Origin of the sequence: Aureibaculum luteum (assembly GCF_003449015.1) — a bacterium.
Classification (GTDB): domain Bacteria; phylum Bacteroidota; class Bacteroidia; order Flavobacteriales; family Flavobacteriaceae; genus Aureibaculum; species Aureibaculum luteum.
Window position 1 is genome coordinate 576714 of the sequence record NZ_QRGD01000001.1, and the last position, 230686, is coordinate 807399.

Annotated in this window: 188 protein-coding genes, 1 tRNA gene and 1 pseudogene (2 of these 190 only partly in view); 98 read left to right on the forward strand and 92 right to left on the reverse strand. The window is 32.1% G+C overall.

Annotation, left to right across the window (positions count from 1 at the left end):
* Both alaS and D3P13_RS02625 read left to right on the forward strand, forming a co-directional pair.
* On the forward strand, positions 1-2125 hold the 3' portion of the coding sequence (gene alaS / locus D3P13_RS02620) for an alanine--tRNA ligase (protein WP_117879738.1). It extends 482 nt beyond the left edge of the window; only the last 2125 of its 2607 coding nucleotides appear in the window; the start codon falls outside the window, past its left edge; the stop codon is at positions 2123-2125.
* 189 nt (positions 2126-2314) lie between these two features.
* The gene (locus D3P13_RS02625; protein WP_117879739.1) at positions 2315-3253 is read left to right on the forward strand and encodes a GSCFA domain-containing protein; all 939 of its coding nucleotides are present in this window, start codon (positions 2315-2317) and stop codon (positions 3251-3253) included.
* Position 3254: 1 nt separating this feature from the next.
* Here the strand turns inward: D3P13_RS02625 and D3P13_RS02630 are convergent, their stop codons facing one another.
* Both D3P13_RS02630 and D3P13_RS02635 read right to left on the reverse strand, forming a co-directional pair.
* Complete coding sequence (locus D3P13_RS02630; RefSeq protein ID WP_117879740.1) at positions 3255-3560, reverse strand: rhodanese-like domain-containing protein; 306 nt, start codon at positions 3558-3560, stop codon at positions 3255-3257.
* A 173-nt stretch (positions 3561-3733) separates the two neighbouring features.
* The gene (locus tag D3P13_RS02635; RefSeq protein WP_117879741.1) at positions 3734-5917 is read right to left on the reverse strand and encodes a glutamine synthetase III family protein; all 2184 of its coding nucleotides are present in this window, start codon (positions 5915-5917) and stop codon (positions 3734-3736) included.
* A gap of 233 nt (positions 5918-6150) precedes the next feature.
* Here D3P13_RS02635 and D3P13_RS02640 point away from each other — a divergent pair, with 233 nt between their 5' ends.
* Positions 6151-7167, forward strand: a complete 1017-nt coding sequence (locus tag D3P13_RS02640; protein ID WP_117879742.1) for a glutamine synthetase beta-grasp domain-containing protein — start codon at positions 6151-6153, stop codon at positions 7165-7167.
* A gap of 104 nt (positions 7168-7271) precedes the next feature.
* On the opposite strand, the gene D3P13_RS02645 is transcribed toward D3P13_RS02640, so the two are convergent.
* Positions 7272-8225 (reverse strand): calcium/sodium antiporter, encoded by a 954-nt coding sequence (locus D3P13_RS02645; protein WP_117879743.1) that lies wholly within the window; start codon positions 8223-8225, stop codon positions 7272-7274.
* Positions 8226-8367: 142 nt separating this feature from the next.
* On the opposite strand from D3P13_RS02645, the gene D3P13_RS02650 reads away from it, so the two are divergent.
* The 7 genes from D3P13_RS02650 (at position 8368) to D3P13_RS02685 (ending at position 19106) form a co-directional block, all read left to right on the forward strand.
* Positions 8368-8730: a BlaI/MecI/CopY family transcriptional regulator gene (locus tag D3P13_RS02650; protein WP_117879744.1), complete on the forward strand. Its 363-nt coding sequence runs from the start codon at positions 8368-8370 to the stop codon at positions 8728-8730.
* Positions 8731-8734: 4 nt separating this feature from the next.
* Complete coding sequence (locus D3P13_RS02655) at positions 8735-10873, forward strand: M56 family metallopeptidase (protein ID WP_157972813.1); 2139 nt, start codon at positions 8735-8737, stop codon at positions 10871-10873.
* A 255-nt stretch (positions 10874-11128) separates the two neighbouring features.
* A complete protein-coding gene (locus D3P13_RS02665; RefSeq protein WP_117879747.1) occupies positions 11129-11368 on the forward strand; it encodes a putative signal transducing protein in 240 nt (79 codons plus the stop codon).
* 65 nt (positions 11369-11433) lie between these two features.
* Positions 11434-11507: transfer RNA gene (locus tag D3P13_RS02670), tRNA-Arg, on the forward strand.
* A 1617-nt stretch (positions 11508-13124) separates the two neighbouring features.
* Positions 13125-16178: a SusC/RagA family TonB-linked outer membrane protein gene (locus D3P13_RS02675; RefSeq protein ID WP_232829116.1), complete on the forward strand. Its 3054-nt coding sequence runs from the start codon at positions 13125-13127 to the stop codon at positions 16176-16178.
* A 27-nt stretch (positions 16179-16205) separates the two neighbouring features.
* Positions 16206-17744, forward strand: a complete 1539-nt coding sequence (locus D3P13_RS02680; RefSeq protein ID WP_117879749.1) for a RagB/SusD family nutrient uptake outer membrane protein — start codon at positions 16206-16208, stop codon at positions 17742-17744.
* A 165-nt stretch (positions 17745-17909) separates the two neighbouring features.
* A complete protein-coding gene (locus D3P13_RS02685) occupies positions 17910-19106 on the forward strand; it encodes a glycoside hydrolase family 88 protein (RefSeq protein WP_117879750.1) in 1197 nt (398 codons plus the stop codon).
* A gap of 80 nt (positions 19107-19186) precedes the next feature.
* Here D3P13_RS02685 and D3P13_RS02690 read toward each other — a convergent pair whose 3' ends face one another.
* From D3P13_RS02690 to D3P13_RS02705, 4 genes are all read right to left on the reverse strand, one after another.
* Complete coding sequence (locus tag D3P13_RS02690; protein ID WP_117879751.1) at positions 19187-19855, reverse strand: bifunctional 4-hydroxy-2-oxoglutarate aldolase/2-dehydro-3-deoxy-phosphogluconate aldolase; 669 nt, start codon at positions 19853-19855, stop codon at positions 19187-19189.
* Positions 19856-19982: 127 nt separating this feature from the next.
* The gene (locus tag D3P13_RS02695) at positions 19983-21200 is read right to left on the reverse strand and encodes a 6-phosphofructokinase (RefSeq protein ID WP_117879752.1); all 1218 of its coding nucleotides are present in this window, start codon (positions 21198-21200) and stop codon (positions 19983-19985) included.
* Positions 21201-21227: 27 nt separating this feature from the next.
* Complete coding sequence (locus D3P13_RS02700; protein ID WP_117879753.1) at positions 21228-21677, reverse strand: YhcH/YjgK/YiaL family protein; 450 nt, start codon at positions 21675-21677, stop codon at positions 21228-21230.
* Positions 21678-21683: 6 nt separating this feature from the next.
* Positions 21684-22724 (reverse strand): sugar kinase, encoded by a 1041-nt coding sequence (locus tag D3P13_RS02705; RefSeq protein ID WP_117879754.1) that lies wholly within the window; start codon positions 22722-22724, stop codon positions 21684-21686.
* A gap of 155 nt (positions 22725-22879) precedes the next feature.
* Here D3P13_RS02705 and D3P13_RS02710 point away from each other — a divergent pair, with 155 nt between their 5' ends.
* Positions 22880-23914 carry a LacI family DNA-binding transcriptional regulator gene (locus D3P13_RS02710; protein ID WP_117879755.1) on the forward strand — a complete coding sequence of 345 codons (1035 nt, stop codon included), beginning with the start codon at positions 22880-22882 and terminating at the stop codon, positions 23912-23914.
* A gap of 39 nt (positions 23915-23953) precedes the next feature.
* Here D3P13_RS02710 and D3P13_RS02715 read toward each other — a convergent pair whose 3' ends face one another.
* The 12 genes from D3P13_RS02715 to D3P13_RS02770 form a co-directional block, all read right to left on the reverse strand.
* A complete protein-coding gene (locus D3P13_RS02715; protein ID WP_117879756.1) occupies positions 23954-24718 on the reverse strand; it encodes an SDR family NAD(P)-dependent oxidoreductase in 765 nt (254 codons plus the stop codon).
* Between the two features lie 28 nt (positions 24719-24746).
* A complete protein-coding gene (locus tag D3P13_RS02720; protein WP_232829117.1) occupies positions 24747-26333 on the reverse strand; it encodes an MFS transporter in 1587 nt (528 codons plus the stop codon).
* Positions 26334-26398: 65 nt separating this feature from the next.
* Positions 26399-27109, reverse strand: coding sequence for a FadR/GntR family transcriptional regulator (locus D3P13_RS02725; protein WP_117879757.1), 711 nt, complete (start codon positions 27107-27109; stop codon positions 26399-26401).
* A 668-nt stretch (positions 27110-27777) separates the two neighbouring features.
* Complete coding sequence (locus tag D3P13_RS02730; RefSeq protein ID WP_117880236.1) at positions 27778-28692, reverse strand: polysaccharide lyase family 7 protein; 915 nt, start codon at positions 28690-28692, stop codon at positions 27778-27780.
* Positions 28693-28700: 8 nt separating this feature from the next.
* Positions 28701-29612 carry a polysaccharide lyase family 7 protein gene (locus tag D3P13_RS02735; protein WP_117879758.1) on the reverse strand — a complete coding sequence of 304 codons (912 nt, stop codon included), beginning with the start codon at positions 29610-29612 and terminating at the stop codon, positions 28701-28703.
* 45 nt (positions 29613-29657) lie between these two features.
* Complete coding sequence (locus D3P13_RS02740; RefSeq protein WP_117879759.1) at positions 29658-31151, reverse strand: PKD domain-containing protein; 1494 nt, start codon at positions 31149-31151, stop codon at positions 29658-29660.
* A gap of 21 nt (positions 31152-31172) precedes the next feature.
* Complete coding sequence (locus tag D3P13_RS02745) at positions 31173-32345, reverse strand: hypothetical protein (RefSeq protein WP_117879760.1); 1173 nt, start codon at positions 32343-32345, stop codon at positions 31173-31175.
* Positions 32346-32357: 12 nt separating this feature from the next.
* A complete protein-coding gene (locus D3P13_RS02750) occupies positions 32358-33953 on the reverse strand; it encodes a RagB/SusD family nutrient uptake outer membrane protein (RefSeq protein WP_117879761.1) in 1596 nt (531 codons plus the stop codon).
* A gap of 6 nt (positions 33954-33959) precedes the next feature.
* Positions 33960-37175: a SusC/RagA family TonB-linked outer membrane protein gene (locus D3P13_RS02755; RefSeq protein WP_117879762.1), complete on the reverse strand. Its 3216-nt coding sequence runs from the start codon at positions 37173-37175 to the stop codon at positions 33960-33962.
* A gap of 449 nt (positions 37176-37624) precedes the next feature.
* Complete coding sequence (locus tag D3P13_RS02760) at positions 37625-37999, reverse strand: cupin domain-containing protein (RefSeq protein WP_117880237.1); 375 nt, start codon at positions 37997-37999, stop codon at positions 37625-37627.
* A 26-nt stretch (positions 38000-38025) separates the two neighbouring features.
* The gene (locus tag D3P13_RS02765; RefSeq protein ID WP_117879763.1) at positions 38026-40317 is read right to left on the reverse strand and encodes an alginate lyase family protein; all 2292 of its coding nucleotides are present in this window, start codon (positions 40315-40317) and stop codon (positions 38026-38028) included.
* 41 nt (positions 40318-40358) lie between these two features.
* Positions 40359-42707 carry a chondroitinase-B domain-containing protein gene (locus D3P13_RS02770; protein WP_198679942.1) on the reverse strand — a complete coding sequence of 783 codons (2349 nt, stop codon included), beginning with the start codon at positions 42705-42707 and terminating at the stop codon, positions 40359-40361.
* Between the two features lie 421 nt (positions 42708-43128).
* Here D3P13_RS02770 and D3P13_RS02775 point away from each other — a divergent pair, with 421 nt between their 5' ends.
* Positions 43129-44160, forward strand: coding sequence for a substrate-binding domain-containing protein (locus D3P13_RS02775; protein WP_117879764.1), 1032 nt, complete (start codon positions 43129-43131; stop codon positions 44158-44160).
* A gap of 18 nt (positions 44161-44178) precedes the next feature.
* Here D3P13_RS02775 and D3P13_RS02780 read toward each other — a convergent pair whose 3' ends face one another.
* The 6 genes from D3P13_RS02780 to D3P13_RS02805 form a co-directional block, all read right to left on the reverse strand.
* On the reverse strand, positions 44179-45483 hold the full coding sequence (locus D3P13_RS02780) for a TRAP transporter large permease (protein ID WP_198679943.1): 1305 nt from the start codon (positions 45481-45483) through the stop codon (positions 44179-44181).
* Between the two features lie 2 nt (positions 45484-45485).
* Positions 45486-45977: a TRAP transporter small permease gene (locus tag D3P13_RS02785; protein WP_117879765.1), complete on the reverse strand. Its 492-nt coding sequence runs from the start codon at positions 45975-45977 to the stop codon at positions 45486-45488.
* Between the two features lie 2 nt (positions 45978-45979).
* Positions 45980-46954 carry a TRAP transporter substrate-binding protein gene (locus D3P13_RS02790; protein ID WP_198679944.1) on the reverse strand — a complete coding sequence of 325 codons (975 nt, stop codon included), beginning with the start codon at positions 46952-46954 and terminating at the stop codon, positions 45980-45982.
* Positions 46955-47140: 186 nt separating this feature from the next.
* Positions 47141-48553 (reverse strand): glucuronate isomerase, encoded by a 1413-nt coding sequence (gene uxaC, locus D3P13_RS02795; protein WP_117879766.1) that lies wholly within the window; start codon positions 48551-48553, stop codon positions 47141-47143.
* Positions 48553-49743 carry a mannonate dehydratase gene (uxuA, locus tag D3P13_RS02800; RefSeq protein WP_117879767.1) on the reverse strand — a complete coding sequence of 397 codons (1191 nt, stop codon included), beginning with the start codon at positions 49741-49743 and terminating at the stop codon, positions 48553-48555. Before uxuA ends, uxaC begins: the two co-directional genes overlap by 1 nt.
* A gap of 11 nt (positions 49744-49754) precedes the next feature.
* Positions 49755-50582, reverse strand: coding sequence for an SDR family oxidoreductase (locus D3P13_RS02805; protein ID WP_117879768.1), 828 nt, complete (start codon positions 50580-50582; stop codon positions 49755-49757).
* Between the two features lie 911 nt (positions 50583-51493).
* Between D3P13_RS02805 and D3P13_RS02810 the strand changes: the two genes are divergently transcribed.
* From D3P13_RS02810 to D3P13_RS02820, 3 genes are all read left to right on the forward strand, one after another.
* Positions 51494-52009 (forward strand): RNA polymerase sigma factor, encoded by a 516-nt coding sequence (locus tag D3P13_RS02810; protein WP_117879769.1) that lies wholly within the window; start codon positions 51494-51496, stop codon positions 52007-52009.
* 131 nt (positions 52010-52140) lie between these two features.
* Entirely contained in the window at positions 52141-53061 is a 921-nt protein-coding gene (locus D3P13_RS02815) for a FecR family protein (RefSeq protein WP_117879770.1), read from the forward strand.
* Positions 53058-55583 (forward strand): TonB-dependent receptor plug domain-containing protein, encoded by a 2526-nt coding sequence (locus D3P13_RS02820; RefSeq protein WP_117879771.1) that lies wholly within the window; start codon positions 53058-53060, stop codon positions 55581-55583. Before D3P13_RS02815 ends, D3P13_RS02820 begins: the two co-directional genes overlap by 4 nt.
* Here D3P13_RS02820 and D3P13_RS02825 read toward each other — a convergent pair.
* From D3P13_RS02825 to tpiA, 10 genes are all read right to left on the reverse strand, one after another.
* Positions 55580-56260, reverse strand: a complete 681-nt coding sequence (locus tag D3P13_RS02825) for an ABC transporter ATP-binding protein (RefSeq protein WP_117879772.1) — start codon at positions 56258-56260, stop codon at positions 55580-55582. The two genes, D3P13_RS02820 and D3P13_RS02825, sit on opposite strands and share 4 nt — an antisense overlap.
* Positions 56257-57144 (reverse strand): ABC transporter permease, encoded by an 888-nt coding sequence (locus D3P13_RS02830; RefSeq protein ID WP_232829118.1) that lies wholly within the window; start codon positions 57142-57144, stop codon positions 56257-56259. The genes D3P13_RS02825 and D3P13_RS02830 overlap by 4 nt, the downstream gene beginning before the upstream one ends.
* 207 nt (positions 57145-57351) lie before the next feature.
* The gene (locus D3P13_RS02835; RefSeq protein ID WP_117879774.1) at positions 57352-59619 is read right to left on the reverse strand and encodes an aconitate hydratase; all 2268 of its coding nucleotides are present in this window, start codon (positions 59617-59619) and stop codon (positions 57352-57354) included.
* Positions 59620-59820: 201 nt separating this feature from the next.
* Entirely contained in the window at positions 59821-60096 is a 276-nt protein-coding gene (locus D3P13_RS02840; protein WP_117879775.1) for an ATP-dependent Clp protease adaptor ClpS, read from the reverse strand.
* Between the two features lie 51 nt (positions 60097-60147).
* The gene (gene prmA / locus D3P13_RS02845; RefSeq protein WP_117879776.1) at positions 60148-60984 is read right to left on the reverse strand and encodes a 50S ribosomal protein L11 methyltransferase; all 837 of its coding nucleotides are present in this window, start codon (positions 60982-60984) and stop codon (positions 60148-60150) included.
* 199 nt (positions 60985-61183) lie between these two features.
* Positions 61184-61822: a response regulator gene (locus tag D3P13_RS02850; protein ID WP_117879777.1), complete on the reverse strand. Its 639-nt coding sequence runs from the start codon at positions 61820-61822 to the stop codon at positions 61184-61186.
* On the reverse strand, positions 61819-63753 hold the full coding sequence (locus D3P13_RS02855) for a tetratricopeptide repeat-containing sensor histidine kinase (protein ID WP_117879778.1): 1935 nt from the start codon (positions 63751-63753) through the stop codon (positions 61819-61821). Before D3P13_RS02855 ends, D3P13_RS02850 begins: the two co-directional genes overlap by 4 nt.
* 504 nt (positions 63754-64257) lie before the next feature.
* The gene (locus D3P13_RS02860) at positions 64258-64860 is read right to left on the reverse strand and encodes an outer membrane beta-barrel protein (protein WP_117879779.1); all 603 of its coding nucleotides are present in this window, start codon (positions 64858-64860) and stop codon (positions 64258-64260) included.
* Between the two features lie 208 nt (positions 64861-65068).
* Positions 65069-66220, reverse strand: coding sequence for a hypothetical protein (locus D3P13_RS02865; RefSeq protein WP_157972814.1), 1152 nt, complete (start codon positions 66218-66220; stop codon positions 65069-65071).
* Between the two features lie 172 nt (positions 66221-66392).
* Positions 66393-67151: a triose-phosphate isomerase gene (gene tpiA, locus D3P13_RS02870; protein ID WP_117879781.1), complete on the reverse strand. Its 759-nt coding sequence runs from the start codon at positions 67149-67151 to the stop codon at positions 66393-66395.
* 127 nt (positions 67152-67278) lie between these two features.
* Between tpiA and pyrF the strand changes: the two genes are divergently transcribed.
* Complete coding sequence (pyrF, locus tag D3P13_RS02875) at positions 67279-68097, forward strand: orotidine-5'-phosphate decarboxylase (protein ID WP_117879782.1); 819 nt, start codon at positions 67279-67281, stop codon at positions 68095-68097.
* 33 nt (positions 68098-68130) lie between these two features.
* On the opposite strand, the gene D3P13_RS02880 is transcribed toward pyrF, so the two are convergent.
* Complete coding sequence (locus tag D3P13_RS02880) at positions 68131-68652, reverse strand: GTP-binding protein (protein WP_117879783.1); 522 nt, start codon at positions 68650-68652, stop codon at positions 68131-68133.
* Positions 68653-68809: 157 nt separating this feature from the next.
* Between D3P13_RS02880 and der the strand changes: the two genes are divergently transcribed.
* Both der and D3P13_RS02890 read left to right on the forward strand, forming a co-directional pair.
* On the forward strand, positions 68810-70111 hold the full coding sequence (der, locus tag D3P13_RS02885; RefSeq protein ID WP_117879784.1) for a ribosome biogenesis GTPase Der: 1302 nt from the start codon (positions 68810-68812) through the stop codon (positions 70109-70111).
* Between the two features lie 87 nt (positions 70112-70198).
* Positions 70199-70786 carry a precorrin-2 dehydrogenase/sirohydrochlorin ferrochelatase family protein gene (locus D3P13_RS02890; RefSeq protein ID WP_117879785.1) on the forward strand — a complete coding sequence of 196 codons (588 nt, stop codon included), beginning with the start codon at positions 70199-70201 and terminating at the stop codon, positions 70784-70786.
* Here the strand turns inward: D3P13_RS02890 and D3P13_RS02895 are convergent.
* From D3P13_RS02895 to cobA, 6 genes are all read right to left on the reverse strand, one after another.
* Positions 70783-72204: a rubredoxin domain-containing protein gene (locus D3P13_RS02895; RefSeq protein WP_117879786.1), complete on the reverse strand. Its 1422-nt coding sequence runs from the start codon at positions 72202-72204 to the stop codon at positions 70783-70785. The two genes, D3P13_RS02890 and D3P13_RS02895, sit on opposite strands and share 4 nt — an antisense overlap.
* 54 nt (positions 72205-72258) lie before the next feature.
* Complete coding sequence (locus D3P13_RS02900; RefSeq protein WP_117879787.1) at positions 72259-75795, reverse strand: nitrate reductase; 3537 nt, start codon at positions 75793-75795, stop codon at positions 72259-72261.
* Between the two features lie 157 nt (positions 75796-75952).
* Complete coding sequence (locus tag D3P13_RS02905) at positions 75953-76633, reverse strand: response regulator transcription factor (RefSeq protein ID WP_117879788.1); 681 nt, start codon at positions 76631-76633, stop codon at positions 75953-75955.
* Between the two features lie 151 nt (positions 76634-76784).
* On the reverse strand, positions 76785-78050 hold the full coding sequence (locus tag D3P13_RS02910; RefSeq protein WP_117879789.1) for an alginate export family protein: 1266 nt from the start codon (positions 78048-78050) through the stop codon (positions 76785-76787).
* A gap of 9 nt (positions 78051-78059) precedes the next feature.
* Complete coding sequence (locus D3P13_RS02915; RefSeq protein WP_117879790.1) at positions 78060-79466, reverse strand: MFS transporter; 1407 nt, start codon at positions 79464-79466, stop codon at positions 78060-78062.
* Between the two features lie 187 nt (positions 79467-79653).
* Entirely contained in the window at positions 79654-80430 is a 777-nt protein-coding gene (cobA, locus tag D3P13_RS02920; RefSeq protein ID WP_117879791.1) for a uroporphyrinogen-III C-methyltransferase, read from the reverse strand.
* A gap of 136 nt (positions 80431-80566) precedes the next feature.
* Between cobA and nirB the strand changes: the two genes are divergently transcribed.
* Genes nirB through D3P13_RS02940 form a run of 4 tightly spaced genes read left to right on the forward strand, consistent with a single transcriptional unit; the run spans position 80567 to position 85930 of the window.
* Positions 80567-83077, forward strand: coding sequence for a nitrite reductase large subunit NirB (nirB, locus tag D3P13_RS02925; protein ID WP_117879792.1), 2511 nt, complete (start codon positions 80567-80569; stop codon positions 83075-83077).
* Positions 83078-83100: 23 nt separating this feature from the next.
* Positions 83101-83481 (forward strand): nitrite reductase small subunit NirD, encoded by a 381-nt coding sequence (nirD, locus tag D3P13_RS02930; protein ID WP_117879793.1) that lies wholly within the window; start codon positions 83101-83103, stop codon positions 83479-83481.
* A gap of 29 nt (positions 83482-83510) precedes the next feature.
* On the forward strand, positions 83511-84092 hold the full coding sequence (locus D3P13_RS02935) for a DUF4202 domain-containing protein (RefSeq protein ID WP_117879794.1): 582 nt from the start codon (positions 83511-83513) through the stop codon (positions 84090-84092).
* 20 nt (positions 84093-84112) lie between these two features.
* Positions 84113-85930 carry a sensor histidine kinase gene (locus D3P13_RS02940; RefSeq protein WP_117879795.1) on the forward strand — a complete coding sequence of 606 codons (1818 nt, stop codon included), beginning with the start codon at positions 84113-84115 and terminating at the stop codon, positions 85928-85930.
* Positions 85931-86010: 80 nt separating this feature from the next.
* On the opposite strand, the gene D3P13_RS02945 is transcribed toward D3P13_RS02940, so the two are convergent.
* Complete coding sequence (locus D3P13_RS02945) at positions 86011-87198, reverse strand: CynX/NimT family MFS transporter (RefSeq protein ID WP_117879796.1); 1188 nt, start codon at positions 87196-87198, stop codon at positions 86011-86013.
* 183 nt (positions 87199-87381) lie between these two features.
* On the opposite strand from D3P13_RS02945, the gene D3P13_RS02950 reads away from it, so the two are divergent.
* Complete coding sequence (locus tag D3P13_RS02950; protein WP_117879797.1) at positions 87382-90168, forward strand: outer membrane beta-barrel protein; 2787 nt, start codon at positions 87382-87384, stop codon at positions 90166-90168.
* Positions 90169-90179: 11 nt separating this feature from the next.
* Here D3P13_RS02950 and D3P13_RS02955 read toward each other — a convergent pair whose 3' ends face one another.
* From D3P13_RS02955 to D3P13_RS22295, 3 genes are all read right to left on the reverse strand, one after another.
* Complete coding sequence (locus D3P13_RS02955; RefSeq protein ID WP_117879798.1) at positions 90180-92396, reverse strand: DUF7133 domain-containing protein; 2217 nt, start codon at positions 92394-92396, stop codon at positions 90180-90182.
* 277 nt (positions 92397-92673) lie between these two features.
* Positions 92674-93624: an MBL fold metallo-hydrolase gene (locus D3P13_RS02960; RefSeq protein WP_198679945.1), complete on the reverse strand. Its 951-nt coding sequence runs from the start codon at positions 93622-93624 to the stop codon at positions 92674-92676.
* 25 nt (positions 93625-93649) lie between these two features.
* On the reverse strand, positions 93650-94450 hold the full coding sequence (locus tag D3P13_RS22295) for a TPM domain-containing protein (protein WP_117879799.1): 801 nt from the start codon (positions 94448-94450) through the stop codon (positions 93650-93652).
* A 150-nt stretch (positions 94451-94600) separates the two neighbouring features.
* On the opposite strand from D3P13_RS22295, the gene D3P13_RS02970 reads away from it, so the two are divergent.
* On the forward strand, positions 94601-97744 hold the full coding sequence (locus D3P13_RS02970; RefSeq protein ID WP_117879800.1) for a WD40/YVTN/BNR-like repeat-containing protein: 3144 nt from the start codon (positions 94601-94603) through the stop codon (positions 97742-97744).
* A 99-nt stretch (positions 97745-97843) separates the two neighbouring features.
* Complete coding sequence (locus D3P13_RS02975; protein ID WP_117879801.1) at positions 97844-98338, forward strand: mechanosensitive ion channel family protein; 495 nt, start codon at positions 97844-97846, stop codon at positions 98336-98338.
* On the opposite strand, the gene D3P13_RS02980 is transcribed toward D3P13_RS02975, so the two are convergent.
* From D3P13_RS02980 to D3P13_RS02990, 3 genes are all read right to left on the reverse strand, one after another.
* A complete protein-coding gene (locus D3P13_RS02980; protein WP_117879802.1) occupies positions 98335-100317 on the reverse strand; it encodes a monovalent cation:proton antiporter family protein in 1983 nt (660 codons plus the stop codon). The two genes, D3P13_RS02975 and D3P13_RS02980, sit on opposite strands and share 4 nt — an antisense overlap.
* An 87-nt stretch (positions 100318-100404) precedes the next feature.
* Entirely contained in the window at positions 100405-100941 is a 537-nt protein-coding gene (locus tag D3P13_RS02985; protein ID WP_157972815.1) for a DUF6973 domain-containing protein, read from the reverse strand.
* 97 nt (positions 100942-101038) lie between these two features.
* Positions 101039-102748 (reverse strand): M28 family peptidase, encoded by a 1710-nt coding sequence (locus tag D3P13_RS02990; protein WP_117879804.1) that lies wholly within the window; start codon positions 102746-102748, stop codon positions 101039-101041.
* Positions 102749-102851: 103 nt separating this feature from the next.
* Here D3P13_RS02990 and D3P13_RS02995 point away from each other — a divergent pair, with 103 nt between their 5' ends.
* A complete protein-coding gene (locus tag D3P13_RS02995; RefSeq protein WP_117879805.1) occupies positions 102852-104144 on the forward strand; it encodes an aminopeptidase P family protein in 1293 nt (430 codons plus the stop codon).
* Between the two features lie 122 nt (positions 104145-104266).
* Entirely contained in the window at positions 104267-106702 is a 2436-nt protein-coding gene (locus D3P13_RS03000; RefSeq protein WP_117879806.1) for a DUF4982 domain-containing protein, read from the forward strand.
* 12 nt (positions 106703-106714) lie between these two features.
* Here the strand turns inward: D3P13_RS03000 and D3P13_RS03005 are convergent, their stop codons facing one another.
* Positions 106715-107857, reverse strand: a complete 1143-nt coding sequence (locus tag D3P13_RS03005; RefSeq protein WP_117879807.1) for a saccharopine dehydrogenase family protein — start codon at positions 107855-107857, stop codon at positions 106715-106717.
* Positions 107858-108037: 180 nt separating this feature from the next.
* Between D3P13_RS03005 and D3P13_RS03010 the strand changes: the two genes are divergently transcribed.
* The 23 genes from D3P13_RS03010 to D3P13_RS03115 all read left to right on the forward strand — a co-directional run bounded on the left by D3P13_RS03010 (position 108038) and on the right by D3P13_RS03115 (position 126546).
* Positions 108038-108685: a hypothetical protein gene (locus D3P13_RS03010; protein ID WP_117879808.1), complete on the forward strand. Its 648-nt coding sequence runs from the start codon at positions 108038-108040 to the stop codon at positions 108683-108685.
* A 151-nt stretch (positions 108686-108836) separates the two neighbouring features.
* A complete protein-coding gene (locus D3P13_RS03015) occupies positions 108837-109166 on the forward strand; it encodes an ArsR/SmtB family transcription factor (protein ID WP_117879809.1) in 330 nt (109 codons plus the stop codon).
* A gap of 27 nt (positions 109167-109193) precedes the next feature.
* A complete protein-coding gene (locus tag D3P13_RS03020; RefSeq protein ID WP_117879810.1) occupies positions 109194-110078 on the forward strand; it encodes an arsenite methyltransferase in 885 nt (294 codons plus the stop codon).
* Positions 110079-110120: 42 nt separating this feature from the next.
* The gene (locus D3P13_RS03025; RefSeq protein WP_117879811.1) at positions 110121-110588 is read left to right on the forward strand and encodes a DUF6428 family protein; all 468 of its coding nucleotides are present in this window, start codon (positions 110121-110123) and stop codon (positions 110586-110588) included.
* A 7-nt stretch (positions 110589-110595) separates the two neighbouring features.
* Complete coding sequence (locus D3P13_RS22040; RefSeq protein WP_198679946.1) at positions 110596-111084, forward strand: GNAT family N-acetyltransferase; 489 nt, start codon at positions 110596-110598, stop codon at positions 111082-111084.
* Positions 111085-111096: 12 nt separating this feature from the next.
* On the forward strand, positions 111097-111708 hold the full coding sequence (locus D3P13_RS22045; RefSeq protein WP_198679947.1) for an arsenate-mycothiol transferase ArsC: 612 nt from the start codon (positions 111097-111099) through the stop codon (positions 111706-111708).
* Position 111709: 1 nt separating this feature from the next.
* The gene (gene arsB / locus D3P13_RS03035) at positions 111710-112759 is read left to right on the forward strand and encodes an ACR3 family arsenite efflux transporter (RefSeq protein ID WP_117879812.1); all 1050 of its coding nucleotides are present in this window, start codon (positions 111710-111712) and stop codon (positions 112757-112759) included.
* A gap of 216 nt (positions 112760-112975) precedes the next feature.
* Positions 112976-113746 carry a membrane or secreted protein gene (locus D3P13_RS03040; RefSeq protein ID WP_232829119.1) on the forward strand — a complete coding sequence of 257 codons (771 nt, stop codon included), beginning with the start codon at positions 112976-112978 and terminating at the stop codon, positions 113744-113746.
* A gap of 16 nt (positions 113747-113762) precedes the next feature.
* A complete protein-coding gene (locus D3P13_RS03045) occupies positions 113763-115229 on the forward strand; it encodes an alpha/beta hydrolase-fold protein (RefSeq protein WP_117879813.1) in 1467 nt (488 codons plus the stop codon).
* A gap of 277 nt (positions 115230-115506) precedes the next feature.
* Entirely contained in the window at positions 115507-115851 is a 345-nt protein-coding gene (locus tag D3P13_RS03050) for a hypothetical protein (protein ID WP_117879814.1), read from the forward strand.
* Positions 115852-116182: 331 nt separating this feature from the next.
* Positions 116183-116527 (forward strand): hypothetical protein, encoded by a 345-nt coding sequence (locus D3P13_RS03055; protein ID WP_117879815.1) that lies wholly within the window; start codon positions 116183-116185, stop codon positions 116525-116527.
* Positions 116528-116619: 92 nt separating this feature from the next.
* A complete protein-coding gene (locus D3P13_RS03060; protein WP_117879816.1) occupies positions 116620-117468 on the forward strand; it encodes an SDR family oxidoreductase in 849 nt (282 codons plus the stop codon).
* A gap of 352 nt (positions 117469-117820) precedes the next feature.
* Positions 117821-119059: a T9SS type A sorting domain-containing protein gene (locus D3P13_RS03065; protein WP_117879817.1), complete on the forward strand. Its 1239-nt coding sequence runs from the start codon at positions 117821-117823 to the stop codon at positions 119057-119059.
* A gap of 77 nt (positions 119060-119136) precedes the next feature.
* The gene (locus tag D3P13_RS03070) at positions 119137-119634 is read left to right on the forward strand and encodes a hypothetical protein (protein WP_117879818.1); all 498 of its coding nucleotides are present in this window, start codon (positions 119137-119139) and stop codon (positions 119632-119634) included.
* 165 nt (positions 119635-119799) lie between these two features.
* Positions 119800-120303: a nuclear transport factor 2 family protein gene (locus tag D3P13_RS03075; protein WP_117879819.1), complete on the forward strand. Its 504-nt coding sequence runs from the start codon at positions 119800-119802 to the stop codon at positions 120301-120303.
* Positions 120304-120461: 158 nt separating this feature from the next.
* A complete protein-coding gene (locus tag D3P13_RS03080) occupies positions 120462-120995 on the forward strand; it encodes a hypothetical protein (RefSeq protein ID WP_117879820.1) in 534 nt (177 codons plus the stop codon).
* Positions 120996-121305: 310 nt separating this feature from the next.
* Positions 121306-121764, forward strand: a complete 459-nt coding sequence (locus D3P13_RS03085; protein WP_157972816.1) for an META domain-containing protein — start codon at positions 121306-121308, stop codon at positions 121762-121764.
* A 328-nt stretch (positions 121765-122092) separates the two neighbouring features.
* A complete protein-coding gene (locus D3P13_RS03090) occupies positions 122093-122665 on the forward strand; it encodes an RNA polymerase sigma factor (protein ID WP_117879822.1) in 573 nt (190 codons plus the stop codon).
* A 48-nt stretch (positions 122666-122713) separates the two neighbouring features.
* Positions 122714-123154 (forward strand): hypothetical protein, encoded by a 441-nt coding sequence (locus D3P13_RS03095; RefSeq protein WP_117879823.1) that lies wholly within the window; start codon positions 122714-122716, stop codon positions 123152-123154.
* Positions 123155-123160: 6 nt separating this feature from the next.
* Positions 123161-123673 (forward strand): Spy/CpxP family protein refolding chaperone, encoded by a 513-nt coding sequence (locus tag D3P13_RS03100; protein WP_117879824.1) that lies wholly within the window; start codon positions 123161-123163, stop codon positions 123671-123673.
* Positions 123674-123699: 26 nt separating this feature from the next.
* Complete coding sequence (locus tag D3P13_RS03105) at positions 123700-124830, forward strand: EF-hand domain-containing protein (RefSeq protein WP_117879825.1); 1131 nt, start codon at positions 123700-123702, stop codon at positions 124828-124830.
* 211 nt (positions 124831-125041) lie between these two features.
* Positions 125042-125830: a hypothetical protein gene (locus tag D3P13_RS03110; protein WP_117879826.1), complete on the forward strand. Its 789-nt coding sequence runs from the start codon at positions 125042-125044 to the stop codon at positions 125828-125830.
* 53 nt (positions 125831-125883) lie between these two features.
* Positions 125884-126546, forward strand: a complete 663-nt coding sequence (locus D3P13_RS03115) for a hypothetical protein (protein WP_157972817.1) — start codon at positions 125884-125886, stop codon at positions 126544-126546.
* Positions 126547-126699: 153 nt separating this feature from the next.
* On the opposite strand, the gene D3P13_RS03120 is transcribed toward D3P13_RS03115, so the two are convergent.
* On the reverse strand, positions 126700-127887 hold the full coding sequence (locus D3P13_RS03120) for a glycoside hydrolase family 5 protein (RefSeq protein WP_117879828.1): 1188 nt from the start codon (positions 127885-127887) through the stop codon (positions 126700-126702).
* A gap of 455 nt (positions 127888-128342) precedes the next feature.
* On the opposite strand from D3P13_RS03120, the gene D3P13_RS03125 reads away from it, so the two are divergent.
* The 14 genes from D3P13_RS03125 to D3P13_RS03200 all read left to right on the forward strand — a co-directional run bounded on the left by D3P13_RS03125 (position 128343) and on the right by D3P13_RS03200 (position 143222).
* Entirely contained in the window at positions 128343-128840 is a 498-nt protein-coding gene (locus D3P13_RS03125; RefSeq protein WP_117879829.1) for a 14-3-3 family protein, read from the forward strand.
* A gap of 394 nt (positions 128841-129234) precedes the next feature.
* Positions 129235-130560 carry a peroxiredoxin family protein gene (locus D3P13_RS03130; protein ID WP_117879830.1) on the forward strand — a complete coding sequence of 442 codons (1326 nt, stop codon included), beginning with the start codon at positions 129235-129237 and terminating at the stop codon, positions 130558-130560.
* A 427-nt stretch (positions 130561-130987) separates the two neighbouring features.
* Positions 130988-132460 (forward strand): hypothetical protein, encoded by a 1473-nt coding sequence (locus tag D3P13_RS03140; protein WP_117879832.1) that lies wholly within the window; start codon positions 130988-130990, stop codon positions 132458-132460.
* 463 nt (positions 132461-132923) lie between these two features.
* Positions 132924-133334, forward strand: a complete 411-nt coding sequence (locus D3P13_RS03145) for an energy transducer TonB (RefSeq protein WP_117879833.1) — start codon at positions 132924-132926, stop codon at positions 133332-133334.
* A gap of 53 nt (positions 133335-133387) precedes the next feature.
* On the forward strand, positions 133388-133900 hold the full coding sequence (locus D3P13_RS03150) for a hypothetical protein (RefSeq protein ID WP_117879834.1): 513 nt from the start codon (positions 133388-133390) through the stop codon (positions 133898-133900).
* A gap of 362 nt (positions 133901-134262) precedes the next feature.
* Entirely contained in the window at positions 134263-135177 is a 915-nt protein-coding gene (locus D3P13_RS03155) for a TIR domain-containing protein (RefSeq protein ID WP_232829120.1), read from the forward strand.
* 165 nt (positions 135178-135342) lie between these two features.
* On the forward strand, positions 135343-136734 hold the full coding sequence (locus D3P13_RS03160) for a hypothetical protein (protein ID WP_117879835.1): 1392 nt from the start codon (positions 135343-135345) through the stop codon (positions 136732-136734).
* Between the two features lie 130 nt (positions 136735-136864).
* Positions 136865-138280: a cyclodeaminase/cyclohydrolase family protein gene (locus D3P13_RS03165; RefSeq protein WP_117879836.1), complete on the forward strand. Its 1416-nt coding sequence runs from the start codon at positions 136865-136867 to the stop codon at positions 138278-138280.
* 219 nt (positions 138281-138499) lie between these two features.
* Positions 138500-138748 carry a hypothetical protein gene (locus tag D3P13_RS03175; protein WP_117879837.1) on the forward strand — a complete coding sequence of 83 codons (249 nt, stop codon included), beginning with the start codon at positions 138500-138502 and terminating at the stop codon, positions 138746-138748.
* Positions 138749-138859: 111 nt separating this feature from the next.
* The gene (locus D3P13_RS03180) at positions 138860-139507 is read left to right on the forward strand and encodes an HAD family hydrolase (RefSeq protein ID WP_117879838.1); all 648 of its coding nucleotides are present in this window, start codon (positions 138860-138862) and stop codon (positions 139505-139507) included.
* Positions 139508-139520: 13 nt separating this feature from the next.
* Positions 139521-140504, forward strand: a complete 984-nt coding sequence (locus tag D3P13_RS03185) for an aldo/keto reductase (RefSeq protein ID WP_117880244.1) — start codon at positions 139521-139523, stop codon at positions 140502-140504.
* Between the two features lie 98 nt (positions 140505-140602).
* Positions 140603-142099: a YfcC family protein gene (locus D3P13_RS03190; protein WP_117880245.1), complete on the forward strand. Its 1497-nt coding sequence runs from the start codon at positions 140603-140605 to the stop codon at positions 142097-142099.
* Positions 142096-142515, forward strand: coding sequence for a DUF3995 domain-containing protein (locus D3P13_RS03195; RefSeq protein WP_117879839.1), 420 nt, complete (start codon positions 142096-142098; stop codon positions 142513-142515). Before D3P13_RS03190 ends, D3P13_RS03195 begins: the two co-directional genes overlap by 4 nt.
* A gap of 164 nt (positions 142516-142679) precedes the next feature.
* Positions 142680-143222 carry a DUF4287 domain-containing protein gene (locus D3P13_RS03200; RefSeq protein WP_117879840.1) on the forward strand — a complete coding sequence of 181 codons (543 nt, stop codon included), beginning with the start codon at positions 142680-142682 and terminating at the stop codon, positions 143220-143222.
* A 316-nt stretch (positions 143223-143538) separates the two neighbouring features.
* Here the strand turns inward: D3P13_RS03200 and D3P13_RS03205 are convergent, their stop codons facing one another.
* Positions 143539-144321 (reverse strand): slipin family protein, encoded by a 783-nt coding sequence (locus D3P13_RS03205; protein WP_117879841.1) that lies wholly within the window; start codon positions 144319-144321, stop codon positions 143539-143541.
* Positions 144322-144686: 365 nt separating this feature from the next.
* On the opposite strand from D3P13_RS03205, the gene D3P13_RS22410 reads away from it, so the two are divergent.
* On the forward strand, positions 144687-144779 hold the full coding sequence (locus D3P13_RS22410) for a hypothetical protein (RefSeq protein WP_394336446.1): 93 nt from the start codon (positions 144687-144689) through the stop codon (positions 144777-144779).
* A gap of 154 nt (positions 144780-144933) precedes the next feature.
* A complete protein-coding gene (locus tag D3P13_RS03210; protein WP_157972818.1) occupies positions 144934-149466 on the forward strand; it encodes a YCF48-related protein in 4533 nt (1510 codons plus the stop codon).
* Between the two features lie 438 nt (positions 149467-149904).
* Here D3P13_RS03210 and brnQ read toward each other — a convergent pair whose 3' ends face one another.
* Positions 149905-151218, reverse strand: a complete 1314-nt coding sequence (gene brnQ, locus D3P13_RS03220) for a branched-chain amino acid transport system II carrier protein (protein ID WP_117879844.1) — start codon at positions 151216-151218, stop codon at positions 149905-149907.
* A gap of 40 nt (positions 151219-151258) precedes the next feature.
* Here brnQ and D3P13_RS03225 point away from each other — a divergent pair, with 40 nt between their 5' ends.
* Entirely contained in the window at positions 151259-152047 is a 789-nt protein-coding gene (locus D3P13_RS03225) for an alpha/beta fold hydrolase (RefSeq protein WP_117879845.1), read from the forward strand.
* A gap of 39 nt (positions 152048-152086) precedes the next feature.
* Entirely contained in the window at positions 152087-153193 is a 1107-nt protein-coding gene (locus D3P13_RS03230; RefSeq protein ID WP_117879846.1) for a TlpA disulfide reductase family protein, read from the forward strand.
* On the opposite strand, the gene D3P13_RS03235 is transcribed toward D3P13_RS03230, so the two are convergent.
* The 3 genes from D3P13_RS03235 to D3P13_RS03245 form a co-directional block, all read right to left on the reverse strand.
* Positions 153194-153763 carry a DUF4377 domain-containing protein gene (locus tag D3P13_RS03235; RefSeq protein ID WP_117879847.1) on the reverse strand — a complete coding sequence of 190 codons (570 nt, stop codon included), beginning with the start codon at positions 153761-153763 and terminating at the stop codon, positions 153194-153196.
* Positions 153764-153825: 62 nt separating this feature from the next.
* Positions 153826-154872: a thiamine-phosphate kinase gene (thiL, locus tag D3P13_RS03240; RefSeq protein WP_117879848.1), complete on the reverse strand. Its 1047-nt coding sequence runs from the start codon at positions 154870-154872 to the stop codon at positions 153826-153828.
* An 83-nt stretch (positions 154873-154955) separates the two neighbouring features.
* Positions 154956-156545: a S41 family peptidase gene (locus tag D3P13_RS03245; RefSeq protein WP_117880246.1), complete on the reverse strand. Its 1590-nt coding sequence runs from the start codon at positions 156543-156545 to the stop codon at positions 154956-154958.
* A gap of 86 nt (positions 156546-156631) precedes the next feature.
* On the opposite strand from D3P13_RS03245, the gene D3P13_RS03250 reads away from it, so the two are divergent.
* Both D3P13_RS03250 and D3P13_RS03255 read left to right on the forward strand, forming a co-directional pair.
* Positions 156632-158551, forward strand: coding sequence for a M1 family aminopeptidase (locus D3P13_RS03250; RefSeq protein WP_117879849.1), 1920 nt, complete (start codon positions 156632-156634; stop codon positions 158549-158551).
* Between the two features lie 4 nt (positions 158552-158555).
* Positions 158556-159452 carry a metallophosphoesterase gene (locus D3P13_RS03255; RefSeq protein WP_317124788.1) on the forward strand — a complete coding sequence of 299 codons (897 nt, stop codon included), beginning with the start codon at positions 158556-158558 and terminating at the stop codon, positions 159450-159452.
* 69 nt (positions 159453-159521) lie between these two features.
* Here D3P13_RS03255 and D3P13_RS03260 read toward each other — a convergent pair whose 3' ends face one another.
* Positions 159522-160295, reverse strand: coding sequence for a TerB family tellurite resistance protein (locus D3P13_RS03260; RefSeq protein WP_117879850.1), 774 nt, complete (start codon positions 160293-160295; stop codon positions 159522-159524).
* 95 nt (positions 160296-160390) lie between these two features.
* Here D3P13_RS03260 and D3P13_RS03265 point away from each other — a divergent pair, with 95 nt between their 5' ends.
* From D3P13_RS03265 to D3P13_RS03280, 4 genes are all read left to right on the forward strand, one after another.
* Complete coding sequence (locus D3P13_RS03265) at positions 160391-160801, forward strand: BrxA/BrxB family bacilliredoxin (protein ID WP_117880248.1); 411 nt, start codon at positions 160391-160393, stop codon at positions 160799-160801.
* 77 nt (positions 160802-160878) lie between these two features.
* Positions 160879-161616, forward strand: coding sequence for a lysophospholipid acyltransferase family protein (locus D3P13_RS03270; RefSeq protein WP_117879851.1), 738 nt, complete (start codon positions 160879-160881; stop codon positions 161614-161616).
* Positions 161617-161625: 9 nt separating this feature from the next.
* Positions 161626-162612 carry an acyl-ACP desaturase gene (locus tag D3P13_RS03275; RefSeq protein WP_117879852.1) on the forward strand — a complete coding sequence of 329 codons (987 nt, stop codon included), beginning with the start codon at positions 161626-161628 and terminating at the stop codon, positions 162610-162612.
* A 9-nt stretch (positions 162613-162621) separates the two neighbouring features.
* A complete protein-coding gene (locus tag D3P13_RS03280) occupies positions 162622-163281 on the forward strand; it encodes an HD domain-containing protein (RefSeq protein ID WP_117879853.1) in 660 nt (219 codons plus the stop codon).
* Between the two features lie 3 nt (positions 163282-163284).
* On the opposite strand, the gene D3P13_RS03285 is transcribed toward D3P13_RS03280, so the two are convergent.
* From D3P13_RS03285 to D3P13_RS03390, 22 genes are all read right to left on the reverse strand, one after another.
* Positions 163285-163557, reverse strand: a complete 273-nt coding sequence (locus D3P13_RS03285; RefSeq protein ID WP_117879854.1) for a protealysin inhibitor emfourin — start codon at positions 163555-163557, stop codon at positions 163285-163287.
* Position 163558: 1 nt separating this feature from the next.
* A complete protein-coding gene (locus D3P13_RS03290) occupies positions 163559-164572 on the reverse strand; it encodes a M4 family metallopeptidase (protein ID WP_117879855.1) in 1014 nt (337 codons plus the stop codon).
* A gap of 155 nt (positions 164573-164727) precedes the next feature.
* Positions 164728-165588 (reverse strand): TraB/GumN family protein, encoded by an 861-nt coding sequence (locus D3P13_RS03295; protein WP_117879856.1) that lies wholly within the window; start codon positions 165586-165588, stop codon positions 164728-164730.
* A 109-nt stretch (positions 165589-165697) separates the two neighbouring features.
* Positions 165698-168337, reverse strand: a complete 2640-nt coding sequence (locus D3P13_RS03300; RefSeq protein ID WP_117879857.1) for a S9 family peptidase — start codon at positions 168335-168337, stop codon at positions 165698-165700.
* Between the two features lie 36 nt (positions 168338-168373).
* On the reverse strand, positions 168374-168643 hold the full coding sequence (locus D3P13_RS03305; protein WP_232829121.1) for a hypothetical protein: 270 nt from the start codon (positions 168641-168643) through the stop codon (positions 168374-168376).
* Between the two features lie 95 nt (positions 168644-168738).
* Positions 168739-169137, reverse strand: coding sequence for a hypothetical protein (locus tag D3P13_RS03310; RefSeq protein WP_117879858.1), 399 nt, complete (start codon positions 169135-169137; stop codon positions 168739-168741).
* A 43-nt stretch (positions 169138-169180) separates the two neighbouring features.
* Entirely contained in the window at positions 169181-170002 is an 822-nt protein-coding gene (locus D3P13_RS03315) for a carboxypeptidase-like regulatory domain-containing protein (RefSeq protein WP_117879859.1), read from the reverse strand.
* Positions 170003-170236: 234 nt separating this feature from the next.
* Positions 170237-171604 (reverse strand): helix-turn-helix domain-containing protein, encoded by a 1368-nt coding sequence (locus tag D3P13_RS03320; protein WP_117879860.1) that lies wholly within the window; start codon positions 171602-171604, stop codon positions 170237-170239.
* Positions 171601-171969, reverse strand: coding sequence for a hypothetical protein (locus D3P13_RS03325; RefSeq protein WP_117879861.1), 369 nt, complete (start codon positions 171967-171969; stop codon positions 171601-171603). Before D3P13_RS03325 ends, D3P13_RS03320 begins: the two co-directional genes overlap by 4 nt.
* 10 nt (positions 171970-171979) lie before the next feature.
* A complete protein-coding gene (locus tag D3P13_RS03330; RefSeq protein WP_117879862.1) occupies positions 171980-173713 on the reverse strand; it encodes an AraC family transcriptional regulator in 1734 nt (577 codons plus the stop codon).
* Positions 173714-173734: 21 nt separating this feature from the next.
* The gene (locus D3P13_RS03335; protein ID WP_117879863.1) at positions 173735-174508 is read right to left on the reverse strand and encodes an enoyl-CoA hydratase/isomerase family protein; all 774 of its coding nucleotides are present in this window, start codon (positions 174506-174508) and stop codon (positions 173735-173737) included.
* A 6-nt stretch (positions 174509-174514) separates the two neighbouring features.
* Positions 174515-175978, reverse strand: coding sequence for a sensor histidine kinase (locus D3P13_RS03340; protein ID WP_232829122.1), 1464 nt, complete (start codon positions 175976-175978; stop codon positions 174515-174517).
* A 247-nt stretch (positions 175979-176225) separates the two neighbouring features.
* Positions 176226-176642: a T9SS type A sorting domain-containing protein gene (locus tag D3P13_RS03345; RefSeq protein WP_157972819.1), complete on the reverse strand. Its 417-nt coding sequence runs from the start codon at positions 176640-176642 to the stop codon at positions 176226-176228.
* Positions 176643-176750: 108 nt separating this feature from the next.
* Positions 176751-177518 carry a tryptophan synthase subunit alpha gene (gene trpA / locus D3P13_RS03350; protein WP_117879866.1) on the reverse strand — a complete coding sequence of 256 codons (768 nt, stop codon included), beginning with the start codon at positions 177516-177518 and terminating at the stop codon, positions 176751-176753.
* 63 nt (positions 177519-177581) lie between these two features.
* A complete protein-coding gene (trpB, locus tag D3P13_RS03355; protein ID WP_117879867.1) occupies positions 177582-178763 on the reverse strand; it encodes a tryptophan synthase subunit beta in 1182 nt (393 codons plus the stop codon).
* A 50-nt stretch (positions 178764-178813) separates the two neighbouring features.
* Positions 178814-179464 (reverse strand): phosphoribosylanthranilate isomerase, encoded by a 651-nt coding sequence (locus tag D3P13_RS03360; protein WP_117880250.1) that lies wholly within the window; start codon positions 179462-179464, stop codon positions 178814-178816.
* 45 nt (positions 179465-179509) lie between these two features.
* Positions 179510-180298, reverse strand: coding sequence for an indole-3-glycerol phosphate synthase TrpC (gene trpC, locus D3P13_RS03365; RefSeq protein ID WP_117879868.1), 789 nt, complete (start codon positions 180296-180298; stop codon positions 179510-179512).
* A gap of 4 nt (positions 180299-180302) precedes the next feature.
* Positions 180303-181301 (reverse strand): anthranilate phosphoribosyltransferase, encoded by a 999-nt coding sequence (gene trpD, locus D3P13_RS03370; protein WP_117879869.1) that lies wholly within the window; start codon positions 181299-181301, stop codon positions 180303-180305.
* A 33-nt stretch (positions 181302-181334) separates the two neighbouring features.
* Positions 181335-181901, reverse strand: coding sequence for an anthranilate synthase component II (locus D3P13_RS03375; RefSeq protein WP_117879870.1), 567 nt, complete (start codon positions 181899-181901; stop codon positions 181335-181337).
* A 105-nt stretch (positions 181902-182006) separates the two neighbouring features.
* Positions 182007-183407 carry an anthranilate synthase component I family protein gene (locus D3P13_RS03380; RefSeq protein WP_117879871.1) on the reverse strand — a complete coding sequence of 467 codons (1401 nt, stop codon included), beginning with the start codon at positions 183405-183407 and terminating at the stop codon, positions 182007-182009.
* A 290-nt stretch (positions 183408-183697) separates the two neighbouring features.
* Positions 183698-183955 carry a SemiSWEET family sugar transporter gene (locus D3P13_RS03385; protein ID WP_117879872.1) on the reverse strand — a complete coding sequence of 86 codons (258 nt, stop codon included), beginning with the start codon at positions 183953-183955 and terminating at the stop codon, positions 183698-183700.
* The gene (locus D3P13_RS03390) at positions 183955-187176 is read right to left on the reverse strand and encodes a leucine--tRNA ligase (protein WP_232829123.1); all 3222 of its coding nucleotides are present in this window, start codon (positions 187174-187176) and stop codon (positions 183955-183957) included. The genes D3P13_RS03385 and D3P13_RS03390 overlap by 1 nt, the downstream gene beginning before the upstream one ends.
* A gap of 107 nt (positions 187177-187283) precedes the next feature.
* On the opposite strand from D3P13_RS03390, the gene D3P13_RS03395 reads away from it, so the two are divergent.
* Complete coding sequence (locus tag D3P13_RS03395; protein WP_198679948.1) at positions 187284-188903, forward strand: amidohydrolase; 1620 nt, start codon at positions 187284-187286, stop codon at positions 188901-188903.
* Between the two features lie 3 nt (positions 188904-188906).
* Here the strand turns inward: D3P13_RS03395 and D3P13_RS03400 are convergent, their stop codons facing one another.
* Positions 188907-189476, reverse strand: coding sequence for a DUF2911 domain-containing protein (locus D3P13_RS03400; protein ID WP_117879874.1), 570 nt, complete (start codon positions 189474-189476; stop codon positions 188907-188909).
* A gap of 213 nt (positions 189477-189689) precedes the next feature.
* On the opposite strand from D3P13_RS03400, the gene asnB reads away from it, so the two are divergent.
* The 10 genes from asnB (at position 189690) to D3P13_RS03445 (ending at position 200182) form a co-directional block, all read left to right on the forward strand.
* The gene (gene asnB / locus D3P13_RS03405) at positions 189690-191360 is read left to right on the forward strand and encodes an asparagine synthase B (RefSeq protein WP_117879875.1); all 1671 of its coding nucleotides are present in this window, start codon (positions 189690-189692) and stop codon (positions 191358-191360) included.
* A gap of 109 nt (positions 191361-191469) precedes the next feature.
* Positions 191470-192303, forward strand: coding sequence for a GIN domain-containing protein (locus D3P13_RS03410; RefSeq protein ID WP_117879876.1), 834 nt, complete (start codon positions 191470-191472; stop codon positions 192301-192303).
* Positions 192304-192469: 166 nt separating this feature from the next.
* A complete protein-coding gene (locus tag D3P13_RS03415) occupies positions 192470-193153 on the forward strand; it encodes a response regulator transcription factor (RefSeq protein WP_117879877.1) in 684 nt (227 codons plus the stop codon).
* Between the two features lie 55 nt (positions 193154-193208).
* Positions 193209-194498 carry a sensor histidine kinase gene (locus D3P13_RS03420; RefSeq protein WP_117879878.1) on the forward strand — a complete coding sequence of 430 codons (1290 nt, stop codon included), beginning with the start codon at positions 193209-193211 and terminating at the stop codon, positions 194496-194498.
* A 183-nt stretch (positions 194499-194681) separates the two neighbouring features.
* Positions 194682-195014, forward strand: coding sequence for a hypothetical protein (locus D3P13_RS03425; protein ID WP_117879879.1), 333 nt, complete (start codon positions 194682-194684; stop codon positions 195012-195014).
* Between the two features lie 357 nt (positions 195015-195371).
* A complete protein-coding gene (locus tag D3P13_RS03430; RefSeq protein WP_117879880.1) occupies positions 195372-195695 on the forward strand; it encodes a hypothetical protein in 324 nt (107 codons plus the stop codon).
* Positions 195696-195977: 282 nt separating this feature from the next.
* Positions 195978-196121, forward strand: a complete 144-nt coding sequence (locus D3P13_RS21860) for a hypothetical protein (RefSeq protein WP_157972820.1) — start codon at positions 195978-195980, stop codon at positions 196119-196121.
* A gap of 321 nt (positions 196122-196442) precedes the next feature.
* Positions 196443-198380, forward strand: a complete 1938-nt coding sequence (gyrB, locus tag D3P13_RS03435; RefSeq protein ID WP_117879881.1) for a DNA topoisomerase (ATP-hydrolyzing) subunit B — start codon at positions 196443-196445, stop codon at positions 198378-198380.
* 128 nt (positions 198381-198508) lie between these two features.
* Complete coding sequence (gene mdh, locus D3P13_RS03440; RefSeq protein ID WP_117879882.1) at positions 198509-199435, forward strand: malate dehydrogenase; 927 nt, start codon at positions 198509-198511, stop codon at positions 199433-199435.
* Positions 199436-199522: 87 nt separating this feature from the next.
* Positions 199523-200182 carry a DUF4412 domain-containing protein gene (locus tag D3P13_RS03445; protein WP_117879883.1) on the forward strand — a complete coding sequence of 220 codons (660 nt, stop codon included), beginning with the start codon at positions 199523-199525 and terminating at the stop codon, positions 200180-200182.
* Positions 200183-200234: 52 nt separating this feature from the next.
* Here the strand turns inward: D3P13_RS03445 and D3P13_RS03450 are convergent, their stop codons facing one another.
* Entirely contained in the window at positions 200235-201191 is a 957-nt protein-coding gene (locus tag D3P13_RS03450) for a M20/M25/M40 family metallo-hydrolase (RefSeq protein ID WP_117879884.1), read from the reverse strand.
* Positions 201192-201329: 138 nt separating this feature from the next.
* Positions 201330-203006: a formate--tetrahydrofolate ligase gene (locus D3P13_RS03455; RefSeq protein WP_117879885.1), complete on the reverse strand. Its 1677-nt coding sequence runs from the start codon at positions 203004-203006 to the stop codon at positions 201330-201332.
* 167 nt (positions 203007-203173) lie between these two features.
* Between D3P13_RS03455 and secDF the strand changes: the two genes are divergently transcribed.
* From secDF to D3P13_RS03500, 9 genes are all read left to right on the forward strand, one after another.
* Entirely contained in the window at positions 203174-206137 is a 2964-nt protein-coding gene (gene secDF, locus D3P13_RS03460; RefSeq protein ID WP_117879886.1) for a protein translocase subunit SecDF, read from the forward strand.
* An 82-nt stretch (positions 206138-206219) separates the two neighbouring features.
* The gene (locus D3P13_RS03465) at positions 206220-207332 is read left to right on the forward strand and encodes an adenylate kinase (RefSeq protein ID WP_117879887.1); all 1113 of its coding nucleotides are present in this window, start codon (positions 206220-206222) and stop codon (positions 207330-207332) included.
* 59 nt (positions 207333-207391) lie between these two features.
* A complete protein-coding gene (gene obgE / locus D3P13_RS03470; RefSeq protein ID WP_117879888.1) occupies positions 207392-208384 on the forward strand; it encodes a GTPase ObgE in 993 nt (330 codons plus the stop codon).
* A 107-nt stretch (positions 208385-208491) separates the two neighbouring features.
* Positions 208492-209541, forward strand: a complete 1050-nt coding sequence (locus tag D3P13_RS03475; protein ID WP_117879889.1) for a DUF6340 family protein — start codon at positions 208492-208494, stop codon at positions 209539-209541.
* Between the two features lie 48 nt (positions 209542-209589).
* Positions 209590-209784 (forward strand): YwbE family protein, encoded by a 195-nt coding sequence (locus tag D3P13_RS03480; RefSeq protein ID WP_117879890.1) that lies wholly within the window; start codon positions 209590-209592, stop codon positions 209782-209784.
* Between the two features lie 423 nt (positions 209785-210207).
* Positions 210208-212229 (forward strand): alpha/beta hydrolase family protein, encoded by a 2022-nt coding sequence (locus tag D3P13_RS03485; protein WP_117880252.1) that lies wholly within the window; start codon positions 210208-210210, stop codon positions 212227-212229.
* A 12-nt stretch (positions 212230-212241) separates the two neighbouring features.
* Positions 212242-213486 carry an AbiH family protein gene (locus D3P13_RS03490; RefSeq protein ID WP_117879891.1) on the forward strand — a complete coding sequence of 415 codons (1245 nt, stop codon included), beginning with the start codon at positions 212242-212244 and terminating at the stop codon, positions 213484-213486.
* A 154-nt stretch (positions 213487-213640) separates the two neighbouring features.
* The gene (locus D3P13_RS03495; RefSeq protein ID WP_157972821.1) at positions 213641-214453 is read left to right on the forward strand and encodes a hypothetical protein; all 813 of its coding nucleotides are present in this window, start codon (positions 213641-213643) and stop codon (positions 214451-214453) included.
* A gap of 112 nt (positions 214454-214565) precedes the next feature.
* Complete coding sequence (locus D3P13_RS03500; RefSeq protein WP_117879893.1) at positions 214566-215732, forward strand: hypothetical protein; 1167 nt, start codon at positions 214566-214568, stop codon at positions 215730-215732.
* 2 nt (positions 215733-215734) lie between these two features.
* On the opposite strand, the gene D3P13_RS03505 is transcribed toward D3P13_RS03500, so the two are convergent.
* Positions 215735-216643 (reverse strand): TIGR01777 family oxidoreductase, encoded by a 909-nt coding sequence (locus tag D3P13_RS03505; protein ID WP_117879894.1) that lies wholly within the window; start codon positions 216641-216643, stop codon positions 215735-215737.
* A 4-nt stretch (positions 216644-216647) separates the two neighbouring features.
* Positions 216648-216782, reverse strand: coding sequence for a hypothetical protein (locus tag D3P13_RS22300; protein WP_262511824.1), 135 nt, complete (start codon positions 216780-216782; stop codon positions 216648-216650).
* 105 nt (positions 216783-216887) lie between these two features.
* Here D3P13_RS22300 and lepA point away from each other — a divergent pair, with 105 nt between their 5' ends.
* Entirely contained in the window at positions 216888-218684 is a 1797-nt protein-coding gene (lepA, locus tag D3P13_RS03510) for a translation elongation factor 4 (RefSeq protein WP_117879895.1), read from the forward strand.
* A 57-nt stretch (positions 218685-218741) separates the two neighbouring features.
* Here lepA and D3P13_RS03515 read toward each other — a convergent pair whose 3' ends face one another.
* Positions 218742-219674 carry a cadherin repeat domain-containing protein gene (locus D3P13_RS03515; protein WP_117879896.1) on the reverse strand — a complete coding sequence of 311 codons (933 nt, stop codon included), beginning with the start codon at positions 219672-219674 and terminating at the stop codon, positions 218742-218744.
* A gap of 146 nt (positions 219675-219820) precedes the next feature.
* On the opposite strand from D3P13_RS03515, the pseudogene D3P13_RS03520 reads away from it, so the two are divergent.
* Positions 219821-220084, forward strand: a pseudogene (locus D3P13_RS03520) (hypothetical protein); the annotation flags it as partial.
* Between the two features lie 127 nt (positions 220085-220211).
* Here the strand turns inward: D3P13_RS03520 and D3P13_RS03525 are convergent.
* The 7 genes from D3P13_RS03525 to D3P13_RS03555 all read right to left on the reverse strand — a co-directional run bounded on the left by D3P13_RS03525 (position 220212) and on the right by D3P13_RS03555 (position 227039).
* Positions 220212-220409: a hypothetical protein gene (locus D3P13_RS03525; RefSeq protein WP_117879897.1), complete on the reverse strand. Its 198-nt coding sequence runs from the start codon at positions 220407-220409 to the stop codon at positions 220212-220214.
* Positions 220410-220439: 30 nt separating this feature from the next.
* A complete protein-coding gene (locus D3P13_RS03530; protein ID WP_117879898.1) occupies positions 220440-221489 on the reverse strand; it encodes a serine/threonine-protein kinase in 1050 nt (349 codons plus the stop codon).
* Position 221490: 1 nt separating this feature from the next.
* On the reverse strand, positions 221491-221958 hold the full coding sequence (locus D3P13_RS03535) for a RuvC family protein (RefSeq protein WP_117879899.1): 468 nt from the start codon (positions 221956-221958) through the stop codon (positions 221491-221493).
* A 201-nt stretch (positions 221959-222159) separates the two neighbouring features.
* A complete protein-coding gene (locus tag D3P13_RS03540; RefSeq protein WP_117879900.1) occupies positions 222160-223353 on the reverse strand; it encodes a hypothetical protein in 1194 nt (397 codons plus the stop codon).
* A gap of 237 nt (positions 223354-223590) precedes the next feature.
* Positions 223591-224229: a hypothetical protein gene (locus tag D3P13_RS03545; RefSeq protein WP_117879901.1), complete on the reverse strand. Its 639-nt coding sequence runs from the start codon at positions 224227-224229 to the stop codon at positions 223591-223593.
* 582 nt (positions 224230-224811) lie between these two features.
* Positions 224812-225561 carry a DeoR/GlpR family DNA-binding transcription regulator gene (locus tag D3P13_RS03550; protein ID WP_117879902.1) on the reverse strand — a complete coding sequence of 250 codons (750 nt, stop codon included), beginning with the start codon at positions 225559-225561 and terminating at the stop codon, positions 224812-224814.
* Between the two features lie 236 nt (positions 225562-225797).
* The gene (locus D3P13_RS03555; protein WP_117879903.1) at positions 225798-227039 is read right to left on the reverse strand and encodes an exo-beta-N-acetylmuramidase NamZ family protein; all 1242 of its coding nucleotides are present in this window, start codon (positions 227037-227039) and stop codon (positions 225798-225800) included.
* Between the two features lie 143 nt (positions 227040-227182).
* Between D3P13_RS03555 and D3P13_RS03560 the strand changes: the two genes are divergently transcribed.
* Positions 227183-230272, forward strand: a complete 3090-nt coding sequence (locus D3P13_RS03560; RefSeq protein WP_117880253.1) for a SusC/RagA family TonB-linked outer membrane protein — start codon at positions 227183-227185, stop codon at positions 230270-230272.
* Between the two features lie 12 nt (positions 230273-230284).
* Positions 230285-230686 carry the start of a SusD/RagB family nutrient-binding outer membrane lipoprotein gene (locus D3P13_RS03565; protein WP_117879904.1) on the forward strand. It continues 1461 nt past the right edge of the window, so only the first 402 of its 1863 coding nucleotides appear in the window; the start codon lies at positions 230285-230287; its stop codon lies off the right edge, out of view.

Genomic DNA, 230686 nt, shown 5'->3' on the forward strand with positions numbered 1-230686 from the left:
AAAAGATAATTTTTGGGAAATGGGTGCTCAAGGGCCCTGTGGACCTTGCTCAGAAATACATGTTGATTTAAGAACTGAAGAAGAAAAAGCTAAAATTCCAGGTAAAGATTTAGTCAACAAAGATCACCCTCAAGTGGTTGAAATATGGAATCTAGTTTTTATGCAGTACAATAGAAAAGCAGATGGTTCCTTAGTCGATTTATCTGCAAAACATATTGATACTGGTATGGGGTTTGAACGTTTATGCATGGCATTACAAGGCGTAACCTCTAATTATGATACTGATGTTTTTACACCTTTAATTAGGGAAGTAGAAACCATTACAAATCACAATTACGGTAAAGACAACGAAACAGATATTGCTATAAGAGTAATTGTTGACCATGTACGTGCTGTTGCTTTTTCAATCTCAGATGGCCAACTGCCGAGTAATACTGGTGCAGGTTATGTAATTAGACGTATTTTACGTAGAGCAATCCGATATGGATTTACTTTTCTCGACCAAAAAGAACCGTTTATCTATAAGTTAACGAAAACCTTGTCTAAGCAAATGGGCGACGTATTTCCGGAAATAAAAAATCAAGAAGTCTTGATACACAATGTTATTAAAGAAGAAGAGCATTCTTTTTTACGAGCGTTAGACCAAGGGCTTTTATTGTTAGATAGGATTATAGATAATACCAAAGACAAGAATATTTCTGGAGGAAAAGCATTCGAATTGTATGATACTTATGGCTTCCCTTTTGATTTAACACAACTTATTGCAAAAGAAAAAGGATATACAGTTGATGAAGAAGGGTTCAATGCCCATATGCAAAAACAAAAAGACCGTTCTAAGGCAGCTTCAGCTGTGGAAACTTCTGATTGGAATGTTTTAGTTGAAGACGAAGAAGAGGAATTTATTGGATATGACAGCTTGAATGCTAAGGTTAAAATTACCCAATATAGGAAAGTTACTACCAAAAAAGATGGCGAAATGTATCAATTGGTATTTAACATGACCCCTTTCTACCCAGAAGGTGGCGGTCAAGTTGGTGATAAAGGGCATCTTGAAATGAACAACGGCGACGTTATTTATGTTTTAGACACTAAAAAAGAGAACAATCTAATAGTTCATTACACGAAGCATTTACCAAAAAATACGACCGAAATATTTAATGCTGTAGTAAATAAAGAACAACGAAAACTGTCAGCTAGTAATCATACTGCGACACATTTATTACACCAGGCATTACGGAAAGTATTAGGAAATCATGTTGAGCAAAAAGGGTCTTTAGTAAAACCTAAATCATTACGTTTTGACTTTTCTCATTTTGCAAAAGTAGAACCTCAACAACTTCAAGAAATAGAAGATTTTGTAAATGCTCGTATTCGTGAAAATCTACCTTTGGTAGAAAAACGCAACATCCCAATTCAAGAAGCTATTGACGAAGGTGCCATGGCTTTATTTGGCGAAAAGTATGGTGATAGTGTTAGAGCTATTAGATTCGGAAAATCTATTGAGTTATGCGGTGGTACTCACGTTCAGCACACTGGCGAAATCTGGTATTTTAAAATAAAATCTGAAAGTGCTGTTGCCGCTGGTATTAGACGAATTGAAGCAATTACCAATGCTGCTGTTGGTGATTATTTTGTAGAGATAGATGAGAATTATGAAGCTATAAAACATGTTTTAAAAAACCCAAAAGAACCTGTAAAGGCTATAGAAAACTTACAAGAGGAAAACGCTAATTTGAAAAAACAAATTGAAGGTTTTTTAAAAGATAAAGCCTCCAATCTAAAAGATGAATTAAAAGATAAAGTTCAACAAATAAATGGTGTAAACTTTATAAGTGCGGAAGTGAGTTTAGATGCCAATAGTGTAAAAGATTTGGCCTTTCAGTTAGGAGGAGAAATTAAAGACTTATTCTTTATTACAGGATCTAATATTGATGGTAAAGCCATTTTAACTATTTATATTTCCAAAAACATTGCTAACGATAAGTTACATGCCGGAAACATTGTACGTGACTTGGGTAAACTAATACAAGGTGGCGGTGGTGGTCAAGCTTTCTTTGCAACAGCTGGCGGTAAAAACCCCTCTGGAATTAAAGAAGCATTAGAGAAAGCAAAAGGATATTTGTAATTAAGTTGATGTATTTGCTAATCCTTAATTTGTTTAATTGATAAAATTATCATTTCGATAAAGGAAAAGCCTATCAAAATCATGGTGACAATTCGTAATATTGCTTGTACCTCGGAATGACAAAGATTAATGGAATTTCCGTATTAGAAATATTCAAGGCAATCTGTATTTTATTCTTAACACCAATCAATGAAACTGAAAACGGAAATACCTATTAAAAAACAAAGTAACCCAATTACATATGATAGCAATATCATTCTAATTGGCTCTTGTTTTTCTGATAATATTGGTGAGCAATTGAATTATTATAAGTTCAATACATCTGTAAACCCAAATGGTATTTTGTTTAATCCAGTTTCTATTGAAAATACGATAAAAGCCGCGGTTAACAAACGAGTATACACCAAAGATGATCTTGTTTTTCATGATGGTTTATGGCATAGTTTTAACCACCATTCTAAGTTTTCAGAACCTACACCTGATGTATCAAAAAAAAACAAAAATGTATTCGATTTTTATGAGGCTCTCAAATCAGCGACTCATATATTTATTACACTTGGTACAGCTTGGGCTTATCGACATTTAGAATCAAATACTATTGTGGCAAACTGTCATAAAATACCACAAGTAGCATTTAAAAAAGAGTTGCTAACCGTTGCTGAAATTGAAAAAAATTTGGTTTCAATACTTGAACTGGTAAAAACGGTAAATATAAAGGTTTCCGTAACCTTTACGGTAAGCCCTGTCCGTCATTTAAAGGATGGATTTATTGAAAATCAGCAAAGCAAAGCTCATTTGTTGTCCGCCATTCACAACGTAATAAACAGCAACAATGTCGCCTATTTTCCAGCTTATGAAATAATGATGGATGATTTACGTGATTATCGTTTTTACAAACAGGATATGGTGCATCCTAATAAATTGGCTATCAATTATATTTGGGAAAAATTTACCGATGTTTTTATGTCTGAGGACACTATTAAAATAATGTCTAAAGTAAATCAATTACAAAAAGATTTAGCACATAGACCTATACATCCACAAAGTGAAAGTCATCAAAAATTTGTTGATGCTACTTCAAAGAAATTAAAAACCTTTAAAGAAAACCATCCAAATATTATTTTTTAACCTACATGTGTTTGTCCACATTTTGCCAAGGACCACCATTTATACAATCGATACCGTGTTCTTTTAAAATACTTTCGGCACTTCCGCTTCTTGCACCACTTCTACAACAAGTAATTACTGGTTTATTTAAGGCTTTAATTTCATCTATATGATTCTGAATAGTATCTAAAACAATGTTTTTTGAACCTTCAACATGACCTTCACTGTATTCTGCAACCGTTCTTACATCAATAACCACTGCTCCTTTTTTAAGGTATTCTTCTATATTATTACTACCCCCTGATCCAAATAAATTAAATAATCCCATATTTCTATTTTTAAGTTTAAGATTGCAAATGTAAGTATAAAATTGATTTACATACTGTAACTCTTGTTACCAAAGTGATTAAAGTAATCAATTAAAATCTTGCATAATTTTCTTTAATAACAAAATAAATCCCGCTCAAGGCGGGATTTATTGTACTAATTCTATTTAATTTTTTAACGTGTAAAAAGCATTTCTCTATACTTAGTTAAGGTCCAAAGTTCATCATCAATCATAATTTCTAATTTATCACAATGGTATCTAATATCGTCGAAATAAGGCTTAACCTTATTACAATAAGCATCAGCAGCTTTTTGACCTTCCAATTTATTAGCCTTCTTACGTTCTTCAATCATTGCATTAATTTTCGAGTTAATTTCCGATATATGCTCTGAAATTTCTCTAATAAGTTTAATTTGCTCACCAGCTTCTTTTTTATAGTCCTGTTCAAAGATCTCTTTTAATCCTTTTACATTTTCTATTAACATGTTTTGATATTTTACAGCTGTTGGTATTACATGATTTCTAGCAATATCACCCAACACTCTGCCTTCAATTTGAATATGCATTGTATATTCTTCCAATTCTATTTCATGCCTTGCCTCTACTTCTACCTTACTCATTACCTCCATTTCTTCATATAAAGCTAAAGTTTTTTTAGATATTTGAGCTTTTAAAGCTTCTGGCGTAGTTTTATTATTACTTAGACCCCTTTTCTTAGCTTCTTTTTCCCATTCTGCACCGTAACCATTTCCTTCAAATAAAACTTTCTTAGAAGATTTAATGTATTCTCTTAACACATTAAATATTGCTTCGTCTTTCTTTAAATCTTTCTTTTTAATTAAAGCGTCAACTTCTATTTTAAAATCTTTTAATTGCTTGGCAACAATAGTATTTAAAACAGTCATTGGTATCGCACAATTTGCCGTAGACCCCACCGCTCTAAATTCAAATTTATTACCTGTAAAAGCAAAAGGAGAAGTTCTATTTCTATCTGTATTATCTAACAATACATCAGGAATTTTACCAACTACATTCAATTTTAAATCTGTTTTTTCTTCAGGAGAAAGCTTACCATTAGTAACCCCTTCTAATTCTTGTAATACTTTGGTCAATTGCTCACCAATAAAAACCGATATAATAGCAGGTGGTGCTTCATTTGCACCTAACCTGTGGTCATTACTTGCAGAAGCAATTGTTGCTCTTAACAATTCTTCATTATCATAAACCGCTTTTATGGTATTGATAAAGAAGGTTAAAAATTGTAGGTTACTCATTGGTGTTTTACCTGGTCCTAATAAGTTAATACCAGTATCTGTAGAAAGTGACCAGTTATTATGTTTACCTGACCCATTTACACCTGCAAAAGGCTTTTCATGAAAAAGTACTTTAAAATTGTGACGAGAGGCAACCTTACCCATTACATCCATTAATAAGGAATTATGATCTACTGCTAAATTAGACTCTTCATAAATAGGTGCCAATTCAAATTGATTTGGGGCAACTTCGTTATGACGTGTTTTAACGGGTATACCCAACAACATACATTCTGTTTCCAAATCGCGCATATAGTTTAATGCCCTCGTAGGAATTGATCCAAAATAATGATCATCTAATTGTTGACCTTTAGCAGGAGAATGACCTAATAAGGTACGGCCTGTTAATATAATATCAGGTCTTGATGCTGCTAATGCTTTATCAATTAAAAAGTATTCTTGTTCCCATCCTAAAGAAGCAGTTACTTTTTTTACATTTTTATCAAAATACTTACAAACTGCAGTAGCTGATTTATCAATTGCTTGTAATGCTCTTAGTAATGGTGTTTTATTATCTAAAGCCTCACCTGTATAGGCAACAAATATAGTAGGAATAGACAATGTTGTTCCAAAGATAAATGCAGGAGAAGTTGGATCCCAAGCAGTATATCCTCTTGCTTCAAAAGTGTTTCTAATTCCCCCATTCGGAAAACTAGATGCATCTGGCTCTTGTTGAACTAATTCAGAACCTCCAAATTTTTCAACTGCTAAACCGTTACCTATAGTTTCAAAAAAGGCATCATGTTTTTCAGCGGTACCTCCAGTTAATGGTTGAAACCAATGTGTATAATGAGTTACTCCTTTAGACAAAGCCCAATCTTTCATAGAAGAAGCTACTTGATCAGCAATCTTTCTATCTATTTTTGTACCATCTTGGATAGCACTCATAACACCTTGATAGGCTTCTTTAGTTAAATACTGACGCATTGTACTTTCATTAAATACATTTTCGCCAAATAACTCAGAGCGTTTTATACTTTCGTCAACCTCAACAGGTTTTCTATTTAAAGCTTCTTTTAAAGCATGAAATCTTAATACTGCCATAATTTATAATTATTTAGTTTAAACAAAATTAGCGATTTTCAATGAAACTTATTATAAATATTTCTCAATTTTATAGGGTTTTTTTTATATATTTTTAACCTACCCCCCTAAATAAATCGGGGTATCTGTAAAAATATAGTATTAATGTCGATTTTCAATCCTCAAATTTCCATAGTACTTTATAAATATTTATTTTTGTCTGAATATTTTAAAACTTAAAATACTTATAAATTATGGCTAAAATAAAATTAGAATACATTTGGTTGGATGGATACTTCCCAACACAAAACATGAGAAGTAAAACCAAAGTAGAAGAACATGAAAATTTCAAAGGAACTGTTGAAGAAATAGGAAATTGGTCTTTTGATGGTTCATCTACTAAACAAGCTTCAGGTGGATCATCTGACTGTATTTTAAAGCCAATTGCAATTTACCCAGACCCAACACGTATTAATGGTTATTTAGTAATGAATGAGGTTATGAACGCTGATGGAACTCCACATGAATCTAACGCACGTGCTACAATTGAAGATGACGATAATGATTTCTGGTTCGGATTTGAACAAGAATACTTTATAATGAATACAAATACTGGATTACCATTAGGTTTTCCAAGAGGTGGTTACCCTGCTCCGCAAGGAATGTACTACTGTTCAGTTGGTGGATTACATACTCACGGACGTGATATAGTTGAAGAGCATGCTGATTTATGTATTGAAGCTGGCTTAAACTTTGAAGGTATTAACCAAGAAGTTGCCTCTGGACAATGGGAATATCAATTATTTGCAAAAGGAGCTAAGAAAGCAGGAGATGAAATCTGGGTTTCTAGATATCTACTAGATCGTTTAACTGAAGGTCGCGGAATGTACATCGAGTACCATCCAAAACCACTAGGAGATACTGACTGGAATGGATCTGGAATGCACGCTAATTTTTCTAATACAATCTTAAGAACTTGTGGTTCTAAAGATAAATATATTGAAATATGTGAGGCTTTCCGCCCACTAGTAAAAGAACATATTTCTATTTATGGAGAATTTAATGATCAACGTTTAACTGGTAAGCATGAGACAGCTTCAATCAATGATTTCTCTTGGGGAGTTTCAGATAGAGGTGCGTCTATACGTATTCCAATTATCGTTGTAGAAAATGGATACAAAGGATGGTTAGAAGACCGTCGTCCATCTTCAAACTCTGACCCATACAAAGTTGCTGCAAGAATTATTGAAACAGTTAAACCCATAAAATAATTTTTCTAACTTTTAATATTAAAAAAACACCGCAATTGCGGTGTTTTTTTATTTAAATATATGTTTATATCTCAGATAACATCACTCCAAAATAAGAATTATTTTTAGGATGCAGCAAAGGAAAGGTAAATAAAAGTTAGATATACAAATAAAAGTATCAAGCCTTTATATCTAGAAATTTCCAATTTTTTAGGCATAAATACTAAGGGTAATAACAACACTGCGATAGCTAACATCCAAATAATATCATTCGATAAAAGTGCCGTATCATTAACATGTATTGGTGTAATTATTGCTGTTAAGCCCAACACAGATGCTATATTAAAAATATTAGAACCAATTAAATTACCTATCGAAATTGCTTTTTCTTTACGAAGAGCTGCTATTACTGAAGCTGCTAATTCAGGAACACTCGTACCTAAAGCTACCATACTAACTCCTATTACTCGTTCACTTACGCCCAATTTTGTTGCAATATCAACAGCTCCTTTCACTAACAATTCTGATCCAAAATACAATGCCGTACCTCCAATGATTAGCCATACTATAATTTTAAATCCCGATGTTTCACTAAGTGATTCATCAACCTCTTCAACAGCTACATTTTTATTATCCTTTCTTGATAATCTAATCATGAAATAAATAAAAGCTATTAATGAAACGAACAAAATTCCACCTTCAACCTGGGTTAAAACATTATCATTTATTAGAAAAAAGTAAAGTGCCAATGATGAAATAACCATCATTGGCCAATTCATTTTATAAAAATCTTTATCGACCGTTAAAGGAGAAATAATTGCAGTTATACCTAAAACCAAAGCTATATTAGCAATATTAGAACCGACCACATTACTCAAAGACAGATCTGGATGACCATCTAAGGCAGCCTGTAAACTAACCAATAATTCTGGTGCAGATGTAGCAAAAGAAACCACGGTCATACCAATAACTAATTTGGAGAGCTTCAATTTAAATGAAAGTCCTACTGAAGATCTTACCAGAAACTCACCACCAATTACTAATAATATTAATCCTGCTATTAAATAAAAAATGCTCATAGATATTGTTTCCGCAAATATACTATTTGATTTGATAATTTAAGTTGAATAATTTATACCTAGTTAAATATTTCTTAAAATAACTACTTTTATAGTTGATTAACTAAAACAATAGTTTAAGTTTGTAGAAATATTTAGTTAAATGGACAAACTTACCACCAAAGAAGAAGAATTAATGCAAATTTTATGGAAGCTAAAAAAGGCCTTTGTTAAAGAACTTGTTGCTGAAATTCCTGAACCTAAACCTCATTACAATACCGTTTCCACGGTAATACGAAAAATGGAAGAAAAAGGGTTTATTGCACATGAAGCTTTTGGTAATACACACAGGTATTATCCAAAAATATCAAAAGAAGACTATAGAAAAGGTTATTTTTCTAATGCTATTGATAATTATTTTGGAAATTCTTATAAAAATGTAGTCTCCTTTTTTGCGAAAGAAGAAAAAATTAGTGCTGATGAATTGCGAGAAATCATAAAAATTATTGAATCCAAAAAAGACTAACATTATGGACTACTTTTTAAAGGCAAATGGACTCGTTATTTTATGGATTGTTTTTTATTACTTATTTCTAAGGAATGAAACCTTTTACAATTCGATAAGAACCTATTTTTTGGTGGGATTGCTATTTATACTTTCCATTCCACTGATTGAAATCCCCATCTATATTGAAAAAACAGTTTCGAATATTAATTATATTCTAATTGAAGGCTCAACAACATTGAACACACCTATTGAGCAATCATTTGATTGGTTGCAAATAATGACAATTATTTACCTAGTTGGCGTTGTCTTTTTTACTGCTAAATTTATGATGCAATTATTTTCTTTAAGTAAATTAATTTCAAGGCATAAAATATTTAATGAAGGCAACTATAAATTAGTTGAAACTGAGAAGGATATCTCACCATTTTCATTTTTTAAATATATAATTTACAACAAAAGCCAATTCACTCAAAATGAACTAAAGCAAATCATTACGCACGAAAAAACACATGTAAAGCAATGGCACTCTATTGATACTTTACTTATTTATATTTTACAAATTGTTTTTTGGTTTAACCCTTTTGCATGGCTTTACAAAAGAGGAGCTCAACAAAACTTAGAATTTTTGGCAGATGTATCAGCAAGTCGACAATCATTCAATTTAAAACAATATCAATTTACTTTACTTAAAGCAAGTAATACGTATCATTACGAAGCTATTACTAATAATTTTTACAACTCATTAATAAAAAAACGTATCGTTATGTTAAACAAATCAAAATCGAAAAAAATAAATTATTTAAAATATTTCTTAATACTACCTTTATTAGCGGTATTTCTATTTGCTTTTAACACAAAAACTGTAGCTCAAGAAAAAGAAAAAAAGCAATCTCAATGGGTAGTATCTGCAGGTGTTTCCATTGATAAAAACACTTCAGACACAAAATTAAAAGAAATTAAAAGCACCTATAATAAAAAAGGAGTGGAATTAAGGTACAAAACAAAACGTAATTCTAATAATGAAATCATTAAAATTGATATTACACTTAAAGACGAAAAAGGAAAAGTGGCATGGACTGAGAATAACAATGCCCCTATTAAACCATTTGAAATTATTTACACTCCGGAAACAAAAGAAAAATCAATTAGAGCAGTAAATAGTTTAAAAACAACAACAGTTGTTGGTTATGCTCAAAGTAATAATGAAACAGAACCTTTGTATATTGTTAATGGTAAAGAAAGCTCAAAAGAAGTATCCGAATTGATTAATCCTGATGAAATTAAGAGTGTAAGTGTTTTAAAAGATAAAAGTGCTTCTGACAAATACGGCGATAAAGGTAAAAATGGTGTTGTTGAAATTAAAACAAGCAAAATTAACAAATCAGATGAAAAATCCAAAAGTAAAAGTGAATGGAAAATCAATTCTGGGAGTCGTATTGAGAAAAAAACTGATAGTCTTAGTGAATGGAATGTAACTGCTGTTAGAAATAATGTTGCTTTTTCTACACCTGACACCTTATATCGGTACGAAAAAAAGGATTCTATGCTTTCTCTTGACATGGATAATTCAACTTTTCATCCATTATACATTATTGATGGAAAAGAAAGCACTAAATTGGAAGTTGAAAATCTAGACCAGCAAAGAATTGCTTCTGTTTCTGTATGGAAAGGCGATCAAGCAACGGCACAATATGGCACCAAAGGAAAAGATGGTGTTATAAGCATCATAACCAATAATTCCAAAAAAATAAAGCCTACCGTTCAATTGAGCAGTAAAGCTTTATATGTTTTAAATGGTAGAGAAACTACAAAAGAAGCCATAGAGCTTATTTTACCTGATGACATTGCGAGTGTAAATGTCATTAAAAATGAAAATGCTATTACTAAATATGGTGATAAAGGTAAAAATGGCGTAGTTGAAATCAAGACAAAAATTATCTACAGAAATCAGATAAATATTGACAGTAAAAACCCTTCAATTATATTCGGTGAAGAACCTCTAATTATTATAAATGGAAAAGAAAGCTCCATTGAAATGAAGAAAGCGTTAAATCCCGATAATATCAAGAGCATGAATGTCTTAAAAGATAAAAATGCCACAGAAAAATATGGAGACAAAGGCAAAAATGGTGTTATTGAAATCACCTTAAAAAAAGAATAAGATAAAAACGTACTTTATTAAGTTCACGCTCTGTTTTACAGAGCGTTTTTTATGTAATTTTGTAATGTGAAAAAGCATATATTCAAAATAGTAGCAAAATTGAACAAATTACTATTGCCAAGTCTCTCTAAAAAAGAGATTGACTTGAGCAAAGCTAGCAAGCTACAATTGGCTTTAATCGGCTGGCGTTATTATGTTACCAAAAACAGTTTAGATTCCAACTAACTTTTCGTATCTTTAAATAAAATTATTATCATGGACAATACTTCTAAACATATCAAATTCTTTACAGGCTCTTTAATTGAAATTCAACGTTTACAATTAGATTTGGATGACAAGGAAATCCCATCATTGGTAAAAAACAATTTTGAATCAGGATTACGTTCTGGTTTTTATGGAGGATCACCATCTCAAGTACAATTATTTATCTATCAAGAAGATTTTGATAAGGCGAAACCCATTCTTGAAAGTTTCAAAAAAGAAATGGGAATATAAATTTCTTAGACTTATTCTTTTATTATCTCAAAAAAGGAATATATTTGCACTCCAAATAAAAAATTGGCCTCGTAGCATAACTGAATAATGCACTTGATTACGGCTCAAGAGATTATAGGTTTGAATCCTATCGAGGTCACGAATAAACGTTTTAATAAGAAAAAACGCCAAGCTTGCTTGAGCGTTTTTTTGTTTAAAATATTTTCAAAGCGGAGCTTTGTAGGATCATGACCGCAGGAAGCTATCCTATCAAGGTCACATCACAAACAAAATCACGTCCCAAAGGGCGTGATTTTTTATTTTGTGTAGAAATCGAGCTCGCTCGAAATTTCGAAATAAAATAAAAAATTAGGGCGACAGCCCGTGGTTTTGTATTTGCAAAAGAGAGTTTATTCTGGATATACAATCCTATCGAGGTCACGAATAAATATTAAAATAAGAAAAAACGCCAAGTTCGCTTGAGCGTTTTTTTGTTTATAATATTTTCAATCCCGAACCGTCGGGAGGAGCTTTGTTGGATCATGACCAAAGGGAGTAATCCTATCGAGGTCACATCACAAACAAAATCACATCCCAAAAGGCGTGATTTTTTATTTTGCGTAGAAATCGAGCTCGCTCGAAATTTAGGAATAAAATAAAAAATTAGGGCGACAGCCCGTGGTTTTGTATTTGCAAAAGAGAGTTTATTCTGGCTATACAATCCTATTAAGGTCACTTTAAGCACAAAACAACGTCTCGAAAGGCGTGGTTCTTTTTTTATAGAAAAATGGAACCCGCTCGCATTTTTAATATAAAAAAACTAGAACGATAGCCTGTTGTTTTGAATTTACAAAAGAGCGTTTATTTAGGGTCATGAAAAAAAACCTATCGAAATCACTAATAAATGGAAAAGCAAGCAAAATCATTAAGCTTGCTTTTTTGATTTTGTAGCATTGTTATTTTAAGAGCAGAGCTTTGTTAGGTTGCCTTGGCAATCCTATTGAAGTTAGGTTACCCTAAACCTAAAATCAAGTTCCAAAGAACCTGGTTCTTTTTTATAAAAAAATCGAACCCGTTCGAAATTTCAATTAAAATAAGAACTAGGGCGACAGGCTGTGGTTTTACATTTGTAAAAGAGCGTTTATTCAAGATCATGTATTAATTCTATTAAGGTTAGATTAAGCACAAAAACAAAATAACAATAATATCCTTTTACCTTTCTCTTCCTATATTTACATTGTCTACCTTTTTTTTACAAACTATATTTTAATACTAAAATCCCACCAATTAAATACACCTATTGTAAAAGTCTTTATAATTTCTTTTAATAAAATTACAAGTTTATGGGTAATTCCTTTTAATCGAATAAGATACTATCGATTTGCATTTCGTTCTTATTCCTTAATTTTTAAGCTCATACATATTATATATAAAATAAGTTAGCATAATTTGCTACCCAATTTTTAATTTTTCACCACGGCTACTCTTTTTTAATTTGTATTCTAAATAAATATTGAAATTATTTTGTATTACTAATTAAAAAGAATATATTTGGCAAACCAATCTGGTAAACCAATTTGGAGAACCAATTTGGAGAACCAAATTTTTCTTTGAAATTTAAATACCATTACTAAAAATTAATCTATTTAAAAGGTTGATGTATACCTAAAGTAAAGCCACAATATTATTTTGATTTGGAGCAAACTTCAAACTAAAAGATACTTTACCATAAATGCAATATTTAAAATTATCAAATACTAACTTAAGTTAAATAATTATGATGAAAAACAAAGTAAAATTAGTGAGGGCTTACCTTTTGACTTTCCTGCTTTTTACAGCAGCTATGGCCAACGCCCAACAAAAAAGCGTTACTGGAAAGGTAACCGCTGCTGATGACGGAATGCCATTACCGGGAGTTAATATTTCCGTAAAAGGAAGTACTACAGGAGCCTCAACAGATTTTGATGGTTTATATTCAATCGATGTATCTGGTAACGATGCAGTACTTATCTATAGCTTCATCGGTTTTGTAACCCAAGAAGTGCCAGTGGGTTCACAATCTGAAATTAATGTAATTCTTCAAGCTGACAATAATGAGCTGGATGAAGTTGTTGTGGTTGGATATGGAACTCGAAAAAAGAGTGATATTACTGGAGCTGTATCTTCAGTTAAGTCTGAAGAATTAACTGCATTTCCCGTAGCTAGTGCAGAACAAGCACTTCAAGGACGTGCAGCCGGTGTTGTTGTGCAATCTAATAATGGTGGTGAACCTGGAGCTCCTATCAACATAAAAATTAGAGGAAATACTTCTATTAATGCAAGTAGCTCACCTCTAATTGTTGTAGATGGTTTTGTAGGTGCAAGTATGCCACAAGCGAACGACATTGAATCTATGGAAGTGTTGAAAGATGCGTCTGCAACAGCCATATATGGTTCTAGAGGTTCAAATGGTGTGGTTTTAGTAACTACTAAAAAAGGTAAAAGTGGTAGATTAAACGTTGAGCTTAACACTTCTTATGCAGTTCAAAATGTTTCTAACAGATTGGATTTACTTAATGCAAATGAATTTACTGATTATCAAAACCAGGTTAGAGCTAACAATGGTGTTTCTTCAAGTTACCCACAAGGTACTGCTGATACTGACTGGCAAGACTTAATTTATTCTACAGGTAGTACTCAGAATCACCAACTTTCTTTTTCAGGTGGTAGTGATAAAATTAATTTTTATGCTTCTACCAATTATTTTAAACAAGATGGGATTATTATAAATTCTGATTATATCAAACTATCATTCTTGTCAAATATTGATGCACAAGTTACAGATAAGTTAAAATTAGGTATGAACCTTTCAGGAAATAGATCAACTAAAAATGGTGCCTCTACTAAATCAGACGGTTCTGTTTCTGCGGGTGGAGATGACATCATTACATTAGCAATGAGATATGCACCAGACCAACCAGTATATAATGATGATGGTAGTTATAATTTCGGTAATACTGTAGGAGATCCAGTTGATAATCCATATGCAATTGCTAAAGAAAGAATAGACGAAACTAAAGCTGATAACTTTAGAGCGAATTTTTATGCAAATTATGATATTATAGAAAATCTTACTTTTAAGACTACATTTGGCTTTAGTACTGATAATTCTACTAATGGAATTTACTTACCAAAAGTATTGACGCAGACTGCAGGTGGAGACGGAGGAAGAGCTATAGTTGAAACTGATAAAAAAACTAGTGTTTTGAGCGAAAACTACTTAACCTATAATACAGAGTTGGGAAAAGGAAATTTAACTTTATTAGCTGGTTACTCTTATCAAAAAACTGTTTCAGAAAATTTTTATTCAGAAGCAACAGGCTTTATTACAGATGCTTTTTCTTATTACGGTCTAGGCTCTGCTACAAATGTATTACAGCCTGATTCTTCAATTTCAACAGTAGAAATTCAATCTCAATTCGGTAGGGTTAACTACGATTATGATGATAAATATTTACTAACGGCTACTGTAAGACGAGATGGAGCTTCTAATTTTGCAGCAAATGAAAAATACGCAATTTTTCCTTCAGCAGCTATTGGTTGGAAAATGTCGAATGAAAGTTTTCTAAAAGATAGTGAAACTATATCTAACTTAAAATTAAGAGCTAGTTATGGTGTAACTGGTAACCCATCTATTGGTGCTTACGAATCTTTAGCTAGATTTGAAACACTATATGCTTCTAGCAATGGAGAAACCGTCAGTGCAATTACACCAGAACAACCTGAAAACCCAGATTTAAAATGGGAATCTTCTTACCAAACAAATATCGGTGTAGACTTAGGTTTCTTAAATAATAGATTTACACTTTCGTTAGATTATTATAATATTGATACTAAAGATTTAATTTTAACTGACAATAGTATAACTGAATATTTAGGATATACAGGAGATGACATTTTAGCGAATGTAGGTGAGATTAATAATAAAGGATTTGAAATTGCTTTAAGTACTAGAAATATATCTACTGATAATTTTAGATGGACTACAGATTTCAATTGGGCAACTAATAAAAACGAAGTGGTACAATTAGTTAACAATGCAGATTTATTTTACAATGCTGCTCCAAGCTACTTTAGTCATGATAGAAGTTATGTTTTAAGAGTTGGTGAAGAAGTTGGACTTTTCTGGGGCTATGACTACGCTGGTGTTTTTCAAGGCGGATCAGCACCAACAGGTACTGCAACTTTATCAGGTGGTGTAGCAGGTGACCCATTGTTCGTAGATCAAGATAGTAGTGGTGATATTACTGAAGCTGATAGAACAACTATAGGTAACCCTAATGCAGATTACACTTTTGGTATCACGAATAACTTTACTTACAAGAATTTTGACATGAGTATCTTTTTTCAAGGTTCACAAGGTGGAGATATTTTCAATATGACTAATGTACAGTTGACTAACGGAGATGCAAATACTACTAGAGACTATTTTAATAGTGCTTGGACATCTTCTAATACTGACACTAACACTCCTCGCGTTGGAAACAATAGTAATAGAGAAATTTCTTCTCGTTTTGTTGAGGACGGAAGTTATGTTAGATTAAAAAATATAGCAGTTGGTTATAATCTACCTTCAGATGTTATAGAAAAATTAGGAATGGAAAATATAAGATTGTCTTTTAGTGCACAAAACTTATTGACTTTCACAAATTATTCAGGCTTAGATCCAGAAGTGAGCTACTTTGGTAGAGGTGGAAATAACAACACATCGCAGAATACAGCTCAAGGGTTTGATTTTGGGAATTATCCAACAGTTAAGTCTTTTAATTTTAGTCTTAATATTAAATTTTAATTATAACTCAAAAAAACAATATATAATATGAAAACATATAAATATTTATTCTTATTGATAGGTCTATCAATAATAAGTTGCTCAGACTTAGAAGAAGAGCCTATAGGGTTATTAGCTCCAGATGGTTTCTTTAAAAACACAACGAACATACAAACAGCCGTAGATGGTTCTTTAACACATGCTATTAATGAAAAATTTTGGGGAAGAAAACTCTCTATAGCTTTAATGTTAAGATCTGATATGGTAAGTCTTGCTTCTAACGAAACAAGAAGAGTTGAGATGAATGAGTTCACTACTTTAGGTAGTAATGGAATGATTAGTGAATTTTGGCCAAAAACTTATGAAGGAATTGCCGCCGCTAATCAAGCCATTGCAGGAGCAGAAGATGTTGATGTAGCTGATGATATTAAAAACCCGATAACTGCACAAGCTTATTTTTCAAGGGCATTTTATTATTTTCATTTGGTTAGATTATTTGGAGACGTTCCTTACATTGATGCACCAATTACAGATGTAGACGCAGCTACTTCTATAAGCAGAACACCTAAAGCTGAAGTTTATGCGAATATTATTGCAGATTTAGAGTATGCGAAAACATGGTTACCAAATACACAAACATCAAGAGCCACACCTTCTAAAGCAGCTGCAAGTGCTTATTTAGCTTTAGTGTATTTAACAATGGAAAATTGGCAAAAAGCTTATGACGAAGCTAAAGAAGTTATTGACAATGCAGGTACATATGACTTAGCATTAGATTCAAATTTTCAAAATTTATTTAATGCAGAAGTAATCGATGGTTCGAAAGAACCAATATTTGCATTGGATTATAATAATTTTGAAGCTCCTGATAATGCTTACGATCAAATTGCTCCAATGGCAGGTATAAGAGGTGATGATAGAAATTTAGGTGGTGGATGGTCTGTTGCAGTTCCTACACTAGAGGTTTACACTACATGGGATGCGGGCGATTACAGAAGAGCAGTAAGTATGGATGATGAAGCTTCTATAAATGGTACAATTGTACCTTATACTCAATTTGACGTTAGTGGACATCAGTTTGCAAAAAACAATCCATATGTTGGAAAATACGCACGTTATCCTGGTCTTTTTGCTCGTGCAAATGCAAGAGCAACAAGTCATAATTATTCTATGATTCGTTATGCAGAAGTGTTGTTGATTGCGGCAGAAGCGGCAGTAGAATTAGGAGATAATGCCTCTGCACTTACCTATATCAATAAAGTAAGAGAAAGAGCAAGAATGGGTGGTGCAACTAAAACTGGTGCAGATTCAGAGTACACTTTTGCTCCTAGTGCAACGCCAGCAGACCTTACAGGAACTGTTACTGTTGCCGATGTGTTAGAAGAACGTAAATTAGAGTTTGCTTTTGAAGGCATAAGATGGTATGATATTGCTAGAAGAAAAATGGGAGGGGCACCATACAATGTATTTGATGCTTCTGGTTTAGAAGGAGCCAAACCAGATTTTTCTGCAGATGATTATTTATTACCCTTACCTGAAGATGAGTTAGAGAGAAATCCTAATTTAACTCAGAATCCAGGGTACTAAGATTAGAATAAAATATATTATTTGAGTTAGTTGAATTAAAGGCGTATTTACTTGAAAAAGTAATACGCCTTTTTTTATTGCCTAAAATTTAGTTACATTTATTTGAAATTTCTACAGAAATCAGCTCTTTAATCTAATAATTTACAAATCAATTAATATATGAACATGCCCCTAAAGAAAGCTAAATTTTTAATAATTATAAAATTATTGATCTGTACAACCTTACTATTTACCTCTTGTAAAAATCCCACAAAAGAGAAAAATAATGAACAGATAACTACAGACTCATTATTAACCCTACGTTATCAAAAAATAGTAAACTATCCTGTTAAAGACGATGCATTTCCTAGAAGCATGGATACTACTTCCAAAGAAGTTAGACTAGTGAAATCTAATGATTGGACGAGTGGATTTTATCCTGGAAACTTATGGCAACTTTATAAATTAACAAATCAAAATGTCTTTAAAGAAAAAGCCAGTGAATGGACTACCTATATGGAAGACCAAAAAATGAATGCAGGGACCCATGATATGGGGTTTAAAATGTATTGCAGCTTTGGTGAAGGATATGAAGTAACCAACAATGAGCATTACAAAGATATTCTCATTACAAGTGCTAAAACACTAGCAACACGCTTCAATAAAAACGTTGGTGCATTACGATCATGGGATTTCAACAAAGACATTTGGGAGTTTCCGGTAATCATAGATAATATGATGAACTTAGAATTGCTATTTGAAGCTACTAAAATGTCTGGTGATAGCATATACCACAAAATAGCAGTAAAACATGCTAATACTACCTTAAAAAATCAATTTAGAGCAGACAATAGTGTTAATCACGTAGTTGTTTATGATACCATTAATGGCAATGTGAAAATGAAAGTTACGCACCAAGGTTTCAACGATGACTCATCTTGGGCAAGAGGTCAAAGTTGGGCAATTTATGGATTTACTATGGCATATAGATACACTAAAGATCCAGCCTATTTGGCACAGGCAGAAGCTACAGCAACGTTTTTTATGGAACATCCTAATTTACCCGAAGATGGTATCCCATATTGGGATTTTAACCATCCTGATATACCAAATGTTCCTAGAGATGCTTCTGCAGCAACTATTTTTGCATCGGCCCTATTTGAAATGTATAATTTTACTAAGAATGAGGTCTATCTCGATTTTTCGAATAAAATTTTAGCTAATTTACAGACTTCTAATTATATTTTAGATAAAGATATTGAGGCACCATTTATTCTAAATCACAGCACTGGAAACGGCCCAAAAAATGATGAAATGGATGTCCCTATAAATTATGCCGACTATTATTTCTTAGAAGCTCTTTTACGAAAAAATGAATTTTAATTGGAACTTTAGAACAAAATAAAGACCTCACAAGTTTATAACTCATGAGGTCTTTTATATTCTATCTATGGTAAATAAAACTATTTTCTTATTTTTTTAATAAGTGCTAAAGCTGCTTTTACATCTTTCTCTAATTTTGCATAATCTTTATTTGCTATAATGTCCTTTGAAATTAACTGAGACCCCATACCAACACAAGTTACACCTGCATTAAACCATCCAGACAAATTCTCTTCCGTTGGAGACACTCCACCTGTAGGCATAACACTTGTCCAAGGTTGAGGACCTTTTACACCCTTAACAAATTGAGGACCGTAAATATCGCCAGGGAATAATTTAACAATCTCACAACCTAATTCTTCCGCTCTAGTAATTTCAGTTAACGTACCACAACCTGGTGACCATAATACTTTTCTTCTATTACACACAATCGCGATATCCTCTCTTAAAACTGGAGTAACTATAAAATTAGCTCCTAATTGCATATACAATGAGGCTGCTCCGGCATCAGTTACTGACCCCACACCCATTATCATTCCAGGAAGTTCCTTGATAGCGTATTTCGTTAATTCACCAAAAACTTCATGAGCAAAATCACCTCTTGATGTAAATTCCATCAGTCTTGCACCACCATCATAACATGCTTTTAATACTTTTTTACTTAATTCAATGTCGTTATGAAAAAATAAAGGAATCATTCCTGTTTCTTTCATCGCTTGAGCTACTTCTAATCTTGAAAATTGTGCCATTTTATTTGATATTTAATCGTTTGTTCTCGATACACCATACCGCTGGCATGGCTCTCGAACTGACGATGATTGTTAATTTATGTAATTTTATGTTTTATTTTTATTGCAATTTATACTTTACAGTTCTTTACTTCCAGTTTAATATTTTCTTAAAATCATACGCTTCTGGATTAGATACATATTTTTTTGCTTTTTTATAATCCCTTTCATGAATATAGAAAAGGTTATTAATAAATAGTTGTGCCATATCAGAATCAATATTGACCAACCTTGGAGGAATTTTACCATTTTCATCTTCAAAATCTTTCAAAAATAAGGGTGTAATATCTCCTCTAGAATTTGCACTTACAATACAACCAGTTATCCCCTGATCAAATAATTTTTTTACGCCAATTCCTAACAAGGAACAAAGCGTTAAATCAAATGCAATAGGATTACAACATCGTAATTCATAACCCAGTTCAACAGGTCTTGACTTCACTTCCAACCCAATCTCTTTCAGTTTAACTTGTAATAGATAATTGAATATATGTGACTTACTTACATTACCCAATTCTGGATGTCCATGAGCATCATAGGTAAAGTTAATTCCTGAGTTAATGATTTCTTTTTCATCCATAAAATGAAAAACACCTTCACTAACCAGTGCAACACCATATTCAACTCCCTTTATTTTAGATTTCACAATTGATGAAATAATCATATTGATTATCTTATCGAACGTAATAGTTGTTTTATTAAACATTTCCGGAATAATCATCATTGGAAAATGGCATGCTGAAGCAATACCAAAAGCCAAATGACCCGCTGAACGTCCCATTGTCGAAAGTACAAACCAATTTTGACTTGTTCTTGCATCTTCATAAACCGTATTTCCAATCCGAACCCCTTCATCTTTTGCTGTATGAAACCCAAATGTTGGATTTCTATCAGGAAGTGGTAAATCGTTATCTATTGTTTTAGGAACGTGAATATGAGCAACTGTTAAATTTTGTGTTTGAAGATATTTGGTTAATCTATTGGCGGTAGATGCTGTGTCATCACCACCAATAGTAACCAATAATTTTACATTATTCTTTTCAAAAAAATCTGCTTTAAAATCGCTGTCTTTAGGTTTAAATCTACTCATTATTAAAGTAGAACCACCACGACTAAAAATGCGATCAGCATGATGAAAATCAAAAACTTTTACCTCTGGATTTTCAGACAATAGGCCTTGATAACCATGATGTACACCAATAACCTTATATCCGTCTTTTAAAAACGTTTTGGCTAAAGTACTTATTACCGTATTTATACCAGGAGCCGGACCACCACCACAAATAATTGCTATTGATTTTTCCATTTTATAATTTCATAAAACTATAAAGATTTAAATTTTGACTTTAAAAATCAGCTTTTTTATTTCACCATTTCCTATCATGGGTGCGTGAACATCTTCAGGATAAAAAATTGCAAACTGATTATTTGTCAATTGAAAAGACATATCAGGTTCATCTTTAAAAAAACGTACATCCTTCTCTGGGTTATATTCTCCATTTGGAATTACACATTTCTCTCTTGGTTTCCAAGCAATAGTTTCTAAACCATTTACACAGATTTGGATGTCGATATTTGCATCATGACACTCAAATTTTTCTAAACTGGTCTCTTTGGTTTTTCCATTACCATTACTCACAATGAGTTTTAAACCTTCTGCTATTTCGAATTTTCCTTCTTCAAGATTTACTAAATCTTTTTGGTTGATATAATCAAATGCCTTTGCAAATAAGGGATGTAAACCACTATATTTATCAGCATTTTTAAGGGTATCTATGATCATAATTAGTTATCTAGCTACTCTACCTGAAGAATCTCCACCCATTAATTTCTTAACTTCATCAATACTTGATAAATTAGCATCTCCTTTTATGGTATGTTTTAAACAAGAAGCTGCAACAGCAAAATTCAATGCTTTTTGATCGTCTCCTTTATATTCTAATAAACCATAAATTAAACCTCCCATAAATGAATCACCTCCACCTACTCTATCAACAATATCAGTTATTTGATACTGTGGCGATTCAAACAATGTTGTGCCATCATATAAAACACCAGCCCATGTATTGTGTGAAGCAGAAATAGAACCTCTTAAGGTAGTAATTACCTTTTTAGCACGTGGGAATTTTTTTAACATTTGATCACAAACAGATAAAAATGCTTCACCTTTTACATGCTCTCCTTGAGTAGTAATATCAAGACCTTCTGGTTTAATACCAAAATGTTTTTCAGCATCTTCTTCATTACCTAAAATAATATCACAATATGAAGTTAATTCTGTCATTATCGCCTCACGATCACCTCCATATTTCCATAATTTTTGACGATAATTTAAATCTGTTGAAATGGTAAGTCCCATTTCACTGGCAACTTTTACAGCTTCTAAACAAGCATCAGCAGCTCCTTGAGAAATTGCTGGCGTAATACCTGTCCAATGAAACCAATCTGACCCTTCAAAAACCTTGTGCCAATCAATCATACCAGGCTCAATTTCAGCTATTGCCGAATGTTGACGGTCATAAACCACTTTACTTCCTCTATTTACAGCACCAGTTTCTAAAAAGTAAATACCTAAACGATCACCACCCCAAATAATATTCTCACAATTCACACCTCTTTTACGCATTTCCATCATGGCACATTCGCCAATATCATTTTTAGGTAAACGAGTAACAAAATCTACAGGCACACCATAATTAGCTAAGGAAACAGCTACGTTTGATTCACCACCTCCATAAATAACATCAAAAGAGTTTGCTTGTGAAAATCTTAAAAATCCGTGTGGAGCCAATCTTAACATGATTTCTCCAAAGGTTACAACTTTTTTCATTTTTTTAAATTTAATTAGTATAATTTGAACTTGCTTAAACGTTTAACCAAATATTTAAAATAAAATCAAAACCCTAGCAGTGACTAAAAATTTTGATTATATAAACAAAAGGTATTACATTTGCTTAAACGTTTAAGCAAATATATAAAATATTAATGAAAAAAAAGAAAACCACGATAAAAGATATTGCTAACGTTTTAAATATATCTGCTGCTGCAGTTTCTAAAGCTTTACATGATGATACTCGTATTAGTGATAAAACAAAAAAAGCAGTTAAACAAGTTGCTGAAAATCTAAATTATCAACCCAATCATCTAGCAAGTGCATTAAGAAGTGGTAAAAGTAAATTGGTTGGCGTTATTGTTCCCAGAACAAACAGTAATTTCTTTTCATCAGTACTACAAAACATTGAGGAAGTATTAAATAAAAAAGGATATAATATTATTATAACACAATCTAATGAATCTTACAAAAAAGAATGTGATAATATAGATACCTTACTTTTCACACAAGTTGATGGTATTATTGCATCTATGGCAAATGAAACTGTTGATTTAAGTTATTACGAAAAGGTAAAATCAAAAGGAATTCCCTTAATATTATTTGATCGTGGTGAGAATGATTTAAATGTTGATTATATTGGTATTAATGATTATGAAAGTAGCCATTCTATTGTTGAACATCTTGTAAATAATGGCTGTAAAAGAATTGCTCATATTGGTGGATATAAACGTACAAGAATCTTTAATAATAGAATTAGAGGTTATATTGATGCTCTTAAAAAATACAATTTACCTTTAGATACTGAATTACTTACCGAAAGTGGTTTAACCATTAAAGACGGTAGAGAAATGATGCAGCAATTGCTGAATTTAAAAGAAAGGCCAGATGCCGTTTATGTTGCCGGAGACTATGCTGCTTTAGGTGCTTTACAAGTTTTAAATGAAAACAACATAAAGATACCAGAAGAAATTGCTTTAGTGGGTTTTGGTAACGAACCCTTTACAGATATGGTTACTCCAAGAATAACAAGTGTAAAACAACATAGTGAAGAAATAGGAAAACAGGCTGCACTTGCATTTTTAAAATACAACAAAGACGAAGTTGTACACCAAACATTAAACAAAATTATTTTAAATGCAGAATTAATTGTTAGAGATTCTTCAAATAAAAAAGCCCTTCTTAACTAAAAGAAAGGCTTTTTAAAATTCTAATTTAACAATGTTACGTTATATTCCTAAAGCTTGACCTCCACCAATTTGGATAGTTTCTGCTGTTAAAAAAGAGGCATCATCACTCGCTAAGAACGAAACAACTGATGCTACTTCTTCTGGCTGACCTAATCTTCCTAATAAAATACTATTTTTCCATGTTGCAAAAACTTCTGGCTTAGTAGATTTTATTTGAGCATGGAAAGGCGTATCAATTGTACCTGGAGATACTGCATTTACTCTAATTCCATATTCTGCCAAATCTTTAGCTAATGCTCTAGTTATTGCATGTACGCCTGCTTTTGAAGTACCATAAATACCTGCACCTGGTCCACCAGCATTCCAACCCGCATTAGATGTATAGTTAATTATTGAAGCATTCTCTCCTTTTTTAAGGAAAGGAATAGCTGCTCTTGAAGCAAAAAATACTGAATCAAGGTTTAAAGCCATAACAAATCTATAAAACTCAGTTGTCATTTCTTCAAATCTAGATCTTCCACCTAAACCACCTGCATTATTAACAAGTACATCAATTCTACCGTACTTTTCTCCAATTTTGTTGATGTTTGAAGTTACTTCATCTTCATTAGTAACGTCAAAGCCATAATATTCTGCCGTAATTCCTGCAGAAGTCAACTCTTCAACACATTTAGCTCCTGCCTCATCTTCAATACCGTTTAAAATTACGATATAGCCATCTTTTCCTAATCTTTTTGCTACTTGAAAACCAATTCCACCTGTCGCTCCTGTTATTACAGCAACTTTTTTGTTTAAATTACTCATTTTATAAAATTTTAAATTTTTAATATTTTTATTTTTCTACTGATTCAATATTTCTTGCGAAATAATAAATTGCTCCAACTCCAAGTGGTACAAATACTGCAATTGCAACAAACACTGGTGTATAAGAAAATTTTTCTACTACTATAGGAACTAAAAAGTTCATTATAATAACCGAAGATACCCCAATCATTCCTCCCAATCCCGCTAATGACCCTACAGATTTACCGCTAAAAAAATCACTTGGTAGAGTTTGTACGTTACTAATTGCAAATTGAAATCCGAATAAAACAAAGAATACTATTGCAACAAATTTTTCAGCAGTATCACCAATAAGCACAGTTGCAATTAAACCTAATAACATAATAATACCACCAATAAATATTGTTGTTTTTCTACCTTTATCTATTGAATTTGTTTTCGCAATAATTTTTCCAGAAACAAATCCTCCTGCAATACTGCCAATAGCAGCACCAACATAAGGTACCCATAAGAACATACCTACTTCTTTAACATTAAAACCATATACGTCAAAAAGATAAATAGGCATCCAACCTACGAACAACCACCAGATTGGTTCTAAAAAGAAACGACCAACAACTACTGACCAAGACTCTTTAAAAGAAAGAATTTCCTTTAAACTTTTACCTTTGGTCTCTTCTGTTGCATTTTGATCTGCTAAACTTTGTCCTTCAGTAATATATTTTTGTTCTTCTTTAGTAATCCAAGGATGTTTTTTCGGGCCTGCTTTATTAATTAACAACCATGGAATAATCCATAATAAACCAAATGAACCTACAACAATAAATGTAGTTCTCCATCCATAAGCAACAAACAACGTAGCAATCAGGAGTGGAGCAATTACAGATCCTATAGAAGCACCTGCATTAAACAAACCTTGTGCAATTGCACGCTCTTTAATAGGAAACCATTCCGCATTACTCTTGACAGCTCCTGGCCAGTTACCTGCCTCAGAAATTCCTAAAGTACTACGAAAGAATAATAAACCACCTAAACCCCGTACTGTAGAATGCAGTAATGATGATAAGCCCCAAATACCAATGGAAAGTACATAACCTATTCTCGTTCCTACTTTGTCAAATAATTTTCCTGAGAAAAGTTGCCCTAAAGCATAGAATACCATAAAGATATTTAAGATAAAAGCATAATCTTTTTTGGTCAAACCTAAATCTCTTGAAATAGAGTGTTCTTCAACTCTCAAAACTTCAAATACATTTATTTTCTGAGTAATGACACTATTTTTTATTGCAGCAACTAGCTGCTTGGCCGCATCATCCTGATCTATCTTTCCTCCACCTTTAATTGCCAAGAGGTTTTGCTCAATAGTATTATTTTCAATCTTTGTAAGTGCACTTAAATGTTTTACGATACTATCTTGATCAAAAGATTCTTTTTGAAGTTGATTACTCAAATAACTAACAATACTATCCTGATCTACAGTAGAATCTTCAACTGCTTTAACTAGGTTAATAACTGTTTCTTTCTCTTCTGTACCCCCTCCCCACATAATTGCGAGTGCACTTCTATCAATATAGTTTACTACTGTAGCCAAAAATATTAGCCCAATAATTACCCATCTTAAACCTTTTACTTTCATGTGTGTACTTTTTAGTTTGAATTCCGTAAATCTATATTAAAATCAGGCCAATATGTGCCTCACTTTTATTCCTCTTTACCATTGTAACAATACTGATACAATGCCTTAAAATGATCTTTCATTTTTTGTTTTGCAAATTTCGGGTTTTGACTTTCAATAGCCTTATAAACATCAAGATGTTCTTGAATTGCTAAATGAGCTTGATTTTCATCACAAACATGATATTTTGCAAAGTTTGTAATAATCTCTGGTGTTATAATTAACATTAATGTATTTAAAGTGCTATTACCACTCGCTTTAGCAATTGATAAATGAAATAACAAATCTTCTTGAACAGCATTTTTACCTTCTAAAACTTTCTTACTGTATGCATCCAGTGCCTCTTTTATTTGCTCTAAATCCTTCTTTGATCTTCTAGTTGCCGCTAATCCTGCCGTTTTCAATTCTAACAAAATTCTCGTTTCCACTAACGATTTGAAATCTGGTTTTTCTAAGCTCACAATATCATCGATCATTCCATTCATAGCAGTTACACCAATGTTTGCCACGAATGTTCCACTTTGCGGAATTGATTTTAACAAACCATAAAACTCTAATTTCTGTATGGCTTCGCGAACATTACTTCTTGTAACTTCAAATTTTTCAGACAACATACGCTCAGAAGGCAATTTTTCCCCTGGCTCTAGGTTCTTTAAATTTATAAAATCTCTTATTTTAGAAATAATAGAATTCTGTATCTCTTTATTTTCAATTTGTGTAATAACTTCTAACTTCATTTTAAACTTTTAATTGGTTAACCTCATTCAATCATTAAATATAAAAAAAACGTTGTAATAGGTTAAATTTAATTTTCTATTTAATGTTTTGACTATGCTAAGAACATTTCTTGACTGAATCTAAACACTGTTAACTCAAATAAATACTCTAATAATTTTTATTCATCCGAAGAAAAATAGAGCGAAAGATATTTTTGCACTCTTTTTTCTTTTACTATTAGTCACTTTCTTTTTTAATTGACTTCCTTTTTTAAGTACCTAATATTAATTGGTTATTTTGGTTTTCCAAACTGGTTAACCAGTTTGGAAAACCAAATATATGCTATTTTATGGTCTTAAAAAAGAAAAATATAAATTTTACTCTCTTATACAATCAAATCTTCTATAATAAGAGGGACTACAACCTTTAAAACATCTATTCATCAATTATAGCAGGATGAAAAGCATAAGGTGGAATATTTAACGAATCTTCACAAATTAATTACTTCCACTACATGACTAATTGAAAATTCAACTACTCCGAGTTCTGCATAGCTTACGATTTCGGGTGTTGTATATAATTATATATAACAATTAGTCATGTTACTTTCCACTTATCAAATTTTGTCCAAATAAGACCTTCGTCTTATTCTATGACCTATTACTTTTTATTTATAAATTTTTGAGTACTAATGACTCACGGTTAAATCGTAATAATTGACTTTAGAAAAAGAACCTGCATCTTTTGTCACCAAATAATTACCTGCTTTAAAGTAATTTTCAAAAACACTCCATTTCTGAATGTGAATATCATCATAAACAACTGATTCAGTAGCATTCAATATTACTTCCATTTTGCCTTCAGTAACTTTTATTTCTAAGGTAAACTTTTTGAACCCCACATTCTCCTCAAATGTATAACCGTCATCATCTCCCCAAGCGTCTGTTTCTAATAACTCAGTATCAGAAGCATTTAAATCTTTCAATATTTTCGTTTTCACCCTAACTTTACCATCTGTCCAATAAATTTTTAGCATTGGCGGTGCATTATTATCTTTTTGGCCAATCAAATCGCGTTGTGTATTTGTTAGTCTACCATGAATTTGCATGATTATAACCCTATGATAATCTCCATCAGCGTCTTTTGATATTTCAGCTATAGACAAAGTTCCCTTCATACTACCACCTTGTTTGAAGGTCCAATTTGTATTATTACTACCTGGTACCATTTGTTCTCTTAACTCCGTTCTAGAATAAGATGAATTGGCTGTAGATGCTCCAGGGTATGTATAAAATACCAAAGCTCCATTTACCGAATCATTATAGAAAAACGGTTTTAAAACTTCATTAGTAGCATAATTCAAAATTTCAGGTGGTTTAACCTCCGTCGGGTTGCCAATGGGCAACGTTACTTTCCAATTATTTAAATCTATTCCTGGTAATACATAGGTGTCATCTACTGGTTCTTCAACTACAACTATAACCTCGTCTTCAACTATCTCTTCTATTGGATCGTCGTTTTGCTGACAACCAACTGCAATTACAAAAAGCAATACAATCACAGTTACTACTTTAAGATATTCTATTTTAAATTGTTTTGACATGAACATATTTAATGACTTACCTCAAGTTCGTAATACCTAACTTTAGAAAACGACCCTTCATCTCTAGATTGAAAGTAGTTACCTGCTTTAAAATAGTTTTCAAAAATACCCCAGCGTTTCATATGAATACTTTCGTAAACCTTATATTCATTACCATTTAAAATGATTACCATTTTACCATCTGACACTTGAACCTCCAATGTAAACTTTTTAAAATCTACTTTTTGATCAAAATTGAAACCTTCATCATCACCCCATGCATCTTCATGCAAAATCTCTTCGTCAGTTGCGTTTAAATTTTTAAGCACTTTAGTTTTAACTCTAACTTTTCCTTTATCCCAATATATTTTTAACATAGGGGGAGCGTTATTATCATCTTCACCTATTAAATCACGCTGTTCATTGGTTAAACGCCCATGTATTTGCATAATAATGGTTCTATGATACTTACCGTCAGAATCCTTTGTGGTCTGCTCCATAGAAAGCTTACCTTTCATATTAGCACCTTGCTTAAATGTCCAATTGGTATTATTATCACCAGGCACCATTTGCTCTCGAAGCTCAGACCTAGTGTATTTAGTATTTGCCGTTTTTGATGCTGTAGGCATAGCATGAAATACAATTGCCCCTCTAGTAGAATCTATATACATAAAAGGCTTTGCAATCTCATTTGATGCAAAATCAATGATTTCTGGTGGCTCTATTTCATAAGGCTTTCCTTTTTCATTAGTTACTGGCAAGGTTACCTTCCAGTGACTTAAATCAATGTCTGGTAACCTGACTTTCTTTTTCTTCTTCTTTTTCTTTTCAACTTTTACATCCGAATCTGAAACATTGTTTTTCTGTGCTTGACAAGCTACGTTTACAGACAATAATGCTATTAGAATCATGCTTACTATACCTATTCGGAGGTTTTTCATATTATTATTAATTTATTCTACTGGATCTATTTTAATAATTTTTTATTAAAATCCCGGAGTAATAATATCTATATTATCAAAGAACACTTCATTGCTACCATCAACAGCATTTAACGCTCTAACATAAATTACAACTTTATTTGATGTTGCCTCAAATGTAAACGTACTCGTTGTAAATGTATCCTTCGTACTTGAAGCTTTAGAACTATTAAAGTCATTATCAATTACAAAATAAGCATCTGCATTGGCATTTCGACCAGCTTCTGTATTAATAACATCTTCACCTGCAATTTCATTATTTAAAATAAATACTTCAGAATTAATACCTACTGCTTCAGAGCGAGAATCAATTGTAAAAGTATATTCTACGCCTGCCTCAACTGCTACAACTTGATAGAGACGACGACATTTTTCATTTAACTTTACGCCTCGATCTCCTAAACCTGCAAATTTATTACCATCACCTGAAGAGCCCGGTTGCTCACTATCATCACCACAATTATCTTTAAGCCAACCATCTAAATCTGAATTAGACCAAATTGCTTTATAAGGACTATCTACAGTTTCACCAGCATTATTTTTTACAGTACTATTCGGCGTCATATCCCAAGCATCAGCATTATCATTTGTTTCGACCGTAAAATCATCGGCAGTACCATTTTGAACTATAGCCTTAAATGTAGCCTCTACACCACCAACTGGAACCTGTATTGTAATACTTTTAGATACACCTGCATCATTTGTAGTTGTTAAGGTAACATCATAAGTACCATTAGTTGCAAACGTATGTGAAGGATTAACCTCTGTAGAAGTATTTCCATCTCCAAAAGCCCAACTATGTGAAACTGCCAAAATTGAAGCATCCGTAAAATCTACAGTTAAATCAGTAGTAGAAAATGTAAAATCAGGAACTGTCGACAATACCAAACCTTCTATATTTTTAATTACAGAAACTTTAACACCCAAATAATTTGTTGCAGTTAGTGTTGCTTGATATGTATCAGCTGTAGCGTATATATGAACGGGATTAAAATCAGGATCATCTTCTGTATCCTCAGCGTCCCAGCCAATAGTATCTCCATCGCCAAAAGCCCATTCTAATGCACTAGCACCAGAGGTTAAATTTTCAAAAGTCACTTCAGAATCTATCATGGTAAAATTAAAGTCAACAAAAATTGGAGCTACCGAAGATGAGTCTACAGCTACCAAACCATCAGAACTTGTTGTGGTCAATTTAACATTATATAAACCCCCTTTTGCATAGGTATAATCTGGATTTGCATCAGTTGAAGTATTACCATCTCCAAAATCCCATAGGTACGAAGCTGCATCTGTCGAATAACTTCTGAATACTATGGACAAATTATCACTAGCTTTTGTACTTGTTGTAAAGAGTGTATTTGGCTGTATATTATTTACATTTCCTGTTGGAGGTACAAACTCTTCATAGCCACTATCGTAACATGACACAAGACCTAAAAACATAACAAAGAGTACAAAAACACTTGTATTGAATTTTTTAAATATTTTATAATTCATAATTCTAAATTTTAAACTTTATTATTGTTTCACTGATATATCAAATGCATCCAATCTACTCTCAACACCTGAGTTAGTTAATAAAATGATAACCGATTCATTATCCCCTGCTTCAAAGGTTATGGCATGCTTTTTAAACACATCAACTACTCTTCCTACATTGTTATCTGTTCTAGAGGCTATTATATTTGCTTCTAACTTCGCTTCTGCTAGCGTTGTAGCATTGGTACTCACTATAGATACGGTTACATCTCCAAAAGAATCTAAATTTAGAGCACTGAAATAAGTCAACACATACGTTGCCCCAGGCGTCACTTCAATTTCTTGATAACCAACTCTTGTACCATCTCCAGGAAATTTCGAAGCTTGTGTACCTTCAGGTAAAACGCCTTCAGATTTTGTATTAATCTGAAAAACGGATCCCCAATTAGCACTACTAGGTGCTCTCCAAGAATCTCTACCATCTCCTGACCCATCAAACAAAGTACCATCCTCAAAACCAGGCTCTCCTATTTCTGGTACTGGAATTGTTGGTATTACTTGATTAACTGTAATTGTTTTTTCAGTGTAAGCTGATTTACCAAGGTTATCAGTTACCGTTAAACCCACCGAATATTCTCCTGGGCCTGGAAAAGAAAAAACTAATTCTCGATCTTGTAGCGTTGCAGGTGGTAATGCAGCAATTTGATTTTCTAAATCAGATACATTTTGTAGTGTTTCATCTGAGAGACCTGCTTCAGCGGCGTCTAACTGTACTTGCAAATCAGCCATTTGAGCCTCTAATGCATCCACTTTAGCTTGATCACTTTCACATGGTATTTTAAATTCTAACTTCGAAATTGCATTTTCTAATGCCACAACCGCAGCCAATTCCCCATCAATAGATTGCTCTAAAATAGATACATCTTTATTAATTAAAGAAACGCCTTCTGCAGGAGTAATAGTCCATTCATAATTGGTACCATTTACAGCTAAATTAGAACCTGCTTGAAAGTTATAATCGTATTTAGCCCATAATTCAACATCATTACAGTCAAATTCTGAAGACACAACGTTCGTTACACTGTAAAATGGTGTTGGACCTGTAATATCTTCCAAATCGCCAATATTAGCTAAATCGTCGTTGATACAAGAAGTTAAAGATACCAATGCACCTAAAACTATATATTTTAAATTAAACAAATATTTATTCATAATTATTAGATTTTAGTAACCGCTGTTCTGCGTATAAAAATTAGGTAAATTGTCCATTTCTCTTTGTGGAAAAGGAAGATATTTCTTTTCATTTGTATAAAACAAACTGTTTTGTTGCGAAAATCTTGTTAAAACATCATCAGCTTCACCAAATCTTATTAAATCATACAAACGTTGATTTTCGTATACAAATTCAACTCTTCGCTCATCTAATAATTGTTGCTTGGTTAAATTTGCCACCTCTTCAAGACCTGCTCTTAATCTTACTTGGTTGAAAGCATCGATAGCTCTAGAATCTGTAGTACTATCATCACCTCCTAAAATTGCTTCTGCATACAATAATAACACATCTGCATATCTTAAAACCACCCAGTCATTATCTCCAATCTCTCCTTCTGTTGGGAATTTAGCATTAAAAGTATCATTTGTTTCAACTGTTGGATTATAAGATAAAGCATCAATACTAGCATAGAATCTCACCGGTTGTAATTCTGGATTCATAACCTCTAAAAAATCTAGTGTCGCAATATTAATACCGTTAGATGGTCCTTGTAAAGTCATCGCAAAACTATGCGATTCTGAATCTGTTTCTACTTGATCGTTTAAACCACTATCACTAGTAACATAATTATCACTACTTACCAAATCATAAGCAATTGAAAAAACGACTTCATCATTAATTTCAAGAGCCGGACTATTTGACCATGAACCATCAAGTACCCCATCTGTGTACCCATCAGAAATTGCATTACCTAGTACATGACCATAATCTATAACTAAATTGGCATAGTATTCCGCATCTGTTAAAAGATCAACTGAATTATCCAAAGGGTCTGCATTGAATTCAAACTGTTCAGCATTACTTCTTTCTGTATAAATTAAATCATAATTATAAGCACCATTATTTTCCACAACCGAAGCTAATAAAAGTTCGGCTTCAGAATAATTAGGACTCGGCTGACTTAAATATGCTTTTGCAGCTAAACAAATAGCGGCTCCTTCAGACGGACGATATCTATTTTGATCTACACCATTTAAATATGCAATTGAAGTTTTAAAATCGGCTATAATTTTCTCGTAAACATTAGCCTCTGGTAATTGAGGATACTCTAAAGCTTCATCCTTTGTGATGTCTAAAACTTTATCTATATAAGGAATGTTCTGATAAGCTCTCACCAAATTAAAATGACATAAAGCTCTCATAAAATAAGCTTCCCCAACCGTATACTGTTGATTTTCTGGAGCTAAAAAACGATTATCAATAATTGTGTTTGCATGCTTAATAGTCGCCATGTTGTTCGAATAATAGGTGGCTACATCTCCATTATTTGGATCTACATTATAAGCATTAATTGCTGGGAAATTTCCATTTTCAGAATTCGCCCTTACATTATCAGATCTTAATTCTGTTAGTAGAAATTCGTTCGCCGGAACCTTTTGATACGCATCTAAAACTCCATTGGCCAACAATTCAAATCCGTTATCAGTTTGTAGTAACTCCTCTATTGAAAGAGCTGTAGGGTTACTAAGATCTAGTTCTTCCTCACAGCTTGCAAATAAAGCTACAAAAGAAAAACAAACTATTATATTTTTATATCTATTCTTCATAATTAATTAAAATTGAAAGTTAATCCCTGCTGATATTGTTCTTACTACTGGGCCATCTCCTCTTTGATAGCCTGCTGTTAGTGGTGTATTAGCATTATCTGATGTTTGCCCGGCTGCTTCTGGGTTAAATCCTTCATAACCTTTAGCTGTAAAGTAAAGTAAATTTTCACCCGTAATATATATTCTAAGTCTATCTATATTATTCCTTGACGTAAATGATTCTGGTAAAGAAAAACCAAGTGTTATATTTCTTAAAGTTACATAAGAAGCATCCTGTATATGATCATTAGTAAATCTTCTATGGACCGTTAAATCTCTATCCGGAAAATTAGCAACCTCATTTACAGCAGACTCACTAGCGTAATACAACTGATCTAAATCGGCAACTCTTACTTCAGCACCATGAGACCCTTGCCATTGAAATGAAAAATCAAATTCTTTTAGTCTAAAATCTGAATTGATTCCCCAAGTAAAGTCAGGATATGGACTCCCTAACTCCGTTCTATCTTCATCATCAATAATACCATCATTATTCAAATCTTTTACATAAACATCTGCAAAATCATTATTAAACCTATTAAATGGATTGTCTACCCACTCTAACGGAATCTCTTTTTCGTAAACCCAACCATAAAAAGAAGTTATGGGCTGTCCTACTCTAGCTATAAACTCTGTAGGTCTTGTATCTTGATCAATTCTAGAAATAATTTGGTCATTATTACCTAAACTTTGAACGGTATTTCTATTTAAAGAAAATTGTCCTGAAGCTAACCAGCTGAACTTTTCAGTAGAGATTATTCTAGAATTTAATTCTATTTCGACCCCTTCATTTTTAACCTCACCTATATTTTGCAACCAATTATCCGTTCCATAAACGCCAGGCACTGGGGCAAAAAGAATTAAATCTTTACTTGTTCTGGTATAATAATCTACTGCTAGATTTAAAAGGCCTCTACCAAAGGTAACATCTATACCAGGGTTAAATTCTATTAGTTTTTCCCAACCTAAATTTTGATTTGCCAAAGTCACCCCTTTAACTCCGGTCTGACCATTATACCCAATCGTACTGTAAGCCTCTTCAAATCTATAAAGTGATTCAAATATATTGTTAGATATTTCATTAGATCCAGAAATACCATAACTGGCTCTTAACTTTAAAAAGGTTACAAATTCACTTTCGGATAAGAAATTCTCTTTTGACAAAATCCAACCTACAGAAGCAGCAGGAAAGAAACCAAATCTCGAATTAGAACCAAATCTAGTACTACCATCTGTACGAGCAGATAATTGTACTAAGTACTTTTCATCAAAATTATAATCTAATCTTCCAAAATAGGAGACTAACTTATCAGTTCCATTGTCGGTATATGTAGTGCCTCCATCTGCAAGGGCAATATTATTATTGAAATCATTGGTATACCCTACGGCCTCAGATTCTTGTGTATAAAAATCTCTTTGTGTAAACTCAAACCCTAGTATGGTATTAAAATTATGTTTACCAAAGTCTTTCTTGTATTTAAGAAGTGATTCGAAAGCATATTGATTTAATTCATCTCTACCTTCTAATCTATATGACTCTTGTTCTCTATTTTCTTGTCCATATAAATAGTCCGCTTCATTTGCTTTATTATGTCTAAAAACAGTTGAAATCGTTTGTCTAAAATTAAGACCTTTTGCTAATTCAAAATCAAGATAAGAAGATGCGTTTAAACTCAATTTCTTTTTTGTTCTAGATCTTTCAAGAAAGTGTACTAATGGATGCACATTTTTTGTAGTTGATAACGTTAAACCACCAGAGGTTAAATTACTAACCAATGGAAGCCCTGTATTAGGGTCTCTAGCTATTGCTCTCGGATCATTAGGATCAACTGTAAACACATGATCAAAAGCTCTTGAAAACCCGTAACTACCAACACCTATATTTTCAAATTGAGCTCCCGCATCTCCAGGATCTGACTGTGTAATGTAGTTTAAATGATCTTCATTTAAGTAAAGAGGTACATGACCTAATTGTCTTAATGGATCTGTAAATCTTGCTGGTAGTTTGTCTTGATCGTTATAATTAACACGTATACTTGCACCGTACTTTATTTTTTTGTTTTTCGATTTACTATCAACCTTTATTCTAGCATTGTATTTCTTAAAATTATCGGTTAATGCAATACCTTCATCTTCAAGATACCCCAAAGATGCGGTGTAACTTGTTAATTCAGACCCACCTCTTACGGCAAATGAGTGACTTGTTATTACACCTCCATTAAAAATTTCATCTTGCCAATTTTTTTCACCACCTCCCAATGAAGCTATAAAATCCATGGCTTCAAGTTCTGCATAAGCTGAATTATAATCACCATTAATCCTATCATAGTTTTGACTGTCGGACGAAATTGAACTTACCACATCTTGTAAACCATCTAACCTTGACCTTTCATCACTTATTGAGGTATTAAAGTTATCGTTTTTATTAGCAAATTTGTAACCTGTAAATGTGTTGTAAGAAAATTTAGTTTGCCCAGAAACACCTTTTTTAAGTGTCACCAAAATAACACCATTCGCACCACGCGAACCGTATATTGCTACCGATGAAGCATCTTTTAAAACACTGATTGATTCAATATTATTATTATCAATAGAACCTAAAATATCAGCTTCTGTACCTAAAACAACACCATCAACAACAATTAAAGGTGATGATGAACCCGTAATAGAACCAGGCCCTCTTAACGTAATTTTAGGGTCTCCACCAGCTTCCGATGACGCTACTTGAATTCTTAATCCCGCTACTTTCCCTTGTAATGCATCTTCCACACGAGACACCGCAACATCCTGAAGGTCAGCACCAGAAACTTTGGTTAAAGCACTGGTTATATTTTTCTTTTTTTGATCTCCGTAGGCCACAATAACAACCTCATCCAATTGATTATTATCTTGAACTAAGGATACATTAATTGTTTTATTATCTGATACGGTAATTGTTTGAGAGACGTACCCAATAAATGAAAATTGAAGAATATCACCTTTTTTAGCTTCAATGGAATATAACCCATCAAAATCTGTAACAACACCTTTAACAGTGCTCACAATTAAAACCGTTGCTCCGGGGATTGGCAACTGATCTTTCGCATCTATAACTGTACCGGAAATTGTGTAATTTTCTTGTGCAAATAAGGTAACACCTACAAGCAAAGCTACAAACAGAGATAGTTTAGTTTTAAATTTCATATTGATTCTTATTATGTTCGTAATTATTTGATTAGTTAATTTTAAAAACCAATGAATAACTTTAAACTTTTACTTCAATACAAAAAAAACAATCTCTCTTTAGATAAATCAAAATTCTACATATCTTAATTTTAAAGTGGTTTTACACCAATTAAAAATAATTAGAAATAAAACAAAAATTAAATCTATGTTTTATTTAATTGTAAAATTGTTCTTTTAATAATAGGCTTCAAATTACTTGCTGTTAAGTAACTGTAGTTATTTTGGTTTACCAAACTGACTAACCAGATTGGTAAACCAAATATATGTTAAATTTTTGTTATAAAAAAATAATTCAAAATTTTAACATTATTATTTTATGTAGTAGACAAAATGTTTTTATGGACAAAATCATCATCATAAAATAAAACTGTTTTAAATACTACCGAAGTTAGCAGCATATTTTCTTATTACTTTTTATCTCCAAAATAAGAAGGTCCATCACCTGTTAAGAAATCTTCTCTTACCGGGCTAAATGTATCAATGAGCTGTCCTTCTTCTAAACAAACTGCACTATGCAATAAATTAGGTTCAATATACACTCCATCTCCAGCTTCTACTATTTGCTTTACTCCATCAATTTCAAATTCAAATTTACCTGAAACACAATAAGTAGCTTGCGTATGAAAATGTTGATGTGGGGCACCTAATGCTCCTTTGTCAAATTTCACGCTTACCATCATGATTTGATTATCATAACCTAAGAATTTTCTTGATACTCCTCCTCCAAGCTCTTCCCATTGTAAGTCTTTTGCAATAACGTATTTTTCACTAACTCGATTCATTTTTGCCATTTCTTTTATATTTAAGTTTATTTGTAATAATAAGAACCTACCCAAGTATAGCTCTTATCGTTTATTTTTAATATATGTTTAGCTTCTTTTGAAGCGTTTGTATTTGCTGTTATAAACAGTTTAGTATTTCCTCTAATAGTTGTTATTGAAATAGCTGTATACTCAGCTGTATCTAAGACCACTTTTAGTGCTATAATACTACTTTTTGAATTCACAGCAGATTCTGAAACTGGACTATAACTCCCATGTGCTTCAATAGTAGAAACAAAAAGTGTGTTTTTCGTATTTTTTCGTCTGAGCATTATTGCAGCTTCTCTACGTAAGTTAAATTCTGGATCATTTGCTCCAATTCTGGTAAAAAGTATTTCATCATTAACATTGGTTGCAGCTGTTAAGGTGTAAAATTTACCTTCGTTCAACCAAGAAAATTTAGTATCATTTTGATTCGCTTTTGCTGAACCTTCCACATATAAATGTTGGTATCCATTTTTATTTCCTAGAGGTTTTAAAGTAGTAGGTATTTTATATTCGAAATTTGAATTTAATACCTGACCTAAAAAATAATACGGAAAATCATATTGATTCGCTTTATTAGAAACCACTTTCATAATATCTAATACATATGGTTTTTCTAATTCATCATCTTTAATAATTGCCATAGTACGCAACATTTCAGTCCCAGGATATGCATTGACTTCTTTTGCACTTACAACTTTTACAAACTCATTATCTGAAGAAAAATAATTTAGTTCAGGATTATGCTTACTTCCAATTTCAAACTCGCCATTATAATGCGAATTTTCATTTTGCGTTACTGTATTATGAGCAATAGTTTGTTTTGCCCATGTTTTGTTTTCTTTCAGATAATTTCCGCCACCTTTTTGTTCAATATTTACAAAACGTGCTAAACCATAATCTTGAATTATTTCTTCACCATTTTCGTACAATGAATACGATAATTTATCATAATGACCATGACTAGAACCTTGAGCAGCATATTTAAAAACAAGTTCTATATCTTCATTTCTTAAAATACCAACACCTCCTTGTTTTCCATCAGGCCCATCAGATAAATTAATCGATTTTTTTAAGAAAGGTTTTGTCTTTCCATTTTTTATACCCAGTGCTACCGCCAAACCAGAATCATCTAGCAATACTTTATTTTGTTTTTCTGCAATACTTAATAATCCCGGATCTTGTGCTCCAAAATGATATGAAATATCTACTGCAGTAACTAAAGCATCGTTATAATAGGACATTCCTTTTTGACCATCGTTAAGTGGAAAAAATTCTCCATCTGCATCTGATAAATTTAAAAGTGCATTAATAGATTTTAAAAGGACACCTTCTTTATATTCAAAAATCTTTAATTCTGGTTTAACATTATGTAATCCTTCAGCAAAAACTAAAAAAGGATACATGGCATAACGTTGATAATATGGACCTTCATTATAATATCCATCTGGAGAAAAAGGTTCTTCTATATTCGCTAAAAAACCAGCCGTACCGTCTTTATTAATAAACCCACCATCATCATCTTTAGCTGTTTTATCCATTTCAGCTCCTTTAATACCATACAATGCACGATCTATTAATACTTCATCATTCATTACTAGACCAATCATTCCCACTGCTGCATTCCCCCATGTACTATGATTGTGGACTCTCTGGTAAAACTGTGGATTACCAACAGAAATGAAATCTGCAAAGGGTTTAAAAAGATTTGTTTCTAGTTTGTTACGCTCTTCTTCGGTTAAATAGTTATAGATACAATCATAAGCTTGACTCACATAAACCAACCAATTAGAATCGTTTAAACATTGCCAAAATAATTTACCTCTTGCATAAGATCTTGTTTTTGGATGTACAGGTAATGTTTTATACATCGCTTCATATTGCATCAACATATCTTTTACATACTTCGCATATTTTTCATCATTTAAAATTTGATATAAGACACCTGCTTTTTGTAATACAATCATGTTACGTTTATGACGAACATGTGTATAACCACCAGAGTAATCTTTTGGAATTGGCGTATCTATTCCTAATGCAATTTCCGCATCTATTTCTTCTTGAACCGCTTTTAAGGTATTGTCAAAAATGGGAATATTACCTAATTGCTTTCTGATACTTTCTACTCCTGCTTTAGTTAAAATAAGTTTGGGATGATCGCCATCATTTAATGTAGTTTTATCGACTTTTTCACCACCCTGTTCATTCGTTGACGATTCTTTACATCCAACTATAGCAACAATTATAAGTAGTGTTATAATTCGAAATAATTGGGTTTTACTATTTGATCTCATAATTAGTTTTATATATTTTATAAAGCAATTAACGTATGAAGTTAATACATAAGTTTCATTACTAAATTCTCTTCTGTTTTTATTTTCCCAGAATTTGAAAAGCTATTTTCAGATGCTACATTATTTTTTGCTCCCCATAAAATAGAAACAAATTGAACACTATTATTAGTAAATGTATTTTTATTAATAGTTACATTCACAATCCCTCTATGATTTAATAAAATTCTATTCTTTTCTTGAGCTCCACAGTTAGTGAACGTACTGTTGGTTACTAATAAATTACCACCAATAGTTGATTCATCATAACCACCACGATAATAATCAATCACATTTTGTTTTACGTTTGTAAATTGACAATTATCTATTGTTAAGTACTCCGTATTATAATCTCCTCTGTCATTTGTTTCTTCCGATAATTCAATTCCGTTTTCACAATCAGAAATAGCCGTGTTTTTAAAAGTTATTTCCTCAGCAAATGTCTGCTTATATGCCTTTAAGACATAATTAAAGTTGTTAATTTCACAACCAGAAACGGTCAATCCAAAATGATTTGACATATTTTCTTTAAGGTTAGAAAAAGCTTGTTGCTTATCATTTCCCGTTAGTATTACATTCTTAATAGTTAAGATTCCGTAAGGATTTAATTCAAATACTGGCGTATTGTCTGCTCCTGTAAAAACAATTTCAGCTTTCTCGCTATCTTTTGATTGAATTGTAATTATTTTATTAATTACTATTGATTTTGAAACGTTATATGTTCCTGGACTTAAAGAGATCACATCTCCTGCTTTTGCTGCGGCTATTTTAGTTTCTAACTCCCCTTTAGTTGCCGTAACCTCAATAACATTAGGTACAGCAGTTTCTACAACATTAGAATACCAATCGGCTCCATATTTCGTTTTATCTAAAATAGCTGGATCTTTAAACTCCCCTTGAACTGCTGCTCCAATTGAATTTTTATCTTCTCTAGAATTTCCAAAAAGATCTTTTGTTATTTTTTCAAATCCAAAACCTTTATAAATTTCAAATTCGCTCGTTAATTTAGGTAAAAATATGTTTTCACTAACTTTAGTCAATTCAAATTCAGTTGCCCCAATCCTTTCTGGATTATCAAAAGCGACACCTTGGTTATTAACAATGTTACTTTTAAAGGTAACACCATCAGCCTTATCATGTTCAATAATTATATTTTTATCTCCAATTTTATTATAAATAATATTATTGACAACCTCTGTTCTAAGTGCCCTAGCAGAACGTATTTCTGATTTAGGCAGTACATCTGCTTGAGCGATATTTGTTCCTACTCCAAATTGCCATGGCGATTTACAATTAACATAGGTATTATATGCAACCACAACATCAGTAACTTGATTATATCTATTTAATGGTGATTTTGGAATTCCATTCATAACCGCTAGCGGGCTTCTAAAATTTTCTCCGATAATATTATAAAAATAGTTATTGATAATCCAATGACCAGTGTTCACAATTCTAATTCCTCCAAATTGTTTGTTTTTACCGTCACCAATAAAATAATTACCATCTATTGTGGCATAATTTCCATGACGAGTAACCACAGAACCTTCACTTTTATAAAAGACATTATTTTTAATTAGATTGAAATTTGTTTTACTTGAAATGATTTCAACTTCCCCATTACATTCTTCAAATAAATTATTTGCAATAGTGGTATTGCTTGGACTCATAGAAGTAAAACTACTTCCTAATTGAATGGTTTCTCCTCTAGCACCTCCTTTTCTGGGTCTTGGTCCGAAATGATTATTGACAATTTGATGATAATTTCTAATACTTTGATTTCCTTTTAAATCTACCCTAACTGTTGGACCACCATTCGTTTTACCAGCAATATAACAATGATCTAGTTTGTTATGTGTACCATAAAACTGAACCCAAAGATTATCTTGATCTCGTTCGAGGTTATTAAAATCAAGAATTACACAATTAGAAACACTACTGTAATTAGCAACACTATCTTTACTAGTTCTAAATGCAATTACATTTTCAGTAGGAGAATGTCCGTTTCTAAAAAACAATCCATTTACTTTTAAATAATCTCCACTCATTTCTAAATTAGAAACACCTTCAATAAAAACCTTACCTGGCGTTTCTGCTCTTAATGTAATTGGAGCTTTTTCAGTACCCTCCCCTAAAAATTTAATTTGAACATCTTTCCAAATACCATTTGCTAAAACAATATTATCACCTGGCCTTGCATTTGAAATGGCCTCATCTAATTCCGCTATATTTTTTACGACACCAACGGTAACGTCAGTCTTTAGATCGCCCTTACAGCTAATCATCATAATTACTAAACTAAAAAAAAGTAAACCTTTTCTAATATTTAATTGGGAGTTTAAAATTGTATTCATTGTAGTGAAATCATTAAGTTTAATAGTTAGTTTGGTTATGATTTTACCCATATTTCAAAAGGGAAAATTGATAAAATATATTAATTTTTAAGAAATTAAAACTTTAGTATTAAATCACTTTTAGTTCAAAGTTTTAGATCAAAACACAAATTGGTTAACCAGTTTGGTTTACCAAATATATAGATATTTATTTATTGAACAATGGCTTTCATTCGATAATTTAAAACATTACTAAATTATGATAAAAAATCAACTGCTTCTTTTAACTACTAAAATCAAGTAAAAGATCTTTTGAATTCAAAAATTAGCTTTTGAAATTAAAACTATTTTTCAGAATCGTTAACGTTCACAATAATTATTTTAAATTTGTTAATAACGAAGGGCTATCGCCCTTATCATTGAACACTGTTCTAAATACAATATGGGAATAAAACGTATAGCAAAATTAGCCAATGTTTCAATTGGAACAGTAGATAGAGTGCTGAATAAAAGGTCTGGTGTATCTAAAGAAACAGAGAAAAAAGTTTTAAAAATTATCGAGGAAATTGGCTACTCCAAAAACACCACGGCAAGTCGACTAAAACTGGCTGCTACTAAAAAAATAAAGATTGCCATATTAACACCGAAAAGCAGTACAAAATGGAGCTATTGGAAACTACCCAAAAAAGGAATTACAAAAGCAATTGATGAGCTCACAGAACTCGGTGTTATGGCCTATTTTTACGATTTTACGGATTCATCAACATATAAAACACAAGTCAAAAATATTTTCCTTAAAAATTATGACGCCATAGTTACCGTTCCTTTTTTCAAGAACGCGAGCAATTCTTTATTAAATCTTGCCGAATCAATAAACATTCCAGTTGTTTTTTTAGACACAGAAATACCATTACATGCTACTGCAAATTTTATTCGTCAAAACTCAGAAAAAGCGGGTATGGTTGCAGGTAGATTACTACACGGCTTAGTGGGAAACGATGGTCACTATTTTATAGTTAATATTAGTAACGACAAAGGAATACACGCCAATGGAAAACAAAGAGAAAACGGCTTTAGAACCTTTTTAAAATCCATCGATACAGACATAAATATTAAAACGATAACCCACGCTGTAGATAGTAATTTTACATTTACGGAAGAATTGGAAAAGTTATTTAAAAACAACAACACTAAAGGGATTTTTGTAACAAACTCTAGATCTCATATGATTCCCCCAATTCTTAAAAAACACAATATTAAAAATACATTTGTAATTGGTTTTGACATGAATAAAGAGAACATTGAGTGTTTAAAAAATGATAAAATAAACTTTATTCTTGATCAAAATCCAAAATATCAAGGTTATGCTGCCATAAAAGGGTTGTATAAATACATTACAGAACAAGATGCTTCAGATTTAAATATTGAAATACCAATAGACATCATCGTAAAGGAAAATATTATTGAAGTGTAAACAAAGAAAATCAGCTTTTTACAAACCAAATAATCTAGGTAAAAACATTGATATTTCAGGAATGTAACTAATCAACATTAATACAGCTACCATTATCGCTAAAAACGGCAATAGCGGTTTTATTACTTGCGTGACTGAAACTTTTGCGACACCACTACCTACAAAGAGCAAGGTACCCACAGGAGGTGTACAAATACCTATACAAAGGTTTAACACAATCACTATTCCAAAATGCACTGGATCCATCCCTAATGCAGTAACTACTGGTAAAAATATTGGCGTAAATATTAGAACAGCAGGGGTCATATCCATAAATGTTCCAACAACAAGTAGAATAATATTAATTGCTAAAAAGATGGCAAATTTATTATTTAAAGAATCTAATAAAAACGTGCTTATCATTTCAGGAATTCCTTCAAAAGAAAACAACCAAGACATAGCCATAGAAGTACAGATTAAAAACATAACCACAGCAGTTGTTTTTGCACTCGTTAGTAATACATCAGGAAAGTCCTTTGTTTTCATATCTCCATAAATCAGAGACAAGACTGCGGCATATAACACAGCAATTACTGACGCTTCTGTTGCTGTAAAAATACCAGCCACAATTCCGCCAACTACAATTACCAATAATAATAAACTAAAAAAGGCTTTTCTAAAGAAAGTCCAAACTTCAAAAAGAGTTGCTCGCTTCCCTCTAGCGTACCCTTTACTTATGGCGATAAAAGCAACATAACCCATAATAGCAAAACCTAACAAAATTCCCGGAATGTATCCAGCAATAAATAATGCTGCAACAGAAGCTGTTCCTCCACTTGCTAAAGCATAAACGATAAGAATATTACTCGGTGGAATTAATAAGCCTGTTGTTGATGCTGTAATATTAATTGAAGCACTTAATGTTCTTGGGTATCCTTCTTCTTCCATCCTATCCGTCATAATAGATCCAATAGCAGAAGCAGCAGCTAAAGCAGAACCTGATATAGCACCAAACAGCATTGATGCCAATATGTTTACATAAGCCAAACCTCCTGGAAGACTAGACACTAACGATTTTGCAAAATTTATTAATCTATTCGCTATCCCTCCTCGTTTCATTATTTCACCTGCAAGTACAAAAAATGGAATGGCGAGTAAGGCAAAGCTATCAATACCTGTTGTCATTCGCTGAGCAATTGTAGTTATACCTGGCATTTTATCTATATTCAACAAAAGGCTTAAGGTTGTTGCGATACCAATACTATAAGCAACAGGAACTTTTAATAACAAAAGTCCAAAGAAACTTACAAACAAAACGATAATACTAATAACTTCTATGCTCATAATTAATTACTTATTTTGTTGGTATAAATTCTTGTGATATGATATATCGAAAAGATCATGATTAACAACCCGCTAAAAGGCATAATTGCATATACATAACCTAAAGGAATTCGAAGCGTACCTGACAATTGTTCTAAGTGTAAGGTTGTATACACCAAATTACCACCACCAACAACCATAACAATAAATGCAAAAAGAAAAATAAAAAGCTCAATTAGAATAGATGCTTTTCTTTTATTGGCTGGTGAAAGTTTTTCATATACAAAATCCATTGACAAATGCTCTCTTTTAGCATTGAGATATGCAGCCCCCAAAACGGTCATCCAAATTAATGAAAAACGAGCAAATTCTTCTGTCCAAGTAAAAGACCTTCCTATTATATATCTTGAAAATACTTGAAACAAAACATCTAATACTAAAAGTGCAAAAATTAAAATCAAGAACCATTCTAGAATTCGATTAACTTTATTAAAAACAAGCTCAGATTTACTCATAATTATTGATTTTTAATTTGTTCTACAATTGAAGCCATTTCTGGATGTTCTTTTACAAACTCTTCAACAACAGATTTAGATTTTTCAGCAAATAAAGATTTGTCTGGTATAATAATTTCAACTCCTGCTTCTTTCGCTATTTTCATAGACTCTTCAACAGAATTGTTCCAAAAAACCTTTTCCGCTTGTGCAGATTCATCAGCTGCTTCTTGAACCCATATTTTTTCCTCTTCAGATAATTTATCCCAGTATTTAGTACCGATTAAAAGCACATCTGGTACTGAAGAATGCTGATCTAACGTATAGTATTTACTAATTTCATAATGATTGGAAGACACAAATGATGGAGGATTATTTTCCGCACCATCTACAACTCCCTGTTGAATGGCAGTGTAAAGTTCTCCATAAGCCAACGGAGTAGCTGAACCTCCCATGGAATTAACCATGTTAATCGCCATTTGATTGTTCATTACCCTAATTTTAAGTCCTTTTAAATCATCAGGAGTTCTAATAGCCTTAGTACTGGTATAAAAACTTCTACTTCCGGCATCATAATAGCAAAGACCTCGTAACCAAAACTTAGATCCTTTTTCTAATATGGATTTGCCAATTGGACCTTCCAATACTTCAAATTGATGTTTTTTATCTTTAAACAAATAAGGTATACCTAAAATATGATATTCAGGGACAAAATTAGACAGCGTGGCTGCACTCACTTTAGTGGCTGCTACGCTACCAATTTGCAATAATTCTAGTACTTCTCTTTCTGAACCCAATTGGGCATCAGGAAAAATTTTAACTTTTAGAGTTCCACCTGATTTTATTTCTAGTGCTTTTTTAAATTCTAATATCCCTTTGTGCACAGGATGTGTTTGCGGTAAACCATGTGCTAAATACAACATCTTTGTGTCATCTACTTTTTCACAAGAAATAATACTTGCGATAAGAATTGCGATAAGTATAAATTTATAATTCATCGGTAACTATTTATTGTTATTTAATGGTCAGATAGAATGTCATAATTAATAATTTATAGGTATCCGAATCTGGGTTGTTGTATTTCATTTTCATTGCGTTAAAATAATAAATTCTCTAATTTAACGCATGAAATTTTACAAATATAACAAAATACAATCGATTGCATCTATTTATTAAACTTAATTCTACTTATTAAACTTAAAATAGTTCACTGCATTATGATAACAGATGTCTTGTATCATTTTACCCACAAAAGGAAGATCATTTGGAATTAATCCTTTTCTAATATCTTCAGCCATTAAATTAGATAAAATTCTTCTAAAATACTCATGTCTCGGATAAGACAATAAACTACGACTGTCCGTTAACATCCCCACAAAGCGACTTAAAAGTCCCATATTTGAAAGCGTATTTATTTGTTTTTCCATTCCATCTTTCTGATCTAAAAACCACCAGCCTGATCCCCATTGCATTTTACCTATAACACCACCTTCACTATAATTACCCATCATGGTTGCAAAAACTTCATTTTGAGATGGGTTCAGATTATAAGTAATTGTTTTACTTAAACATTTTTCAGAATCTAACCTATTAAACAATTTTGACATCGCTTCAGCTTGACTAAAATCTCCTATAGAGTCACAACCAACATCAGCACCAACCTCTTTAAGTAGACGACTATTATTGTTACGCAAAGCTCCTAAATGAAACTGTTGCACCCACCCTTTAGCATGATACATTTTACATAATTTATATAAAATAAAAGACATGTATAAATTAGACTCACCCTTTGTAATTACTTTATTGGCCAATCGTTTTTTTAATATAGAATCAGCTTCCTTTTCAGTAAAGTCGTAGGCGAAAATTTGCTCTAATCCATAATCTGAAAGCCTACAACCCTGTGTATCAAAAAAATCAATTCTACTCTGAACTGCTTTTAATAATTCATTCAAATTATTAATTGAATACCCAACACACGCACTTAATTTTTTAATATAATCAGAAAAATTTTCCGCATCAATTTGAAGTAACCCATCTGGTCTAAAAGTAGGTAAAACCTTGGTAAATATATTTCTTTTAGCGATAGCTATATGATATTCTAAGCTATCAATTGGATCGTCTGTAGTACAGATAACCTCAACATTCATATCTTCCAACAAGTCCGCAGGTGTTTTTGTTGCCAAAACGGAATTTGCTTTTTTATATATTTCAGATGCCGTTGATGGTTGAAGAATATCATCAATATCAAAATACCTTTTTAACTCTAACTGCGTCCAATGAAATAATGGATTTCTTAATGTATACGGCACTGTTTCAGCCCACTTATTAAATTTATCCTCTTTTAAAGTATTTCCCGTTATGTATTTTTCATCAATACCATTGGCTCGCATTCCACGCCACTTATAATGATCACCGCCCAACCAAGCGTCTGTAATATTTCCGATAGGTAAATTCTCCGCTATTTGCTTTGGAGATAAATGATTGTGATAATCAATTATCGGCATATATTTAGCATAGTCGTGATATAAAATTTCTGCTTCTTTTGAATTTAAAAGAAAATTTTCAGTAATAAATGTTTTAGAATTTATTTGATGCATTAGTTTATACTTTTAGAAATTCCATATTCCAATCCCCTTAATTCGGCCAAACCTCTTAATCGTCCGATACCTGAATATCCAGGGTTCGTTTTTTTACTTAGATCATCTAACATTTGATGACCATGATCAGGACGCATTGGCATTCTTAGATCAGCTCTTCCTGCCGCTTTTCTTTTTCTTTGTTCAAGAATAAGAGCTTTCATTACCCCATACATATCTACATCACCTTCTAAATGATTGGCTTCATAAAAATTACCTAATTCATCACGTTGGGTGGCTCTTAAATGGATAAAATGAATTCTATCTCCCAAACGCTCAACCATTCCTGGCAAATCATTATCAGGACGAACTCCAAATGAACCCGTACAAAAAGTTAATCCGTTGTTTGGACTATCCACTGCTTTATACAAATCGAGAATATCTTGTTCTGTACTAACAACACGTGGTAAACCTAAAATTGGAAACGGAGGATCATCTGGATGAATACACATTAACACGCCTGCTTTTTCAGCTGCTGGTATAATTTGTTCTAGAAAATTAAAAAGATGCTTTTTTAGTTCTTTTGGACCAATACTATTATACGTTGCAAGAATAGCATTGAATTCTTCTAATGTATATCCCTCTTCTGCACCAGGTAATCCTGCAATAATATTTTTAATCAATAACTTTTTATCAGCATCACTCATTCGACCAAACATAGCTTCCGCATTAGCGATTTGCTCTGTAGAATAACTTTCTTTTGCTCCAGGTCTTTGTAATAAAAACACTTCAAAAACAGTAAATGCCGTGGCATCAAAACGTAAGGCTCTAGAGCCATCTGACACTTCATAATCTAAACTAGTTCTGGTCCAATCTAACACTGGCATAAAATTATAACATACTGTATCAATACCACAAGCACCTAAATTAGAAAGTGTTTGTTTGTAATTATTGATATAGGTATGAAAATCACCATTCTGAGTTTTTATATCTTCATGAATAGGAACACTCTCTACTACAGACCATGTTAGCCCAACCTCTTCAATGATTGCTTTTCTTTTCTTTATTTCTTCGACTGGCCATACTTCACCATTCGGAATTTGATGTAATGCAGAAACAATACCTGTTGCACCTGCCTGTTTTATATCTGATAGAGAAACGGGGTCATTTGGCCCATACCACCTCCATGTTTGTTCTAATTTTAAGCTCATATCTATTTATTTTAAACTCCGCTATATGCGGCAAATCCACCATCAATTGGCACAACTACTCCAGTAACAAATTTTGATCCTTCTCCACACAACCATAATGTCGTTCCTACTAAATCTTCAGGTACTCCATAACGCCCCATTGGGGTTTGATCTATAATTTGCTGACCTCTCTGTGTTAAACTTCCATCAGTTTCTGTTAATAAAGTTCTATTCTGATCTGTTAAGAAAAACCCAGGTGCCAATGCATTAACCCGAATACCAACTTTAGAAAAATGTACAGCCAGCCATTGTGTAAAATTTGAAACGGCAGCCTTTGCACCACTGTAAGCAGGAATTTTTGTTAAGGGTGTAAAAGCATTCATTGATGAAATGTTTAACACACTACAACCTGTTTTTCCAACCATATCTTTGGCAAATACCTGTGTTGGAAGTAAAGTACCAATAAAATTTAAATCAAATACAAATTTAATACCCTCTGGATCTAATTCGAAAAATGTTTTAAACCCATCTGTTTTATTGAGAAGATCTTCCTCTTGTAAAAAAGGATTAGAAGTTGTTCCTAATGGATGGTTACCACCAGCTCCATTGATTAATATATCACAAGTTCCTAGCTTTTCATTTACTACTTTTCTTGCTACCTCCAACGATTTTTTTTCAAGTACATTAGCAGCAATACCAATAGCCGTTCCTCCAGCTGCATTTATCTCATCTGCTACTTTATTTGCGGCATCGATTCGTAAATCTAATACAGCTATCTTATTACCTTGTTTGGCAAGTGCTATTGCCAAGGTGCTACAAAGCACACCTCCTGCACCAGTTAAAACGATTACTTTACCCATTTTTTATGTAAATTTTATATTTGTAAATCGATTTCAGAAATGAATTATTCCGCAATCAAACTATTGAAATTCAAATATAATAAAAATTTTCCGTGTACGTACACGGAAAATAATAAAATTTTAGAATTATAGAATCAAATTATATTCTTAATACTCAAAATAAGTAATTGGAAAAAATATTTTTCTATTCACTTATCACTAATCTGATTGCATTAGATTATGCAAAACAAAAAAGCCCACTCTTCAGTGGGCTATTTTTTTCTAACTAAACTATCAACTTAAACTCTTTTAATACTCTCTTAATGAGTGTTTTTTTAGGGAAGCGAATTTGCCTAAACCTGTCAGGCAAATTCACAAAAATATTATAGCAATTTTCCCATTTCGCTTTTATACTATGAATGACTTTAAATACTGTAATAAATGTTTCTTTTTAGGGACTACTAAAAGTTTACTTTATGTTTCACTTATTAAATTTCAGTCAAGCGTATTAAAAGTTATATTTCTTTTTACTAATTAGTTTCAACTCTTCATGTATAAAACAACAACCGTGCTAGAATTCCTACCCTATAAAATAAAAATTATTAAAAAATATATAACTATCTTATTTTCAATATAATAAATTGTATAAAAAAATTAACATTTTTGTAATTTCCCAATTATTGTAAATAATATTCTTATTTAAAATCAATTGATATTGTATAAAAATGTGAGTCAATACATACTGTTACCAATTACCACACTGTTTAAATCATATATTTCTAGCACCTAAAAGCAATAATTTATACCAATTCGCAGTTATTATGATGATAATAAATGGAAATACTTTAAGAAAGTACAAAACTAATTGTTGCTCCGTTTACTATTTATAAGAACCACAAATAAACCTATACTAAATAAATTTTATCAACCATATGGTACAATCTTTAAATTCAAATGTTTGCGAAGAGCGTATATTTTCTAATATATTTAAAACTCTTTCTAAAGATGTGCATAATTTTTTACGTTATAAATACGGAGATAATTTAAATCCAAAAGATAAAGTTCAAGAAGCTTTTATTAAACTTTGGGACAATTGTAAAAATGTTTCTCCAGAAAAAGCGAAATCTTTTTTATTTACAACGGCAAATAACATGATGCTTAATGAAGTAAAACATCAAAAAGTAGTTTTAAAACATCAACAAGTTAAACCCAAACACTATACGAACGAGACTCCTGAATTTATTATGGAAGAATCTGAGTATATGAAAAAATACCAACGAGCATTAGGTAATTTGACTGAGGCTCAGCGTGAAGCTTTTCTAATGAATAGAATAGAAGGTAAAAAACATAAAGAGATTGCTGCCGAGTTGGGCATCTCTAGAAAGGGTGTAGAAAAGCGAATTTATGGTGCTTTAGAAAAATTAAGAAAAGAAATTGACGGAATTTAACATATATTAGTAGGAATTTATGAGTTGTAATTGTTACATAAGTGAAGTACCTCTAAAAAGAATTGAAAAAAATTCTATACTTAGGGTAGGAAAAACCAAACTTCAATTGTTATGTAATAAGAAACATTGATATGAAAAAAGAACTTTTAATACAAAAATGGTTAGATGGCGAGATAAACGATGCCGAGCTTACTGCCTTTAAGGCATTGCCCGAGTACGCGTCTTATGCTAAACTATCCGAAAAAGCCAAGCTTTTTGAAGACACATCTTATGATGTTGATTTTGAATATGGTAAATTAAATACTATAATTAGTGAGCGTCGACAAAAAACAGCGACTCCTGTAAAAACATTAAATTGGTTAAAACCATTAATGAGAGTAGCAGCTATACTTTTAGTTGGTTTAGCTATTTATTATGCACCCTTATATGGAGATACCACAACGGTTAAAACTTTAGCTAGTAATCAAACAACGATTCAATTACCAGACAATTCTAATGTAAAGTTAAACGCCTCTTCTTCCCTTCAATACAAAAAAGGGGATTGGGAAAACAATAGAGAAGTAAATTTAGTTGGTGAAGCTTATTTTGATGTTGCCAAAGGATCACAGTTTGACGTAAACACTTGGTTAGGCAAAGTAAGTGTGCTAGGTACACAATTTAACGTAAAACAACGCGTTAATTATTTTGAAGTTACTTGTTATGAAGGCTTAGTAAGTCTAAAATATAAAGGGAAGGAAATAAAACTTCCTGCAGGTAAGTCCTTCAAAGTAATTGGAAATGAAATTATAGTAGACGAAACTAAGGACTCATTACCTTCATGGTCAAACAAAAACATGAGTAGTTTTAAAAGTGTTCCGTATAGCGAAGTGATCCAAGAGTTTGAGAGACAATACAATATTAAAGTGGAAACAAATAATGTAGACATGACTCAATTATTTACAGGTAGTTTTGCATTAAACGATCAAGAATTAGCTTTAAAAGCTATAACATTACCATTAGAATTGAAGTACAACAAAGAAAATAAAAACAAAATAGTTTTAACCAAAGAGTGATAAAAAAGCAATTACTTCTATGTATATTCTTTTTATCTTTTATTTGTTTAACTTCAATTACAGCACAAACCAAAAAAGATAAGCAATCACTTATCAAAATTTTAGAAAAATTAGAGTCACGTTTTGACTCTAATTTTTCATTTATAGATAAGGATATTAGAAACGTCTCTATTGAACCTCCCGCAGATTCGCTTAATCTGAAAGCGTCAATTTCTTATTTACAAAACAGCACCCCATTAGTATTTACAATAATTGGAAGTAATTACATTACCATTACAAAAAACAAAGCCAATCTATTTTCTATTTGTGGCTATTTAATGGACGGTACTACAAATTTTCCAATTAAGGGAGCTGTAGTACAAACAGATGGCGTATCTATTATTAGTAATGATAATGGCTACTTTATACTAGAAGATTTGTCTGAACACGATATTATTACGATTAGGCATATTAGCTATGATGTATTTACTGACTATGCAAAAAATTTAAACCCGAACGATTGTGATGTGATTTTTCTAGACTCTAAAATAGAAAACTTATCTGAAATAATTCTGAAAGATTATATCACAGAAGGTATTAACAAAGTGATGGATGGTAGTATTAGTGTAAACTATAAAAACTTCGGTATTGTACCAGGTCTTATAGAAACCGATGTCTTACAAACCATACAAGTAATTCCCGGAATACAAAGCATTGATGAAACCGTATCGAACATTAACGTGAGAGGTGGCACGCACGATCAAAATCTTATTCAATGGGATGGCATTAAGCTCTATCAATCTGGGCATTTTTTCGGATTGATTTCTGCAGTAAACCCACGCATTACTAAAAAAGTAAAACTCTATAAAAACGGAACACCCTCAAATTATGCAGACGGAATTTCAGGAACCATTGACATGGAATCTGATCGTGTTGTGAATAAAGTTTTAAATGCCGAAGTAGGTTTGAATTTTATAAATTTAGATGCCTTTGTTGATATCCCTATACATAAAAGCTCATCATTACAAATTGCCTCTAGAACATCTGTAAATGAGTTTTTAAACACTCCAACATATACACAGTATTTTGATAGAGCTTTTCAAAATACAGATGTTGTCTCAAGTACAAACAACACCAATAGTACAGATGAAAAATTCGATTTTTATGATGTGAGCCTAAGGTGGATATACAAGATATCTAAAAAAGATAACATTAGACTCAACTTTTTACACTTAAAAAACAACTTAACCATAAGTGAAAATGCTTTTGGCGGCGGCCAATCTGCCTCACGAGAAAGCTCATTGGATCAAAGTAATATTGCCAGTGGTTTAGAATATAAAAGAAGGTGGAATGATAAATTTAAGACTACTGCACAAATTTACACTACCGCCTATGAACTTAAAGGCACCAACTTTGATGTTATTAATGAACTGATTTTAAATCAAAAAAATAAAATTGTAGAAGTTGGATTAGATTTGAATTCGAGGCTAGAACTAAATGATTATTTTACATTACATAACGGTTATCATTTTAAACAAACAGAAATAACAAATGCCGATAAATTAAATGCTCCTGTATTAGATACTATAGATAAAAGAATGGTTCAATCTCATGCCATATCATCAACTGCGGCGTATAGATCTGAAGATGGAAACACCAATGTTAATTTAGGTGTACGTGTTAATTATCTAAATACTTTTGACAAATTTATCATTGAACCTAGACTAAATTTTAATTACAGAATAAATGACAAAATTACTTTTGAAATTTTGGGAGAATTCAAAAGTCAAACCACAACTCTAGTAAACGATTTTAGAAATAATTTTTTGGGTATTGAAAGTAGAAGGTGGACCTTAGCAAATGACAATTCAATCCCTATTTTAAAAAGTAAGCAACTGTCTTTCGGGTCCAATTATAGTTATGATAGACTATTAATAAATGCAGAAGTTTACTACAAGCATGTTAATGGCATTACTACCCAAAGTCAAGGATTCCGCAATCAGTATGAATTCATAAATACAATAGGTAATTACGATGTGAAAGGTTTTGATTTTATGGTAAACAATAAAATTGGAAAACTAAACACTTGGTTAGGCTATTCTTTCGCAGATAACAATTATAAATTTAAGGAATTAGACAACAATCATTTTCCTAGTAATTACGACATAAGCCATACTGTTTCTGTAGCTGGTGGTTATACCTTCGATAATTTAAAACTTTCTTTAGGAGGTAATTGGCGTACAGGAAAACCAATAACAAAACCCGTTGATGGCAATGAGATTACAAGTAATAAAATAAATTATCAATCGGCAAATAGTAGTAATTTAAAATCTTATTTCCGAGTAGATGCCTCAGCAATTTATGATTTCAAATTCTCTAAACGGATTAAAGCTCAAGCTGGAGTATCTGTATTGAACTTATTAGATAAAAAGAACATCTTAAACACCTATTATTATAACGATGAAAATAACAGTACGGTTAAAGAAATAAATACCTATTCTTTAGGTTTCACTCCAAACGTAGCATTTAGAGTGTTTTTTTAGTAGATGTTTAACTGATCAATACGATTACCAATTGTAAAATATTTCATTTCAGCTTCAAGCGACGAAAACTCTTCTTTTAGTACTTTTCTTACAAATTGACCATTTTTCAGTAAATGAATTTCATCGCAAGTTTCAGCCAACGTTGAAAAAATATGAGAAGAAATAACAACCGTTTTTTCAGCTGTTTTTAATTTCTTAATAAGTTCCGATATGATCATATTACTTTGAATATCCACTCCATTAAAGGGTTCATCAAGAATAAAGCACTCATTTTTTTGTAATAATATAGCCGTCAATGCTAATTTCTTTTTCATTCCAGTAGAATAGGTAGAAGCATATTGTTTTAATGGTAAATCAAAGATATTTTGTGTGTCTAAGTTTTCAAGTTGAACATTTCTAGCATTGCACATTAATTGCAAATATTCTCTTGCGGTAATTTTATCAAAAAAGTAAGGCTCAGTTAACAATAGTCCTATATGGTTTTTAAGCACACTATAATCTGACGTAATTTTTCCGTTATATTTTTCAAGTCCAGAAATACATCTAAAAAGAGTGGTTTTACCCGAACCATTGTCACCTACAATACCATAGACTTTTCCTTTTTCAAAAGATAGATTTATGCCATTTAAAACCTCATTTTTACCATAAAATTTAGAAAGTTGTTGAATCTTGATCATTCTAAAATAGTTTTTAATCGTTTGACAGATTGTGAATAAAAATAAGGTATTATACCAATTAATAATGGCGGAAAAACGAGGCTCACCGCTATTAATACACCTTGCGGAATATTTATTTCATAAGGATAGATTGAATATTTGGCCAAAATCACAGTTACCAAATAAGCATAACCTAAGATCCAGAAAATTAGAAGCGTTTCTAATTCAGAATGAAAAAATAGTATTAAAAAAATTACAATTGGCAAACTTAAAAAGGTTGAAAACAGGAGTGCTGTTCTTATTTTCTTGATTAAAAATACTTTTGAAGAATCGCTAAAAGACCAAACATAATATTCATTTTCAAGCTTAGCGTAATAAGAAAGTGTAACAATAAAAATGAGTAACATTGAAAAAACACCAAGATTAAAATTATTGACGTTAACAGAAATATAGGTTATAATATAGGCTATAGGAAAAACAAAAAAGGTGTTTCTAAATCCACTTGAAAATTCAAAAGGTCTTTTACCAAAAGGAGTTGGAATGGTAAAATTTGTTGTCGTTTTTAAATTAAAAAAAGCAAATAGATTCACGAATAAGAATAAGACTACAGCGGGTAAAAAACGTTCCTCCACAATCAAATAAATTACAAAGGGTAGTGCAATTAAACTATTTTCAACGATTCTAATTTTAAAATAGTCGGTGGTTTTAAAACACATCTTCAAAAAATCGATTCGCTTTTTTTCACTGAGCTTTATTGATAACCCTAGAGCAACTACAATATATAAATAGGGTGCATATTCAGATTTAGAAAATAAATAATTAGACAACCCAAAAAATGCTATTATAAGTAATATGTACGCTAGTAATGGATACAATCCGAATGCGTCAAGTTTCCTATTAGTCATTCTTAATTGAAGTCTAAAATAGGCTAACATTTACAGGGTAAGATTTCAAAATTCATAAACATTTTCTATATTCAATAATAGCACTTTTAAAATAAATAGGATTAAGACTTAACTATTGACTCATTTAATTAAAAAACCCTACAAATCTTAAAGACTTGTAGGGTTTGTTTTATAGATCTGACGAAATATTAAAAATCGTCTACAATCTTATTTTACGTTCTCCTTTTTAATTAAGTTTAATGCAGAACCTTCTCTAAACCATTGTATTTGACTTTCATTATATGTATGATTTGCAATTATAGTATCTTCACTACCGTCTGCATGTTTCACCAAAATAGCTAATGGTTTTTCTGGAGCAAAATCAACTAAATCAATAAAATCAAATGTATCATTTTCTTTAATTTTATCATAATCAGCTTCATTTGCAAAAGTTAACCCTAACATCCCTTGTTTTTTAAGGTTGGTTTCGTGAATTCTAGCAAAAGATTTTACCAAAACAGCAATAACACCTAAATGCCTTGGTTGCATCGCAGCATGCTCACGAGAAGAACCTTCACCATAATTATGATCACCAACAACTATGGATTGAATTCCAGATTTTTTATAAGCTCTTGCTGTATCTGGTACTGCACCATATTCACCCGTCAATTGGTTTTTAACCATATTGGTTTGCTTGTTGTAAGCATTTACCGCCCCAATTAATGTGTTATTAGAAATATTATCTAAATGACCTCTATAACGCAACCAAGGACCTGCCATAGAAATATGGTCAGTTGTACATTTCCCAAAAGCCTTTATCAATAATTTCGCTCCTGTAATGTTTTTACCATCCCAAGGTTTAAAAGGAGTTAACAACTCCAATCGTTCAGATTCTGGACTCACTTTAATTTCAACACCACTTCCGTCTGCATCTGGTGCTAAAAAACCATTATCATCAACAGCAAATCCTTCTGGTGGTAATTCAATACCTCTAGGCTCGTCCAATTTCACTTCTTGACCATCTTCGTTAAGCAATGTATCATTCATCGGATCAAAATCCAATTTACCCGAAATTGCAATTGCTGCTACCATCTCAGGAGAACCAACAAAAGCATGGGTATTTGGATTACCATCTGCACGTTTAGAAAAGTTTCTATTGAATGAGTGTACAATCGTATTTTTCTTATCTCCTTGAGCATCACTTCTATCCCATTGACCGATACACGGCCCACAAGCATTCGTAAATATTGTAGCTCCTAAATTTTCAAAAACGCTTAATAATCCGTCGCGTTCAGCAGTAAATCTAATTTGCTCAGACCCTGGATTGATACCAAAATCACTTTTCGGTTTTAATTTTTTATCAATAGCTTGTTGAGCAATTGATGCTGCACGCGTTAAATCTTCGTAAGAAGAATTGGTACAAGAACCTATCAATCCCCAATCTACTTTTATAGGCCATCCATTTTTTCTTGCTTTTTCACCTAATTCACCTACTGGCGTAGCTAAATCTGGCGTAAAAGGTCCGTTTAGGTGAGGACGCAAAGTATTTAGATCAATTTCTATTACCTGATCAAAGTATTTTTCAGGTGCCGCATAAACTTCTGCATCACCTGTTAAATGTTCTCTAATTTTATTAGCTTCATCCGCAATATCATTTCTATCTGTAGCACGTAAAAAACGTTCCATAGAATCATCATAACCAAAAGTTGATGTGGTTGCTCCAATTTCCGCACCCATATTACAGATTGTTCCTTTACCCGTACAAGATAAATTTTTAGCTCCTTCGCCAAAATATTCAACAATTGCACCAGTTCCACCCTTTACAGTAAGAATTCCTGCTACTTTTAAAATAACATCTTTGGAGGCTGTCCATCCATTTAACTTTCCAGTCAACTTAACACCAATCAATTTAGGAAATTTCAATTCCCATGGCATTCCTGCCATTACATCTACAGCATCAGCACCACCAACACCTATAGCAACCATACCTAATCCTCCTGCATTTACAGTATGAGAATCGGTACCAATCATCATTCCACCAGGAAAAGCATAATTTTCCAATACTACTTGGTGAATAATACCAGCACCTGGTTTCCAAAAACCAATTCCATATTTATTAGAAACTGATTCTAGAAAATCAAAAACTTCATGACTAGTTTTATTTGCTCTTATTAAATCTTTTTTAGCACCTTGTTTGGCCTGAATTAAGTGATCACAATGCACAGTAGTTGGCACTGCAACCTTAGGCTTACCTGCTTGCATAAATTGCAATAAAGCCATTTGTGCAGTAGCATCTTGACAAGCAATTCTATCCGGCTTAAAGTCAACATAAGATTTACCTCTTTTGAAAACTTGAGTTGGCATACCTTCATCTAAATGAGAATATAATATTTTTTCTGCCAAAGTTAACGGCTTACCGGTTAAAGACCTAGCTTTATCAATACGCTCACCCATTGTTTTGTAAACGCCTTTTATCATTTCAATATCAAATGCCATAATAATTATATATTTCTTAAAATTAATGCTTACAAATGTACTTAATAATTAAAACTTTTTAAAATATTCCCAATATAAAATAGAGCAAATCAGCTCGTATTAGTGAATACTCAATAAAAATGATTATTAATTACAGAAAAGAGTAAATCTACGAAGTATTTTTACGATTTAAAAGAAGGTATTAACACAAAAACGTCCATTTCAAACGATTTCGGCAGACAGTCCTAAATTTAATAATCTCGTACAACGTGGTTTCAGCTCGTCGTATTCTCCAGTTTTTACAGCACATTTACCTTTATAATGTACTAAAAAGGCACATTGTTCTGCCTGTACAGAAGAATGGTTACAAACATCTACCAATGATTCAATAACGTGTTCAAAAGTATTAACATCGTCATTAAAAAGGATAATTTCATGTAGATTTAGTTCTTGTTCAAGAACGTCAAAATCTTCCTGTTTTTTATGTTGTTCGCTCATAATGGGTATAAAAATAAAGAAAAGATTCTTATTTTGAAATAATTTAACAGTTTAGCTTTTTAAATATTTTAAAGCTACCCAATTGTTTCTTTCTATAAATTCCTCTAATTTCAAACTATATTTAGAGGTCTCCACATCAATAATTGGTATATCTTCCTCATAAAAACCACTCAATAATAAAACGCCATTATCATTTAAACAATCAGCATATATTTTAATATCATTCAGTAAAATATTCCTGTTGATATTGGCAATAATAACATCATATTTTTTATTAATTAACAGTGATGCATCACCTTCACAAACACTTATATGCTTACAGTTGTTACGTTCTACATTTTCTAATGAATTTTCATAACACCAAGCATCAATATCAATAGCGTCTAACGGATTGGCACCTTTCATTTCAGCTAGAATTGCTAAAATACCAGTACCACAACCCATATCTAACACTTTCTTACCTTGCAAATCTAGTTTAAGAATATGTTGTACCATCATGTGCGTAGTTTCATGATGACCTGTACCAAAACTCATTTTTGGTTCAATAACAATATCATATTTCAGATTGGGATTGGGATGAAAAGGAGCTCTAATACTAACCAAATCATCTACTTGAATTGGATTAAAATTCTTCTCCCACTCACTATTCCAGTTTACTTGTTCTATTTCTTCTTTTGTATATGAAATTTCAAACTCATCACCTTGAAGCACATAAATTTCATTTAAAATAGTCTCAGAATCATCTTCCTTTTGGATATAGGCGATAAAACCATTTTCGTTTTCTACAAAACTTTCAAAACCCACATACCCGAGTTCTGCAATTAGTATCTCAGTTGTAGGTTGTAATGGCGAAACGGTAAAGTTGTAAGCGATATAGGTGTTTGACATTTGGTGTAAAATTTGGAAGTGCAAATGTAATATTATTTCGTTTTACAGAAGCTTCTCGATACATTTTCTTTTCGACTATCATCTCTAAGAAAATACTCGAAATGACAATGTGTTATTCATTAAACTACCGTTGTAAGTTCGAGTGTTTTTTGTGAAATGAAATGGAACAAAAAGTGTATCGAGAATCGTTTGATGCTTATCAATCCAACAATCCTTGCTCAATCGCGGTCTTAATAATGCCCACACTATTTTTAGCACCTAATTTGCTCATCAAATTCATACGATGGGTTTCAACAGTTTTGCTACTGATAAAAAGTTTATCAGCTATTTCTTGGGTAGTTAGCTCTTCTGCAATGGCGTTTAGCACTTCTTTTTCTCTTCGGGTAAGCTTTGTAAATAAAGAGCTTTTCTTCTTTTGCCCTAAGGTTTGACTTAATAATTTTCTTTGAATATCTTTTTGTAGATACTGGCCGTCAGAGAGTACCGTTTTAAATGCTTCCAATAATTCCAATTTATCAGTATTCTTTAGCAAATAGCCACTAGCTCCATTATTTAGCATGCGTTTTACAAATGAAATTTCATCAAAGTTTGAAATGGCAATAATCTTTAATTTTTCGTTAGTGTTTTTTATTTTTTTACAAAGATCAATACCATTCATATCAGGTAAATTAATATCTAACAACAATACATCTGGTTTGTCTTTATCAATATTTTGAATAGTTTCCATTGCATTATTGTATATGCCAACAACTTCAATCTCTTTGGTGTCTTTTAGCATTGATTGGATACCTTTTAAGACTATTTTATGATCGTCGGTTATTGAAATTTTTGTAATCATGTTAATGCTTCGATATTGATATCAATTATATATGATGTTCCTTTTTCATTAGAGCTAAAATCTAATTTGGCGGATAAATAATCTACTCTAGATTGAATATTTTTCAACCCAATACCGTTACTTTTTATTTCTTCTTTATTAAATCCTTTACCATTATCTTCTACTGTTAGTTGAATGTTATTGTTATGATTGCTTAACTGAACATTAATTTCGGTGGCCTCTGCATGTTTAATACTATTATTAACCAATTCTTGCACAATTCTAAAGATATTGACCTCGGCTTTTTTAGAAATAGAAATGGATTCACCTATATAGGTAAATGTAATTTCTGAATTGTGAATGCTATTTGCAGTGGTACAAAAATCTTCTATGGTTTCTACCAAACTAAAATCTTTTAGTGATGGAGGCACCAAATTATGCGAAATAGCACGGACCTGTTCGCAAGATTTATCAATCATGGTTACCACTTCATTAATAACTTCATTATTTTTTTCCAACATAGAAGTAAGCTTATATTTGATAGCTGATAAATCCACATTTACACCATCGTGTAATTCTTTAGAAATACGGATGCGTTCATTTTCTTCTCCTTCCATTAAAGATTCTAAAGTTTGTACTTGTTGTTCTCTTTTTAATGATAAAATTTCTTGATTTTTACGTTTTTGACGTTGCTGGTTAATAAACCAAAGTGATGTTAACCCTATTAATAATATCAATGCCGCCCCAGTCATATAACTATATTGTGTTTTCTTTTTTTGGAATTCTTTTTCATTTTGTACTAATTGTAAATTTTGCTGAGCAATTTCTTTATCTTTTTTTTCAGAATCGAATTGTGATTGTAATAAATTCAACCCTCTAGTGTTTTCTATATTAAATATAGAATCTTTTACTATTATATATTTTGATTGATAGTTATATGCTTTTTGAAATTGCTTTTTACTTTCATAAATAAAAGATAATCCTTCTAAGATTTCTTCTTTTGGAGGTAACTCGCCTAATTCTTCAGATAATGCTAATCCTTTGTTATAATAAATTAGTGCTTTTTCATAGTTATACTTTCTATAATAATGCCCTAAATCTCTATACACTTTAAGTTTTAAAGAATTATATTGTATTTTTTCTAAAATAGACTCCGATTCTTTAAAATACTCTAAAGATTTTTTGGGATGAGATCGTAAATAAGTTCTCCCCAAACCAAATAATGCATTTGCTTTTGCATACGGTTCATTTATATCTTCAGCAATTAATAAAGATTTTTTCATGTTATCTTGTGCTGCAATTGTGTCTTTTTTACGTATATATATTTCACCAATATTTTGATAAGCATTAGACATATCACGTTTTTTATCCTTTTTTATAAATATCCCATTAGCTCTACTATAATTTTCAATTGCTTTATCATATTTATCCATTTCACCATAAATATTGCCAATACTATTTAGTGTTGAGGCCATTGCAAATGAATCTTTTTTATGCTCAAATATTTTTAATATTTCAAAATAAGTACTTAAACTTTTTTTATAGTCTCCTCTTAAACGATGAATCACCCCAACTTGAAATAAAGCATAAGATTTATTGGTTGAATCGTTTTTATAATAATTAATATTTTTATCTAAATGCTCTAAAGCAACTTCATAATTTCCACCAATTCTTTCAAGCAAACCATATAAAAAATGACATTTTGCTTCAGAATCAGAAAACTTTGATTTTTGTGAATAAAACATTGCACTATCTAAATATATATGACTTAATTTTAAATCATTTAGATTTTGTAATGCATAAGTGGAGGCCTTGTAATATTTCTTAGCTCTTAAACTATCAGAAACTATCTGTTGTATTTCTATTTTAATACTATCCTGATAAAAATCTGATGTTTGAGCTACTAGTGAAATTGTAATTAAAAAAATAAAAATGCTTATTTTATTTTTCAAAGTATTGGTTTTTAGTTTGTTTAAAAATAGATAAATTTTATGAGTTAGAACGAATGAACTACTCTAACAACCACTTTACTGTTATTAATATCGGGAGTAGATGTGTTATCTTACAAATAATATTCCCATACTTCAGTTTATGAATACTGATTTGTACACAAAATATTTTCCTACGACAACTCTTCATAACTAAAATTTTGAATTTTTAACGTGTATTTATCTACTGTTGGGTATGGATACATCGAGTATTCCAACTTAATCTGATTAAAATTATTAATTGCAAAAGTTGAAATTTCATAAACCAGTCATACTCCATGTGCTAAAAATTATTAGCTCCGTTATTAATGGTGTAAACTAATTGGACTAGTATAACTTATTGAACCTCCTTCACCAGATTCTTCAATTCCTGTGGCAGGTATTGTTTGTTGTGCATAAGTTAAAACACCAGGCTTAACACAAACAATATTTTCAATTTAATTTAATTTGTTCTTAAATCATTTTAATTTATTTTTTAGAATCAAACTTATAAGTTACACCTACTTGAAAGCTATTCAGTTTAAAATAATTATCACTATCACCACCATCTAATAAATTTGTTTGACCCCAGTCGTATCTTGTTTCTACTGAGAATTTTTCTGTAATATCATAAGATAGTCCAAAGTCCAGTGCAACATTAAATGAATCAATACCTTCAGGTCTATCTAATAGGAAACCAAAACTTGGACCAGCGTAAGCACTAAATTTATCAACAATATTATACTTCAATAAAATTGGAGTCTGAATTTGATTAAAATTTTTAATTGCTATAAAATTAAGTTCTGGTTGAAATTCTAATTTATCGGTTAAAGAAATTTCCAAAAAAGAAATACCCACATAAACCCCAGTGCTATTATTTGAAAATTCGTTATTTAATGCTTTTTTATCAAAAGCTTTTACTTTTGTAATGGCAAGATCCGTATTCGTGTCAGTATTAGTATCTTCATTCGAATCAGAATACCCTGACGTGTTATTTTGAAAATGAGCACCTATTCTTGCCTTAAACAGACCACATGAATTCATTAATAATGTAGCTGTCAGTAAAAGAAAAATTGAAAGTAACTTTTTCATAATATTATTTTTTAAGATTAGTTATTATTCGCCTTGACATATTTATTCAAGACTTTGTTAATGACGGCAAGCTACTTTCACTTTATAAAAAAAAAGTAAGGGTATTCTCTGATTTTACATAATTCAGGGTTTACCCTTAAAATTGAATTGAGTATAACCATTTAAAACAGGATGCTAAACCAGCAAAAAAAGCGGTAAGAAATAATTATTAATGAATTATATATTGAATCCCCAAAAAAACACCAAAGTCTTCGGAATTTCTTCCCCAAAAAGTGTTGTTAATTGATTTAATATTAAGATCCTCGCGAAAAGTCAATTCAACTTTTAAAACATTATTGTTCTTAAAATGAATTGAGTAGTTACTTCCAAATTCTAAATACTCATTACCTCCAGTTGCCGCATCTAAAGCTTGCTGATTTAACATATTGCCTTGAGTTGTATAATCATGAGCCTTTAATCTCGAAGAAGTTTTTGTTAATGTAGTAAAAATAGAATAGGTATTATCGCTTTTTCTACTGTGCATATTGATTCCTAATAGACCCGACAACTTATATGTTATTTTTCTTTTGCTTAAAACATATCCTTTATTTTTACTATTTTTATGAAAATAAGCACTTCCATGAAAAGAAGAGGTTAAACTTTTATTACCTCTTATATTTTTTGTTTTATTAATACCTATTCCTAAACTCGTTTCTGCCTTTTGCCGCATAGAAAAAGGTTTTAAAGGAACTTTTAAAGAAAGTGTTGTATTTATAGATATTATTTTATTTTTATTTTGAAAAAGCATTAGATAGTAATTAGCTCCAATAACAAATCGTATTGAAAAAATTATATTCGCTTCTATTTTAGAAATATTTCCTTCTTCATCCATAGACTTATAACTAAACTTATCAAAACCAATTTCCTTTCTTTTAAAAGGGTCCGATTTTCCTAAAGCCTCATGAACTTTCTCTATGAAAGTATCTTGAACAATCCAATTCATTGGATTATACTTCCCTTTCCTACTTGCCGAATTCAGACCAATTTCCATAAAAGCTTCTATTTTTTCATGAAAAGGATATGAAAAATATATAGCATCTTTTTCAATAACGGCATTATATTCAATTTCTCTATAACCACCATTTTTATTGGTTAAAATGGTTTTATGAATCATTGTATTTCCAGAATTACTTTTTAGTATTAAAGACAAAGAAGGTTGTATACTTGTGTTTATAGGGATTTGATTTTGATTAATAGTAAATGGATTTACAGACTGACTGCCTAGATAAGATGTATGCTGTTGATTCGTTTCAAACGAATCAATTAATTGTTGTGAGTTCAAATCAAATGAAACCAAACAGATGATTAGTATTAGCTTCATAACCTTTTAATTTGATGATTTAGTCTTGATTTATTGTCTGCAATTTAGATTCAATCAACATCAAAAAAGTAGGGGTATTCACTGAAATATTTAATTTCAGTGAATACCCCTAGTAAAATCTACTTTGTAAAAATTTCCTATTTAAAGAAAATCATAGAACATTTAAGTATTACTAAATAGCATCAATTAGTGCTACAAAATCTTCAGTTTTTAATGCTGCACCTCCAATAAGACCACCATCAACATCTTGTTTAGAGAAAATTTCTTTTGCATTAGCTGGTTTTACACTACCACCATATAAAATAGAAACGTTGTCTGCTACTTTAGCATCATATTTATTAGCAACTAAATTTCTAATAAAAGCATGCATTTCTTGAGCTTGTTCAGGACTTGCAGTTTCACCTGTACCAATTGCCCAAACAGGCTCATAGGCTAAAACTATATTTTTCCATGCCTTAGCATCTAAATGAAATAAAGCATTTTTTATTTGAGACTCCACAACTTTAAAATGATTATCATTTTTTCTATCTTCTAAAACCTCACCAAAACAAAATATTATTTCTAATTTATTTTTTAATGCTTGGTCTACTTTTTCAGCCAATAAAGCATCTGTTTCACCAAAATACTCTCTTCGTTCTGAATGTCCTAAAATAACTATTTTAACACCAACACTTTTTAGCATATCTGCAGAAATCTCACCCGTATAAGCTCCGTTATCCGCTTGATGCATATTTTGTGCCGCCACTTCTATTGCAGATTTTTTAGCTTTTTTAACCACAGCACTTAAACTAACATAAGTTGGAGAAACAATTACCCTTGTATTCTTCAGTTCTTTCTTTTTAATTGCTTTTTTTATTCCTTTAACTAACTTTTTAGACTCTGAAAGGTCATTATTCATTTTCCAGTTTCCAGCAACTATATTTTTTCTCATTTTGTGGTATTTAATATTAACATTATTTAAAGTACAAATATAAGAACTCCTCGTGACATTTTGTTTTATAAACAGAAAAGAATAATCTATTATTAATCCTTATTTTTGTAAAAATTTATTGATTTTTATGACAAAAGAGCAACTTATTGAGCAGATTAGATTAAAAAAGTCTTTTTTATGTATTGGTTTAGATGTGGATTTGGACAAAATTCCTGAACATTTAAAAGAGCTAGAAGACCCTATATTTGAATTTAACAAACAAATTATTGACGCTACTCATCATTTAACTGTTGCTTATAAACCCAATATTGCTTTCTACGAAGCTTATGGTATCAAGGGATGGCAATCTCTTGAAAAAACGATAAATTATTTAAACCAAAATTATCCTAAAATATTTACAATTGCCGATGCCAAACGTGGTGATATCGGAAATACATCAACACGTTATGCTAAAGCTTATTTTGAAGATTTAAGTTTCGACTCTATAACTGTTGCTCCATATATGGGTAGAGATTCTGTAGAGCCTTTTTTAGCGTTTAAAGATAAATTCACAATACTTCTAGCCTTAACGTCTAATGCTGGTGGATTAGACTTTCAAACCTTAGAATATGACGATGAGCAGCTGTACCAACGTGTCTTAAAAACTTCTTTAAACTATAAAAATTCAGAAAACTTAATGTACGTGGTTGGTGCAACACGACCTGAATATTTTCAAAAAATTAGAAAAATTGTTCCCAATCACTTTTTACTTGTACCAGGCGTTGGTGCACAAGGAGGAAGCTTACAAGATGTATGTAAATACGGATTAACAGATGATATTGGACTATTGGTAAATTCTAGTCGTGGAATTATTTACGCATCTAACGGTACTGACTTTGCTAAAAAAGCAAGTGATAAGTCGTTGGAGTTACAACAAGAAATGAAAGCAATACTTGATGCTCAATAAGCAGTCACGAAAGGTAACTCAAAATGATAAAAATTACTGAATACTAGAACCTAGTATGTCTTTTACATATGCATCTAATGCAATCATTTGGCTATAGCCTTTCTTTTTACCTAATTGCCCAAAAACGTAAAAAAGAATCCAAAGTATAGGCATAGCAATGCACATATACATAGAAAATTGATAATCTTGCTTTAAACTATACTTGGTATATGCCATAATTAAAAACACTATAAAAGCGAATGCAACTGCAAAATGAAAAAACATAAACATGGTCCAAACTTGAGGTTTTGGACCAAATAAACCTTTCAATATCGTTTTATCATCTTCCGTAATAATTTCGATTTGCAATTGTGGAGACCAAAAATGATCTTCCTCATCAGGAACATCAATAACTATATGGCTATCAGCTGTTTTTGTTCTAAACTTTGAATCATTTTGCTTAAAATGATCTTCAAACTTTTTTAAAATAGCACTTTTATCTTCTAATAACTCCTCCTTAAAACGAGGTTTTAAAAGGATTTTATTAAGATTATCTTCAAGAATTGGTTCGCTCATAAGTGGAAAATACAAAGATAAAATTACTATTTTTTCAGTTATAATTTTTAATATTTTATACTTTTAATTTCTAATATTACCAACCGACTTTTAACTTATACCCTCTAACTCGTGTCTTCCGACTATTTAACTTATCTTTGCAAACAATTTTGAAGTTATGAGTATAGTTGCTATTGTTGGAAGACCTAATGTAGGAAAATCCACTTTTTTTAATCGTTTAATTCAACGCCGTGAGGCTATTGTTGACGCCACTAGTGGTGTTACACGTGATAGACATTATGGAAAAAGTGAATGGAACGGGCGTGAATTTACCTTAATTGATACCGGTGGTTATGTTAAGGGTTCTGATGATGTTTTTGAAGCTGAAATCGATAAACAAGTTGAATTGGCCATTGACGAGGCTGATGTTATCCTTTTTATGGTTGATGTGGAAACTGGTGTTACTGGGATGGATGAAGATGTATCAAAATTACTTCGAAAGGTCAAAAAACCAGTATTATTAGTTATTAATAAGGTTGACAATAGTAAACGAAATGCTGATGCAGTAGAATTCTACGCATTAGGATTAGGTGAATATTATACCATTGCCAGTATAAATGGTAGTGGTACAGGTGACTTGCTGGACGCTCTAGTAAAAGTTTTACCTGAAAGGGAAGAAGAAAACAATGATGACTTACCTCGTTTTGCTGTTGTTGGTAGACCCAACGCAGGGAAATCATCTTTTATTAATGCCTTAATTGGAGAAGACAGATATATTGTAACTGATATTGCAGGTACAACTAGAGATTCCATAGATACAAAATACAATCGTTTTGGGTTTGAATTCAATTTGGTTGATACCGCAGGAATTAGACGTAAAAGTAAGGTTAAAGAAGATTTAGAGTTTTACTCTGTAATGCGTTCAGTTAGAGCGATAGAACATTCTGATGTTATTATTTTAGTGCTAGATGCTACCCGTGGCTTTGAAGGACAAGATCAGAACATTTTCTGGCTAGCTGAAAAAAACAAAAAAGGCGTCATTATTCTTGTTAATAAATGGGACTTGGTTGAGAAAGAAACCAAAACTACTAAAGAGTATGAAGCTAAAATAAGAAGAGAAATTGAACCATTTACTGATGTGCCTATTCTCTTTGTTTCTGTACTTACTAAACAACGTATTTTTAAAGCTATTGAAACTGCGGTTGAAGTTTTTGAAAGACGTAAAAACAGAATATCTACAAGTAAATTAAATGATACCATGTTAGATATTATAGAACGAAACCCACCACCTGCAAACAAAGGTAAATTTGTGAAAATTAAGTATTGTATGCAATTGCCTACACCGACACCACAATTTGTGTTTTTCTGTAATTTACCTCAATATGTAAAGGAAGCTTATAAGCGATTTTTAGAAAATAAAATGCGAGATATTTTCGACTTCCATGGTGTACCTATTATAATTTATTTTAGACAGAAATAAAAAACTGGTGGTATTCAGTAGTTAATACTGCGTGTTATCATATATCAAAATCTAAATCCAATTTGATTTCTTCATAAAACTTGTAGTATGAATAATAATTTATATCCGGTATTTTTAAAAGTTAAAAATCTGAATGTACTCATTGTTGGTGGAGGTAATGTTGCAGAAGAAAAATTAACATTCTTGCTAAAATCTAGTCCAGACGCTAATGTAACCATGGTTTCAACTATGTTTAGAGAAGCAACCGTTGCGTTGGCAAATAAATTTGGCGTAGAAATGATTACCGATAAATACCATAAACGTTTTTTAAAAAAGAAACATATTGTTATCGCTACTACTGATAACCCTAAAGTAAATATTAAAGTTTATAATGATTGTCGCAAAAAAAGTAAATTAGTAAATGTAGCCGACAACCCACCTTATTGCGATTTTTATATGGGAGGAATTGTTACGAAAGGAAATGTAAAAATAGCCATTTCCACAAATGGAAAGTCACCTACTACTGCAAAACGTCTTCGTCAATTTTTTGAAGAAGTTATACCTGAAGATGTAAACGAGTTTGTTGAAAACTTGAATACGTATAGAAAAACAATCAAAGGAGATTTTGAAGAAAAAGTAAAAGTACTGAACGAGATTACAAAAACATTGGTTGAAAAAAAAGATCCTAAAAATTAAATTTCAATCAATTTAAAAGTCGTTTTAGGCGAATCGCATACAGAACAACTATATGAACTGTTTAAATCTTCAAAAGCTGTTCCTGGATCAACATTAGCTTTTTTATCACCACAGACAGCACTATAAACTGAAAGACAATCTACACACTGATATACGGCTTCCTTCTCTTTTACATCAATCTTTTCTTTATCATCACTAACTATTTCATTACCAAACCCCTCAAAATACTTTTTACTTAATTCCATAAGCAGACCTGATAATTCAATTTTATCAACATCTTGGGCATATACATTATACTTTTGAGTATTAGGATCAAATTTATCGCAATACAGTACATTATAAGTTGGTCTAATATCAAAATCTTTTACAATACTAGGTACAATATTCTTCTCAATAACTATTGAAGTAAAATAAATATTACCTGCACCCCGATTTGCTATTGAAAAGGTTAAACCATAGGTACTAATATCATTTTGGTCAAAATCCATTACAATGAATTTTTTAAGCGACAACGCTTCTTCGTCATTTACAGGAATATGCCAATTCAATTCCAACAAAGAATGCCTAACATTAATTCCTGATTTACCTAAAAGTTTCTCTAACATTAATTTACTTGCTTTTGGAATACCTTTTACAATAATTGATTTCCAAGGAGTAATACATAATTTACCCACCTTATTGTCTAGACAAAAATCACAAAATTCTCTTAGAAAGTCTAAGTAATATTTATTATTTCTCCAATACAAACCAAGCCAATAGTGAGATGTACCTATTTTATTCATACCTTCATAATAAGGAAAAGGATGAAATTCTAATTCTAATTTAGAGTCAATGGTTCTACTATTCGTTTCAATACTATCATTTACAAGCTCAAAAAGTTCATCTACATTTTTTGTTTTTAAATACAACGCTTCAATTGTTTCAGAAATACTAGGAATATCCCAACTATTGATTAACACCTTATAATAAACTGACTCTGTCCAATTTGGTAATCTAAGATTTAGATACCAGTAATCTTCATGTTCAGATGCAATGAAATTTAATTGACCACTAAATAATGGAACCAATTGTTGTTTTGGGTCTGTAATATTAATTTTTAGCGACGGTTTATATTTAAAAGCTTCTAGTATATAAAGGTAGGTTACCCCACTCAACCATCTAGTTGATGGAAAAATATCTGAAGAGACGTAAGAACAAACTATATTTTGGTAATTAGAATCAGAAACGATAGTGGAGTTTAAAGCTAGTGCATCATCTTCAAAATTAGCATCCGATACATATTCTGGAAATATTATATCTTGCCGTGACCCTAAATGTAAGGTGTCAAGCCCTAGAGATTCCGCATAATTAATAATCTGTTTTAACTCACTTGGAGATATAATTCCACCTTTTATTGATACTCCTTTTAAATCTTTCATCTCCTAAAATATAATTTTTTAATACTTAAATTTTGATTCTCTTCTATTTTCGTATTAAACCTTAACTGTATTTAGTTTTAAGGTTTCTGAAAGAAAATGCTTTACCTCTGGCTTACAGCTCCCACATCCCATACCTGCTCCGGTGGTTTTACACAATTCTGTAAAATCTGTACATCCTTCTAAGATGGTATCTTCTAAATTACCCGTTCCTATTTGACTGCAAGAGCATACCAACTTACCTTTTACAGGAACAGATGAGCTATTTGACCTCAGAATTTCAGACCTTTTATCTGATAATTCTATTTCATCTTCAATTAAAACTTTAAACTCGGCAAATTCATTTTTATCTCCCATTAATATTACCCCTACTAATTTATCATCTTTGATGATGCATTTTTTATAATACCTCTGAGAGATATCCATAAAAATTACTTCTTCATAAGACTTGTCATTAACTGGAGCTTTTACCATACCAATACTACACAAATCTAAATCTTCAAATTTTAGTATATTCATTAGCACAGAACCTGAATAGATACTACTTAGATCTCCAAGTAAATACTTAACAACAACATCTGCTTGCTGTTCAGCTGCCGATGTTATTCCGTACAAATTATTATTAAATTCTGCAATTTCACCAATGGCATAAATATGTTCATCACTTGTTTGCAAATATTGATTTACAATTACACCTCTTCGAGATTCTAATTTAGCTTGTTTTGCTAATTCTATATTTGGTAACGTACCAATAGCATAAACTAAAGCATTACAATTAATAATCTTACCTGTTTTTAATGTAACCGACAATCCATCACCAACTTCATCGTCAAAAACAGTACTTACTTCATTGTCAAAATAAATTTGAATACCGCGTTCAGAAACGTCATCAGCCAAAAGCCTACTTGCAGTATTATCTAATTGACGCTCCATCAACCTTGAAGCTCTTTGTATTATGGTAACAGGGATGTTCTTTTTATTTAAAGTTGCTGCAAGCTCTAAACCTAACAGACCACCACCAACGACCACAACATGTTTGTCTTCATCTGGAAGCAGCGTTTTATCTAAATGTCGTTTTAAATTATCTGCATCTTGCCTACTTCTTAACGTAAACCGACCTGGCAGTTCTAAATTGGCATTAGTTGGAACAAAAGCCCTACTACCAGTTGCCAATATAAGCACATCATAAGAATGCTCATCTCCATTACTATCAGTAATAACTTTATTCTCCTTATCAAGTTTATCAATTAGTACACCTGGAAACAACTTTAATTTAAGCTTTGCTACTTCTCCTTTTTTTAGTTTTTCTAATTCTTTCCAACTAAGTTCATCACTTACATATTCTGGAAGTAAAACCCTATTATAAAAAATATCATCTTCCTTTGAAAATACTAAAATTTCATCATCTAAATTCCGTTCCCTATAACTTTGAATAAACCTATAGGCTGCTGCTCCTGCTCCAACAATACAAATTTTTTGTTTTTCTTTTTTGTACTTAGAAACCTCAACAGCACTATATTTATAATCGGGTTCTTTTGAGACAGGATCTATTAAATTACTAGTTAAATTATTTGCTCTACCAAAGTCTTCTCCTAAAATTCTGCCCCAGTGCATTGGCATAAAAACCACACCTTTTCTGATATCAAAACTCAACTTAACTTTAACTCTAACTTCCCCTCTATTATTTTTTATTATCGCTACATCTCCATCTTTTATCTTTCTCAAAAAAGCATCGACATTATTCATTTCTAAGTAAGGCGATGGAATATGCGTATTTAACCTATTAACCGCACCTGTTTTAGTTCTTGTATGCCATTGATCTCTTATACGACCTGTTGTTAAAATTAGAGGAAGTTCTTCTGATAATTTTTCCGATTGATTTAATGTATGAACCGGAACATTAAACTGAGCGTTACCTGATGGTGTAAAAAACTTTTTATCAGTAAAAAGTCTTGGTGTACCATTATGAGTACTGTTAGGCACTGGCCATTGAAAACTACCTTCTCCTTTTAATCTTTGATACGACAAGCCTGAAATATCTATAGCAGTACCTTTAGTCATTAAACTATATTCATCAAAAACCTCACTTGCATTTTCATAATCAAAACCATTAAAACCCATTTTTTGAGCAAATTTCAATAGAATTTCAAGGTCTGGTAACGCTTCCCCTGGCGGATCAATAACTTTATTTAAATAACTTATTCTTCTCTCTGAATTTGTCATTGTTCCTTCTTTTTCTGCCCATCCAGCCGCAGGCAACAACAGGTCTGCATATTTTGTGGTATCAGAGTTATGAGAGATGTCTTGAACAACAACAAAGTTTGCTTTTTTAAGAGCTTCCTCTACTTGCAGAGAGTCGGGTAAACTCACAACAGGGTTGGTACAGACAATCCATATTGCTTTTAATTTCCCCGAATTTAACCCTTCAAACATTTCTGTTGCCGTTAAACCAGGATTTTCTGAAATCTCTTGACATCCCCAAAAGTTTGACACTTCTTTTCTATGTACTGGATTCGCCAAATCTTTATGTGCTGCTAACAAATTGGCCATTCCTCCAACTTCTCTGCCTCCCATAGCATTGGGCTGACCTGTTAAAGAAAAAGGACCCGCTCCAGGTTTACCTATCTGACCTGTTAGCAGTGAAATATTAATTAACGATACATTTTTATCTACACCAATAACACTCTGGTTTAAACCCATAGTCCACATACTAATAAAAGCTTTTGACAAGCCTATATATTGCGATGCTTTTTTAATATCATTTACAGAAATGCCACATATTTTAGCAGCCTCAGAAAAAGAGGTTTTACACGCTTTTTCTTTAAGCTCTTCAAAATTATCAGTATGAATTTTTATGAATTTTTTGTCGATTAACTTTTTCTCTATTAACCTTTTTGCAATGGCATTGTACAGTACAACATCAGTACCCGGTATAATTTGCAAATGCAAATCTGCAATGGCACATGTTTGTGTTTTACGCGGATCAACAACAACAATTTTTACATTTGGATTTTCTTCTTTATGTTTTTCTAAACGTCTGAATAATATTGGATGACACCATGCAGGATTAGCTCCTGCTATTAGAAAACAATCAGCCAATTCTATATCTTCATAAGATATTGGTACTGCATCATCACCAACAGACTTCTTATAACCAACTACGGCTGAACTCATGCACAAACGTGAGTTTGTATCTATATTATTAGTTCCTAGAAACCCTTTAGTAAGTTTATTGGCTATGTAATATTCTTCCGTTAAACATTGACCAGAAACATAAAAACCAACACTATCTGGACCATGTCTTTTTATTATTGATTTAAAAACAGCTGCAGCTCTTTCCATGGCCACATCCCAAGTCGTTTTTTGCAAGGGCAAATCTCTACTCCAACGCATTTCTGGATGTAAGATTCTATCAGAAGTATCTTGAACAACGTAGTTGAGATTCATACCTTTTGAACAAAGCATCCCTTTGTTTACAGAATACGCTTTATCTCCCTCAACTTTAAGTCCTCCTTTTGAATCTTTATGAACAACGATACCACAGCCTACACCGCAATAAGAACAAATTGTTTTATATGAATTACTGATAGCCATAAATAGTTAGCATTAGTTAGAAATAATATTTACCAAAGATAAAAAATTACGTATTAATACGTAATTTTAAAGGTGTTATATATCGCTAAAAATGAGCCTTTAATTTTAATGAATTACCAGAGAATAGCAGTTTATTAAACCGAATAAGTAATAAATACTAGTTTAGACCTAGTTTTGAAGCTTTTACTGAAAGTTCTATTAAATTCTTCACATTCATTTTTTTCATCAAATTAAACCTATGTGTTTCAATAGTTCTCTTACTTTTATCTAGCTCTAGAGAAATTTCTTTATTGGTTTTACCCAATAAAATTAGTCGTAGAATTTCAATTTCCTTTTTTGTTAAGTGAAATTCATCAGTTACAACAGTAGCAGTATTACTTGAAACTTCAGCTGATATTATTGGTGAAGATTTTTTAAGCAGATTATTTACAATTACAGTACTAATATCTCCACTAAAATATTTTCCACCATTACCAACAGTATGAATAGCTTTTAAAACTTCCTCTTTACTGGCATCTTTTAGCAGATACCCCATAGCTTTTGCTTCAATAGATTTTAAAATATACTCTTCAGAATCATGCATTGACAACACAATTGCTTTCGTTTTTGTTGGCTTTTGATTTAATATACTAACAGCATCAATACCATTCATTTCTGGCATTCTTACATCTATTATTAACAAATCTGGTTTAAATTTTTCAACCAATTGTAATGCTTCCTTACCGTTAGCAGCTTCGCCAACCACCTCTAAATCTTTTTCGTCTTCTAATAAATATTTCACACCATCTCTTACAATGGCATGATCATCTGCTAAAACTATCCTGATTTTTTCCTTCAAAATTATTCTGTTTGGGTCATCAAATATAAGCTATTAATACTTAAATTTAAAAATATAACTAAGTACAAACACTCAATTACTATTTAAGTATTTTACTATTGAGAAAACCCTTCTTACAGCATAACAGTGTTTTAATTTTTAATAGATTCATTTACAAAAATTTTGGTTTGATAACCAACATTAACCAAACCCAATTTTGACCATTTGCAGCCAATGACTCATCCAATCCTTTCAACTCATACATACCATCTGAAGCAAACATTTGAGAGTAACCTGCTTTTAGTGTATATCCTTTAAATGAATGAGAAAAAACTAAATCCAATTCTGTTCCTAAGTTTTTTTCACCACTAGGTAGTTTTTGTTCTCCTGAAAAGTTTAATGCTTTTACTAAAAGACTTGATTTTTCTCCTAATTTGAAATTTGCACTCACATGCACATCCACCAATCCGATTGAGTTAGCATGATTACCAACATAAAAATAATCCATAAATCCGTTAAATTTATGATTTGTTCCATACAATGGAAAGAAAGCTCCTGTTTCACCAGCACCTCCATCATTACCACTAATAACCTCGACTCCTAACCCCAAACTTACTTTATTACCTGCTTTTAAACTTAAATCTAAGCTGGCCAAATACGCTCCCTTTACATCAACTTCACCTTGCCTTTTACCTGTTTGAAAATATAGGTTTCCTGCCAATCCAAATTTCCCTTTCTTATACTCTAAATGGGTACCAAAAGTTTGTAAATTACTAACCCCATCTCCTGTTTCTCCATCTTCATCAAATTCTTGAAATCCATTATTTAATGCTAAGAAACTTCCTGAAATTGACTTTCCTGATTTTTTCAGATATAGATACTGCATTGATTTATACGAAAAATATCCTTTTGTATTATAGACATTTCCGGTTGATATAAATCCTGACGGGTTGTCATAATCTTGATTAAAAGCCAACCCAAGGTCAAACATAAAACTTCCTTTTTTATATTTTAACAACGCGGCATCATGGTTACGCCCTTGTTGAGCCCAATCAAGCCCCCCCATTATTCTTTGATCATCATATGCAATTGACTGGCGACCAAATTTAGTGGATACATTTTCACCCAATTTTAAATCAGCCCAAGCTTGAAATATTGCAAATGAATTATTATCATCATCCGGTAAAATTTGCCTATTTTCACCCCAAACCATAACATCTTGAAGACTGATAAAAAGGTTTAACCCATCTGTTTTATACCCAAATTTTAACCTTGCCCTAGTTGACACACCAAAACCTGGCTCCGCATCTTTAGCGATTAAACTTCCAAAACCATTTCTAAATTCAGTTCGAGGTCTTAACTCACCTTCGAGTGAAAATTGTGCTGACATACACGATGTAAAAAACAACCCTAAAATTATTATTATAGATTTATTCATATCTTTTTATTATTTATCGGCCAATGCCACTCTTATTGGTTCAACTTCATCTGTACTCTCTTCTGTTGCAAACTTAATAGCCAATGAGGATACCGCTGCCAAAACAATTAATAAACTAATAATAAAATAACCACTAGAAACTGCGAAAGAAGAGGCTTGCCCTTGTGCAATTTCAATAACCTCAGCACCCATTCCTTGGTTAGAAGCTATAGCAGTTTGTTCGGCTACCGCTGATTTTGACTTCAATAACATGGCAGCTAAGAAAGCACCTACATTACCTCCTGCCCCGACTATTCCAGATATTGAACCTATCGCTTTTTTATTGATAAATGGGACTACAGAAAAAGTAGCTCCTTCGGCCATTTGTACTGTTAAACTAAAAGCAATTAGAAATAAGATACCGAGAGGTAAATAAGTTATTGTAGAAAATATGGAAAGCATTACTCCTTCTAACGCCAAGATAAATGATAAAAACAACACCCTTCCTCTAAGCCCTCTTGACTTACCAAACATATCGCCAAAATAGCCACCTAATGTTCTTGCAAAAATATTCATCAAGGCAAAAGACAGCACAATATTCCCTGCCATAGACCTAGTTAAACCAAAGGTATTTTGAAGATAATCATCCATAGTACCATATACCGTTAATTCAATTCCAAAACAGGCCGCATAAACAAAAAATAAAATCCACACTCTATAATCAGATAAAACTTCTTTAAAACCTACTTGATCTTTTTTAGAGGCTACAAACTCCCCTTTAGCCTTTAGTTCTTTAAAATTTCCAGCAGGCGTATCTTTCGTAAAAAAGAAATAAACAATCCCCATTAGAAAACATACAAGACCAGCAATTACCATTGAATACCTCCATGCATTAGCTTCATCTGCCAAACCAAAACTAATTACAGCAGCCGCAATAATTGGCATCCCTAATCTATTAGCTCCACCACCTAAATTACCCCAACCTGCAGAAGTTGCATTTGCAGTACCAACAATGTTTGATGCAAACATTATAGAAGTATGAACCTGTGTTATAACAAAGGAAGCTCCAATAAAACCAATAAATAATCTACAGATTAAAAATTGTAGTGGAGTTTGTACAAAACCAATTAAGATTACGGGAATTGCTCCTAACATTAACAACCATGTATAACAGAGTCTTGGTCCATATTTATCACATAATTTACCAATTACCAATCTAGCAAACACCGTTCCGGTTACCGCCAAGATAATTGAATTCCATTTTTGTTCAGGACTTAAACCTAAATCTTTAACCACATCTGGCATAAAGGGTACAATGCCAAACCAAGCAAAGAAACAAAGGAAAAAGGCAACGGAGGTAATCCAGAATGTTCTGGTTGAAATACTTTTGAAGTTTAATAATTCTAATTTACTAGCTTTTGGATAATTCGTAGTCATAGTTAAATATTTACAAGATTAATAACAAATCATGTTACAAATGTAAATATCTACGTATTTATACGCAATTTAATATATAAAATATTACGTATTTTTACTAATTTTTATACTATTCTATATTTAAGTGTGATTAAAATAAGTATTTAATAAAATCTAATTGCTCAACTTAGCAATATGAAATTATTAATTATAAAGATAACTCTAGCACTCTTTGAATTTCCTCATCCATAAAAGAAGTACTTTCAGAGACAACATCACCAAAAACAATAATTCCAGGAACGGTCACATCTATTTCTTTAGCAATATTAGTAGCATTATTGATTGTACCTGTCATTATTTTTTCATCGGCACAAGTACCATTCTGAATTACCGCAAAAGGCGTATACCCCTGTCTATATTTCTGTACCTCATTTATAAGTAATGAAAATTTACGCAACCCCATTAACACTACTATTGTTGTGGAAGACTGTGCCGCAAGGGCAAAGTCTTTAGGTAAACTTCCATCAGAAACGGTCGCTGTAATGACCCAAAAACTATTACTAATACCTCTCTTAGTCAAGGGTATACCCTGAGAGGCTGGTACGGAAATAGCACTAGTTACGCCAGGTACTAACTCCGTTTCTATACCACGACTTTCCACATAATCAATTTCTTCACTACCTCTGCCAAACACAAATGGATCACCTCCCTTTAACCGAACAACAGTACCATATTCAATAGCATTGGTTACCAGCATTTCATTAATATCATCTTGAGAATACTTGTGATTATTATTTCTTTTACCGACATATATACAGGGTACATTTTTATTTGCATAACTAAGTATTTCTTTATTAACGAGTGCATCATATAATATGATATTGGCCTGCTTAATGGCATTATATCCTTTTATAGTTAACAAATCTTTATCCCCTGGTCCCGCACCAACTAATATAACTTTCGAATTTATTTTATCATTTTTCATATATATGTATAATTTAAGTGGGTAAAACTTATTATTCCACAATAATACGTAATTGAACCCAAATATTACGTATATTTTTCTAATAATTACGTATTTATACTTATTTTTGCTTTGTATAAATTGAAAATTATTAAGTATGAAAACCATAATAGTTGTTGGAAATGGAATGGTAGGTTACAAATTTTGCGAAAAACTTGTAGCCAATGAAGAAAGTAAAGCCTTTAAAATAATTGTTTTTGGAGAAGAACCAAGACCTGCTTATGACAGAGTTCATTTGAGCGAGTTTTTTGCAAACCAAGATGCAAAAGCATTAGAAATGGCACCTGTAGAATGGTATATTGAAAATAACATTGAACTGATCATTAGTGAAAGAATAACGGACATTCAAAGAGCTAATAAAAAAATATCTACTGTTAAAAATCGTGAGTTTTCATACGACTATTTAGTACTAGCCACTGGGTCTTCAGCTTTTGTCCCTCCTATAAAAGGAGTAGAAAAAGAAGGTGTCTTTGTATATAGAACAATTGAAGACTTAGAAGGAATGCTTGCTTATGCTGCAAAATTAAAAGATAAGAATCCAAATGCGAGAGCCGCAGTTCTTGGTGGTGGGTTGTTAGGTTTGGAAGCTGGTAAAGCAGTTATGGATATGGGTTTAGAACCACATATTGTTGAGTTTGCCCCAAAACTAATGCCAAGGCAACTAGATTCTAGAAGTAGTCAGGTATTGCAATTAAAATTAGAGTCTATTGGTTTAAACATACATTTAAGTAAAGCTACCAATCAAATATTAGGAGAACATGCCATCACAGGAATGGAGTTTGGAGAAGATGATGTGTTGGATGTTGAAATGCTAGTAATTTCTGCAGGTATTCGCCCAAGAGATGAACTCGGAAAATCATGTGATTTAGAAATGGGAGTTCGTGGCGGAATTGTGGTTGACAATAAAATGCAAACTTCAGATGAAAACATCTATGCTATTGGTGAGGTTGCTCTTTACAACCAGATGATTTATGGATTAGTAGCTCCGGGCTATGAAATGGCAAATGTTGCTGTAGCTCAAATTTTAGGAAAACAAGAAACCTTAATGGCGGCAGAAATAGACATGTCTACCAAACTAAAATTAATTGGAGTAGATGTTGCCAGTTTTGGAGAACCATTTATGCCTGCTGCCAAAGGACACTCTGTTATTTTTGAAAATAAAACACAACACCTTTATAAAAGAATTAACGTTAGCCTTGATGGCAAAAAGCTATTGGGCGGAATTCTTGTAGGAGATGCATCTGATTATAATATGCTTCACCAAGTGTATTTAAATAGTATGCCTATTCCTGAAGACCCATCTCAACTAATATTACCTGCAAGTGAAGGCGGAGCTTTTGGTAGTGCAATGGATTTACCAGATAACGCTGTAGTATGTTCTTGTGAGAATGTTACGAAAGGTCAAATTTGCTGTTCTGTATCTGATGATGGTAATGAAACACTTAAAGATGTAGCTCAGGCAACTAAGGCCAGTACCAGTTGTGGTGGCTGTAAACCCATGGTTGACGATTTGGTTAAAGAGACTTTAAAGTCTTTAGGTAAAGTTGTAAAAGAACGTATTTGTGAACATTTTGATTATTCGCGTCAAGAATTGTACGACATCGTTAAAATGAAAGAGATTAAAGATTTTGACCTGCTCTTAGATACACATGGAACAGGAAATGGATGTGAAACATGTAAACCATTAGCAGCCTCATTATTTGCAAGTATTTTCAATGAAACTGCCAACAAGCAGGAAACTATTCAAGATTCTAATGATAGATATTTAGCCAATATTCAGCGTAATGGAACCTATTCTGTAGTACCACGTGTTGCAGGGGGAGAGATTAGCCCAAAACAACTAATTGCCATGGGGAGGATTGGCAACAAATATGATTTATACACTAAAATAACCGGAGGTCAACGTATTGTTATGTTCGGAGCACAATTACATGAACTTCCATTAATATGGGAAGAACTAATAGCCGAAGGTTTTGAAACGGGACAAGCCTATGGAAAATCATTACGAACTGTAAAAAGTTGTGTGGGATCTACATGGTGTAGATATGGTTTAGATGAAAGCGTAAGTTTTGCTATTGAAATTGAAAACAGATATAAAGGGATACGTTCTCCGCATAAATTTAAAGGTGGTGTGTCTGGCTGTATCCGTGAATGTGCGGAAGCTAGAGGAAAAGATTTTGGTTTTATCGCTGTAGAAGGGGGTTGGAACATCTATATCGGTGGTAATGGAGGTGCAAATCCGAAACATGCCGTATTACTAGCAGAAAAAGTTGACAAAGAGACTGCGATTAAATATGCAGATCGTTATTTAATGTTTTATATACGAACAGCACAGCCTTTAATGCGAACTGCCGCTTGGTTAGACAAGCTTGAAGGGGGTATTGACTATGTAAAAGATGTAGTAATAAATGACTGCTTAGGTATCGTAAAACAATTGGATGAAGAAATGCAATTTATGGTAGACACCTATAAATGCGAATGGACTGAAGCAGTAGAAAACCCAGAGATAAGAGCGAGATACACTCATTTTGTCAATTCTGACGAAGAAGATAAAAATATAGAATTTGTTAACCTAAGAGAACAAAAAATGCCAACTCCTTGGGCATAAGTTTTCTTATAAAAAATAATACAATGTTAGATACACTATTAAAAGATTATAGCACGGTACAATTAGAAAGTGTTACCGTATGGTTTAAGGCTGCAGAAATTAGCAAATTTCCAAAAAACGGCGGTGCTTGCGTAAAGTATAAAGAAAAACAAATTGCTGTTTTTAATTTTTCTAGGCAAGACAAATGGTATGCGTGTCAAAATCTATCACCAGAAAAAAAAGAAATGGTACTATCTAGAGGAATGATTGGAGATGATAATGGAATTCCTAAAATTGCTTGCCCTTTGCATAAAAAAACATTCTCATTAGAAACAGGTGAGAATTTAAATGGCGATTTAGATCCAATTGCAATATATCCAGTGAAAATTGAGGATAACTTTGTGTATATCGGATTTTCTGAATAAGTTTGAAGTACAATCATTGCCTATAAACTGTGAATACAAAATACGAAAACGCGATAGCATTATTTGACAAAGCAAATTCAGATGATCCTAATAAAGAAATTTGGAACGGCACAACGTACCCTAAAGAATTACTTTATGCTCAAAGAATGACTGAAAAATTAGATCTTTTTGAGCCAAATGCATCTTATGCTTTAAAATTGGCCGTTAGATGTCAACATATTTGTAGATGGCAAATACCAAGAGATTCTTATGAAATGAATAGAAAAGGTTATTTAACTTGGAGAAGTGACCTCTCTGTATTTCATGCTAAAACAGCATCAGAAATTCTAAAAACAGTTGGTTTTGATGAGGAATTCATAAATTCAGTCACTTTTCTTTTAAAGAAGAAACAACTTAAAAAAAATAAAGATACTCAGATATTAGAAGATGTAATCTGTTTGGTATTTTTAGACTATTATTTTGAGACTTTTTCAGGAAAATATTCTGAAGAAAAACTGATTGACATCTTAAAAAAAACATGGGCAAAAATGTCTGAAAAAGGTCATGATGAAGCAATGAAAATTAACTTCTCAAAAAATTCAATACAACTCATACAAAAAGCCTTAGCTTAATTCACCATAAATTTAACTTTGTGTCTAAACCTAAAAATAACAACATACTCGATAGTGTTATTTTCAAAAAATTAAGAAAGTTATATTTGCTTGCCTTTTTGGCAATAGCCATTACCATTTTAATTTCCCAATTATTAATTCAGAATCATATTAGTACTCAAATAAATGATTCAAGAGTAATAAATATTGCTGGTAGACAACGTATGTTAAGCCAGAAACTCACTAAGGAGATCCTATTCTTAAACGACAGTGACATTTCAGATGAAAGAACAGAAAAAATTAATCAAATAAAAAAAACGTATCAACTTTGGTCATCTTCTCACGATGGTTTAATTGATGGAAACCAAAAATTAAGTTTACCCAAAGAAAGCAATAAAGAAATACTAACCATGTTTTCTGAGGTTGCTCTTTATTTCTTACCTATAAAAAAAGCGGTTGAAAATTTACTTTTAAAATTAGAAAAGGAACCCAACACATCAATTACTTTACTTAAAAATGAAACCAATACTATCTTAACAAATGAAACTGAGTTTTTAAAAGCGATGGATATTCTTGTTTTTAAATATGACGACATCAGTAAAGCCAAAGTAACTCAACTAAAATATTTAGAGACACTTTTATTGGTATTTGCCTTAGTAATTCTAACTCTTGAAATTCTTTTACTTTTTAGACCATTTTCATTAAAAATTAAAGATACCATTAACGATTTATTGAAGACTAAAGAGGAAGCTGTTTTAAAAACCGAACAGTTAAATGAAATGTACATTGCTAAGGAAGAATCATTATTAGAACTACAGCAATTAAATTACGCTATTGATAATACCGTATTGTTTGTGAGTACTAATTCAGAAGGTTCTATCTTACATATGAGCAAGAAGCTACAAAATCTATTAGGACTTTCTACCAATACTTTAAAAGGAGCCATAGAAGAGCTACTTACCACTGATCTTGGGCAACAAATGTATTTAAAAGAACTTTTAAAAAACAAAGGTAGAATATGGACAGGTGAGGTTCAGGTAAAAACTAAAGACGACACAGAGCTTTGGTTAGACATGTCTATTATTCCGCTAAAAAGAGTCAGTTTAAAACAAAAAACGCTGATTTTATGTACGGATATTACACAACGAAAACATAATGAAACGGAACTAGAACGGATTTCACAAGAAAAATATCAAGAGGAAATAGAATCACAAAAGATTCTTTCTAGTAAAATTATTGAAGCTCAAGAAGAAGAACGTAAAAGAATAGCCAAAGACATTCATGATGGGATAGGCCAAATGTTAACCGCATTAAAATTTAATGCAGAATCTATCAATTTGAATAATATTGAAGTTTCTCTTAAAAAAATTGAAAACCTAAAAGCCCTTTCTAAAGAAATTATTCAAGGTGTTAGAATGGCAACTTTTAATTTGGTTCCACCGGAATTGACGGAGTTAGGTATTTCTTCTGCACTACAAACATTAACTGTTCAACTCTCAAAACTAACAGGGAAAAACATTGTATTTCAAAATAAAACGGACTTTGATATTAAATTAGATTCTCTCACAGAGACAAATTTGTATAGAATTACTCAGGAAGCCGTAAATAATGCTATTAAATACGCAAAAGCTAATTATATTTTTGTTTCAATTAATCATAGCTCAGATATCATGAGCATAACCATAGCAGATGACGGTATTGGTTTTGACATTGATCAAGTTAAAACAAACACAGAAAAAGGTATGGGTTTATTATTTATGGAAGAACGCATTAAATATATAAATGGTAGGATATTTATTAACTCTGTAATTGGTGAAGGCACAAATATCACTCTAAATATTAAGTTAGATAAAATTTAAACTTACAGTACAAATCTAATATCCATAAAAGGTTGTTTCCAAATGCTGCTCGTATTCTGAATTTCTTCTTTTCCTAACAATTACACCTCTCCTGGTTTCCCTATATACAATCCTGAAAACAATTTCAATACAGATACGACTAACAACAAAATAAGTGCATACACCCAACTTCCTGTAAAATCAAAAATACTGGCAAAAATAAAGGGTCCTGTGGCAGCAATTATATACCCAATTGATTGTGCCATACCAGATAATTCGGTTGCCGATGCGGTATCATGCGATCGCAAAACGATAAAAAGTAACGACAACCCAAAAGAACCACCCAATACGAATCCTATTAAAGAAACCCATATGGCAACGCCACCAAATTGAGGTAGCATAAGCCCTATAATTCCAACTATTTCCATCAGAATCAATACCAATACAATACTCCGTTGATCTTTTCTTTTACCTGCAATAATGGGCACAATTAATGAAGCCAAAATTCCCGTTGCTTGTGACAAAGAAAGCATCCAGCCCGCATAATCAGCATCAAATCCTCTACTAATTAAAATAGCCGGTAACCAAGCTAAAATTACATAAAAGGTTAATGACTGTAACCCCATAAAAATGGCCACTTGCCAAGCCAATCTAGACTTGGTGAGTGATTTCATTGCTTTTATAAAATCATTCTTTATTGGAGGCTTTTTTAATCTGTTAACTTGAGGAAACCAAATGAGTGCCGCAATAAAAGCCAAGAGTGCCCAAACTACTAGTGACCCTCTCCAGCCAACACCTTTTATATGCGTCAAAGGCACACTTACACCAGCGGCCAATGAAGCACCTACAGCCATTACTGCAGAATACAAACTGGTAACTAATCCTGAATTTTCAGAGAAATTACGCTTTGTTATACCCGGCAATAACACATTACCAAAAGCGATGGAGATTCCAAATAGTAATGTTCCGAAATAAAGAAAAAAATTGCCTTCAATGTACCGTATCAAAATCCCGATTATTAAGAGTATCATGGCTCCAAATAAGGTTTTACCAATACCAAAACGATTTGTAAATAAGGGGGTCAGCATTGAAATGACACCAAAAGCAATAAGAGGTAATGTAGTTAACAAACCTAACATCGCATTTGAAAGCCCTGTGTCCAATTTAATATCATCAACCAAGGGACCAACTCCAGCAATAGCAGGACGCAAATTTATGGCAATACACAGAATACCAATTAGCAATAAAATATTGGTTGATTTGGATGTAGTATTCATTGAATCTGTCATTGACGTAGTATTCTAAAAAATAGAAGTGCGAAAGTATTAAACCTTAACGACAATTAATCATACATATCTACATAACTATCAAAACCACTTTTAAGATTTTTTTAACAAAACTTTAAACTAATAATTTAGTTCACTGAAGTGAATTTACGTTTATTTGTTTTTGAATCCATTGTCAACCCAATAATGAAAAATCTTATTACCTGTATAGTACTGCTATGCACTGTCGCTATTTTTGCACAATCCAAACCTTATCAAATTTCAGGAACTATTATTTCCGAAACTGACAATACGCCTCTAGAATCAGCCACTGTATATTTAGAGCGAGCAAAAGACAGTACTCTCGTCACTTACACTATTACAGATGAAAATGGTCAATTTAAATTAGAAGGAAAATCTTCATGGAAAAAATTCAGAATCAATGTTTCCTTTATTGGATCTAAAACGTATACCAAACTCATTAACTATCAAAATACGCCAATAAATTTGCAAACTATTAAATTAGCTGATGCTAATTTATTAGATGAAGTGCTTATTAAATCCAGATCACCAATTACCATAAAAAAGGATACCTTAGAATTTAACGTAAGTTCTTTTAAAACTAAAAAGGATGCAAATGTTGAAGACTTGTTAAAGGAACTGCCAGGTGTAGAAGTTGATGAAAATGGAAAAATAACGGTGAACGGAAAAGAGGTGAGCAAAATACTAGTAAATGGTAAACCCTTTTTTGGTGATGACCCAACCATTACCACCAGAAGCTTAACCAAAGATATTATTGAAAAAATTCAAATCACAGACACTAAAACAAAATCGCAAGCCTTTACTGGAGAGGAAAGTACTGGTGATGATAAGACTATTAATTTAACCATATCCAAAGAAAATAATAAGGGTGTTTTCGGACGCATTTCCGCTGGTGGCGGTACGGATAAACGTTGGGAAGGTGCTGGTATGTTTAATTATTTTAATAACGATAGGCGAATTAGTGTCCTTGCAGGTGGTAATAATATAAATTCATTAGGGTTTAGTTTTGGAGAAATTGAAAAAATGTTTGGTGGCGGAAATGCTTCTTACCAGATGGGCCCTGGTGGACAAGTTTCTTATTCCATCGGTGGTAGATCTTTTGGTGGTGGACAAGGAATTACAACATCAAAAAATACAGGTTTTAACTATGCCGATAAAATCGGAAAAAAGATAGACATATCCACTGACTACTTTTACTCTAACAGTAATTCAGATGATAAAAGCTCTAAAGAAAGGGAAAATATTTTACCCGATGAAAGGTATTTTACGCGTTCAGAATCCACATCATCCAATCAATCAGAAAATCATAAAGCAAATCTAGAATTTGAAATAAATATTGACACTACATTATATATTAGCATTCAACCATCAATCGGCTATTCAACAAATAAAAGGGAATATGATGAATACGAAAATTCCAGTGATGACAATAGCGTTTTAACGAATGAATCCACTACAGAATCTTTCGTCGAAAGCACCGCTAAAAGTTTTGAAAATGAATTTAGTATTACCAAAAAATTTGGTAATAAAGGTTCCTTTCTAAAATTTGAATTAAACAACGAATTTCGCTCTAATACTAGCGACGACTTTCTAAATTCTCAAACTGAAATTTATGGAAATACCCCTGAAACGATAACAAGAGATCAGTACACTGACGGTAAAAATGATAATAATAGTTTTGATACAGAACTCACTTATCGAATACCCATAATAGGTAAAGAATTTTATATCGATTTACAACATGAGTATAGCAGAGATAAAAATGAGAATATTAAAAGTACTTATGACTTTAACGATACTGCACAAGATTTTACCGATTTTAATACTGATTTAAGTACAAACTATGAATATCTAAACAAAACGAGCGATCAAGGTATTCGATTAAATTATAGAAAAGATAAAATTTATTTTAATTTGAGAGGTTCTCATGTATATCGAGTGTTGGAAAACAAAGACGTTTTAAGACCAGAGCTTGATTTAAAACGAAATTTCAATACGTTTTCAGCTTCATCTCGATTTAGATACCAATTCAGTTCTAAGAAATCATTTGGCTTTCGTTATAGCCTCAGAAGCAGAGTACCACAGCTAAGTCAATTACAACCCTTTACAGACATCTCAAATCCGTTAAATATTAGAATAGGAAATCCGAATCTAGTTCCATCTAACGAACATAGTATCAATATGAATTTTAATAGTTTTGATTTTCAAAAAGGATCTGGATTTTACAGCTATTTATGGTCAGGTTTAACTAATAATCAAGTTATCGCCAAAACCACAATCGATGAAAATTTTTTAAGGTCAACTACCTACGCCAATGTTAACGGCACCTATCAATTAGGTATTGGTAGTGGTTTTAACAAATCAATAAAAATAGATTCTGTAAAGACGATTAAACTTCGACTAGGCCTAAATGTGAATACAAATAAAAATATAAATTTTAATAATGAAGTAAAATATGCTTCTAAAAACACAACTATTACACCTAATATGTCTCTTACATTTGAATGGAAAGACCTCTTCGAAATAAGACCTAATTATCGGTTGTCTTTTGCCAACAACACTTTTGATATTGATCAATTTAATGATACAAAATTTGTAACGCATTGGTTAGGTATTGAAACAACTACAACTATACCTAAACAATTGGAATGGAATAATAATATAACCTATACTTACAATCCTAATATTGCTGATGGTTTTCAGAAAAGTGCTTGGTTTTGGAACTCCACAGTATCCTATTCTATTATGAAAGATAAGGGTATGATTAGTTTAAAAGCTTATGATTTACTAAATCAGAACACCAATGCAAGAAGAGTTACCAACGAAAACTACATTGAAGATTCACAGAGTACTGTTTTACAACAATATTTTATGATTGGGTTTAGTTACAAATTTAATACACTTGGCAAAGCAGGTGAAGTAAGAAAAGGTCGGAGATTTAGACGATTCTAGATTTCATTTATTTACTTAAAAAGTGCATTAAGCTCACCTTCTGTAAATTCTGATCCACTCTTTGATTTCTGGTTACGAAGTTTCTTTATTTTTTCAATACTTAAAGAACTTGGTTTTTTAGTAAAAGCACTGGTTATATAATTAATAATATCGTGTAGATCGTTGTCAGAAATATTCGTGTTATCAATTAAGCCAGGCATTGTGCCATTAAAATTATAAACGGTATTATTAATAGTAACGGGACCTTCTAATCCATGAAGTAAAACAAGTCCCAATTTTTCCATACTTGATTTTAAATACTCTGAATCTAACAACGGAGGAGCTAAACCTTCAATTCCTTCACCACCAGAACTATGACAAGCAGCACAAATTTGTTGATACAAATGGGCCCCATTTGTTCGTGCATCTTTTGTTGGACCTATTTTAACATACAATGCATTCATCTTTTTATCTTCAAACTGTTTTATATTCTTGGTTAATACCTCCGCTAAAAAAGTATTTTTAATATTCTCCTTTTCAATCAATTCCTTTTGCAAATCAACATTAGCGTCAGAAAATCCACTCACTAATACTTCTTGAAAAATTTTGTGATTTTTATATTTTGCAGATAATATTTCAATAAAAGGTATAAAGGTTTCTTTATTTACAGTAGCCCAATTACCAATTACAGCACTTAAATAAAAGTCAAGCGTAATGCTATTTTTACCAATTAGCTCTTTAAAGAGCATTGAAACAGCATCTGTATTTTCTTTCTTAACATAATCTTCTAATAAAATAACAGTATGTGCCCCAACTTCACTATTTCCATTTTTAGCGATATCTACAAGTGTTTCAAAACTCAAGGCATCTAAACCCTGTAATGCATACATGGCATGAAGCTGAGCCAATGGAGATTGTACTTCTTGCACTACATCATTCAATAAGGTTATAGTACTCTTATCTCCTTTTAAAATAATTAATTGTTGCACTCGATCTCTTAACCAGCCGTTTTCACTTTTTAACAAATTCACCAACGCTTCATTTGACAAACTATTTAAGTCAGGTACTATTTGGTTTTGAACTCCGGCTTTTGAAACTTTTAAAATACGCCCAAAATCTACTAAGGAGTCCAACTTTTCTTCTTTAGATTTCTTTTTTAAATATGGGCTTAAGTACACATGATGTTGGATAACACCTCGGTGCATATCTACAATGTACATATTTCCATCAGGACCATTACTTAAATTAACAGGTCTAAACCCTTCATCTGTTGATGCTAAAAATTCTTTATCTTGGTAAGCCTGATTGGCCTCCGTATATACACCATTAAAGGTTAGAATATTTCTTTTCACCAAATTGGCAGCAGGTTCACAAACAAAAACATTCTGGTTATAATTATCAGAAAAATTATTACCACGATATACCAAAGGTCCACAAGCAGCAGTGAAATGAACAAGTAGACTGTCCTTATCTAAAACCCCTTTTACATAACCACGATTTACGGGTGTCGGATATAACGGATATACACGTTGATTATCTGTCAACACTTTATTTAGCCCTTCTTTTGGGGTATAAAATTTATTTCTAATTAACAAATTTGGCAATACATAATCACCTAATAGCTGCCGTGAATTATCATTAAAATAAAGCCGTCCGAAATCATCTTTTGTAATCCCCCATTGCCCGCGAAAAGATGTTGGTTCTTTTATCCATTTACCATGTTTTTTCTGATATCTAAAATTAGATTTAGCACTATAAATCCAATTGTCAATATTCATTATTAAACCATTGGGTTGATGTTCTGGATTTCCATCAGGAGCGTAGAGAGAATCAACTAGTATTTTATTTTTTACTTGATCATTCTCAATTTCAGCAAACCATAAATTAGGGGGTTCAGCATATAATAATCCCCCATAAACCAAAGCTAAAGCCCTTGGCATAACTAAACTGTCTACAACAATTTTGGCATGATCAGCTACTCCATCATTATCTAAATCTTCTAAAATTTTAATAGAAGCAATAGGATCTGTTTCTCCGTTCATAAACCCAGGCATATCCACCACCCAAATGCGACCCTTATTATCAAAATCAATAGCAACTGGAGCATCTAATAAGGGTTCGGAAGCTACTAATTCTAAAGTAAAGCCTTCCTCTATTTTATAAGCATCTAATGCAATAACTGGTTCCTCAAATACAGGTTTACAACTTAATAAAACAAGACAGGAAATAAGACAGGATAAAAATTTCATTTATTAAACAGAGTGAGTTAATAGGACTTTTACAATTGTAATACAAATTAATAGAAATACTTCGACTTATACGATAATGCAGCGTCTAAATTTGGACGGACACCCCTAAGGTCTCCTCAAGGGGACAATCGTAATCGATTATATTTTGAATAAACTCAACCTACTTTAAGTTTTTATAAACTAAGTTCATTGTTTTTGTGAATTCTAATTGCGAAAATTATCGCCCTAAAGGGACCTTAGGGGTGTTTTATCTTGTGATTTTAATATTATGGAGAAATTAAAACGAAACTACTAAACCCTGTTTTGTAATATTAAAGCCTTTATTTTGAACCAACTTCTGAGCATCGCTACCTTCAATTAATAATGGATTTGTATGGTTAAAATGAATAAAAAAGACTTTCCTTTTGTCGCCTTCAGATAGGTTTTCAAACAAAGCCATACTTTCTTCAACAAAAGGATGTGGCACTTCGCTCATATCTCTATTAATTTCTCCATCTTTAAAAAAGGTGGCATCTACTATAGCGAGATCAACTTCTTTTATGTAATCTGTTATTTTTCTATTCCATTTTTCCCACTTATCAATATCAGGAATATAAAGAGCCTTTTTATGCTGATTATTAATGATAAAACCGACCGTTTCAGAAAATTCATCACGATGCGGAACTTGAATAGGCATTACTGAAATTCTGCTATTCAATATGATAATGGAGTCTTGCTTTAATGGCTGTATTTTAATATTTTCTAGCTCTATTAATTGACTCCAAGGACCATTTTCTGTCAAAAAACGTTGCATTTTCGGCATTGCAAAAACGGGCATTTTTTTCGCTCCAAGAGCTTCTCTACCTAAGAACATTAACCCTGTATAATGCCCAATATGAGCATGAGTCAAAAAGATACCATCAGGCAAGGGCTTATCCTTTACATATTTTGATAAAAGTTTAGTTTGGGCAGTAAAATCGGGTGTAGCATCAAAAATCCAACTTTCATTAGAAATAGGGTCAACAACAGCTATAGAACTCACAAATCTTTTTAATTCTGGGTTTAGACTTACCCGATTACAGCATTCTTTTTGACACGCAATTTGCGGATAACCGGCATCTTGAGCATTCCCTAAGACTAAAATATAAGGATCATTTGATTTCGCAGAAACTGTCGACTTTTTATCAACTTTATCCTGACAGGAAAAAAGAGAAATCAAAACAATTACAGAAATGATGCCTTTTTTCATAAGTTAATTTGTAACAATTCGTTTCTTACCAACTACCGCCAGCTCCGCCACCACCGAAACCGCCGCCGCCGCCAAAACCACCGAAACCGCCTCCACTAGAACCACCACCAAATCCACCGCCACCAAAACCGCCACGGCCAGCACGACTTAAAATAATAGCTTCTAATATTGATTGCGTAGCTCCACTTCGTTTATTCCCACCATTTCCGCCATTTCGTTTATTTCGACCCGAAAGTATAATCAGCAAAACAATAACAAAAATGATAATAAATACAACAGGAATTCCACCTCCACCATCACCTTGTGGAGTACCTTTATATTCACCATTGAGGATTTGCATAATTGCAGAAGTAGCTCTATCTAATCCCTCATAATAATTTCCTTGTTTAAATTGAGGCGTTATAATCTGCTCTACAATTCTTTTGGAAAGTGCATCCGTTAATAAATGTTCAACTCCATAACCTGTAGCAATCCATAATTTTCTATCTTCTTTTGCTACTAAAACAACAACCCCATTATCCTTTCCTTTTCCTCCAATTTCCCATTTATGTCCTAAATTTATTGCATACATTGCAATATCTTCGCCATAAGTGCTATTTTTAATCATCACCAATATCTCTGTTGAAGTGGTGTCATTGTAGATCTTCAACTTATCGTATAATGCTTTTTTTTCATAACTTGATAGTGTGTTTGTACTATCAATAACTGGGGGAATAAATGATGGTTTAGGAGGAATATCCGTTTGCGAATATGAGTTGTCAATTACAACAAATATAAAAATACATGTAATTAAAAAAAGTAACTGTTTTTTCTGAATTATTCGCATATTCTTCTTGTGGAGAACAAAAATTATTGAACCTGCAATATACTAAAAAGTACTCACATTATTTGAGTAAATGCAGCAGGGTTCTTTTATGAAAATTGTATTTCATAAAAATAACAATTACTTTAGTAGTCTTTATAACTAACCTTCAATATGAAAAAACTTACCCTTCTTGTATTCTTTATTTCCATGTTATTAAATGCACAACAATTAGATTTAGAAAAACTAAAAAGCATGAAACCTCGTAATATTGGCCCTGCGGGTATGAGTGGTCGCATTACTTCAATTGATGCAGTACATAGTAATCCTGATATTATCTATGTTGGAGCCGCTTCTGGTGGCGTTTGGAAATCGGAAAGTGGTGGCATTGACTGGAAACCCATTTTTGATAAACAACCTATTCAAGGTATTGGTGCTATTGCCATTCAACAGAGTAATACAGATGTTATTTGGGTTGGAACCGGAGAAGGGAACCCAAGAAATAGCCTAAATGGCGGATATGGAATTTACAAAAGCCTTGATGCTGGAGTTACTTGGAAACTTATGGGCTTAGAAAAAACGCGGAATATCCATAGAATAATTATTGACAAAGACAATCCCAATACCATTTATGTAGCGGCTATCGGTTCTCCTTGGGGTGAGCATCCTGAACGTGGTGTTTTTAAAACTACGGATGGTGGTAAAACATGGACAAAATCACTTTTTGTAAATAATAAAACAGGGGCTGCCGATTTGGTAGTTGATGCTAATAATCCGAATAAATTAATCGCAGCCATGTGGGAACACAGGCGTAAACCATGGACTTTTAATTCAGGTGGTGAAGGTTCGGGATTATACATCACCTATGATGGTGGTGAAAATTGGACAAAAAAAACAGATAAAGACGGACTTCCAGAAGGCAATTTAGGCCGGATTGGATTAGCCATTTCTCAAAGCAACCCGAAAGTGGTTTATGCCTTAATAGAATCAAAGAAAAATGCCTTATACAAATCAGAAGATGGAGGTATTAAATGGACAAAAATAAATGACAAACCCGAAATTGGTAATCGTCCTTTTTATTATTCCGATTTGTTTGTTGATTCTAAAAATGAAAACAGATTGTACACAGTTTATACCTATGTTAATGTAAGTGATGATGGCGGAAAATCTTTTAAAGAATTAATGCCTGCGTACAATTCAGATTCAGGTATTCATCCTGATCATCATGCTTGGTATATCAATCCTAATGATCCAAGTTTTATGATTGATGGTAATGATGGTGGTCTAAACATAACGCGAGATAAAGGTAAAACGTGGCGTTTTGTAGAAAACCTGCCTGTTGGGCAGTTCTATCATATCAATTACGATATGGATTATCCGTATAACCTTTACGGCGGTATGCAAGATAACGGTTCATGGATTGGACCAGCTTATGTATTAAAAGCTCAAGGAATCAGAAATTCGTATTGGCAAGAACTAATGTTTGGTGATGGTTTTGATGTAATTCCAGATCCAAAAAATTCTCGTTACGGGTACGGAATGTCTCAACAAGGTTCTGTTGGTCGATATGATCGGTTAACTGGAAACACGAAAATGATTCGTCCTACGCATCCTGACCCAAATGTAAAACTTCGATTTAATTGGAACTCAGCGATTGCTATGGACCCATTTGATAGTGAAACCCTATATTTTGGAAGTCAATTTGTACATAAAACAACCAATAAGGGACATGAATGGGATGTAATTTCTCCTGATTTAACGACTAACAATCCTGAAAAGCAAAAACAACACGAAAGTGGTGGAATTACGATGGATGCCACCGGAGCTGAAAATCATACCACTATTTTAGCCATAACCCCAAGCATTTTAGAGAAAGGATTACTTTGGGTGGGCACGGATGATGGACAAATACAACTGACTAGAAATGGAGGTGAAACATGGACTAATGTTACACCTTTAAAACATAAAAAATTCCCTAAAGAAAGTTGGATAACGCAAATTAAGGCTTCAACATTTAATGCTGGTGAAGCGTATGCTGTAATCAATAATTATAGAAATTTCGATTTTAAACCCTATTTATTTAGAACCAAAGATTATGGCAAAACTTGGGAAAGTTTGTTAGATAATAAGGATGAAACGTTTGGGTATTCTCTTGCTTTAATTCAAGATCCGATAGAAAAGAAATTGATTTTTCTGGGTACAGAAAACGGATTATATGTAAGTTTAGATGAGGCCAACACATGGACCAAATGGACCAATGATTACCCAAGCGTATCTACAATGGATTTAGGTATTCACCCACGTGAACACGATTTAGTCATTGCTACTTTTGGTCGTTCTATGTATGTATTAGATGATATTAGACCATTACGAACCTTAGCTAAAGAAGGGAGTCAAGTTTTAAATGACACCTTAAAAGTGTACGATTCACCCGATGCATTTATAAAACTCATCCAGCAACCATCAGGTACTCGTTTTGGTGGTAACGCACTTTTTAATGGTGAAAACAGATCACTTAGAGGAGCAAAAATCAATTACAGCATAAATAAACCAACAGATACGGCAAAAAGTAAAAAATCAGATTCCATTACGTTACACGTCTACAATTCCAAAAATGAACTGATTAGAACGTTAAAACAAAAAGCACCAAAAGAAAGTGGACTGCAAAAAGCCAGTTGGAATTTAGATGAAAAAGGTGTTAGAGGTCCTTCTAGAAAAATTGCCAAAAAAGATAGTCCTGAACCCCGTGGCGTAGGTGTATTACCTGGCAATTACAAAGTAGTAGTTCATTATGGTAATCATAAAGATTCTACTACCATAAAAGTAGCTTACGACCCACGTATTGAAATGCATTATGATGTTTTAAAAAGTAAATATGACTTACAAAAACAATTAGAAAAACAGATGGAATTAACAGGAAAAGCAGTTGCTCAACTGAACGAATCTAAAGAAATTGCAACCACGTATAAAAAGCAGTTTAAAGATGTAGATGCCAAAAAATATAAAGAGGTCATTAAAAAAAGTGATTCTATTGTTACGTCTATTAATAATCTGATTGATGCAATGATAGGTAAAGAAGACAAGCGACAAGGTATTACACGGAACCCAGAACCAACCCCAATGAACTTTTTAAATACCGCCAGAAGGTATGTGGGCAGTTTACAAGAAGAGCCAGGAAAAACGCAACTACAATTGATAAAAAATGCCAATGAAAAAGTTACTGAAGTAATGACAAAAATAGATAATTTCTTTGCGACTGAATGGCCAGCATATAGAAAGGAAATTGAGGGGATTGATTTTTCGTTGTTTAAAGATTAAGCATTATTTTAGGTAATTTTCTAATAAATAGAATATCTAATTAGCATAAAATTAAAATCTGATTGTATTATAATTACACACCATCAATAAAAAAAATTAATGAACCTATTAGAAATTAAAATACTCCAAACATTAATCGCAATTGTTCTATTCTTTTTACTCCGGTTGCTAATGAATAAGCTAATTGAGAGAACTGTTTCTAAAAATGTTTTGCAAAAAACGAGAGGTAAGATCATTAAAAAAATTGTTTTTATTGTACTTGTAACAATTACAATCATTTTTGTGCTAACCGTTTGGGGTATTGATCAAGCTGAGCTATTTCTATTTATGGCTTCTGTATTAACCGTTATTGGGATAGCACTATTTGCTCAATGGTCACATTTATCAAATCTAACTTCCGGCCTGATTATCTTTTTCAATCATTCAGCAAAATTAGACGACACAATTATCATCATTGATAAAGACTTTGAGGTAGAAGGAAGAATAAGTGATATTGGGCTTTTTTTTATTAAATTAAAAACAAAAGAAGGGGAAGAAGTTTTATTACCTAATAATATATTCTTACAAAAGATGATAAAAAAGAAAATCACTTAGTTCACATACTTCCTGAAATTCTCAATATTTTCCGAGCTCCCTTGAATATATAATAAATCGTTTTGGTAAATTTTTTGGTCAGGACGAATGTCGTCTATTATCTTGCCATCGTGAGATATTGCCAAAATACTGATACCATATTTAGCTCTAATATTAGCTTCTTTAATTGTTTTACCATTAATTTTACTACTATCGCAAGTTACATTTACACAGGTAATATTAAAGTCAGGTATTTGAGCATTTGTAAAAGTCTTAGGCAGTTTCTTCTTCATTTGAAAAATGTCATAATTATTAGAACGTACATAATCGATTAGATTATCTATCGTACTTTCTGGCACTAAAAAGTTATGCATTACCCTTGAAAATATTTCAATTGACGTCTCAAATTCTTCTGGGATTACATCATCAGCACCTAAGGCTAATAATTCGCTAATTTCTCGCACATACCTTGTTCTTACCAAAATATGAACTGACTTTGAAATAGAACGTATATTTTTTATTACGATTTTGGTATCATCTTTATCTGCAATCGCTATGACAACAGACCGTGCTTTTACAATATTTACCGTATCTAAAATATGAGGTAACGAACCATCTCCAAAAATAATAGGAATACCCTCTTCTTTTGCTTTTTTAACTTTTGCCGCATCCATTTCAATAACCACATAGGGAATATTAGCATACTTTGCTGCTTTCGCTAAATTTGAACCATTAATTCCATACCCAATAATTATTAAATGATTTGTCATATCATTATCTATAACACTTTCATTGTCTTGTTGCCCAACAAGATTTTTATCCATTCTTTTACCCCATTTCGTCTTTAAAATTCCATTTGCAAACGTATGGGAAAACATAATTACAAAAGGGGTTAAAATCATAGATATAATAGACACTGATAAAAAATACTGATTCGTTTCTACACTTAATAGATTGTATTGCACACCAACTTTAGACAGAATAAAAGCAAATTCTCCAATTTGAAACAATGATAAAGCAGTAAGTATAACCGTTTTTGGCGGATATCTTAAAACAGCAACCGCAACCGTAATAGCAAAAGTTTTTATTGCAAATACAACAGCTACAAGTAATAAGACAATACCAATATGATTCAGAAAAAATGTAACATCTAACAGCATGCCAATAGAGATAAAAAAGATACTGGTAAATAATTCTCTAAATGGTAAAATAATACTGGTTGCTTGATGCGAATATTCGGATTCTGATATAATTAATCCCGCTAAAAAGGCACCTAAAGCTAAGGATAAGCCTGCTTCTGAAGTTAAATAGGCTACCGCAAAACAAATGGTAATTGTCGTTAATAAAAAAAGTTCTTTACTTTTTGTTTTTGCTACTTCAAACATCAATTTAGGTACAATATATCTTGCACTTACTATGGTAACCAATACTACAATAATTGATTTTACAACTAAAGTAATCACACTCATTGTCACATTTTCAGAAGCTCCTGATAGAATAGGCGTCACTAACATCATCGGTACCACAATAATATCTTGAAATATAAGTATGGCCAATGCATTACGGCCATGGGCTGTCTTCATTTCGTTTCTATCTTGTAATATTTTTAAGACAATTGCAGTACTGGAAAGTGAAAATAGAAACCCTACAAAAACAGATTCTTCAATCGTATTTCCTAAAAAGTAATAGGCAAGTCCTGAAATTAAAATGGTAAGCCCCACCTGTAATGAACCTCCAATAAAAACCGTATTTTTAATGGATGCCAATTGTTTTAATGAAAGCTCCATACCAATCACAAACATCAATAAAATGACCCCTATTTCTGAAATCACTTCAATTTGATCACTAGCGGCTATTAAGCTAAATCCGTGAGGACCAATTATAATTCCTGTAATTAAAAAACCTAAAATAGAAGGTAACTTTAGGCGTTGCAATAAAAAAACAATCAGAATAGAAAACCCTAATAGAATTACAAAGTCTTGTAAAAGTGGTAAATGCATAATAAGTTTGGTTAAAAAGGTGTAATAGCTCCTACAAAAATTCTAAGCGAAAGTATAAAAAACAGGACTAAACTACAGCATGTTAAGTCATAATTTATGGGTAGGTATCAGACATTTATTATTTTCCCAATTCCCTTTTAGAGCTTCAATTGAAAGAATTTGCCCTTGACAATCCAAAAAATTACCTGCAGCATCTTTTTTTAGCATCTTTAGTTTACCGTCAAGGATAGCGTCTAACAAATAATTTATAAGCGTACTTTTTGAAGCTGTTTTATACTTTTTACCCAATTCAGCTCCCACTTCATTATTGAATAAATCCATATCTGAAGCTGGCTTATCAGGTAAAATCCCATCTTCTAATTGTCTTTTTTTGTAGGAAAGATAATTACCCTTTTCATGAGCTTTTCCTAAACCTAATGCTGCACTTTTTCCAATATACTGTGCAGACCTTGCCATCCAAAAACTATGTTTAAATGCATCTAATTGTCCGCCATTAATATCGTTGCCAATTGTATTTGTATTAGCAATAGAATCCGTGGTAATTAGTGCCTCTTTTGAAATTTGATATGCTTTTTTTGCTTTAAAGGGATGAAAAACAACCCAGGATCTTTCAGGTTTTGACAATTTTGAAAATGATTCTTTTAACCGTGGTGAACAATTTAAAAATAGAGCAAACAATAAAAAAGAAACTAGTATTTTTTTCGCAATAGTAAATAGCATTTTATTTCAATGATTTGATATAATTTTCGGTTTGCTTTTTCAGTTGTTCTTTACTCTTATGTATGGCGTTCTTTAGATCTCCTTTTGAATCAGATGCCATATCATTTAATGAGTCCATTGTTTTTTGATACCAATCATTCCAAGCGGTAAGAATTTCGACTTCCGTTTCAATATTATTACCATCCGCTAAGGATTTTTGAGACAATAAAAACTCATCTTTCAATCTTTTTTCAGCTCTTAAAGTAATATTTTCTAATTCTGCTAACGCTGTTTCGGAATCTGAATTTAACAGAACAAAAGCACTTACTAAGGCTCCGGTACCCACATTTTTTAACGTTTCTTGAGATACCTTATCTATTCTATCATTATCCGTATGGTAAAACTGATCTGTAAAATGCCACAATAGCAATCCTGGGATATCGGCTTTTAAAAAGGGTGTATGATCGCTACCACCTTCAAACGGGTTGGTATGCACTTCCCATTTTGCAAATTTACCTTGTTCTTCAAAAACATTAAGAATAAAGTCATTCAAATAATGTGGTTTCATGTCTTTTAACTTCAAAGGTCTTCCTCCCCACTCTGTATGGCTATCATTTCCACGAGTCCAAATTGCACTCGGGTCTGGCATCTTTTCAATTAAAAAAGTACCTCCCGTCAAGGCCGTATTTTCGCCCACCATATCTAGGCTTATTCCCCATTTTATATGAGAAGCTCTTAGACTATCTTCTTCAATATATCTTCGGGTAGAAACAATTTCATCTCCCCATAAAAAAGTTAAAGTTCTATCTAAATTTGCACTTTTATCACTAACAAATTTAGCAGCTATTTGTGCCATTTCTAACTGAACACCAACCCCAGAAGCATTATCGTTCGCACCTGGCTCCTGAATATGAGCACTAAAAACAAATCTTTCTTTAGGTTTAAGAGCTCCCTTTATTTCAGCAACAACGGTCAATTCTTCTGAAGGATATATCTTTGTATTTATTTCAGCATGTACCTTTACATTGCCTTTACTTAAAACCTTTTTCAAGGTCTCTTTCGCTTGATAAGACAAAGCCATACCCCAAAGATTATTTTCGTTATACGGAATACTTCTAAACTGGATAGAGGTCACATTCTTTTCTGGTTGTAAATAATCAGGCATATTATAGGTTAGCATTCCTAAAACTCCTTTTTCCATAGCCAGTTTATAAACAGCGTATGGACTCATTTCTGCAAAAATTATTTTACCCTTTACATCCGTTTTATCTAAGTCTTTTTTATCTTTTATATAAACTACCTCTCCAATAACTCCACCTTTTGGTGTTGAAGGAGAATTTAAATAGGTCATATTTATATTGGAAGTCGATTCTAGCAATGGCAATTTTTCTCCTTCAATAGTTAAACGAGCATCAACAGGTTCCCAAGTAGGGTTTTTAAGTGGTCTTTTTTCAACTCTGTAGATTAACCTATCCATTTCATTGGCATCTTCTTCTAAAACATAACCTGCTTTTTCCAACATTTTGGCAATATGATAAACACTTTCATTGAACCCTTTATTACCAACCACACGCCAATATTGCTCTACAAAAGCAGTGGTTTTATAGGCTTGATCGCCAGTAAATTCAGCCCTCACCAATGAGAAATATTCTAAACTCTTATCATTTGAATTTTGAGCAGTACTAATTGCAAAGACCAATACAGCAACATAAAAAATAATTTTTTTAAACATAATATAAATTAATAACCGAAAACTACTAAATAAATATGAATTCTACAGCTAATACTCTCTAAGATTTAATAAATTTGTAAGACTAATGTGAAAAAACAAGACCATGAAATACCATCTTATTGACAGTACTCTTTTTATAAAAAACCGTAAAAATTTCATGGCTCAAATGAGGCCGAGTAGTTTAGCCGTATTTAATTCTAATGATATTTATCCGATAAGTGCAGATAGTACAATTCCTTTTGAACAACATCGTGATATTTTCTACTTAAGTGGAGTAGATCAAGAAGAAAGTATTTTAGTACTGTTTCCTGATTGCCCGAAAGAAAAACATAGAGAAATTCTCTTTTTAAAAGAAACGAATGAACATATTGCCATTTGGGAAGGTGAAAAACTAACCAAAGAAGCCGCTTTTAAAACAAGCGGCATTAAAACAGTTTACTGGTTGCAAGACATGGAAAAAGTGCTCTTTGAATTAATGACTCAATGTGATACCGTTTATATTAACACCAATGAGCATTATCGTGCTTCTGTTGAAACCGAAACACGTGAAGACCGCTTTACAAAATGGTTAAAAGATAAATACCCAGCTCATAGTGTAGCTAAGAGCAACCCTATTTTACAACGCTTACGCTCTGTAAAAGACCAAATTGAAATAGACTTAATTCAGCAAGCTTGTGATATTACGAATAAAGGATTTAGACGCGTACTAAATTTTGTAAATTCTGGTGTTTGGGAATATGAAATTGAGGCTGAATTTATGCACGAATTTTTAATAAACAGATCTAAAGGTTTTGCCTATACACCAATTATTGGTTCTGGAAATAATGCAAACGTATTGCATTATATTGAAAACAACCAACAGTGTAAAGCGGGCGAATTAATCTTAATTGATGCCGGTGCTGAATATGCAAATTACGCTAGTGACATGACACGTACCATACCTGTTTCTGGAAGATTTAGCAAAAGACAAAAAGAAGTTTATAACGCGGTAAATCGTGTTAAAAATGCAGCCACAAAAATGTTAATCCCAGGAACTGACTGGGCCGAATATCATGTAGAAGTAGGTAAAATTATGACGTCAGAATTACTTGGTTTAAACTTATTGGACAAAGCTGATGTTCAAAATGAAGATCCAGACTGGCCTGCTTATAAAAAATATTTTATGCATGGTACTTCTCATCATATGGGATTAGACACGCATGATTATGGTATTTTAACAGAACCCATGCAAGCCAATATGGTTTTTACGGTAGAGCCAGGTATTTATATTCCTGATGAAGGTTTTGGTATTAGAATAGAAGATGATGTCGTAATTCAAGAAAAAGGCGAACCTTTTAATTTAATGAAAAATATCCCTGTTGAAGTTGATGAAATTGAAGCGTTGATGAATAAATAGGAAGCTTATACATACCTTTTTGGTTGTACCATAACTATTTAAAATTATAGCTTAGTTTTTTTGTAGTGAATTATAACTGATGAAATAGAGTAAAACCTCTTTCTAAGAAAAAATTCTTAACCATGAGTAAAACCCTGATTTCACTTATTTTAATATGCCTTTATATTCCTATTTCAACAGCACAATCTCGCTCTGTAATAGCACTCGACAAAGGTTGGAAATTCCAAAAAGGAGAAAACAGCCAAGCCTATCAAAAGGACTTTAACGACGCTAAGTGGCAAGATGTAACTGTACCTCATGATTGGGCAATTTACGGTCCATTTGATAAAGAAGTTGACAAACAAACTGTTGCAATTGAACAGAACGGTGAAAAAGTAGCTACTGAAAAAACGGGTAGAACGGGAGCCTTACCATATGTAGGGACAGCCTGGTATAGAAACCATTTTACACTTCCTCAATATAAATTAGGACAGAAAGTTCTCATTGCTTTTGAAGGAGCTATGAGTGAACCCAACGTCTTTATAAATGGTAAAAAGATAGGTGAATGGGCGTATGGTTATAGCTATTTTTACTTTGATATAACTGATGACATCATCGCTAACCAAACGAATGTATTAGCAGTTGAATTATCAAATCTAGGTTCATCTTCCAGATGGTATCCCGGAGCTGGTTTATATCGTAAAGTGCAACTTATTGTTAAAAATGAACAAAGTATTAATCAATGGGGCACTAATATAACCACACCTGTTATTTCAGAAGAAATGGCTAAGGTTAACATTAAAACAAAGGTCACAGGTAAAAATTTAAACGTAGTTACTTATATTTTAAACGCCAATAAAGATACCGTTGCTACCAATAAAACGAATTCTATTTTCGGCAATGAATTTGAACAAAATATAGCCATAATAAATCCTAAATTATGGAGTCCTGAAAGTCCTTATTTATATTCAGCCATTTCACAATTATACGAAGGCAAGTCCCTTAAAGATGAAATTGAAACCCGTTTTGGTATTCGTGAAATAAAATACGAAGCCAACAAAGGATTTAGCTTAAATGGCAAGGTCAGAAAATTTAAAGGGGTTTGTTTACATCATGACTTAGGACCATTAGGAACCGCAGTGAACAAATCTGCTTTACGCAGACAATTACAGATTCTGAAGGATATGGGTGTTGATGCAATCCGTAGTTCGCACAACATGCCATCTATAGAACAATTGGAATTATGTGATGAAATGGGACTTATGTTCTTAGCAGAAAGTTTCGATGAATGGGCAAAACCAAAAGTTGAAAATGGATACAACCGTTTTTTCGAAGCATATGCTGAAAAAGATGTAGTCAATTTAATTCACGCTACACGTAATCATCCTAGTATTATCATGTGGAGTGCAGGTAACGAAGTGCCAGATCAATGGGGTTCAGAAGGCGTAAAAAGAGCGAAATGGCTACAAGACATATTTCATAGAGAAGATCCTACACGACCTGTTACGGTTGGGATGGACCAAGTGCAATCTGTTATGGAAAATGGATTTGGAGCTTTATTAGATATCCCAGGACTTAATTATAGATTACCATTATATGAAGAAGCCTATGAAAAATTTCCACAGGGTTTTATTTTAGGTTCCGAAACGGCTTCGACTGTAAGTTCAAGGGGAATTTACAAATTTCCGGTTGTACAAGCTAAAATGAAACAGTATGACGATTTTCAAAGCTCGTCTTATGATTTAGAAGCTTGCAGTTGGTCCAATATTCCTGATTTAGATTTTGAATTACAAGACGATAAACCTTGGGTTATTGGTGAATTTGTTTGGACAGGATTTGATTATTTAGGAGAACCTACGCCTTATGACGACAAATGGCCTTCACGCAGTTCTTATTTTGGAATTTGTGATTTAGCGGGTATTCCGAAGGACAGATACTATCTTTATAGAAGCCGATGGAATACAGAAGACGAAACCTTACATATTTTACCTCATTGGAATTGGAAAGGACGTGAAGGTGAAACTACACCCGTATTTGTTTACACCAATTACGACAGTGCTGAACTATTTGTTAATGGAAAAAGTATGGGCATTCAAAAAAAGAATAAGACTACACCTCAAAATCGGTACAGATTAATGTGGATGGATGTTACCTATGAACCTGGCACCTTAAAAGTTGTCGCTTTTGACAAAAATGGAAATTCCGTAGCAGAAAAAGAAGTCCATACCGCAGAAAAGCCTTATAAAATTGTTTTGGATACTGATAGAAAAACATTAAAATCCAATGGTAAAGATTTGGCTTTTATTACCGTTTCCGTAGAAGACAAAAATGGTATTCCATGTCCTACTGCCACCAATCAATTAAACTTTAAGGTGAAAGGTAAAGGTTTTTACAAAGCAGCTGCCAATGGTGATGCCACTTCATTAGAGCTATTTCACTTACCAACCATGAAATTATTTAGTGGTAAATTGGTTGTAATCGTCTCCTCTAAAGAAGAAGCCGGTGCAATTAAATTATCCGTTAGTGGTAAAGGTTTAAAAAGTGGAACAATTGAATTGAAATCCATTGATTCACTTTAAGTAAAAACGTACTTAAACCTCCCCATAAACACGCTTAATAAATGCACCATTTAAAAAGGTTTTAGATTCTAACTCACTTTGGAGCGTAATGCCTTTTGTTTTATTTTCTAACAACCATTGAATAGATTGCACCAAAGGTGCAGCTGTGGTCGTTTGAATTGCTCTAAGCAAATGTTTACCTACCTTTTGAGGTTTTATATTTTTAGCAACTTCATGACGACGTAAAACACCGTTTGCGTCTTTACCTTCTACTGCGGCATAAATTATGATCTGATCATCTTCCATATTAGGGATTGTAGCTAACATAATTTCTTGCAAATCAGCAATTAAAGTATCCTTGTTTTTTAGCTCTTTCAATTGTGTATCTACCCAATGGTAATGCCCTGGATGACGTAAGGTTTTATAATCTAATTTACGTACTTTTCCACTTAGGGCATCTGGTAAATCAGCAGCTCCCCCAGAAGTCAAATCTTCCTCATAGGAAATGCCATCAATAATGATCGTTGCTCGTTCTGATAAAGCAGGAATTGTAGCCTTTTTATAATCACGAATTACAACACAATCTTTTATGTATTCTGTAGCTACACCAATAGGACTCCAAGTAAAACCATAGAAATGTGGTGCCACCGCATTTTTAGTTAGAGCTCCTACTTTAAACTCTAATATATCAACTTTTTCAACATGATACTGTTTGCAAAACTCTTGAAATATATAATTGGCCATCACATCAATATAGCCAGGAGCTAATCCTGTTTGCAAAACAAAACCTACATCTGCATTTTGAGCGAGATCCATAATCTGATTGGTTTCAGCTACATATTCTGTAAGGTTCGCATAATTAAGCTTATATGCTTTAGCAAAACCGGCCATTTTTGGAGCCAATTTACCTGGCAAACAATCTAAAAGTGCATCTCCTTTACTAAAAACGCGAATCATCTCCTCTGTAACTTCATCTGAACTCAGATGAAAAGGAATTATTTCACATTTTTTTGTCGTACCATTTTCTATCCACTTTGCAACTTTTTGAGCTTTAGCAAGTGTTCTATTTCCAATATAAATTGTGGGTGTTATTGTGCTCCACTCAGCTAATATAAGTCCGGCAGCCTGTGCTATACCACCCGCTCCAGCAATAACGATATTAAAATGTGTTTTCATAATTCGAAGTAATTAAGAATTACATTAAAGATAAGCATAATCTTTCAAGTTTACATTTTAGAACCCTCAAAATAGTAAACCTTTGAATCTTAAAATATTGACCTTAAAATTAATTGTATACTATACAATAAAATCTTTCGTTTGTGCGTTAATTATATATAATCGCTAAACATTTATTTATTGCATAAAATTACTTCAATAATAAGTATTAAACTCGTTAATTTCACATTGCTGATACTTCTCATAACAGCAACTCAGATTGGTTATGCACAAGCTGAAAAGAAAATTGGAGACATTAACGCACTCAAAGAACCCAGTATTGAAGAATATGAGCAACTTGTTTTTGAAGCTACCCAATATCTTCTCAGCAACCCAGTTAACGAGAAATCAGCCAAATTTGTAAATTCATCTAAAATTGTTTGTTTTTGGATGAATCAAGATACCGGTTATGGCATACCTCTAGGTGGTAATTTTTACTATAAACTTAGAAATACCGACAACCAACAGTATTTTTATGCCGTAAGTATTGTTAATTATCTGTTAGACCAAAAAATAAACCACGACCGTATTTTATCATGTATTTCAATTGAAGGAGCGTCTTATAAACATCAAGAAGATGTGAAAGAAGTACGACTTAAAGCTGCTGAAATATTTTTAGGCTTTGCTAGAAAACCTAAAAATAAAATTAAATTAACGGTTCGATCTAAAAAATACCTCAAGTTTTATAGAAAAGGAACACTTAACGAAAAGTTTCAAGAAGAGCTAGACGAATTACCTACTAAAAAAGACGGTGCCTCTCCATTTATTACCTCTGTGCGGCCCAACTAATTTTCCCTTCATGATACTATAAAAGAAAAACGGTCTTCACAGTTTCTAATTCTACTCCACATTTATTCAATGATTAAAATTTTTTCTAAACACTTGATTACTTATTAAAATATTAATCGTAATATTGCAATGAACAAATTAAACAACTAAAATGGGAGTATCTAAAACCGAAATGTTTACGGATTCACAAAACGAAATTGCCTTATTCGCCAAAGCTTTTGGCCATCCGGCAAGAGTCGCTATTTTACAATACCTTTTTAAATTAAACGCATGTGTTTGTGGTGATTTGGTAAGTGAAATCGGATTGGCCCAACCTACTATATCTCAACATTTAAAAGAGTTAAAACATTTAGGTTTGATAAAAGGTAACGTAGAAGGAACTAGTGTTTGTTACTGTATTGATACAGATAACTGGACTAAAATGAAAAAACTGATATCTGGGTTTTTAGATCAAGATATTTCAAAAGAAAACTGTTGTTAACTTTAGATTATTATAAAATTTAAAAAAATGAAAAACGAACAAGAATTAAAAGATATTGTTAAAGAACGTTATTCAAAAATAGCCGAACAAGGCAAAGTTGAAAACGCTTCATCATGTTGTGGTGCAACAACACCATCAAACAAAGTATACAATATTATGATGGATGACTATTCTGAAACCGAAGGCTATAATGAAGAGGCCGATTTAGGTTTAGGGTGTGGGTTACCAACACAATTCGCAAAAATTAATGCCGGTGATACCGTAATCGATTTAGGTTCTGGTGCAGGTAATGATTGTTTTGTAGCTCGTCATGAAACAGGTGCTGAAGGAAAAGTAATTGGTATTGATTTTACACCAATTATGATTGATAAAGCGAGAATAAATGCAGAAAAACTAGGATACAACAATGTTGAATTTAGAACAGGTGATATTGACGATATGCCCGTAAGTGATCATATAGCAGATGTTGTTGTCAGTAATTGCGTATTAAATCTTGTACCTAATAAAGAAAAAGTGATTGCAGAAATGTACAGGGTTTTAAAACCAAATGGTCATTTTAGTGTTTCTGATATTGTTTTAGTAGGTAATCTACCAGTCGCCTTAAAAGAAGATGCCGAAATGTATGCAGGATGTGTTGCTGGTGCCATTCAAAAATCAGACTATCTGCAATTAATAGAAGCACAAGGATTTCAAAATGTACAAGTCCAAAAAGAAAAACCTATCGTTATTCCAAATGATATCTTAAGTAAATATCTTTCTGAAGAAGAGGTAAAAACTTTTAACCAAAAAGCAGTAGGCATTTTTAGCATTACCGTTTACGGAGAAAAGCCTGGATCAAGAGAAGAAAAACCCAAGTTAAAGTTCTCTGAAATTCAAGGTGAATCTTGTACCCCAAACAGCGGTTGCTGTTAATTATAAAATTTGATTTATAAAACATAAACTCACACTAAAAATATGAAACTCTCAGAAATTAAACACAAATTAAATCAATTGGATAACATTGCGTTTCAATTGCCAAACGGCGAATTGGTACCAACTAATTTTCATGTTACAGAAGTTGGCAAAATCACAAAGAATTTTATCGATTGTGGGGGCACAGTAAGAAAAGAAGAAGTAGCCAACTTTCAACTTTGGGATGCCAACGACTATGATCATCGTTTACATCCAGAAAAATTAGTAAAAATTATTGAGCTTTCTGAAAAGGTTTTAGAAATTGGAGATTTAGATATCGAAGTAGAATATCAAGGACAAACCATTCAAAAATTTGGACTTGATTTTGACGGAAAAAATTTCTTACTCACTACAAAACAAACAGATTGTTTAGCAAAGGATAAATGTGATATCCCTGAAGGGAAAGTCAACGTAAAATTATCAGATCTAAATAGCGAAACTTCTTGTACTCCTGGAGGAAATTGTTGTTAATACGATTATGAATTTAGAACACATTACCGAAGAAAATTTTAATCTCGTTTTAAAAATTTACAAAGCAGGCATAGCAACAGGAAAAGCAACTTTTGAAACACAAATGCCCAGCTTCGAAAAATGGGACAATGCACACCATACTTTTGGTCGTATTACTTTTTTTAACAACCATAGTATGTTAGGTTGGGGTGCTTTATCAAAAGTTTCAAATCGCTGTGTTTATAAAGGTGTAGCAGAAAATAGCTTGTATGTTTCTCCATCATATCAAGGAATGGGAGTGGGCACAAAAATTTTAAAAAAACTTATAGAAATTAGTGAAACCAATATAATTTGGACATTACAATGTGGTATTATGCCTGAAAATAGTGCAAGCATCCATTTACACAAAAAGTGTGGTTTTAGAGAAATTGGTTATCGCGAAAAAATCGGCCAACTTAATGGGGTTTGGAAAGACAACATTATTATGGAAAGAAGAAGTAATAAAATAGGGATCTAAAAACCCAAACTTATGAATAAATTAGTATCAGAAATTATAGAAAATTTACACCCATCAAGTATCAATGGGCAGCGTAAAAATGTATTACAAACACTCATCGACTTTATTCAAAGTAAAGTGGATAACAATGAAGAAATAAGGTTAAATTTTATTTGTACACACAACTCACGTAGAAGTCATATATCGCAAGTTTGGGCACAAACAATGGCCTATCATTTTGGTATTAACAATGTATTTTGTTATTCTGGCGGAACCGAAGCTACAGCATTGTTTCCTATGGTAGCAAAAACTTTACAAAACTCAGGTTTTGAAGTGGGTAAAATTTCTGAAAACGACAATCCTGTTTACAGTATTAAGTATGCAAAAAATGAGCATCCTGTAATTGGATTTTCAAAAAAATTCGATAATGCTTTTAATCCTAAATCTGACTTTGCAGCGATTATGACCTGCTCGCAAGCAGATGCCGGTTGTCCGTTTATTGCAGGTGCAGAAAAACGAATTCCCATCACTTTTGACGATCCAAAAGCATTTGACAATACACCTCAGCAAGCCGAAAAGTATAACGAACGTAGTTTGCAAATAGCCACTGAATTACACTATGTATTTTCACAAATAAACTCCTAAAATGGCAGCTCCTAAAAAATTAAGTTTTCTGGATCAATACCTTACACTTTGGATTTTCACAGCTATGTTAATCGGCGTTGGTATTGGTTATTTTGTGCCTTCATTTTCTGGTATTATCAATTCATTTAATAGTGGCTCCACAAACATTCCCATTGCTATCGGATTAATCGTAATGATGTATCCTCCTTTGGCTAAAGTTAATTATGCTCTCTTACCAAAGGTATTCAGAAATACAAAGATTTTATCCATTTCGTTGGTTCTAAACTGGATTATTGGTCCGGTATTAATGTTCTTTTTAGCCATCACATTTTTGCATGACTATCCTGAATATATGGTGGGGTTAATATTAATAGGATTGGCTCGTTGTATTGCCATGGTTTTGGTTTGGAATGATCTTGCTGAAGGTAGTGCTGAATATGGTGCTGGTTTAGTAGCTTTAAATAGTGTTTTTCAAGTTTTTGCATACAGTTTTTACGCTTGGCTTTTTATAACCGTATTACCTCCTTATTTCGGGTTTGAAGGTGCTATTGTAGATATCTCAGTAGCAACCATTGCTGAAAGCGTGGCCATTTATTTAGGTATTCCATTTTTGTTAGGTATTTTAAGCAGACTACTATTAGTAAAACTAAAAGGCGAAGATTGGTATACCAACAAATTTATACCGGCCATTTCACCCTTAACGTTGATTGCTCTTTTATTTACAATTGTAATCATGTTTTCATTAAAAGGAGAAATGATTGTTGAAATTCCAATGGACGTTTTAATTATTGCTGTTCCGCTATTAATCTATTTTACAGTCATGTTTATTATTGGTTTTTTCTTTACAAAAGCAATGGGTGCAGACTATGACAAAACCGCAGCAGTAGCTTTTACTGCGGCAGGTAATAATTTTGAATTGGCTATTGCTGTTGCCATCGCTGTTTTTGGACTTAATTCTGGACAAGCCTTTGCAGGCGTTATTGGTCCTTTGGTTGAAGTACCTGCATTAATAATTTTGGTACGCGTATCGTTTTGGTTACGTAAAAAATATTTTAAAAAACCAATAGCATAAGCACAGTTAAAAAATAGCTACTTCATTATTTTAACTTTTATAAAAGAGGCTTCCGTTGTGAAGTCTTTTTTAGTTTATATCTTCTAAATCAAACGGAATGCAATTCGAAAACGAGTCCAAAAGATTATAATTAATTTTTATTTACTAAATTTATGGTTTTAACAACTAATTTATAAGCAGTTAGCACCCTAAAATTATAACGCTAAAAATAATAGTATGACCTCTCCAACGACAAACAGAAACAGAAACAGAAACAGAAATTTTAAAAGTAAGCGTATTCAAACTGGCATGGCATTGCTCATTTTTGCTTTTTTATCCTTTACAAGTACCGCCCAAAATATTATTGGAGCTTGGGAAAGTATTTCCACTGCAGAAGGCGAAGAAGACATTAAGGTTGTCGTTATTTTTTCTGATGGCTATCAAGTTTTGAGTGCTTACAACTCAAAAACTGGGAAGTTTATAGGTACGAACGGTGGTACTTGGAAATTAGAAGGTGATACTATGACCGAGAAAATAGAATTTGACTCTGGTAATACGGACCGTGTAGGTACTGAAACCAATTTTAAAGTAACGATAACTGATTCTATTGTTGAGATAGGAGGCAGTGAAATGAAATTAAAAAGAATAGACAACGGAAAGCCTGGTAAATTGCAAGGTGCATGGCTTATGTCTGGACGTGTTAAGGATGGAGAAACGCAGTCAAGAGATACAAATAAACCTCGAAAAACGATGAAAATTCTATCTGGCACACGTTTTCAATGGATCGCCTATAACACCGAAACCAAAGAATTTATGGGTACGGGTGGCGGAACCTATACCACCGAAAATGGAAAATACACGGAAAACATAGAGTTCTTTTCAAAAGATGATACCCGAGTTGGCAATAGCTTACAGTTCGATTTTAGCCTAAAAGAGGGTAATTGGAACCACTCTGGCTTGTCTAGTAAAGGAGCTCCTATTCACGAAATTTGGAGTGTAAGAGAATAAACAAAAGATAAAAACCATGAAAAACCTAACCTTCACACTTTTACTTTTCTTAACCTTTGCATTTCAAATTAACGGACAATCCTTTACGGTTAGCTATAAACAAGACTTGATAAAAGAGAATTTTTCAGGAAACATATTGTTGTATTTATCAAAAGAAAATAAATCTCCTAAAGATGTTTTTGTAGGTTTAGAATTAATTCCTGTCTATCGCATTGTGGTAAATAATTTAAAGCCCAATGAACCAGTTACATTCAATGACGATGCTGTATCCTACCCAGTAGAACTTACAAATATAGAAAGAGGGTTGTATTATGCTCAAGTGGTATTTGACAGAAACTTGGGCGACTCTAATATTGGTTCAAGTGCGGGTAACCTTTATTCAACCCCAATTAAAGTGGATGTAACCAAAAACGTTGAGACTGTTTTTACCTTAGTAGCAGACAAAATAATAGCACCAATTCCATTTAAAGAAACCGTAACCTTAAAAGAATTAAGTGTAAAATCAGAATTATTAAGTGCTTTTCATCAAAAAGATGTTTTTGTAAATGCCGCTGTAAGTTTACCCGAAGGCTATGATAAAAATGCGAAACAGCACTACCCCGTTATTTATTCCATTTTCGGCTTCGGAGCCAATTACAAATTACATTCAGGTATGGGTAAAAATAAATTTACTCAGCTTGGAGAGCAACCCGTTATTGTAGTTTACTTAGACGGAAATTGCCCTGAAGGACACTCTACCTATGCTAATAGCGACATCAATGGACCTTGGGGCGATGCACTTGTAAAAGAGTTTATTCCGGCACTAAATAAAAAGTACCGCAGTAATGGAGCCAATTTATTATTTGGGCATAGTAGTGGTGGCTGGACCTCTTTACAGTTGCAAATCAATTATCCTAAAATTTTTGCTGGTGCTTGGTCAAGTGCTCCAGATCAAGTAGATTTTAGAAACTATCAAAATAAAAACATCTATGAAACTGAAAATATGTTTTATGATGACAAAGGCAACTTATTAGCCGATGTTACCATAGCAGGCCGTTTTCCAGTAATTAGTGCCAAAGATTTTTACAGAACAGAAAACGTTATCTACAGAGGGTCTCAATTGCATTCCTTTGATGCCGTTTTTGGTGGCTACGACAAAGATGGGAAACAAATACGATTGGTTAACTTACCCAATGGCGAAATAAACCAAGAGGCACTGCCCCTTTTTAAAAGATACGACCTATCCATTAAATTACGAGAAAACTGGAATTCTTTACAAGAAGACCTCAACAACAAGATTAGAATTTCTGTGGGTACTAGTGATAATTTTTATTTACACCATGCCGTTAAATTATTTGAAGGTGAAATGATAAAACTAAATGCAGCAATGGAGTTTCAATATTATCCAGGCGATCATTTTACGGTCTTTACCGAAGTGTATCAAAAAGAAGGGGTATCTTTTTTAGAGAAATGCTATAAACGTTGGTTGCAAGAAAAGAAATAAATTAGGTTTATAATATATTCATTTGGTTTGCTAAATATAATATTATATTAGCTGCAGCTCATTTAACAAGCCCCAATTTTCTCCCTTCATCCCAGAAGCTATAAAATTTAGACATGTTTAGCTACTAACTATTGAAACAGATAAAACAAACAACTCTTATCAGGCTACAAAATTGTAATGTAAAAACTCAAAAAGTAATAGTAAAAAAGAATGAGTTACAGTTGCGAGTCCTCATCTAAAAAACTATAGTAACCAACCATCAAAGATTTGATTATTTATGGAAATAAAATTTTCAATAGAACCCGAATTTCTTGAAGTCGAATTAAACGGAAGTTTTACGTATGATGCTTTTGTTGACTTTCTAAAACTATTAGGGAAAAAAGATTCAGAATACATTTATATTGATGCTTCTAAATTACAGAACACCAATCTTTCGTATCAAGTACGGTTTGACATTGTAAATGTTGCGTTAGCAAATCTTAACTTCGTTTGCAAAATTGCCATTGTGTGGCCAGCTAGAGATATTAATAATTTTATCATAGATAATATGCAACGTCATGGGCATGCTATTCAAATTTTTAGTGAACCAAACAAAGCGAAATCATGGTTGCTAAAAAAATAATTTTAAAATGATCTAATTTTAAAATAAAACGAGGTTAAAACCCAAGCGTTTAAAACCTTATTATTTGTTTTTAACTCCTTTTTTCATAACTTAGCTTACATAATTCATCTAAACTAAGCAAAAACCCAATTTTCTCCCTTCAACTCAGAAGCAATAAAATTTAAATTTGTTTAGCTACAAAATGATGTAGCAGTTAAAAGAAATGCTTATAATCAAGTTTTTTAATTATTATGTGAAAGCTGTAAAAGGAATAGTAAAAAAAAGAATAAGATACCAATCTTAGTTTTCATCTTTAAACTAAACAAACCAACCATCAAAGACTTGATTGTTTATGGAAATAATATTTTCAATAGAGCCTGAATTTCTTGAAGCCGAATTAAGCGGAAGTTTTACGCAAGACGCTATGGTTGACTTTTTAAAACAGTTAGGAACAAAAGATTCAAATAAAATTTTAATAGACGCTTCTGAATTACAAAACACTAATCTTAGTTATGAATTACGATTTGATATTACAAATATTTCGGTCATAATTCTTGACAAGGATACCAAATTTGCCGTTGTACGGCCTGCTAAAAATAACAATAATTTTATTATTGATAATTTGCAACGTCTTGGGTATTCTATTCAAATTTTTAGTAAAAAAAATAAAGCCAAGCAATGGCTGCTAAAAAAATAATTGAATAGGTTAATATAGTAAATGATCTAACAATTAAGAGAATTATCACTATTATAGTTATACGTAAGTTGAGCATAATTTAAAAATACAACATGAAAATTGCAGTAACAGCAGCAAACGGACACTTAGGTACTTCCATAGTAAATGAACTTAAAAGAGAAATTGGAAAAGAGAACGTTATTGGAATCGTACGGACACCAGAAAAAGCTTCTCACCTCGGTATTGAAATTCGAAAAGGTGATTACAATAGCCGTGACGATTTTAACACAGCTTTAAAAGGAATTGATTCGTTATTGCTTATTTCAGGAATGGACGATCCACAAAAAAGAATCCAACAACATAGAAACGTAATTGAAGCTGCAAAACAAAATGGTGTTAAAAAGATAGTCTACACCAGCATTATTGGCGACGAAGAAAAAACCGCTTTTAGCCCCATAGTAAAAAGCAATCGTCAGACTGAAAAAGATGTACGAGAATCAGGTTTAAATTGGGCCATTGGTAGAAATGGAATTTATATTGAGCCTGACCTTGAGTATATCGATACGTATACAAAAGAAGGGGAAATTAGAAACTGTGCCCAAGACGGAAAGTGTGGTTATACCAGCAGAAAAGAATTAGGTTTTGCTTATACACAAATGCTAATTGACGACAAACATAACGGACAAATATACAATTTGGTGGGCGAATTGATAACACAGACCCAATTGGCTGAATATATTAATCAGGTATTTCATACAAATCTGACATACAAATCTGTTTCTGTAGAAGCGTATGAGAATGAAAGAAAAGAAGAATTAGGCGATTTCATTGGAACCGTTATTGCCGGAATTTACAACGGAATTAAGATTGGTGTAAATAATGTACATTCCGATTTTGAAAAAGCATCGGGAAGACCACATAAATCAACTATTGAATTGATGGAAACATTTAAAAAAAAATAATTACCCCTCTTAATAAGAACTAAGCTAAAAACTTCGCGACGCCTCGAGATAAAAACTAGTAGAGTTTAGTAATACTATACAAATTTTTAGTAAAAAAGTTAACCCCATTCTAAAGCCCTAAGATTTATTACCTTATTATTTGTTTGTAACCCCTTTTTTTTTAATTTAGCTTACTTAAGTCGTTAACGCTAAACAAACCCCAATTGTATCCCTTAAAACAAGAAGCTTTAATTTTCGATTTGTTTACCTATTAAATGATGTAACTGTTTAGATAAATAGCACTCCGACACTTCTGGAGTGGTTATCCATATTTAATAGCAAAAATTAAAATGAACAATCCAAACTCAAGAATATGAAGAAAAATTACCTTTTAATTTTTATTATCTTACCAATGTTTGCCTTTTCTCAGTTTAATGTAAATACTGTGGAAGTGACAACAAATGATTTAGTTTACGATAGCAATACCGATCGAATTTATGTATCTATTCCAAGTTCAAATGGTGCTAATGGAAATAGCATAGGTGTTATAAATCCAAAAAACTTTACCTTAGAGAATACTATTTTTATTGGAAGTGAGCCTACCGTATTGGCAATTTCTGATGATGGACAATATATTTATAGCGGATTTAGTGGCTCATCAACGGTTAGAAGATTCGAAATTTCTTCTCAAACGTCAGGACTTCAATTTAGTTTAGGCTCTGATTCTTCAAATGGTTCTTTTTATGTTGAAGATATTGAGGTAATGCCTGGGCAATCAAATACCATTGCTGTTTCAAGAAAAAATATTGGGTTTACACCAAGGCATGAAGGGGTAGCAATTTATGATAATGGCGTTATAAGACCCACAACTACCCCAGCCCATACAGGTAGTAACAGAATTGAATTTAGTGCTCAAAATTCTTTAATTGGATATAATAATGAAACCACAGAATATGGAATAAGAAGAATGTCAATAAATAGTACGGGAGTTAGTGTTGTAGGAGTATCATCAAATGTATTATCCGGATCTGACGAAGATTTTAGTTATTACAATGGCAGAATATATGCAACTGATGGCACCGTTGTAGATGCAACAAGTTCATTATTTGTAGCAGGTACTTTCTCAAATGTAAATGGCCCTTCAGTATATGATATAAATGCAGACCTAGTTTGTTATGCGAGTTTTGATTTTTCTGGAAATATAGTATTTCAACGATTTAATCCAACTACTTTTTTACTGGCAGATAATTTACCTATTTCAGTAGCTTTTGGTGATGTAAATAACATTATTACATGCGGAACAGGTTGCTATGCCTTTAACAGTTCTGACAATAAAGTAGTCATTATTAAAGATGCTACTTTAGGATTAACCCAATTTGATTCCGAAAATCAATTAAGCATTCATCCAAATCCAACCGTTGATTATATCAGTATAACCAATGGTGAAAATATTGAGAAAATCCTTGTTTACGATTTAAGAGGTAAAATAGTAGCCAATTTTAATAATAAAGCGGACCATCTATATTTAGGAAATTTAGCATCAGGCACTTATTTTGTTAAAATTCATGACAAAAATAATAGAACAATAAACAGAAAATTATTAAAGAAATAACCCTCCCGACACTTTGGGAATAGTTAAACGTATGTTGGTTGCAATTGAAAGAAAAATCATAATTAAATTTTAACATAATGAAGAAATTAATACTTGGATTAATAGTAGCTGTACTATTGATAAGCTGTAATAAATCAAAAAAAATATATGATTTAAAACAATTTTGCAATTACACGATAGCGTGTTATAAAAATGATAACATATCGGAAGCACTAGCATTGAGAATAAACAAAGAGGAATTAATGCGTGCAATAACCGCAATGACTATGCCTGAAACTAATAAAAAGCAAGAATTAGAAGCTACAGAAAATCGAGCAAAGGATGGCTATTTCGACAAAACAAGATTAGAGAAAGCATATTCAGAATTTAAAACGACACAAGACAAAGATTTTTGGGAAAACTGTTCAATTGAAGAATATAAGTATCTTCAGACTGAAGATTTTTTTGGTTATGAAATGGCTGAACCTATCGTTGTTTTAAAATATGGAGATATAACGAAAAACTTTAAAATAGGTGAATTAATAAAAACGAACAACGGGTGGAAAACACTTGGAGCTGGACCCAGTTGGAAATAAAAACCGCATAAACACTTGCTATATTTAAATGGGGTAGATTTTTCCTTGGAACACCAAAAGGGGTGGCTTATTTATTAAATTTATAGCAAAATCAACAAAATTAACCATACACCTACCTAACGCTTGCAATAAAATAAAATGACGGTGTACACCAAAATTAGTTAAATGAAAAAAAATATTTCTTATAAATTACTATTTCTTAGCTTATTAATAATTGGCTTCAGCTCTTGTAACATAAAGCAAAAGGAATCTGAGAAAAATAAAATCTCAAAGGTTGAAAATGAAAAAGCATTTACTTCATTAATTTTAAAGCATTTAAATGCAGTACAAAATAAAGACTTAAATACTTTAAAATCTACAATGTCTCCAAAGGGCAATATGGAATTAATTCAACCAAGTTCTGAAATTGTATATGCTGTTGATGGATTTATGAAATTTCATCAAGAATGGTTTAAAGTACCTAACTGGACAATTAACACAAAAATATTGAGTACTGATATTGGAGACAAATTTGGTGTAGCTACAACAGAATTTTTGTACAAGGAACCAGAAAGAAATGGAAAACCATATTTTAATAGACTTATTGTTACTTATGCTTTAGAAAAAATAGATAACAATTGGTATATCATTAAAGACCATGCTAGTTCAATTGAAAAAACAATAGATTAAATACTTTTACCAACGAATTTCAATTTATTTACCTACTAAATAGTGCAACAATTAAGAGAAATAACCCTCCCCACACTTCGGGAGTGGTAATTCAAATGTTGGCAACAATTGACGCAACTAAATGAAGTTTCTAACATCTTTTTGTATAAATAACACATATGAAAACCAGAAATTACCTTATTGCTTTACTATTAATAAGTGGACTACTATTTTCTTGCTCATCTGATGATGACTTCAACTATCAAAATGATTTTGAAAGCAGCCAAAAATCTTGGTTGAGTTTTAAAGAATCTTCAAACAATTCATATACCTATGTGGTATCTGGAGGTTCTGTTTTTACAAGTTATGGCTGGGAGACTACTATAACAGTATCAAATGGAAAAGTAATTGAACGAGAGTTTAGATTCACAACAGGTGCAGAAAATTTTATTCCTGTAGACGAATTGGAATGGACTGAAAATGAAAATGAAATTGGCAGTTCAGAACACGAGTATACAAGTGCTTTTTCTGCATTAACCTTAGATGAAATATATAACCTAGCAGAACAAGAATGGTTAATTAAAAGAAAAGGGGCAACCTCATACTTTAAGTCAGAGAACAATGGGTTAATCTCAACTTGCGGCTATACTAAAAAAGAATGTTTAGACGATTGCTTTGTTGGAGTTACAATTAAAAACATAACAGCATTGTAAAATTTACCCAATCATTAAATTAAAAAAACTGTTGCCTAAATGGTTGTAATTTATTATTGGCTTGCAACCTCTATTTTTATATCTTAGCTTACGTAAGTTAGTAACACTAAACAAAAAACAAATTTTCTTCCTTCCACTCAGAAGCGTTAAAGTTTCAATTTGTTTACCTGCAAAATGATGTAATCGTTAAAAGGGACAACACTCCTGACACTTCGGGAGTGGTTAAACGTAAAGGTTAGCTGTAAGCACAAACCATATGCTACGCAATCATACGATGTATTTAGCGTCTTTCTTTTTAAATAAGTAATGTATGAAAACCAATTCTTCAATTAAAAGTTTGACACTTTTACTCGTTACACTATGTATATTCACTAGCTGCACAAAAGATGACGATACCCTCTCCTATGATTTGACAGGTAGTTGGAAAGTGGTTTACTTTATGGACGGTAATAAGAAAATTACTAAATCAGAGGACAATACGTGGCCTGATATTAATAATGGAGACATCACTGCAATTTTTACGGCACCCGATGGCAATGGAAAAGGAACCATTTCAGGAATTACGGTTTCTAATGGATATAGTGGAGACTATACCATTGAAAAGGCTGGAGAAATAGCAATTGGACCGATTACAACTACATTTATAAATGAACCTGAGTGGACAAAACTATTTAGGATTAGTTCGGCTCAAGAATTTGAGATTAGAAACGCAAGCCTTTTTATGTATTATAACAACAAGGAAAATACGATTGCGTTTGAGCGGAATTAGGGCAACTATATTTTTAGGTTATACTGCCAACAAAAACACACTCTAAAACCCTAACATTTACCACTTTATTAGTTGTTTACAACCCTTTTTTTTATAACTTAGCTTACGTTAGTTTTTAACGCTAAGCAAAAACCAAATTTTCTCCCTTTAACCCAGAAGCCGTAAAATTCAATTTGCTTTAGTATTTAAGCGTTAAGAGAAATAACCCTATTACGGTTATATGTACGTTGGCAATAAGTTAAAACAACGAATATTATTTAATTTATAAAAAAATTCAAAAGTTTACAGTTTTATTTGTGTCTAATCAATATAAATGATGCAACAATAAATGACAGATGAAGAATTAACCTCAGGAATAATAGACGGAAATCAACTTTATTTCAAGATATTAGTTGACAAGTACCAGTCGCTTGTTTTAAATACTTGCTTTCATTTTACACATAACAAAAACGATGCGGAAGATATTACACAAGAAGTATTTATTAAAGTATATGAGTCTATAAAAAAATTCAATTATCAATCAAAATTATCAACTTGGTTGTACAGAATAGCCGTAAACAAATCACTCAATTTTATTAGAGACAATAAAAAAAGAAATATTTTTAAAAACATTGAAAACTTATTTAATAAAAATACTAAATACGAGCAACAAATAGAAGAGCCAACTTCAATAATAGAAGACGAATCAGACCCTATTAAAATAAAAAGGCTAAACATATTAAGAGATTCAATACAATTACTTCCCGAAAATCAAAAAACTGCTTTTATTCTTCATAAATATGAAGAGATTACTTACCAAGAAATAGCCGTAATTATGAATGTTTCATTGGCTTCAGTAGAAGGACTTATTCATAGAGCTAAAATAAATGTTCAAAAAAATATTTTAAAAAAAATAAAATAAAACAAAAGTTTATTCAATAAACGGTGTCAAATAAGTAAAAGGAACACAATGAAAACTCAATTATCAAATAATACATTATTGAAATTCTTTAACAAAGAACTTTCCGCTCAAGAAATGACTCGTGTAGGCAGTATTATAAATAATTCAGATAATTATAAGAGAATAGTAAATGAGTTAAAAGTGACATATAGTTTAACCAATGAAAAGGAAAAACTAGAAGATAATCCATATTTATATATGGAAATCATTAATGAAATCACTGAAAATAAAAGCCAAAACAGTATTTATAATCCATACTTTATAAAAAGACTTTTTCAACCAATTATAGCAATATCTTTAATTTTAACAACGCTATATACAGGTTATAGTATTGGCAATATAAACAACAAAACAAATAATGAACTAACTGCTTTTAGCAACAAATCAGAAATTTATTTCAATGATTTACAACTCGAAACATTTGAAACCATATTGTTAATAAAAGAATAAAAATAAATGGAAAGAAATACCAAAATATTAACAGGAATAATAGTGCTTTTAATACTACTTAACCTTTCTATAGTAGCAACTTTATTTTACAATAAAAATGAAGTTACAAATTATGGAGTTCAAGATAACCAGGAAATAGAAATGCCTACCAATCACTTAGGGCGTTTTTTTAGGGAAGCATTAAATCTCTCAAATGAACAACATAGAGCATTTCAGAATATAAGGCATCAGTATCATGAAAATTCTGATATCATTATTGAAAAAATGGACAAGAATAGAAATGATTTATTAACAGCATTAGGTGCTGAAAAATCAGACACTATAATTCTCAAAAAATTATCAAAAGATATAGGTTCTCTGCATACTGAATTAAAAAATTTAACCATCCAATATTACCTTGACATGAAAGAAGTTTGCAATGAAAAGCAAAAGGTAAAATTATTTCAAACATTTAAAGCAATGGTTAATTCAAACGATATTATTTCAATGCCAGAAGAAAAAAATTATAAAAACAATTAGAAAAAAACATTTAAATAGATAATAAAATGAAAACAACAAAAATTATCACATTAGCATTTTTAGTAACAATATTGTTATTTAGTATCAATTCCTATTCACAAGGTGGTAGAATGGCTAAAGAAATGCAAAACAGAGCTTCTTTTGATACTTTTGATCTTGACGAAAACGGACAAATTACAGCATCAGAATTTGAAAAAGTAAGAGAGGAAAGACAAACTCAAAATGCTAAAAAAGGTGGTATGATGAGAAACAAAGCTAACGCACCATCGTTTAAAAGTATTGATTTGGATACTGACGGTGTAATTTCACCTTCAGAATTTGCAAAAAATCAAGCAAATAGATTTAATAGCAGAGCTAATACAAAAAACGGACAAGGAATGAAAGGAAGAATGCAAAACAGTGCTTCTTTTGATACTTTTGACCTTAATAATGACGAGTTTATTTCAGCTTCAGAATTTAAAGATGTAAGAGCACAAAGACAAGCTCAAAATGCTAAAAAGGGTGGTATGATAAGAAACAAAACTACTTCACCATCTTTTGAAACTATTGACTTGAATAGTGACGGTAAACTATCTAAAGACGAATTTGCAAAAAACCAAGCAAATATGTTTAATAGCAGATCAAATACGCAAAACAAACAAGGAATGATAGGCGGAATGCGAAACAGAGCTTCTTTTGATACTTTTGACCTTAATAAAGACGAGTTTATTTCAGCTTCAGAATTTAAAGATGTAAGAACACAAAGACAAGCTCAAAATGCCAAAAAGGGTGGTATGATGAGAAACAAAACTACTTCACCATCTTTTGAAACTATTGATTTGAATAGTGACGGTAAACTTTCTAAAGACGAATTTTCAAAAAATCAAGCAAATATGTTTAATAGCAGATCAAATACGCAAAACAAACAAGGAATGATAGGCGGAATGCAAAACAGAGCTTCTTTTGATACTTTTGATCTTGACGGAAACGGACAAATTACAGCGTCAGAATTTAAAAAAGTAAGAGAGGAAAGACAAACTCAAAATGCTAAAAATGGTGGTATAATTAGAAACAAAGCTAACGCACCATCGTTTGAAAGCATTGATTTGGATACTGACGGTGTAATTTCACCTTCAGAATTTGCAAAAAATCAAGCAAATAGATTTAAAAATAAATAATTATAAATAAGGCTGTCTGAAAAGACTTAAACACGTCATGCTGAACTTGATTCAGCATCTCATTATATTGATAACCAATCGCTATGAGATTCTAATTTCGAAAAGTCACGAATTTCTTATTATAAAATAAGAAAAGATTAGTAAACTAGTTTAGGTTGACGAAAAGTCATTTTTTAGACAGCCGCATTAATAATGTTATATAAAAAATAAGATGGGAGATTTAATAAAAACGGTATCAATTGCTATAATAGTAAGTATATTTTTTACTTCGTGTAATAATAGCCAAACAAAAAAAACAAAAGATATTACAATATCCCAACAAGACCTTAAAAACACAAAAGGTTATAAACTTTTGGAAAGCAAGTGCTATATCTGTCATTTTGAAGTACCCGACCCTGCCAAAATGAACCAAATGATTGCACCTCCAATGCTACGTATTAAAGAACATTATTTACCAAATTATCAAAATAAAGAAGATTTTATAAAAGCAATTACCAATATTGTAAATAACCCATCTGAAGAAAATACTTTAATGCCTGGGGCTATTAAAAAATTTAAATTAATGCCTAAATTAATTTATAATGAAGATGAGTTAAAATTAATTGCTGAAACAATTTATAAATACGAATTTGGTGCTGCCCCAAAAATGAGAATGTTAATAATGGGAGAATTACAATTAAATAATGGAAATAGATGGAAATTAAAATCTGAAACTATTAAAAAATTGGATAGTATCACAAACAGTTTATACAGCTTTAAATCTAATGATATTAAGGATTATAACCAATTTGGAAAAGATTTATTTGAACAAGCTAAGTTTATAATGTTAGATAAATCTTATACAGGTGACAAATTTGAACAAATACATAATTTTTTCAATGGTGTAGAAAGTGATATGCATTCATTAATTGAAGAAAAATCAATTGAAAATGCAAAAATTTTAATTGAAAATATGAAAACAAAATTTAATAACGTTTACAATTTCTTTGAAGTCGAATAACCTAATGCCAACAATGTATAACTGTTAGCTATCAAGTAAAAAATACAGAATTAATGAAGTCATACCATATAATTTTCAATTCGAATTATCTTGATAAAATGCAAATTGACAAGGAACATCCAACTTGTAATATTAATAATCAAAATGACACGGAGTATTTATTTGGAGGCAGTTTAAATGACGAATCCGATAAGAATTTAAATCGTTTAATAACAATCTCCCCTATTCCTAGTGGAATTGAAATATTTAATCTATCAAAACTTACTCTTGCAATTGATTTTGAATTGTTTTTCAATAGTTTGTTGTGTGATAAGTATTTATATTATCAACATGACGCAGAAGGTTATCCAACTTTATTTACAAACGATATTATTATATCAAATGAATATGACAAAAAGCCAATAATTGAAACTAAAGTTAAACTAGGAGAAACTCCCCTTGAATGGTCAAATCAAGAATGGGAAGAGGGAAATAATAACAAAATCGGAGGAGTTCCAACTTGGGTGCAAGAACCTGAATATTTGAATTGTCCTTGCTGTAAAGAAAAAATGAAATTCTTAATGCATTTAAATAGTGATTTACCAGTGAATGAACCAGAGTCATTACAAGATGGACGAATTTACAAAGACACAATAATGTTTGGAAGTGGAGGAATTTGCTACGTTTATTGGTGTAATAAAGATAGAATTAGTGGATACCTATGGCAAAGTACGTAATATTAAAAACTAGAACAGCTAGCACTGTAAATACCAATTTTTTGACGGTAACCCCTTTTTTTTTATAACTTAACTTACTAATTTAGTAACGCTAACTCCAATTTTCTCCCTTCCTACCGAAGTCTTAAAATTTAGATTACCTCTAGTTGTTAACTATTTAACCGCGTTTTTAATTATTGTTTCTGCCTGTTCTACTGAAGTCCAAGTTAAAGTATTTCGATTAAACAATTGATAATTACCGCCATCATCCCACAGAATGGTTAATAAATCTCTTGCAGTTGCTTCTTTAGCATAAAACGCAGCATATTCAATACGATTTTTAACCGCTATAGTCTTTTTTGTTGCCCATTCTCCCAATATAACAGGGCGTTTTTCTTCAACAATCCATTTTTGTCTAATTTTATCAAACTCGGCTCTCAAATCTGCTTTGTCTTGAGCAGACCCCCATGTTCCTTGACCTTCTAGGGCAAACAAATAAGGAAAATAAGAGTGCAAAGAAATAATAATCTTTGGGTCATTATTTGGAATAACTAATCCGTTCATTGCGTCAGGAGAAGTGCTTGCTGCCCAAGTAGGTATCATAAGATGCCTTTTCGCGTTGTTACCACCAGTTGCTCTTATAGCATCTACTGATGTTTTAAGATAATCATTAATAATATTTCGCCCCTCTAGAGTACCTCCAGTCCATTCCTGCGGAATGTTTTTGATTCTAGGTTCGTTCATTACTTCAAAAATTAAAGATTCATTGTATTCTTTAAAATAGGTAGCCACTTGTGTCCATAGACTGTGCATACGCTTTTTAACATTCACAGCTAAAGATGGTATGGGTTTGGCCCACTCATTATCATGGTGTAAGTCTATTATTACGTGCATTTGATTCTCTAAACCATAATCGATTACCTTTTTAATTCTTTCAAGGTAATTCAGTTCAATTTGATAAGGTGCAATAGCACTTTGATTCCACTCCCAAGTAACAGGTATTCTTAGCGTTTTGAATCCCATCTCACTTACGGCATCAATTATTGCTTTGTTGGGAAGTGGATTTCCCCAATCGGTCTTATCTTTAGAAACCACATCAAAACTATTTCCAAGATTCCATCCTACACCCATTTCAGCTACCAATTCAAAGGAAGTAATATCACGAGCTTCACCAATTCCGAGCATACTTGAGTCTACCGCAGCAGTGGGCAGGTCGGGTTGTAGATCTTGAACAGGGATTGGGTCTGTAATCGTTGGTGTTTTATCTGATTGACCACAAGAAGAAAGGAATACGAACAAAGCAGATACGCCAATAATTATAAGTTTTCGATTAGTGGATTTTTTAAAAATTTTTGATTTCAAAGCAACTTTTTATTTCTTATCAAATTTAAGAATTTATTCAAAGATAAAGTCATTATTAAGCTAATGATTAACGTTTATGCTCTGATTTTAATCGAGGTGAAATAACCGATGGGTATGCTGACAGTATCAACCGCAAGAAAGAGTTCAGCTAATTCCATTTTTGCTCAATTGAAGTGTTTTTTGTCAGGAACTATCGGGTTTAAATGAAACAAAATTGGTGTCTAGAAATTGTTTTTTTTTAATTCACTCCACATTAATTCAGTTTGTATCTAAACTAATTAAAAATTATATTTGTAAGTAGTCGCTAAGCAAAATCCCAATTTTCTCCCTTCAATCCAGAAGCTTTAAAATTAGATTTGTTTACCTACTAAATGACGTAATATATAAGACATATAACAACTCCCGAAACTTCGGGAAGTTATACAGATGTTGTAACACATTTAACGCATAAATTTATGAGACATTCAAGAAGAGATTATATAAATTACAAAAACTTGACTATTGAACCAATATCTAATGGCAATGCTGTCGCAGTTGGAGTAATACTTCTTATTATTTCTCTCATAATTGGAGGTTCTGATATGAAATCTGACCCGAAATTTGAAAGTTCTTATATGTATATATTAATTGGAATGATAACGCTATCAAGAATAATACTCGTTCCTTGGATATATAAAATTTCCAAAAAAGTAGGGAAAGATGAAATCTCGTGGACTATTTTCGGAATAATTATTCCTGCTATTACTTTAATAATTCTTGGTTTTTCAGACCTAAAAGTAAAAAGTAAAGTAGCAATGAATATAGTAAATAAAAAAAGAACTGAATTTAGAAATAAAACTTTTATACTAAAACATGAAATTAATGGCAATAGCGAATTAAATAAAAAAATTGATGAAATAAAAAAATCATTAAATAAAGAACTTCAAAATGAATTGAAAGAATATTATGCCTAAAAAATAACGTTTTACAACACAACCCATACCCCATTAATTTTAGTCCATTTATTAAATTTTTTCAAGTACTTTTAAAATAGTTGTACTTCAAACAACCCATGTCCTACATAGAATAGCACTAGCAACGATAAACCCAACCTAAACCCCTAACATTTACCGCTTTATTAGTTGTTTTATTGCACTTTTTTTCTAACTTAGCTAGCAATATTTTTTAACGCTAAACAAAACCCCAATTTTCTCCCTTCAACCCAGAAGCTTTAAAATTTCGATTTTCTTTAGTAATTAATAACTTGAAGAAATAAATGATATAACTCACCCGAAACTTCGGGAGGTTATACAGATGTTACCCGCAAGCTAAAAAAACTGACAAGAGTTTTAATCACAAATAAATCGCATGAAATTTAGAACTATTTTACTACTTAGTATTTGCCTTATTTTCATAACAAGTTGCTCACATGAGAAAAATATTCAATTACCTATAACTTTCCAAGATGGATATGGGCCATTTGAATCATCCATGGGAGGAATATCTCCTTATTCAGACAATGAAAATGACCCATGGAAGAAAACACATCTAAAGACCTCTGGAATACCCAAAGACTGGACTGATGTTAAAATCGGAGATATAAACACAGATATTTATCAATCTGTGTACCAAAACTACTATTTAGGTAATATCACAAAAGAAATGTACAATGAATTACAGAAAGCATGGAATTGGGAGCCAGACTCATTGAATTTATCGAAAAAACCAATAAAATCTAAAATAGCTTTTGCTTTTGGGAAAGATTCTGGTGGCGAAATACAAATGATAGTCGATGCAAATAATAATTATAATTTTAGCGATGACAATATATTTAAACCTACAGAAATAAGCACACAGGGTAATATAATTAATGATTCATTAGTAAAAAGTAATGCTATTAAAGTTAGTTTTGAGCAATTTTCAAATGACGAAATAATCGAAGTTAATGCTCCACTTTTAATCGTGCACATGAAACAATACAACATATATATGAGCAATTTTGCACAATATGCAACAACAAAATTACACGGGGAGGAAATAGCTATCTCCTCTAACAATTTTATGGATTTGTCGTATAATAAATTAGGAATTATAAAAGTTAGCGAATTGATTGAAGAAGGAGAAAAAGTAAATTACTTAACTGTAGTCGCAAAAAATGAATACCTCGAAATTGAAAATAATATATATAAAAATTTAGGTGTGAAAAAGAACGAAAATGTATTGGTCTTAGAAAAAATAGATTTACCCAAAAATAAATTACCCTCTAGTCAAGTTGGATTTAAGGCTTTTGATTTTTCTGGGAATGATTTCATAACAAAAATTCCAATTTCATTGGATAGTTTAAAAGGAAAATATGTATTGCTTGACTTTTGGGCAACTTGGTGTGGACCCTGTATCCAAGAAATTCCAAACCTTAATGATTTATATAAAAATATTGATAAGTCGAAATTTGAAATTATAAGTATTGTTGGAGATAGTCCAATAAAAGACTTAGAAAAAATGATACAAAAACATTCAATAACTTGGCCTCAAATTATATCAAACGATTCTAATAAAATAAAAGAAACATATGGAATAGGTGGCTATCCAACTACATTTCTTTTAAATCCTGAAGGAATGATTGTGGCAAAAAATTTAAGAGGAATGGAATTGGAAAAGAAAGTTACTAATTTGATAAATAAAGCCAACAAGTAACACCGTGTGAAAATAATTACTTGGTTCTCGCCTACTTAGAAATTCCTACAGAATTTACAAAGCCAATTTACATTTGGAGAGCTTCGTACCTAGAAACACCACAACTCATATATATAAACAATAGCCACAAATAAAATTATTACGAGAATACCAGCGGCAACATAATAAACACTACTAAAAACACTTCCATTTAAAAAAAACCAACCTAACCCCCTAACATTTACGCCTTTATTAGTTGTTTTATTGCACTTTTTTTCTAACTTAGCTTGCAAATATTTAACGCTAAACAAAACCCCAATTTTCTCCCTTCAACCCAGAAGCTTTAAAATTTCGATTTGTTTTAGTAATAAACAGTTAAAATAAATACCTCTTGCGACACTTTGGGAGCGGTTATCCGGATGTTGACAACAATGCAAAAAAATAATCTATGAAAATATACTTCTCTGATTTCTTCGAATTAAATCCATCAAGTCTTGAAAATTTTGGAGCATTTAACATTTCATTGATAAACGATTTACCTCTTTTTATTGACCCTTTCTTATTGTTTGGAAGTCAAAATCCAGAATATAAAGAACTTCACCAAAGCATATTAAATTATTTAACTTTTCTTAAAACAAAAGCGGAAAACGGAATTAACAATTTTGCAGAAGTAAAATCTTGGTATCTATTTCCAGAAGTAAAACAAAACTGGTTTGGTTATAGTAAAGTTGGTAATGGAGGAAGTGGGTTAGGACCAAAATTTGGTAAAGCTTTTTCCTCCTCGATTCATATAGTTTTCGACGATTTAGGAAAAGAACAGGTAACTCAATCATCACATTTAGAAAAGGCTGGTCTTTTTGAAATTGGAGTTGGTAAAGACAACATAAGTGACTTTACTACAAATTTGATAAAAGAGTATTTATTAGAGTATACACAAAAATTTGCAGTGAAATATATTGATAAAAAATTCTTACAAAAAGTAAATGTAAATAAGGTTTACTTTGATTATGAATTAGAAAGATGGATGCCTAAAGAATATGAACTTCCTTACCTATTTGGAGATTTTATTCTGCTAACACCAAGAGATATATTGACGAAAGATGATAATTGGATTAATAGCAATGATTTAAGAGGTGATTTTACGAGAATTTGTACTAGTATACCAAACGATCAATTGAGGCACGAAATATTCAATTACTTCAAAAAATCATTACCAGCACCGCCAAAAAATAAGAAAAACACTCAAAAAGAAATTACATTAGCTATTCATAATACAATCAAACAATTTCCAGAGATAATTAAGTATTATGTTAAGCAAAAAGAAGAAAATAAAGTAGGTGCAAAAAACATATCAAAACAGAAAGTTGAAGAAGTTGAATCAATTTTTATTGAGCAATTAGGAAAATTTGTTGAATTATTAATGGATAAATCGGATTTCTATAAAATTAGTCCTGAAAGTTCATATGAAGAGTCTTTAAAAAGATTACAATTCTTAAAAACTGTAATAGAAGATAATGATGGATACAAACTGTTTTATGTTAAACATCAGCCTATCAAACGAGAAGAAGATTTACAAATAATTTATCGTCTTACTTGGTTTGCATCTGATTTTGATGTAAATCGAGAGCCCAACAATGGTCGTGGACCAGTTGATTATGCCATATCAAAAGGATCAAAAGATAAAACACTAATCGAATTTAAGCTTGCTTCAAATTCTAAATTAAAACAGAATCTAGCTAAACAAGTAGAAGTTTATGAAAAAGCAAATGCAACTAAAAAATCGATAAAAGCAATTTTATATTTTGACGCAACCGAATATAACAAAGTGCAGAAAACTTTAAAAGAATTAAATTTAGAGAATGCGGAAAATATAATTTTAATTGACGCAGGAAGAAAAATTTCAGCTTCAAATGTTAAATAAATAAAGTTAGCAATAAAAATCTAACCTAAAATCTTAACATATACAACCTTATTAGTTATTTGTAACCCTTTTATTTATAACTTGGCTTACGTAAGTTAGTAACGCTAAACAAAACCCCAATTTTCTTTCTTCAACCCAGAAGCTGTAAAATTTAGATTTGCTTTAATAATTAATAAATTAACTACATATACGCTATAATGCTCTCGACTCATTGGTAATGGTTTTATAGATGTTAGTAAATAGTATAGATAAAACTTAAAATATGAAAAAGGACAAAATGAAAATTTTCAAAATTATCGGAATTATCTTTTCGATTATAGTAATATTATTATTCCTAGATTTTGCTATCGGAGAAATTTCAGAAGGCTGTACGAATCCAAAATAATTTGAAGCCAAATACAAATAAACCCTCCCAACACTGCGAGAGTCGTCATATGTACACTTTAGCTAAATACATACACTTATGAAACAAATCATATTTATACTAATCTCGTTTTTCTGTTCATTTTCTTTTGCTCAATCCAACTATGAACAAATTATAAACAAAACGATTGAAAATCATGACAAGTCAAGAAGTGATAGTATAGTAAGAGCTTTAGGTTATAAAGGTGGAGACAAAATAAAAGTTTATGCAATATTTCAGGTAAATAGTAATGGAGAAATACATGACATTAGAGCAAGAGGACCTCATAAACATTTTGAAGATGAAGCCATAAGAGTTGTTAGTGAAATTCCGAAGCTAGACCCAAATAATAGTCTAAAAGAAGGTCAGAGTATGAAGTATACTTTACCCATAACTTTTGTTATTGAAACTGATGCTGAAAAAAAGAAAAGGGAAAGAAAAGAGCAACGGAAAAAGGAAAAAAACAACTAGCTACTAAAACTATAATTCATTTTGGTTATACAGATATTACCACACATATAAGAATGAAAATTAAAAAAGGATTAAAATATGTTTTTTTATTAGGAATTATTGGACTACTATTCTATGTATCCTTATCATTCATTTATGGTGGTTTTGATTTAAGAGGTACTATAAATACCAAATATCATAATATTGAAAATTCTACTGATAAAATTATTGAAACAAATAATTTCAGTCTCAGGGCTCCTAAATATTGGGTGCATATATTCGGGGGATTTGGAACAGAAGGAGACCCATACGGGACGTTTCAAACACCAAACGGAATAATTTATTATGAATATGGTTATTGGGCTCCTAGCTATGAAGAAAATAACGAAATTTATAATTACACAGTTGAAAAACAAATAATTAATAGATTTCAAATAAATATCGCTAGGAATGATAAAAATGAAGTTGGAATATGTATTCCTATGCAAAATGAAATGAAAAGTTCCTTGACTTTTTATATGGACAAGTCTGTAACCGACAATTACGATGATTTAATAGCAGGAATTAAGGAAATAAAATTCAAATGAACACGTGTGGTAACACGGGCTATATGCCATTAATTTTAGCAAATTCATTATATTTTTGTGCAAATGCATTTAAAATAGTTGTACTTCAAACAACTCATGTCCTACATAAAATAGCACTAGCAACGAAAAAAACACCCTAACCCCCTAACATTTACGCCTTTATTAGTTGTTTTATTACACTTTTTTTCTAACTTAGCTTGCAACTATTTATCGCTAAACAAAACCCCAATTTTCTCCCTTCAACCCAGAAGCTACAAAATTTCGATTTTCTTTAGTAATTAGTAATTTACACATATATATTTTATAACTATAAAGCGGTTATACATATGTTGCGTACCATTAAAAAAAACTGAATTAGAAGGATGGAAGGAGAAATAAAAGCAAAATTTGAAATTCTTTTTAGCGATTTGAAAAATCATTTAATAGGTGATTTTTTAATATCAAGAGAATTTAAAATAATGATGTCAAAAAATAAATATTATGAAAATTGGCAACAAACCTATGAAAATGTTAGAAAAGACAGAGGTTATATGTCTATCGGAATGGACCATCATAGAGGAGATAATATTGATACTTTAGCTATCTATATTAATGTTACAGATGAAAGAAAAGATATTGAAAAACTTGTAACCTTAATAATTTGTGAATTCATTGAATATAAAAAAACAAATGAAGATTTTTCTGATATTATAGAAGCAATGACTGTTGCTCAATTTACAGAAACTGAAATTGAAAAAGTAAAGGAATCATATGAAAAACATTTGGCAAAAGATTTACCTGAAAAAGAAATTATAAAAAAGTCAAGTAATAGAAAACGCACATCAAATAAAACGAACGAAAAAGAAGTATTTATAGTTCACGGTCACAATGAAGAACTGAAAGAAAAAGTTGCAAGAATAATTGAAAAACTTAATTTAAAACCTATAATTCTTCACGAACTAAGTAATGAAGGTTTGACAGTTATTGAAAAATTTGAGAAGCATTCAAATGTGAATTTTGCAGTAATATTACTTACATACGATGATTTTGGAAATACGAAATCAAATCCTGAAAAAAATAAAAGAGCGAGGCAAAATGTAATATTGGAATTAGGCTATTTTATAGGTAAAATTAGTCGAAAAAACGTAATGCCATTATATGAAAAAGGAGTTGAATTACCAAGTGATATTTCAGGTGTATTATATACTTTAATAGATGAAACGGAAAACTGGAAATTTCGATTAGTAAAAGAATTGAAATCCGCAGGATATGACGTAGATGCAAATAACATTCTGTAAATAAAGGTACACAACAACCTATAAAGATAATTGCTAAATTAGTGCTTTATCAAAAGTAGTTGTTTTTTTTGCATACTGCTGAATTTTCTTCGGTAATTCCTCGCACACAAAATCGCAACTATGCTTATACATAAACATTGGCGGTAATTAAAAAAACATAGAATATTGAAAGAAGAAAAACAAATTAAAAAGGAAGTTACTAAAGATTTTGAAAACGAAATCGATTTGTTTATTGACCACATAGATAGCTTATATCAAACCAATCCTATGGTCAATATGATACTAAAAGTGACTCAATTAACATCAGAAAAGAAACGACAAGAATATGTGGATGAAAAAGGGATAATTGCAAAAGATGATGCCGGAAATGAAACAACTAAAATAGACTTCAGGCATATTAATAAATACCTTGATTTAGACAAGAAAGCACAAAATTCATTTCTTGCTGAACGACTAATCCAAAGAAATTTCATAGTTTCACTTGTAAGCCAATTTGATGCATATGTTGGAAGTTTAATTAGGAAAATTTTTATAATTAAGCCTGAATTACTTAATGGTTCTGAAAGGAATTTGTCATTTAGTAAACTTTCAGAATATCAATCAATAAATGAAGCTAAAGAGTATATCATAGAGAAAGAAATTGAGTCTGTTCTCAGGGATAGTCATTACAATCAATTCAAATGGCTTGAAAATAAGCTTGGAATGACATTAACAAAAGATTTACCTTCATTTTGTGATTTCATTGAAATTACGGAGAGAAGAAACTTATTTGTTCATTCGAACGGAGTCGTCTCAAGTCAATACCTCTCAGTGTGTAACAAACATAACTACAAATTTGAGACTATTCTTTCCACTGGAGAAGAACTGAAAGTAGATGAAAAATACTTTGCTAAAGCCTATAATATTCTATTCGAGATCGGTGTAAAATTGTCGCAAGTTATTTGGAGAAAGCTTTTGCCAAATGACCTCGAAAATACAGATTCTTCTCTTAATGATATTTTATACAGACTATTACAAAGAAGGGAATATAAGTTAGCAATAAACCTATCTGATTTTGCTACAACAATTTTAAAGAAGCACAGCTCTCAAGAGTTTAAATTGGTTTTTAATGTAAACAAAGCACAAGCATACAAATGGGATGGTCAAGAAGAAATTTGCTCTAAAATGATGAAGAATATGGATTGGTCAGCAATGAGTGACAAATTCAAACTTTCAAAAGCAATTTTACTTGATGATTTTGAATCTGTTTATAAACTAATGAGAAAAATTGGAAAAGATGAAGACGAACTACCTCAAGAAGGCTATAAGGAATGGCCTTTATTCAATAAGGTTAGGCAGGAAGTCGAATTTAAGAAAGTTTACAAAGAGATATTTGAAGAAGAATATGAATTTATCAAATATGATGATGACTACTTATCAAAATTTGGAATAAAAGAAGATAAAGAAGAAAAGAACAAGAAAAAACTACCGCCAACAAAGTTTAAAAGTAATGGCGAAGTTCCTGCAAAATCTAAAGGTAAGGTTGCTGATAAAGGTAATTCAAAAACGGAAAGTTAGTGCGATTAATTCGCCACTACTCTCATACAAACCGTTGGTAGTAATATAAAAAAAGATTGAAAATCAGCAAACTATATGTAAAATCCTTATTAAATCTGTATTTTTGATAGAGAACAAATTTTAATACTGAATGAATATAAATTTACTTGAAATAACAACGGATGAACTTTTAGAAAAATTTGGAGCAGGAAAGCACAAACCAGGTTCTGGAAGTGCAGCGGCTTTGCAAGGTATGCTTTCCGCAAAACTTCTGACTACAGTGATTAGTTTAACCAATGTCACAAAAAGACAAACAAGATACAAGAAAGCTCTTCCTAAACTTTTGGAAATGGATGCTAAAATCCAAAACCATATATTTCCTGAATTAACACGATTATTTCAAGAAGACGCTGTGCAGTTTGACAAAGCTATCACTGCAAGAATTGAAAGAGACAATGAAAAAGACGTTATAAAAAGTAATCTTTTAAGTATAAAAGCATTAACTGAGCTTAAGTTATCAATTGACATTCCAATTGAAATCACCAAACTATGCATTGAACTTGCTGATATATCTGATTTCGTGTTCGATAACGCATTTAAAGGTGCCAGAGGAGATTCTCAGGTAGCATTAAGTGGAGCTGTTGCAGGCATTGCTGGATGTCTATCAATAATTCAATTAAACTTATTATCATTTGGCAGCGATGAATATGCTTGGACTTCTAAAATTTTAATTGAAACAAAAAAATTGAGGTCAAAATTTGACAAATTAAGTGAAATTGCCAATTCTAAGATAAAATCTCTAGAAGATGAAGTTTTCGCAATATCTACTCTATATAGAGAAGTTGAACAATTATTAAATAGTTTAAAATCAAAATCTAAGTTAACAGATAAAAATATTGAGAATGGTGCTTCTAAATTACAGAACCTATTATGGTCTTATAAAGATGTTATTTGGATAAATAACGTCCCAAATCATCCTGCTAAAGTTCTTAGGCCAAATTTAGTATTAAAAAAAGCTTTGGCTTATAATTACTTTCCAGTTGAAACTCTTGAAATAATTGATGACGATTATGGTAGTTTTGAAGTTGCTGGAATAATTAATCAAAAAGATAAAATTGTACTTATCTCAAATAATTTTGATAAAAACACTCAAAATTTTACAGCAGCTCACGAACTTGGCCACGCTCTTCTTCATAAACAAACAATTTTACATAGAGATAGACCCATTAATGGTATATCTCAAAATATTAAAAGAAATTTTACTGAACGTCAAGCTGATAAATTCGCAACTTATTTTTTAATGCCTGCAAAATTGGTTAAAAAGGAATTTTACGATCTGTTCTCTACTGAAAAATTTATTATTAATGAACAAACATCCTTTAATCTTATTAAAGATTCACCAAGTAAGTTAAGAAATGAGTGCAAAAACCTACGTGGTTTATCATTAAAACTAGCATCTTCAGAGCGTTTTGATAATCAAAGTTTTATTTCGATTTCAAATCTATTTAATGTTTCAACAATGGCAATGGCGATTAGACTTGAAGAACTTAGTTTAATTGAATTTTAAAAAATAATACTGCCAACAAAGTACTGTAGTAAAAAACATGAAAAACACTAATAATTTTCTAAAAAAGTTAACGTAATTTTGGAGTTCACAATAGTTTTATAACATGAATTTAAAAGGCGTACTCTTTGATTTAGATGGCACATTGGTAAACTCACTAGAAGATATCGCAAATGCAATGAACTGTTAAACAAAAAGAACTAATCACTAATTTATGTCTAAATGAAAAAGATTATAATAATTGCAATCATTGCATTTACAACAATGCAATCCTTTGCCCAATCTCCATCAGAAAAAGGTAAGAGTGATATCAATCAAACCCCTGAAAATAAAATTACAACTTTTGCATATCGACTTTTTCCAACAGACAATATGTGGACTTTTATTAAATTAAATACTCGAAACGGACAAATGTGGCAAGTTCAGTATTCAATCAGTCATGATAAAAGAAGGATATTTCCAATTGAATAATAGAGAGTAAACTAATTTTCATTACATACGTTTCAAAAAATAAACATGAAAAACACTAATAATTTTCTAAAAAAGTTAATGTAATTTTGAAGTTCACTAGATTTTTATAACATGAATTTTAAAGGCGTACTCTTTGATTTAGACGGCACATTGGTAAACTCATTGGAAGATATTGCAAATGCAATGAATAGTGTGTTGTCGCAATGTAATTACCCTACACATACCTTAGCAGATTACAAGTCATTTACCGGAAAAGGAATTTTAAGTTTGGTAGAAGTCTCTCTACCCAAAACAGCTCAAAATAAAGAAACAATTGCTTCGTGTAAGGAGCAATTTTTAGCTTTTTACAGTGAAAACTGCACCGTTAACACAAAACCGTATGACGGTATTATTGAGCTGCTTGACGAATTAAAATCGCGTCAATTAAAACTAGCCGTTTTTTCTAATAAAGCAGATGATTTTACTAAAAAAATAGTAGAAGCCTTATTGCCTGGCTATTTTAGTATTGTTGCAGGCTTAAAAATTGAAGCTCATAAAAAACCAAACCCTCTAGTAGCTGTAAAAATTTGTGAGCAATTAAACATTAAACCTCAAGAAGCAATTTATGTGGGTGATACCAACGTAGATATGCAAACGGCTACAAATGCAGACCTGTATGGCGTTGGCGTACTTTGGGGCTTTAGAACCAAAGAAGAGCTTATGGCTAGTGGAGCAAAACAAACACTAAACCATCCTTTAGATTTAATACAATCATTATAAAATGAACGACAGCATGAAAACCCGAACATTAGGTAAAAACGGATTAAACATAAGTGAAATAGGCCTAGGTACCTGGCAGATTGGTGGCAACTGGGGGAAAGATTTTTCAACCCAAAAAGCCATGGACATTTTAACGGCCGCCGTAGATAGTGGCGTTACTTTTTTTGATACTGCTGATGTTTATGGAGATGGAAAAAGCGAAGCCTTTATTGGCGAGTTTTTAAAAAATACGGATGCCAAAATTAAAGTGGCTACTAAATTTGGAAGAGGAGCAAACGTTTTTCCTGATAATTATACCAAAGATGCCTTAAAAAAAGGAATTGAAGCCTCATTAAGCAGACTTGGCGTCTCTACCTTAGATTTGTTACAATTGCATTGCATACCCACCGCTGAATTAAAAAAAGGAGATGTATTTGATTGGCTTCGCGATTTTAAAAGTGAAGGACTTATTAAAAATTTTGGTGCTAGTGTAGAATCTGTTGAAGAAGGATTGCTTTGCTTAGAGCAAGAAGGCCTACAAGCCTTGCAGATTATTTTTAATATCTACAGGCAAAAACCAATCACTGAATTATTTCCACAAGCTGAAGAAAAAGGGGTAGGTATTATTGTCAGACTGCCATTAGCCAGTGGTTTACTTACGGGTAAGTTTACCAAAGACACTAAATTTCATGAAGAAGATCATAGAAATTTTAATAAAGATGGTGCCGTTTTTAATGTTGGCGAAACCTTTGCAGGGCTCCCTTTTGAAAAAGGCGTAGAAATTACAGAAGCTCTAAAAGCCTTTCTTCCTAAAGACATGACCATGGTACAAATGGCTCTACGTTGGATCTTAGACCATAAAGCAGTTTCAACAATTATTCCTGGAGCTAGCTCACCAACACAAGCAGAAAACAACGCTTATGTTTCCAGTTTAAATCCCTTACCAAAAGAACTGCATGCCGCACTTACTGAATTTTACAATACGGAAATTCACCAATACATTCGTGGTGTGTATTAGCTTTTTAATTTGAAATAAATTTAGATAAGGCGAGATTAATAGACCGTAAAATAATACTTAACTTGCCGTTATAATTGACCAACCCTTGTCATATGCGTATCAAAAAATTAAAATTCCCCTCAGCACAAACTATTTTATTGTTAATTGCAGGTTTAGTTGCCCTACTCACTTGGGTGGTTCCCGCGGGTAAATTTGATAGTTTAACCTATGACGCTACTGCCAAAGCATTTACCAAAACAAGTTTAGAAACCACCACAGCATTACCCGCTACACAACAAACCTTAGACAATTTACAGATAAAAATACCCTTAGAAAAATTTACAAGCGGAGCCATTTATAAACCCATAGGCATCCCTAATACCTATCAAGAATTAGCATCTAAACCACAAGGTTTTGCCGCTTTTATGCAATCGCCCATAAAGGGAATAATAGCCGCAGCAGACATCATTTTCTTAGTCTTAATTATTGGCGGTCTAATCGGCATTATGAACCTTACCGGAGCTTTTGATGCGGGTATTGCTTGGCTAGCAAAAGCCTTAGAAGGAAGGGAATTTATTTTAATTATTCTAGTAACGTGTTTGGTCGCTGCAGGCGGAACCACTTTTGGATTGGCAGAAGAAACCATTGCGTTTTTCCCGATACTTATTCCCGTTTTTATAGCTGCAAAATACGATGCTATGGTTGGTTTAGCGTGTATCTTTTTAGGGTCTTCTATAGGTACCATGTGTTCTACGGTAAATCCGTTTTCAACCATAATTGCCTCTGATGCCGCGGGTATCAACTGGACTACCGGACTTAACGGTCGGTTTGTTATGCTTATGGTGGTGCTTGCCATTAGCATTTGGTACATACTGCGTTATGCCAAACGTGTAAAAAACGACCCTACAAAATCTATTATTTACGATCAGAAAGAAGAAATAGAAGCCCTTTTTCACATTAAAGAAACCAATGCTAAGCTTAAATTGACGACCAGATTACGCTTAATTTTATTGGTATTTATCTTAAGTTTTGTCATTATGATTGTAGGCGTTTCAAAATTAGATTGGTGGTTTGTAGAAATGACCACTACCTTTTTAGTAGGAGCTATAATTATAGGCTTTTTAGGAAAAATAAAGGAAGCTAACTTTGTAGAGGCCTTTTCTAAAGGAGCAGGAGAATTATTAGGAGTTGCCTTTATTATTGGTATTGCCAGAGGTGTTTCTGTACTTATGGACGATGGCTTAATTAGCGATACCATGTTATATTATGCAAGCACATTTACCGAAGGTATGAACAAAGGTGTATTTGTAAATTCGATGCTTTATATTTATGGAGGCTTGTCCTTTTTTATTCCCTCTTCTTCAGGTATGGCGGTATTAACCATGCCAGTAATGTCTCCATTGGCTGATACCGTTGGTGTAGGTAGAGAAGTTATTGTAAACACCTACCAATACGGAATGGGTTTGTTTTATTTTATAAACCCAACAGGTTTAATTTTAGCCTCTTTAGCTATTGTAAAAATAGGTTATGACAACTGGTTAAAATTTGTTTTGCCTTTATTTATTACGCTTATTTTAGTAACCATGATCGCACTTACTATTTCTGTGTATTTATGATACTAACCCTGATTTTAAGTAGTGTATTTTTCATTTTAGCTCTTATTCATTTCAATTGGGTTGTGGGAGGTAGCTTCGGCTTTGCAGCTTCTTTACCCACTACAGTAACTGGAGAACGTATGTTGAATCCCAAAAAAATGGACAGTGCTATTGTTGGATTGGGTTTAACCGCTTTTGGCTTGTTCTATTTGATAAAAGCCAACCTGATTGGTATACCATTACCCTTATGGATTTTCACTGTTGGCTCGTGGCTTATCCCTGCTATTTTCCTAATACGTGCCATAGGCGAATTTAAATATGTCGGCTTTTTTAAACGCATAAAAACTACGGATTTTGCCAGATTAGATTCCAAACTCTTTTCTCCTTTATGTTTGATTATTGCTGTTTTGGGAATTTTGATTGAAGTGTTGGGGTAATCAGATTTGAATCTCAATCCCTCCGTCTTCCGAGGATAGTTCTCGATACCCCCGAGTCCTCGGGGCTTCGAAAATCACTCGAACTAACGTTAAATTTCAACATGCACAATAACCTCTATTATAATTTATAGTAACTTAGAAGTCACATAACCAAACTTAAAGCCATGGAAAAAGCCTTACAAACAATGATTGATAATATGCCTGAGAAAACAGGCAAATCATTAGAACAATGGAAAAGTATACTACAATCTAAAGACTTTTCAAAACATGGCGAAGCAGTAAAGTATTTAAAAAGTGAGCATCAAGTTACGCATGGTTTTGCAAATACCATCGTTACACTTTCAAAAGAAAATAATGACACTGCTGATGACTTAGTTACCAGCCAATACAAAGGTAAAGAAGGCTTATTTCCCATTTATGAAAAATTAATAGCTACTGTAAAATCCTTTGGTAATGATGTTACTATAACTCCAAAGAAAACAACGGTAAGCATTATTAGAAAACGGCAATTTGCACTCATAAAACCCGCTACCAAAACCCGAATTGATTTAGGTTTAAAATTAAAAGACACCCAAATTACAGACCGACTTGAAAACTCTGGTCCTTTTGGAACCATGTGCACGCACCGCGTAAAATTAAATTCAACCGCTGAAGTTGATGAGCAGCTATTCAATTGGTTAAAAGAAGCCCACGAAAAAGCAGAATAAAACGTTACAAATAATTTGCTTAAATCCCATAAGCAAAGGCGGATATAATTAATTAACATGCTTATGAAGAAATAATTGTATATCTGTAATTAGTAATAATATAGCATAAGGTCATGCTGAACTCGTTTATTCATAGGTTTTTTGATTTTTTTTTAATTGAATTCATGAATCTTTGATTTCAGCATCTCATTTCTATTTGACATACCGCTATTTGTTGAATGCGACCCTGAAACTCCCGAAGCGTCGGGACAGGGTGACGAACCGATTATGTCACATTACGGACAATCAGAGAAATAACCTCATAAAACCAATGCTTTTAAGATTTATTCGTTTTGTTTTTCGTTTTTTTGATTTTTTTAGTTTTCTTTCTGGCACGTCTTGGCAATGCCTCTTCGGGAAATGGGAAAAGTATAGTCGAATTTTTTTCTGCGGCAATATTTGCGAGCGTTTGATACAATCTTAATTTTATAGCCGATGGTGATTGATCTATCAATTTACCTGCCTCTAACAATTTACCTGCAGCTTGCTCTTCTGCCAATGCCAATATAACCCGGGCCCTTCTTGAGCGTTCTGCTTCTGCCTGATTAGCCATCATTCGTCTCATGTTTTCGGGTAATTGAATATCTTTAATTTTAACATCAATAATAACAATACCCCATTCACTGGTTTCCTGCTCAACAATTGCTTTAATATTTTTACCCATTTCTTCTCTTTTAGAAAGAATAGTATCTAACTCCACTTTTCCACAAACATCCCGTAAAGCAGCTTGTGCCAATTGGGTAATGGCAAAATTATACTCCTCAACTTCCAACACCGCTTTTTCAGGGCTGCTTATTTTAAAAAAAACAACACCATCTATACTACAGGGTACATTATCTGCGGTCATTACTTCTTGTGAGACTATATTGATAGTAATAACACGGACATCAACAATTTGAATGGTTTCAATGAGTGGAATAACCCATCTTAAGCCAGGGTCTAAGGTTTTAACATATTTACCAAATCTAAATTTTAAGGCTCTTTTGTATTCAAAAATAACGCGTATTCCAGCAAGTAAAAACAAAGCTAAAATGATGCTAAATAACATTGGAGGGTTCATACTAATAATATTATAAATTTTGTGTGGTAATCTTATAAATTAAGATTCTGAAAAGACGGCTGAAAAATCGATTATCGCGACTTATAGCTTATAAAAGTAGCCCTATAAAACACTATACGTATTTTTACCGGCTTTGAAAATTCATTTTAAAGTTACGAAATTCTTAAGCAATTGCAAAATAGAATGTTGCCTAAATTTTATTGAAAGTTTTTGATATAGCGTTTATTTAATCTTAACCCTATTCACCGCATAAAAAGTTAATAACATAGTGAAATACCCGCTACTAAAACCCAAATTGAATTCGTTTAAAAATAAAAGATAAATTAACAACAGACAGACTTGAAAGCTCTGGTCATTTTGGTACCATGTGTTCGCACCGCATAAAATTAAATTCAACCGCTGAAGTTGATGAGCAGTTATTCCATTGGTTAAAAGAAGCTTACGAAAAAGCAGAATAAAAAGGAGAAAATTATAAGTCCATGATAAGCTTACTTATATTAATTCTTAGTTAGAAAAATCATAAATTTGTTTTATTATTTTTTAAACGCTACGTGTGACCAAAAATTCATTTCAAAGCAAACTTCCTTACGTTATTCTCAAAAAAAAATTGATATGAGAAAAAATTACATTCTATCTTTACTATTCCTAATTTCTTATAATTGCTTTAATTATGGTCAAACTTTTATTCAAGAATTCCATTCAATAACCGAATTTACAACTGTTAATAACCAATCTTATTTCACAGCTACAGATAATTTACATGGTAAAGAACTGTGGACCTCTGATGGCACAAAAGAAGGAACTTTCCTAATTAAAGATATTAGTACATTAGGAAGTAGTTATCCCACGAACCTAAAAGTTTTTAAAGGTGAAGTATATTTTTCAGCAAACGACGGTGTTTTTGGACAAGAGTTATGGAAAACCAACGGAACAGAAAATGGAACTGTTATGATCAAAAATATTCATACCTCTTTGGGTCAGGGCTCTTACATAAACAATTTAACCATTTTTAATAACGAATTATATTTTACTGCCACAGATAATTATATTAATGGAAACTATCAAATATGGAAAACAGATGGAACTGAAAGTGGAACCATTAAAATATATGATGGAGGAACACAACGAATAACCAACCTAATAGTAACAAAAACCAAATTTTATGTAATTTCTAGTGGATTATACGAATTCAATTTTACTACCAAAACATTGATACCAATAGAAATTAATAATGTAGACCCATACCCTGTAATATCTAATTTAAATGCTTTTGAAAACGGATTGTACTTTATTACATCTGTAAATTATTCTGGTCAAAATTTAAGATTTTACAGATTAGATGATTTAGGAAACCAAACATTGCTTCATGAATTTATTCAACCCCAATATGGAGATATTGATATTCATAATTTCACCCAAGTTGGTAGTTCTGTTTATTTTTCTATAACAACGGATTATAACTCTCAAGACGATACAGATGTACTATGGAAAACCGATGGCACAACAACTGGAACTACGGCTATTACAAGCTTTAAATGGGATAGGCATTGGTCTGGGTCTAATATGTCCAATTTTATTGAATATAAAAATGAACTTTACTTCAATTCAGGTAGTCAAAACAGTTTTAAATTGTGGAAATCGAACGGAACCAATGCAGGAACAGTTGAAGCTCTAAATTCTCAATTAAGTAGTACTATTGACATGTTTGTATTTAATGACTTATTATTTTATACAACTAGTAATCAGTTAATCTCAACCGACGGAACAACAGAAAATACAAAAAAATTTAGTGATTTATCTATCTCGTCCAAAGCCTCAGATGATATTTTCAACATAAAAAGTGCTGAAAACATGATATATTTTGAAGCCAATTTTCAGGATAAAAAGGCATTATATACTACCATCTCAAATCCAATAATGGAAGTTAAGAGAAGTTATCCTCTTTTGCTCAATAATTCTCAAATTAATTTTGAATCTAAAATTGATACCGTTGAAACAATGAAATTTAAAATTGCCAATAGAGGTAATAAAGCTTTAGTTTTTTCAAAAATTGAAATCGTTGCAGAAGATTTTTATATTAATGGTGATCAACTTAGAAATATTAATAACGAAAATCCAGAAGGTAATTTTCCCAGATCCATAAAACCTAACGAACTATTCGAATTTGAAGTAACATTTTTTCCCGGCACAAAGGGATTAAAAAAAGGGTCCCTAACCATACAAAGCAATGATATTACCAACCCAAAGTTTATTATAAACCTAGTTGGGTTTGCTGATGATGAAATTGGCGAACAACCAGAAGAAAATATAAACTTAAATAAAGAAATTATTTTTGACACTATAAATAAAAACATTACGATTGACAATGATAATATTTCAGAAAATTCACCAATTAATTCTGTTATAGGTAAAATTAGCGTCAAGGGTAGTAATGATAATTTTTCATACGAATTAGATTCAGATGGCGATTATACAGATAATCAGTATTTTGAAATTGTTAACGATGAATTAAAGACTAATAAGTCATTCGACTATGAGCTTAAAAATACATATGTAATTCAACTAAAAGCTACGAACAATATCACTGGAAATGTAATCTTGGAAAATATAACTATAAAGGTTATTGATATTACTGAAGAAAAAGATTCTGAACCTTGCCCAATTGACCAAATTGATTTAGCCTATGGATTAAATGATATAACATACGTTAATAATGAAACAATTGTTGCTGTTGGCACTAACGGAACAATAATAAAGTCTGACGATGCTGGTGATAGTTGGAGAATGATGAGTAGTGAAATATTTGAACACCTAAATCATGTTCAATTTACTTCTGATAAAATAGGGTATGCAATTGGTGAAAAAATGTTAAAGACAGAAGATGGAGGAGAAACTTGGTACCCACTTGAATTTCTTAACAAATTAAATAGTTATCCAAGGCTAAATAATTTATTTTTCGATAATTCAGAGGTAGGTTATGTTTTTGGCGGAGATGGTAAAATTTATAAAACAATAAATGGTGGCAGATATTGGAAAGCTCTTAATCATGGTAACTCAAGTTTCTCAGCAGGTTATTTTGTTAACCAGTCTATTGGATATTTAACTTTAGGAAACACGTCTATTCTTAAAACCGTTGATGGTGGAGAAACATGGGAAAGTAAAGCTTTAAACATTCCTGAATTGACATATTGGAACCCCTCAAAAGACATTACATTTATTGATGAAAAAATCGGGTTTATTTTGGCAAAATCAGGTGAAGTCATAAAAACAAGTGATGGAGGTGAAACATGGACAAAAATTGGAAAAATTGCAACCGTAGATTTAAGTACAATTAAGTTTCAAAATGAAAATGTTGGATACATATTGGGACACAAAATCTACGAGACCAAAGATGGGGGAATTACCTGGAAAATGCTCGAAACTGAAAAATATGGTGATCTACACGGAATTGATTTTAATAGTAATGGTGATATTGCCGTAGCAGGGCATGCAGCAACTTGTTGTATTGGGTTTACCACTGGTAGTATAATACACTTAAAAAAATCAAATGATAATTGGATAATGAGGTCGAATGTTTATCCAGATTCTTATGGTTATAATGCTATTGATTTTAAAGAAAAAAATGGATATGTTTTTTCTAGATTTGTTTCTAGTAGAACGAAAGACGGAGGTGTTACTTGGCAGGATATTACATCTCCCGAAGAGCATATTATACAAATGAAAGTTATTGACGATAATATTTATGTATTAGGAGTCAATAGTTTATATAAAAGTACTGACCAAGGAAATACATGGGTACTGTTGGGCGAAACCAATTACATAAGGCATGTTTACTTTCTGAACGAACAGATAATTTATGGAAATGGGGATTCTGGCATTTTTAAGTCCGTCGATGGTGGAGCAACTTGGGTTGATGTACACCCAACAGCTAGCTTTGGAGTTCAATTATATTTTAAAAATGAAAATGAAGGTTATTCTGTGGGAATTGGTTCGTCTTATAAAACAGTTGACGGAGGAAAAACTTGGAATGAATTAGTATTGCATGACGCTAACCTTACAATTAGTAACAGCTATTCAATTAGCGGTTTTAATGATATTGTTTTAGTAGGAAGTAATTACGGTTTATTCAAATCAACAGATAGTGGAAATACTTGGTTAAATACATATAATGATTTAGGAGGACTTATAAAATTTATACATGTAATTAACGAATTGGAATACATTGTTGCAACAGAAAATAGGGTTTGGAAAACGAGCGATGGCGGTAATTCTTGGGTCAGTCTTTATTATGATAATGAAATTATTGATACATTTTATGACAATGGTACACTTTATTTGGCGGGTTACAGAAATCTCACAAAAATTGGCACTAAAAGTTCGCCCAATGCAATTGGATATATTGAAGGTGACAAATATGTAACTTCTCAATCAAAAGAAGAATACGGTATTATTAAACAACTTAATGAAAATTACAATTGGACTGTTTCGGGTGATAATGAAATTATTTATAATGACAATAAAGCCACCATCAACTGGAAAAGAGCTGGTACATATTTAATAACTGTTACTTCCATAAACGATTGTTCTACTATCGCTAGCCGCGAACTTACAGTTGTGGTTGAGGATGTGCCAAGTCCTATTATAACGGGAGCCTTAGATGTAGAAGCGTTTTCATTAAATAATGAGTATTTTACCAATCTAAATGATGACTCTAGATATAGTTGGTTTGTAGATGGACACCAAAATTTTAGCCCCAATATCAACATTATTACTATTGATTGGGGAGAAAATGGTTTTGGAGAAATTGAAGTCATAGAAACAAAAAAAAATTCTGGAACCCGTAAAAGTGCAAAATTAAGTATTACAATTGGTGGGGCATTAGGTGTAGAACATTTTAGTAATGACAATCTTACTATCTATCCCAATCCTACTCAAAATAAATTTTATATTAACTTAGATTCAGATTTATACATCAATACTGCAAAAGTTGAAATATTTGATATGACAGGGCGTCTAGTAATTACTAAAAACTTAAAAAGCAGTAAAAACACAAATATAAACCTTGAGGGAATCCCCTCAGGTGTTTACATAGTAAAGCTTAACATAGATAATAAAAAATATACAAAAAAAATAATTAAAATATAAGATTATATGTGAACAGCAAAAATCTATCGATTAACTCTTTATTTATTTGGATTTCAGTCTATAATCCTCTAAATTAGCACTTTATTTAATCGCTAAACATGTTCTCCCCTAACTCCCCCAATTACACAATTGGACTACATCTATATAAAAAACGAATTAAGTGTGCTTTTTTACCTAAAGCACAACATATTTAAACATAGCCTATTCTCTTTAAAACCAACTAAATCAACCTAACATGCCACATCCACATGCACACAGAAAGAAAAAGTTCATGGACCATTATAGTAAACTAAGTGAACAAGATTATAAATTAGAGGTTTTGTACTCTCAACAAATGACCCGCCAAAAGCTTGAAAGAATAAGAATTAATTTAAAAACAATCATTTGGACTATGGCCACCTTTATATTAGTGGCTATAATCTGTACGTTTTTTGTAGTTTACCGAGCAGGACTATAGTTTTTCCGAGCTTTATAAATATCCACTATATTCACTAAAATAAACATTACAAAAGCAGGTAATACCCAACCCAAACTATATTTTGCCAACGGAATACTACTTTGTACGCCGCTTAAACTTTCTGCAGGAAGTATAAACTGTAAAAAATCTGGAATACTGAATAAAAAAGTAATGATGACTACCATTCTAAAAACAGATTTAGAAGCAAATTTGTCGGGTACCACATTCAATAAAATCAGTATGATTGTTATTGGATAAATAAACATTAAAACAGGTAAAGCAATCATAATAATAGAATAGAAATTAAGCTGCCCCACTAAAATACCTAACACACAACCCGATACTGCGGTTATTACATAGGCTTTCTGAGAGTTTTTAAACAAACCTTTAAAGTAATCGGCCGTACCTGCAACTATCCCCACAGCGGTAGTAAAGCAAGCCAACGCTATCAAAACACTTAAAAATAAATTTCCAATGGGGCCTAAGGTTCGTAGACTAATTCCCATCAATAGATTGGCTCTTTGCATATCACTACTTAAAGCATCATCAATAAATATTTCTGCACCATAAAATGACCCTAAAGCAATGAGTCCCGCATAAATAATAAACAACCCTGAGCCCGCTATAAAGCCTGCCTTTTTAATCAAGTCTTTTTTAGCTTCAAATGAAGTATTACTTTTTATATTCAATGATATAATGATAACAGCACCCACCACAACGGCACCAATAGCATCAAAAGTTTGATAACCTTCTAACAAGCCATCAACAATTGGAGTCTCAAAATTTGATGGATTCATAAGCATATCACTAGAAAACAAGCCTATTCCAATTACTAAAAACAGCATGACTACAATTAGAGGCGTCAAAAATTTACCAATAAAGCTTAAGATTTTAGAGCGATTGAGCACAAATAATAAAACCAGTCCGAAATAAACACTACTGGTTAATAACGGACTTGTTTTAAAGAGTGGATAAATGGCAATTTCATGCGTGGCAGCGGCAGTTCTAGGTGAAGGTATGGCTATCGCAATGATGTAGACAATTACACAATAGATTACACTAAAAAGAGGGGAAACCTTTTTACCAAAATCATACATGGTTCCTTGTAATTTGGCATGTGCAAAAATACCAAGTATCGGTATAACTACAGCCGTAATCATAAAGCCTAATGATACCAAAAACCAGTCAGAACCTGCATTATAACCTAACAAAGGCGGTAGCAATAAATTGCCTGCTCCAAAAAATAAGGAGAACAAGGCAAACCCAGTAACAAGAATTTCTTTTGTTTTATTCACTAATTAAAAATAAGTAAGCCAATATAGTTATTTTTGTGGGATGGATAATTTTTTTACATACAAAAATACCGCGGTGCGGTATCGTACTTCTGGTAAAGGAGCCGCTGTTATCTTACTTCATGGCTTCTTAGAAGATTTAACCATGTGGGATGCCGTTTCTGAAGAACTTTCAAAAAGAAATAAAGTGATTTCTATTGATTTATTAGGCCATGGAGCATCCGATAATTTAGGATATATCCATACCATGGAAGAACAAGCTGAAATGGTAAAGGCGGTCTTAAAACATCTGAAATTACGCAAATATGTAATTATTGGACATAGCATGGGTGGCTATATCAGTCTTGCATTTGCTAAATTATTTCCCAATACAATTAAAGGCGTTTGTTTGATGAACTCCACTTTTGAAGCAGATAGCAAAGAGAAAAAAATAAACCGAGATAGGGCCATTGTAGCCGTAAAACAGAATCATAAGGCATTTATCAGAATGTCAATTCCTAATTTATTTTGCGAACAAAATAGAGCCACGTATAAAAACGAAATTGAACACATCATAAACAGTTCTTTAAAATTATCAATTCAGGGGATTATAGCGTCTTTAGAAGGAATGAAAATTCGAAAAGACAGTACGATCATTTTAAAAAAAGCTACCTTCAAGAAATTGATGATTCTCGGTAAAAAAGACCCTGTTTTAGATTCAGAATCACTTAAAAACCAAGTAAAAAATACTGAAGTTCAAGTAGTTGAATTCCCTGACGGACATATGAGTCATATTGAAAATAAGAATGAGCTTACTAAAACACTAATAGATTTTATAAAATCTTGTAATTAACATCACTTTTTAACGACAACTTAGTCACAAACACTACCTATGCAGCGAATACTATTTTTATTGACAATTATTCTTTTTACATCATGTTCTAAAAAAGAAAATTCAACCTTCACATTACAGGGTAAGATTAATAATTCCGAAAATAAGTATATCATTCTACAACAAGAAAGTGATATAGAACGAAAAGTTTCTAAACTGATAGATACCATAAAATTAGACGAATATGGAAATTTTGAGTACGCACTTAATGATGAGTCGCACTACTATACTTTAGTACTTAATGAAAATGAAAATATACCATTGGCAATAGCTAAAGATCAACAAATTACAATAGAAAATATTAATTCAAAATCTTTGGTTACCGGTTCAAAAGATACCGACTTGCTTAATGCGTATGAAAAGTTGCGAAAAGAATCTTTAGAACGTTTAGTTAACTCCATCAGGAAAAAAATTACCGCTGAAAACAAATCTGAAAACCCAAACCCTAAAACCATTGATTCTTTAGGTAAATTAGAGTTAAAAAATTATGATTTGCATTTGGCAGAATTAAACACTTTTATAAAGGATAAAATGGGAACTAGCATTGCCATTTACCCTACCTCATTGCGATGGAAAGATAATAATATTAAATTCTTTGATAGCCTAACAACTGCGTTTGAAACTGCTCATCCTGATTTAGCTATTTCCAAAAAATTAAGAGAAAAAGTAACGCGATTACAACAAACAGCAGTAGGCGGAAAAGTACCAGGTATTGTAATGACAGCAGCCAATAAAGATACTGTTAGCCTTTTTTCTATCACCGAAAAATATACGTTAATCGATTTTTGGGCAAGTTGGTGTGGACCCTGCCGAAGAGAAAGTGACATCTTAAATAAATTGTACGAAAAGTATAAAGACAAAGGCTTTACTATTTACGGGGTGTCTTTAGATACCAATGAAAAACAATGGACCAATGCCATGGCTAAAGACCATAGAATTTGGGCAAATGTATCTTCCTTACAAGGCTTTGAAACACCAGCCGCTTATAATTTTGCAGTAACTGCGTTACCTATGAACTATTTAATAGACAGTAAAGGAATAATTATTGCCAAAGATTTACATGCTGAGGAGTTAGAAAAATTGGTTGATCAAGTAATGGCGAACTAATTATTTCAGTGCTGTTAATTCTAAACTGTTATTTTCTGAATGATGAAATACGCCTGTAATAGCTTCTTTTGCAGCTAACTTTTCAGTTAGCTCATCACATAAATTAGCACAATCTATTGTAGTTCCATCTAATAACTCAAAAGTTGAATGGTCGGACTTTGTAAAAAAAGGTTCAAAAAAACTATCGTCGTAAGTTCTTGACAAAAGAATTTCAAAAGAAATATCAGAAGGTGCCTTTTCTTTACCTATCTCTTCAATAAGTTTATACTTTACTGAACCTCCGTCTGCCATAAGATTTCCTATAATTTCCTTTTCTACCTTTAACGTGTATACATAACCCAATTCATAGTCAAAACCTTCTATTCCATTATAAAAAAAATACCAATCATCACCTCCAATAGCTACGTCTTGTTGCACCAAAAAAAATTGATAAGGAATCATCGAATTACCAGATTGCTTAAAGTGATTCACTTTTAGGGTTACAATTTCCACATCATCATCACTTGTACAAGATGCTACTGAAATTAAACATGCAATAAAAAGAATCATGGAAAAGCTTATAAACTTCATAGAATTGAATTTATAAGTAGATACTAAATTAAAAAAAGGGTTGCTTAGTTTATGATTTAAACTTATTTCAACATGGCATTCCAACCTTGAGCCGTCAATTCTATTTTTTGATTGCCTCGTGTTATCAAATTCATTCCTTCATCTTTTTCAGTAATGTGACCTATAACAGTTAAATGCGGATTTGCCTTTATTTTAGGATAATCTGCCGTGTCAACTGTAAAAAGTAATTCATAATCTTCACCACCACTTAAAGCCACTGTTGTACTGTCCAATTTAAATTCTTCACAAGTTGAAATTACCTGTGGGTCTAAAGGAAATTTATCTTCAAACAAATTACAACCCACTTCACTTTGGCTACAAATATGAATAATTTCTGACGACAAGCCATCGCTAATATCAATCATAGAAGTAGGTTTTACATCCAGCTCTTTTAGCAAATTTGGGATGTCTTTTCTAGCTTCTGGTTTTAGCTGACGCTCTACCAAGTAGGTATAATTATCTAACTCAGGCTGTGCATTTGGATTGGCTTGAAAAACTTGCTTTTCACGTTCTAAAACTTGTAATCCTAAATAAGCAGCACCTAAATCTCCGGTAACCACTATTAAATCATTAGGCTTTGCTCCATTTCTATAGACAATATCTTCTTTATTGGCCTCTCCAATTGCTGTAATACTTAGCAACAAACCTTTTGTAGAAGAAGACGTATCACCACCTATTAAATCGACATTATATGTTTTACAAGCTAAGTGAATACCCGCATACAATTCTTCAATAGCTTCTAAAGGAAAACGATTAGAAACTGCCAATGAAACCGTAATTTGAGTAGCCTTGCCATTCATGGCATAGACATCAGATAAATTAACCATAACAGCCTTATAACCTAAGTGTTTTAAGGGCATATAAGACAAATCAAAATGAACACCTTCTATCAATAAATCAGTAGTTACCAAAATCTGTTTGTCCTTAAATTCCAACACAGCAGCGTCATCACCAACTCCTTTTATGGAAGATGTATGTGTTAACTTAACCTGATCTGTTAAGTGTTTTATTAATCCAAACTCTCCTAATTCAGCTAATGAGGTTCTTTGTTCGTTTTTATCTTCTAACATAATATTTTTTTGTCCTTAAGCGTGAGGCGTAGCATCTTTTATAATTATATTCCGCATATAATAGATTCTTGAATACGCTATAATTAATTATTTTTCTTTACTTCTATATCATTTAAAACCCAATCCAATTCAGGGTCTATCTTGTTTAATCTATCTTCTATGGTTGGTAGTATTTCTACATCTGGTTGTATTCCATATCCATCAGGATCCATTACATACGGTGCCTCAATTTGAGCGAGACCAATATTCATTTTTACTTTTGAGTTAGGCAATTCAATATATTTAAATAAACCAGCAACGGTTCCATTATAAGCACCACCTGTTTCTTCGCCCACAAAAGTAGCTCTTTTATTGGCATGTAAATTTGTAGACAAGATAGAAGATGCAGAAAATGAAGCTCCATTAATCAACACATACATTTCTCCATTAAAATGTAAAGGATCTGGTTTTTTTAGGTTAGCACTAGAAAATGAGAAATAGGTTTTTCCTTCATTTTTTCCAGATTTAAACAAATTGTGTATGGCTACAAAAGGGGATAACAACACGGCTCCAATTTTTACAAATGAGGAACTGTTTTTTGATAACATTGAGGTTAAAAAAGGCTGCCGTGTTAAGACCTCAGACTTTTCAATTAACTGGTATTCTTTATCTGTTAAATACGAATATAATTTATCAATTTCGTCAAGCCTACCGCCCGTATTATCTCTTAAATCTAAGATTAAATACTTCGTTTTTAACGAGTCTATTTTAGCAAAACTTTCTTTATAAAAATTTTTATAATTTCCGTTACCAAAGCTGCGTATTTTCATAAATGCAACACTACTATCCTTACCTATAAAATTTAAATTTCGAGTATATCTATTTCTATCTTTTTCAAAACCATAAATATAATCTCTATCCTTCTTTTGTTTCTGCTTCAGTTTTAAATCTTTCTTTTCTTGATCAGTTAGTTTCTTTGGTTTTTTCGATAGTGAATCTATTTCCTTTTTCCCTTTTACAGAATCTTTAGAAATTCTTCTAAACATTTTCGTAAAGACAGAATCTTCTTTTTTTAATGTGATTGAAAGGCTGTCTACAAACCCTTTATCTTTATAATAAAAACCAGAAAAGCGAGAGGCTATTATTCTATTCTGAAAGGTGTTGTTATAACCGTCTGATGAAAATAATTTTTTATATTTTTTAAAAAGTTTATAAATATCTTCTCCATTTATTTTGACTGCCTTACTACCAACGATGGTAGAATCTAACCCCCTTGTATCTACAATCCACAAACTGTCATTTAAGTATTCAAAATCTAAAGCATAAAACTCAAACTTATTTTTATTTAACGCCTTTCTTTCTTTACTAGTGAACCGCTTTAATGGAGGACTAACCGTAATATGTCCTTGTCGAACTTCTGATACAACTGGAGCTAATTTTTCATAAAATTGCTTACTTGTTAAAGGCGAAACAATGGTATTTTTTAAGCTATCAAATTTATAATCTAGTGTAGGTTTTGGTATATATTGATATAACCGAGGATGTAGTTTTTGTAGTTTCTTATACGCCACATTTACATCTTTTTTTAAACTACGTGCAGAATGATTTACAGCAATTTCTTCGTTATAAGATTTAACACTTACACAAGAAAATAGCAATAAAAAAACACAAAAATATAAAAGTAGTTTTTGCATAAAAGATGGGTAAAGCACAAAAATAAAAGGAAATTTTATAATGAACTGATTTATATTGGTACTTTTAAAGTCCAAAAATACTATTTATGCCGCTAAAGCAAAACATATTAACACTTCTTTTCATTTTTGGAGGTTGCTTTGCCTTTGCACAACAAATGGAACTATCAACCATTATTGAAGCCGAAGCAAAAGCGGCAACTAAATTAATAAATTATAAAGCCAATATTAATACTGCAAACTACGATGTTACGCATCATAGAATGGATTGGGTTATTGACCCTGCCATTGCTTTTATCAATGGTGATGTAACAACTACCTTTACTGCTCTAGAGAATTTAAGCACTGTAACTTTTGATTTGGATGATAACATGTTGGTGTCAGCAGTTTCAGAAAATGAAACCTCTTTAGCCTTTTCTCAAAATGCAAATGATGAATTAATTATTACTTTACCGCAAACATTATTACAAGGAGAATCTACAGCCATAAAAATTACATACAGTGGTAACCCACAAAGTTCAGGCTTTGGCTCTTTTGAACAAACTGAACATAATGGAACGCCTATCATTTGGACACTTTCTGAACCTTTTGGAGCAAAAGGTTGGTGGCCGTGTAAACAAGACCTCAACGATAAAATTGACAGTATAGATGTGTATTTAAAAACACCAGAATTATACACTGCTGTCTCTAACGGATTAGAGCAAAGTCAGACCTTAAATGCGGGGCAAAAAACCACACATTTTAAACATAAATATCCCATTCCGGCCTATTTAATTGCCATAGCGGTAACAAATTACAGCACGTATAATCACACCGTGGCTAATAACGGAAATCCGTTTGAGATTGTAAATTATGTATACCCTGAAAATTTAGCATCCGCCCAGAGCCAAACTCCAGTAACTGTTGAAATCATGAATTTATTTACGGAGTTGTTTGAGGAATACCCTTTTGCAGATGAAAAATATGGCCATGCTCAATTTGGATGGGGTGGCGGCATGGAGCATACCACCGTTTCTTTTATGGGTAGCTTTAACCGAGGATTAATTGCTCATGAATTGGCACACCAGTGGTTTGGGAATAAAATAACCTGTGGTAGTTGGAAAGATATTTGGCTCAATGAAAGTTTTGCAACGTATTTAGCAGGAATTACCATTGAAAATTTGGATGGTGAACCCAGTTTTAAAAGTTGGAGGACAAGCTCCGTAAATCAAATTACTTCTCAGCCCGATGGTTCTGTTTATTTATCTGATATTGATACAACAAATGTCAGTAGAATATTCAATGGTCGGTTATCTTATACCAAAGGATCGATGGTTTTACATATGCTCAGAAAAAAATTAGGAGACGTTGTTTTTTTTCAAGGAATGAAAAATTATTTAGCAGACCCCAACTTAGCATACAGTTATGCGAAAACTCCTGATTTTATAGCAAATATGGAAAATGCGAGTGGAGAAGATTTATCAGATTTTTTTGCAGATTGGATCTATGGAGAAGGTCATCCAAGTTACTCAGCAACATGGGTTCAACCTGAAAATGACGAAATAAAAATCACAATAAATCAAACGCAAAGTCATGCTTCTGTAAGTTATTTTGAAGCTTCAATTCCCGTTCGAATTACAGGAACCAACAACGAAATTTTAGACGTAGTTTTAAATAATACCACCGACGGTCAAGAATTTACAGAAACGGTAAGTTTTCAAGTAGCTCAAATTCAAATTGACCCAGATGTACATTTAATTTCAACAAATAATACTGCTGTTTTAGGAATTGATAATGAAATATCCTCGCAATTCAACGTTTTTCCCAACCCTGTAACGAACATACTTACAATAACCACGACAGGCCTTACGAGTATTGAAAATATTACCATCTACAATACATTAGGTCAGATGGAACGTGAGTTTACTACTTCAGAAAATATTGATGTTTCTACGTTAACAAATGGCTTGCATTTTATTAGAATAAAAACGGATAAAAACACCATCAACAAATCCTTTTTAAAGCAATAATTATATGGGATTAATGCATTCTATTTTAGACAACGCTTTTAAAAACGCCAAACCTTTAACCATAAATAAAGATTCTAAAATTATACTTTTTAGTGATCTACATAAAGGGGACAATAGTTATGCCGATGATTTTTTGCATAATATGCTTATTTATCAGCATGCTATAAAAGAATACTATGACAATAATTTCACCTATATAGAATTAGGTGATGGAGTAGAACTCTGGGAAAATTATTCTTTTGAGCCTATTTACAAGGCCCATAAAAGTTCGTTTGAGTTATTAAAATTGTTTTATGATGATGATAGACTGTATATGCTTTGGGGAAATCACGATATGATTTTTGGAGATCCGTTAACGGTAGAAAAAATGTTATATAAAATATTTCCGCCTAAAAACATCAAACAAAAAGAGCGTCTTTTTAATTTGGAATATCACGAAAGTATGTTGTTACAAATTGAAAATACAGACAAAAAAATATTCTTAATCCATGGGCATCAAGCCGATTGGTTCAATTATAGGTTTTGGAAAGTGAGTCGTTTTTTTGTACGCTATTTATGGATGCCTTTACAGAAATGGTTTAACGTAAAAGACCCTACGAGTCCTGCAAAAAACAACACTACACTCAACAGAATTGAGAAAAAATTAAAAAACTGGATGTTGAAAAATGACAATCAAATGGTGATTGCCGGTCATACACATAGACCGCGTTTTCCAGATCCGGGACTCTTACCCTATTTTAATGATGGTAGTTGTGTACATCCAAATTCTATTATTGGACTTGAAATTGAAAATTTAGAAATTACCATGGTAAAATGGCATTTTGAAAAAGATGAGGATGGGCAAAATAATATTGTAAAAACGGTATTAGCTGGACCACAAAAATTGGAATTGTATTTGTAAAAACGAATAGTTACCCAACGAATTTTCATAATACTTTTTTTACTGCCAACTGAAAACTGCTACTGCTAACTAAAGTCCTCTCTCCGCTTGAATTTGCTCGTATGCTTTTTGTATTTGTCTAAACTTTTCTTCAGCACCTTTTTGATGAGCTTCACCCAAGTGTCTTAACTTATCTGGATGGTGTTTTTTAGCCATTTTACGATAGGCTTTTTTAACCTCATCATTGGTAGCTGTTTTCGTTATTTCTAAAATCTTATAGGCAGTAACACTACTATACGATGTTGAGGATGAAGACGAAGATGAAGAACCATAAAACATTGCTTTAATAGATTCAAAATCGCGACTGCTAATATATAAATAGGTTGAAATACGTTTTATAGCATCAATTTCTGATTGACTAACAGAACCATCTGATTGAGCAATACCAAACAAAAAATGTAATAATTGCAATCGCGAAGCATGGGTCATATGTTCCCTGATTTGCATACATACTTGCCGTGTAGGAATAGTACCTTTCTTTCTTATTTCATTAAATAATTTAAAGGAATTATTCGCACGCTCTTTACCATACATTCTAACAAAGTTATCACGTACATAATCCATTTCTTTTTTGCTCGATCTACCATCTGCTTTAATCACTACAGCAGCAAGTACCAACAAACTAATTTCAAAGTCACCACCAGCCGTTTTTGTTGAATTTCTAGAGCCTTGACCCAGCGTATTCATATCCCCTTCAGTAAATCCATCTACTAAACTACCAACAATAAAACCTAAAATACCACCTATAGGTCCTCCTACAGACCAACCTAAGGTAGCACCTATCCATTTTGAAAAATTCGACATAAAAAATAATCAATTAAGGGGTCAAAGATACATTTATCTTAGAACTATTCTTAATAATGATTATCTTTGCCATTCAATTTAAAAAAGAAAAGAATATGTATCCAGAAGAAATAGTAAAACCAATGCGTCAACAATTAGTAGATGCTGGTTTTCAAGAATTAAAATCTGCAGACCAAGTTGACGCTATATTAAGTGAAAAAGGTACCACTTTAGTAATGGTAAATTCAGTGTGTGGTTGTGCAGCAGGTACTGCAAGACCAGGAGCTATTTTATCAACTACAAGTGATAAAAAACCAGATCATTTTACAACTGTTTTTGCAGGAAATGATGTTGAAGCAGTGAATAAAGCGAGAGAACATATGATTCCGTTCCCTCCATCTTCACCTGCAATTGCATTATTTAAGGATGGTGAATTGGTGCACATGTTAGAACGTCATCATATTGAAGGTAGAACTGCTGAAATGATTGCAGAAAATTTAGCAGGAGCTTATCAAGAGTTTTGTTAAACCTTACAATTTAACCTTCTTCATTCTTTTTACTTAAGTTTTAGTAAAAAGAATGAAGAAGGATTTTTATTAAAAACATGAGAAAATTATTAGCCTATCCTTTATCTGTTATTTATTACCTGTGTTTTGGATTAACACTGTTAATATTTCATCCTATTTTATGGATTAGCAATAACGTATTTGGCTACAACGCTTTAAAGAAAAGTGTTGATCTGTTTAACTTTTTCTTATTGCGATGTTTAAATATTTTAGGTACTCGTTTTACGTTTACCAATCCAAATGATATAGAAATTAACCAACCCTTGATTATTGTTTCCAATCATCAAAGCATGTACGATATATCACCTATAATTTGGTATATGCGTAAACATCATCCTAAATTTATTAGCAAGGCCGAATTAGGCAAAGGCATACCGAGTATTTCTTATAATTTACGCCATGGAGGTTCTGCATTAATAGAAAGAAAAAATCCGAGACAAGCCATTACTGCCATAAAGGAATTTTCAGTTTCTGTTATAAAAAATAATTGGGCTGCTGTAATTTTTCCAGAAGGCACAAGAAGTAAAAATGGGGTGCCTAAAGATTTTCAAAAAAGAGGATTGTTAACTTTATTTAAAGAAATACCTGAAGCTACTGTTGTTCCAATTTCTATAAATAATTCTTGGAAAACAGTACGTTACGGAAAATTTCCAATGGGCATAGGCACGCACATAACCATTACAGTACACAAACCAGTAAAAATTGCTACCTTTACGGATAAGGAGCTCTTAATAAATGAAGTTGAAACCACCATAAAAAATGGTGTTCATCCATAAAATATATATATGTCGTTAAAAAATAAAAGATTAGAAGTAATGCGATTTTTGGAAAAAGATGTTGATGCATTGATTCAAAAATATTTAATCCCAATAGATAAAATTTGGCAGCCTTCCGATTTCTTACCTAATTCTGAAGGTGATAATTTTTTTAATGAGGTTACTGAAATACGTGAACTAGCAAAAGAATTACCTTACGATTTTTGGGTTGTTTTAGTTGGTGATATGATTACTGAAGAAGCACTACCTACTTACGAGTCTTGGTTAATGGATGTTGAAGGTGTAGATCAAGTTGACACCAACCCTTGGGGAAAATGGGTGCGTCAATGGACAGGTGAAGAGAATAGACATGGAGATGTGCTGAACAAATACCTGTACCTTTCTGGAAGGGTAAATATGAAAGAAATTGAAATTACCACACAACATTTAATTACTGATGGTTTTGATATAGGCACAGACCGTGACCCTTATAAAAACTTTGTGTACACCAGTTTTCAAGAATTGGCAACCTATGTATCTCATAACAGAGTAGCCAAATTGGCAAAAGAAAAAGGCAATAAACAATTGGCCAAAATGTGTCGTATTATTTCTGGTGACGAAATGCGTCATCACAATGCGTATTCTGAATTTGTAGAGCGTATTTTTAAAGTTGATCCTAGCCAAATGATGTTGGCATTTCAATATATGATGAAGCAAAAAATTGTTATGCCTGCACAATTTTTAAGAGAATCTGGAGACAAAATTGGTACTGCTTTTGAAGAATTTTCAAATACGGCACAACGAATAGGTGTTTACACTTCTTTAGATTATGTTGACATTCTAGACAAACTTGTAAAACGTTGGGAAATTGATAAGATTACTGACCTTTCAGATGAAGCTGAAAAAGCAAGGGACTATTTAATTAACTTACCTGCAAGAATGTTACGCCTAGCGGAACGTATGAAAATTCCTGAAAATTCTTTTCAATTTAAATGGGTAGAACCAGCGACCAAATAGATTCAATATATGGATCAAAATCAAATCATCTCTAAGACCATTGACTTTGTAAAAGACAAATTAATTGGGGCAGAAGGAGGCCATGATTGGTTTCATATTGAAAGGGTATATAACAATGCCCAATTGATTTCTAAAACAGAGAATGCTGACAGTTTTATTGTTGCTCTTGGTGCGTTATTGCATGATATTGCTGATGCTAAATTTCACGATGGTGATGAAACTATTGGTCCAAAAGTAGCACGTGAATTTTTATTTCAACAAAATATTGATAGCACAATAATTGAGAATGTTATTAAAATTATTGAGAATATTTCTTACAAATCATCGCTTTCTAAAAGCCAAAATAGATTTACATCAATAGAACTTGACATTGTACAAGATGCAGATAGACTAGATGCTATTGGAGCTATTGGTATTGCACGTTGTTTTAATTATGGAGGTTTTAAAAACAGGGAAATATACAACCCTGATATTGCCCCGAATTTAAACATGACCAAAGAAGAATACAAAAACTCAACAGCACCAACTATTAATCATTTTTATGAAAAATTGTTGTTGTTAAAAGACAAAATGAATACCAAGTCTGGTAAAAAAATAGCTAAAAAAAGACATGTTTATATGCTGAAATACTTAGACCAATTCGATGCAGAATGGAATGGCGAAAAGTAAATTTTACGTTGTGCTTTTCTCAATTTCATCAACCAAATTCACAATTTCTTGAGGGATTGTACTTTCATTAAACGTTGCTCCATAAATTTTACCATCAATATTTAATTTTACGTCATACACAAAAGCATCCGTAAGATTTTTATTTTCATTGACTAAATTTGGGTTATTCAATACCTTTTTTAAGTTTTCTTTTTGTTGAATATCAATATCTAATTTGCCTTCATATTCTCTTTGAATATTTGCAAAACCGCCACTTATATGAATATTATAGAACATACTAAACAATTTGAGCTAGACCAACTTCCGAAAAACTTTTTGTAATTACCTCAACGGATTTTATATTCACTTTTTTATCATCTGATAATTTTTTTGAGACCTTCAATAGATTATCTAACAAATCATTAAAATTAGCAGTACGCCATAGCACTTTTAAGGTTTCAAACCATATTAAGGCACTATCATCAATTCCGATTTCTAAAGCAGATAAATAAAAAGCTTTGTTCGGAATACCAGAATTAATATGTACGCCCTCATTATCATCGGTACCTGTATATAAATTATCCATATGATCAGGCTGATTGTCAAAATCATTTGATGTGCCCGGTGCCTTCATAGACCTAATGGCTTTACCAGGAAATTTATCTGTTACAATTAAATCGCCTATCAGCCAATCGGCACAAGTAACATCTTGTTTTAAATACTTTTGTTTAACAACTGTTCCAAATACATCTGAAAAATGTTCATTTAATGCTCCTGGTTGTGATTTGTATTCTAAATTTGCCAAAAACTGGGTAACCGCATGCATTAACTCATGTGCAACAACATCGATAGCCTTAGTGAAATCTTTAAATTGGATGCCATCACCTTCTCCATAAGTCATTTCGTCACCATCCCAAAAGGCATTGTTATAATTTTTTCCATAACGGATGTTAGAAATCACATCCATTCCATTATCATCAATTGAGTTTAAATTAAACGTGTTTTTAAAATAATCTTTTACATATCCCGACATATCATAAACTTCATTGGCAATAACATCATCAACTTCATCATCATTTTCTTTACGGATAAGCTCAACACGTTGTTTATATAAATTTAAACTATCATAAATATATCTTTCGCCTTTTCCTGCTTTTTCCTCTTGGATTAAGAGATTATTTAAAACGGTATTTCGTTTTAGTAATATACGTTGTGCATCATTCAATGTTTTCTTGCAACTTGTATTTCCTCTTTTGGCAAGTTCTTCAAGAATATGAGGGGGAATAATTGAACACTGAGCTTTAATACACATAAGAAGCGATTTTATACTAAATAACTACTTTAATAAGCTTTTTAGTATTTATAAAATACTCTTTAATATATATTTAACACTTAAGTACTTACAATAAAAAGACCTGGAGATATTAAAATTTCACAGGTCTTTTTTTTAGCTATTGAAATTAATTGTCAGTTTAACACAGGTGTTACTGTATATCCTTCGTCTTTTAATAATTGTATTACTCCTTTTTTACCACCTAAATGCCCAGCTCCTACAGCATAAATCACTTTTTTATCTTTAGAAATTTCAGGTATTTTTTTTACCCAATTCTTATTTCTATTCAGTAATAAAGCATCAATCATTTTTTCATCGTTATCAAAAGATTTCAACGTAAAATTATATAAAGAATCTATATTTTCAGACTTGTATTTTGCGACCATTTTTCCGTAAAGTTCTTTTGTCTCCTCAGGATCATCTAACATTTCAACTAAATCATCTAATTGTTCTTCATAAGGAATACTATCAAAAACTGACATTTGATCATTTACCGTTTCCAAACCCTTCAATTCTTTTTTAGCTGCTTTGGCCATCCCGATAAACGTCATTTCGTAACTCGCTACTTGTTTACCCATAAATGAAGACATAATAGTAGATGACATATACAAAGGCTTAAATTTATTAAATTGTGCAAAGCCCATACCTACATTTTCTTTTAAATAACTATCTAAAAGCTTGTACTCTGTTGAATCTACATGGTTAGACAGAAGATCTTGTTCTCCCATCATCATTTCTTGCATCATTTCCCGCATCATTTCAGGACTATCCATATCTAACTCCAAGTAAATTTCATCTGTACTTTCAAAGGCATCTTTTACCTTCTGAGGCATAGAAAAATCTTTTTGAGGCATCATATGTATGGTACCAAAAATATATGAAGTTTGGATATTGTCACCTTCAATTTTCCACAACAGACTGCTTTTATCTTGTGCCTGAACTGCTGTAATTAAAAAGCATAACAATGTAAATATTGTTACTATTTGTTTTTTCATTTTTTGAGTTTTTTAGTATGTTAAAAGTACATCACTTTATGTTGTAATGTTACTTTAATTAAAAAGTGGGAAAACCAATATGGAAATCCCACTTTTAAATGTGTATTTTCTATTTTAATTTAGTGGTAATTTTTGCATTACCCATGGCAGGTACAACTTGTTCAATTTGACTTGCTGCTTTTTTATCTACGTCAATTAACATTGTAGTTGAGTCCTTATCATTTTCTACATTAGAAATGATAACTTTCCATTGATTATTTTCTTTTCCTGTCACTTCTAACTTCATAGTATTCAATTTTTGTGACATCACATCAAGACTATAAAAAGAGGTCTCATACCCTTCCGCTAACGGCAAACGAGCCACCAATAGATCATATCCAGCTCCATTGGTTAAATACGCTCCTTCTACTGGCATATCTTTGGTTTTACCCATCATGGTAAGCGAAATAGTATCTTTTGTATAGTTAACCTCAAAAGTTTGACCACCCTGTGTAATAACTCTTTTAACGGGAGTCATGTTTTCTAAATAAACTACGTCTTCACTGTTTCCCATTGCCGATGTAGATGCATCTTTAATAACCCATTGTGTCCCTTCCTTTTTAATTTCACGTGTTAATTGCATCGGTATGTTCTGTCCTTGAACTTCTATGGTAACATCATATTGATTTGTCGACGCTTTTAAGTCGTTACTTAAAGCAGGTAGTGTTGCTGCAACAGCTACTTTTTCTACTTTAGTATATACTACTTTAGAAACATCTTGAGTAATTTCACCCAATCTTTTTTCAACGGCCTCACTCATATCTTTTTGATATCTACCACCTAAATGTTTGGCTAAGAATTTCTCAATTGAAACCCACATTGCCATATTGTTATTTGGCTTTCTAAACCCGTGACCTTCATCATCTGCTAAGATATATTCCACATCTTTTCCAGAATCTCGCATTGAAACCACAATCTGATCACTTTCTGCCTGCTTTACTCTAGGGTCATTTGCCCCTTGAATAATTAATAACGGCTTTGTAATTTTATCAGCACTAAATAAAGGACTTGCTTCCGTAATTAGTTTTTTACCTTCTTCCGTTTCAGGGTCTCCTGTCATTTCATATAAACTTTTTCTAAAAGATTCCCAATATGCAGGTATAGATTCTAATAAGGTAAATAAGTTACTTGGCCCTACAATATCAACACCACAAGTGTAAACTTCTGGAGTAAATGCTAAACCAGCTAAAGTTGCATAACCACCGTAACTTCCACCCATAATAGCTACTCTATCTTTATCTGCAACACCATTACCTATAAAATGCTTTACACCCCACGTAATATCATCTTGCATCTTTTTACCCCATTCTCTATCTCCTGCATTTAAGAATGCTTTTCCGTAACCACCACTAGCTCTAAAATTTGGTTGTAATACGGCATAGCCTCTGTTTGCTAAAATTTGAGCATAAGGATTGTACCCCCAATAATCTCTCGGTCCTTTTGGACCTCCATGTACTAAAACGACAAGCGGTAAATTCTTTTTTGCTACGCCTACTGGTACAGTTAAATAACCAGGAATTTCTAATCCGTCACTACTTTTATAAGAAACAGGTTCCATTTTAGCTAAATGTTGTTCTACTTCTTTTAAACGTGGTCTTGGTGTATATTGATGAATCAACTTTTTAGTATCCCAATTAAAATAGTAGGTATCAGAAGCCGAATTATCACTACTTGTTGAAATCAACATTTGCTTATAATCTTTTGTAAAACTTGCAAAGCCAATTTCTTTACCTTTAAATTTCTTTTCTAAGTAGTTATACATTTTTTCCCACTTCTTATCTTTCCAAAGACGCTCTCTTTTATCGTATGTGTATGATGTATATATAATTTCGCGTGTATTATCGTCTATAAACATACCTCCAAAATCTACTTTATTTTTAGGGTCACTCTCCATTTTCTCAATCTTTTGAGTTTGTGGATCCATTGTATAAAGCGTAGAAAAGTTTACATCTCCTTTATTAGAAACCAAATACATTTTAGTATTGTCTTTGTTCCAACCTGCTACATAAGCTTGTTCTTGTAAATTAGTTTCGTATATCTTCGTAAATTTATTATCGCCATCTATACGGTGAATTTCAGAATGACCAGCTTCATTAGTTCTATACGCTAATCGTGGATTTTCATCCCAATCAAAGTTCCAACTGGTTATTCTATTGTTATTTTCATACAACAAATCTAATTTACCTGTACTTATATCTAGTTTATATAAATCATGCCAAGCTTTATCTCTATCATTAATACCCACCATCAATTCATTAGGGTTCTTTTTACTCGCTTGATAAATTTGAGCGGTTACATCCTTCATCGGTGTTAGGTTTTTAGAAACTGGCACACCGGTTTCTTCCTCAGCTTCAGCATTCGGGTTTACCGCATAAATATTATAGTTCTCATCGCCCTTATTGTCTTTTACAAATAAGATCTTTGTACCATCATAAGTCCATGAATAACCTCCTAGTGGCCTTTCATTATTTGTCAATGGACGTGCTTCATCGAAAGGTTGATCAAATTTTTTCACCCAAATGTTCATTATTCCGTTGTATTCTTTTAAGAAAGAAATCCATTGTCCATCAGGGCTCAATTGCCCACTAGATATTTCAGGGTTTCCAAAAAAGATATCACGATCAATTATAGGTACATCGTTTTGTTGTGCATTTGCATTTGGTATTATCAGGGTAAATAGTGTCAGCATTATTAATAGTTGTTTTTTCATTTTTAATAATTTAAAGTTAGTATATGTTTTATTTTATTATCGACTTACAGCATAGTAAATTACATAAATCCAACTAAATACGCCATGCAATATAGCCCATAAAATCGATTTATTCCTTTCCCAAGAAACAGTTACAGCAATTACGCTACCCAGTCCTACTCCATTTTTAATAACCGTTTGTTGTATTTCTGGAGTAATTGTACTCTGACTGTAACTATCTAACGAGAACAACAATAGTACTGCTGTTAATTTTAGAATATTTTTTATTTTCAGTTTATTCATTCTATTTTTAATTAAAGGTTGCATAATTTTCTATTTAATTTTTAAAGAATTACGGCTTCTATGATTTTGATGATTGCATCTATTACTATTAGTATCATTTTTTATAAATTTTAAGTTAGTTATTGGATTACACCATTTCTTATGGTTATTATTTCAGTATTTTTTTTGTTATTCAATTCTATGGTTAAAAGGTCAAAATCTTTAAAACCTTTTACTTTTTTGTTTAAAAGATCATTAATGCGGATTGCTTCACCTTCAAAAGATTGATAATCACAATCAATCATTTGATATTCTGCCTTTTCAGTCGACAACCCCTCTTTACCAAATTGCAATCCTTTTGCATAGATAATCTGGTTTATCTCCGTGCAATCGCAATTTTCTTCGAGTACTTCGCTAATTAAGTCTGATCTATCTGTAGCATCTTGATAGCCATCTAAAAACCCTTTTATCATTACGGCTATAGCAACAAGTACTACTGCCATAATTACTGTTGTTGTTATATTTTTCTTTTTTGTCATGTGTTCTACTTTTAAGTGATTATAATATTTAACTATTCGGTTTCTAATATTTCACAGTACAATTAAACCCAACACCTATCGCACCTACTTTCTCCCAATCACCTTGACTAACATCTCTAATAATCATTTTGTTTCCTAAAAATGCCGCTGAAAAAAACAGCTCGTCCTCAGGTTTTGGTTCTTCAATCAATTCAAGTGTACAATAGATATCATCTTTCACAATAATGTTATACGCTTCTAGGTTCAGTGTAAATTCGCCTTCTTTTACATTAATTGGAAAAATTATATTCTGATTTACAATTTTCTCATAAGGAAGTCCATCTTTTATGCTATAGAAATTTATACGGTATTTCAGTGTATCATTACTATTTGCAGCTATATTGGTATGAAAGCTTTTAATATAGGTTGGACTATTGTTGATTTTAATTTTTGTTCCAATTTCTTGTCCAAGCGTAATTTCTGTAAATCCGATTCTTACCTTTTTAGATTTCGATTTATTTCCTATAACTTTTTCTTTTAATTTTTTAGCGGTTAATACAACTTCACTCAATGTAGTAACATCAGGATAAAGTAAGATCTCTGAATTAGTCTTTAACATCTTCAAAAAATCACGGACCAGAATAGATTTTGATTTGTAGCCAATTGAGGATAGTCTAATGGAATCATTAAATACATTTGATTTTGTTTCAAATTCAAACTTACCTTCAAAATTAGTTACAGTTCCAATACTCTTATTAATGATTCCAATATTCACATAAGGGATAGGTTCGTCGGTTTCAATATCTTTTATAACTCCCTCTGCAAAATTTTGTGCGAAAAGAGACATTGTACAAATGAATAAAATGATGCTTATTATAAATTTCATGCTATTATAATTTTTAGTTGTTTATTGTTGTTTGATTTCTGAAGCAAATAACCTTCTAAATAATAGGTTACACAAGCAAAGCTACCCCAGTTTTAGAAAAATGGGGATAATAATTTGAGTTTAAAAATCTGTTTATCAGTGCCTTATCTTGATGTGAAGCTTAGCAAACGAACGCGTCATTTGGCAACCCTATATTTATAAATTTAGGGTAAAAGAAGTGTAAAAACTAGTTCTCTAGGAAAGTGAATTCAGTTGTTTGATGTAAAATGAAGGGTTTAAACCTGTACGTAATTTGAAGTATTTTGCAAAAGAATCTGCACTTTTATACCCTATCTCTTCAGCAATTGATTGCACAGAAAAGGAACGAAATCGATTATCATTTTTCAATCTTAATACTGCATAGTTAATTCGCAAATCATTAATATAGGTATTAAAATTTTTCTCGTAATGTGAGTTTATTACTTTAGAAAGGTAAGTTGTATTGGTCTTAATTTTTTTAGCAATAGTATAAGAATTGCAATCTTGTCTTAAAAAATATTCTTGTTCTTTTAAGGTTTGTAAGCCTGCCAATATCAGATGAGTTGTTTCTTCATTTACCTCTGCCGAGACTTTTTCTTCAAGCACTTTATCTTTGGTGTCTATGATTTCAAACGTAGCTTTTTCTTCCTGATTAAATTTAGCCAACAATACATTGAACTTTTCTGTATTTTTCTTTTTCTCCTTAATCAAATACCCAATTATAAAGATCAACCCTAAAACAAAAATTAAAATACTCCCTATAATATATTGCAGTCTATTTTTTTTTGATGCTTCTACTTCTTTCAATTCTTGCATCTCTTTATCATGAAAAGTTGAGACCAAAGTATCTTTACCTTTTTCTAGAGTCGTCAGATTTAAAATAAACTTTTCGTAATATTCATTTGATTTTTCAATATTACCGGCTTCTTTATATACTTTAGCTAACAACTTATAATCATTAACAAGAAACATTTCACTTTGCTTTTTTATTTTAACCTCAATCCCTTCTACTAAGGTAGTAATAGCTTTGTCATATTTTTTTAAGTTCAAATAACACTCTCCCAATTGTAAACTTACATTTGCAGGTCCTGTGCTAGGATCATATTCATAACCAACCCTTTCAGCTTCTTTTAAATAAAGTAAAGCTTTATTATATTCTTTTTTTTCTAAATAGACAAATCCTAATTGGGCCTTATAACGCAATTTAGCATTCAAATTTATAGTGTCCATATTCTTTTTTACACCTTCTTCTAAAATCCAAAGTGCAGAATCTTTTTCCTTAAGTGCTATATAAATCCTACTTATATTAACTGCAAGAGCCGATCTTCTGTTTTTTTTCCAATCTTCATTTACAGAATCTATGCTTTCGATAACTTTAAGTAAATTCTTATTGGTAATCAATCCCTTTTTATAATTGCCTGACCCTAAATGTAAGTACGCAATTCTTGTTGGTATAACATATTGCTTATAAAATTCTAAATTGTGCTTCTCCGCAATTGCAGTGCTTTCATCATAATAAGTCATCGCTTTTTCAAATTGACCTAAATAACCATAACACTTACCTAATTCAACCAATATTCTCAACTCATTATCAACAGTTTTAACAGATGCATACTTTTATCTGATAGATCGATTTTCCTTAAAAATTTTAATTCTCTTTCAAAAAAGACTGATGCTAGTTTTAAGTTGATCATATGTCCATTATAATTAGCAATATTATCTAATGCTTCTATAATTTTAAGCGTATCTCTCGACCCTTCTGCTAAAACCAATTGTTTTTTTGAAAAATCTAACGCTTTTTGAAAATCTGTTTCTTCATATTTTGCAATAGAATCATTGAGTATTTGGTATTTCTTTAAATTATCTTCAAGGTCTTGAGCATAGCAAAAAGTAGTGTTTAATGAACTAAAGCATATTAAAAGAATTAGTATTTTAAAAAAGTTTTGCATAAGTTTATTTTCAATCTAAAGAATTGAGTTGTTTGATGTAAAATGAAGGGTTTAAACCCGTACTTAATTTGAAGTATCTGGCAAATGAATCTGCACTTTTATAACCTATCTCTTCGGCTATTGATTGCACAGAAAAGGAACGAAATCTACTATCATTCTTCAATCTTAATATGGCATAATTAATTCGTAAATCATTAATATAGGTGTTAAAATTTTTCTCGAAATGAGAGTTTATTACTTTAGAAAGGTAAGATGTATTGGTCTTGATCTTTTTAGCAACGTTATAAGAATTACAATCTTGTCTTAAAAAGTATTCTTGTTCTTTTAAAGATTGTAAGCCTGCCAATATAAGGTAAGTTGTTTCTTCATTTACCTCTGCTGAAATTTTTTCCTCAAGCACTTTGTCTTTAGTATCTATAATCTCGAACGTAGTCTTTTCTTCTTGATTAAATTTAGATAATAATACATTAAATTTTTCTGTATTCTTCTTTTTTTCTTTGATAAGATAAATAATAAAAGTTATCAAAAGTACAAGTAATCCCAACCCAATACTCATAAATAAGTAAAACGTATTCTTTTGAGTAGATTTTTCCTTTTCTAAGTTTGATACTTCCTGTGTATGAAAAGCAGAGGTAATGGTATCTTTACTTTTTTCTAAGGCCGTTTGGTTTAATATATATTTTTCAAAGTTTTCATTTGATTTTTCTAAATTACCCGACTGCTTATATATTTTTGCCAACAGTTTATAATCTTCGGTTAGGTGAATTTCTTTGGTTCGTTGCTTTTTTAAAATTAAACCTTGCTCGAGTTTGTCTATTGCTAGCTGATAATTTTTTAAATAAAAATAGCATTCTGCAAGTTCTAACGAATAGCTCGCCGGTCCCACAACAGAATCGTATTGAACTGCTAAACTATGTGCTTCTAACAAATAATTAAGAGCCTTCTGATATTCTTTTTTCTCTAAATACACTTCGCCCCTTTGTCCAACGAACAGTTGTTTAGAAGATATACTTAACGTATCTAATTTCTCTTTAAGCCCCTCATCTAAAATCCAAAGTGCAGAATCTAACTTAGCCAAGTTTAGATAAGAATTACTAATATTTATTGCTACGAACCCTCTATTGGCTATTTTTGTAGTATCACTAACGTCGTTTACCGTTTTTAAAGCCTCGTAAGATTCTTTATTTTTTTTAAGAGCGACTCTATAATTACCTATTGTTGCGTACAAATCGGCAATGATAGTAGGCATAATGGCCTTATAAAATTCTAAATTTTCTTTTTCGGCAATTGCCACACATTTATCATAAAGCTTCAGTGCTTTATTAAACTGACCTAGTGCCACATAATTTTGACCTAATTGGGCTAAAATTTCAATTTCAGTGTAATAATCAGCCGTTAGTCTTTTATACTTTTCTTCATTTACATCTATAAATGAAATTAGGGCTAATTCTCTTTCAAAAAATTCAATTGATTGTTTAAACTCCGAAATAAACTGACTATTTCTTCCAATAAAATGTAATGACTGTATGATTTTAACCGTATCACGACCCTTCTCCGCTAATAATAATTGTCGCTTTGCAAAATCAATGGAAAGTCTATTATCAGTAGGTTTGTATTTAGTGATAGAATCACTCAGTGCTTCATACTCTTTTAAATTGTCTTTAAGATCTTGAGCATAACTATCACTTATACTAAAGAAAATCAATGCTAATAATAAAAGTGCTATTTTGTAGAAATAATTCAAAAAATTGTTCGTCAGTTTAAATTAAAATTTGGCCTTTCTTTTTTCTAAAAATGCAGTGGTACCCTCTGTAAAATCATCAGTACCAAAACATTTACCAAATTGCTTTATCTCCTTTTCATAACCATTTTCACCATCTTTGAATCCGGCATTAACAGCTTTTATTGCAGAAGCTATAGCTAAAGGAGAATTCTGAATTATTTTAGAAGCTAGATTTTCCGCTAATGGTAAAAGTTCTTCTTGAGTCACAGTGTAGTTTACTAAACCCACTTTTAAAGCTTCATCGGCATTGATCATCCTCGCTGTCATAATCATTTCCATAGCTTTACCTTTACCTACCAATTGAGGCAAACGTTGTGTGCCACCATAACCAGGAATAACACCTAAACTCGTTTCAGGCAATCCCATTTTGGCATTATCTGAAGCTATTCTAAAATGACAAGCCATCGCTAACTCTAAACCTCCACCTAAAGCAAAACCATTAATTGCAGCGATTACAGGTATAGAAAGATTTTCAATAAAATCAAAAACTAACTTTTGACCTTGTTTAGCCAAAGCTGTCCCCTCTTTTACCTCAAAATCTGAAAATTCAGAAATATCTGCACCAGCAACAAAGGCTTTTTCTCCACTTCCTGTTAGTATAATAACCCGCGTCGTTTCATCTCCTTCAATTTCAACGAAAGCATTGTGTAATTCTGAGAGTGTCTCTCTATTTAAGGCATTAAGTTTACTTGGACGATTAATTGTAATCGTTGTAATGTTGTCATCCTGCTCAATTAGAATATTGTTGTAACTCATTAGTGTTTATTTTTTTGGAATGGTAATCGTAAAAACAGAACCAACTCCTAATTCAGATACAAAGGTAATATTTCCATCATAAGCCTCCACAATATTTTTTACCATAGCTAAGCCTAATCCCATTCCACTCGATTTTGTAGTAAATTTAGGTTCAAATATTTTATCTTTAAATTCCTCTTCAATTCCTACACCATTATCTGCAATGGTAATAACAATCTGATTGTTATCTTGTGCCACACGTACCTCAATTTTTGGATTTTCCTTATCTTCTATAGATTGAATGGCATTTTTTGTGAGGTTTGTGATAACTCGAATCAATTGTGTTTTGTCTAATTTGGCAATTAACTCTTTCTCCTCATTAAAATAATGAATATAGTCTTCATTAAAAATATCCAACGCCAATTTAACCACTTCTACAACATTCAAGTTTTCACTATTCTGCTTAGGCATCTCAGCAAAATTAGAAAATGCAGAAGCAATAGAACTCATTGTATCTATTTGTTGAATTAGTGATTTACTAAATTCGTTTATTTTCGATTTTATATTTGGATCGTTTGCATCAAAACGCTGCTCAAAGCTTTGAACGGTTAAACGCATTGGGGTTAGCGGATTTTTAATTTCATGTGCCACCTGTTTAGCCATTTCTCTCCAGGCCTGTTCTCGCTGACTTTTAGCTAATTTGGCCGCACTATTTTCTAATTCATCAACCATCTTGTTATACGCATTAACTAGGTTGTAAATTTCTAAACTTGCCGTGTCTAATAAAATTTTTTCATTACTTTTCCCTATGGCCGTCATCGCCATTTTATCACTTACTGTTTCTATAGATTGAGAAATATACTTGGATACAAAATATGCTATGGTGATAGCAATTAACAACATGAAAAAATAAACGTAAGATAATCTTCCTAAAAATTCAATGAGCTCATCATTTTGAAAAGTATTATCTTTTAAATAATGAATGTGCAAAATACCAATAGGCTTAAATTTACTATCATAAATGTAGGTGTAGGCAGATTTATATTTTATCCCACTCGGTGTCTGATCTTCAACCACGACTCTATGGTCTGAACTTTCAGCCAATCCGTTTAAAACGCGTTGAGAAATATCATAATTAGTATCGTCTTTTGCAAAACTCGATGAAGAACTGATTTGGAGTTTTCCTTTTAAATCAAAAATGAGAATATCAAGTTGGTTTATATCAGAAATATCATAGATTCTATCTTTATATTTAAAGATATTATATAAATTTTCTTCTGTAACTGGAAAAGTAGTATGTTTTTTTAACTCAATACCAATAGTGGTTTTTATAGTATTTTCTTTACGTTCTAGACGATCTTCGTGATAATCTTTTGTTTGTTCACGGTATTGATAAACCGCTACCAAAGCTATTAGAATAGAGGCTATAACCACCAACAGGATCATGGCTAAAAAGATGCGGGTACGTAAAGAGAATTTTTTTAGTTTCATTTAGTGTCAAGTTAATGTTGAAATGACTTATAAGGCAATCGTAGATTTTGTGGCAGGTCTAGGCAAGAAATCATTGAATAGCCGTAGCTATTGAATTATTTTTTAACAACGAGATGCCGCAAAAGACACCTTGGATTATACGTTTATTTTAGCTTAACTTGACACTAAGTGTAAAGATAGCAAATATCATACCTAAAAAATATAAAACAGTATAACTAAATATTCTATGGAGATTTCGAAGAAATTCTTAAATCTTAATAAATTTTGAAATGCTTCCTTTATTTACTTTCAGATAATACACCCCAGGTTTAAGACTCTCTGTTTTAATTTTAATTTGATTGTTTTCAGCAGGCATTGAAGAGTTTTCGTACACTACTTGACCTAAATTATTAAAAACATGAACGGTATTAACGGCATCTTTAGACGCATTTAATGACCCTACAATAAGTACATCTTTAACTGGGTTTGGAAATATTCTTACGGCCTTTTTTTCAAGACTAGTAACCTTAGTTGCGTTATGTATTTGCAATTCCGTTTTTTCTACAACAGTTATTGCTGGTGTACCAACAGTATCGATTACCTTTATATAAGATTTGGAATTATTGCCAATAAATTCGTTAGAATTAGTAGCTGCAAAAAGTAAACTAGGTACAAAAAGTAGCATACCTATCAAAAATTTTAAGCCCATCCTTTTTTATTAATTTAGAGTTATGTAATCAATTTTGGGTTTTGCAAATATATAAAAAAAATTAATCAACTGATATGCAAATCATTATGCCTTTAATATATTACTAACAAATTTATCAACACTATTTATACCAAAACTTGTCAAGTGTTTAATAAATGCCGAACCGATAATTGCCCCTTTTGCATACTCGGTAGCTTGCGTAAATGAGGTGTTATCAGAAATACCAAAACCAATAATTTGCGGATTGTCTAAGTTCATTTTTTCTATACGTTGGAAGTAGTTTGTCTGTTCTTCTCCAAAACCAGATTGACTACCGGTAACACTAGCACTACTTACCATATAGATAAAACCATTAGATATTGAATCAATAAAACGAATGCGTTCATCTGAAGTTTGAGGTGTAATTAAAAATACATTTATCAATCCGTACTTTTGAAATGTAGCTCTATATTGATCGTTATAAACATCTACAGGAAGGTCAGGAATTATTAATCCGTCAATACCAATTTCTGAGCACTTTTTACAAAATTCTTCTACGCCAAATTGTAAAATAGGGTTAAAATAACCCATAATAATCAATGGTATTTGTACCGATTCTCTTATGTTTTTTAATTGCCCAAACAAAACTTCACTTGTCATACCGTTCTGTAACGCTTTTGTAGAACTTGCTTGTATTGTCGGTCCGTCTGCCAAAGGGTCACTAAATGGCAAGCCAATTTCTATCATATCAACTCCTGACTTTTCAAGATTTTGAATGATAGTAACCGTGTCATTTAAATTTGGATAACCAGCTGTAAAATATATTGAAAGTAAACGTTTACTTTTCTCGAGTTTTTGGTTTATTCTATTCATCTTTAAGTAGCGTATTAAGACCTCACAAGTTTTTAAACACCTTTAAGGTCTAATCTCAAATTTTTATAATTTAAAATAGTTTATATAAGTATCCAAATCTTTATCACCACGACCCGATAAGTTGACTACGACAATATCGTCTTCCTTGAACTTTTTCTTGTCGAAAATAGCCAAGGCGTGTGAACTTTCAATGGCTGGAATTATACCTTCTAATTTACTTAATTCTAATCCCGATTTCATCGCTTCATCATCAGTAATTGACATAAATTCTGCTCGACCTGTTTTACATAAATGTGCGTGCATTGGTCCAACCCCTGGATAATCTAATCCCGCAGAAATAGAATATGGCTCCGTAATTTGACCATCTTTCGTCTGCATTAATAATGTTTTACAGCCATGTATAATTCCTTCTTTTCCCAATATAGAAGTTGCTGCACTTTCTCCTGAATCAACTCCTAATCCTGCCGCTTCTACAGCTATTATTTTTACACTTTCTTCATGTAAAAAGTGATAATACGTTCCTGCTGCATTACTACCGCCACCAATACATGCCACAACATAATCAGGATTTTCTCTACCTTCATGCTCTTTTAATTGCCATTTTATTTCTTCTGAAATTATAGACTGAAACCGTGTAACCATGTCTGGATATGGATGCGGACCAATAGCTGAACCGATAATATAATGTGTATTTACTGGATTATTAATCCAATCGCGAATGGCTTCATTAGTAGCATCTTTTAAGGTTCTACTGCCTGATAAAGCAGGAATTACAGTTGCCCCTAACATTTTCATTCTGGCCACATTCGGTGCTTGACGAGCAATATCTATTTCACCCATATACACAATACATTCCAAACCCATTAATGCACAGACCGTTGCCGTTGCCACACCATGTTGACCCGCTCCTGTTTCAGCAATAATTCTACTTTTCCCTAAACGTTTAGCCATTAAAATCTGACCAATCGTATTGTTTATTTTGTGAGCACCCGTATGGTTTAAATCTTCACGTTTTAGATATATCTTAGTGTTATATTTTTCAGACAATCGTTTGGCCAAATAAAGTGGAGACGGACGACCAACATAGTCTTTTAACAATTGCTGAAATTCCTTTTGAAAATCAGGTTCTGCCATAACCTTCAAGTAATTCTGGCGTAATTCTTCTACATTTGGATAAAGCATTTCAGGAATGTATGCTCCTCCAAACTCTCCATAGTATCCTTTTTCGTTGACGTTATAATTCATTTTTTATAATTTAGTAAGTGAAAAATCACTCGAACACAAGATCTCCTTATTTAAAAATGACCTTTTTTAAATTCTTTTAACTTTTCTATATCTTTTAATGCTGGCTCTATTTCAAACCGACTATTAATATCTAAAACTTCACAGTATTGCGAGGCTTTACTTTTAAAGAAAATATCTAATTTATCTTTTGATTCTAATCCAATACCTCCACTTAAGAAATAGGGTTTTGTTGATGGATAATTTTCTAGAACATTCCAGTTAAAAGTGTAACCATTGCCTCCTGGATTTTTTCCTTTTGTATCAAACAGAAAATAATCACAAACCGTTTCATAGGGCTTTAAAACCTTAAAATCAAATTCATCTTTAATTGAAAAAACTTTGATAATATCGGGATGTGATCCCGAAATACCCCGAGGCTTCGGGGCAAGTGAATGCCTTAATTTGATACAAAATTCAGGGGTTTCTTCACCATGTAATTGCACAGCTTGCAAACCATACGTGTTCACTTTATCAATAACCTCTTCTAAACTAGCATTTACAAAGACACCAACTTTTTTAATTAATTTTGAAATCTCTGGCATATTACCTACAAAATTTCGTGGTGATTTTTCATAAAATATGAATCCCATATAATCAGGTTGCAACTGAGCAACGCCAATTACATTATCATGATATTTCATTCCACAAACCTTGAGTTTCATAATTTGTTCGTTTTCGTCACCCTGAACTGGTTTCAGCATGACGATTTAATCTGAATTTAGTTTAAGAATAAATTCCTTGGCACTTTTACCTGCATTATCCGTTTTCATAAAGTTTTCACCAATTAAAAAACCTTTATAACCATAGGGTTGTAATTCTTTAATTGCTTCAACACTACTAATACCACTTTCAGACACTTTTACAAAGTCATTAGGTATTTTTGCTGCTAAATCCTTACTATTATCTAAACTAACTTCAAAAGTTTTTAAATTTCTATTATTTACACCCAACATATCTAAACTGGGCATGATAGACTTCTGCAGCTCTTCTTCATTATGAACTTCTAACAATACTTCCAATCCCAATTTTTTAGCAAATTCAGAAAAGTGTTTTATTTCCTTTTGTGACAAAACTGCAGCAATAAGCAATATAACATCGGCACCGTATGATTTTGCCTCTAACAACTGATATTCATCAACAATAAATTCTTTACGCAACAAAGGCAAATTACAATTTGCTCTAGCAGTTAATAAATCATCTAATGATCCTCCAAAATATTTACCATCCGTTAAAACTGACATTCCACATACACCCGCCTCTTCATAACCTTTGGCAACATCAAAAACATTTAAACTGGTATTAATAATTGATTTAGAAGGTGACCTTCTCTTATGTTCCGCGATAATTCCGCTGCTACTATTTTTTAACCTGTTCGCTAAAGAAATCGTTTTACGTTCAAATAAAACCGATTTTTCCAATTGCGTTATTGGTGACACACTTTTTCGAAGTCGAACCTCTATATATTTATCTGCAATTATTCTATCTAGTATTGTCATATTTTTAATTATTACTACTGATTGCCTGCAGTTTCTTTAATGCTTCTAGACCTTTTCCTCCTAAAAGTGATTCCTTTGCTATATCAAACCCCTCTTTCGGTTGTAAATTTTTTACCGTGGCTATTGCCATTCCTGCATTTGCACAAACTACATTATTTTGTGCAATTGTACCTTTTCCGCTTATCACTTCCATAAAAATTTTAGCAGAGTCTTCTACTGTATTTCCACCAAAAATTTCCTCTTGGGTTATTTGTGGCACTCCGAAATCTTCCGGACTTAACATCGTTTCTGTATGATTTGTAATCGCTTTTGTATCTCCTGTCAAAGATATTTCATCATAACCATCTAAAGCATGTAAAATAGTAAAGTTTTTATCTGTGTTTTGATATAAATAACTATACATTCTTGCTAATTCCAAATTAAAAACGCCCACCAATTGATTTTTAGGAAAGGCTGGGTTTACCATAGGGCCCAACATATTAAAAAAGGTTTTTACACCTAATGCCTTACGAATTGGAGCTACATTTTTCATGGCAGGATGAAACAAAGGAGCATGCAATACACAAATACCCGTTTCTTCTAAACTCTTTTGTAGAAAACCTTCATCATTACTAAATTTTATGCCTAAAAATTCCATTACATTACTAGAACCTGATACGGAAGAAACACCATAATTACCATGCTTGGTAACATGAATTCCCGCTCCTGCAGCAACAAAAGATGATAATGTTGAAATATTAAAAGTGTTTTTACCGTCACCACCTGTACCACATAAGTCGATCGTGTTATAATCAGAAAAATCAACTGCTAAACATAAATCTAACAATGCATCACGGAAGCCTTCAAGCTCTTCAACCGTTATACTCCTCATCATATATACCGTTAAAAAAGAGGCAATCTGACTTGGATTATATTCACCTTTTGAAATATTTACCAATACATTTTTAGCCTCCTCTTTCGAGATAGTTTCATGATTGATTAATCTATTTAATATTTGTTTCATTTGATCGCTATTAATGATAAGACTTTAGACAGACTAGCTTTTTAACCAGTTTTCTAATATTTTTTTTCCATTTGGAGTTAACACAGATTCAGGGTGATATTGAACACCTTTTACATCATACTTTTTGTGTCGTAATGACATTATTTGACCGTTTTCGTCAAATGAAGTAGCTTCCAAATCGTCAGGTAAAATGGTATCAACTACCCAAGAATGATATCGACCAACTTCAAAATTTTTCTCCAAACCGTTAAACATAGACTCATCATCTACGGCAAGCGTTATACTTGTTGCCACGCCATGATAAACTTCATCTAAGTTGATAATTTTACCTCCAAAAACCTCAGCAATCGCTTGCTGACCTAAGCAAACTCCTAAAATGCTTTTTGTAGAAGCATATTGTCGAATTATTTCTTTTAACAGTCCTGCTTCATCAGGAATACCTGGTCCTGGAGACAATACGATTTTATCATAGGCTTCAACCTCATCTAAAGCTAATTGGTCATTACGTTTTACCGTGACTTCACAACCTAAATCTTCTAAATAATGTACCAAATTGTAGGTAAAACTATCGTAATTATCTATAACTAATATTTTTTTCATTCCTATCCCTAACCCTTTCCAAAAGAAAGGGGAATTTTTGTTAATTTATTCTAATTTTAGTGGATAAACACCCCTATAGTCCCCTCGAGGGGACTATTTTTATATTTACACGCGTTCTGCCAATTCAATGGCATGTGTTAATGCTCCTAATTTGTTATATACCTCTTGTAATTCATTTTCAGGATCTGATTTTGAAACCAATCCCGCTCCAGCTTGCCAATGTAATTCGTGATTTTTACTTAAAAAAGTACGAATCATAATAGCATGATTAAAATTACCTTCAAAATCCATAAAGCCAATGGCTCCACCATAAAAAGCTCTACTCGTTTTTTCATATTGCTCAATCAATTGCATCGCTCTATGTTTTGGTGCACCACTAAGTGTACCGGCAGGGAAAGTATCAGCAACCACTTGCATAGTAGAGGTGTCCTCATGTTTTTGTCCAGTTACCTTACTCACTAAATGTATTACATGAGAGAAAAACTGAACCTCTCTATACGTTTCAACTTTTACTTGACTACCATGTCTACTTAAATCATTTCTTGCCAAATCGACCAACATCACATGCTCCGCATTTTCTTTTTCGTCTATCGATAATTCTTTAGCTAAAACAGCATCTTGTTCATCATTACCAGAACGTTTAAAAGTCCCTGCAATAGGATGTATCTCTGCTAACCCATCCTTAACAACCAACTGTGCCTCTGGTGAACTTCCAAATATTTTAAAATCACCATAATCAAAATAGAAAAGATAAGGAGATGGATTGATACTTCGTAAGGTTCTATATACATTAAATTCATCACCTTTAAAAGCTTGTTTAAACTTTTTAGACAACACTAACTGAAACACGTCGCCTCTTGCACAATGCTTTTTAGCAATTTCTACATGATCTTTATATTCATCATCTGTTAGGTTAGAACTTATCTCTCCATCTTTAGTGAACTTATACGTAGTAAAATTCTGAGCTTTCACTAACTGATGTAAATCTTCAATATTGCTTTTTTTATCATAATCATGAGCAAAAATATAGGCATGATTCTTAAAGTGATTTATCGCAATAATATTTTGATAAACTGCATAATACATATCTGGAATTTCAATAGAATTTTCCTTTTTTGAAATTTCAATATCTTCAAAATAGCGTACGGCATCATAACTAGTATACCCGAAGATTCCATTGTGGATGAATTTGAAATTTTCATCTTTTTGAACATCAAAACGTTGTGAAAATTTATGGATTTCAGCAGGCACATCAGTGTCACTGGTAATATCCATCACTTCACTACTGCCATCGGGAAACGTTTGAAATATCTTTTCATTTACAACTTTAATCGTTGCAATTGGGTTAAAACAGATATATGAAAAGCTATTATCATTACCATGATAATCACTACTTTCTAATAAAATGCTGTTCGGAAAACGGTCGCGAATTTTTAAATACACACTTACAGGTGTAATCGTATCTGCAATTATTTTCTTCGAAGTTGTGTCTAATTTAAATTTCATGTGTTCATTTTTAATCGAATTTTAATAGTCATCTCGAAGCCTCGGGACTGTTTGCCATTAATAATTCCTTTAAGTGATAAAACTTTTAACATGCTCGTTTCATTTACTTGATATAATAAAAAAAGCTTGTCGTGAATGACAAGCCTTGTTATTTTTAATTTAAATATACAATAGGTTAGTTCACGAATTTGTGTTTCGAGAATTCCACCACCAAGTATGATTTAAAATTGTGTTCATAATTATATTGTTGATACAAATGTAATAAAAAAAATTATAATTCAAAATTGCAATTACTTAAATCTCAATTTAAAATAAATCAATAGCAAGGACAATATGGCTGTAATACTATTGGTAACCATCATTGCGATACTGTTTACATAAATTCCATAAATTAGCCATAGAATGATGCCTACAAAAAACACGAGATACATGGTTAATGAAAGACTATCTGCCGATTTACTTTTGTAAGTTTTATACACCTGAGGCACAAAAGATGCAGTTGTTAAACCACCTGCCAAGAGTCCTAAAATTTCTATTGATGCAATCATTACCCTACAATATTTACAATTTTTCCAGGAACAATAATCACTTTTTTAGGGGTTCTTCCTGCTAATTGTGCTTGTGTTCTTTCATGTGCCATCACCGCTGCTTCAATTTCATCTTTAGTTAAATCTAAAGACAAGTCCATCGTAAAACGCATTTTACCATTAAATGAAATAGGATAGGTTTTACTACTTTCTACCAAATAGCTACCCTCAAATTTTGGAAAAGGAGCTGTTGAAATAGACGTATTATGACCCAATTTACTCCATAACTCTTCTGCAATATGAGGAGCGTATGGTGAAATTAAAACGATTAGCGATTCTAATATTTCTTTACTTGTACATTTTTCAGCGGTCAATTCATTTACGGCAATCATAAACGTAGAAACGGAAGTGTTAAAAGAAAAGTTCTCAATGTCTTCTTCTACTTTTTTAATGGTTTTGTGTAACGTTTTGAATGCTTCTGCTGATGGCTCCACATCTGAAACAAAAAATGCTCCATCTTCACCTGTATGATATAATTTCCATAACTTCTTTAAAAAACCATGCACACCTGTAATACCTGCCGTATTCCATGGCTTTGCCTGTTCTAACGGACCTAAAAACATTTCATACAGACGTAAACTGTCTGCTCCGTATTGCTGACAAATAGCATCGGGATTTACAACATTGTACTTGGATTTAGACATTTTTTCGACTTCGCGAGAAACTTTAAAAGTTCCATCATTCATGTAAAATTTACTTTTAGTTATATCAGAAAATAATACGTGTTTTTTAGCCCTATCGACATCCAAAGCATTTGAAGAATTAACAAGTGAAATATCTACATGAAATGGCCAATAAGACAATGCTGTAACAGAACAATTATCTATATCATCAATATATTCCTGAAGACGACTATTCTTTTTAGATAGTTTTTTCCCTCTGTAAAAATTCTTGAAATCTTTTTCAATTTCACTTTGAATTTTCTCATTATGAAACCTTTTACCTCCATTGTGGCCAAAGACATCATTTTGCTCTATTAAATCTATAGATATAAAATAAGAGGTATCGGTTTTTAAACTTAATACGGTTGGTTTATTATCTTTCAAATGCACAATAACGGGTTCAATTCCGTGAGCAAACGCACTTGTCCCCAAAATCATTCCTTGGTTAATCAGTTTCTTAGCAAATTCATCTTGAGGCACTAAGCCTTTATCAAACTTAAATTTTTGCCAAAAACGACTGTATAATAAATGGCCTGTAGCATGTTCGCTACCTCCAATATATAAATCGACATCTTGCCAATAATTGATAGCTTCTTGCGAGAAGATTTCACCCTCATTATTAGGGTCCATATAACGGTTAAAGTACTGTGAACTTCCTGCCCAACCTGGCATCGTGTTTAACTCTAATGGAAATATAGTAGTATTATTTATTTTATCATTAGCAACAACTTTGTTGCTCGTAACATCCCAAGCCCAAACCTCAGCATTACCTAATGGTGGTTTGCCATCTTCTGTAGGTAAGTATTTTTCTACTTCGGGCAATTTTATGGGTAAATGTTTAGCATCTATCATTTGAGGCTGCCCATTTACATAATACACAGGAAAAGGCTCTCCCCAATAACGTTGGCGGCTAAAAACCGCATCACGCATTCTATAATTTATCTTTTTAGATCCTAATCCCAGTTTTTCTATTTCGTAAACGATGGTTTTCATTGCCTTTTTATAAGGCAACCCATTTAAGAAATCAGAATTAGCAATTACCGTTTTGTCTTTATCGGCATATGCTTCTTCAGAAATATCCACACCTTCAAAAATATTAGGAATATCGATATTAAAATGCTTGGCAAAATCGTAATCCCGTTGATCGCCACAAGGCACAGACATAACCGCACCTGTACCATAACCCGCCAACACATAATCGCCGATCCAAATCGGAATGGGTTCTTTGGTAAAAGGATGCTCAGCATAGGCACCTGTAAAAGCACCTGAAATGGTTTTTACATCTGCCATTCTATCCAATTCACTACGTTTTGCTGTCGCTTTTATATACGCCTCAACTTCTGCTTTTTGAGCATCAGTAGTTATTTTAGTCACCAATTCATGTTCTGGTGCCAAGGTCATAAAACTTACTCCAAAAATAGTATCTGGCCGCGTTGTAAAAACGTCAATTCCCAATTTTTTATCATCACTAGTTCCTTCACCTTGGGGGAAGGTTAGGATGGGGAAAGAAACCATTGCCCCTTCAGATCTACCAATCCAATTGATTTGCGAATCTTTAAGCGGTTGTGGCCAGTCAATTTTATTTAAACCATCCAACAAACGTTGAGCATACGCAGAAATACGCATACTCCATTGTTTCATTTTTTTTCGTTCTACTGGATGTCCACCACGCTCTGAAACGCCATTTACAATCTCGTCATTTGCTAAAACAGTACCTAATGCGGGGCACCAGTTTACTTCCGTTTCAGACAAAAATGTTAAACGGTATTGTAAGAGTATTTTTTGTTGTGCTTCGCTCGAAAAGATCTTCCATTGTTCCGCAGTAAATGGCTCAATATCATCATCTGACTCTGCATTAACTGTTGCGTTTCCTTCCTTCTCAAATACAGAAATTAGGCTAGAAATATCTTCTGCCTTATCTGAATCTTTATTATACCACGAGTTGAATAATTGAATAAAAATCCACTGTGTCCATTTATAATAATTAGGGTCAGAAGTACGCACTTCTCGAGACCAATCGAAAGAAAAACCTATTTTATCAAGCTGCTTTCTATATCCTTTTATAATATTATCTCTATAATTTTCGTCTTTTACAGATGTCTGCTTTCCCTTTTCAATAAGTGCGGTATCCTTTATACTTCCATCGTCATTTAAATACTTAGATAATATATCACCATCTTCATTTAAACAACCGTCAATATTAATTTCTGTAGTATTTTTTGGATGCTGTCCTGTTTGGATTGCATATTGCTCAGCGGGTAGTCCAAAACTATCATAACCTTGCGGATGCATTACATTAAAACCTTTATGCCTTTTATACCTTGCATAAATATCAGATGCAATATACCCCAATGGATGCCCAACATGTAAACCTGCACCACTAGGATACGGAAACATATCTAACACATAAAATTTAGGCTTCTCAGCACCTTCCTCACCCGGGTTAGCGGCCTTAAAAGTGTTGTTATCTGCCCAGTACTTTTGCCATTTGGCCTCAATTTCATTAAAATGGTAACTCATTCATTTATTTTTTTCGAGTGGCAAAGTTACGGTTAAAGTCGCAAAGGGAAAAAAAAATGAACAGCTCCTTATTTTTTGTATCTTTAAAACCTAAAACTTCCCTAACCATGAAACTTTTATACACTTTCATTCTTTCTATTTTCTTCCTTGCAAGCTGTAAAAATCAAGAAAAAGCCGATTTAATAATTTTTAATGCGAATATTTACACCGTAAATGATTCTTCTCCAAAAGCAGAAGCCATTGCTATAAAAGATGGCAAATTTATTGCTGTCGGTACTACCACGGAGTTAATGACAAAATACGAAGCAGTAAACAATATTGATGCTGAAGGTAAAACGCTACTTCCAGGATTAATAGATGCCCATTGTCATTTTTTTGGGTTGGGACTGTCGGAGCAATCTGTAAAGTTAGAAGGGACAAAAAGTTTTGATGAAGTAGTACAACGCATTGTCGATTTTCAAAAAGAGAAAAATGTAAACTATATTTCAGGTCGCGGTTGGGATCAAAATGATTGGGAAGTGAAAGACTTTCCGACAAAAGAAAAATTGGATGAATTATTTCCTGATACCCCTGTAGCCATTATTAGAATTGACGGTCATGCATTATTGGCCAATCAAGCTGCAATAGACTTAGCCAATGTAACTACCGAAACTCCTTTTTCCGGTGGAGACATTCTTCAAAAGGATGGGAATTTAACAGGTATTTTTATAGACAACCCAATGGATTTAATTTATGCTAAATTTCCTGAAACTACCTTAAATGAATCTATTCAAGCATTAAAAGATGCCGAGAAAATTTGTTTGGCTAACGGACTAACAACCGTGAATGATGCAGGATTATCAAGAGAAGCGATTGAATTGATTGACAGTTTACAAAAAGCCGGAGAATTGAAAATTCGTGTGTATGCAATGGCATCTGCATATCCCGAAAATTTAGACTATTACCTAAAAAGAGGAATTTATAAAACCGATCGTTTAAATGTGCGTTCGTTTAAAGTTTATGGAGATGGTGCTTTGGGTTCACGAGGTGCTGCTATGAGAGACCCATATAATGATAAACCCGGACATTTTGGAGCTTTAGTTAACACTCCTGAAAATTTAAAAGAAATAGCCAAGCGTATTGCTGATTCTGATTTTCAAATGAATACCCACGCCATTGGCGATTCTGCCAACCATTATTTATTAGAAACCTATAAAGAAGTATTGAAAGACAAAAAAGATAGACGTTGGAAAATTGAACATGCTCAGATTATTTCACCTGAGGATTTTAATTCGTTTAAAAATATTATTCCATCCATTCAACCAACACATGCTACTTCTGACATGTATTGGGCAAAAGACAGAATTGGTGCCGAACGCATAAAAGGAGCTTATGCCTATAAAGATTTATTAAATCAGTATGGTAAAGTGGTATTGGGAACTGATTTCCCTGTGGAAAAAGTAAGTCCGATGTTAACCTTTTACGCAGCTGTAGCAAGAAAAGATTTAAATAACTTTCCTGAAAATGGTTTTCAAATGGAAAATGCCTTATCAAGAGAAGAAACCCTAAAAGGTATGACCATCTGGGCTGCCTATTCCAATTTTGAAGAAAATGAAAAAGGCAGTATTGAGGTGGGTAAAATGGCCGATTTTATAATTCTAGACCAGAATATTATGGAAATTCCTATTGAGAATGTCCCTAAAACAAAAGTAGTTCATAATTATATAAACGGCGAAATCTTAAATTAACTTCTAATTAGAAACGAGTACAGGCTCTTTTTCAAATTTTAGCGGAACGTTAACTCTAACGTTATCCCAGCCTAAAATCATTTGAGTAGCCTTATTTTTCTCCTTAAAAGATATTGTAAATGAATCAAGAATTTCCCCTTTTTTTACAGGAACAATAATTTCAGCTACGTTAAAAAACGGATTGTACTGAAAGGATCCCCAAACATCCGTTTGAGAATTTAAAATAACTTGCCATTCTTTTTCATGCGGTATAGTTACAAGTACATAAGTCCCTGCTTTTACTTCACAATCGCCAAAATGGACATCATTATAAAATTTAACTTCGGTTGCTTCATTAGCACCAGTACGCCATAATTTATCAAATGGAACAAGGTTACCAAAAACTTCTTCATCGTTTTTTTGAGGCCTACCATAAAGTACTTTAGCCAATGGTGGAGTTACCTTGCTTACGCGACAGTATGATATATCATGAGGTATATCATCTGCAGGCACAAAACCCTGAGCTCTGGCTTCAGAAATAAAAAAAAGTAATAAAAAGAGGGAGATTACAGTTGAAATGTAATGTTTTACCATGCAATATTATAGTTTAGTTGAGTTCACAACGCAATTTTTAGCCTTTTAGTATTTATTATTGATAACTAAATTGATAATTATTATTTTAAAATTGTTACAATTTATCACTAATATCGTTATATTTGTTTTAATATGTAACCATATTAGCGTTTTTTGTTTACGTAATGAAATAAAAAATGAACTTTTGCATTATTAAATTATAAAATTGAAATTATGTGTGGAATTGTATGTGCTTTTGATCTAAAGCAAACATCTGAAGATTTAAGACCTCAATTATTAGAAATGTCTCAAAAGATTCGTCATCGTGGACCGGACTGGAGTGGTATTTATTGTGATGATAAAGCTATTTTAGCTCATGAGCGTTTGGCTATTGTTGACCCAGCTTCTGGAAAACAACCGCTATTCAGTGAAGACAATAAGTTGATCTTGGCTGCTAATGGAGAAATATATAATCATAGAGAACTTCGTAAGCAATTTGAAGGAACGTATAACTTCCAAACAGAATCAGACTGTGAAGTTATTTTAGCTCTTTACCAAAAGAAAGGTGTTGATTTTCTTGATGAAATGAACGGAATTTTTGGCTTTGCAATTTATGATGTTGAAAAAGATGAATATTTTATTGCTCGTGACCATATGGGGATTATACCCCTTTATATTGGATGGGACGAAAACGGAACTTTTTATGTGGCTTCTGAATTAAAAGCACTAGAAGGGGTTTGTACTAAAATTCAATTGTTCCCTCCAGGGCATTATATGTCTAGTAAAGACGGAGCGTTTGTACAATGGTACAAAAGAGATTGGACAGAATACGACGCTGTAAAAGAAAACGAAACTTCTATAAAAGAAATTAAAGATGCGTTAGAAGCTGCTGTACACAGACAGTTAATGAGTGATGTACCTTATGGTGTTTTACTTTCTGGGGGATTAGATTCTTCTGTGACTTCAGCAATTGCTCAGAAATATGCTGAAAAACGTATCGAATCTGGAGATACTCAAAAAGCATGGTGGCCGCAATTACACTCTTTTTCTGTGGGATTAGATGGCTCTCCAGATTTAGCTGCGGCTCAATTAGTAGCAGATCATATAGGAACGGTACACCACGAAATAAAATTTACAATTCAAGAAGGATTAGATGCCATTCGCGATGTTATATACAAGCTAGAAACTTATGATATTACAACGATTAGAGCTTCTACACCAATGTATTTAATGGCGAGAGTTATCAAATCTATGGGTATAAAAATGGTATTATCTGGTGAAGGTGCTGATGAGCTTTTTGGTGGGTATTTATACTTTCACAAAGCACCAAATGCAAAAGAATTTCACGAAGAAACTGTACGTAAGTTGAGTAAATTACATATGTACGATTGTTTACGTGCTAACAAAAGTTTAGCCGCTTGGGGTATTGAAGGCCGTGTTCCATTTTTAGACAAAGAATTTATGGATGTTGCTATGCGAATTAACCCGCAAGATAAAATGATCAATGGCGAGCGTATGGAAAAATGGGTAGTTAGAAAAGCTTTTGAAGATATGCTACCACATAGTGTTGCTTGGAGACAAAAAGAGCAATTTAGTGACGGTGTAGGTTATAGCTGGATAGACACACTAAAAGAAGTTGTAAATGCAGAAGTAAGTGATGAACAATTGGCTAATGCTAAATATAAATTCCCAATTCAAACACCAACAAGTAAAGAGGAATTCTATTACCGTTCTATTTTTGCAGAACATTACCCTAGTGATGCTGCTGCTCTATGTGTACCACAAGAAGCCTCTGTTGCTTGTAGCACTCAGATTGCATTAGAATGGGATGAAAGTTTCAAAAACATGAACGACCCTTCAGGTAGAGCGGTTGCAAATGTACATGATGATGCCTATTCAAAATAGCATTTCATAATTGAGATTTCTCAATTAAAAATAAAATTTTAATAAAAAACTCTGCTTTCGGCAGAGTTTTTGTATTTTACTTATCTTTGAAACAACAAAACTAAAACGAATGAAAAAACACTACTCCCTTATCATTGTACTTGTTACCATGGTTCTAACACCTTTTAACATGTCTGCTCAAGACAAATTAAAAGGCAATAAAATTGTAACTTCAGAAAATAGATATATTGATGCGTTTTCTAAAATTGAAACCAATGACAAAATAGAAGTTATTATTACGCAAGGTATGGAACAATCCGTTACTGTTGAGGCTGATGAAAACCTACATGTAGCAGTTTATACGGAGGTTAGGGACAGTACATTAATTATTGATCTCACCAAACGTATAACAAGAAAAAAAGAGCTGAAAGTATATATTACAATAGATCAATATATTGATGAAATTATCACCAAAGATAAATCTGAAATAACCTCTTCTGGTACATTGAAATTTGATCATTTAACAATTAACGCAGAAGATGATTCTAAATTGATATTAGATTTTCAAGCTGCCAACCTCATTCTAAATAACAACAAAAGTGCCAATGCAAAATTGACTGTAAATGCCGATGAGGTTTTTATAAACGCTGATAATTCAGGCAAATCTAAACTTACACTTTCATGTGACCATGCCGAAGTTACAATTCAAGGATCTTCTACTACTGAAGTTACCGGAAGCTGTTCAGAATTATATGTAAATGCTGAAAATAGAAGTAATTTTAAAGGAGGTGATTTTGAAAGTAACGAGGCCATTGTTGAGTCTTCTGATAGTGCAGACGTTCAAGTTAGTGCAAAAAAAGATCTTATTATTTCAGCCATTGACGATTCAGAAATTTATATATTTAACAATCCTCAAATAACGATTGAAAAATTTTCTGACAAAGCTGTTTTAAGAAAAAAATAAGAAAACATATCATAGGTGTTTGCATAAATAATTCCATTTTTGCAAATACCGATTCAATAACTCTAAATTTTGAACTGATGAAACGAGCATGTAATGAGTATTTTCGCTTAAGGGGGCTTTTAATAGCGAACCGCATGTGTCAGTTAAAAAAAATAAATATAAACACATGAAAATATTAATAGTAGAAGATGAAGTTGAATTATTAGATTCAATGGCTAGTTATCTTAAAAATGAAGATTTTATTTGCGAAAAAGCGACTTCTTTTTTTGATGCTGAAGATAAAATTGTAAGCTTTAAATATGACATTGTCATACTAGATATTACACTACCTGACGGCAGTGGTATTGACTTATTGAAATTAGTAAAAGAGCAAAATTCTAAAACAGGAGTTTTGATTGTATCGGCAAAAAACTCATTAGATGACAAACTAAAAGGTTTAGATCTTGGTGCTGACGATTATATAACTAAACCTTTCCATTTAGCAGAATTAAACTCAAGGGTTAATTCGTTAATTAGACGTAGAAATTTTGATGGCGATGAGTTTATTGAATTTAACGAAATAAGAGTAGATCCAAGCTCTAAAGAAGTAACAGTGCATGGTAAACCTATAGAGCTAACCAAAAAGGAATATAATTTACTATTGTATTTTATAACTAATAAAAATAAAGTACTAACTAAAGAGTCTATTGCAGAGCATCTTTGGGGTGATGATATTGAAATGGCAGATAGCTATGATTTCATCTATACCCATATGGGTAATTTAAGAAAGAAAATAAATAAATTAGGTGGTAATAATTACCTACAAACCATGTATGGTCTTGGCTATAAATTTACAGATACTTTAAAGTAAATTTTTATTAAACTAATACCTTTTTCTTTACGTATAAAAATAACATTCCAATAGCATGAAATTAATAGAAAGTACTAGTAGAACCTATTTATGGCTATCTATTGTTATATTTTTAATTTCTGCAGGTATGCTTATTGTTGTTTTAACTGTTGTGATGAACAATAGATTGGATGAGCAATTACGATACAGTAAAGATGTTATTGCCAAAAGAATAAAATACGATTACCCACTAACTTTATTTGATGAACCAAAGGAATTGAATGAGGCGGAGCAATTCAAATTCCCGAACGATACTATTATATATAAGGATACTTTAATTCTCAGAAACATTGAAGGAGAAGGTGTTAATGAGTTTGAAAAATACAGACAATTAACAGCTTACGAAACACTTCATAGCATTAGGTACAAAATTGTGGCAAGAAATTCCTTGGTTAGAAACCAAGATTTTATTTGGGTAATTGTGGTTTCCTCATTTATAATTATCATCCTATTATTAATTGGACTGTGGATTTTAAACACTTATATATCTAAAAAGTTATGGCATCCGTTTTACACCAATATTAATAGGCTTAAAAATTTCTCCGTTCAAGATCAAGAACCAATTAAATTGGAAAAATCAAACATCGAAGAATTTCAAGAATTAAACGAATCTATACGTAACTTAACACAGAAATTACAATCTGATTTTAGTAATCTAAAAGAGTTTTCAGAAAACGCGTCACATGAAATGCAAACACCGTTGGCAATAATGCAATCTAAAATTGAATTATTATTGCAATCAGACAACATTAACCAAGAGCAATCTGAACAATTACAATCTATTTATCAAGCGGGGAAACGATTGTCTAAATTAAACAAGACCTTATTATTATTGGCAAAAGTTGAAAATCAACAATTTAGTACAAAAGAAGAAGTTTCATTCAAAGATTTAATCGAAAAACAATTAGAAAATTATGAGGATTTTATTCTTAATAAAAACATAACAGTTCGTAAAGAATTATCCGATCATATAATTTCTACAAACATCATATTGGCAGATACACTCGTTTCAAATTTATTAAGCAACTCCATTAAACATAATATTAATAATGGTACCATCTCCATTGTTTTTTCTGAAAATCAATTAATTTTTTCTAATACTGGTGAGCAATTAAGAGGTGATCCCGAAAATTTATTTAATAGATTTAAAAAACAGAGCACTAGAAAAGACTCGCTAGGTTTAGGTTTAGCAATTATTAAGCAAATTTGCGATGTTAATCAATGGCAACTAAATTATTCTTGCAAGGACAAACTGCATACACTCAGTGTTAGCTTCACTAACACAACAACCATTAAGAATGATTAGCATAGACTCTCAATACTCTTAAACGTTTTTATCGAAATTTCTATTTAGTCGGACAAATCACAATTAATTGTTAAAGAAAAATTCTTTTCTAAATCTTAAGAATATCTTTAGAATCTGCACATACATTTGACCCAACAAAAACAAACAAAACTAAATATTAATTATTTTAAAAAACACAAAATTATGAGAAAATTAAGTTTCCTAGCAGCAGTTGCAGTAATGAGTTTAGTAAGTACTACAACTTTTGCACAAGAAGAAGAAGTTATTGAAGTAGTAGAAGTTGTTGAAGCAGCACAAGAAGAAAGTGTTGAAATTCAAGTAAGCGAATTACCAGAAGCTGTAACAACTACGATAGCTGCTGATTTTGCTGATTATACTGCTGACAAAGCTTTTAAAGTTTTAAAAGATGAAAAAGAAACTTATTCAGTAATTTTATCTCAAGAAGGTGAAACTACTATCAAAGTTCTTTTTGATTCAGAAGGTAAAGTAATTGAGCAAGAAGACGCTCAACTTTAAAAATATTAAAAAAAGCAAATTGGGTTGATTGCTTTTAATTGAACAGCTTAACACTACTTTTTTGTTAAGCTGTTTTTTATTGAAAATAATTTGAATTATTTTACAAAACACGTTCAACTTGAACGTGTTTTTTATTTTAAATATATCACAAAAAAAAACACACAGACTAAACAATTTTGGGTAATTAAAGGGTGTTGAAAGTATAATTATCCTATCTAAATTTATAGTAATTATTAATAAATTGTTAAAATATAAAAACACTTACCAGCTTAAGAATATCTTTAGATTTTGCCCATATATTTGAAGTAACAAAACAAATAAAACGTAACTATTTATTAATTTAGAAAACACAAAATCATGAGAAAATTAAGTTTCCTAGCAGCATTTGCAGTAATGAGTTTAGTAAGCACTACAACTTTTGCACAAGAAGTTGAAGAAACAGTTATTGAAGCTGTAGCTCAACAAGAAGACAAAGTTGAAATTCAAGTAAGCGAATTACCAGAAACAGTAACAGCTACTTTAGCAGCTGACTTCGCTGATTATTCAGCTGACAAAGCTTTTAAAACAATGCAAGATGAAAAAGAAGTTTATTGGGTAGCATTATCAAAAGAAGATGCAAACATTAAAGTTCTTTTTGATGCTGAAGGTAAAGTAGTTGAGCAAAAAGACGGAGATCTTTAAAAATATTAAAAAAAGCAAATTGGGTTGATTGCTTTTAATTGAACAGCTTAGCATCACTAAACGCTAAGCTGTTTTTATTACAACATATATTTGAATTAATTTTAAAACACGTTCTAATTTTAGAGCGTGTTTTTTTTTATTATTCGAGATTCTAAATTTAAATTAGTTTTCGCTCTAGCTTACTATTTCTATTAATAAAATGTTAAACTTTCAAACCATCAATAACCTTAAGAATATCTTTAGATTCACACCCTATATTTGGTCTTATAAAATTGAAAAAACATGGAAAACGAAAAAGAATTATTTTACGTAACCTTAGCCAATAAAAGTGCAAAAGTCAAATTCATTTTTAACGCCAAAGGAAAATTATTAAAAAAAGAAGATGTAAAAGCCTTATTAACAACAAGTTTAGTTGGCTCTTTCTAATTTCTTTCACAAACTTTAGAAAGTCTTTAGATTCTCTTATTACATTTGAAGTAACAAAAAACACTAAATTAAAAACGGAGCAAATTGGGTTGATTGCTTTTAATTGAAACAGCTTAATATATTACTACACATTAAGCTGTTTCTTTTTCTTTAAAAATCCATTATGCCAAACAATAAAACACTCTAAATTTAAATACCTCTCTTTTGAAGAGAATTTGTTAATAACTTACGTTATTTAACGACCTTGAAAACACGCTCAACCGAGCGTGTTTTCTTATATTTGTATGTTTTTGAAAATACCTAAACAAGAGACTTAAAAATATGAGCGAAGAAGCAAAGAAACATAGTTATTCAGCAGATAGCATTCAGGCCTTAGAAGGGATGGAGCACGTTAGAAAACGTCCATCAATGTATATTGGTGATGTTGGCGTTAGAGGATTGCATCATTTGGTTTATGAGGTGGTTGATAACTCTATTGATGAAGCTATGGCTGGGCATTGTGATGCCATAAGCATAATAATAAATGAAGACAATTCGGTTACTGTAAAAGATAATGGTAGGGGTATTCCGGTTGACATGCATAAAAAAGAAGGCGTTTCTGCTCTTGAAGTAGTAATGACCAAAATTGGAGCTGGTGGTAAATTTGATAAAGATTCTTACAAAGTTTCTGGTGGTTTACACGGTGTTGGTGTTTCTGTTGTAAATGCACTTTCTTCGCATTTAAAAGCAACGGTTTATCGTGATGGTAAAGTTTACGAACAAGAATATGAAAGAGGTAAAGCTTCTTATCCTGTAAAAGCTGTTGGTGAAACAACCGAAAGAGGAACATTAGTTACCTTTATGGCGGATGATACCATTTTTCAATCTGAAATCGATTTTAATTACGAAACTTTATCGACCAGATTAAGAGAACTATCTTTCTTAAATAAAAAGATTAAACTTTCTATTACTGATAAAAGAAATAAAGATGAAAAAGGAGAGTTTATCCACGAAGATTTTTACAGTGAAATAGGTTTACCAGAATTTATTAGATATTTAGATGGAAATAGAGAGCAGTTAACTTCTGACGTTATTTCTATGGAAGGTGAAAAAGGTGGTATTCCTGTTGAAGTTGCAATGGTTTACAACACTTCATATACAGAAAATTTACATTCTTACGTAAATAATATTAATACGCACGAAGGAGGTACACATTTATCTGGTTTTAGAAGAGGATTAACAAACACCTTAAAAAAGTATGCAGAATCTTCTGGTATGCTTGATAAATTAAAATTTGAAATTGCTGGTGATGACTTCCGTGAAGGATTGACAGCAATTATTTCAGTAAAAGTTCAAGAACCTCAATTTGAGGGACAAACCAAAACCAAATTAGGGAACAGAGATGTAACTTCTGCAGTTAGTCAGGCCGTTTCTGAAATGCTAACGGATTATTTAGAAGAAAACCCTAATGATGCTAAAATTATCGTTCAAAAGGTGATTTTAGCAGCTCAAGCACGACACGCAGCTAAAAAGGCTCGTGAAATGGTACAACGTAAAACGGTTATGTCTGGAGGAGGATTACCAGGTAAGTTATCCGATTGTGCTTGGACAGACCCAGAAAAGTGTGAGTTGTTTTTAGTCGAGGGAGATTCGGCAGGTGGAACAGCTAAACAAGGAAGAGATCGTAATTTTCAAGCAATCTTACCTTTACGTGGTAAAATTTTGAATGTTGAAAAAGCCATGCAACATAAGGTTTTTGAAAACGAAGAAATCAGAAATATGTACACCGCTTTAGGTGTAACTATTGGAACCGAAGAAGATAGTAAAGCATTAAACTTAGACAAGTTAAGATATCATAAAATAGTTATTATGTGTGACGCGGATGTGGATGGTAGCCACATTGCAACATTAATTTTAACTTTCTTTTTCAGATATATGAGAGAGTTAATTGAAGAAGGTTACATATTTATTGCAGCCCCACCATTATATTTGGTTAAAAAAGGTGCTAAAAAAGAATATGCATGGTCTGATAAAGAACGTGATGATATCGTTAAAAAGTTTGATGGTGGAACTATTCAACGTTATAAAGGTTTAGGGGAAATGAATGCTGTTCAATTATGGGACACAACTATGAACCCATCATTTAGAACAATGCGAAGAGTAACTATAGATAACGGTGGCGAAGCCGATAGAGTATTCTCTATGCTTATGGGTGATGAAGTACCGCCTCGTAGAGAATTTATTGAAAAAAACGCTGTATACGCGAATATTGACATATAATTAAAACCCATCCCTGACCCTTCCCAAGGGGAAGGGAATACAGCTGTATTGCAAAATACAAGTGTTACCATTTTAAATTAGGGATGTTGAAATAATAAAAGAATTTATAAACATTAAATAATATTAAAATGAAAGTAACTATCGTAGGTGCAGGAGCTGTTGGAGCAAGCTGTGCAGAGTACATCGCTATTAAAAACTTCGCATCAGAAGTTGTAATTTTAGACATTAAAGAAGGTTATGCCGAAGGTAAAGCTATGGACTTAATGCAAACAGCCTCATTAAATGGATTTGACTCAAAAATTGTGGGTACAACTGGAGACTACTCCAAAACTGCTGGAAGTGACGTTTGTGTAATTACTTCAGGTATTCCACGTAAACCAGGAATGACTCGTGAAGAATTGATCGGTATAAATGCAGGAATTGTAAAAACTGTTTCAGCTAGTTTAATTGAGCATTCACCAAACACCATTATAATTGTAGTTTCAAATCCTATGGATACGATGACATATTTGGTGCATAAAACTACTGGATTACCTAAAAATAGAATAATTGGTATGGGTGGTGCATTAGATTCTGCTCGTTTTAAATACAGATTAGCAGAAGCTTTAGAAGCTCCTATTTCTGATATTGACGGTATGGTTTTAGGTGGTCACTCTGATACAGGAATGATTCCTTTAACTAGTTTAGCTACACGAAACAGTGTACCAGTAAGTAAATTTTTATCTGAAGACAGACTGAACCAAGTTGCTGAAGATACTAAAGTAGGTGGTGCTACATTAACAAAATTATTAGGTACTTCAGCTTGGTATGCTCCTGGTGCAGCAGTTTCTAGTTTAGTTCAAGCCATTGCTTGTGACCAGAAAAAAATGTTCCCTTGTTCTACAATGTTAGAAGGCGAATACGGATTAAATGATATCTGTATTGGTGTTCCAGTAATTTTAGGAAAAGATGGTATCGAAAAAATAGTAAAAATTGACCTTTCAGATGCTGAAAAAGAAAATATGAAAAATAGTGCTGAAGCGGTTAGTAAAACAAATGCATTATTAGAGTTGTAATATAAGCTCCTTAATAACAATCAAAAAGGCTACTTTAAATTAAAGTAGTCTTTTTTTTATATATTTATCGAAATTTAAAAACAAAATATGAAAAAATTTATTCTAGTCGCTCTTCTATCGTTGAGCGTGAGCGTTTTTGCTCAAAAAGAAATTAAGGAAGGTGTAATGACAACCAAAGTTACCATGTCTTCTGATAATGAGCAAGTAAATGCCTCTTTTGCAATGATTGGTGATATTGGTGCCACAACTCATTTTAAAGGAAATAAAGCGAGAACAGAACAGACCAATCAGATGACTGGAACACAAACTTCTATTGTTGATCAAGAAGCTGAAAAAATGTTGATGTTAATGGATGTTCCTATGATGGGAAAAAAATACATGAAACAAGACACTAAAAAATCAGAAGAAGAATTGAAAGATGTCACTGTTACTGCTAATGGCGAAAGTAAAACTGTTGCTGGTTATGACTGTAAAGGTTATGATGTGGTTTCAAAAGTAAATGGTCAAGAGATCAAAATGAAAATGTTTGTTACAGACAAAATTTTGGCTCAAGAACAATATACCGCTATGTTAGGTGGTAAATTAAAAGGTTTTCCATTGCATATGGTAATATCAATGAATCAAGGAGGAATGGCAATGGACATTACAATGGAAGTTACAGAAGTTAAAGCTGAAAGCGTACCAGACAGTAAATTTGATATGACTGTACCTGAAGGATATACTGAAATGGTAATACCAAAACAATAAACTAAAAATTTACTTATAAAAAAGCCCCGAAGTTCGGGGCTTTTTTATATCACTAATCTTCTATTCTAGTTGGTGTATCTTCACCACTAATAATGCTTTCTGTTCCTCTTGCAATTGCTTTTATAGTTTCCGTAATGGTAGACACACTTAATGTTGTTGCCTCATCTGACACCTTATGGTAATGTGGGTCATTATCTATAGGTCCCGTTGAAAAAGTATGAGCAGGGATTCCTAATTTTGCCATTGCCGCATTGTCCGACCTATAAAACAATTGATATGCTTTATATGGATCAGGATGTAATGTATAACCTGTATTTATAAGATTTTTCTGAATAATTGTTCCAAAATCAGAACGCTCAAAACCAGTTAACCATGCCGTTTTAGGTCCAAATTTAGATTCTTTCCCTATCATTTCAATATTGATTCCAGCCACAAAGTTATCTGGCTCTATCTGTTTACCAAAATAAGTAGATCCCACTACACCCATTTCTTCTGCAGTAAAAGTTACGAAAATAATAGTTCTTTCATTACTATTTCTATTTTTAAAATATTCCGCTAAAGCCAAAACAGCAGCTACTCCCGAAGCATCATCATCTGCACCATTATATATAACATCTCCACTACCATTTTCTTTAACTCCTAAATGATCGTAATGAGCGGAGACTAATACATATTCATCTTTTTTACTTTTTCCTTCCAACACTCCTATGATGTTAAACAAATTCAACTCCTTTTCTTCAAAAGATTGACGATATGTTTTTAAATCTTGAAATTTATCCAATCCAATTCTCTCAAATTCTGATTCTATATACTGTGCTGCTTTTTCAATGCCAGGTGTACCTGCCTTGCGACCTTCCATCTCATCAGAAGCTAATGTATACAGATGCTTTTTTACTATTAAACTATCAATGCCTATTAAAACTTCATTGGTGTCGATTGTTTTCGCTTTTTGGGCACAAGAAATTCCTACGCTTAGAAGTAATACAATAAGCAGTTTTAATTTAATCATAGTTTTAAGTTCTTTTAATTTAAATTTTAAGTTGTAAATTTTGTTAATTCAATTATACCATCAATTATTCCAACTTACATATTTTACATAAAATAATGTGAAATCAATCAACCTAAAGTCTGATAAACAAAACTACGTTTATGAAAGTCCTGAAATTTTACCATTATCATCAATAAACATTTCTTCAGAAGCTGGTTTAGATGGTAACCCTGGCATTCGCATCATTTTACCTAAAATAGGAATCAAAAATTTTGCACCAGCAGCAATTTCTATTTCCCGAACAGTTATTCTAAAACCTTCAGGTCTCCCTATGAGTTTATCATTATCAGAAAAAGATTTTTGCGTTTTTGCCATACAAATAGGAAAATCATTAAACCCTAACTTTTCAATTCTTCGCAAATTTAACTTCGCTTTATTATCGTAATCAACGCCGTCAGCTCCATAGATTTCTTTTGCTATTTTTTCAATTTTCTCTTTTACGGGAGATTTCCAATTATATAATGGTTTAAATTCAGTCGCCTTATTTTCTACAATATCAACCACAGCTTTCGCCAGATCAATAGTACCATTTCCTCCTTCTGCCCATCCGTTAGAAACAACCGCGGTTACTCCTAATTTATCGCATTTACGTATGATCAAATCAACCTCATCATTAGTATCAGAGACAAATGAATTGATAGCCACTACAGGTTCAATATTAAATTTTCTTATATTTTCAATATGTTTTTCTAGGTTTACAAAACCCGCTTCTACACGTTCTACACTTGGTTTGTTATATTCATCACTAGGCGAACCACCATGATGACGCAATGCTCTTATGGTAGCTACCAAAACAACACATTTCGGGTTTAATCCCGCTGCAGCACATTTAATATTTAAAAACTTCTCTGCTCCAAGGTCAGCACCGAACCCTGCCTCAGTAATTACATAATTTGATAAAGAGAGTCCCATTTTAGTTGCAATAATACTATTGGTACCTTGAGCAATATTGGCAAAAGGACCTCCATGGATAATGGCGGGATTTTTCTCTAAGGTTTGCACTAAATTGGGTTTTATGGCATCTTTTAACAAAATAGCCATAGCATTTTGTGCTTTTAAATCACGTGCAAAAATTGGCTTTCTATCAAAAGTAAAACCCACAAAAATATTTCCAATACGTTCTTTTAAATCATCACGGCCTTCAGCCATACACAAAATCGCCATAATTTCAGAAGCGGCGGTAATATTAAACCCTTCCTCTCTTGGAATGCCGTTAGCAGTTCCTCCCAAACCAATTGTAATTTGACGTAATGACCTGTCATTCATATCAATGACTCTCTTCCAACCAATTGTTCTTGGGTCGATATTTAAATTATTAACCTTGCTTTGTAAATTATTATCAATCAAAGCTGCCAATAAATTATTTGCTTTTTCAATGGCATTAAAGTCTCCCGTAAAATGCAAATTAATATCCTCCATTGGCACTACCTGAGAATATCCTCCTCCGGCTGCACCACCTTTTATTCCAAATACCGGACCTAAAGAAGGTTCTCTTAATACAACAGTAGCTTGCTTGCCAATTTTATTTAAACCTTCTGTCAATCCTATTGAAACCGTAGTTTTCCCTTCACCAGCAGGAGTTGGGGTTAAAGCGGTTACTAATATTAAATTGTTTTTTTTGACTTTATCCTCATCAATTAAGTTTAAAGGTAGTTTAGCTTTGTATTTACCATACATTTCTAAATCATCTTCAACGATGTTTAATTTTTCTGCAACATTCTTAATGTGATTTTTTTCTGTAGCCTGAGCAATTTCAATATCGGAAAGGAATTTCATTTAGTATTAAATTTAAATAGCTAAGATAATGAATTTATGAAGTAAAGCCAATTATAAAAAACTTAAAAACAATTGTCTATTCTCATTTGTTACTATATATTTGCACGTTAATAAAAAAAAGGTATATCTATAATATATGCCTATAAGATATTTTAAATAGAAAGTAGATGCAAAACAAAGGACTAATTAAAACTTTTGCTATTTTATTTGGCTTAATATGTGTGTATTATTTATCATTCACATGGGTCAATAATAGAGTTGAAAATGATGCAAAAGAATTTGCAAATGGAGATGCTGCCAAACAAGAGGCATATTTAGATTCGGTAGCCAACGTACCCGTAGCCAATTACTTATACACAGAGTACACACACAGTGAGATTCAAGACAAGGCGATAAACCTTGGGTTAGATTTAAAAGGTGGTATAAATGCTACATTAGAAGTATCTGTAAGAGATATTTTAATGGGCTTATCAAATGATTCTAAAAATCCAACATTTAATAAAGCATTAGCTGATGCATCTGCTGCTCAAGAGGGAAGTGATGAAACTTATGTAAATTTATTTTTTGATGCATTTGAAGCAGAAAGTAAAGGTTCTGTAAAATTAAGTGACCCTTCAATTTTTGGAAATAAATCTTTAAAAGATAAGATTAATTTCAAAATGACTGATGAAGAGGTTAAAAGTGTTTTAAAAGATGAAGTAAAAGGTTCTATAGGCACTGCTTTTGAAGTGTTGAGAAATAGAATTGACCGTTTTGGTGTTACATCACCTAACATACAACGTATTGGCGAATCTGGTAGAGTATTAATTGAATTGCCAGGTGCCAGAGATATAGCTCGTGTAAAAAAATTACTTACAGGTACTGCCAAACTACAATTTTGGGAAACCTATGATAATACAGAAACTGCTAACTTTTTTATTCAAGCAAATTCTAAATTAGCCGAAATATTAAAGCCTGAGGTTGAAGATACTGAAGAGACTACAGATTCAATAGCATCTGAAGATTCACAAATTGATGATTTATTAGGTAAGGTTCAAGATTCAATTGACACAAAGGCAACTAGTCCTTTATTTTCAATAATGTACCCTAGTATTCCTCAAAATCAAAACCAACGAAGCTCAGTGGTTGGTTCTGCTAATGTAAAAGATACTGCAACCGTTAATAAATATCTAGCCATGAAAGAGGTTAGAGCATTATTACCTAATAATATGGTATATGCCAAATTTCTTTGGGATGCAAAACCAGTAGAGAAAACGGAAGTTATTAATTTATATGCTATAGTATCTAACAGAGAAGATGTTGCCCCTATTGAAGGTGATGTTGTTTCCGATGCAAGCCAGTCGTTTGACCAAACGGGTGTAAATCCAGAGGTGAGTATGTCTATGAACAGTAAAGGTTCAAAGTTATGGGCGAAAATGACGGAAGAAAATGTTGGACAATTTGTAGCGGTTGTTTTAGACAACTATGTGTATTCTGCACCAAACGTAAATGGTCCAATTCCAAATGGTAGAACATCAATTTCTGGTAACTTTACTATTGATGAAGCACAAGATTTAGCAAATGCTTTAAAATCTGGTAAACTTCCTGCTGCAGCAAAAATCTTAGAATCTTCTGTAGTTGGTGCATCGTTAGGTCAAGAAGCTATTAATAGTAGTGCAATAGCATTTATTTTAGCACTTTGTATTGTTCTAGTATGGATGCTTTTCTATTATGGTAAGGCTGGTATTTTTGCTAATATCGCTTTGTTGGTAAACATCTTATTTATTTTCGGAACATTAATTGCCTTTGGTGCAGTACTAACATTACCTGGTGTTGCAGGTATTATTATTACCATTGGTATGTCTGTGGATGCGAACGTAATTATTTATGAGCGAATAAAAGAAGCACTCAATAAAGGAAAGGTTTTAAAAGAAGCCGTTAAAGAAGGTTTTAGTTTTGAAGGAGCATTATCAGCTATTATTGATGCGAATATTACAACCTTTTTAACAGGGGTAATCTTATATATTTTCGGTTCTGGTCCTATTAGAGGGTTTGCAACTACATTAATGATTGGTATTTTAACCTCTTTAATAACTGCTGTATTTATTACACGTTTACTTATTGATTGGTATGCAAACAGAGACCATACCATGTCATTTAACACTGCTATAACTAAAGGATGGTTCCAAAATATTAGAGTTGACTTTTTAAAGAAACGTAAAATAGCATATTTCATATCTGGACTTATTATAATAGGTGGTATTGGTTCTTTAGTAATCAATGGTTTAAACTATGGTGTAGATTTTACTGGAGGTAGAACGTATACGGTTCGTTTTGACCAACCTACAAGTTCAACAGAGGTAGGAAGTACTTTAAAAGGTGTTTTTGGTGATGCTCCAGAAGTAAAAACGTATGGTCCTTCTAACCAATTAAAAATTACTACTAAATATAAAGTTGATGAAAATTCAGTAGAAGTTGGTGATGAAGTTCAAGAATTACTATATAATGGATTGCAATCTTACCTTCCAGACGGAACTACTTTAGAAGATTTTAAAATTAGTAGTACAGACACAGAACATAAAATTGGTTTAATGTCATCTATGGAGGTTGGACCAACCATTGCAGATGATATTCAGCAAGCAGCAGTTTGGGCAATTATTGGCTCATTAATCGTTGTATTTTTATATATCTTGTTGCGATTTAGAAAATGGCAATATAGTTTAGGTGCTGTAATAGCAGTATTTCATGATGTATTGATTGTATTAGCTGTTTTCTCAATATTCTATAAAATTTTACCTTTTGATATGGAGATTGACCAATCATTTATTGCCGCATTATTAACGGTAGTTGGTTATTCTCTGAATGATACTGTGGTTATCTTTGATAGAATTAGAGAGTTTACTGGTAAACATGATAGTTGGCCATTTATGAGAATAGTAAATGCTGGTTTAAGTAGTACTTTAGGTAGAACTATTAATACCTCATTAACGACCTTATTAGTATTGTTATCAATATTTATATTTGGTGGAGATTCTATTAAAGGATTTATGTTCGCTATGATTGTTGGTGTTGTAGTAGGTACTTACTCATCATTATTCATTGCTTCGCCAATTATGTATGATACCACGAAAAAACTGATAAAAGAAAAGTAAAACAAATTAAACATTATAAAAAATCGTTTTGCTTTGCTGAATTAATTTCAGAAATAGCAAAACGATTTTCTTTTTTACAAAAATGGGTACAATAAAACTTCATAATAAGCACTTTAAAAAATATATTTCTGCTAAAAAAATTAAAATTGCTATTGATAAAATGGCTTCTTTAGTTGCAAAAGACTGTAAAGATGAAGTTCCAATTTTTATTGGAATTCTTAATGGTTCTTTTATGTTCGCTGCAGATTTTGTCAGAGCATATAACGGAGATTGCGAAATGTCTTTTGTTAAATTATCATCTTACAACGGTACAGATTCTACCGGAAACGTAAAGCAATTAGTAGGTCTTAATGAAGATATAGAAGGCAGAACTGTTATTATTTTAGAGGACATTATTGATACAGGTACAACGCTTGAAGAAATTTATAATATCTTCAGAAATCGAAAACTCAAGCAATTAAAAATTGCAACATTATTTTTTAAGCCTGATGTTTTTCGTAAAGAGTTACATATTGATTATATTGGTCTTTCTATACCCGATAAATTTATTGTTGGTTATGGATTAGATTATAATGGTTTAGGAAGAAACCTTGCAGACATTTACCAATTAACAACACACAAAATGACAAACATTGTTTTATTTGGCCCTCCAGGTGCCGGAAAAGGAACACAAGCTGACGTATTAAAAGATAAATATAATTTGGTGCATATTTCCACTGGAGACGTATTTAGATACAACATTAAAAACCAAACAGACTTAGGTAAATTGGCAAAATCATATATGGATAAGGGCGATTTAGTTCCTGATGAAGTAACCATTGATATGCTTAAAGCCGAAGTGGAAAAAAATGCTGATGCCAACGGATTTATTTTTGACGGTTTTCCTAGAACAGAATCTCAAGCAAAAGCATTGGATGCCTTTTTAGAAGAAAAAGGACAATCAATTAACGGTATGGTAGCCTTAGAAGTTGCTGAAGATTTATTGGTTGCTAGATTGTTAAAACGCGGCGAAACAAGTGGAAGACCTGACGATCAAGACGAGTCTAAAATTAGAAATCGTTTTAATGAATACGAAACTAAAACTTCTATTTTAAAAAATTATTACACTGATCAAAATAAGTATTTTGGAGTAGATGGTGTAGGTAGTATTGAAGAAATTACAGAACGATTAAGTTCTGTATTTGATACATTATAGTTTTCTGTTACTCAAAAAATAGCATAATTATAAACAAATAAAGCACAAACAAAGACAAAATGGTTGAAGGCAATTTCGTAGATTATATAAAAATACATGCTGCCTCTGGTAATGGAGGTAAAGGCTCTGTGCATTTACATCGCGAAAAATTCATCCAAAAAGGTGGTCCAGATGGTGGTGATGGTGGTCGTGGTGGTCATATTATTGTTCGTGGTAATAAAAACATGTGGACTTTAGTTCACCTAAAATTCAAAAAACACTTTAAGGCTGAGCATGGTGGCGGCGGTAGTAAGAGTCGTAGTACCGGTAAAGATGGAGATGATGTTTATATAGATGTTCCTTTAGGTACAATTTTAAGAGATGGTGAAACGCAAGACATAATTTTCGAAATCACAGAAGATGGAGAAGAACAAGTTCTTGTAGAAGGCGGAATGGGTGGCCGAGGAAATTGGCATTTTAAAACACCAACAAATCAAACACCTCGCTATGCACAACCAGGGGTTGAAGGAGAAGATGGTTGGTTTCAGATGGAACTAAAACTATTGGCTGATGTTGGTTTGGTAGGTTTTCCTAATGCCGGTAAATCAACATTGCTGTCTGTAATGACCTCAGCAAAACCAAAAATAGCTGATTATGCATTTACGACATTAAAACCTAGTTTAGGTATCGTTGAATACCGCGAATTCCAGAGTTTTGTAATGGCAGATATTCCAGGTATTATTGAAGGAGCTGCTGAAGGAAAAGGATTGGGACATCGATTTTTACGTCATATTGAGCGTAACTCTACTTTGTTGTTTTTAATTCCTGCCGATTCAGACGATATCAATGAAGAGTATAAAATATTACTGAATGAACTTAAAAAACATAATCCTGAATTATTAGATAAAGACCGTTTATTAGCGATTTCAAAATCTGATATGCTAGATGATGAGCTGAAAGCTGAAATAAAAAAAGATTTACCAGAAGATGTCGATCATATCTTTATTTCTGCTATAACTCAAGTGGGATTGACGAAATTAAAAGATAAATTGTGGAAAATGCTGAATGATTAATTAACTGTATTTCAGCACTTCATAAACATTTTACATAAATATTTATTTTACGGTTACAAGTAATAAATAGTGTCCGTTTAACGTTACTACGGTTAAACTAAACTATTATGTCAAAGTTAACCAACAAAACTTCTATATCTATATTAGCACTTGCTCTTATATTAAGCTCTTGTGCCACCACTAATAAAATGACTATGGGTGTGCTCGAGCCTGCACCTGTATACATGCCTAAAGACATTCATAACATAGGTATTATAGACAGAAGTTTACCCTCTGATGAAAATACTGAATTGGATAAATTAGATAAAGTATTATCTGCTGAAGGGAAAAACTTAGATAAAGAAGGAGCTCATAGGGCTATTTTAGGATTATCAGATAAGCTAGGTAAAAATCAAAATTTTGATGAAGTTAAAATTATTGAAGATGCTAACTTAAGAAGTCCAGGTTCAGGAGTTTTTCCAGCTTCACTTTCTTGGGAGACCGTTCAAAAAATATGTGATGAAAATGATGTAGATGCTTTATATGTATTATCATATTATGATACCGATTCTAAAGTTGATTATAAAATCGTTCAGAAAAAAATTAAGAACCCCTTAGGTCTTGAGATTTCAGTTCCTGAACATCATGCAACAATTTTTACCCATCTAAAAACAGGATGGAGAGTTTATGATTTAAAGGACAAACTAATTCTTGATGAGTACAACGTAAATCAAAATATAACAACTACGGGAAGAGGTATTAACCCGGTCAAAGCATTGGCTGCTGTAGCAGGAAGAAAAGAAGCTGTTTTAGAAAAAAGCAATACCATTGGATACAATTATGGGGCAAGAATTCTTCCACGTAGTGTACGAGTTTCAAGAGATTATTTTATTAAAGGAACTGATAAATTAGAAACTGCAAACAGAAGAGCTATTGCAGGACAATGGGATAGTGCCGCAGAATTATGGAATGAAGAAGTCTCTAATAGCGATAATAAAATAGCGGGAAGAGCATGTTACAATATGGCTATTATTAATGAAATAAATGGCAATTTAGATGAAGCTATTGAATGGGCACAAAAAGCGTATACAGATTATGAGATAAAAGAAGCCATTAGATATATCAAAATACTAAGGTATCGTAAAGAAAACAATAGACTATTAGCCTCTCAAAATTAGGACTTATTAGTATATTAGTTGTTCAGAACTTCTTAGTAAACTATAAATATGCAAGGCAACACTAGAAAAAACATCAATATCGGTCAAAACGTAGCAATTGTTTTAAAGCAAGACCAGCGTTCTGGCAAACTTACCGAAGGTGTTGTACAAAAAATACTAACAAATTCACCCAACCATCCTCATGGGATTAAAGTGATGTTGGTTTCTGGAAAAGTAGGAAGAGTTAAAGAAATTTTGGAGTAGTTTACGATTTGACGATGTATAACGTATTGTCAGTTCGAGTTTTTTTTGTGAAATGAAATGGAACAAAAAATGTATCGAGAACTGGTTCTCGATAAAAAAACACCCCTATGAGCTATGCTCGGTATCTTCGAAACAAAATGAGTTTTGTTTCTCCATAATCCTCAAGGGGACAATTATCACGATTAATCTTTCTCCAAAAAATAACAAATTTACTTTCTCAATTTCTTTTACTAAATTTATAGCTTGAACTCAACTTTGTTTTTCATTTTTTTCCGAAAATGAGAATAAATTTGTTCAGATGAGGCGTTTTTTGAAAAGCATAGCATTGCTACGCATAAGAAAAACAACAAAATATGGGCAAATTTCTATCCTTTTCAAGAAAGAAGAAAAGTGAAGATGAGTTCATTAACTAAATTTAGTTGTATGATCCGTACCCTAACGCTATGTTTCCTTTTTATTTCTACACTATGCTTTTCTCAAACCAAATCTTCATTTAAAAATCTCGATGTATTTGAATTAGAATGGGCTATAAACCCTGAAATTTCACCTGATGGTAATCCTGTTGTCTATCAACGTAGTGGATTTGACATTATGAATGACCGTAAACAATCTCGACTATGGATGATGAATACAGATGGTTCAAATCATATAAAATTAACTAGTAATGAAGTGAGTGAATCTAATCCGAAATGGTCACCAGACGGCTCTAAAATTGCCTTTACAAGTAGTACTGAAAATGGTTCAGAAATATTTGTGTACTGGTTAGCAACAGGTAAAACCGCTAAATTAACGCAACTAGAAAAATCGCCAAGTGGCTTAAGTTGGTCACCTGACGGAAAGCATATCGCTTTTTTAATGACCGTGCCAGAAGCTCAACCTACATTGGTAAAAGCTCCAAAAAAACCGGAAGGAGCCAAATGGGCAGAACACCCAAGAGTAACCACACGATTTAAATATGAAGCCGATGGTTCGGGATATATTCAACCGGGATTTAAACATTTATTTATTGTTTCGGCTGAAGGTGGTTCTCCAAGACAAATTTCTTCGGGTAACTTTAAATTTGGCAATCCGCAATGGTCAAAAGATGGAAAGTCACTTTTTTTTAGTGGTAATTTAATTGAAGATTGGGATTATGACTTTAGAAATTCCGAGATTTATACTATTGACATCGCTACAGGAAAAACCTCTGCGTTAACAGACAGAAAAGGGCCAGACCATAGCTTAGCTCTTTCACCAAATGGTAAACAAATTGCTTATATAGGTTTTGATGATAAGGTACAAACCTATCAAGTAAATCATATCTATATAATGGATATTGATGGCACTAATAAAAAACAAATTAATACAGGTTTAGATAGAAGTCCTTCCAATTTAACATGGAGCGTTGACGGAAAAGGACTTTACTTTCAATATGATGATACAGGGAATACCAAGATTGGCTACACTACCCTATCCGGAAAAACTTCAAAAATTGCAGACAATTTAGGAGGCACTTCTATTGGCAGACCTTATGGAGGAGGCTCTTATTCTTTATCAGAAAACGGAACTATTGCCTTTACGGAAACTACACCAAGCTACCCTTCTGAAATTGCTGTAATCACCAAAGGAAAATCTCGAAAAATTTCAAACCTCAACGAAGATATTTTACCATTTAGAACATTAGGTAAGGTTGAAGAAATATGGTACAAATCGACCATTGACGGCAATGATATTGAAGGTTGGATTGCTTATCCTCCAAATTTTGATGCGTCAAAAAAACATCCTTTGTTAGTAGAAAATCATGGTGGACCCATTTCTAATTATGGAGACCGATTTTCACCCGAAATACAATTGTACGCCAGTGCAGGTTATGTAGTTTTTTATCCCAATCCTAGAGGAAGTACTGGTTATGGTGAAAAATTTGGTAATTTACTCTATCACAATTATCCCGGTAATGATTATGACGACGTTATGGATGGTGTAGATGCCGTAATTTCTAAAGGTTATATAAATCCTAAAGAATTATACGTAACAGGCGGAAGTGCCGGCGGTATTATGTCTGCATGGATGATTGGTAAAAACAATCGCTTTAAAGCTGCTGCTGTTATAAAACCCGTAATGAATTGGATTAGTAAAACCCTAACGGCTGACAACTATTATGGCTATGCAAATTCGCGTTATCCCGGGCAACCTTGGGAAAATTTTGAAACCTATTGGAAGTTTTCTCCACTCTCTTTAGTGGGTAATATACAAACGCCTACCCTAGTTATGGTGGGTACAGAAGACCGACGAACTCCTTTATCAGAAGCAAAGCAATTGTACAGTGCGTTAAAAATTAGAAAAATTGAAACCGCCTTGGTAGAAATTCCAGGAGCTTATCATTTGATTGTTAACCGACCTAGTCAATTAATTACCAAAGTAGATCATATTTTGGCTTGGTTTGAAAAATATAGAGAGAATGAATAATATCATTACAAAATGAATAAACTAATAATTATAGGCAATGGCTTCGACTTAGCACATGGACTTCCAACCTCATATAAACATTTTCTTAATCATTTTTGGAAAAATTTAAAATCTACTTATAAAAACACATTAATAGAAAAGTTCGTTTTTATTGATCCTCAATATGATGGGTTATTCAACCACGATAAACAAACTGAAAATTATGATGACTTTGTTTTAAATTTAACTGAATATGCAAAAGAATATAATTATACATATGAAGATGATTTAAAAAATTTATTCACCAAACCTGGACGTAACCATCCCATCTTTAAGTTTAAAAATGATTTTTTTAGATTAATTAACGATAAAAGTTCAATTACCAATTGGGTGGATATTGAAAATGAATATTATAACAATTTAAAAAGTATAATTAAAAACAACAGTATTGATGAAAGTAATGTAAAAGTTACAAAGCTTAACGAAGAGTTCTATTTATTGAAAGAGTTATTTGAAAAATATTTAGTAGAAGAAGTATGTAAAAAAAATGACTTTAACGAATTTGAAGACAATAAAAATTATTTTGGAATATATGATATTATAAAACCTAACTTATCTGATCCATATCTCCATTTAGAAAAAGACTCTGTACTTGATTATCTTAGAGAATTTTCTTTTCCTGAAGATAAAAAGGAAATTGAAAAATATGTGGATGGTAATAAATCTTCAAAAAGAGAATTCTACAAGTCCTATTTACTTTCTTTTAATTATACTCCAACAGCAAAAACGCACGACTTTTTATTTAACAAAAAGAAAGAATTTAATATTTTCACTAATTACATCCATGGCATAGTTGGAGATTCTCAAAATCCAATTAATTTTGGTTTCGGAGATGAAACTGATAAGGATTATAAACTAATAGAAGATTTAAATGAAAACGAATTCTTAAAAAATTTCAAATCCTTTCAGTACTCGCATACAATAAACTATAACAACTTGTTTGAGTACCTAGATTCAGAAAAGTATCAAGTCTTTATACTTGGTCATTCTTGTGGTTTGTCAGATAGAGTTTTGTTAAATGCAATTTTTGAACACGAAAATTGTAGATCTATAAAAGTATATTATCATGTACAAGGTGATGATGATAACTACACAGAAATTGTAAAAAATATTTCTCGACATTTTAATGATAAAAAGGTAATGCGTAGAAAAATAGTTAGTAAACCCTACTGTAAAGCTTTGCCTCAAAACTTAAGATTCAAGGTTAAAGAAAATTAAACAATTTTTGACCTCAAAATCCTTTAATACCGTTGGTGTCCTATAAATCAAATACTTGTATATTTTCAACGAAAAACGATTCGAAAGACTCAAATACATGTTACTTAGACAATTTATTAATAATTAGCTATATGTTTGATCTCTAAATTGTAAAATGATGTTTTTAAAGCTATATATTCCCTTTGTATTGCTATCCACTTTATTTCAGTGTAAACCTGAAATAAAAGAGATTTCTAATGATAAAAAAGCAGAAATTGAAGTAGAAAAAGAAATGGGTTTAGGTTTACTTAGTTTAACTTTTAACAAACCTTTAAAATTTTATAAAAACCCAACTGATTCCGTGGTTTTTGATCAACTTGAATTCATTAAAGATAGTCAATCTGAAACCAAAGGAAGGTTATTATTTATATCCCAAACAGCATTTTCTCCATACAGAATGCATTCAGGAGACTCTGACACAATGGCTCAAGATCATATAAATAGAGGCTTGGTACGATTTGGACCTGAATTACTATTTAGAGTATTAGAAAAAACAGATACCTACTTCAAAATTATAATTGATGAAAATACTTTTGAAACTGCTTATTTAAAAATTGATCCTAATTATGCACTTTACACTGAATTAAGTCAAGTTTATGCAAACAGTTGTTCTAATTGCCCCGGCTCTAATTACAACCCAGATTTTTATATTTACGAAACTTGGGAAAATTACTTTAAAAGATTACAGTTTATTACAATAAAAGGTTTAGATATTTATACGAATCCTGAAGGTATCATACTCTTAGAGCGAAATAATGAAGATTTTTTACCATTTCAAGTTACCGAATTAAAAGGAGATTGGATAAAAGTTAAAAAAGCAAAGTTATATGCGAGTTATTTCGACGATAAGATAAATTACAATGGTTGGGTACGTTGGAAAAATAACATGGATATTTTAGTAGACATCACAGAACAGACATATGAATGAGTTCTGTAATAATAAATAGTATGTCTAAAATACATTAGTTAACTACGAAAATAACTTTATACATTTAATTAGTAGTATGTCTATTTATCTTTGAATTACCAAATAAAGAAAAATGCAAAAAGTAATTTATTTATTTTTACTACATACATTATGGGGTTTTTCTCAAGAAACCAAGGTTGTTATTGATAGTATCTCTCAAGAAAAAACAATTTATTATGATACACAAGGATCTGTATTGGGTGGACATTACGAAGTCTTTTATGCAAATGGAATTCTAAAAGAGAAAGGTCAAACATTAAACGAATTTGGATGCTGGATGGACAGTGGAAAATTTGAATATTACGATGAAAATGGAGTCCTAAATAAAACTGAATTTTATCACAATTGGCTTATAAATCTGGAAGACGGTTGCCATAGCACAATACAAGACATTACCGTCAATGAATACCATGAAAATGGAAAATTAAAAGCAGAAAAGAGTTATCAAAGCTCTTATGAAGCCGATGAAAAAAATAAAGTGGGGGTCTGGAGAGACTTTGACACCTACGGTTATGTTAACAACACCAAATCTTACCCATGGACGTATCCACATAAAGGACTACCAAATAACATTATAAAAGCAGAAAAAGCATTGGTAACTTTATTTGAAAAACTAAAAAACAGTGAGCCCCGAATACGCTATGAAAGTGTGGCTCCATCTTTTGAAAAAGAATTACTTGTAACTCTAAATTTACAGAACAGTTGGCAATATCCATTTCAAGAATTGTCAAAAAAAATCAGAATCTTATCTTCTAAAGACAGTTTAATACGAACTTTTGCTTGGGATGAAAGAGAGGGTGGCAGTCGCCATAACATGAAAAGTTATATTCAATACAAAAATAATGATATTGTACAAATTGAAAATTTAAGAGATAACGAAGAAGAAAATGGTTTTAGAAATGCAACCATTAACGAAGTTGTTGCTTTTGATAATGGTTATTTTATTGTGGGTTGGGGCACTTTTGGTAGTGGAGCCATGCATTTGATAATTACCTATTATAAATTTGTTGACGGTATTTTAAAACCTTGGCCAATTTTTGAAAATGATAAAACAGAATACGGCATTGAAATATCTAGAGGTGATAAATTCAATCTGAAAATTGATCCAAAATTGCAACAAATAACCTTTAATGAGACCTTGTATAATGAGGACATGGGTTACTATTATCAAACAGGAAAATTGACTACACTCGCTTTTATTGATCGGTTAAAGACCTTTGTAAAAAAAGAAGAAAAATAAAATCAGTCAAAAATAGATGCCAAGGCATCATCAATCCATTCATATTGAAATTGAAATCCTTGATTTTTTATTTTCGTATTGACTAAGTATTGACTTTCCAACACAATAGCTGACATCTCACCCAACACCAACTTTAATACAAAAGCAGGTATATTAGGTAACCAAATTGGTTTATTTAATTGTTTTGCAATGGCTTTGGTAAGCATTTTATTAGATACCGGATTAGAAGCTACAGCATTAAAAACACCATCATTATTGTGTTCTATCGTAAATAAATACATATTTGCCATGTCGGTAACATGAATCCATGATTGAATTTGCTTACCGCTACCCAAAGGTGCACCAACATAATAGTTGATAGGTTTTACCATCTGATCTAAGGCTCCTCCATCACTTGAAAGTACAATTCCCGTTCGCAACTTAGACACGGTAATACCTAAACCTTCTAAGGTATCCACTTCATCTTCCCACTTTTTAACCACTTCTCCTAAAAAAGAATCGCTTATTACCCTGTTATCGGTCTCTCTATATTTTGCATCTAACGAAGAAGGATAAATACCCAATGCAGATGCGGAAGAAAAATGAGTCACCTTATGCTCATTCTCAGAAAGTAATTTGTATAATAATTTAACGGTATCAATTCTACTATTGAGTATATTTTGTTTTTGTTTATCAGTCCATCGTTTAGAAATGGAAGCTCCTGCCAAATTAATAATAGCATCAACACCCTCAATACAATTTATATCAATTTCTTGAGAGCTAGGATTGTAATAAAAACCTTTCTTTGAAGAAGAGTTAATGATTTTCTCTTTATTGGTAGTTAAATAATGAACAACATAATTTTTACGTGCACAAAGTGCCATAATTTCATTACCAATTAACCCTGTAGCTCCTGTAATTAATATTTTCATACACTTATTTACTAAAAACCCGAGCCATTAAACTATCTGCATTTAACCAAATAAGAATTACCAAGAGTAATAATACAATCAATAGCATTGCTCTTTTTTGGTTAGGTTGTCTTCTTGGTCTTAATCTTTTAAACTCCATAATACATAAATATAATAATACTCAAAATTACAATTTTAAAAGCAAAATGCATAATTGAGTATAATTTTAAAAACAGTACCTTTGTTGACTTATTTTCTGAACTGAATGAAGAACATCCGTAACTTTTGTATTATCGCCCATATTGACCATGGTAAAAGTACCTTGGCAGATAGATTGCTGGAATTTACTGGCACTGTAACCGATCGAGAAAAGCAAGATCAGTTGTTAGACAGTATGGACCTAGAGCGTGAGCGTGGTATTACCATTAAAAGTCATGCCATACAAATGGATTACATGTACGAAGGTGAAAAATATACACTTAACCTTATTGACACGCCTGGTCACGTCGATTTTTCTTACGAAGTATCGCGTTCCATTGCTGCATGTGAAGGAGCATTGTTAATTGTTGATGCCGCACAAAGTATTCAGGCACAGACCATTTCTAATTTATATTTAGCCTTAGAAAATGACTTGGAGATAATTCCGGTTCTTAATAAAGTTGATTTACCAAGTGCAAACCCGGAAGAAGTTACTGATGATATTGTAGACTTGATTGGTTGTAAACCTGAAGATGTAATTCCGGCAAGTGCAAAAACTGGATTAGGTATTGAAGAAATTTTAGAAGCGATAATTCACAAAGTTCCTGCACCAAAAGGAAATCCAGATGAACCATTACAAGCATTAATATTTGATTCTGTTTATAACCCTTTTAGAGGTGTTGAAACCTATTTTAGAGTTTTAAATGGATCCATTAAAAAAGGTCAAAACATAAAATTCATTGCAACGGGCAAAACCTATTTTGCAGATGAAGTGGGTACCTTAAAGTTAAAACAAGCACCTAAAGCTGAAATTAAAACAGGTGATGTTGGTTATCTAATTACAGGTATAAAAGAGGCAAAAGAAGTAAAGGTTGGTGATACTATTACAGATGCAAAAAACCCTACTACCAATGCTGTTGAAGGTTTTGAAGATGTTAAACCAATGGTTTTTGCCGGTATTTACCCTGTAGATACCGAAGATTATGAAGAGCTCAGAAATTCAATGGAAAAATTACAATTGAACGATGCTTCTCTTGTTTTTACGCCAGAAAGTTCTGCCGCATTAGGTTTCGGATTTCGATGTGGATTTTTAGGCATGTTACATCTTGAAATTATTCAAGAACGTTTAGAGCGTGAATTTGATATGACCGTAATTACTACGGTACCTAACGTATCTTACCATGCGTATACCCATAAAGATGTAAATACCAAGATTCTAGTTAATAACCCCACAGATTTACCAGATCCGTCAAGACTTGAACGTGTTGAGGAGCCTTATATTAAAGCCACAATAATTACAAAATCAGAGTTTGTAGGTAATGTAATGTCATTGTGTATAGAAAAACGTGGCGAAATTACCAATCAAACCTATTTAACTACAGAACGTGTTGAACTTACTTTTGACATGCCGTTAGCAGAAATTGTATTTGATTTTTATGATCGGTTAAAAACGGTTTCTAAAGGATATGCATCCTTCGATTATTCACCAATCGGTATGAGGGCTTCAAAACTAGTGAAAGTTGATATTTTACTGAATGCTCAGCCTGTAGATGCCCTTTCTGCATTATTACATGCCGATAATGCCTATGGCATCGGTAAAAAAATGTGTGAAAAGTTAAGACAGTTAATTCCAAGACAACAATTTGACATTCCTATTCAAGCTGCTATTGGTGCAAAAATTATCTCTAGAGAAACTATTAAAGCACTTCGTAAAGATGTTACCGCAAAATGTTATGGTGGTGATATTTCTCGTAAGCGTAAACTGTTAGAAAAACAGAAAAAAGGTAAAAAACGTATGCGTCAAGTAGGTAATGTAGAAATACCACAAGAAGCATTTATGTCTGTGCTGAAATTGAATGATTAAAACATAAAAAAACCCGCAAAATTGCGGGTTTTTTTATGTTTTAATAGGTGGTGATTATTACCATTGCTTTTGTGTAGTACTCAAACCTTGATATAAAAAGGTTGAATTATTCGGTGAATCCGAATCTAAACTACTTGTATCTCCTGATGAATATAAAATTCTTTTATCATTATTGTTATATCCAGCGTCTCCATTAAATAAATAAGCAAGATAACCCATATTTGTAATTTTAATGTTATTCCCTTTCAGTATAAAAAAATGATCTCCCTGATCAACTGTAGGTAAAACACCGCCTAGGTCTGAATATCCAGTTTTAATGTCTGTTTCAGAAACTTTTACTTTATTACCAGCATGATTATCTGATTTACTATAGAATCTAAAAGCAAACACATAACTGTCTGCCGGTATATTAATTCCATTACCATTGGCCAATGTAAATGTTGGAGCATTTGCTTTTATGAGAGTATCATCTGTTAGGTAATCCGATTCTTCTGTTGCAACTTTACTCACTTCGTTTAATTTTAAAGCTAAGTTATCATACTCTGTTTTTGTAATTTCAATCCATGCTCCATCACTTGCAGCGGTATAAGCTACTTTAGAACTACTTAAAAGAAACTCTAAATCATCCATATCATTTAGTGAAATGGTAACCTGTGCAGTTTCTGTAATTGAATTTCCCATTACATCAACAGTTGCAGTAATTGTTGGGTTAGTTTCAAAATCGAAAGTACTTGCATCTGCAACAGTAATTACGCCAGTTACGGCATCAATTGCAATAGCCCCTACCGGTGACTGACTGGCAATACTGTATGCAAAAGTACCATCTGTACCTGTTGCGGTTACTGTACCTAAAACTGCCTCAATTGCTTGATTTTCATCAGCAGTAATATTAGCATCATTTATATTAAGTGTTGCCGGGTCGTCGCTACTACAACTAAATGCTAATACTGATACTGTTAATAGTAGTAATGTCCGTTTTAAGATTTTCATAATAATAATTTTTTTAGGTTGATTTTAGTTTAGAACTACATATAACTAGTAAATGGATTATTTATTTCAATGGATTTCATTAATAAATCTAAATATTGAAAACAATCGCATTCTTTTTTTTGGAAAGTATAATAGGAGCACTATAACAATTTGACATTCCTATTCAAGCTACTATTGGAGCAAAAATTATTTCTAAAGAAACCATTAAAGCACTTCGTAAAGATGTTAACGTAAAATGTTATGGTGGTGATACTTCTCGTAAACGTAAACTGTTGGAAAAACAGAAAAAAGTTAAAAAACGTATGCGTCAAGTAGGTAATGTAGAAATACCACAAGAAGCATTTATGTCCGTATTGAAATTGAATGATCAGTTAGGTTTTTCTCTAGCTTTTCCTTTATACTGTATTTAATTAATGGCCTTGTATATGAGTTGTAGCGGATAAATTACTATTACTTTCAGGTTGTAATTTAATGAAAAAGCGGTTTAAGTAACAACTTAAACCGCTTTTTCTTATTTACGTTATTACCCAACGTAATTTATTTTAATTTTTTTGACCTATCAATAATTTTCACTTCAAAATATCCATTCTTTTCTACACATTTAGAATTGTTTCTTAAATCAATTGCACCTGATTTTTGAATTCTAGAATGAATTGTAGCATTTGAAAATGGGTTTGAAAGTTTCCCTCTAGTCAAATTTTTATTTGGATTATATGACGTTTTATTTGCTTTCATTTAATAAAACTTATTTGCAAAAGTACATATTTAATATGACTTTAATATTTTCTTTAGTTCAATAGTCGCTTTATCAATACTTAAATTACTTCTAAAATTATCTTTTATTCTAGTCGTGTTTCCAGAGTCTTTCATTGTTTTAAATGCCTCTATATTAAATGAACCATTGTCTTGTTTTAACGAAATATCATAGGTTTTATTGTCTTGGTCTAAAACCCATTTATTCCCATTTGGAATACCGGTTAATTGCCAATCTAAATTTTCTTGAATTTTAGATAATTCATTTAAAAACTCGATTAAGTTATTGTGTCTATCAACTGGATTTAATGAAAGTGCCTTTCTAATAACATTTCTTAATTTTTGAGGAATATGTGGCAAGAAAAATTGCCTGTCAGGAAATTTACCATTTGATATTAAACTGTCAAGTTCTGCTTTGTTTTTCACTCCAATTAATTGATTTTTAAAAACACCAGAACCATTACAAATTCTATATAAAGTTAAACCAGCGTGGTAAATATCTACTTGAATCGTGAATTTATTTGTTAGAAGGCATTCTGGTGCTGTATGTAAACTATAAAATCTATCTTGCTCTGCAACACTATGTATATTTGTGAATTTTGCTAAACCAAAATCAGTAACAAGTGCTTCATTAGAATCTGAAATTAAAATATTTGTTGGTTTAATATCAAAATGAATTAACCCTTTTGTGTGGATATGATTTAAACCAGATAAAAAGTCTATTGAATATTTCAATACTTCTCTTACAGTTAAAAATCTTGTATTAGTTAATGATTCTAGAGATCCATTTCCATAATGTGGCATTGCTATATAAATATGTTCGTCATCTTCACAAGAATAATTTACAGAAACTATATTTTGATGTTTAGAAGCGTATAAACATTTTGCTTCTTTATAATAATCATTTGGTGATTTGAAATCTTTTTTTGGAATTCTTTTTATTACAATATCTGCATCAAATTGTTTGTCGTGTGCTATAAAAACATCAGAGTTTTTTCCTTCTGCACCTATATTTTTTTTTAACTCAAAGTTTAATTTTGCTTCTCTTAGTCCTATATTCATATTATAAATTTAATGCAGCAAGTGCTGATAATATTGCTTCTCTTTCTGTTTCGCTGTTATTTTCAAGAAATGCTAATTCATCTGGAATATGTTCTCCTTTAATAATTTTTTTTAAATCACCATTATTTGCAAATCCTAACAATCTTGAAATTTTAGAAATATTTCCTCCAAAATATTTTTGTACCGAACAACTTGAAAATAATTCTTGAATTATGGCTTCTATGGAAATTCTTTGAATATTAAGCCTTTGAGCATTTCCTTCTGTTATTTTTATACCTGCTTTAGTAACATTATATTGATTAATGATATCTATAATTGTTTTTCTAATAAAATTTAGTCTATCAGGTATTTCAAGAGAGAGAGGTAAGGTAAGTTTATCTATCGCTATAACATTATTTTCTGTACCATTTTGTTCAATTATTGCGAAGTATATTTCTTTTGGGTTTGCTCTAATTCCGATTGAGTTCATTTTTTGTTTATTGTTGGTCTTATGTTAGGTAACAGCGTCTCTGCTATGGTTAGTACGGGACTTAAAAGTAGTGAACTTTCGATTAAGCACTTAGCCAAAACTATGTATTTTGTTTTATCTTTTTTGTTCTAAAGCCAAATCAAAAAGATTTGGCGGATTTTTTTAAATGCTTTAAACATTGGGTTAAGCACTAAACCCGTATTAATTATAGTCATTTATGGGCACAGTTTTTATTTCGAATTGCTTAGTGTTTTCAATGATAAATTCTCCGTTAGTTTTATCAAGCCATTTTTCTGCAATTTGAATAAATTGTCTTATCATTATTGCATAAGCTTTAATATGTTTTGTGTTAAATTTATAGATGTTTATTAAACCTTCTATTTTATCTTTTTCTATAAAATCCCCAAAATCTTGAACCATTCCGTGACTTTCATCTACTTTTTTAAGAAGCATAAATCTGTCAGGGAATTCTGTGTTCTTAGGGTTAATCGATAAACCTGAAGTTGCTTTGTAATCGGTAGTTTTTATTTCCGTTAAATTAAATAAATCAGGAGTTGTTCTTGAACGATTGAAGTTGTCAAAACTACCTGTCCATCGCATTAATTCAATTATAATTCCAGCAAGTTCTTTTCCGTGATAAAATGATGAAATTGTCTTGTCTGCAATTTCTTTTAAGTTGCTTTCATTTACTTCCCATTTCTTGAATATTTGGAAACCAAGAAATGTATTAGACTTAAGAATCTCTATTATTTCATCATCCTTAAGATTCATAAAGTTAGAGATTGATTTTAGAGTTTTCATGTTAGAATATCCAAAAACAATCTTACTTAAGTGATTTATTATTGTAAGTATCTCAGTATCTACTTGTACTTTAAGATAATCGTTTATTATATCAAATAAAGCACCTGAATTGTGCAACTGTGTAATTGATTCAGTAATTATTTTTGTTATTCTTTTTCTGATTTTACTTTTGTCTTTGTCTTTTAGGCTATATGTTATGGGTCTTCTTTGTCTTAAATCGAATGGTAAATCATTTAAGCTACCATAATCTAAATTGTAAATGCAAAGAACCTTGTCCCACCCAATAGATTTTGCTGCGTATCCGAGCTCAATCAATACATTTGGATTCGGAGTTTTCCTTCCTTTAGAATCTGAATTGATTATTGAAATATCAGCAATGAAAATTTTCGCCTTGTCTATTTTTTTGAAAATAGTTTCAGTTATGTCCGGAGTTCCAGTTTCATTCTTGGTATCTCTGTCAATGATCAATTCAATTGAAAATTGTCCAACATTATTGACTTCTTTAGGCACGTTTTTGAGGCAAGATTCCAAAAAACCTCTGTTCGAATTATTTGGCAAATCGGATTGCCAAGAATAGAATATGGTGTTCTCCATTAATTTTATAATTACAATACAACGTTTAGTATAAAAGAAGTAGGGCTGTAAATAAGCAATAAATATTCGGATTATCCACAAGCCAAATCTTTTGCATTTTGTTTTATATTATTCATCTAAAAGCCAAATCAAAAGATTTGGCGACCTCGCAAATACGCCTGAAACATTGGGTTTAGCACTTACTTGCCCTGTTTTTTTTATACAGTGTTGGCAACTGGCTTTTCTCGGTTTAATTATTTATCCTCCTAGTAATTGAAGAACAAGACTACCAATAGAACTTATTTCAGAACCATATTGTAAAATTCCTTTCATAATCTTTTCAGGTAATTTTCCATTTTCTCCGATTTCGTTTTTAGCATTTTGAAAGTCAGATATTGCTTGTTGTTTCAATTCATTATTGATTGATTTGTCCGTTTTTAAAACATCAATTATATTATCAATTCGTTTTTTGAATTCAGGTTTATTTTCAATTCGAACGTTACTCGATTCTATTACAAATGTATTATTTGCCCCTTCGCCAGAAACGTTGATGTTGTATTTGCCTTTATCTTGCATTTCGATTTCTTCTTTTAAATATTTGGCCCCCTTAAAAGTCAATTTGGCCGTAAATTTTTCAGGTTCGGTTTTGTCAATCATTTCATTCATTGGGCTTTCCGTAACTTTACTTTCTCGAGTTAATTGGTTTATTTCAATTATGTGAGAATGAAAACGAGGTTCTCTACCTTTTAAAACTATAAAATTTTCCTCCGACAATTCTTTGAAAATATTACTTTTCTCGGAAGTTGACATTTCAGGAAATAATTGTTCGATTTGGTGCATTTTTCCGTCACCTTCATATTGCTTTAAATGCAGTAATAATTTCATATAGTTATTCATCGCAATGTTTTTTTTAGCTTGTTGCCAACAATTATATAAACGCAAAGCGTTTATATCCGAAATGGCTTTATACCTTATGAGAAGCTAAAAGAAGAGAATACTAAAAACGGGTACTAAAGGGTCTTTGTTTAGCGACTACAAACCAAATGTAGAAAAAAAAATTTAGAATCAAACTAAATAGTGGTTATTTGAATTTTTTTTACAGCATACAGATAATAGGTCTAAGTTGCTGGGTTTAGATTGGTTTTTTGTGATGTGGCGTTTTGTATTTCTTAATTAAAAAAGGAAAAAAAGATGAGGTGGTCTCAAATTGCGACCACTTACCAGATAATTTTCTCTTTGAACTCAGCAAAAAAAAGTTTAAAATTTGGAGGAGTCAATTTGACACCACAAGCTGGGGTGGCACTTGATATTCCCAATGGCATTTAAAGTACAAGTTCTAGCCATGTTGTCCGATGTATTAATTAGCAAAAAAGAAATAAATGTATATATAAAAATAAGGCCAGTACTGACGAATTAATTTAGCGTTAAAATTCGATCCACAATTCTGATAGTATAATTCTTTGCTATAACAGCAACGCTTTACATCACCACAATTCCTCGTTCTTTAAATGGTACTAACAATGACTCATCTATTTGATCATCAGTTACAATAACATCTATGTCATTAATAGAAACAACAGCATATCGTCTTGCCTCCATTATTTTTGTGCTAATACACATAGAAACTACATAATCTGAAGATTCTACCATACCCTTTTTAATATGAGCCACTTCCCAATCAGATTCCGTCATTCCTCTTTCTATATTTAAAGCATCTGTACCCATAAAACAAATATCAGCTCTTAATTTAGATATTGAGTTTATAACGTCAATACCAATGGTTACTTGGGCTGATTTATTTAATTTACCACCAATAAAAATAACTTCAATTGTTGGATGGTGTGATAGCTGCAAGGCAATAGGCAAGCTGTACGTAAAAATTGTTGAATTTATATTTGCTGGTATTAATTTTGCCAATTCTAAATTGGTAGAACTTCCAGTCATAATAATAACCTGACCGTCATGAATTAATTTGACGGCTTTTTTTGCAATTTGTTTTTTCTTATCTAAATCTGAAACACTCCTTTCGTTATAACTAAGTATTTTGTTTTCAATTGACAATGCTCCACCATGTACCTTATGTAATAAATGTTGAGCTTCCAACTCCTTCAAGTCTCTTCTAATAGTATCTTCAGAAACTTGTAACTCAACGCTCAAAATGGTAGAATGTACTTTTCTATGCGTTTTTAATTTCTGTAGAATTAATTGATGTCTTTCTAACTTTAACATAAAAATTATTTTGTTTATTTGATAAATTAACAATTATTACACTCAATTGTTGCCAAATTTCCAATTCTGCGTGTTTAATTCTAAAATAAAACGCAAAAACACGTATAAAAACGCAATATATTATAATTTTTTCTAATGAACTACTTTTTAGAAATACTAGTTTTTATTTCGCAATTAAGCATTTTTGATATACTCACACCTATTTATAACTATTTCAATGTTTATCTCAACGCTATTTACGGATACAACAAATAGTTCTCACGCATCTTTTTATAGCTTGATAAACCTGGTTCCCAACTGGCACGAATCTCAGATTCTGGCACGCCATCAATTATTTGCTGTCTAAACAATCCTGAACCAATTTGTATTTCAATACTGTTCATTTGATTACTTAAACTACCATCAAAAAACTTTTCCTTCTCTGGACTAGACGTATACAATTCCATTATCCATTTCAAATTTATTTGCTTGCTTTCTCTCAGTAAATCAGTATCGTAATTGCGTAAATCTATTCCATAACATACTTCATCCATAAATAAAGGAGTCATTGACATGCCTTTTATACTTTTAGGAGTAAATGAAAAATCATAAATACCTTTATAAGCCGGACTTCCAAATATAGTAAAAGGAAACTTTGTACCTCTTCCATGGTTAATATAAGTACCTTCAAACATACATGTAGACGGATATAACAATACAGATAATTGCGTATTTAAATTTGGCGAAGGCGATACAGGCAAGGTATAAGGCATATTATGATCATAATTGACAACAGGTATTATCTTCAGCTTACATTGCACAGCTTTGCCATTTGATGTAACCCAACCTTCACCATTTGCCATTTGAGCAAACTCAGCTACTGTTAGTCCATGAGACATCGGAATAGGAAATTTACCTATCCCTGATTTATATTTCATATCTAATACAGGTCCATCAATTAAATAGCCATTAGGGTTAGGTCGGTCCAAAATTAACAACTCCTTGTCATTTTCATAACATGCTTCCATCAAACGTACCAACGCATTAATATTTGTATAAAACCGAACTCCAACATCTTGAAGATCATATATAAGGACATCAATATCTTCAAAATCTTTCTTTGAAGGCTTTCTTTTAGCACCATATAAAGAAACAATAGGAATACCCGTTTTACGATCTATTTCATCAGTAACATGAACACCTGCACCAACATTTCCTCTAAAACCATGTTCCGGACCAAATACCTTTACAATATTTACCCCTAAGTTCTGAAGACTATCTACCAAATGTTTTTCTCCTATAATACTTGTGGGATTCGCCATTATAGCCACCCGCTTATCCTTTAAATAAGGTAGGTATTTTTCGGTTTGGTCTGCACCCGTAATAATTTCACTGATTTGCAGGTTTTTACTGTTTTTTGACAGTAATTCATTCGATTTTGCAATATATATCCCAAAACAAAATAATACAATGGGAAAAAAATTTAATTTGAAGATCATATTCTCATAATTTAAGGTGTAAATGTATCAATTAGTTCGCAAATTAAGTTAAATTTTCAAAAAACAGCAAAAACAAAGTTAAAACCGCAAAAGATTGCAAAAATTTTTATATGTTTACCAGTACTAACGAAAATAATTCATTCATGAGAAAAAAAATTAAAGCATTCTTCCTAATTTTCTTTACAACTTCATTTGCCCTATTATCCGCACAAAACATTAGTGTGAGTGGTACGGTAGCAGACGAAACTGGTACACCCTTGCCAGGAGTAACGATATTAGTGAAAGGAACAAAGAAAGGAACAGCAACCGATTTTAATGGAAAATATAACATATCGGTAGCAGAAGGGACAACATTAGTTATTTCATCTATTGGTTACAAAAAACAAGAACAAGTAGTATCTGGATCAACCTTAAATATAACTATGGTTGAAGATGCCTCAGTTTTAGGCGAAGTAATGATTACTGCTGAATTTGGCCAAAAACGAGCCGAACGAGGTGTAGGTGCTGCAACACAGACAATTGATGGATCAACTATTACCGAATCTGGTAGAGAGAATTTTATTACTGCTCTTTCCGGACGTGTACCTGGTCTTCAAATCAGTTCTACAAGTGGTGCACCAGGAGCTTCTAGTAATGTAGTATTAAGAAACATTACTTCTATATCTGGTAGCAATCAACCATTATATGTAGTAGATGGTGTACCTATGAACAACTCTTCTTTCGATCCTAACGGGATGGCAGGTGGAGCAACAAGCGAGTATTCTGTGAACAACTCAGATTTCTCTTCACGTGGTAATGATTTTAACCCTGAAGACGTAGAATCAATAACCGTATTAAAAGGTGCCGGTGCGGCTGCTTTATATGGTTCTGATGCTTCAAACGGAGCCATTATCATCACTACTAAAAAAGGTAAGGCTGGTAAAGGTAGAGTTACCTTTAGTAATTATATTAAATTAAGTAATGCGTATGGCTATCCGGAAATGCAAGACAAATACGCTAATGGAGCCCGTGGAACTACTAATTATTACTACACAAGTAAATATGGTGGATTGTATCCTGATGGTCAACAACTATATGACAATGTAGATGCTATACTTCAAACAGGTGTTCAGCAACGTTATAATGTGGCTGTTGAAGGTGGTTCTGATAAAGCTACCATCCGTGCAAGTTTTTCACAACTAAACGAAACTGGAGTTATTAAAACTACAGAATATGAAAGAACGAATTTAAGCTTATCTGGTAGAGCTCAAATTACAGATTGGTTAAAATTTGAAGGTTCTATGCAATATACTGGTACAGAAAACAACAAGGTAAGAAGAGGTACAGAAAGCCCATTATACCGTGCTATGTTATGGCCTGTTGTTGATGATATGAGTAATTATTTAGCTGAAGATGGTTTACATATGAGAAACCCTGAATATTACCATGATGTTGACTTGTTAAACCCTCTGTTTGACATGTACAACAATAAATATTATGACGAATCAGATCGTATTCTAGGTAATGTATCGCTTAACTTTACACCCATTAAAAATGCCTTTTTAAGAGCACAAGTTGGTTGGGATGTGGCAAATCAAACCTATGTTTCTTCTAGAAATCCATATTATGCTTATAATAATGCTGGAGATGGTTCATATAGTTTAGTTAATTCAAATTATTCTGATCCTAGTATTAATATACTTTCTGGTTACGATAATAAGTTTTTAGATGATAAATTATCTGTCTCAGCACAAGTTGGGTATCACCAATTAGAAAATAAAATTACACGAGCTTCTACTTATGGTACTAATTTTATTGATGCTAGTTTTCAATCCATTAATAACGTAGATCCTTTAACTATTGTTTCTAAACAAAGAAACACAAAACGTAGAGTACAAGGTATTTCTGGTCAGTTTCAAGTGGGTTATAATAACATGGCCTTTCTTACTTTTAGAGCTAGAAATGACTGGTCATCTACATTACCTAAAGAAAACAACAGTTATTTTTACCCATCTATAGAAGGTTCTTTCGTTTTATCTGATTTAGATTTTATTAAAGAGATAGAAGCTATCAACTACATAAAACTTAGAGGTTCTTGGTCTCAAGTTGGTAAAGATGCTAACCCATTACAAATTGACCCTGAATTACAAACAACTGGTTTAACAGGTGGTGGTTATAAATATGGATTTACAGGGCCTAATAGAAATTTAAAACCAGAAATTACTACTGGTCAAGAGGTTGGTGTTGATTTTAGATTGTTTAAAAATAGAGTAAAAGGTACTTTTTCATATTTTGAAACAGAAAATTCAAATCAAATAATACAAGGTTTCCGTTTAAGTTATGCTACTGGTTTCGTGTTAAACACATTAAATGTGGGTACATTTGAAACAAAAGGATGGGAAGCAGCAATTGATGTTGATGTTTTAAAAACTAAAGATCTCACTTGGAATGTGGGTGTTAACGGATCTCATGGAACCTCTGAGGTTGTTTATCTGCCAGAAAACGTTACCGAATATTATAACGCATACACTTGGTTATCTGGTAATATAAGAACAGGTATTAGTGTAGGTAACCCTATTACATCGTTAACAGGTCGAGCTTATGAACGTAATGACAATGGAGATATCTTAATTTCTCCAACAAGTGGTTTACCTTTAACTTCTTCTGAATGGTCTAATCTTGGAAACAGAGAACCAGATTTACGTTTTGGTATAACTACGCGTTTAAAGTATAAAAACTTAACTTTATCAGGATTGTTTTCAGGGCGTTTAGGTGCTACTGTTGTTAATGGTACTAAACGTTATATGATGCAAAGAGGTACAAGTTGGGAGTCCGTTGAATTAAGAGAAGGACCAGATCAAGTATTTGAAGGGGTTATAAAAGATGGTAATGAAAACACAGCCAATCCAACTACAAATACAATATCTGTTGATTATGGTACATATGGTTCTAGCATATTTACTGGAGGAGATGAAGATTGGATAGAAAAAGATATAAAATATATAAGACTACGTGAATTACGTTTGGCGTATCGTTTACCAGATGATTTACTTAAAAAGTCTAAATTACTTAATTCTATGAACCTATATTTTGTGGCTAATGATTTATTTACTTGGACAAACTATTCAGGTATAGATGCTGTTGGTAATGCTGTTTCTGCAGCTGCAGGTGGTGTAGGTGGAGAAGGCTATGATGTGATGGCAATACCAAACCCTCGTAGTTATTCAATAGGATTAAGTATAATATTAAATTAAAGAATAGATATCATGAAGAAAAAATTTATATACATATTATCATTATTTTTCAGCTTAGTAAGCTGTGAAGAATACCTTGATGTAAACACCAATGTAGATGGCCCCTCTTATGCGGATGGTTATTTATACTTGGCAAATATTACCCAACAATATAATGGGGTTTATTGGGACGGACGTGCTTTAGCACCAATGGCTCAGATGTGGGGAACAACTTCTTATAGCAATTTTGCCCTTAATTATTACAATGTTGGTAGTGATTCAGCTGGCGAAATTTGGAGAATGACGTATTGGAATCAAGGTCAAAACCTTGAAAACATGATTAATCAGTCTATAGCAGCAGAAGACTGGACTTTAGCAGGTATAGGTTATGCAATGAAAGCTTTTAGTTGGGATTTGTTAACGAAGGTTCATGGT

Bases quoted from the DNA above. Each gene is read 5' to 3' on its own strand.
- D3P13_RS02700 (WP_117879753.1), bottom strand. From the start codon at position 21,677: ATGATCATAGATACCCTTAAAAATGCTGATAAATATAGTGGTTTACAT.
- mdh (WP_117879882.1), top strand. From the start codon at position 198,509: ATGAAAGTAACTATCGTAGGTGCAGGAGCTGTTGGAGCAAGCTGTGCA.
- D3P13_RS02655 (WP_157972813.1), top strand. From the start codon at position 8,735: ATGGACTACTTTTTAAAGGCAAATGGACTCGTTATTTTATGGATTGTT.
- D3P13_RS22045 (WP_198679947.1), top strand. From the start codon at position 111,097: ATGAATAAATTAGTATCAGAAATTATAGAAAATTTACACCCATCAAGT.
- D3P13_RS03375 (WP_117879870.1), bottom strand. From the start codon at position 181,901: ATGAAAAAAATATTAGTTATAGATAATTACGATAGTTTTACCTACAAT.
- D3P13_RS03425 (WP_117879879.1), top strand. From the start codon at position 194,682: ATGAGAAAATTAAGTTTCCTAGCAGCAGTTGCAGTAATGAGTTTAGTA.
- D3P13_RS02640 (WP_117879742.1), top strand. From the start codon at position 6,151: ATGGCTAAAATAAAATTAGAATACATTTGGTTGGATGGATACTTCCCA.
- D3P13_RS03045 (WP_117879813.1), top strand. From the start codon at position 113,763: ATGAAAAACCTAACCTTCACACTTTTACTTTTCTTAACCTTTGCATTT.
- D3P13_RS03085 (WP_157972816.1), top strand. From the start codon at position 121,306: ATGAAAACCAATTCTTCAATTAAAAGTTTGACACTTTTACTCGTTACA.
- D3P13_RS02895 (WP_117879786.1), bottom strand. From the start codon at position 72,204: ATGAAAGATTTAAAAGGAGTATCAATAAAAGGTGGAATTATATCTCCA.
- D3P13_RS03015 (WP_117879809.1), top strand. From the start codon at position 108,837: ATGGGAGTATCTAAAACCGAAATGTTTACGGATTCACAAAACGAAATT.
- secDF (WP_117879886.1), top strand. From the start codon at position 203,174: ATGCAAAACAAAGGACTAATTAAAACTTTTGCTATTTTATTTGGCTTA.
- cobA (WP_117879791.1), bottom strand. From the start codon at position 80,430: ATGAAAAATGATAAAATAAATTCGAAAGTTATATTAGTTGGTGCGGGA.
- pyrF (WP_117879782.1), top strand. From the start codon at position 67,279: ATGACAAAAGAGCAACTTATTGAGCAGATTAGATTAAAAAAGTCTTTT.
- D3P13_RS03515 (WP_117879896.1), bottom strand. From the start codon at position 219,674: ATGAAAATCTTAAAACGGACATTACTACTATTAACAGTATCAGTATTA.
- D3P13_RS03480 (WP_117879890.1), top strand. From the start codon at position 209,590: ATGCAAGGCAACACTAGAAAAAACATCAATATCGGTCAAAACGTAGCA.
- arsB (WP_117879812.1), top strand. From the start codon at position 111,710: ATGGCAGCTCCTAAAAAATTAAGTTTTCTGGATCAATACCTTACACTT.
- D3P13_RS03055 (WP_117879815.1), top strand. From the start codon at position 116,183: ATGGAAATAATATTTTCAATAGAGCCTGAATTTCTTGAAGCCGAATTA.
- gyrB (WP_117879881.1), top strand. From the start codon at position 196,443: ATGAGCGAAGAAGCAAAGAAACATAGTTATTCAGCAGATAGCATTCAG.
- D3P13_RS03530 (WP_117879898.1), bottom strand. From the start codon at position 221,489: ATGAATATAGGACTAAGAGAAGCAAAATTAAACTTTGAGTTAAAAAAA.
- D3P13_RS03075 (WP_117879819.1), top strand. From the start codon at position 119,800: ATGAAAAAAAATATTTCTTATAAATTACTATTTCTTAGCTTATTAATA.
- D3P13_RS03105 (WP_117879825.1), top strand. From the start codon at position 123,700: ATGAAAACAACAAAAATTATCACATTAGCATTTTTAGTAACAATATTG.
- obgE (WP_117879888.1), top strand. From the start codon at position 207,392: ATGGTTGAAGGCAATTTCGTAGATTATATAAAAATACATGCTGCCTCT.
- D3P13_RS03310 (WP_117879858.1), bottom strand. From the start codon at position 169,137: ATGACAAAAAAGAAAAATATAACAACAACAGTAATTATGGCAGTAGTA.
- D3P13_RS03340 (WP_232829122.1), bottom strand. From the start codon at position 175,978: ATGAAACTAAAAAAATTCTCTTTACGTACCCGCATCTTTTTAGCCATG.
- D3P13_RS02840 (WP_117879775.1), bottom strand. From the start codon at position 60,096: ATGAGCGAACAACATAAAAAACAGGAAGATTTTGACGTTCTTGAACAA.
- D3P13_RS03450 (WP_117879884.1), bottom strand. From the start codon at position 201,191: ATGATTAAATTAAAACTGCTTATTGTATTACTTCTAAGCGTAGGAATT.
- D3P13_RS03475 (WP_117879889.1), top strand. From the start codon at position 208,492: ATGTCAAAGTTAACCAACAAAACTTCTATATCTATATTAGCACTTGCT.
- D3P13_RS03235 (WP_117879847.1), bottom strand. From the start codon at position 153,763: ATGAAGTTTATAAGCTTTTCCATGATTCTTTTTATTGCATGTTTAATT.
- D3P13_RS02810 (WP_117879769.1), top strand. From the start codon at position 51,494: ATGGTACAATCTTTAAATTCAAATGTTTGCGAAGAGCGTATATTTTCT.
- D3P13_RS03020 (WP_117879810.1), top strand. From the start codon at position 109,194: ATGAAAAACGAACAAGAATTAAAAGATATTGTTAAAGAACGTTATTCA.
- D3P13_RS02765 (WP_117879763.1), bottom strand. From the start codon at position 40,317: ATGAGATCAAATAGTAAAACCCAATTATTTCGAATTATAACACTACTT.
- D3P13_RS02645 (WP_117879743.1), bottom strand. From the start codon at position 8,225: ATGAGCATTTTTTATTTAATAGCAGGATTAATATTATTAGTAATTGGT.
- D3P13_RS03315 (WP_117879859.1), bottom strand. From the start codon at position 170,002: ATGAAATTTATAATAAGCATCATTTTATTCATTTGTACAATGTCTCTT.
- D3P13_RS03555 (WP_117879903.1), bottom strand. From the start codon at position 227,039: ATGATCTTCAAATTAAATTTTTTTCCCATTGTATTATTTTGTTTTGGG.
- D3P13_RS02945 (WP_117879796.1), bottom strand. From the start codon at position 87,198: ATGACAGATTCAATGAATACTACATCCAAATCAACCAATATTTTATTG.
- D3P13_RS02755 (WP_117879762.1), bottom strand. From the start codon at position 37,175: ATGAAATTTAAAACTAAACTATCTCTGTTTGTAGCTTTGCTTGTAGGT.
- D3P13_RS03455 (WP_117879885.1), bottom strand. From the start codon at position 203,006: ATGAAATTCCTTTCCGATATTGAAATTGCTCAGGCTACAGAAAAAAAT.
- D3P13_RS03400 (WP_117879874.1), bottom strand. From the start codon at position 189,476: ATGGTAAAACATTACATTTCAACTGTAATCTCCCTCTTTTTATTACTT.
- D3P13_RS03090 (WP_117879822.1), top strand. From the start codon at position 122,093: ATGACAGATGAAGAATTAACCTCAGGAATAATAGACGGAAATCAACTT.
- D3P13_RS02760 (WP_117880237.1), bottom strand. From the start codon at position 37,999: ATGAATCGAGTTAGTGAAAAATACGTTATTGCAAAAGACTTACAATGG.
- D3P13_RS02710 (WP_117879755.1), top strand. From the start codon at position 22,880: ATGAAAAAAAAGAAAACCACGATAAAAGATATTGCTAACGTTTTAAAT.
- D3P13_RS03110 (WP_117879826.1), top strand. From the start codon at position 125,042: ATGGGAGATTTAATAAAAACGGTATCAATTGCTATAATAGTAAGTATA.
- D3P13_RS02625 (WP_117879739.1), top strand. From the start codon at position 2,315: ATGAAACTGAAAACGGAAATACCTATTAAAAAACAAAGTAACCCAATT.
- D3P13_RS03335 (WP_117879863.1), bottom strand. From the start codon at position 174,508: ATGAGTTACAACAATATTCTAATTGAGCAGGATGACAACATTACAACG.
- D3P13_RS03385 (WP_117879872.1), bottom strand. From the start codon at position 183,955: ATGATTGCATCAATAGAAATTTTAGGACTCTTGGCAGGTGGTTTAACA.
- D3P13_RS03265 (WP_117880248.1), top strand. From the start codon at position 160,391: ATGTATCCAGAAGAAATAGTAAAACCAATGCGTCAACAATTAGTAGAT.
- D3P13_RS03210 (WP_157972818.1), top strand. From the start codon at position 144,934: ATGAGAAAAAATTACATTCTATCTTTACTATTCCTAATTTCTTATAAT.
- D3P13_RS02635 (WP_117879741.1), bottom strand. From the start codon at position 5,917: ATGGCAGTATTAAGATTTCATGCTTTAAAAGAAGCTTTAAATAGAAAA.
- D3P13_RS02720 (WP_232829117.1), bottom strand. From the start codon at position 26,333: ATGAAAGTAAAAGGTTTAAGATGGGTAATTATTGGGCTAATATTTTTG.
- D3P13_RS03535 (WP_117879899.1), bottom strand. From the start codon at position 221,958: ATGAACTCAATCGGAATTAGAGCAAACCCAAAAGAAATATACTTCGCA.
- D3P13_RS03505 (WP_117879894.1), bottom strand. From the start codon at position 216,643: ATGAAAATATTAATTACAGGAGCTACAGGGTTAATTGGTAATGAAATT.
- D3P13_RS02865 (WP_157972814.1), bottom strand. From the start codon at position 66,220: ATGAAGCTAATACTAATCATCTGTTTGGTTTCATTTGATTTGAACTCA.
- D3P13_RS03345 (WP_157972819.1), bottom strand. From the start codon at position 176,642: ATGCTACTTTTTGTACCTAGTTTACTTTTTGCAGCTACTAATTCTAAC.
- D3P13_RS03115 (WP_157972817.1), top strand. From the start codon at position 125,884: ATGAAGTCATACCATATAATTTTCAATTCGAATTATCTTGATAAAATG.
- D3P13_RS03395 (WP_198679948.1), top strand. From the start codon at position 187,284: ATGAAACTTTTATACACTTTCATTCTTTCTATTTTCTTCCTTGCAAGC.
- D3P13_RS02695 (WP_117879752.1), bottom strand. From the start codon at position 21,200: ATGGAAAAATCAATAGCAATTATTTGTGGTGGTGGTCCGGCTCCTGGT.
- D3P13_RS03040 (WP_232829119.1), top strand. From the start codon at position 112,976: ATGACCTCTCCAACGACAAACAGAAACAGAAACAGAAACAGAAATTTT.
- D3P13_RS03445 (WP_117879883.1), top strand. From the start codon at position 199,523: ATGAAAAAATTTATTCTAGTCGCTCTTCTATCGTTGAGCGTGAGCGTT.
- lepA (WP_117879895.1), top strand. From the start codon at position 216,888: ATGAAGAACATCCGTAACTTTTGTATTATCGCCCATATTGACCATGGT.
- D3P13_RS02770 (WP_198679942.1), bottom strand. From the start codon at position 42,707: ATGAATACAATTTTAAACTCCCAATTAAATATTAGAAAAGGTTTACTT.
- D3P13_RS03410 (WP_117879876.1), top strand. From the start codon at position 191,470: ATGAAAAAACACTACTCCCTTATCATTGTACTTGTTACCATGGTTCTA.
- D3P13_RS02960 (WP_198679945.1), bottom strand. From the start codon at position 93,624: ATGAAAAAAGGCATCATTTCTGTAATTGTTTTGATTTCTCTTTTTTCC.
- asnB (WP_117879875.1), top strand. From the start codon at position 189,690: ATGTGTGGAATTGTATGTGCTTTTGATCTAAAGCAAACATCTGAAGAT.
- D3P13_RS02900 (WP_117879787.1), bottom strand. From the start codon at position 75,795: ATGGCTATCAGTAATTCATATAAAACAATTTGTTCTTATTGCGGTGTA.
- D3P13_RS22295 (WP_117879799.1), bottom strand. From the start codon at position 94,450: ATGCGAATAATTCAGAAAAAACAGTTACTTTTTTTAATTACATGTATT.
- D3P13_RS03485 (WP_117880252.1), top strand. From the start codon at position 210,208: ATGATCCGTACCCTAACGCTATGTTTCCTTTTTATTTCTACACTATGC.
- D3P13_RS02910 (WP_117879789.1), bottom strand. From the start codon at position 78,050: ATGAATAAATCTATAATAATAATTTTAGGGTTGTTTTTTACATCGTGT.
- D3P13_RS02690 (WP_117879751.1), bottom strand. From the start codon at position 19,855: ATGGCACAATTTTCAAGATTAGAAGTAGCTCAAGCGATGAAAGAAACA.
- D3P13_RS03420 (WP_117879878.1), top strand. From the start codon at position 193,209: ATGAAATTAATAGAAAGTACTAGTAGAACCTATTTATGGCTATCTATT.
- D3P13_RS02730 (WP_117880236.1), bottom strand. From the start codon at position 28,692: ATGTCAAAACAATTTAAAATAGAATATCTTAAAGTAGTAACTGTGATT.
- D3P13_RS02705 (WP_117879754.1), bottom strand. From the start codon at position 22,724: ATGAAAAAAGTTGTAACCTTTGGAGAAATCATGTTAAGATTGGCTCCA.
- D3P13_RS03080 (WP_117879820.1), top strand. From the start codon at position 120,462: ATGAAAACCAGAAATTACCTTATTGCTTTACTATTAATAAGTGGACTA.
- D3P13_RS03155 (WP_232829120.1), top strand. From the start codon at position 134,263: ATGGAAGGAGAAATAAAAGCAAAATTTGAAATTCTTTTTAGCGATTTG.
- D3P13_RS02745 (WP_117879760.1), bottom strand. From the start codon at position 32,345: ATGAATAAATATTTGTTTAATTTAAAATATATAGTTTTAGGTGCATTG.
- D3P13_RS02750 (WP_117879761.1), bottom strand. From the start codon at position 33,953: ATGAAGAATAGATATAAAAATATAATAGTTTGTTTTTCTTTTGTAGCT.
- D3P13_RS02830 (WP_232829118.1), bottom strand. From the start codon at position 57,144: ATGACTAATAGGAAACTTGACGCATTCGGATTGTATCCATTACTAGCG.
- D3P13_RS03095 (WP_117879823.1), top strand. From the start codon at position 122,714: ATGAAAACTCAATTATCAAATAATACATTATTGAAATTCTTTAACAAA.
- D3P13_RS02780 (WP_198679943.1), bottom strand. From the start codon at position 45,483: ATGAGCATAGAAGTTATTAGTATTATCGTTTTGTTTGTAAGTTTCTTT.
- D3P13_RS03260 (WP_117879850.1), bottom strand. From the start codon at position 160,295: ATGTCGAATTTTTCAAAATGGATAGGTGCTACCTTAGGTTGGTCTGTA.
- thiL (WP_117879848.1), bottom strand. From the start codon at position 154,872: ATGTTAGAAGATAAAAACGAACAAAGAACCTCATTAGCTGAATTAGGA.
- trpD (WP_117879869.1), bottom strand. From the start codon at position 181,301: ATGAAACAAATATTAAATAGATTAATCAATCATGAAACTATCTCGAAA.
- D3P13_RS03380 (WP_117879871.1), bottom strand. From the start codon at position 183,407: ATGAAATTTAAATTAGACACAACTTCGAAGAAAATAATTGCAGATACG.
- D3P13_RS03230 (WP_117879846.1), top strand. From the start codon at position 152,087: ATGCAGCGAATACTATTTTTATTGACAATTATTCTTTTTACATCATGT.
- D3P13_RS02740 (WP_117879759.1), bottom strand. From the start codon at position 31,151: ATGAATTATAAAATATTTAAAAAATTCAATACAAGTGTTTTTGTACTC.
- D3P13_RS03175 (WP_117879837.1), top strand. From the start codon at position 138,500: ATGAAAAAGATTATAATAATTGCAATCATTGCATTTACAACAATGCAA.
- D3P13_RS03525 (WP_117879897.1), bottom strand. From the start codon at position 220,409: ATGAAAGCAAATAAAACGTCATATAATCCAAATAAAAATTTGACTAGA.
- D3P13_RS03255 (WP_317124788.1), top strand. From the start codon at position 158,556: ATGGGATTAATGCATTCTATTTTAGACAACGCTTTTAAAAACGCCAAA.
- tpiA (WP_117879781.1), bottom strand. From the start codon at position 67,151: ATGAGAAAAAATATAGTTGCTGGAAACTGGAAAATGAATAATGACCTT.
- D3P13_RS03325 (WP_117879861.1), bottom strand. From the start codon at position 171,969: ATGCAAAACTTTTTTAAAATACTAATTCTTTTAATATGCTTTAGTTCA.
- D3P13_RS02880 (WP_117879783.1), bottom strand. From the start codon at position 68,652: ATGAGCGAACCAATTCTTGAAGATAATCTTAATAAAATCCTTTTAAAA.
- trpA (WP_117879866.1), bottom strand. From the start codon at position 177,518: ATGAATAGAATAAACCAAAAACTCGAGAAAAGTAAACGTTTACTTTCA.
- D3P13_RS03300 (WP_117879857.1), bottom strand. From the start codon at position 168,337: ATGAAAAAACAACTATTAATAATGCTGACACTATTTACCCTGATAATA.
- D3P13_RS03200 (WP_117879840.1), top strand. From the start codon at position 142,680: ATGGAAAAAGCCTTACAAACAATGATTGATAATATGCCTGAGAAAACA.
- D3P13_RS03270 (WP_117879851.1), top strand. From the start codon at position 160,879: ATGAGAAAATTATTAGCCTATCCTTTATCTGTTATTTATTACCTGTGT.
- D3P13_RS22040 (WP_198679946.1), top strand. From the start codon at position 110,596: ATGAATTTAGAACACATTACCGAAGAAAATTTTAATCTCGTTTTAAAA.
- der (WP_117879784.1), top strand. From the start codon at position 68,810: ATGAGTATAGTTGCTATTGTTGGAAGACCTAATGTAGGAAAATCCACT.
- D3P13_RS03290 (WP_117879855.1), bottom strand. From the start codon at position 164,572: ATGTGTATTAAAGCTCAGTGTTCAATTATTCCCCCTCATATTCTTGAA.
- D3P13_RS03490 (WP_117879891.1), top strand. From the start codon at position 212,242: ATGAATAAACTAATAATTATAGGCAATGGCTTCGACTTAGCACATGGA.
- D3P13_RS03495 (WP_157972821.1), top strand. From the start codon at position 213,641: ATGATGTTTTTAAAGCTATATATTCCCTTTGTATTGCTATCCACTTTA.
- D3P13_RS03025 (WP_117879811.1), top strand. From the start codon at position 110,121: ATGAAACTCTCAGAAATTAAACACAAATTAAATCAATTGGATAACATT.
- D3P13_RS02970 (WP_117879800.1), top strand. From the start codon at position 94,601: ATGAAAAAACTTACCCTTCTTGTATTCTTTATTTCCATGTTATTAAAT.
- D3P13_RS03005 (WP_117879807.1), bottom strand. From the start codon at position 107,857: ATGAAAACACATTTTAATATCGTTATTGCTGGAGCGGGTGGTATAGCA.
- uxaC (WP_117879766.1), bottom strand. From the start codon at position 48,553: ATGCATCAAATAAATTCTAAAACATTTATTACTGAAAATTTTCTTTTA.
- D3P13_RS03150 (WP_117879834.1), top strand. From the start codon at position 133,388: ATGAAAATTAAAAAAGGATTAAAATATGTTTTTTTATTAGGAATTATT.
- D3P13_RS03430 (WP_117879880.1), top strand. From the start codon at position 195,372: ATGAGAAAATTAAGTTTCCTAGCAGCATTTGCAGTAATGAGTTTAGTA.
- D3P13_RS03465 (WP_117879887.1), top strand. From the start codon at position 206,220: ATGGGTACAATAAAACTTCATAATAAGCACTTTAAAAAATATATTTCT.
- D3P13_RS03145 (WP_117879833.1), top strand. From the start codon at position 132,924: ATGAAACAAATCATATTTATACTAATCTCGTTTTTCTGTTCATTTTCT.
- D3P13_RS03180 (WP_117879838.1), top strand. From the start codon at position 138,860: ATGAATTTTAAAGGCGTACTCTTTGATTTAGACGGCACATTGGTAAAC.
- D3P13_RS03050 (WP_117879814.1), top strand. From the start codon at position 115,507: ATGGAAATAAAATTTTCAATAGAACCCGAATTTCTTGAAGTCGAATTA.
- D3P13_RS02890 (WP_117879785.1), top strand. From the start codon at position 70,199: ATGAATAATAATTTATATCCGGTATTTTTAAAAGTTAAAAATCTGAAT.
- D3P13_RS03245 (WP_117880246.1), bottom strand. From the start codon at position 156,545: ATGCAAAAACTACTTTTATATTTTTGTGTTTTTTTATTGCTATTTTCT.
- D3P13_RS02850 (WP_117879777.1), bottom strand. From the start codon at position 61,822: ATGATTACAAAAATTTCAATAACCGACGATCATAAAATAGTCTTAAAA.
- D3P13_RS02955 (WP_117879798.1), bottom strand. From the start codon at position 92,396: ATGAAATTTTTATCCTGTCTTATTTCCTGTCTTGTTTTATTAAGTTGT.
- D3P13_RS22300 (WP_262511824.1), bottom strand. From the start codon at position 216,782: ATGGAGTTTAAAAGATTAAGACCAAGAAGACAACCTAACCAAAAAAGA.
- D3P13_RS02835 (WP_117879774.1), bottom strand. From the start codon at position 59,619: ATGGCATTTGATATTGAAATGATAAAAGGCGTTTACAAAACAATGGGT.
- D3P13_RS02950 (WP_117879797.1), top strand. From the start codon at position 87,382: ATGAAAAATCTTATTACCTGTATAGTACTGCTATGCACTGTCGCTATT.
- D3P13_RS02650 (WP_117879744.1), top strand. From the start codon at position 8,368: ATGGACAAACTTACCACCAAAGAAGAAGAATTAATGCAAATTTTATGG.
- D3P13_RS03305 (WP_232829121.1), bottom strand. From the start codon at position 168,643: ATGCAACCTTTAATTAAAAATAGAATGAATAAACTGAAAATAAAAAAT.
- D3P13_RS02680 (WP_117879749.1), top strand. From the start codon at position 16,206: ATGAAAACATATAAATATTTATTCTTATTGATAGGTCTATCAATAATA.
- D3P13_RS02825 (WP_117879772.1), bottom strand. From the start codon at position 56,260: ATGATCAAGATTCAACAACTTTCTAAATTTTATGGTAAAAATGAGGTT.
- D3P13_RS02775 (WP_117879764.1), top strand. From the start codon at position 43,129: ATGGGAATAAAACGTATAGCAAAATTAGCCAATGTTTCAATTGGAACA.
- trpC (WP_117879868.1), bottom strand. From the start codon at position 180,298: ATGACAATACTAGATAGAATAATTGCAGATAAATATATAGAGGTTCGA.
- D3P13_RS03390 (WP_232829123.1), bottom strand. From the start codon at position 187,176: ATGAGTTACCATTTTAATGAAATTGAGGCCAAATGGCAAAAGTACTGG.
- D3P13_RS02785 (WP_117879765.1), bottom strand. From the start codon at position 45,977: ATGAGTAAATCTGAGCTTGTTTTTAATAAAGTTAATCGAATTCTAGAA.
- trpB (WP_117879867.1), bottom strand. From the start codon at position 178,763: ATGAATTATAACGTCAACGAAAAAGGATACTATGGAGAGTTTGGAGGA.
- D3P13_RS03185 (WP_117880244.1), top strand. From the start codon at position 139,521: ATGAAAACCCGAACATTAGGTAAAAACGGATTAAACATAAGTGAAATA.
- D3P13_RS02975 (WP_117879801.1), top strand. From the start codon at position 97,844: ATGAACCTATTAGAAATTAAAATACTCCAAACATTAATCGCAATTGTT.
- D3P13_RS03500 (WP_117879893.1), top strand. From the start codon at position 214,566: ATGCAAAAAGTAATTTATTTATTTTTACTACATACATTATGGGGTTTT.
- D3P13_RS02715 (WP_117879756.1), bottom strand. From the start codon at position 24,718: ATGAGTAATTTAAACAAAAAAGTTGCTGTAATAACAGGAGCGACAGGT.
- D3P13_RS02675 (WP_232829116.1), top strand. From the start codon at position 13,125: ATGATGAAAAACAAAGTAAAATTAGTGAGGGCTTACCTTTTGACTTTC.
- D3P13_RS02725 (WP_117879757.1), bottom strand. From the start codon at position 27,109: ATGAAGTTAGAAGTTATTACACAAATTGAAAATAAAGAGATACAGAAT.
- D3P13_RS03275 (WP_117879852.1), top strand. From the start codon at position 161,626: ATGTCGTTAAAAAATAAAAGATTAGAAGTAATGCGATTTTTGGAAAAA.
- D3P13_RS02980 (WP_117879802.1), bottom strand. From the start codon at position 100,317: ATGCATTTACCACTTTTACAAGACTTTGTAATTCTATTAGGGTTTTCT.
- D3P13_RS02990 (WP_117879804.1), bottom strand. From the start codon at position 102,748: ATGTTTAAAAAAATTATTTTTTATGTTGCTGTATTGGTCTTTGCAATT.
- D3P13_RS03540 (WP_117879900.1), bottom strand. From the start codon at position 223,353: ATGGAGAACACCATATTCTATTCTTGGCAATCCGATTTGCCAAATAAT.
- D3P13_RS03295 (WP_117879856.1), bottom strand. From the start codon at position 165,588: ATGAAAAAACAAATAGTAACAATATTTACATTGTTATGCTTTTTAATT.
- D3P13_RS02630 (WP_117879740.1), bottom strand. From the start codon at position 3,560: ATGGGATTATTTAATTTATTTGGATCAGGGGGTAGTAATAATATAGAA.
- D3P13_RS02805 (WP_117879768.1), bottom strand. From the start codon at position 50,582: ATGGGTAAAGTAATCGTTTTAACTGGTGCAGGAGGTGTGCTTTGTAGC.
- D3P13_RS03060 (WP_117879816.1), top strand. From the start codon at position 116,620: ATGAAAATTGCAGTAACAGCAGCAAACGGACACTTAGGTACTTCCATA.
- D3P13_RS03550 (WP_117879902.1), bottom strand. From the start codon at position 225,561: ATGTTAAAGTTAGAAAGACATCAATTAATTCTACAGAAATTAAAAACG.
- D3P13_RS03100 (WP_117879824.1), top strand. From the start codon at position 123,161: ATGGAAAGAAATACCAAAATATTAACAGGAATAATAGTGCTTTTAATA.
- D3P13_RS03415 (WP_117879877.1), top strand. From the start codon at position 192,470: ATGAAAATATTAATAGTAGAAGATGAAGTTGAATTATTAGATTCAATG.
- D3P13_RS02815 (WP_117879770.1), top strand. From the start codon at position 52,141: ATGAAAAAAGAACTTTTAATACAAAAATGGTTAGATGGCGAGATAAAC.
- D3P13_RS03165 (WP_117879836.1), top strand. From the start codon at position 136,865: ATGAATATAAATTTACTTGAAATAACAACGGATGAACTTTTAGAAAAA.
- D3P13_RS03000 (WP_117879806.1), top strand. From the start codon at position 104,267: ATGAGTAAAACCCTGATTTCACTTATTTTAATATGCCTTTATATTCCT.
- D3P13_RS03225 (WP_117879845.1), top strand. From the start codon at position 151,259: ATGGATAATTTTTTTACATACAAAAATACCGCGGTGCGGTATCGTACT.
- D3P13_RS03140 (WP_117879832.1), top strand. From the start codon at position 130,988: ATGAAAATATACTTCTCTGATTTCTTCGAATTAAATCCATCAAGTCTT.
- D3P13_RS03205 (WP_117879841.1), bottom strand. From the start codon at position 144,321: ATGAACCCTCCAATGTTATTTAGCATCATTTTAGCTTTGTTTTTACTT.
- D3P13_RS03070 (WP_117879818.1), top strand. From the start codon at position 119,137: ATGAAGAAATTAATACTTGGATTAATAGTAGCTGTACTATTGATAAGC.
- D3P13_RS02790 (WP_198679944.1), bottom strand. From the start codon at position 46,954: ATGAATTATAAATTTATACTTATCGCAATTCTTATCGCAAGTATTATT.
- D3P13_RS03250 (WP_117879849.1), top strand. From the start codon at position 156,632: ATGCCGCTAAAGCAAAACATATTAACACTTCTTTTCATTTTTGGAGGT.
- D3P13_RS02915 (WP_117879790.1), bottom strand. From the start codon at position 79,466: ATGACTACGAATTATCCAAAAGCTAGTAAATTAGAATTATTAAACTTC.
- D3P13_RS03130 (WP_117879830.1), top strand. From the start codon at position 129,235: ATGAAATTTAGAACTATTTTACTACTTAGTATTTGCCTTATTTTCATA.
- prmA (WP_117879776.1), bottom strand. From the start codon at position 60,984: ATGTCAAACACCTATATCGCTTACAACTTTACCGTTTCGCCATTACAA.
- D3P13_RS02685 (WP_117879750.1), top strand. From the start codon at position 17,910: ATGCCCCTAAAGAAAGCTAAATTTTTAATAATTATAAAATTATTGATC.
- D3P13_RS22410 (WP_394336446.1), top strand. From the start codon at position 144,687: ATGTGTTCGCACCGCATAAAATTAAATTCAACCGCTGAAGTTGATGAG.
- D3P13_RS02665 (WP_117879747.1), top strand. From the start codon at position 11,129: ATGGACAATACTTCTAAACATATCAAATTCTTTACAGGCTCTTTAATT.
- D3P13_RS03285 (WP_117879854.1), bottom strand. From the start codon at position 163,557: ATGTTCTATAATATTCATATAAGTGGCGGTTTTGCAAATATTCAAAGA.
- D3P13_RS02735 (WP_117879758.1), bottom strand. From the start codon at position 29,612: ATGAAAAACCTCCGAATAGGTATAGTAAGCATGATTCTAATAGCATTA.
- D3P13_RS03125 (WP_117879829.1), top strand. From the start codon at position 128,343: ATGAGACATTCAAGAAGAGATTATATAAATTACAAAAACTTGACTATT.
- D3P13_RS02860 (WP_117879779.1), bottom strand. From the start codon at position 64,860: ATGAAAAAGTTACTTTCAATTTTTCTTTTACTGACAGCTACATTATTA.
- D3P13_RS03545 (WP_117879901.1), bottom strand. From the start codon at position 224,229: ATGAATAACTATATGAAATTATTACTGCATTTAAAGCAATATGAAGGT.
- D3P13_RS02995 (WP_117879805.1), top strand. From the start codon at position 102,852: ATGAAATACCATCTTATTGACAGTACTCTTTTTATAAAAAACCGTAAA.
- uxuA (WP_117879767.1), bottom strand. From the start codon at position 49,743: ATGAGCTTAAAATTAGAACAAACATGGAGGTGGTATGGGCCAAATGAC.
- D3P13_RS03560 (WP_117880253.1), top strand. From the start codon at position 227,183: ATGAGAAAAAAAATTAAAGCATTCTTCCTAATTTTCTTTACAACTTCA.
- D3P13_RS03360 (WP_117880250.1), bottom strand. From the start codon at position 179,464: ATGAAACTCAAGGTTTGTGGAATGAAATATCATGATAATGTAATTGGC.
- nirD (WP_117879793.1), top strand. From the start codon at position 83,101: ATGTTAGATACACTATTAAAAGATTATAGCACGGTACAATTAGAAAGT.
- D3P13_RS21860 (WP_157972820.1), top strand. From the start codon at position 195,978: ATGGAAAACGAAAAAGAATTATTTTACGTAACCTTAGCCAATAAAAGT.
- D3P13_RS03280 (WP_117879853.1), top strand. From the start codon at position 162,622: ATGGATCAAAATCAAATCATCTCTAAGACCATTGACTTTGTAAAAGAC.
- D3P13_RS03195 (WP_117879839.1), top strand. From the start codon at position 142,096: ATGATACTAACCCTGATTTTAAGTAGTGTATTTTTCATTTTAGCTCTT.
- nirB (WP_117879792.1), top strand. From the start codon at position 80,567: ATGAAAACCATAATAGTTGTTGGAAATGGAATGGTAGGTTACAAATTT.
- D3P13_RS03065 (WP_117879817.1), top strand. From the start codon at position 117,821: ATGAAGAAAAATTACCTTTTAATTTTTATTATCTTACCAATGTTTGCC.